Origin of the sequence: Sphingobacterium sp. UBA3549, from assembly GCF_002376635.1 — a bacterium.
GTDB lineage: Bacteria > Bacteroidota > Bacteroidia > Sphingobacteriales > Sphingobacteriaceae > Sphingobacterium.
Genome location: NZ_DFOE01000018.1, coordinates 1 through 181285, shown reverse-complemented (window position 1 = coordinate 181285; position 181285 = coordinate 1). Strand labels below are relative to the sequence as shown.

138 protein-coding genes and 1 pseudogene are annotated in these 181285 nt (G+C 39.8%); 51 read left to right on the top strand and 88 right to left on the bottom strand.

Features of this window, described 5'->3' with window-relative positions; genetic code table 11:
• Positions 1-4 precede the first annotated feature (4 nt).
• Complete coding sequence (locus tag B2W36_RS10840) at positions 5-451, bottom strand: nuclear transport factor 2 family protein (RefSeq protein ID WP_293887732.1); 447 nt, start codon at positions 449-451, stop codon at positions 5-7.
• Between the two features lie 220 nt (positions 452-671).
• On the opposite strand from B2W36_RS10840, the gene B2W36_RS10835 reads away from it, so the two are divergent.
• Entirely contained in the window at positions 672-1280 is a 609-nt protein-coding gene (locus tag B2W36_RS10835; RefSeq protein ID WP_293887731.1) for a hypothetical protein, read from the top strand.
• A gap of 89 nt (positions 1281-1369) precedes the next feature.
• On the opposite strand, the gene B2W36_RS10830 is transcribed toward B2W36_RS10835, so the two are convergent.
• Both B2W36_RS10830 and B2W36_RS10825 read right to left on the bottom strand, forming a co-directional pair.
• On the bottom strand, positions 1370-1678 hold the full coding sequence (locus B2W36_RS10830; RefSeq protein ID WP_293887730.1) for a hypothetical protein: 309 nt from the start codon (positions 1676-1678) through the stop codon (positions 1370-1372).
• Positions 1679-1743: 65 nt separating this feature from the next.
• Entirely contained in the window at positions 1744-2361 is a 618-nt protein-coding gene (locus tag B2W36_RS10825; RefSeq protein WP_293887729.1) for a hypothetical protein, read from the bottom strand.
• A gap of 264 nt (positions 2362-2625) precedes the next feature.
• Here B2W36_RS10825 and B2W36_RS10820 point away from each other — a divergent pair, with 264 nt between their 5' ends.
• Positions 2626-3474, top strand: coding sequence for a hypothetical protein (locus B2W36_RS10820; protein ID WP_293887728.1), 849 nt, complete (start codon positions 2626-2628; stop codon positions 3472-3474).
• 59 nt (positions 3475-3533) lie between these two features.
• On the opposite strand, the gene B2W36_RS10815 is transcribed toward B2W36_RS10820, so the two are convergent.
• The 3 genes from B2W36_RS10815 to B2W36_RS10805 all read right to left on the bottom strand — a co-directional run bounded on the left by B2W36_RS10815 (position 3534) and on the right by B2W36_RS10805 (position 12635).
• A complete protein-coding gene (locus tag B2W36_RS10815; RefSeq protein WP_293887727.1) occupies positions 3534-10289 on the bottom strand; it encodes an RHS repeat-associated core domain-containing protein in 6756 nt (2251 codons plus the stop codon).
• Between the two features lie 127 nt (positions 10290-10416).
• Positions 10417-10665, bottom strand: a complete 249-nt coding sequence (locus B2W36_RS10810; protein WP_293887726.1) for a hypothetical protein — start codon at positions 10663-10665, stop codon at positions 10417-10419.
• A gap of 26 nt (positions 10666-10691) precedes the next feature.
• On the bottom strand, positions 10692-12635 hold the full coding sequence (locus B2W36_RS10805; protein WP_293887725.1) for a PEGA domain-containing protein: 1944 nt from the start codon (positions 12633-12635) through the stop codon (positions 10692-10694).
• Positions 12636-13228: 593 nt separating this feature from the next.
• Here B2W36_RS10805 and B2W36_RS10800 point away from each other — a divergent pair.
• Complete coding sequence (locus B2W36_RS10800; protein ID WP_293887724.1) at positions 13229-13492, top strand: S8 family serine peptidase; 264 nt, start codon at positions 13229-13231, stop codon at positions 13490-13492.
• 140 nt (positions 13493-13632) lie between these two features.
• Here the strand turns inward: B2W36_RS10800 and B2W36_RS10795 are convergent, their stop codons facing one another.
• A complete protein-coding gene (locus B2W36_RS10795; protein ID WP_293887723.1) occupies positions 13633-14079 on the bottom strand; it encodes a nuclear transport factor 2 family protein in 447 nt (148 codons plus the stop codon).
• A gap of 216 nt (positions 14080-14295) precedes the next feature.
• On the opposite strand from B2W36_RS10795, the gene B2W36_RS10790 reads away from it, so the two are divergent.
• A complete protein-coding gene (locus tag B2W36_RS10790) occupies positions 14296-14535 on the top strand; it encodes a hypothetical protein (RefSeq protein WP_293887722.1) in 240 nt (79 codons plus the stop codon).
• 141 nt (positions 14536-14676) lie between these two features.
• Here the strand turns inward: B2W36_RS10790 and B2W36_RS10785 are convergent, their stop codons facing one another.
• From B2W36_RS10785 to B2W36_RS10745, 9 genes are all read right to left on the bottom strand, one after another.
• Positions 14677-16158: a calcineurin-like phosphoesterase C-terminal domain-containing protein gene (locus B2W36_RS10785; RefSeq protein ID WP_293887721.1), complete on the bottom strand. Its 1482-nt coding sequence runs from the start codon at positions 16156-16158 to the stop codon at positions 14677-14679.
• Positions 16159-16226: 68 nt separating this feature from the next.
• Positions 16227-17999: a hypothetical protein gene (locus tag B2W36_RS10780; RefSeq protein ID WP_293887720.1), complete on the bottom strand. Its 1773-nt coding sequence runs from the start codon at positions 17997-17999 to the stop codon at positions 16227-16229.
• An 84-nt stretch (positions 18000-18083) separates the two neighbouring features.
• Positions 18084-20891 (bottom strand): M16 family metallopeptidase, encoded by a 2808-nt coding sequence (locus B2W36_RS10775; RefSeq protein ID WP_293887719.1) that lies wholly within the window; start codon positions 20889-20891, stop codon positions 18084-18086.
• A gap of 5 nt (positions 20892-20896) precedes the next feature.
• Positions 20897-21352 carry a hypothetical protein gene (locus B2W36_RS10770; protein WP_293887718.1) on the bottom strand — a complete coding sequence of 152 codons (456 nt, stop codon included), beginning with the start codon at positions 21350-21352 and terminating at the stop codon, positions 20897-20899.
• A 2-nt stretch (positions 21353-21354) separates the two neighbouring features.
• Positions 21355-22809, bottom strand: a complete 1455-nt coding sequence (locus B2W36_RS10765; protein WP_293887717.1) for a RagB/SusD family nutrient uptake outer membrane protein — start codon at positions 22807-22809, stop codon at positions 21355-21357.
• Between the two features lie 12 nt (positions 22810-22821).
• Positions 22822-26145, bottom strand: coding sequence for a SusC/RagA family TonB-linked outer membrane protein (locus B2W36_RS10760; protein WP_293887716.1), 3324 nt, complete (start codon positions 26143-26145; stop codon positions 22822-22824).
• Positions 26146-26155: 10 nt separating this feature from the next.
• Entirely contained in the window at positions 26156-27214 is a 1059-nt protein-coding gene (locus B2W36_RS10755; protein WP_293887715.1) for a FecR family protein, read from the bottom strand.
• A 61-nt stretch (positions 27215-27275) separates the two neighbouring features.
• Complete coding sequence (locus B2W36_RS10750; RefSeq protein ID WP_293887714.1) at positions 27276-27848, bottom strand: RNA polymerase sigma factor; 573 nt, start codon at positions 27846-27848, stop codon at positions 27276-27278.
• A gap of 440 nt (positions 27849-28288) precedes the next feature.
• Positions 28289-28735, bottom strand: coding sequence for a nuclear transport factor 2 family protein (locus tag B2W36_RS10745; RefSeq protein WP_293887713.1), 447 nt, complete (start codon positions 28733-28735; stop codon positions 28289-28291).
• A 218-nt stretch (positions 28736-28953) separates the two neighbouring features.
• Here B2W36_RS10745 and B2W36_RS10740 point away from each other — a divergent pair, with 218 nt between their 5' ends.
• Entirely contained in the window at positions 28954-29712 is a 759-nt protein-coding gene (locus B2W36_RS10740; protein WP_293887712.1) for a type 1 glutamine amidotransferase domain-containing protein, read from the top strand.
• A gap of 176 nt (positions 29713-29888) precedes the next feature.
• Here B2W36_RS10740 and B2W36_RS10735 read toward each other — a convergent pair whose 3' ends face one another.
• The 15 genes from B2W36_RS10735 to B2W36_RS10680 all read right to left on the bottom strand — a co-directional run bounded on the left by B2W36_RS10735 (position 29889) and on the right by B2W36_RS10680 (position 45970).
• Positions 29889-30968 (bottom strand): SGNH/GDSL hydrolase family protein, encoded by a 1080-nt coding sequence (locus tag B2W36_RS10735; RefSeq protein WP_293887711.1) that lies wholly within the window; start codon positions 30966-30968, stop codon positions 29889-29891.
• A gap of 98 nt (positions 30969-31066) precedes the next feature.
• A complete protein-coding gene (locus B2W36_RS10730; protein WP_293887710.1) occupies positions 31067-31939 on the bottom strand; it encodes a phosphodiester glycosidase family protein in 873 nt (290 codons plus the stop codon).
• Positions 31940-31946: 7 nt separating this feature from the next.
• Entirely contained in the window at positions 31947-33095 is a 1149-nt protein-coding gene (locus B2W36_RS10725; protein WP_293887709.1) for a YdcF family protein, read from the bottom strand.
• 1 nt (position 33096) lies between these two features.
• Entirely contained in the window at positions 33097-34794 is a 1698-nt protein-coding gene (locus tag B2W36_RS10720; RefSeq protein ID WP_293887708.1) for a right-handed parallel beta-helix repeat-containing protein, read from the bottom strand.
• A complete protein-coding gene (locus B2W36_RS10715) occupies positions 34794-35744 on the bottom strand; it encodes a sugar phosphate isomerase/epimerase family protein (RefSeq protein WP_293887707.1) in 951 nt (316 codons plus the stop codon). Before B2W36_RS10715 ends, B2W36_RS10720 begins: the two co-directional genes overlap by 1 nt.
• A 1-nt stretch (position 35745) precedes the next feature.
• Positions 35746-37527 carry a RagB/SusD family nutrient uptake outer membrane protein gene (locus tag B2W36_RS10710; RefSeq protein ID WP_293887706.1) on the bottom strand — a complete coding sequence of 594 codons (1782 nt, stop codon included), beginning with the start codon at positions 37525-37527 and terminating at the stop codon, positions 35746-35748.
• Positions 37528-37547: 20 nt separating this feature from the next.
• Positions 37548-41090 carry a TonB-dependent receptor gene (locus tag B2W36_RS10705; RefSeq protein WP_293887705.1) on the bottom strand — a complete coding sequence of 1181 codons (3543 nt, stop codon included), beginning with the start codon at positions 41088-41090 and terminating at the stop codon, positions 37548-37550.
• Between the two features lie 189 nt (positions 41091-41279).
• Positions 41280-42491: a FecR family protein gene (locus B2W36_RS10700; protein WP_293887704.1), complete on the bottom strand. Its 1212-nt coding sequence runs from the start codon at positions 42489-42491 to the stop codon at positions 41280-41282.
• A gap of 154 nt (positions 42492-42645) precedes the next feature.
• Complete coding sequence (locus B2W36_RS10695) at positions 42646-43185, bottom strand: RNA polymerase sigma factor (RefSeq protein WP_293887703.1); 540 nt, start codon at positions 43183-43185, stop codon at positions 42646-42648.
• Between the two features lie 627 nt (positions 43186-43812).
• Complete coding sequence (locus tag B2W36_RS22650; protein ID WP_409530102.1) at positions 43813-44034, bottom strand: PDDEXK nuclease domain-containing protein; 222 nt, start codon at positions 44032-44034, stop codon at positions 43813-43815.
• Positions 43985-44236 (bottom strand): DUF1016 N-terminal domain-containing protein, encoded by a 252-nt coding sequence (locus B2W36_RS22645; RefSeq protein ID WP_409530103.1) that lies wholly within the window; start codon positions 44234-44236, stop codon positions 43985-43987. Before B2W36_RS22645 ends, B2W36_RS22650 begins: the two co-directional genes overlap by 50 nt.
• Positions 44170-44340, bottom strand: a complete 171-nt coding sequence (locus B2W36_RS22640) for a DUF1016 N-terminal domain-containing protein (RefSeq protein WP_414712088.1) — start codon at positions 44338-44340, stop codon at positions 44170-44172. Before B2W36_RS22640 ends, B2W36_RS22645 begins: the two co-directional genes overlap by 67 nt.
• A 195-nt stretch (positions 44341-44535) precedes the next feature.
• On the bottom strand, positions 44536-44742 hold the full coding sequence (locus B2W36_RS10690) for a helix-turn-helix domain-containing protein (protein WP_223580226.1): 207 nt from the start codon (positions 44740-44742) through the stop codon (positions 44536-44538).
• A 1-nt stretch (position 44743) separates the two neighbouring features.
• Positions 44744-45280, bottom strand: coding sequence for a DUF2975 domain-containing protein (locus B2W36_RS10685; protein ID WP_293884712.1), 537 nt, complete (start codon positions 45278-45280; stop codon positions 44744-44746).
• A 243-nt stretch (positions 45281-45523) separates the two neighbouring features.
• On the bottom strand, positions 45524-45970 hold the full coding sequence (locus B2W36_RS10680) for a hypothetical protein (protein WP_293887702.1): 447 nt from the start codon (positions 45968-45970) through the stop codon (positions 45524-45526).
• Positions 45971-46320: 350 nt separating this feature from the next.
• Between B2W36_RS10680 and B2W36_RS10675 the strand changes: the two genes are divergently transcribed.
• Positions 46321-47364, top strand: a complete 1044-nt coding sequence (locus B2W36_RS10675; protein ID WP_293887701.1) for a hypothetical protein — start codon at positions 46321-46323, stop codon at positions 47362-47364.
• 147 nt (positions 47365-47511) lie between these two features.
• Here the strand turns inward: B2W36_RS10675 and B2W36_RS10670 are convergent, their stop codons facing one another.
• Complete coding sequence (locus tag B2W36_RS10670; RefSeq protein ID WP_209576432.1) at positions 47512-48324, bottom strand: hypothetical protein; 813 nt, start codon at positions 48322-48324, stop codon at positions 47512-47514.
• A 350-nt stretch (positions 48325-48674) separates the two neighbouring features.
• Here B2W36_RS10670 and B2W36_RS10665 point away from each other — a divergent pair, with 350 nt between their 5' ends.
• On the top strand, positions 48675-52139 hold the full coding sequence (locus B2W36_RS10665; protein WP_293887700.1) for a TraB/GumN family protein: 3465 nt from the start codon (positions 48675-48677) through the stop codon (positions 52137-52139).
• 49 nt (positions 52140-52188) lie between these two features.
• Here the strand turns inward: B2W36_RS10665 and B2W36_RS10660 are convergent, their stop codons facing one another.
• Positions 52189-52494 (bottom strand): hypothetical protein, encoded by a 306-nt coding sequence (locus tag B2W36_RS10660; protein WP_293887699.1) that lies wholly within the window; start codon positions 52492-52494, stop codon positions 52189-52191.
• Between the two features lie 264 nt (positions 52495-52758).
• The gene (locus B2W36_RS10655; protein WP_293887698.1) at positions 52759-54372 is read right to left on the bottom strand and encodes a family 43 glycosylhydrolase; all 1614 of its coding nucleotides are present in this window, start codon (positions 54370-54372) and stop codon (positions 52759-52761) included.
• Between the two features lie 54 nt (positions 54373-54426).
• Here B2W36_RS10655 and B2W36_RS10650 point away from each other — a divergent pair, with 54 nt between their 5' ends.
• From B2W36_RS10650 to B2W36_RS10640, 3 genes are all read left to right on the top strand, one after another.
• A complete protein-coding gene (locus tag B2W36_RS10650) occupies positions 54427-54597 on the top strand; it encodes a hypothetical protein (protein WP_293887697.1) in 171 nt (56 codons plus the stop codon).
• An 83-nt stretch (positions 54598-54680) separates the two neighbouring features.
• The gene (locus B2W36_RS10645; protein WP_293887696.1) at positions 54681-55949 is read left to right on the top strand and encodes an ATP-binding protein; all 1269 of its coding nucleotides are present in this window, start codon (positions 54681-54683) and stop codon (positions 55947-55949) included.
• Between the two features lie 78 nt (positions 55950-56027).
• Complete coding sequence (locus B2W36_RS10640; RefSeq protein ID WP_293887695.1) at positions 56028-56738, top strand: alpha/beta hydrolase-fold protein; 711 nt, start codon at positions 56028-56030, stop codon at positions 56736-56738.
• Positions 56739-56754: 16 nt separating this feature from the next.
• On the opposite strand, the gene B2W36_RS10635 is transcribed toward B2W36_RS10640, so the two are convergent.
• The 5 genes from B2W36_RS10635 to B2W36_RS10615 form a co-directional block, all read right to left on the bottom strand.
• Positions 56755-57387 carry a hypothetical protein gene (locus B2W36_RS10635; RefSeq protein ID WP_293887694.1) on the bottom strand — a complete coding sequence of 211 codons (633 nt, stop codon included), beginning with the start codon at positions 57385-57387 and terminating at the stop codon, positions 56755-56757.
• Between the two features lie 268 nt (positions 57388-57655).
• Positions 57656-59032: a Y4yA family PLP-dependent enzyme gene (locus B2W36_RS10630; protein WP_293887693.1), complete on the bottom strand. Its 1377-nt coding sequence runs from the start codon at positions 59030-59032 to the stop codon at positions 57656-57658.
• Positions 59033-59041: 9 nt separating this feature from the next.
• Positions 59042-60790, bottom strand: coding sequence for an FAD/NAD(P)-binding protein (locus B2W36_RS10625; protein WP_293887692.1), 1749 nt, complete (start codon positions 60788-60790; stop codon positions 59042-59044).
• Entirely contained in the window at positions 60787-61767 is a 981-nt protein-coding gene (gene sbnA / locus B2W36_RS10620) for a 2,3-diaminopropionate biosynthesis protein SbnA (RefSeq protein WP_293887691.1), read from the bottom strand. Before sbnA ends, B2W36_RS10625 begins: the two co-directional genes overlap by 4 nt.
• Positions 61752-61919 carry a hypothetical protein gene (locus B2W36_RS10615; RefSeq protein ID WP_293887690.1) on the bottom strand — a complete coding sequence of 56 codons (168 nt, stop codon included), beginning with the start codon at positions 61917-61919 and terminating at the stop codon, positions 61752-61754. Before B2W36_RS10615 ends, sbnA begins: the two co-directional genes overlap by 16 nt.
• A gap of 274 nt (positions 61920-62193) precedes the next feature.
• Between B2W36_RS10615 and B2W36_RS10610 the strand changes: the two genes are divergently transcribed.
• Positions 62194-62526: a hypothetical protein gene (locus B2W36_RS10610; protein ID WP_209576455.1), complete on the top strand. Its 333-nt coding sequence runs from the start codon at positions 62194-62196 to the stop codon at positions 62524-62526.
• Between the two features lie 190 nt (positions 62527-62716).
• On the opposite strand, the gene B2W36_RS10605 is transcribed toward B2W36_RS10610, so the two are convergent.
• The 10 genes from B2W36_RS10605 to B2W36_RS10560 form a co-directional block, all read right to left on the bottom strand.
• Positions 62717-64279, bottom strand: a complete 1563-nt coding sequence (locus B2W36_RS10605) for a DUF4832 domain-containing protein (protein ID WP_293887689.1) — start codon at positions 64277-64279, stop codon at positions 62717-62719.
• 43 nt (positions 64280-64322) lie between these two features.
• A complete protein-coding gene (locus B2W36_RS10600) occupies positions 64323-65537 on the bottom strand; it encodes a SusE domain-containing protein (RefSeq protein ID WP_293887688.1) in 1215 nt (404 codons plus the stop codon).
• Positions 65538-65605: 68 nt separating this feature from the next.
• Positions 65606-67252, bottom strand: coding sequence for a RagB/SusD family nutrient uptake outer membrane protein (locus B2W36_RS10595; RefSeq protein WP_209576459.1), 1647 nt, complete (start codon positions 67250-67252; stop codon positions 65606-65608).
• Positions 67253-67263: 11 nt separating this feature from the next.
• Positions 67264-70260, bottom strand: a complete 2997-nt coding sequence (locus tag B2W36_RS10590) for a SusC/RagA family TonB-linked outer membrane protein (protein ID WP_293887687.1) — start codon at positions 70258-70260, stop codon at positions 67264-67266.
• Positions 70261-70694: 434 nt separating this feature from the next.
• Positions 70695-71858 (bottom strand): glycosyl hydrolase family 28 protein, encoded by a 1164-nt coding sequence (locus tag B2W36_RS10585; protein WP_293887686.1) that lies wholly within the window; start codon positions 71856-71858, stop codon positions 70695-70697.
• An 85-nt stretch (positions 71859-71943) separates the two neighbouring features.
• Positions 71944-76008, bottom strand: coding sequence for a hybrid sensor histidine kinase/response regulator transcription factor (locus B2W36_RS10580; RefSeq protein ID WP_293887685.1), 4065 nt, complete (start codon positions 76006-76008; stop codon positions 71944-71946).
• 200 nt (positions 76009-76208) lie between these two features.
• Positions 76209-76979: a hypothetical protein gene (locus tag B2W36_RS10575; protein ID WP_293887684.1), complete on the bottom strand. Its 771-nt coding sequence runs from the start codon at positions 76977-76979 to the stop codon at positions 76209-76211.
• A 14-nt stretch (positions 76980-76993) separates the two neighbouring features.
• A complete protein-coding gene (locus B2W36_RS10570) occupies positions 76994-79729 on the bottom strand; it encodes a sugar-binding domain-containing protein (RefSeq protein WP_293885433.1) in 2736 nt (911 codons plus the stop codon).
• 36 nt (positions 79730-79765) lie between these two features.
• On the bottom strand, positions 79766-81556 hold the full coding sequence (locus B2W36_RS10565; RefSeq protein WP_293887683.1) for a glycoside hydrolase family 2 protein: 1791 nt from the start codon (positions 81554-81556) through the stop codon (positions 79766-79768).
• Positions 81557-81589: 33 nt separating this feature from the next.
• The gene (locus B2W36_RS10560; RefSeq protein WP_293887682.1) at positions 81590-83167 is read right to left on the bottom strand and encodes a DUF4832 domain-containing protein; all 1578 of its coding nucleotides are present in this window, start codon (positions 83165-83167) and stop codon (positions 81590-81592) included.
• Between the two features lie 446 nt (positions 83168-83613).
• On the opposite strand from B2W36_RS10560, the gene B2W36_RS10555 reads away from it, so the two are divergent.
• Genes B2W36_RS10555 through B2W36_RS10535 form a run of 5 tightly spaced genes read left to right on the top strand, consistent with a single transcriptional unit; the run spans position 83614 to position 92507 of the window.
• Positions 83614-86823 (top strand): SusC/RagA family TonB-linked outer membrane protein, encoded by a 3210-nt coding sequence (locus B2W36_RS10555; RefSeq protein WP_293887681.1) that lies wholly within the window; start codon positions 83614-83616, stop codon positions 86821-86823.
• Positions 86824-86845: 22 nt separating this feature from the next.
• Entirely contained in the window at positions 86846-88774 is a 1929-nt protein-coding gene (locus B2W36_RS10550) for a RagB/SusD family nutrient uptake outer membrane protein (protein ID WP_293887680.1), read from the top strand.
• 34 nt (positions 88775-88808) lie between these two features.
• Positions 88809-90005, top strand: coding sequence for a DUF5000 domain-containing lipoprotein (locus B2W36_RS10545; protein ID WP_293887679.1), 1197 nt, complete (start codon positions 88809-88811; stop codon positions 90003-90005).
• 27 nt (positions 90006-90032) lie between these two features.
• Positions 90033-91271: a DUF4998 domain-containing protein gene (locus tag B2W36_RS10540; protein ID WP_293887678.1), complete on the top strand. Its 1239-nt coding sequence runs from the start codon at positions 90033-90035 to the stop codon at positions 91269-91271.
• 9 nt (positions 91272-91280) lie between these two features.
• Positions 91281-92507 (top strand): hypothetical protein, encoded by a 1227-nt coding sequence (locus B2W36_RS10535; protein ID WP_293887677.1) that lies wholly within the window; start codon positions 91281-91283, stop codon positions 92505-92507.
• Positions 92508-92598: 91 nt separating this feature from the next.
• Here B2W36_RS10535 and B2W36_RS10530 read toward each other — a convergent pair whose 3' ends face one another.
• From B2W36_RS10530 to B2W36_RS10500, 7 genes are all read right to left on the bottom strand, one after another.
• Positions 92599-96651 carry a hybrid sensor histidine kinase/response regulator transcription factor gene (locus tag B2W36_RS10530; RefSeq protein WP_293887676.1) on the bottom strand — a complete coding sequence of 1351 codons (4053 nt, stop codon included), beginning with the start codon at positions 96649-96651 and terminating at the stop codon, positions 92599-92601.
• A 329-nt stretch (positions 96652-96980) separates the two neighbouring features.
• Positions 96981-99524, bottom strand: coding sequence for a tetratricopeptide repeat protein (locus tag B2W36_RS10525; RefSeq protein ID WP_293887675.1), 2544 nt, complete (start codon positions 99522-99524; stop codon positions 96981-96983).
• 269 nt (positions 99525-99793) lie between these two features.
• Positions 99794-100240 carry a nuclear transport factor 2 family protein gene (locus B2W36_RS10520; RefSeq protein WP_293887674.1) on the bottom strand — a complete coding sequence of 149 codons (447 nt, stop codon included), beginning with the start codon at positions 100238-100240 and terminating at the stop codon, positions 99794-99796.
• A 1044-nt stretch (positions 100241-101284) separates the two neighbouring features.
• Positions 101285-104467, bottom strand: coding sequence for a glycoside hydrolase family 2 TIM barrel-domain containing protein (locus B2W36_RS10515; RefSeq protein WP_293887673.1), 3183 nt, complete (start codon positions 104465-104467; stop codon positions 101285-101287).
• Positions 104468-104553: 86 nt separating this feature from the next.
• Complete coding sequence (locus B2W36_RS10510; RefSeq protein WP_293885408.1) at positions 104554-106308, bottom strand: family 43 glycosylhydrolase; 1755 nt, start codon at positions 106306-106308, stop codon at positions 104554-104556.
• Positions 106309-106480: 172 nt separating this feature from the next.
• Positions 106481-107695 (bottom strand): outer membrane beta-barrel protein, encoded by a 1215-nt coding sequence (locus B2W36_RS10505; protein ID WP_293887672.1) that lies wholly within the window; start codon positions 107693-107695, stop codon positions 106481-106483.
• Positions 107692-108270 (bottom strand): RNA polymerase sigma factor, encoded by a 579-nt coding sequence (locus B2W36_RS10500; protein WP_293887671.1) that lies wholly within the window; start codon positions 108268-108270, stop codon positions 107692-107694. Before B2W36_RS10500 ends, B2W36_RS10505 begins: the two co-directional genes overlap by 4 nt.
• A 165-nt stretch (positions 108271-108435) precedes the next feature.
• Between B2W36_RS10500 and B2W36_RS10495 the strand changes: the two genes are divergently transcribed.
• Genes B2W36_RS10495 through B2W36_RS10480 form a run of 4 tightly spaced genes read left to right on the top strand, consistent with a single transcriptional unit; the run spans position 108436 to position 111232 of the window.
• On the top strand, positions 108436-109290 hold the full coding sequence (locus tag B2W36_RS10495) for a hypothetical protein (RefSeq protein ID WP_293887670.1): 855 nt from the start codon (positions 108436-108438) through the stop codon (positions 109288-109290).
• A gap of 23 nt (positions 109291-109313) precedes the next feature.
• The gene (locus B2W36_RS10490) at positions 109314-109721 is read left to right on the top strand and encodes a c-type cytochrome (protein WP_293887669.1); all 408 of its coding nucleotides are present in this window, start codon (positions 109314-109316) and stop codon (positions 109719-109721) included.
• Positions 109722-109731: 10 nt separating this feature from the next.
• Positions 109732-110283: a YceI family protein gene (locus B2W36_RS10485; protein WP_293887668.1), complete on the top strand. Its 552-nt coding sequence runs from the start codon at positions 109732-109734 to the stop codon at positions 110281-110283.
• Between the two features lie 19 nt (positions 110284-110302).
• Complete coding sequence (locus B2W36_RS10480) at positions 110303-111232, top strand: DUF5777 family beta-barrel protein (RefSeq protein WP_293887667.1); 930 nt, start codon at positions 110303-110305, stop codon at positions 111230-111232.
• A 172-nt stretch (positions 111233-111404) separates the two neighbouring features.
• On the opposite strand, the gene B2W36_RS10475 is transcribed toward B2W36_RS10480, so the two are convergent.
• Both B2W36_RS10475 and B2W36_RS10470 read right to left on the bottom strand, forming a co-directional pair.
• A complete protein-coding gene (locus B2W36_RS10475) occupies positions 111405-111590 on the bottom strand; it encodes a CsbD family protein (RefSeq protein WP_209576504.1) in 186 nt (61 codons plus the stop codon).
• Positions 111591-111702: 112 nt separating this feature from the next.
• Positions 111703-112098: a hypothetical protein gene (locus tag B2W36_RS10470; protein WP_293887666.1), complete on the bottom strand. Its 396-nt coding sequence runs from the start codon at positions 112096-112098 to the stop codon at positions 111703-111705.
• A 325-nt stretch (positions 112099-112423) separates the two neighbouring features.
• Between B2W36_RS10470 and B2W36_RS10465 the strand changes: the two genes are divergently transcribed.
• The 5 genes from B2W36_RS10465 to B2W36_RS10445 all read left to right on the top strand — a co-directional run bounded on the left by B2W36_RS10465 (position 112424) and on the right by B2W36_RS10445 (position 119664).
• Positions 112424-112954, top strand: coding sequence for a sigma-70 family RNA polymerase sigma factor (locus tag B2W36_RS10465; protein ID WP_293887665.1), 531 nt, complete (start codon positions 112424-112426; stop codon positions 112952-112954).
• 42 nt (positions 112955-112996) lie between these two features.
• Entirely contained in the window at positions 112997-114022 is a 1026-nt protein-coding gene (locus B2W36_RS10460; RefSeq protein WP_293887664.1) for a FecR family protein, read from the top strand.
• A 25-nt stretch (positions 114023-114047) separates the two neighbouring features.
• Positions 114048-117404: a SusC/RagA family TonB-linked outer membrane protein gene (locus B2W36_RS10455; RefSeq protein WP_293887663.1), complete on the top strand. Its 3357-nt coding sequence runs from the start codon at positions 114048-114050 to the stop codon at positions 117402-117404.
• 10 nt (positions 117405-117414) lie between these two features.
• On the top strand, positions 117415-118914 hold the full coding sequence (locus tag B2W36_RS10450) for a SusD/RagB family nutrient-binding outer membrane lipoprotein (RefSeq protein WP_293887662.1): 1500 nt from the start codon (positions 117415-117417) through the stop codon (positions 118912-118914).
• A 201-nt stretch (positions 118915-119115) separates the two neighbouring features.
• Positions 119116-119664: a GNAT family N-acetyltransferase gene (locus tag B2W36_RS10445; RefSeq protein ID WP_293887661.1), complete on the top strand. Its 549-nt coding sequence runs from the start codon at positions 119116-119118 to the stop codon at positions 119662-119664.
• Between the two features lie 116 nt (positions 119665-119780).
• On the opposite strand, the gene B2W36_RS10440 is transcribed toward B2W36_RS10445, so the two are convergent.
• The gene (locus tag B2W36_RS10440) at positions 119781-120377 is read right to left on the bottom strand and encodes an HD domain-containing protein (RefSeq protein WP_293887660.1); all 597 of its coding nucleotides are present in this window, start codon (positions 120375-120377) and stop codon (positions 119781-119783) included.
• A 178-nt stretch (positions 120378-120555) separates the two neighbouring features.
• On the opposite strand from B2W36_RS10440, the gene B2W36_RS10435 reads away from it, so the two are divergent.
• The 3 genes from B2W36_RS10435 (at position 120556) to B2W36_RS10425 (ending at position 123643) form a co-directional block, all read left to right on the top strand.
• Positions 120556-121578 carry an LLM class flavin-dependent oxidoreductase gene (locus B2W36_RS10435; RefSeq protein WP_293887659.1) on the top strand — a complete coding sequence of 341 codons (1023 nt, stop codon included), beginning with the start codon at positions 120556-120558 and terminating at the stop codon, positions 121576-121578.
• Between the two features lie 13 nt (positions 121579-121591).
• Positions 121592-122695 carry an NAD(P)-binding domain-containing protein gene (locus B2W36_RS10430; RefSeq protein ID WP_293887658.1) on the top strand — a complete coding sequence of 368 codons (1104 nt, stop codon included), beginning with the start codon at positions 121592-121594 and terminating at the stop codon, positions 122693-122695.
• Positions 122696-123139: 444 nt separating this feature from the next.
• A complete protein-coding gene (locus B2W36_RS10425) occupies positions 123140-123643 on the top strand; it encodes a hypothetical protein (RefSeq protein WP_293887657.1) in 504 nt (167 codons plus the stop codon).
• A 342-nt stretch (positions 123644-123985) separates the two neighbouring features.
• Here the strand turns inward: B2W36_RS10425 and B2W36_RS10420 are convergent, their stop codons facing one another.
• A complete protein-coding gene (locus B2W36_RS10420) occupies positions 123986-124792 on the bottom strand; it encodes a hypothetical protein (protein ID WP_293885377.1) in 807 nt (268 codons plus the stop codon).
• A 335-nt stretch (positions 124793-125127) separates the two neighbouring features.
• Here B2W36_RS10420 and B2W36_RS10415 point away from each other — a divergent pair, with 335 nt between their 5' ends.
• Complete coding sequence (locus B2W36_RS10415) at positions 125128-125568, top strand: hypothetical protein (RefSeq protein ID WP_293887656.1); 441 nt, start codon at positions 125128-125130, stop codon at positions 125566-125568.
• 118 nt (positions 125569-125686) lie between these two features.
• Here the strand turns inward: B2W36_RS10415 and B2W36_RS10410 are convergent, their stop codons facing one another.
• Together B2W36_RS10410 and B2W36_RS10405 are read right to left on the bottom strand one after the other, a co-directional pair.
• Positions 125687-126049: a hypothetical protein gene (locus B2W36_RS10410; RefSeq protein WP_293887655.1), complete on the bottom strand. Its 363-nt coding sequence runs from the start codon at positions 126047-126049 to the stop codon at positions 125687-125689.
• Positions 126036-126530: an N-acetylmuramoyl-L-alanine amidase gene (locus tag B2W36_RS10405; RefSeq protein WP_293887654.1), complete on the bottom strand. Its 495-nt coding sequence runs from the start codon at positions 126528-126530 to the stop codon at positions 126036-126038. The genes B2W36_RS10410 and B2W36_RS10405 overlap by 14 nt, the downstream gene beginning before the upstream one ends.
• Positions 126531-127258: 728 nt before the next feature.
• Between B2W36_RS10405 and B2W36_RS10400 the strand changes: the two genes are divergently transcribed.
• The 3 genes from B2W36_RS10400 (at position 127259) to nudK (ending at position 130222) form a co-directional block, all read left to right on the top strand.
• Positions 127259-128149 carry an SIR2 family protein gene (locus tag B2W36_RS10400; RefSeq protein ID WP_293887653.1) on the top strand — a complete coding sequence of 297 codons (891 nt, stop codon included), beginning with the start codon at positions 127259-127261 and terminating at the stop codon, positions 128147-128149.
• A 145-nt stretch (positions 128150-128294) separates the two neighbouring features.
• Positions 128295-129524, top strand: coding sequence for a hypothetical protein (locus tag B2W36_RS10395; protein WP_293887652.1), 1230 nt, complete (start codon positions 128295-128297; stop codon positions 129522-129524).
• Between the two features lie 116 nt (positions 129525-129640).
• A complete protein-coding gene (gene nudK, locus B2W36_RS10390; RefSeq protein WP_293887651.1) occupies positions 129641-130222 on the top strand; it encodes a GDP-mannose pyrophosphatase NudK in 582 nt (193 codons plus the stop codon).
• A gap of 441 nt (positions 130223-130663) precedes the next feature.
• Here nudK and B2W36_RS10385 read toward each other — a convergent pair whose 3' ends face one another.
• Genes B2W36_RS10385 through B2W36_RS10370 form a run of 4 tightly spaced genes read right to left on the bottom strand, consistent with a single transcriptional unit; the run spans position 130664 to position 132588 of the window.
• Entirely contained in the window at positions 130664-131095 is a 432-nt protein-coding gene (locus tag B2W36_RS10385) for a MarR family winged helix-turn-helix transcriptional regulator (RefSeq protein WP_209576537.1), read from the bottom strand.
• 47 nt (positions 131096-131142) lie between these two features.
• Complete coding sequence (locus B2W36_RS10380; protein WP_293885366.1) at positions 131143-131778, bottom strand: nitroreductase family protein; 636 nt, start codon at positions 131776-131778, stop codon at positions 131143-131145.
• Between the two features lie 12 nt (positions 131779-131790).
• On the bottom strand, positions 131791-132159 hold the full coding sequence (locus B2W36_RS10375; protein ID WP_209576541.1) for a DUF1304 domain-containing protein: 369 nt from the start codon (positions 132157-132159) through the stop codon (positions 131791-131793).
• A gap of 3 nt (positions 132160-132162) precedes the next feature.
• Positions 132163-132588: an organic hydroperoxide resistance protein gene (locus B2W36_RS10370; protein ID WP_293885364.1), complete on the bottom strand. Its 426-nt coding sequence runs from the start codon at positions 132586-132588 to the stop codon at positions 132163-132165.
• A 243-nt stretch (positions 132589-132831) separates the two neighbouring features.
• Between B2W36_RS10370 and B2W36_RS10365 the strand changes: the two genes are divergently transcribed.
• The 3 genes from B2W36_RS10365 to B2W36_RS10355 all read left to right on the top strand — a co-directional run bounded on the left by B2W36_RS10365 (position 132832) and on the right by B2W36_RS10355 (position 134910).
• Entirely contained in the window at positions 132832-133593 is a 762-nt protein-coding gene (locus B2W36_RS10365) for an SDR family NAD(P)-dependent oxidoreductase (protein ID WP_293885362.1), read from the top strand.
• A 110-nt stretch (positions 133594-133703) separates the two neighbouring features.
• Positions 133704-134270: a Crp/Fnr family transcriptional regulator gene (locus B2W36_RS10360; protein ID WP_293887650.1), complete on the top strand. Its 567-nt coding sequence runs from the start codon at positions 133704-133706 to the stop codon at positions 134268-134270.
• A gap of 58 nt (positions 134271-134328) precedes the next feature.
• Positions 134329-134910, top strand: a complete 582-nt coding sequence (locus B2W36_RS10355) for an NAD(P)H-dependent oxidoreductase (protein ID WP_293887649.1) — start codon at positions 134329-134331, stop codon at positions 134908-134910.
• A gap of 85 nt (positions 134911-134995) precedes the next feature.
• Here B2W36_RS10355 and B2W36_RS10350 read toward each other — a convergent pair whose 3' ends face one another.
• The 4 genes and pseudogenes from B2W36_RS10350 to B2W36_RS10335 all read right to left on the bottom strand — a co-directional run.
• Positions 134996-136231: a porin gene (locus B2W36_RS10350; protein WP_293887648.1), complete on the bottom strand. Its 1236-nt coding sequence runs from the start codon at positions 136229-136231 to the stop codon at positions 134996-134998.
• A gap of 295 nt (positions 136232-136526) precedes the next feature.
• Positions 136527-136919 carry a RagB/SusD family nutrient uptake outer membrane protein gene (locus B2W36_RS10345; protein WP_293887751.1) on the bottom strand — a complete coding sequence of 131 codons (393 nt, stop codon included), beginning with the start codon at positions 136917-136919 and terminating at the stop codon, positions 136527-136529.
• A 95-nt stretch (positions 136920-137014) separates the two neighbouring features.
• Positions 137015-138379 carry a RagB/SusD family nutrient uptake outer membrane protein gene (locus B2W36_RS10340; protein WP_293887647.1) on the bottom strand — a complete coding sequence of 455 codons (1365 nt, stop codon included), beginning with the start codon at positions 138377-138379 and terminating at the stop codon, positions 137015-137017.
• A gap of 13 nt (positions 138380-138392) precedes the next feature.
• A pseudogene (locus tag B2W36_RS10335) lies at positions 138393-141320 on the bottom strand (SusC/RagA family TonB-linked outer membrane protein); the annotation flags it as partial.
• An 82-nt stretch (positions 141321-141402) separates the two neighbouring features.
• Here B2W36_RS10335 and B2W36_RS10330 point away from each other — a divergent pair.
• Positions 141403-141756: an ISAon1 family transposase N-terminal region protein gene (locus B2W36_RS10330; protein WP_293887646.1), complete on the top strand. Its 354-nt coding sequence runs from the start codon at positions 141403-141405 to the stop codon at positions 141754-141756.
• Positions 141749-142732: an ISAon1 family transposase gene (locus B2W36_RS10325; RefSeq protein WP_293887645.1), complete on the top strand. Its 984-nt coding sequence runs from the start codon at positions 141749-141751 to the stop codon at positions 142730-142732. The genes B2W36_RS10330 and B2W36_RS10325 overlap by 8 nt, the downstream gene beginning before the upstream one ends.
• A 908-nt stretch (positions 142733-143640) precedes the next feature.
• Here B2W36_RS10325 and B2W36_RS10320 read toward each other — a convergent pair.
• The 5 genes from B2W36_RS10320 to B2W36_RS10300 all read right to left on the bottom strand — a co-directional run bounded on the left by B2W36_RS10320 (position 143641) and on the right by B2W36_RS10300 (position 151495).
• A complete protein-coding gene (locus B2W36_RS10320) occupies positions 143641-144312 on the bottom strand; it encodes an IS66 family transposase (RefSeq protein WP_293887644.1) in 672 nt (223 codons plus the stop codon).
• Positions 144313-145509: 1197 nt separating this feature from the next.
• Positions 145510-146016, bottom strand: a complete 507-nt coding sequence (locus B2W36_RS10315) for a lipid-binding protein (protein WP_293887643.1) — start codon at positions 146014-146016, stop codon at positions 145510-145512.
• Positions 146017-146020: 4 nt separating this feature from the next.
• Positions 146021-146710 carry a BT_2262 family domain-containing protein gene (locus B2W36_RS10310; protein WP_293887642.1) on the bottom strand — a complete coding sequence of 230 codons (690 nt, stop codon included), beginning with the start codon at positions 146708-146710 and terminating at the stop codon, positions 146021-146023.
• Between the two features lie 31 nt (positions 146711-146741).
• Positions 146742-148247 (bottom strand): SusD/RagB family nutrient-binding outer membrane lipoprotein, encoded by a 1506-nt coding sequence (locus B2W36_RS10305; RefSeq protein ID WP_293887641.1) that lies wholly within the window; start codon positions 148245-148247, stop codon positions 146742-146744.
• A gap of 14 nt (positions 148248-148261) precedes the next feature.
• On the bottom strand, positions 148262-151495 hold the full coding sequence (locus tag B2W36_RS10300) for a SusC/RagA family TonB-linked outer membrane protein (RefSeq protein WP_293887640.1): 3234 nt from the start codon (positions 151493-151495) through the stop codon (positions 148262-148264).
• Positions 151496-152447: 952 nt separating this feature from the next.
• Between B2W36_RS10300 and B2W36_RS10295 the strand changes: the two genes are divergently transcribed.
• The gene (locus B2W36_RS10295) at positions 152448-152708 is read left to right on the top strand and encodes a hypothetical protein (protein WP_293887639.1); all 261 of its coding nucleotides are present in this window, start codon (positions 152448-152450) and stop codon (positions 152706-152708) included.
• A gap of 21 nt (positions 152709-152729) precedes the next feature.
• Here B2W36_RS10295 and B2W36_RS10290 read toward each other — a convergent pair whose 3' ends face one another.
• The 7 genes from B2W36_RS10290 to B2W36_RS10260 form a co-directional block, all read right to left on the bottom strand.
• The gene (locus tag B2W36_RS10290) at positions 152730-152978 is read right to left on the bottom strand and encodes a hypothetical protein (protein ID WP_293887638.1); all 249 of its coding nucleotides are present in this window, start codon (positions 152976-152978) and stop codon (positions 152730-152732) included.
• Positions 152979-152981: 3 nt separating this feature from the next.
• Entirely contained in the window at positions 152982-153407 is a 426-nt protein-coding gene (locus tag B2W36_RS10285; protein ID WP_293887637.1) for a hypothetical protein, read from the bottom strand.
• Positions 153408-153482: 75 nt separating this feature from the next.
• Entirely contained in the window at positions 153483-153692 is a 210-nt protein-coding gene (locus B2W36_RS10280) for a hypothetical protein (protein ID WP_293887636.1), read from the bottom strand.
• 165 nt (positions 153693-153857) lie between these two features.
• Complete coding sequence (locus tag B2W36_RS10275; RefSeq protein WP_293887635.1) at positions 153858-155315, bottom strand: SusD/RagB family nutrient-binding outer membrane lipoprotein; 1458 nt, start codon at positions 155313-155315, stop codon at positions 153858-153860.
• Positions 155316-155333: 18 nt separating this feature from the next.
• On the bottom strand, positions 155334-158567 hold the full coding sequence (locus B2W36_RS10270) for a SusC/RagA family TonB-linked outer membrane protein (RefSeq protein ID WP_293887634.1): 3234 nt from the start codon (positions 158565-158567) through the stop codon (positions 155334-155336).
• 723 nt (positions 158568-159290) lie between these two features.
• On the bottom strand, positions 159291-160562 hold the full coding sequence (gene serS, locus B2W36_RS10265) for a serine--tRNA ligase (protein WP_293887633.1): 1272 nt from the start codon (positions 160560-160562) through the stop codon (positions 159291-159293).
• A 119-nt stretch (positions 160563-160681) separates the two neighbouring features.
• A complete protein-coding gene (locus tag B2W36_RS10260) occupies positions 160682-161755 on the bottom strand; it encodes a class I fructose-bisphosphate aldolase (protein WP_293887632.1) in 1074 nt (357 codons plus the stop codon).
• A 111-nt stretch (positions 161756-161866) separates the two neighbouring features.
• Here B2W36_RS10260 and rsmI point away from each other — a divergent pair, with 111 nt between their 5' ends.
• The 4 genes from rsmI to B2W36_RS10240 all read left to right on the top strand — a co-directional run bounded on the left by rsmI (position 161867) and on the right by B2W36_RS10240 (position 166266).
• Positions 161867-162532, top strand: coding sequence for a 16S rRNA (cytidine(1402)-2'-O)-methyltransferase (gene rsmI, locus B2W36_RS10255; protein WP_209576571.1), 666 nt, complete (start codon positions 161867-161869; stop codon positions 162530-162532).
• A gap of 37 nt (positions 162533-162569) precedes the next feature.
• Positions 162570-163328, top strand: a complete 759-nt coding sequence (locus B2W36_RS10250) for a PH domain-containing protein (RefSeq protein WP_209576573.1) — start codon at positions 162570-162572, stop codon at positions 163326-163328.
• 23 nt (positions 163329-163351) lie between these two features.
• Positions 163352-165016, top strand: a complete 1665-nt coding sequence (gene lnt / locus B2W36_RS10245) for an apolipoprotein N-acyltransferase (RefSeq protein WP_293887631.1) — start codon at positions 163352-163354, stop codon at positions 165014-165016.
• A 113-nt stretch (positions 165017-165129) separates the two neighbouring features.
• Complete coding sequence (locus B2W36_RS10240) at positions 165130-166266, top strand: cysteine desulfurase family protein (RefSeq protein WP_293887630.1); 1137 nt, start codon at positions 165130-165132, stop codon at positions 166264-166266.
• Between the two features lie 156 nt (positions 166267-166422).
• Here the strand turns inward: B2W36_RS10240 and B2W36_RS10235 are convergent, their stop codons facing one another.
• Complete coding sequence (locus B2W36_RS10235) at positions 166423-166842, bottom strand: copper resistance protein NlpE (protein WP_293882150.1); 420 nt, start codon at positions 166840-166842, stop codon at positions 166423-166425.
• An 84-nt stretch (positions 166843-166926) separates the two neighbouring features.
• On the bottom strand, positions 166927-167259 hold the full coding sequence (locus tag B2W36_RS10230; protein WP_209576582.1) for a tetratricopeptide repeat protein: 333 nt from the start codon (positions 167257-167259) through the stop codon (positions 166927-166929).
• A gap of 401 nt (positions 167260-167660) precedes the next feature.
• Between B2W36_RS10230 and B2W36_RS10225 the strand changes: the two genes are divergently transcribed.
• From B2W36_RS10225 to B2W36_RS10210, 4 genes are all read left to right on the top strand, one after another.
• Positions 167661-168398, top strand: coding sequence for an electron transfer flavoprotein subunit beta/FixA family protein (locus B2W36_RS10225; protein WP_293887629.1), 738 nt, complete (start codon positions 167661-167663; stop codon positions 168396-168398).
• Positions 168399-168418: 20 nt separating this feature from the next.
• Positions 168419-169393 carry an electron transfer flavoprotein subunit alpha/FixB family protein gene (locus B2W36_RS10220; protein ID WP_293882144.1) on the top strand — a complete coding sequence of 325 codons (975 nt, stop codon included), beginning with the start codon at positions 168419-168421 and terminating at the stop codon, positions 169391-169393.
• Between the two features lie 116 nt (positions 169394-169509).
• Positions 169510-170136 carry a bifunctional nuclease domain-containing protein gene (locus B2W36_RS10215; protein WP_209576588.1) on the top strand — a complete coding sequence of 209 codons (627 nt, stop codon included), beginning with the start codon at positions 169510-169512 and terminating at the stop codon, positions 170134-170136.
• Between the two features lie 43 nt (positions 170137-170179).
• Positions 170180-171532, top strand: coding sequence for a nucleoside permease (locus B2W36_RS10210; RefSeq protein ID WP_209576590.1), 1353 nt, complete (start codon positions 170180-170182; stop codon positions 171530-171532).
• A 352-nt stretch (positions 171533-171884) separates the two neighbouring features.
• On the opposite strand, the gene B2W36_RS10205 is transcribed toward B2W36_RS10210, so the two are convergent.
• The 3 genes from B2W36_RS10205 to B2W36_RS10195 all read right to left on the bottom strand — a co-directional run bounded on the left by B2W36_RS10205 (position 171885) and on the right by B2W36_RS10195 (position 174970).
• On the bottom strand, positions 171885-173444 hold the full coding sequence (locus B2W36_RS10205; protein WP_293887628.1) for a calcineurin-like phosphoesterase family protein: 1560 nt from the start codon (positions 173442-173444) through the stop codon (positions 171885-171887).
• A gap of 359 nt (positions 173445-173803) precedes the next feature.
• Positions 173804-174223 carry a hypothetical protein gene (locus B2W36_RS10200; protein WP_293887627.1) on the bottom strand — a complete coding sequence of 140 codons (420 nt, stop codon included), beginning with the start codon at positions 174221-174223 and terminating at the stop codon, positions 173804-173806.
• 174 nt (positions 174224-174397) lie between these two features.
• The gene (locus B2W36_RS10195; RefSeq protein WP_293887626.1) at positions 174398-174970 is read right to left on the bottom strand and encodes a C40 family peptidase; all 573 of its coding nucleotides are present in this window, start codon (positions 174968-174970) and stop codon (positions 174398-174400) included.
• A gap of 273 nt (positions 174971-175243) precedes the next feature.
• Here B2W36_RS10195 and B2W36_RS10190 point away from each other — a divergent pair, with 273 nt between their 5' ends.
• Positions 175244-176140, top strand: a complete 897-nt coding sequence (locus B2W36_RS10190; RefSeq protein WP_293887625.1) for an EamA family transporter — start codon at positions 175244-175246, stop codon at positions 176138-176140.
• A gap of 212 nt (positions 176141-176352) precedes the next feature.
• Here B2W36_RS10190 and mtaB read toward each other — a convergent pair whose 3' ends face one another.
• A complete protein-coding gene (mtaB, locus tag B2W36_RS10185; RefSeq protein WP_293887624.1) occupies positions 176353-177675 on the bottom strand; it encodes a tRNA (N(6)-L-threonylcarbamoyladenosine(37)-C(2))-methylthiotransferase MtaB in 1323 nt (440 codons plus the stop codon).
• A gap of 268 nt (positions 177676-177943) precedes the next feature.
• On the opposite strand from mtaB, the gene B2W36_RS10180 reads away from it, so the two are divergent.
• From B2W36_RS10180 to B2W36_RS10165, 4 genes are all read left to right on the top strand, one after another.
• On the top strand, positions 177944-178765 hold the full coding sequence (locus tag B2W36_RS10180; RefSeq protein WP_209576601.1) for a thymidylate synthase: 822 nt from the start codon (positions 177944-177946) through the stop codon (positions 178763-178765).
• Positions 178766-178827: 62 nt separating this feature from the next.
• Complete coding sequence (locus B2W36_RS10175; protein WP_293887623.1) at positions 178828-179322, top strand: dihydrofolate reductase; 495 nt, start codon at positions 178828-178830, stop codon at positions 179320-179322.
• Between the two features lie 4 nt (positions 179323-179326).
• Positions 179327-179995 (top strand): hypothetical protein, encoded by a 669-nt coding sequence (locus B2W36_RS10170; RefSeq protein ID WP_293882125.1) that lies wholly within the window; start codon positions 179327-179329, stop codon positions 179993-179995.
• A gap of 46 nt (positions 179996-180041) precedes the next feature.
• On the top strand, positions 180042-181250 hold the full coding sequence (locus B2W36_RS10165) for a serine hydrolase (protein WP_293882123.1): 1209 nt from the start codon (positions 180042-180044) through the stop codon (positions 181248-181250).
• Positions 181251-181285 lie beyond the last annotated feature (35 nt).

Below are 181285 nucleotides of genomic sequence, written 5' to 3'. Positions count from 1 at the left end.
AATTCTATTTATACGAATTGATCGATTTGGATACTTTCCAGTCATTGCCCACACGTTCCAAGGTAACTAAATCTGTTTTGGTGAAGTTTTCAAATTTCAAGGTTACTTTAGCAACCATGTAATCTGCTGACTCCTCAATGATATCAGTGCTAACTGTACAGTTCAGTTTTTCACCTTTTTGTTTTTTTAATAGTTTAACTACCGCACTACGGCTGTTAGACTGTGCATTGGTAGCTTGAATTTTTTGGTTAAAATCTCCAGCGAATAACTGCTCCACACCTGCTGATTCTCCCTCTGTCGTTACCGCAACGTAGTGCTCTAAAGCGAAGTCTGCTGTGGAAAGGTTAACGTTTGCTTTTGCTGCTTTTGCTCCAGGTCCTTCAGCTGCCATAGCAAATGTTGATACGGCGAGTAAGGCTGCTGCTGCGAATGTTTTTACTAGCGTTTTCATAATGTCTTTATTTTATTGTGTTAGTTCTCTTATTCTTATTTGTTGACTCAAAACTACAACACAATAGGCCACTAGCCTACGGGCTTTAGACTAACGCTCAGGAAAACTCGGTGAACGACAGGAATGGGGAGGTGAAAGTTAGAGGTAGGTTTTTATTTAAATATCATATTAAATTTAGATCTTTACTGATAAAGCATTCAATCTCAATTCTTCTCAAAATATGGTTAATAAAAATGTTATTAGTAAACTATCAGATAGAGAACTCGAAAAATATATAGAACAAGATAGTCGATCTGTTTCAGATGCCGTAAAATATGCCTACGAGATTCTACAAGAACGTGGGCGAACTTTTACTCCTTCAGAAACAGAACTAATCGAAGATTTAATTGCCCAAAAAAAAGCTAGCGAAAAAGTAGTGGACGAAGGATGGGACAAAGGGCTCACTGAGGACGTAAACGCCATTGAACTATATACAAATACACTTATTTGGATGCTTTCCGTAATATTTGGAGTTTTTTTTGGTGGAGTACTTCAAGTGCTAAATTTCATAAAAATAAAAAATATAAAAGGAGCTGTTATTACTGCTTTTTATTGTATTATTTATATAGGCATTCAACTAGTTATTATAAATTATATTCGAAATAATTATCCTGAAATGAACCAGAATATATTTTATGTTAACTTCATCCTCTCGGGCATAGGTGCAACGGGTTTATTTTTTATCAGACAACAAATGTTTCCTAATAATCTACAGTACAGAGCCAAATCTTCCATTGTACCATTAATTGCATCATTAGGAATTTCTATTGCGCTATTCTACTTGCTTTAAAATAAGAAAAAAAGAAGCCACCTTTTTTCCGTTTAAAAAAATCATAGTCTTCAACTATTAAAACAAGTAGTAAAATACTAACAAGTGTATTAAGTTGATTTAATATAACATTGTAATAAGGCGATAAAAATCAAAATATTAGTGGCAATAAAACAATATGCAAGCCACTTAATTTTAAAGCCATAATGAAATAATCCCAATATCCATGGGTTCGAAAAAAGATATATTCTAAAAATTTGAAAACCGTCAAATTTATGCCCTAAGTGAAAAAAATCAGCCAATAACTGACCAAAACATCCTTTAATTTCCTGATGTTCTATCGCGATAAAATTCATCACAATTAAACAGACATAAGTCAGAACATAAATGCCCGGAACAACTTTTTTATTAATTTCCACTTCTTAAATATTTATTAATTTGTCTGAAAAACAGGTAAGTCTACAAAAATGGTAAGTCTTCAGAATCACCTTAAAAAAATTATGGTACGTAATATAATTAGACCGACAACAGTTAAACAGATTATTAGTGGAACAGTAATGCTTCTTTTCTTATACTTTATTCCTTTCAAATATTGATCCCAAAACCCAAACTGCAATATAGCGGCGCCTATTACATATAACAAAATACCAGTGAATCTACTCTGATCAAAATAATCTTTAAATTCACTATATGCTAAAATTAACGCTATTGTATAACCAAATCCAAATAGGAGTGTTGCCCAAGCTTCCTTTTTTTTGGATATTGCATATAAGTTGATCGCTAACAATATAGCGCCTGTAAATAATCCGAATAATATACTAAAGTACCATATTGCTTTTTGTGAAAAGAAACTGACGGTAGCTTCTTCAGCATCTTCATCAATATCCCATTTGTTAAGAGCGCTATAATCAGGTTCTTCTTTTTTCTTCGATTCTATGAGTTGATTTATCTGAACAATTTCTGTCTCGGAAAAAATATAGCCTCTTTTTCTGAGAATGTCGAAAGCCATTGCTATAGCCTCAGGGACTGATCGGGTATCTTCTGCAGTATAGCGTAACAGTTCCTTATTGGATAACTTCTCTAAGACTGATCTTTTTACCATAAGCCTAATATAACCAAATTGCCAATTAAAGTTCTCATATTTTTAAATAACAACACTAATATATTAATTGATCAAGCAAAAAATAGAGCACAAATACGATAAATTATAATAAAACATCTTATTACCTGTATTAGGAGCTATTTAACTAATATAGCAAATGTTGCTTGCCTTTTTTACTTAAAATTGTTTATTTTCGAAGTAGATTTTCACCAAATCTTCAAATATTAAACTGGTGACCTTAATATACTTTGCTTTTTAATTATCATGAATAAATTATTGATACTTATATTACTTTGTCTCGTCCATAACGTTAAAGGACAAGATTCTTTACTTTTAAAATTTGTTCCACTTCCCAATAAGATATACAATTCTCAAATTGATTTCAGAACAAAGGCCCAGGGAAAACTAGAACGAAAAACAGTGAGTACTGGCAAATTTGAGTTATCTCCCACTAATTTAAACGTCGAGACTGTAAATAAAACAGAATCGATTATGACAACACAAAATGAAAATAATAATCGAATTCCTTATATATGGAAATTTATCCACTCTAACTCATTTCAAAAACTAGATGGCAAAACATCTGAGATTTATACCCCTTTAGACGGAAGTATTATATACGGTTATTTTGATAAAACTGCAGCTGCCAGAAAAATTGATTCCGTGATGAACGATGACCTGGAATTTGTGGAAAAATTATCGTTAAAAAACCAATTAGAACAATCCCATGGTGAAAATACTTATTCTGATGTTCCTATCGCAGTCGGAGCGTCTTTTGAAAAAGAAAGTTTCATAAGTATCCCCATATTGGGCGCCGAAGATCAGGAATTCATCATGAACAAACGGTATACGCTGACAAAGATTGAGAAGGGTATTGCATATTTAGAAAATAATATCAGTTTTCATCTAAAATCTCCAAACAAAAATATTCAGGTATTGTCAAATACCAATGGATCAGGAATAATGCAATTTGACACTAAAAACCAATGCGTTCTCAATGAAATCTCTGAATATAGTCTTTATGTGACTGTTGTGGATAGAGAAAATACACTTACTTCGCAGATTTGGTCTAAGGATTCCAGAACAACAAAAGTTCAAAATAAAGAATTTTAGAAATAGTCCTCAGTACAAAGCCGTAAAAAGGACTATTCATAAAATCTATAAAATTGACGTTAACGAATACTATTTTCGATTATTCCAATGGTTTGGTATCTAATATAACGGCCCCATCTATTTAACCATTGTTCTCCTTTTGCGGAAATATAAAATGCGCCGTCTACGGTAGCTCCAACTGCTGTTCCTAAAAGCATCCCGTATATTCCTGCCCTAGATCCCATAGTAAACCCTGCTTCCAATGCCAAACCAGCGCCTAAACTAGCTCCTTTATTGAGTACCGTATTAGCCATTTTAAATTGATATTCTGCTTTAGTCAATACACCTTCTTTGTATTCTAAATTAACTAAATAGATTTCCCCCCCGGCATCTAAAAAATCCAAAACAGTACCATATTTTCCAAAAATAGACTTACCATCTAACATGGATTTGACAATAATATCATCTGCTTTTTTAAGCTGGTCGTAAATGTCTCTAGTAATCTTTATTCTTACTTTCTTTTTTGTTATCTGTTCTTTGTCTTTGGGATCACCTGGTCCACCGATCTTATGCATCACGTGGTTTAATCCTGACACTACTCCACCGGTGATCACTCCCTGCCAGAAGTTACCTCCGGTCAACTCGGCACCTATTCCACCTGATATTGCTCCAAAACTTATCATTCCATAGGTACTTTGCGAAAATTGACCCAGTCCGACACCATTCATAGCCTTCCCCCATCCATAAGCTCCTAAACTACCAAATACACCGGAAGCTGCCGAACTCAAGAAATTCTGTCCCTGTACCAGCCCTAAAACCCCTTGCGACAGACCATGGGCACCAGCTTGCAATAATGCATTCCCAAATGTACTTGCTGCAGCTTTAAAGATCGAACCAATACCGAAGGTAATTGCCCCGGAAACCGCTCCAAAGAGAGTAGCCTTCAGTGCTCCACCCAAATTCCACATACCAATATTTCCCGAAACTGCAAGGCCAACTGTATAAGCCGCAAGCCCTATCGCAGCTCCGATAAATATAGCTTTTATCAATGGTATAGCAAGGAGACCAAAGAAAAACTCACCAGTCGGGTCATTGTACATCAGTGGATTATTTAGCACATACCCATATTTATTGTAGTTCTGCGTATTGAACATATCTTGAATATGCTCGTCTGCATTTAAAAACCTTCTCAAAAATGGATCATATAGACGACCATTCATATGGATAATTCCAACCATTGCAAAATGTTCATGTGATGTATATCCTCGGTCCAAAAGCTGCATATTACCTTGAGTCAAATTACCCCAGGCATCAAAATGCCGCTCTTCCAACAATGTTCCTCCTGAATCACTGATCGCCAAAATACTTCCTAGATAATCTTTGTGCAAGAATTTATAAGATGCTGCACTCTCTGAATAATCTTTCAGACAGACAATGTTACTTTCGTAAGGTGTACTGCCGATATAGATCAAATGTTTTTCCTGTCCCGTACTATTATTACGGATTACTTCAAAACTTCCATCGGCACTGTAAAACTTAGTAAAACCTGCATCTTGAGCGGTAACAATACTTTCATTTATTTTTGAATCTGTAGTTGTTTTACTATAGAAAACACGCTGACGCATAGGTCCCAGACCATAATCAAATGTGACATTACCCTGATTCCCTTTGATCTGGAGCGGATCATTATTCTCGTTATAAACAATTTCCTGGATCAGGTCATTGGCGTAATGCTGCTTACCTGCTGTATTAAGCATCACCTTTGATGGCCTATACTGTTCTCCGGCATTGTCAAAACATACTGTTCCTACATTATCTATATCCACAATACGCCCCTGAATATCGTAGCTATTAGCCGAAAGTGCCCCTGTTGCTGGATTGGTCCACTCGATAAGACGATTATTGTTATCGTAACTAAAGTTTTCGGTCAACGCAATATTCCCTGTCCGTACCCTATCTTTAAGCTCATTACGAATTGCATCAAAAGTATACTTTTGATGCAAAATCTGCCCGGCATTGGACTGGTGCAATATCTCAGTCAAAAGATTATGCTCATTATACGCATTACTGACCCTTGATGCCCCTAATCGGCTCCGCAGCACCTGTCCGCCGGCATTGCTTTCCTGTATCCGCCAAAGCTCCAGGCCTGTATCAGCGTTGATAATCTTGGATAAGATTCCGCTCCATGCATCGTAAATGTGCTGAATACGTGCCACCGTCTGGACAGTATTAGATTCAAGGCTCTTTGCATAGGATACAACGCGAGATTTATCATCATACTCGATATCCCGCTGCATATAAATGCGGCCGTAGCTCTCTTCGCGATTTTCGAGCAGTCTACCATAGCTGTCGTATATGAATGTTGTTTTAAACTGCTCGCCACCCGATGTACCGGCCTGTTCAACAAGAAGACCCTTGCCATCATACCGATAATTGATCGTTTTGTCCGTCAGTCCCTGCTGGATGGATTTTTCGGTCTGGTCAACCAGTTGCCCTTTGGCATTGTAGCGATATTCCTTATAGCCTTTGGGACTGATCTCTTTGGCGGCCTGCCCCAGGCCGTTATATTCATATCGATATACACCATTGGAAGGGTCCTCAAATAGAGACCTCCTTCCCCACACATCGTAATCTGTCCGCACAATATTATCACCGTATTGAGCACTGATCTGATCACCTGCAGCATTAAAAGAAAAACTGATGGTTCCGCCTTTGTCCTCCGAAATAATAATATTACCCAGTGGATCAGCGATTTTTTTGCTGCTGCGCAGATAACCGTTTCTTTCCTCAACGATTGTCGTCCTGCCTTCTTGGCGCGTTGTGACCTGTTTGCCATTAAATGAAGTGGCGGTTACAATACCCGGAAATACACTGTCATCGTAACTAATGTTATTCCACTTTTCTGGATTTCCATCACGATGGGGTTCAGACTCCCGAATTTTTCTACCTAAATCATCATAAACAGTCAGTACCGAAATACGGGTATTGGTATCTCCTTCTACTGCTATCTCGATATCATCAACTATGATAACCGATCCCTCCTTATTAAACCCTCTCTGTCTTGTCTTGACCTGTTGTCCCAGTTTATTAGTAAACACTGAACTAGCCATTCCATCTGGTTCATACTTACTTACCTTGGTGCCTTTGTCGTCCATTTTTTCGTAGGTAAAAGTTGTGACACCTTCGAGATTGATCTCCGAAGAAAGAAGCTTTCCCCAGCCGTCATATACACTGATCAGCATATTACCCAATGGATCTATCTGCGTCAGAACCTGCCCCAGATCGTTGTAAGTGATCAGTGTTTCCAAGTTCAAGTTGTCCGTCTTTTTGATAACAAAGCGGCCTTTAGGATCATATTGTGTCCGTTCGGTCTGTGTCATGCTGTCGGAACTATTGGACAGTACCTTTTCGACAATATTGCCAAAAAGATCATAGGCATAGGACTCCTGTACCCAGCCCGAACCGTTCCTATTGTACGTTTTCCGGGATGCCAATAGATGATTAGTGTAAGCATATTCCTCCTTTTGCTGTTTCGTATCAGCGTAGGCCTGTATGGTTTCTAACTTGCTAATTGGACGTCCGACAAAATAATTTTTGCCTGTACCATTCAGGTTGTGCATGTACGCTAATACTGTAGATGTCGTCGCATAACCATTATTGATTACAGTTGCTGTGCTAGCTGGCAGGTAATAGTCTCCATACACGACTGTATGCTCTTCGACAATGTCTTTCAAAAAGTCTTTGGATACAGTCTTTATAGGAACAATGGCCGTAACACCTAACGATGGGGTCGAACGATCGTAAACAATGGATTTAAATGACAGCAGCTGAGCATTGTCCAATGAAAGATCTTTTGGAAAAATGAGTTCATTATCATCGCTGGTACGGACACTCCATTCTTTGATCGGTAGTCCTTCATTGAGGGGATCCATCTCACTTCCGGTCCATATCTTCGTAGCTAATAACTGATCTGTGTACCATGAGGATCTGGCAGACTGTCTGAAGCCCAACATACCCTTTCCGAGGACATGAGCAACGAATCCTCGATACCTGAAATCCTGCTTTCTATTGTCTTGCCTTAGTTGTGAAACGACAAAGGTTCGCGACAGACGATCCATTTCAACGTAAGGATATTTTTCCTTTTTGACACTTGCATAAAATCCCGGATTCACCTTGGGATCCAACTCATCATACTGAATTTCAGTAACGATGCCCCCTTGGGTTATTGATGTAATGTATGTTTCATCCGCAACACTATAGTGCGAATACTTGATCAAGCTACCCTCACGAAATACTAGGATATCCTCATTAAAATTATTGATCCTAAAATCACCGATAAGCGGTGAGAAGTGTGCTAATATAGGTGGATCTTGCTTAATATAATTTGACGCATAAGGCTTCACATCTGTCCAATAAACGTCATATTCAGCAGGATACCAGTCCATTTTATATTGGCTCCGGCCCCTGAGCTGGCTTCCATCGATATTCCGTTTTTCAAAAACCACATTGCCCCTAGCATCCATACCTTTATTTTCATGATATAGGATCATGAACTTGGTCTGACAGCCCTTATCGCTATAATCATACATGATATGGGAATAAAATGCAATCAGATCAGCTTTGCCATCCTTATTGAGATCCTGAGCAAAATATTGCCGTTTTATGTTCCTCAAATGTGTCTTCCCTCGAAAATCTAGATCTTCCTTATAAAGCTGAAATCCGTCTAGCACCTGTACTCTGAATCCTGAGCCGGTCGATATATAGAGTTTCCACTGTTCACTGTCAACGGCCTGTGGAACCATAATATCTGTTTTACCGTCTCCGGTAAAGTCCCCTACAACCGCCTTATCACGGAGTCCTTCGATCCGTATATTGGGATAATAGGTTGAAGCCGCATAAAATTTGCCTAGGTTATTTTTTTTTATGGTCAGCAAGGAACATTCTCCCAGATCGGTAAATGAAATAAAATCTACACAGCCATCACCATCAAAATCTCCCACAAGTGCTTTGCCGTCAAAAAAGTTATCGAAAGGATAATAAATATTGATGACCTGGGCAAGATTTGAAACTTCGGTTTCATTTGGCTGAACAATCAGATAACGATACCTGATCTCCTTGGTCCGAATAGGCTCTGAAGAGGGGCCGGTCACCTCGATCCGACCTGATGTATCCCTAAGTATAAATATCAATTCGGAAATACCGTCACCATCAAGATCATGCTCCTTAACATCAAGGATGAAGGTGTCATTCCATTCCTGACTTACATTTGGATCGGAATCATCACGGAGAACAGTTTGGTCATAGAGTTCCGCGGGCACTATTTTTACAAATTCCTCTTTCAGCTGTTTACTGCCTGAAATGGAATCAGTTTCCATGGAGTAGCCTTTAATGATCAAATCTCTTCTGCCCGGTTCCGAGCTCGTAGTAGAAGGCACTGTTTCGTAAATAAAAAAGCCCTGCCTGTTCAGGATCTCACCCTCTGCATTCATTAGATTGAATACCTTGGCATTTTCCAGCTGGGCTTTGGTAATAGCCGAGCCAATGTAAACCTGTTTTGGCTGGTTATTGTCCAATACGCTCGAAAAGTGGTAGATTCCCGCTGGATAATCGACCGGTTCAGTACAGTAGGATTCCCAATATCCAGTCTGGAAGTCATCACCGTCGGCTCCATTATCTCCGTGATAGATATTCTCATAATTCAGACAATCCCTAAACGCATCGGCATATTTTATAACATCAATCTTACCATCACCGTCAAAATCACCATATAACAGTTTGGCATTTTTGTCATTTGTAATGGAAGTCGTTCTCCACTCACCGGGCTTGGATTTTTTGTAATCAAATACCACTGGATTAGCGGCCTCTCCTAGCGCATTACGCTCAGTAATGGATTTTAAGAACTGATAGCGGTTGTTATGATCGTCTTTTTCATAGACCATTTCATAGGTTTTGAAGATATTGCCATTGGCCCTTACCTCTATATTCTGCAACAGATTATTCTGCTTGAAAAGAATTCCTCTGACATAAGAACTTTCTATCAGCTCGCGCTCCATATAATTAAATGTAATACTATTGAAATGGGAAGTACCGGCATGCTCGTTTCCGCCCCATTCGATATGGTCTATGACAGCGACATTGTCCCCCTGAACATAACTATAGGAAATATAGTTGCCATGTGCATCCTGCCAACTGACAATATTATACTCAATGGCTGTTCGCGCATCTGCGCTGCTACCGTACAATGCCTGAGACCCATCCTCAAAAGTAACTTCGAAATAGGCTGGGCCGTTCTGCTCAGGGTTTGTGCCTATCGACCGTATTTTGGTATTTGAATATTTCTCTGTAACATATTCTGCATCATCTTTTCCATACACACCTGATTTCAACATCAGCCGCTGTCCACCGAGCATGTAATAATCGGTAAAATCATATTGGATCGTCTGTATTCCACCGTCTCTATCGATGCTGCGTCCCATTCGGGAAATACCGGTCACTCCGGTAATAGTCCATCCGTAGCCAGCGATTCCATTGCCGGATCCGCTGGTGTAAATCAGATTGACCTGTGGTGCGACACTTTTGATCGCTGGTGGCAAAGCAATTGGCAGGTTAAATTGAAGTTGCCCATTGTTATTGACATTGATGCTGCCCTGAGTATCATGAAATGATGTATCTCCGAGGATTTCACTAGGTTCTATACTACTCGTATTGAGCTGGACAATTGATGCTGTATTTCCTGTTGGCACAATTTCGTCAACGCTATTTTGATCTATTGCTGTCGGTGAAGGCATACCAATAGCCGGTACACCCGCCGATGCAGCTGTATTTAAAGTTTCCATATTTAAATTTTTTACTGTTTTTTACAATTTTTATTCCCGAGACTCCATTAGTTTTTGTGTGAGAACCGAGCGACTGAAAACCAGGGACGCTAAACCTGCGCCCCTTGGTTTCAACCTGAGAAGTCTCTTAGCTTATCTTTTTCAATTCTCGACGGATCTGGTTTCCGGCAAGATCATATTGAAATATCAGGTCTGAATCTGTTGGGGGATTCGTGCCTTCTCTTTCAAAGATATAAGCATATCCTATTCTCGTGGCACCGATCCTCATTACACCATCTTCTGCGGACTGATCTGCAAGCAAACTTGTTTCTACGATGGTTTTAGTGACAGGAATACTGGGACTCATCGTTGTCCATGTTATTTCTTGATTATTCATTTTCTAATTGATTAATGAGATACATATTAATACGGGATAGCATTATTAAAAATCAGACTTGGTAGAGTTGTCTTGTCGCTGATCCTGCTATCTTGATCCAACCGATAGAATACGCCATGACGACCATCATTTTTATCAGACTCTGTACCCCCAGTTTGTCCCAGCATCAATTTTGCATAGGCATCCATACTGCCGGCTTTCGCATTCGGAAATTTTGACAGAAAATCCGTACCGCTCATACTTAGATCCAATTTAGCTACTTGGCCATTCGTCGTATAGTCAATCTGATGCTGGAAGCCCATTGTACTACCTGTTGCCGCCACAGTGAACGCCCCAGAAATACAGGTAACCTTTGGATAGGAAATATCAGGGAACATCAGTCGCAAATCAAAGGTCAGCCCTTTTCCAGCAACTGGAACAGCCGTATAATTTCCGTTGTTTTCCGAGAACCGGTAAACTTCAGTCTCGCTGGCCGCAACAGGAACCATTGTTGCCCAACCTACAGGGTGCTGCATTTGGTTGGTCTGGGTAAATATCCCTCCAAGATAAACCATATTCGGCGCATGCTTCAGAATATTAGGTTCACATAACACCCTGTTACATTTGCCGAAGGCATAGAACGCACTTTGAATGGTACCATTTAGATTGCCGGCATTTTTCCCGTTCCAGAACAGTTCTCTTCGGATGACAAAATATGCCAGATAGCCGCTGCTGAGGTTGCCGAACCATCCCTCACCAATATAGTTGAATACGTGGCTGATGTCTTTTAATTTGGGGTTCTTCCAGAATAGTGATACAGGTACAAAATCATTGGATCCCTGTACAGCCATAGTCGGATACTGCCCTGCGTCAACGCCACTGTAATAACCCTTTCCAAGTTTTGAATTTTTGAAACATTCAAAAACACTGACAAGTTCAGTCAGGCTATCTAAAAACCCAGGAAGGATCTTCTTAAGCCCTGCCCTGAAAAAAGTTCCCCTTAAAGCGGTCGGTAGACTGATCTGTGAGAGCATATCCGCTGGAAAACTATCAAATTCCCTTCCGACTCCAAATCCATAGAATGTAGCATTCATGCTGGCCACTTGGGGTGTTTCCAATTTGAAGTTCGGACCGACATTAGCCTTTGATAATCCGGCGAAAGTATAATCCAGATTGGTCAGTGAATCAGATCTGAATACTGAAATCTCCTGGATATAATTGTTGATTGTCGGTACCATATAGCCCGCTGGATCGCTAATGAGACCTTCACAGAAACGGACATAATTTACATTTGCACCCGCATTAATCGTTACCTCATAATCACCCGCTACTTCATAAGTATGGTAAAATGTATTTCCATTATCTATGTAATGAATATTTCCTTCATTATCGGTCCAAGATTGTGATCCATCATATTGTGGTACGGAAACCGTAGTTGACTGCCCGTCGCCATAAGTGATCTTAGCAAGAGTCTGTGTATCCGAAGTTCGGAGCATTGCAATAGGAACCTGTTGATTTGCTGCTGTTGTGTGTATTTTAAATTTGATCTCAGTATTTGAAAGATCTGGTTCCAGGGCTACATGTATGGTCATATCTTCGGTGACTTTGACTGACGCAGTTTTAGAAAAATACCCCGGTCGTTCAACTGTATAGCTCAAATCGGCTCCTTCGTATACATTTAATGTATTGCCGATCACCCCGTTGATCGTCACAACGGCATCAGGTGGTGTTGTAGTAATGGTAAGACTGCGCTGTTGCTTACCATAGAATATGAAATCCAATACCTCTTGTACCGGCATCTGGTCAAATGATGTTCCGATCGGCACTCCTCCTACCTGATAGGTGGTCGGTTGTGTATTGGTGTACCGCGTAGATGTTGCATCAATGGCCTCTTCTTTGTGCCAATAACTATCCATCCACGCCCAAAATTGTTCTTGTCCGGGTACATCCCCGTTTTCAAAAAATGTTTTTAATTCTGCTTTCGTTGTCATAATAAAAATTTAAGATCCGCTGTCTTTCCGTAATTTTCAGACAGCAATGTTTTTAAAATTAATCTTCTGTTGTCTATCGCTCCATGGCGATAGTCTGGCTTTCTTTTCTGATGATGACACAGCTATTATCCCTATAACCGCATCATAGTTTTTGCTGTCAGTATTTCATTGATTTTATCCTTTAATATATTCGTACTTTACCGTTTTAGGCCTTATTGTGACACTAAATTATTTAGTATTCAAACAAAAAAAGGTATTATAAATGAGTTTGTAATCGGTAGATGTGATATACCGAAAACTATGAAAAAACAGTGCGGATAAACTTGTTTAATGCATTAAAAAAGAAGAAAATATAAAAGGATTGGACTATAGTGGAGATGCCTCCAATATAAGTATAAATAATGGGTAGGTCCTTCATGAGAAGGGTTTTAAAGGAGCAGTTATCGCTATTGCTGTCGTCGATGCCGGTTTTTTGAATCTTAAAAATAACCGAGCTTTTAAAAATGTGAATATCAAAGGTGCTAAATCTTTCGTCTATGAAAACGATGATCCATATGCGGTCGATATGCAAGGAGTTTGGGTAAGTTGATGTTATGGCCCTAGGTGGAGGAGCATGGATAATCGGGAAATCAGGCGCCGTTGCACCACGTAGCGGAACCTCCTATTCGAGTCCTATACTATGTGGCTTAGCCGCCTGTTTATGGCAAGCTTATCCGCAATTGAGCAACAAAGAGCTAATGGATGTAATACGCAAATCAGGAGATCGAATCAATAACCCGGTTATCCCTTATGGTTATGGTATTCCTGACATGAAAAAAGCAATAGAAATAGCAAAAGATATCAAAAAATCAAGATAACTTTAAAAGGGATATTAAAGCTACGGGCAGTAATGACTCAAAAAAGCCAGATCTCGCGACCTGGCCTTTAAACTAAACTTAAACATATGATTCACTAGTGGTCTGTCTTCTGTTACTGGCAAACCATCAGTTATTAAATACTATTTATACGAATTGATTGATTTGGATACTTTCCAGTCATTAGCCACACGCTCCAAGGTAACTAAGTCCGTTTTGGTGAAGTTCTCAAATTTCAACGTTACTTTAGCTACCATATAATCTGCAGATTCTTCTAAAATATCAGTGCTAACTGTGCAGTTCAGCTTTTCGCCTTTTTGTTTTTTCAAAGATTTAACCACTTCGCTACGGCTGTTAGACTGCGCATTGGTAGCTTGGATCTTTTGATTAAAATCTTCGGCGAATAACTGCTCTACTCCTGCTGATTCTCCTTCAGTCGTTACCGCAACATAGTGGTCCAGTGCCATGTCTGCAGTGGAAAGGTTAACGTTTGTTTTTGTTGCTTTGGCTCCAGGTCCTTCAGCTGCCATAGCGAATGTAGATACTGCGATTAAAGCTGCTGCTGCGAATGTTTTTACTAGCGTTTTCATAATGTCTTTTTTTATAGTGTTAGTTCTGTTGTTCTTATTTGTTGACTCAAAACTACAACACAACAGGCCCCTAGCATACAGGCTTTAGACTAACGATCGGGAAAACTCGGTGAATGGCGGGAATGGTAAGGTGAATTTTAAATTTGTGAAGTAGTTACGGTAATTTACCTTACAAAATCAAGAAATTTGTTCCAACAAGAAGAAAATCAAAACGATATGAAAGCAAAACAACTCTTTAGGCAAATAGGAATATTTTCGGCTTTATTAATCTTAATAGTGACGCATTGCTATGCAACAAACCGAAAACCAAAAATTCTATTTGTAGTGACTAGTCACGATACAAAAGGCAATACAGGCGAAAAAACAGGTTATTATCTCGGGGAAGAGAGTGATCACTGGCCAGAACCCTCAATCAGCCAAGGCCGTGGGCGTGGCTATCGTCAAGGCATTAGGTAAATAAGGTATCCAAAAAAAGCCACATCTCACGACGTGGCTTCTAAACTAAACTTAAAACATATGAAAACTATAGTATTCTTCTACAGTCAAGCCTACCCTTTTAGATAAGCTATGGACATATAGCAAGAATAATTTGTATAACTACTGCGAAAAAAACTCGGTAAATTCATTTTGAACTAAAAAGCCATAGTTATCCTCCGCTTTAATCCGGATCACTTTTATGCTATCACCATTTACGTTTTGCAACGGAAATTCCCAAAGATGACCAGAGGCCCGCTTTCGTAAAGGATTCGCCGTGCTACCTAAAGTGGGATAGATCTTTTGATTATTTTTTTCGATGATATCGGATATAAACGGATCTACACTTTTACTTTTCCGCATCTGGACCCATTCTCCATCATTTATCTGTACCATGACATTCGTACTATCTGCCGCTCCAAAAACATTTGCTAGCAATACGCCCGCTCTAACAGCAATATGCATTTGTTTTTTAGCATCCTGATCTACGGCTTTGAACTGAAACGAATAGCTATTGTTTTTAATATTAATCACAAAATACCCCCTTGGGCTACCGCACAGCATCCTGGCATCCGGAACTCCTTTGGCATCCTTCTCACCACGCCACCAGTTACCACAGGTTGCACCAGCACCCAATTCCTGTACCGCTTTATTTTTAAAGAAATAACGATCCACTTGATGGGTATGTCCAGACAAAATCAATACATTTTTATAATCAGCCAACAGTTGAAGTACGTCCGTCCTATTTCGTGTAAAAGCCATAGGAATATGCTGACTAAGTACTATTAAAGCATCTTTTGGAATATAGGAAAGATCATTTTTCAAAAATGTCAACTGCTCATCAGTTAATCTTCCTTCATAAGAATTTTTGCCTGTAGCAAAGACATTGTTTAACACGATAAAATGTACATTACCATAATTGAAAGCATAATTATCAGCTCCAAAAACTGCATTGAAACGGTCGTTCATATAATCTGGATTGGCAACGTTCCGATCATGGTTGCCGACCATTGTGTAGGATGACATCGGCAGTGCATCGATCATTTTCCCCACTTCAGGCAGAATCTCCATATTATTGTTGACTAAATCTCCCAGAACAAGATTAAAATCAATATCCTTCCTTTCTATAAGTTCGGAAAATATACTTTTGGCCGCAAATCCCAATTCCTCCTGATCGCTCACCTGCACATCTCCAATGGCGGCAATATTGAATTCGAGAGGGATATTTTTCCTCTTTCTTAATGGTATATCAAACACCAAAGTATCGGGAATAGTATGATTAGGATTAAGGTAATATGCATGTGTATTTCCTATTTTCTTTTCCTTTGCCCATACATATTCAGATGGAGTGATAGAAAAAATGGATTGACCAATCTTAGCTTCAAAGCTATATGCTCCGGTTTTATCGGTGCTTATCACATCAATACCATTTGATACCCGTATTTTAGAAAGCCTTTTCTCTCCTTTATCCAAAAGGCCATTGTTATTTTTGTCTTCAAAAGCATGTCCTTCAATCCAGACTTTCTTAGCTACTGCTACTTGGGCTGTGACCTTTATTACAAAAAGTAATCCCAAGATCCAGATAATGCTTATTTTTTTAATCATATTGTTCATTGCTGATAAATAAATCACGATCAGATAATTTTATACATCCGACCGTGACCTGAACTATGTTATAATCCTGGAATATCGTATTTGAAAAGGGCAGCCTTGCTGTTTATCACGGTGATCAAATAAGGTATTCCTTGATCACTTATCTGCATCACAAATTTATTCCCATTTTCTGGTGAAACCTGCACTGCAGTATTCCAGTTTCCTGTAGCTTCATTGTAGGTGCAGACCTTTATTCCATTGATTGCGTCTCCGTATGCCAAGAAAATTCGACCATCGGGGTGTATACGGATCGCCACATTGTCGCGGTTTGCGGAGCTACTGGTCGTTTGGCTGATACCGTCACCCAACTGTTTCCAACTGCTCCCATTCCAATGCATAACAAATGTTTTAAAAGCCGGTGAATTGGACTGGTAAACCATATAAATTTGACCGTCTTCTTTTACGTCAAGATCAATATTGATACCTCCGGAATTTGACTCTGCAGGTCCGACATTAACATTCCCGACCAAATTCCATGCACCATTTTCTAATCGATATACAGAAGGTTTACGGCTTGCTGTACCGCTTGTTAAATCCATGACGACATAATACAATTTATTATCCCGTCCTTTAAACATTTTTGAAAACCAGCCTGTAGTTGACTGTGCAAAGGACTGCCCCGTCCACTTTCCATTACGTAACGATTCAACATATGTACCACGGCTAGGGTAAGGAGAAGACGCACGTGAGAACACATATCCTAGATAAGGCACATTATTTTCATCCAACTTTAACGTTAAATAATTCACCCTGTTGAAAGATCCCTGCTGCTCGCCTACAAATGACCAGGTATTGTTCTCATACTTCATTAATGATGCATATTGTGCATTAGTTCCTGCCGTATAATCTCTAAATGCAACATATGGAATTCCTTGTTTCGAAAAATCTAACGAAATGTAATCGGCTCTTGTTGGCGTAAAGCCAGATTCATTCCCTAAAGTCTCCCATTGTTTGCTTTCACTATTGAACGCGGTAATAAGCCCCTTTCGTAAATCATCTGTACTGCCGGAAAATTGAACGGATACATACGGCTGATTATTTATTGGATTTATTTCAAGTCCTGCCTCCGCAACATTGTTGATTTGTAAAAAGTCGGGAAGCTGCATCGCTGTCCACACAGGTGCTGTCAGCCTGCCTACCTGAACAACAAAGTTTTCAGATGTCCCGCTTTCCAAATCCTGCAATGTCAGGGTTTGGGGATTGGAATAATCTAAAATGGTTTCCTTGCTTTTGAAATCTGCACCATTGGACTTCAGTACTGTGCCGTCATTGACAGTATATCGGGCAACCAACTTGGTGATATCGGCATCTACAGGTAGGTCTACTTTGATATCAAGTTTGCTTATTGTAGCGGGATAATCGCGAAACAAATATTCTGGATTATCAGCTGCATAGAAACCAAAGGAAAGAATAGATCCCGACTTTTGTGCCGAAACGCTATATTCCGACATTCCGTTTGGTGTCACAAAACGGTAGACCGTTGCTTTGGAAAGATCGACGGCTGTAACCCCAGATTCCTGAATATCTTTTCCAACGTATGCAACCATTTTCTCCGACGTACCTTTAAAGGAAGGTACTGCTTTTGTAATATCGACAGAGTTGGGCACACGAATCGAAATATGCTGTCCTTCGATAGTACCATATACTGCATCTTTAAGGCCCGGATTGCTTGCTGGGTCAAAAGAAAAGGATTGCAACTGTACATTATCTGCAAGTAATGCATCCTGTTTGCATCCGAGAAGAAACAGACTAAAGATCATTGTGATCAATATTAAACAATAGTGTTTTTTCATCCCTATATTTTTATGATGATGAAGTTTAGGTCTTATCTTTTTCAGACTTGTCTGATATGTCGCTGACCATTTCATCTGTATGAATTATTTCTTTAAATTTTCCGGTAATAATACCGCCTTTACTTTGTAGGCTTTATTGAGCTTCTGTTTAGCATAATCGGCAATGTCTGCAGCTTTTATCTGATCAAGCATTTGCTTATAACTGGTAAAAAATGACCAGTTTCCAAAACCATAATAAATATGGTTGCGCAGTTCTGCACTCCAAAATGTATCTTTTCCAAATTGTTTGTCGTATACCTGATGCATCTGCACTTTAGCATTATTGAGTTCTTCAACAAAGTAAGACGGATCTTTTATGATTTTATCAAGCTCAACCTGAACTTGTCCGATCAAAAACTCTGCTCTTGAAGGTTCGCAGGTAAAATTAATACGTGTGCGCATCAAATCGGTCGGTTCAGAAGTTGCACTGACACTGACGCCTACGCCATATACACCCGACTGCTCTTCTCGCAGATTCTTTCGGAGTTTGACCTTGAGCACATTTTCCAAAAGTTCATTTTTTAATATCTCAGGATAATCATAATGTGTAGAAGTGGTCTGATAAAACAAGTTAACCGTGGCCTTTTCGGCCTGGCCAGCATATAGGACAATTTCTTGATCTTTCCGCTGTTTATAAGCAGGGATCCGCTGCTCACTGCGGTAATATCCTGTGGGAAGTGCTGCTATATACTTTTCTACAAAAGCTTGAACACTATCTACATCAAAATCACCGACGAGCACAAAATCAAAATCTTTAGCTGAATGGAAACGTTCTTTGAATACTGGTACAATACGATCAATCTGTAGATCCTTTTCAATACGTTCCACCGAAAGTGTATTTTCATCCAAATCGTGCGCTCCTATAGCTTTGTTGATTGCTTGGTTATAGGCCTCCATCACATTGAATTTTTTATTCCTGGCGGCATCTAACCCTTGCTTTTTGATGCTTCCAAAAATTTTCTCATCGACACGAGGCTGAGTCCATTTTAGGTAGATCAGCTCAAACATAGACTTAATATCCTTTTGATTAGCTGAAGCTGACAGTCCTTCTCGATTTGGCGCTATCATAAATGTGGCCGATGCTGAGTTCCCATTTAAGAATTTTGTTAATGCCGCGCGCGTAAATGCCCCCGCACCACTGGCTCCAATTATATTTTTGGCATACACGGTGTTGACATAATCGGAGCTGTCCACAGCAATAAAGCCGCCTTTTCTAAAGGCTGTTAGTTGAATATGATTTTTTCTACTATCATTTTTCTTTAGAAAAAATCTGGCACCATTGGAAAGTTGCCATTCGGTCACACCGACCTCGTTGATCAGTTTCTTTTGTATCACTTTACCGGATATAGGTAGATCGCTCAGCAATTGCTGGGGAATTTCAATATGATCTATCCATTTCTTCAAATCTGCCTGAGCAGACTCTGCGAACAACTGGCGCAAAACACTTTCTTTGGGTAGATCGGCAATTAACCGTTCAGGAGCAGTTAGCATCACCGCTGTATTTCCTGGTTTAAAATAACCTTGGAGATGATGCAGGAGGTTTAAAGAATCCAGTCGATCCAGGTCACGCAATAGCTGCCCATTACGGGCTTCCTTATCCATTAATATTTGGCCAGTAAAAAAGACATCTTTTAATTGGCTCAACATCATATTGGCATTTAGTTCTTTGTTCTCTGGCGCGCGTTGAAGCTGTCTTTTATATTGCTCTCTATAATCAGACAGTTCCGAAGAGGTAAATCCGTAGCGCAAAATACGTTCGCGTTCTTTCAAATATTTAGAAATTCCAGATTTGATCTGCCCCTCGTACAAGGTAGCTCCACCAACAGAAAGCCCATTGTTCAATAAGAGATCGGAGACCGACATGGAAGCACTTTTATAACTGTCGTCTAACTGGGCAATTCGATCAAATCTTCTCTTTAAGAGTGCATTGACTGCTGTACGTTTTAAATTTTCAAAAAAATCGGCTTCGGTCTTAACAGCGTTGCTGGCTGGCAAAATCCCAATATAACTAAAATCAATACTACTGGCCTCTTTATCGGTATAGATATTAAAAAGTGTATCGGTATGATTTGCCAAGCTATATGAAACGCGCTTTGCTTCGGGTTTTCTGTTTTTAGCTTTTCCAAAAAGCTTTTTGATCATCTTTTCAACTGCTTTTGGATCTTGATTTGTTACGACAGCCAACCCCATTAAGTTTGGCCTATACCATTTTTGATAAAAATCTACTAGTGTCGGTCGACGAAAATTACGCAATATATCCAGCGTACCAATCGGTTTACGGATGCCGTAACGGGAATGAGAAAAAATCAAAGGCAGCGTCTGATCGCTCAGGCGGGCAGAAAGACCTTCCTTGGTCCGCCATTCTTCTATGATGATGCCACGCTCCTTTTCGATTTCCAAAGAATCGAAACTAAGATTGAATGCCCAGTCACTAACGATATCAAGAGCTTTCTCTAAGTTTTCCTTCGACTTGCTATTGATCGTAATTTTATAAACCGTTTCATCATAGGAGGTGTGTGCATTTAAATCAGCCCCAAATTTTACGCCCAAAGACTCCAAGTAGGTGATCACTTCATTTTTGGGGTAGTGCTTGCTGCCATTAAAAGCCATGTGTTCTACAAAATGCGCTAATCCCAACTGATCGTCCTCCTCCTGTAGACTGCCGGCATTGACAAAAAGCTGTATAGCAGTCTGCTGATTATTCGTATTATTAGGATAGATAAAATACTGAAAACCGTTTTTTAATTTTCCGCGCAACAGTTTTGGATCCTGTTTAAGGTCCTGAGCTTTCAACTGTATGAATGATACAAGAAGAACACTAAATATCCCTATTATCTTTTTCAGAATATCCATATGTCCTATATTTTAGTAATTTTCAGACTAGATTGTTTATGATCAGGGCCGGGTAGCCCAAGCGTAATATTCTTATCATTTCTGAGCAGACGAATAGTCAATGTGTTGTCTTTACCTTCTTCTACTGGATGATTAATCCAGCGTATTTTTATAGGCATTTCTACGACACCTGGCTTAAACAAAAGCGACGAGCCAGTATTAACAACTTCGAAATCTACGCCAGCTTTAAGCCCTTCGCCCGCTACCACTTCATAATCCACTTCTATGGCTTCAAACTGTGTTTTTGTACTGAAATAAACTTTATAGTCAACCGACTCATTTCTGTTTGCCTGCACCGTTATTTCCGAAACGTTATTTTGGTGGATATAGAAAAAAGGATGATCATATGGAGTTTCCAATTCTTTATTACAAGCTAAAAATAGCAGGGAGATGACACTCATTAAAAATAGGATATTTTTCATTTTTATTTATTTACAGTGGGATTGGGAGTAATGGATTTATTGGCATCTAATTCTGATTTGGGAATGGGAAGAATAAACAAATCATTTGGATATTTTACCAAACAGTTTGCCGAGTTACATCCAGCCCCACGATCCATTGATTCTTTATAACGCATGATATCGTAGATACGTTGGCCTTCAAAAGCCAATTCCTTGCGTCTTTCCAATTTTATTAATTCCAACAATTCATTCGGAGTACTATATTCGACAACAATGTCTGCAGTATTTTTACCTAGTGCCCTCGCTCTAATGGTTTTTAAGTCTTCAATCGCTAAATTGTATTGTTGGGTATGAAAATATGCTTCCGCCCTATTTAAATAGAGCTCGGCAGACCGGATCACTTTAAAGTTGACCGGCCAATTCAGATCACTTGTTGTTGAATACTTCCCATTCTTAAGAGACATATATCTCTCCGGGCTTGACTGTAGTTCAAACATTGATTGCCGAACATCATCTTTCGTGAATAAATTAAAAAAACGGTCTGAAGGATAGGCTAAAAAAGTAACTCTATCCGAATAGAAGCTTGACATAAAATTTGAAGACCTAATATTCAGATTCAGCTGCCAGATTACTTCAGATTTAATACTGTTAAAATCTGAAAGTTGGCTATCCGAAATGAACATATTTTTATAATCTTCGGCATTCACCAATTTGTACTTTACATCGGTCAATATTGACGATGAGTACTTAATCACATCTTCATAACGGCCCATGTATAGATATATCCTGGACAAAAGAGCCCGTGCGGCATCTGCTGAAGCATATATCTTAGTCTTTGCTGTGGAATTTTCCAAAAAGGTAATTCCTTGTTCTAAATCAGCTATGATTTGCGCATAGGTATCTTTCATACTTGCCCTGGGCACGCGGTCACTAGGTAATGGTGTTACTGTAGGAATAGGAATTCCCGGATGACTTCCATCTGCTGTATACGTATAATGCTGTGCATAAACATTTGCCAACGCAAAAAATAGTAGTCCGCGCAAAACATGGCTCTGCCCCATATAGCTATTAAAATCGTCAGACCTGCCATTTAGTGACTTACGTACCGTTTCAGCAGAGTTAATAACATTATTGATATTATTAATGGCCTCATAGCCTGTTGACCATATGGCTAAAGTCCCACCAGTTCCATCTTCTTCATCAAAAGTATAGTTATAGTCCGTTAACATATAATTTTGGGTACCATTTGTAATGCGCTGTACATCATCCCCACGTAAATCGCCATATATCCCATATTGTGACTGAAAAAAACGCGAGGTCAGGTTATAACTACCGACAAGTGCATCCCGCATACCATTCAGATCAGAAAATAGTTGCTCTTTGCCGAGTTGCCCTATGGGTTCAACCTCCAAAAATGATTTACCGCAACTTGCCAGCGTCAATGATAATGCAATTACTGTATATTTAAATAATTTCATATTAAATTCTGATTAAAAACCAATATTGATACCCAATGAATAATTAAGCACGCGACTAGATTCTGAAAGCATATTTGTATAGGTATTGTCAACTACGCTTCCACTTGTTACGCCAAACTGTTTAGCTAAGGATTCATAATTTTTTATTGATCCTTTTTTCGATGAATATGGAGTCCACATCGCGATATTACTTGCCATAGCCGTAACGGAAATGTGATCTAATTTTAATCGGCTAATTAGACCGCTATTAAAAGTATATCCTACACTGATATTATCTAACTCGAGGTATGTTTTGTCCAATAAAAAGCGGGTGGAGTTCATAATAGATGAGGTACTTGTATTCGAAAGTCGTGGAGAAGTGGCCAGTTGCCCCGGAAAATACCAAGAATTCAGCATATCAATGGATTGATTGCCACTCAAAATATTAAGCCCATCCAATCCATTATTTCTATTCGCCTGATCAAAATAATACCCTCCTTTTGAATACTTGAAGAAAATCGAAAAATTCCAGTTTTTATAATTAACATAATTCGTTAGTCCTCCATAATATTGCGGAGTTGAATCTCCAACAAGTACACGGTTTTCTGTATTATATACTTTAGTCACATTGCCGTCCAAATCATACCACATCGGGTCTCCTGTAGAAGGATCCACACCTGCCCAACGCACAAGATAGTAAGAGCGGGAATTATATCCTTTTCTCATGATCGTATTGCCCGAAACACGGTCAATATCTTCATTTAACTGCAACACTTTGTTTCTATTTGAAGATAAAATGAACGTTGCATTCCAATTAAAGTTTTCCTTTTGTATTATTGCTCCATTGACACTCAGCTCTACACCTGCATTTTGCATTTTTCCGACGTTTTGATAAGTACGTCTAAATCCACTTACCATAGACACATAGGCATTATCAATCATATCATGGGTGACATTTCGGTAGTATTCGGCCGCTACATTAAACCGACCAAACAATCTAAAATCTATCCCTGTATTGAGCATTTTTGTTGTTTCCCATTTCAGTCCGTCATTCACACCTCTCGACATCGTCGTTCCAGAACTACCCCCGTAGCTATAATTGGAATCGTATTTGTAAATACCACTGGCATAAGCTGAATTAAATCGAGAGTTACCATTATTACCGTAGGATGCCTTAAATTTCAAGAAATCAACAATCTTATTTTTTGGCCAAAAAGCCTCATTGCTTACGGTCCAGGCCGCCCCCACAGAACTAAAGGTTCCCCATTTTACATCTTTTCCAAAATTGGAACTGCCATCTTTTCGATAGGTATAGTTTATTGCATAACGTTTATCATATACGTAACCGGCACGCCCAAAATAGGAAAGTAACGTTTGTTTATCGCGACTCGTTGTGCCAACACGATTATCAGTGGATACAAAGCCGACTTCTCGAATATAATCATTTGGAAAATCAGTTCCAGTGGCAGAAACAGATCTACGTTCTTCTTTTCGTGCTTCGGTTCCCAGTACAACATCAAAGTCACCTTTAAAAATAGTACGTTTAAATGCTAGGGTATTTGTACTGATTAAGTTTAAAACCTGTGATTGTCCTCGGTAGGCCTCACCGTTGCTGGAAGAACCCGTATAATTATACATAGAAAGATACTGATCTTCATTGGCGCTGGTAAAATCTGCACCATTGAGGTTTGTAAAGACTAATCCATCCCATAGTTGATAAGTAAATCCTAAGGTTCCCAAAACATGTGCGGTTGCTTGTTTCTGTTCATTTTGATCGATCAAACCCGGCATACCCTGCAAAAGCCCGCCATTTGGATCGCGCTCAATATACTCACCATTTGGACCAAATGGGCTAATCAATGGGCTGTACTGAAAATAAGCATTACCCGGATTGAACATATCATCTTTAGAATAAGAAGCAGCAAGTGTGCTGTTCAAAACCAAGCGTTTGCCGACATTCCCGCTTACGTTTGAACGCACATCATAGCGTTTTGTAGAATTACCGATAATCGTCTGTTTTTCATCATAGATATTGGCTGAGAGGAAATAATGAACAGCATCTGTTGAACCCGACAGTCCTAAGCTGTGGAGATTAGTAAAACCAGTACGATTATATACATCTGCCCAACGCGTATCCTGGCTGGTATCGATTTTCCCCAACTGATCGACCATGCCCATGTCTTTGACCAGATTTAAATATTGATGCCCATTCAGTTGGTTGAGATGACTTGATGGTCTTCTATTTATCCCCGTACGAAATGAATAAGAGAGTTTAGGGGCTCCTTTTCCTCGTTTGGTTGTTATCAAGATAACACCATTGGATCCATTTGCACCATAAATTGTCGTTGCACTGGCATCCTTAAGTACGGTGACACTTTCGATATCATTCGGATTTATATATGTCAAGGGACTGATCGAATTTTGCATACCAGGAATTGCATTGGTTGTTCCGCCAGTGTAAAGTGGAACACCATCTACAACCCATAAGGGCTCATTTGATGTTATACCGCCAACGGTAGATGCTTCGCCACGTATTCTAGTGCTATAGCGTGATCTTGCAGAACTATTTGTTCCACCATCTTGTGAATTAAATTCAACCCCGGGCACGACACCTTCCAGTAACGCATCTAATCGGAGCGCAGGCCTATTATCCAGGTCCTTTCTTGTAATCGTAAAAGCCGATCCTGTTTGGTTCTCTCTCGCTTCTTTGGTACCATATGCTGTTACAATGACCTCATCCAAATAATCCATACTTTTTTGGAGCACGATCACTAAGTTTTTTCCAATATCTTTAGCGGGAATTTCTCTGGATTTATAACCGATGTAACTGACCACAATAGTCGCCTCCATAGGAACTTCTAAACTAAATTCGCCGGCATTGTTAGTACTGGTAACTTTATTACTTCCTTTGATGGCGACACTTACACCAGCTTGATATGAAGGAGATTTACCATCCTGATCATCGATGGACACACGTCCTTTCAACAAGATTGTTCCCTCGTTTTCTTTCATTCGAGTTAATGTAATAGTTTTATTAACAATCTTATAGTCAACATTAAGCGCTCTTGCTAATTTCGACAATGCAGCTTGTATCCCATCTTCATCAAGTGAAATCTGAATCATAGCAGCGTTTTCTACAATACCTGTGTCATAAACAAAAGAATAACCTGACTGCTCTTCTATCTGCTTTAATACTGTTTTAAGTGGCTTTTTGGTTGTATCGATATGAATTCGCTGTGCGAAACTTTGCTGTATGCTACAAGACAATAGCCCAATTGTCATTAAGGTGGTTAGTTTAACCGAAAGCAATTCCGGATTTAAAAAAGCCGGGCTTCGTTTAAAGAATTTTTCATTCATTGTATTAAGGTTAATTATTTCCGAAATTTACATAGAGGACCTTGCCTTTCATCTGAAAATTCCCGTTCGTTAAGTTTTTCATAATCTCAAGCACATCTGAGGTTTTTGTGCCATTTACTATTTTACCAGAGATATGCTGGTTAGGAACAGCGGACTGATAAGATAGCTCAAAACCATACCACTGGCTAAGTTGATGAAGTACAGCCTTAATAGATTCATTATCAAATTCAAAATCTAGTTTGCGCCATGCCTCTTTCTCTAGCTTCTCCATCCGTTGAAGAGACAAAACTCCATCTTTGTTTACGGCTATATTATTGGGTTGCAATATGACATTTTGGTTTCGATTGCTTAGCTCAATTTTCCCCTCGTGTAGTGTGGTAATTGTTTTATTAAAATTAGGATAAGCTCTGACATTAAATTTTGTACCGAGAACTTTGATCTGCTGATCTACTGTTTTTACGACAAAGCTGCGTCCAGGTATTGATACGACCTCAAAATACGCCTCTCCTTCCAATGAAATTGTCCTTTGTGCCGCCTTGGCGTAATCTGGAGACAAGACGATCTTCGATCCGACGTTCAGTGAAACTTTAGTGCCATCTGGGAGAATAACTTTGGTAAACTCCCCTGCTGCTGTTGCCAAGGTTCTTAAATTATGGTGTTCTTTGAGATCTACATATCCTGTCGAATCTAAAAAATCATGCAAACTGCTACTAATTTCTTCGGTTTGGCCTGAACTGTCTGTAATCCATGCCGCTGATCTAAAAACTTCATCATTATTTCCCTTTTGCTGAATTGACCAGATCCACACTGCAGCAGCAGAGAGAAAAAGTAGTGCAGCGGCAACTCGCCATACCCATTTCAACCTCGATATTTTGTAAGGGGCAATACGTCGGTTAATCTCTGCCCAGTTTTTATCTTTAAATTCGACAGCCGAGAGATTACTATCGAGTATTGTTTCACTATCGTCAAAACTATTGTACCAAAGATGAAATTGTATAATATCTTCCTCAGAGGCTTTTCCCTGGTTGATACGGGAAATGATTTCTTTAATTTCTTGTTGCGTCTTCATACGATTAACAATTGTGGTCTATATAGAAGTACCACAAGTGCTGAGTAACGCACACCGAAAATTAAAAAAATAATAACGTTTTCAAATTATTTATAAAAATCCTTAAATGTTTGAGGCTTTTGCTGATTTGATTTTCAACAGTTCGATGTGAGATATTTAGTTTTTCGGCAATTTCTCTACTGTCCAAATTATCTATACGGGAATAATTAAAGATAATCTTTGCTTTCTCTGGTAGGCGTTCTACCTCTTGGAAAATAAGTTGCTGAAGTTCTTTAATGTCTAATACTTCGTCCAATTCCAATTCTTCCACACGATCCAATAATCCATAGGAATTGGGATCAACAAAATCCACTCTTGAAGATCTATTTACATATTTGATGATAGAAAACTTGGCTGCCTGAAATAAATAAGCTTCAAGATTTTGAATCTCTTCGAGTTTGGGGTTATTCCAAAGTGAAATGAAAATATCCTGTAAAAGATCTTCCGCAATATCCTTTTGTGGCAACCGGTTATTACAAATCACAAATATTTTGTCCCAGTACCTTTCATAGATTATCCTAAATGCTTCTTGGTCTCCAGCCCGTATTAACTTTTGCAAAGTTAAATTTTCGAGTGAACTATAGTTGTTTTTCATTTTTCGCCTCGTTTTATCTCATTACGGCAAAACAGTTCGATGTGAGGCACCAAAACTACAACAATAATTAAAAGAAAACAAGATAGTTAGCAAGACAAAAAAGGTCAATCTTATAAAACTATTTCAAATGGAGTATTGTTCTTACGATACAAAACGGCTACAAGCTACCTTTCGAAGGAAAGGTTCAACATAAAAATTCGCGTCGTACAGTGAAAATCCAATAGTCCATAAAAACATTGGATGACGAAACAAAATAGAGGAAACGATAGGAAACATAAAAATTACTGTACAAGTAAACGCTAAGAGAAAGGGTCTGATGAGAATCAGGCCCTTTTGACGTAAAAAGCCAGATTTCATGACCTGGCCTTTAAACTAAACTTAAACATATGATTCACTAGTGGTTTGTCTTTTATTATTGGCAAACCACCAGTTATTGGATACTACTTATACGAATTGATCGATTTGGATACTTTCCAGTCATTGCCCACACGCTCCAAGGTAACTAAATCTGTTTTGGTGAAGTTCTCAAATTTTAGAGTCACTTTAGCGAACATATAGTCTGCCGATTCCTCGATGATATCAGTACTTACTGCACAATTCAGCTTCTCGCCTTTTTGCTTTTTCAATAGTTTAACCACTTCACTACGGCTGTTAGACTGCGCATTTGTAGATTGGATCTTTTGATTAAAATCAGCTGCAAATAACTGTTCTACTCCTGCTGATTCTCCCTCCGTAGTTACCGCTACATAGTGCTCTAAAGCGAAGTCTGCTGTGGAAAGGTTAACGTTTACTTTTGTTGCTTTTGCTCCAGGTCCTTCAGCTGCCATAGCAAATGTTGATACTGCGATTAGGGCTGCTGCTGCGAATGTTTTTACTAATGCTTTCATAATGTCTTTATTTTATTGTGTTAGTTCTGTTGTTCTTATTTGTTGACTCAAAACTACAATACAATAGGCCCCCAGCCTACGGGCTTTAGACCAACGATCGGGAAAACTCGGTGAATGGCGGGAATGGGGAGGTGAATTTTAATTTTGTGATGTAAGTCACGGTAAATTACTATACAAAATCAAGAAATTTGTTCCAACAAGAAGAAAATCAAATCGATATGAAAACAAAACGACTCTTTAGGCAAATAGGAATATTTTCGGCTTTATTAATCCTAATAGTAACGCATAGCTATGCAACAAACCAAAAACCAAAAATTCTATTCGTAGTGACTAGTCACGATACAAAAGGCAATACAGGCGAAAAAACAGGTTATTATCTCGGCGAAGTTTCGCATCCATGGGAGGTTTTAACAGCGGCTGGATATGAGATTGATTTTGTTAGCCCACAGGGCGGAAATCCACCTGTGGATGGATTTGACCTAAATGATCCCGTTAACAAAAAATTCTGGGAGGATAAATACTACCACAATAAAATCACCCATTCACTCAAACCTTCTCAGGTAAAACCTGAAGAATATAAAGCTATCTTTTATGCCGGAGGACATGGTGCGATGTGGGATCTTCCTTTCGATTCATCAATCGCAAAGATTGCCAGCAAGATATACGAGGCAAATGGGCTTATTGCAGCTGTATGTCATGGACCTGCAGGCTTAACCAACATCAAACTGAGCACCGGCGAATATTTGATAAAAGGGAAAAAAGTTAATGGCTTTAGCAACGAAGAAGAAGAGCTTGTCAAGCTTAGCAATGTCGTTCCCTTTTTACTAGAGGATAGGCTAAAGGCAATAGGTGGGATTTATGAAAAATCCGAACCTTGGCAGTCCCATGTTACCATTGACGGCAGATTGATTACTGGCCAAAATCCACAATCAGCCAAGGCTGTTGGTATGGCTATCGTCAAAGCATTAGGAGAGTAAGGCATCCCCCCAAGATAACAACATTGGCTTTTGAAAACCATAGGGTCTGTCCAATAATTACTGTACAATTAAACGCTAACAGAAAGGGCCTGATGAGAATCAGGCCCTTTTGACGTAAAAAGTCACATCTCTCGAAGCGGCTCTTGATGGGTTGACGGTGAAGGGTAGGGATAGATTTATAGACCATTTGCTAGGATAGACTTTACTTTAGGCCCGATTATTTTAAGCATCCTTTCAAATCCTACATCTGTTGGGTGGGTGCCATCCACTGTTCCTTCCGAATCATCGCCTATTAAATGATCCGTGGGTATATAATACAAATTCTTATAACCTGCCTTCAGCAATCGCTCATACTCCAGCTTAAAATTCCTGTTCTGCTCGCTCAAGCGCGCATTCCATTTTAGATTATAGTTGCCGACTTGACGTGTAATGCTTTCTATAAGCAATATGGGAACTTGGGGATGGGATCGGCGAACCCGCTCCACAAAATTGAACGTTCGTTCACGGACTTCATCAGGGCTACTATTTGGCACACAATCCATGATGAGCAGATCCATAGCATCAATGTCACACAGCATATCGGCCACAGCCGGCTCCATCCGAGCATTGCCGCTCACACCCATATTAATCACGTTAGCATTCAACTGCCGCCCTAATTGCGCTGGATAGGCTAAGCCCGGACGGCTCGCGGAAGCACCATGAACAATGCTGGAACCATAGACCACGACCTTTTTAGCAAACGACTGTCTAGTACCCACAAAGGTGGCTTTGTCATCAATAATCAGGTCGAAATCCACTAGTTCTTTATACAAGGGAAAGTAAACAAGAAATTCTTTCTCTGTTTTCGCCATATCTTCAACCAGCGTAGCTTTACTTTCCGCGTTGGTAAGATCGGGACGAGCTACCCCTGCAAAGCGCCATCCGCTGGCCTCTTTTACATATACATCAAAACCCCGTGACATAATCGGAGTAGAATTATTGCCTAACGCCGCATCAGCCGTCTTCCAACGTAAAGATAATTTACTGGTATTGCTCTTAAAAGTAATAAATATTCCCGCAGCATGGGTATACAATTTCTTTACCGCAGCAGGAAGTCCGCTGTACTTCGCCGTATCGATCCGATGAAATTTGGGCACATTTTCAAAAGGCCTGCCCTGCAACTCAAACTTGGCAAACGAAATAGCCTGTTGGGCGTATAAAGTTACTGAGCCACAAACAAGAGAGAGGAAGAATAGGATACTGGTCTTTTTTTTCATGGTGTTTCAATTGATAGCAACGTAAATCATTATAATTTGCTAGTGGCCATCTCCTATTATCCACGAGATGGCCGTCTAACGCTAAAATTATCGAATTTTTATTTCACTGTAAACACCGTGGCTACAGCACGTTCACCTTCATGGTCAAACTTTCCATTATCTGAAGGATAGTTGACCACACCTTCGCCCTTCACCCAGGCTGTGGAGGAACCGCCGCCATCATAGTTTAACGCCGAAGTGCAGCCCAATGCAGCCATTAACTCACCCAGCTGGGGTATCGTCAGTCCCTGTGATTGTGATGAGCGGCCATCGATAACAGCTACGATCAGCTTATTGTCCGTGGTAAGCCCAACTGCTGTACGGGGGTGCCTACTGGTATTGAAATCTACGTTCAACTGCTCCAGCACCTGACCATCCTGCATCAATAGTGGACCGCCAGCCAATGCAGCTGTAGCGTTCAGGGTACCCCAACCTCCTGCAGGCTTCGGCACAATCTGATAGCTTTGCCCCGTAAAGGTAAATGCACCATTTTCACGGTAGCTGTTAAATCCATTTACTGTCTGGTTGACCGCCTGGCCATCGTATTTGAAAAACACGGTTGATCCGCCTGTACTGGTATTAAAATAACTGCCATTGAATGCCACCAAAGCATCCTTAGCAGTAGCGGCCGCACTTGTTTTTAGAAATCCGGTTTTCACATAGGGAATCTCCAGCTTCATGCCTTTCTTCAGGTCGATCTCAAATACATTTACATACTGTTTGGAATCAAATATCCGTGGAAATTGGTAATACTTCCACACGATACCGTCTGCAACCGTTTTTGTATTCCAGGCTGTCGTATGGATAATCTCCGCCAGGTCTTCGTCCTGGGGAATACTGTAATCATAGGGCAGCTGCGTGCCACCCTCATTTTTCTTGCATGAAATAACAAGAAAAAGCAGCATTAAGCTATATATAAAATTTCTTTTCATCTGTTTTTTACTTTATTTCGCCGATCCATTTTAACTTTAATGGAACCGCTTTTTCAATTGTTTTCTGCTCAATAGTACATACCGCCGACTCCATATTGCGATACAAGATGACCTTATTTTCTCCTAGCAGCAATCTTGCCGCACTGACATTACCCGCCCCCCAGCTGTACGGCCAGTTGACAAAATAGTGTTGTGGCACAGTTGCCTGGACATACTGAAAGGCTTTCCCTTTTCGCTCTGCCAATAGTACCTTGTCCTTTCCGATCAGCACCAATGATTTTCCCTGCATATACCCTGTATTTACCTGACTCCAGTTCAATGTGTCTGGCAACGGCAGCCATTCCTGAATAGGCTGTTCTTCCAGTACCTTGTAATCTTTTTTTGAAACTTTACGACAATAGCCGTCAAAAAGGACATACCATGCAGCCGGGTCATCAATATATATCGGTGGATTAAATTCTGAACTCCCTTTCAGAAAAGGAAACAGCTTCTCCACTGGACTGACGCTATAGCTAATGTTAGCTGCATCCGTTGCGTAGACCATATCCTGTGTGAGATAATAGGTACTGTCTTTTTTTGTCCATACCGCTTCAGGTGTAAGCCATGTTCCTTTTAACGTAAAAAGATGGTTGTCATCGTAAGCGTTAAATATTCCGCCATAATCAAGACGGTCTTCCTTTTTGGGCTGTATAGCACCTTCAATAAAAAACTTGGCTGTCACCCCGTCGTATTTTTCCAGGCGGGCAGCAACAGCGATAGCATGCCAGTGGTCGGATACAACATACACCGTATCTCCGGGCTGGATGATTCGCTCGCCAGCGTTATTTTTGAGCCGCCTGCTAAAAATATAATTCTGCACCGTCGTCTTGGAGTTTTCCTCCTTAAAGATTAATGTTGCGGGCACCCCCTTGCTGACCAATTGCAGCGCCATAGACGAAGCTTCACAAATCTTGGAACCGTGTGCACCACAACCTCCGGACACCACAATAGCATCCATCGGCCGGATACGGTAGAGCTGAGCAGCAACATCTACCCGCCGGGCTAATACCTCAGGATCGGCTGAACCCAATAACAGCAGGATATTCTTGTGCTCAGCCGCGCGACTGTTACACATGAAAAGAATGGTAAGGATAAATAGGCAGCTTAATTGTTTCATCTTATTTCACTTTTGCACCCATCCAGCTGGAAGAGCGCGGGTTATTATTGATATCTTGTTGTATGCGACTGTCGTCCAATACCGGCTTATATTTCTTGGCAAGCTCCAGCAACCCGGATGAGCTTAAACCATAGCTCATGGACGGATTTTCGGCACCGATAGGTAGATAATCTGGATTCAGCATAGTCGCAGGTTCAAAACTTACTTTTGGAACAATGCTTCCATCAGCGCCATACACCGCCTTCGTAGCAACAGTGTGCTGGATCAATGGAACAACAGCGACGTTATCTGAATAAGCATCAACATCGCTTGAACTGCCCGCCTGAATATTGCCCGAAACGATCGAATTGATCAAAGTCAAGTTGTTGACATTGCTGCGACGATAGACACCACCGCCGGGACCAACAACGGCATTCTTGGTAATGGTTGTACTGATCACGTCTGCCTGACAGTTATCATACAGCATTAGTCCGCCTCCGCCGTTGGCTGATGTACTCGAATTTTCAGCCAGCAGGCAATTAACAAATACCCCTTTTGATTTTTCACGTAGATAAACACCTGCTCCATAGGATGTATTTGAATTGCCGATCACCTCACAATTATAGAGTGTGATAGCCGCGTTTGGATAGGCATGTACGCCCCCTGCGGTGCCTTTGGCACTATTGTGATTAAACTGGCTATCGTAGGCAACCAGTGACCCATCAGCGATCCATAGTCCGCCGCCGTTATTGCCGGTGTTGCTATTATTGTTGATACGGCAGTTTTCCAGTCTGAGCTGGGCACCCGCAAACGCGTAGATGCCGGCAGCAAAACCTGCAGTTCCCTTATCTGCGGTGGCTTTATTGTCAACCACATCCACATTTTTGAGCAGGACCCGAGCCATGCCAATCAACATACCGCCGCCTTGGCCACGGCTGAATTTGACCTTGTCGATCGTTGTACCGGCACTGCGGTCGGTGGCATTCCCCCCTTTGATGCTGATGTTTTCCAACCTAACCTGATTTTCAGGATCCGCGGCTGCCGTCACGGTGACCGTATGAAACACCGATTTTCCACTGGAAAGCTTTCCCTGAAAGATGGTTTTATACAGCGCGGGATTGGGCTGATCTCCAGGTTTGGCATTGGCCGCATAGCCACCAATCAGGCTGACATTCTTTGCAATCTCTATGGTTTTGTCTGATTCCTCGTTCACATCGCCATTGCGAATGGTCCGCGTTGGAACATAGGTCCCCTCAGCAAGAAATAGCGTACTGCCTGTCGTTGCTTTTTCGAGTGCCTGATCGAGGTCAGTAGCACTAGTCCAGGAACTGCCATCCCCTTTACCCGCAGGAGTCACATAAAAAACGGGCACTTTTCCGGATTCCTGCAAAACCAAGATCTCCTGCGATAGATTATCGTTCAGCCTGAGCAACAATGTCGCTGAACGTTCGTCTTCCGAATTCTTAGAAACAGAAAACCGGATCTTATTTTTCCCTTTGGGATACACCGTACTATCCAGTTTGATCCAATCTTTGTCGCTACTGACGGTAACCGCCGCATTCGCCAAGATGTCCAACTGATAGGTATCGGCCCTACTGCCGACCTCCATATAATCCCGATCAATCAGGAGCCGCTGCTCACTTTCTATTTTATCTTTTTTACAGCTCTGTATGCTGAGGGCAAAAAATAGAACCATAAAAATATATAACGCTTTTTTCATTAATCAATGTTTTGAACGTACTTATTGTTTTGTGTGTTGCTATAATTCTGCTGCAGTTGACGGTAACATTCAATCAGCTGGGCTGTGGTTTCATAATGACACTCAAACATGAATACACCTTTATATTTAATTTTTTCAAGTGCGGCCAATATGGTATTCCAGTCATTCTGCCCTTTACCATTACAAGGCAGGTAGTGACTTTCCTTCGTTCCATTCCCATCCGCGACGTGCAGCGTCTTGACGCGTGGACCAAAAGCCAAGAGCAGCCGCTCGGGATGCGCAATATGGTTCATGTCCACGGCAATGCCGACCTGATGAGGAAAGCGGGCGAAAAGTTCCTGACATTCTTCCACGGTTCGCAGTAGGGGTCGCTCCCGCTCACCCACCGTCAGCGAAGGACCGAGCATATTTTCGATGACGAGCTGCCGCCCCGTCCCCGATACCGCAGTGTACAACTCGTTGACAGAACGTACCAGCTGATCCTTGCGGGCCTCCCTTTTGTTGGGCTCGAGGTAATAGGAAGGATGAAACAGAATTACCTGCGGATGAAGACGATAAAGGCCTTCCAGCAGCTGCAAATGCATACGGATCACCTGCTGCCGCTGCTGTTCATCCAACGTAGAGATATCTATTTTGGCGGAAAAGGGCATATGGATAGACCATACCTTCACCGACGCTTCCTTCAATACAGTGGCCAACGAATCGCATTTAAGCAACCATTCATCCTGTGGAATGTTTAAACTGAGATCTGCATTGACAAAACTTCCTAACCCAGCAATCTCGATATAATCCATACCAGCTGCTTTGTCGGCCTTTAGCTTTTCCAATGCTATCTTCCGGATATCGAGTGAGTAGCCAACGGCATAATCAGGCCGACCCTGCTTTTGACTGTAGGTATATCCGGGGATCAATAGATAACAGAGGATCGAAATAAAAATAAGTTGTTTCATGTTATCGGTATAATTTCTCCCATTCAGGATTTTGTTTCAGATTTGGGTTTAACTTGATATCTTCGATGGGGATCGGTGCATAGTAATCACGTTTTTCATCAAACTTACCCCGTTGATAAAATGGATCCAATGACCCTTTATTGGCATTTTGCGTATTTGAAACCGGGTCCCAAAGCGTCCGCTGATTGATATTGATCAATGTGGTCACGGTACCCGGTGCCCCCGATGTGTTGCCGGTATGGACATACACATCCGCCTTGCCATCGCCGGTAAAATCATACGCGCCGACACCTGGAAAATAAACGCCGACAATAGGCTGATTGAGTTTTGATCCTGCTTTCCAACGCATTAAGTCGTCCCAGCGCTGTCCTTCGTTGAACAACTCGATCCTTCTTTCGCGCCTGATTTCCAAAAGTACTCCCTTAAATGCGCCTCCGTCGATGTTCGGATACATGGCCAGCAAGTAAGGATCAGGATTGGCATTCGCTTCAGCGAGGGATAGCATCGGCATTCCCGCCCGGCTACGCAGCTTATTGACTGTCAGGTCAAGGTCGCTTTGGCTGATTGTCCCAAGTTCCGCTTTTGCTTCGGCATTGATCAGCAGTGCCTCTGCATAACGGAATAAGATGACATCAAAATAGGAGGCCGATACGCCCCATTGCAATTTATCAGGCAAGGCCTTAATCAGACGATAGCCAGTCGTGGTGATGGTCAAGTTGACTGGCTCATTGCTTGTCTCGCCATTGGCACGGAACTCAGGCCCCGCCGTTGTCTGTGTAAGCCTTGGATCTCTATTCTGCATTTCCTGATAGAATTCCATGGTCTTGTAACCTGATCTATCGGTAAAGCGGCTTCCATCCTTCATCAGATAGCTATTGATCATATCTTTGGCGATTCCATAGGCTCCCGAAGTCGCTGAGGTAAAGGAATAGCCAAGGCCATGCACACGCATACCCAATTCAAAATCAATGGCAAGGATAGTCTCCACCTGATCTTGATTATTTCGGGCGAACAGATTCCGATAGGCTTGATCCGCCCCGCCCTGGCTATATAAGGTATATACCCCAGCATTCATCAGTTCGGCCGATGCACTAACAGCCTCATTCAGGAACTTTTCATGTCCTGCGATCTGATGGTATTTTCTAAATGTCCCTTCAAAGAGTGCTACCCTCGCTTTCAGCAGCAGTGCCGTGTATTTGGTGATCAGATTAAGCTGTTTTTCCGCTGGGATATTTTCAATAGCATAGTCCAGATCAGCCATAATAGAATCCATCACCAGCTGCCGTGAGTCCCTCGCTTTGAAAAGATCTTCATCTTTGGCGCTCAGCACCTTTCCATACCAGGGCACGTCACCGAAAGTTTTTACCTTATCGTAATAAAAATGCGCTCTAAAAAAGCGGGCTATGCCGCCGTATTTCTTTTGTGCTGCAGCGTCGGGCACTTTATGGTAGTTGGCCAGAAAATAATTAATTTTGCGCAGCTGGCTCCAGGACCAACCGCCCGAGCCGCTGCCCACAGGGACAGTACGATTGCCCTTAATCCGGTCGGCTACCGTGAGGGGGATCATATTGTCCGAACTACCATCATTTGTATACCAGGATTCATTGGGCAAAAAAGTGTAAAAATCATTAGTGGCTACCTCCAGATCCTTTGCTGTATTGAAAAAATAAGGCGCTTCCACCTGGTCCTCCGAAGGACGATCCAAATAGTCTTTCTGACAAGCTGCCAGTGATAGCAAGATCAACAGACCAAGTAGTTTATAGGTGTTTGTTGTAAGTTTCATTATCATTGCGTTGTCAAGTATTAAAGCGTAAGCATTAAACCAAAAGAATAGGTTTTACCCATGGGATAGTCACGTAGCAGGCCCCGCTCCGAGGAATCTGCAGGATCATTGGCACTCGCAGGCGAATTATAATTGATCATTGCACCTGCTTGCTCTGGATCTATATACTTCGTCAGATTGCCAAAGTTCCAGGTCAGCAGATTCTCGCCGCTGAAGTAAAACCGTAGTTTTTCCACTTTATAGCGCCTTGTCCATTTCTGCGGTAAGGTGTATCCTAACGTAAAATTTTTCATCCGCAGGAACCCAACATTGGTGAGGTAATAGTCGTTCAATTCGTACAACGACCTTCCACTCTGCAGCGACGAGTATCCCCGATAGATCTGTGGATACCTGTTTCCCTTATTGTCCGGTGTCCAGGCATTATCCACCAGGTCTTTACGTACAAAGGAAAGATAAGGCCGCTGGTAGGATCCCCAGTATAAATCCCCGGTCGGGTACCAGTCCTGCTTGGCAACACCAGCAAAGGCTGTCGAGAGATCAAAATTATTCCAGGAAGCACTCATATTGATACCAAATGGAAATTTCGGCATGGCGTTACCAATGGGTTTAATATCACCATGGTTGGCAAGCGTATTGTCACCTTTGTCGATACGTCCATCACCATTGAGATCCACGTATTTCACATCACCGCCGCGCAACATATTCCACTCACTATTTTGCGATACACTCAGAATATCATTATATACTTTGGAGAGGGACAATTGTGGATCCTGGAAACTATTCTGGTAGCTCAATGCCTCCGCATCGGACTGAAACTGTCCGTCGATATGGTATCCCCAGATCTGCCCCAGCACCTGTCCTTCGTAATAGGAGCTCAACAAGCCCTGTGGATTATTATATTTCGTAATGATCCCTTTAAAATTGGTGGTATTCACGGCGATGTTGAAACGGAAGGGTGAGCCTGCAAGGTCAAACTTGTCCTGGTAGCTTAGCCCCACTTCAAAACCTTTATTGCGCAAAGCAGCATAGTTTTCACGCGGTTCATTAGCTCCAAATACCGCTGGAAGGGGCTGCCCCGGAAGATACATTCCTTCAACATCCTTCTGATACCAGTCAAAATTAACATTTAACTTATTCTGGATCAGCCCAAGATCAACACCGAAGTCAATGCTTTTGGTGCGTTCCCAGGTGACAACGTTCGGCAAAGGTGCCGGCGTACTCGCCCCAATAAGACGGGAGCCCCCATTTAGCCAAGCCAACTGCTGCACCGTCATCAACTCCTTAAAGGTATTGACCCCTACAGTCTGGTTGCCGAGCTTGCCATAAGAAGCTCTGAGTTTTAGGGTTGGTATACTGCCTTTGATCGATTCCCAAAAGCGCTCACGATCCAGCTGCCAGCCCAATGAGACGGAAGGGAAAAATCCCCACCGACTCCCACTGGGGAACCGTGATGAACCATCATACCGTGAATTTATTTCCAGTAGGTATTTATTATCGTAGGCATAATTAAAACGGCCAAATACGCCTTGAATAGCCCAATTTTCAGCTGATCCGCTCAGGCTATACATGGAGGTACCCAGTGCCAGGTTGGATAGATCTTCGATCAGAAGATCATCCATGGCCCCGGCGATACGGTCCCGGTCAAAGGATTCCTGATTGTAGCCCACCAATAATTTGAACTGATTCTTTTGCGCCACATTTTTTTCGTAGGTCGCAAACAGGTTCATCGCGTTATACTTGTCTTTCCAGCGGTATTCTGTCAGACGGTTGAGCCCTGCTGTCGTATAATTGAGTTTGTTGCCCGAATAGTAACTAAAGGGGTTGAGGCGTGTGCTCCGTGAAAAGTTTTCGATACGGTTGCTATAATCAAAATTTACCTGTAGACCTTTCAATGGCTTGAGCAGGACACGGAATGTATTGGTAAATTCTTCACTATTGCGCAGCTCCCAGCTCTTTCCCGACTCCAGTCCTGCATTCGCTCCCTGACCACCAGTACCTACACCAATATCCGTTGGAATCCCATCAACAAAATTGGGATAGAAAGGCATCAGATTATACCAGGTCGTCGTACTCCAAAGTCCCCCCAGACCATTGCTGTACCCCCCATATTCTTTATCCGTTTCGTTGATGAACTGTGTATTGTTCGAAATTTCCAGCCAGCTGTTGGGCGTGAATACCAAATTGGATTTCATATTCTGGCGGTCCATATTCGCATCGTCATTGATATTATTGATCGTTTCCCGTTTGAATATACGTCCGGAGAGATAGGCTTTCAACTTCTCACTGCCACCTGAAATGGCGATATTATGGAAGTTGGAGGGCTGATATTTTTTAAATAGGTAATCCCACCAGTTGGTTTTATAGAAAAATTTATAGGTTCCGTCCGCCTGCTTCTCATGAAAGGGCGCAATCTCACCTGCAGCCACCATTTTGATCGCTTCCCAGTCCATTGGATTGTAACGTGTATAGGAACTGCCGTTATAACCGTACAGTGCGGCATCTACGGTTTTCCCATAGACATAGGGATCGGAGATATAATCGGTACGGGAGGCCGGTGTAGTCCAGGCAAAATTATTGACATAATCGACCTTCACTGTCCCTGCCTTTCCTTTTTTTGTGGTCACCAGGATAACACCAAAAGCACCACGGGCTCCATAGATGGCCGCAGAAGCCGCATCTTTCAGGACAGAAACACTTTCAATATCATTGGGGTTAACCCGTGTGATATTCCCTTCAATCCCATCGATCAATACCAGCGGGCCGCCCTCATTGATGGAATTGAATCCCCGCACATTGATGTCAGGTGTTTTGGATGGATCACCGTTGTTGAGCTGAATATTTAAGCCCGGCATAAGCCCCTGGAGCGTACCTGCTATATTTGCACTTGGACGCAATGCGATATCATCCCCATTGACCTGCGACACGGCCCCCGTCAGATTGGCTTTTTTTTGCACGCCATAGCCCACGACGACCACCTCCTCCATTGCATTGATGGCCGGTTTCATGGTTACATGCAATGTAGACTGCTGTGCGAGCGCCATTTCCAGTGGCTGATAGCCGACCATGGTAAATACAAGTATGGCATAACGGCTACTGACCTGGATCTGAAAGCTGCCATCCTCACGACTGAGCGTTTTCTCCTTTTTGCCTTTTTCGCTGATTGTAACATTGTCTAAGGGTCGGCCCTGATCGTCTTTGACAAATCCTTTGACCGGGTACAGCTGTGGAGCCTCCGTAGCCGACGCTTGACGAACTGCCTGATCCGGTCTTTTGTTCAAGACAATATTTTTATCTGCTTTGACATACGATAACTGAAGCTGGCTCAATAAATCTTTCAGCGCTTCTTCAAAAGGGATATTGTTGAAGCTGACGCTGATACGGTCGTCTTTTGCGATCAGCGATTCGTTGTAAAAAATATTGTATCCACTTTGCTTCTGCAGTTCTTTCAAGACAGCACTCACTTTCACATTGTTCCGCTTCAGATTGACGGTCTGGCCGAAAGTAAAGGCGTGCAGCTGCAAATTGGCCACGAACAGGAGTGGAATTGCTAAAGACAATTTCATAGAAATTGGTATTTTCTGGGATCTTACCTGGCATAATTGCCTCGGTCCGATCAATTTTTTTTTAGTAAATTGCATTCGGTTGAGATAAAATTTAACGGTTTTACTATTCATCCATGTCGAGAAAAAGACAAAACTTTCAGGGGCGTTGGCGCGCTCCTGATTGTTATATATGCTATCTTCTCATCAGCGTTAGTTTAGCACATATATCCTCCTTCCTTTACGTTCGAAATGTACGCCACCGGCGAAAGAAATTGTTTTCAATAGTTTATCGATATTCTCATAGCGGGATATTGTCCCGGAGAAGTGCTGTCCTTGCAGCTCGTCTCCGTAACTGATCTCGACATCATACCAGCGTGCAACCTCGTCCATGACCGTTTGAATGGATGCATTATCAAAAGCAAAATTTCCATTTTTCCAGGCAAGACTATAGAACGGATCAACTTGCTCCTTTTTCACGCTCTTACGGCTTTTATTGAAGACTACCTGATCATTGGGCGCAAGGACCTGTTCTTTCAAAGCAGCATCGGCATAAGAGAGCCTGACTTTTCCTTCTACCAAGGTGGTAACGATGCGATCACCAAAACTCTTGATGTTAAAATGCGTTCCAAGCACCTCGAGTGTTTGTGTTCCACTTTGCACAGTAAAAGGTACCCTTTTGCCTTTATTATCCATTTTAGCCACCTCAAAATAGGCTTCACCCTCGAGCTGCACCGACCGCAACTTCGCATCAAATTTTACGGGATATTTAATCTTACTGCCGGCATTAAGCTGCACCAGACTTCCGTCGGCCATCTTTAACGTATATTCTCCCCCTCTAGGGGTTACGACCGTATTGTAGACGATGTTATTTGTTGTTGACAACTTGTCTTTGAGCTTATAACTGATTTGACCTTTATCGTCCTTGGTAATCAAATATTCCCCCTGGTCAAGTACCGTATCCGCATGCAGCAAACTGAGGTCGATCTGTTTTCCATTTTCAAGGATGATTATGGCTTTATCAGAACCTGGTACGATCGACACCTTAGAAAGCTGCTCTTTAGGCTGGATATCCACGGTATAAACGTTGTAGTATCCCCATAGCACGGCTCCGCAGAACGCAAGAAAGATTGCCGCCACCTGCCACCAACTTCTTCTGAAATTAAAATGACCATCTGTAGTCTTTTGGGGAGTAGATGCCGCTGTTGTAATTTGGGGATCGGCCAATATATTTTCCATCATCCGATGTGGATCGGGGTATGTTGCAGGCTTTGCAGGGTACGAGTTCTCCCGCCAGACTTTCTCCCAAGCCTGAAAAAATACGGGATCATCCATTAATCCTACAAGCAATTCCTGTTCTTCTTTGCTGGCTTGATCAGCAAGATATTTACGTATTAATTGGCTGTATTGTTCAATTTGGTTCATTCCTTTGGATCGATTTCAACTACATAATCGCGCGAACCTGGAAAAAGTACCAATTGAAAAATATTTTTTTTTTTGGATAGTAGATGATCTATTTTTTTTAGCCTATAGGATGGCTAATGCACTTGCAAAAAAAAGAGATGCCAACCCGAGCTGCTCAGAAAAAAAAGATGGACAGGATTTTGTCCAACTTGAACCGGACAAATTTTGAGGCGAGACTGAGGTGATTACGCACGGTATTTTTGGAGAGTCCTTCCTCATCGGCAATTTCCTGATAAGTTTGGTCTTCAAACTTGCTGCGTCGGTAAATTGCCTGCTGCTGTGGAGGCAATTGCTCAATAATGGATTCTAAGATAAACTGTAGCTCTTTGCCATCCAATTCATCCTGCAACGAAAAGCTTTCAGGCCAACTGTGCTGAAGAGACTGCAGATAGTTGGACCGGACTAGCGATTTACGGAAATTAGATATGGCCATTCTCTTTGAAATAGCAAATAGAAAAGGAAAAATGGCTTCCGGACCGGAAAGCTGCATTCTTTTTAAATAGAATTCAATGAAAACTTCCTGTGTGACCTCCTCCGCATCACTGTCACTTTTGCAGAGTTGTCTGACTTTAAAATAAATAATCGGCTGATAATAATTGAACACAATACTAAAAACACACTGATCTCCGGCTTGTAATAAGAGAAAATCGTCCATTGATATGGAAATATGTTTCAGTCCAACGATCATGAATTCGGTATGTTTAATTGATGCAAATTAACCTAACAGATGTTAATTTCATATAAAATTAACATTAATATCCATAATTACGAGATCAGTCGCCTTATAAAAAAGCAGTACTCCCCATACTCTGCAGGTTTGGCTAACTTAAGGTTTGATATATTCTTGATAACTCTTTTTGATGTGCAGGATAATAACATAGTCGGACATGTATTTCGCTGTATCAATATTCAGACGATACAACTGCATGAAAGTTTGTAGAGAGTCCCTTCTAAGGACCGTCAAATTTTGAACCATACGTTTTGAAAAGGTACTATAAAGATACCGTTCTTCCTCTTCCTTTATTAATTTCTGTTGGAGCTTGGATTGAGGATTAGTTTTTTTCCCATCAGAGAAATAACCGAAAGCACATCAACACTTATCAGCGAGGCTAAACCAGCCTTTTCGGGTACCCTTAAAACAGAACAGCAACGAAATAATGAGTTTTGAACGGATGAAGATTAAGCTGGTAAAGAAGAGGCTGGAGCGGCTGAAGGTATTTTATGAATGAATGTCCTTCAATGTCTAAAACTGATATAACTATTATCAGCCTGTTCAAATAATTCATATAACTTTTGTTGAAGTAAGCTTTTTATCTGGTAATTGTGTTTTATATTCCGCTAATAGTGTTGGTGAAAGACTTCGGCTCAAAGCATACTCAACCCCCTCACTATCTTTATCTTTACATAATAGAGTACCAATACTTGCATTTTCATTGGATCGCTTAACGTCTCGATCAAGAGCCTCTAGATAAAAATTCAACTGACCAAGATGCTCGCGCTTCAATTGTCTTGGTACGACTAAAAATTAGGACATTATTTGTCCAACTCAATTCTCTCGTCAATGCCGAGAGTCTTTCACTGCTGCGATAAGTTTCGTAAAACTGTTTCATTCGCCAAAGATTCTTATCTGAAAAGCCTTTCAATTCAGGTTCGTGCTGTTTAATGAAAAAGAGCCAATTAATTCTTTGACGACCGACTGTCCCCATTCGGAAATTTCAATCCACGCGCTAATATACTTTCTAATATGCCAATATAAATTCATTAATTCCGTATTAACTGCCTTAATAGCTTTAGATTGAGATTCTTTAATAACTGAATAATTTCTAAAAAACGCTGCTCCATGTATAAAGGATTAAACGAAGTCTGCTCTGGACAGGTTTACGCTTGCTCTCGATATTCTATAGGGCTCATTCCATTAAATGGAGTTTTATCCGTCTATTGTTGTAATATTCAATATAGTCATTAATTATAAGAAGTCTTCTTTTTAGGATCCTTCTTTCATTCCTCAACCCTCTACAAATTCCAAGATGTCTCCCGGCTGGCATTCTAACACTTTACAGATTGCTTCCAATGTGCTAAACCTTATCGCTTTGGCTTTTCCAGTTTTTAATATTGAAAGATTTGAAAGTGAAAGATCAACTTTCTCTGATAGTTCGTTCAATGACATTTTTCTCTTAGCCATCATGACATCTAAATTTACAATTATCGGCATCTTATACAGTTAAATCGTTTTCGTTTTGCAATTCAATTCCTCTGCTAAAAATAACAGATATCATATAGATTACCGCAGCCATTAAAATAAATGCTTGACTATCGGTCCAGAATTGATGTAAGCTCCCGACTTCGTAGCCCTTTCTTATAATTCTACCTACGGTCTCTTGTGCAATATAACTCAACAGCCCAATTGAAAATGTAAAATAACTGATTTTTGTAATTTGTTTGGAAACTAAATTATTGAAAGGTTTATTCAGATCCAATTTGTGCATCATTTCGACCACCAGATAAAATAAATATGCTTTCAATACTGCAATGACAAGGATAAAAGAATAGATTGTGTAAAAATACATTTGGCTCTGCCTGTACATAGCCGACAGATCAAGTTTTTGATAGAGTTTTCCAACAAATTCCGGTTTGAAAATACTGCAAACCAAATTAACAATAATGGCTCCTGCTTCGATAGATAATCCAACAAATATGATCCAGGCGATTACGAATAATCCTTTAAAAACGATGTTGTCCATTTTTTTCATAATTGATAAGTTTTATATTTAATGCAATAATAATAAATATTTAGCGATTATCACTAAATATTTATTATTATTTTATAAAAAAGACACTTATAATGTATTACTTATCCAGAGGATCAAATTAAAACCTGCTGTGTAAGAAAAAGGTCAGATAAAGAGTCTGATTAACATCATGCAATTTTAACATTAAAAAAGCCATATCTTCAGATATAGCTCTCTAACATATTTTTATTTTAAGCGACCTACTTATTTATACGAATTGATTGATTTAGATACTTTCCAGTCATTACCCACACGCTCCAAAGTCACCAGATCAGTCTTGGTGAAGTTTTCAAATTTCAAAGTCACCTTAGCGACCATATAGCCTGCAGATTCATCGATGATATCGGTTTTTACTGTACAGTTCAGCTTCTCGCCTTTTTGCTTTTTCAATAATTTAACTACCGCATTACGGCTATGATTTTGTGCATTGGAGGCTTGGATCTTTTGATTGAAATCTTCCGCGAATAATTGCTCTATTCCTGCTGATTCTCCCTCCGTCATTACCGCAGCATAGTGCGCTAAAGCGAAGTCCGCTGATGAAAGCTTAACGTCTGTTTTGGTTGCTTTTGCTCCAGGTTCTTCAGCTGCCATAGCGAAAGTTGATACTGCGATTAAAGCTGCTGCTGCAAAGGTCTTTACTAGAGTTCTCATAATGTCTTTAATTTATTGTGTTAGTTTTCCATCTAAATAATTGGTTCTTCATTTGTAATGAAGCTATCATGAGCATTTTCCATCTATGCTCATGATGGTTTTTGTTCTTATTTGTTGACTCAAAACTACAACACAATACGCCCCTAGCCTGTGGGCGTAAGACTAACAGACCAGAAAACTCGGTAAATGGCGGAAATGGGGAGTTGAAAGTTATCATTCGAAATATCGCTTCAATTCAGCTATATTTAAATAGAAAATTACAAAGGTCAGTGAAGCATAAAACGAGAGGTGTATTTTTAATAACTTCTTCTCTGCTGACCATTTGGACCATTAAATAATAAAAAAATATCATGCGCAAAATAATAACCATATTTACTTTCTTAGCCGTATCAGCCTTTCAACTTATTGGTAGCTGCTTTGCTCAAATCAAATATGTTGTATTTGATCAAGACATACTAACCGATTCATTGGATGAACATTTATTGTGCAAAAGAACATATGCAGAAATCGAATCCGACAGTACCGATTTCCCAAATTTGACTATTTATAATTTTCTGTTCAAAAAAAGCATAATTACTGATGATTCAAATCAAAAAGTATTTCAGAATTTTATAAGCTTTGAGCGCGATGGGAAAAATTTGCCCGTTGATATCTTAGTTACAATAACGCCGCTGACAAGGTCTAAATTTGAGGTAAAAAATATCTCGAAAGCCATTGTTAATAATGATATAAAATTAATTTCCTCGGACAGCCTGCTAAGAACCGCTGCAAAAAATATATTTTATGCAACTTATGCTCCTTTAGGTATTTTTTCAGAGACGCCATTACTCAATTTGAAAAGAACGGATTATAAAATCGTAATAAAGCGGAAAAATGAATATTTCCTAGTCGACAACGAGACCTTAACCGAGTCCTATTTTATAGGTAAAGGCAATATAGAGCCATATAGAATTAATGCAGCGGGAATATATCCGCAGAGTAGGAATTTTTCAAAACAAAGTTATCTCTCTACTGAAAGGTTAAATATGCTAAAAGGGGGAATAATAAAAGATACTACCTTATATTTAAATAATCAAGGCCGAACTATAGTGATAGATAGATTTTGGACAAATGAACCTTACATTCCTTTTACAAAAAGTGCAGGCCTAAATAAAGGTAAAGATTGGTATGCAGTAGAAGGGATTGGAGATTTTGAGTTCTATTGGGACAATGGAATATTAAACGGTAATTTTTTGGACTATTTTAAAAAAGCCAAGTTAATTTATATGCCCGATAAACAGCTCAATAGGAAACTGAACCTTTTTTATAAAACAAAGAAAATAAATGGAATACCACTCAAAGATTTTTTTAAAGACAAAGGTTTGGACAACACAAATTTGAAAACGATATTATAGCTAGGAATACCCAATGTTTCATTGACGTTGCACAGTTCAGCTTTTAACCTTTTTGTTTTTTCAGTGAGATACTTTCTAGTCATTACCTACAAGCTCCAAGATTAACAAAAGGTTTAGAGAGTAAGGCTCAATGATATAGTTATCGTGTTATTGAAAGTATTCAATAACACGATAACTACCATCTTGATATTTATCGAGCAGTTCTTTTAAATAATACTTGTGCTGAACTCCGGTTAAGACAACTATTTTTTTTCCACTATACTGATTAGCGTGTTTGATGATATTAATAGCCATTGTAGTATTTCTTAGGTCCCAAAAATTACACCAAAGCTGATAACCATCTCGGTAAGATATCTTTTGACCGTTTGGCTTTACTATATATTTCTCTTCAAAAATTGCTTCGGAATTAGCTATTTTGGGGATCTCATGATGCTGAAGAGTCTGTCTATATCTATTTAAAGTTTCAAAAGCGACTGAATTCAATGTCTTGATATCTGTTTTTGAAAAGTTAAGTAGCGCTTTATTCGCTTCTTTATATTTCTCATAGATGGCTTTATTGGTATCACTTAACTTACCGACTTGATACAAGCTATCGATAAGCTTTACGGTAAGGTAATCAGCCGGGACCATACCCCTATCTTTTCGGTACTGATTTCTACCCTCAAACTCGAATGGTAAATTGCGTGTTTCAGGATATTTTTTAAGATATCGTAATGTAGCAGTCTGCTCATTGGATGTTAGACGAATTTCCTTTGCGTAATCTTTCATCTGCTCGCTATCATTTTCTTGCAAAAGTATATCAGGCCTGATTTTATCTATAATTTCAAATAGCATACCCGGGCTCAAAATGGCGGAGGAGTCATGCACTGTGCCAATGATATAGAGTTCTGTCTTAATCGAGGTTTGAGCTTGTGCCAAGTTTAAAAACAAAACCGATAGACTTGCAAAAAGATATTTCATTAAAAACGGATATTTAGGCATTGTTAAAAGTGAAACTATCAAATATAAGAAATTCAGCACATAAGAGAAAATTTTCACCCATTTGATAGATGTATAGAAAAAGAAGACGAAAGAATGGAAAGGGAATGTAAAAAAAGTAAGAGTACTAATGACTAGCAATTTTGGTGAATGACAGCAATGGGCAGCTGACTTCCTTATGCTATTGTGCAGATGCAGAAATTTATCTATTTTTAGGAGGCGTTATCTGATTACGAGCTCTATACCTGATCTAAACGATAATCGCTATAGGAGTAGTATGTCAACTATTGACCACATCTTCTAGAAACCATAATATTATCTATTTTAATCACATGTGTAAATCTATTGGATCTACAAAATCTGCACAGCTGCTATCACTGCTCCTGATTTCCTGTCTCGTACTAGTTGGACATAGTTTACGTGCCCAGCAAACAAAGTACAGTAGCTTTTTATGGGAAATCACCGGAAACGGCCTAAGCAAATCCTCCTATTTACTCGGATCAGTTCATTTAAAAGACAGGCGCCTCATCAATAATAATGATTCTATATTTGTCGCTATCACCAATACGGATGCTTTTGCCCTTGAAATACACCCCGACACACTTTATAAAGAGATTTGGGATATCCGACTCAACAAGCGTCCTTCAAGCAAAAAGATCGAACTTACCGATGTGCAAAAAAAAGAGTTTGTACAACGCTATAAAAAGAAATATGGCGTGATGCCTGATTCGCAGCAAATGGCATCCCCTTATATGGCGGAATACCTCTTGAATCCTAGCCACGATAAGCCAGACGACATTACGGCGGTGCTCGACGCTTATCTTTATGGAGTGGCGCGATCTCAGCGAAAGCAAATTATCGGTTTGGAGCCAATGGCTAATCAACGTGACCTGAGAAACAGTGGAGGTTTAGTTCAGCTCAAAAATAAAAAAGACAGTAATAATTATTATCAACACTTTGAACTGCTGATGCAGCTCTATAGCGCAGGAAATTTGGACAGCCTATGGAAGGTCATATCACCCAATATCGATATCGAGGAAATGCAAAGCAGGAATAACACCATGCTAAATAATATCATTGCCCAACTTGACAAGGGTACAGTTTGCGCCGTAGTGGGCGCCGCGCATCTACCAAGCGACATCGGCCTAATTCACCTGCTAAAGCTCAAAGGCTATAGGCTCCGTCCGGTAATGACGAGAAAAACAAACCTAGCCGCCAAATATAAAATTGACTACAGTACAATGGAATGGGCCGCTCACACGGATTCAGTGTATGGGTATGCAGTGTCTCTTCCAAAGGGTTATGTCCATAAGACAAGGATTCTTGGTGGAACCAGCATGATGTATGGTGATCTGAGTACGCAAACAGAACTGATGGTATCAGCAGTATTTGTCGGCGGGTTGAACGGATTGACTGCGGAAGCGTTTCTCAAACAGGAATATGAAAAAAGAACGGCAAATATAAAACACCAAATTGTATCCGAAAAGCTCCTCGAAAAGAATGGTATACAGGGTATGCAGATTATTACCGACCATGATCATATACTGACGAAATGGGAGTTTTGGTTAAAAAACAACACTTTATATACTTTATCGGCATTTACCAGCAATGGCCAACTGGACAGCTACCTATCAGACCACTTTTTTAATAGCCTCACAATCCTGAATATTGCGCAAGATACTCACCTCGGGGAATCCATATATGAAACTGGCGCCTTTGCAATCAAAATGCCTCCGAAGACTCAGTACATTTATCAAACGGGTGAGGAGCTGCTGGGTGATGAGAAGCTCCAGTATGGTATATACAGTTACTTTTCAATGGATAGAATCCGAAAAACACATTATTTGGTGCAATACCATGATTACCCGATTGGCTATACCATATCTGACAGGGCTTTGGTACTAAAGGAACTTCACAAAAAGGTAGCAAAAAATCCGGCCATCACGATCACATCTTTTGAGGCATGTAAAAAGGATAATGCAATTGGTACAACCCTAAGCGCCAAGCTGGAAAAATCAAATCTTTTTGCGCAAACCTGGATTCGTGGCAACCGTATCTATCAGGTTATGCAAGAAAATCTGGACAAGGAAAATAAAGAAATGGATAGCGCTTTTTTCAGCTCTTTTCGGATGATTCCTTTCAAAAGACCAGCATGGGAAGATTATACACTAGATCATGTACAACTAAAACTTCCTGCTACTTCACTAATCAAAGTAAATGACGTCGATACAACTGAACAACTGGATAGAGAAGTTCAGGTATACGCAGCCGCGGACAGCAATTCGAGTACAGCCTTTCTTCTGGAAGTAAGCAAGCTTCCAAAATATTTTCGGTTAGAACGAAAAGATAGTCTATATTCAGAAATACAAGCGAGTACAAAAAAACAGGCTGAAGAATTAGTCCGCTACGATACACTACGTTCTGGTAGGATCACTGCTGCAACCTATACATTCCGGGATTCACTAACAGCCAACTACCACAAAAAAATCATTTGGACAAGGGGCAATATGTCCTATGCGCTTGATGTGATCGGTACGGAAGAAGCTATTGAACAAATGGATCTTGACCAGACAATCAAATCTGTCCGCTATAAGGACAGCATTACAAATTTTGATCTCTACAGTTCAAAAGCAGCAATGCTACTTGCAGACCTGTATAGTCCAGACACGTTGGTTTCACGACAGGCAAAAAAAATATTGGGACTCAATTACAAATTTGCCAAGGACGATCTTCCGTTAATATACGAAATACTGGGCAAAAAAAAGACCGATGATCATCAGAGTGATGGCCTACGGAGGACTTTAATCTATAGCTTGGTAAATAATCATGATGAGCGCAGTGTACCGACTTTAAAAAGCTTACTCTTAGATCCGACAACGACAGATCTGATCAAAATTGCTATCTTACCGACCGTATGTGACATAGATTCTACGCAATTAGGTTGGTACGTCCAGGCATTAAACAAGTATCGCCCTGATGCCGGTTATGATGTATGGCGCTTGTTGCAGCCTCTGAGCGCTGCGCGAAACTATGTGGCCCACAATTTGGAAAAATTAATACCACTCTTTTCTGTAAACAGCTATCGGCCTACCTTATTGAATATTTGCTTAAAAATCGCTTCGGACAGTACAATGCAACAAGCTTACAGAATGATACATACCTATTTACCGGATATAATGCACTATTTCGCTGAGGACTTATCGCAATTAACTTCCGAACAGAAACTGGCCGCTAGTTTCAATTATTATTCCATAGCAGATTATGTAAAAATAATGGCGTTGTACAAACAAAAAGATCTGCTCCAGAAATTTAGGCTACAGTTGCTCGCCGACGAGCCAATAGGTTACCTGCGCGCAACAACTGCCTGCGAGTTTTTGGTCCTGGACCTTCCAATTCATCAAAGCCTATTGGACAGTATCTACGCCAACTTATCGCAAAGATATGTACTGATGAATGGACTGAAAGCTAAAAAGTGCGAACATTTGGTACCGGCTAGTTATAAAGCACAAAACGAAATTGGAAAAATTGTTGTAAACGAATACCTGGAATCCGAATGGGATACATACCCCTTTCAAATTGATTATTTAGGTCAGTTAACAGAAAATGATAAGCTATATATGATCTATAGCTTTAAAACGGAAGGCGATAACCAGCGCTATCTCTCCGTTTATATGCCAGATCCAGAAAATAGTGAATGGACGTATAATTTTGAAAACTGTTATTCCGATCTGGAACCGATTAGCAATGACTGGAAAACAGAGGCACTCAAGCTAATTCGTACAATGCATACCGAATAATAAGGAACGATAAATGCCAATAAAATGAATAAATCTGAGAATACAATTGTCAGATTTCGCGCTCTAGGATTACTAAAATATATCCATCCTTCTGCTGATAGTTTACGTCATCCAGCTTTAGTTCTTCAATTGTTGTGCCGCCACAGTTCTGATTTTTAGAAGTTTTTACGGTAAATGGAAAGGATTTTATCGTCGACAGGAATTTATACCGTATAAATCCTTCAGTCCAGGCAACTTTAGGAAGTATAACGCGATCATCGCTTCGTATATCATACGCTACCAGTTTGTTTTCACGATCTCCCAGTTCTTCGCGAAACTCAAAGTTATTTTTATGAAGTTGGCCTGTAGTAATCAAGTTTTTTCCTTCAGCATTACAAACTCAAAAACTACGGGCTCGGGGGGTGTGAAACAATCATTTTTTTTACATGCCGTTATCGACAGACAAAGACATGCAATTATCAGGTATTTATGTATGGTGTTCATAAAATGATTTTAAAAATACATCCGCAGTAGAATACTCTTAATTTCTATATTTTTATGACGAAAATTATGCCAAAAAGAGTCTAATTGTTTGGGAGAAACTTATTTAAAGACCATATTATCTTAATCTCATTGTGGGTTATTTAGCGCGAATAAGCGTTACATCATCTATATAGCAATAAGCATTCGCCTTTCCTCTGGCAATAAAACCGACTTCAACGCGCCCATTTTTTACGGATATATTCTTTAAGGTAATATCATTCCAATTTTGATCCGCTTTGCTCAGTTTTTGTTTATACTCTTTACCATTACTTAAGGCATACATATATAAATCCGCAAATCCGCTCCCGCGTTTAAATTTTGCAGATAAAGTATATTTTCCATCCGCTAGTTTCACCTCCTGGCTTGACTGAATAATTTGTGAAACCTTGCGTTTAAAATCTATTTTATCATTAATATGGAGACTCTTTTCACCGATTACCTGCTTTCTATCCTCGGTAGTATTGAAATAATTAAGCACGGGAGATAAAGAATCACTAACAGCGATTTTATTTCCCTTAATGATACTGGTTTGCCACCCCAATAACTGTTCCTGAACAGGTTTAACTGGACTTGGTATATGTCTTCTATCGGCCTCGAAACTCCCGTTCTTAACATAATTATTGTCACCATTCACTAGCCATTCTCCTGTTGTTGGATGAAGACTCCATGAACTTAAGGAATTAAAAATAGGCTTTGGGCCATCAAAGGAAAGGGGACACCACTGGTTATATCCTAAACCATTTCCCGCAAAATTAGCCCATCTGTCGCCACAATATATCACTGTCTGCTTTTTAGTCCCTTTTAGCGTAACAAAAAATCCTGTTTGGGTGACATGGGCATAATCTGCCTCTGTGCCTTCCATGATCAGCATCTTATTGGTTGGCGTATATGGACCGTAAATATGATCTGAAACTAAGTAATAAGCAAAAGAGGAATCCCAGCCGTATAAGTTGGAGGCGAATAAATAGTATTTTCCATTCTGTTTGAACATACAGTTCCCCTCTCTTCCCTCACCTTTGAAGATCATATTACAATCCAATAGTCCAACTTTACCGTCCTTAATACCGATCTGTGAGATGTAAATCTTGTTCCTGCCTCTTCCATAAGAATACACCAAGTATGACTTTCCAGTATCCTCATCGGTGAATACCGTTTGATCGCCAGTGTTGCTTGTTCCTATCATAGCAGTCATATCGATGCGCCGGTGCCATTTAAATGGACCGTTGGGACTTTCCGATAAGGTAACCAATAATTGATCATTATGTTGGATCAGCAGCGCATACTTGTCTATTTCCTTGATGTATGCGACACCTAAACGTCCTGCCCAACGTGTCTGGGTATAATTTCTATTAAGTTCATCAAGAGTCAGTACATCTCCGCGAGAGGTCCAGTTTACTAGATCCGTAGACACATAACAAGTGACAGAAACAAAATTGTCACGCTCAGGGGTGACACTAGGATTATTTCGGTATTTTTCAGATTCTTGATATTTTGCTCCATACCAAAAATATTTAGTCTTCCCATCTTCAGGGTCTTTGAAAGAAAAAATGCCTCCCCCTTGGCTATATATAGGACCTCCATCTTGGGTGTCCCAAAAAATATCATTTTTAATCTTCAAAAATCCATTTGCAGAATCTGACTGACCTTTCGACTGCGAAAATAACAGGCAAAGGATAAAAGAAACTAAGATGTGTTTAGATAAGGTAATCATAGTTTTGGTCCAATGGAAAAATCCAAGATAAAGCAATAATTCCTAATAGCCATCATGTACCAACCTGTACCTTCCCAAACGTATAGTTTTACCGTCGCACTCCAAGATGACCAGGTAGGTATTGGTGAAGTTTTCAAATCTCAAAGTTACTTTAGCGACCATATAGCTTGCCAATTCCGCAAGGAGCACCTAGTCTTTCCTATGCGTCAAGATGAAGAATTCTGAAATATTGTCTAATTACTATTTTCTTTAGTAGAATTACAAAATAAATGATAATTTTAATAGATTTAACATAAAGGGCAATTATCATGAGGAATAGTACAAAGATCACAAATGCAAGCATAGAATCCGCGGGTTTACCAAAGGATGCTAAGCAAGCCATTGCTGAATATATATGGAATGGATTTGATGCTAAGGCCACAGCAGTATCCATTGCTATTAGGAGTAATGAACTTGGCTACATCGAACACATTAGCATCAGTGATAATGGAGAAGGTATAGCACCGGATACATTGGACTATTCATTTGGCAACTTTCTGGATTCACTCAAGAAAGCGCAACCCAAACGTACTTCCTATACACGGGGCAAAAAGGGAAAAGGGCGATTCTCATTTTCCCTTTTTGCCACCCGTGCCACTTGGCATACTGTGGTGGCGCAGCATCAGGGTCTGATAGCGTACACATTAACCATAAACAGAGATACTAAAGAAACATACGATAGCTCCGAATCGCTCCCATCCCAGTCCGAGCATACAGGAACTACTGTTTTACTCGATGGAATATTTGGCCTAAATGCTATGACATTCGAGTCGGAAGATTTTAAGGATTTTCTAGCACAGGAATTTGGCTGGTTCTTGTATCTAAATAAGGATATGGGCTACAATATCACCATAAATGGTAATCCGATCGCCTATCAGCAGCTGATTCAGGAGACCGATGAAACCTCAGTTACGATATATAGTCCACAAGAGAATTCGTTCGTATTTAAGATTAATTATATCCGATGGAAATATTCAATTGGGGACCGTTACTATTATTATTTCCTGAACAGTCATAAAGTGGAGGTAACCAAACTGCTGAGTAGTTTTAATAATAATGCTATTGAATTTCACCATTCGGTTTATGTAGAGTCGGCTTTTTTTGACAGTTTTGAAATGTCAGATATGACGCTATCTACTGAAGGAAACTTATTCAGCGAGAAAGAACAACAAGTAGTATATCGCAAGCTCTTAGCCGAATTACGTGATATGCTGGAAAGGAAACAGAAGAAATATGTCCGCGAAAAAGCGGTGGATATCAAATTAGAAGAACTCACACAGAAGAATCTTTTACCCCACTACGGGCATGCTGATTCTGATAGCGATCGTAAGGCCAAGTTACTCCAGCTGGTGCAGGAGCTCTACATTGCTAATCCACGTGCTTTTGTCGGTATCAAAGCTGATTTAATTAGGACATACTTAGGCTTCTTGGATCTCTTGCTACAAACAGATCGTAAAGCAGAGATATTACCCATCATTGAGCAGGCTATCCCCCTATCGGATAAAGAACGGGAAAGGATAGGAATGATATTGCGGTAGCAACATGAATAGATTGCAGTAAACTTTTCATCTTCTTCCAATATGACTTTTCAAGAGCCCATCAAAATTTATAGTAACATGTTCTATCTTTATCCTCAACTGCTCGCAATAGTCGTTTTCAGCATCTTTACATCACAGTCTATTGCCCAAGAAAAGCTAAAAGTCAATTATAAACACCTAACCTATCTCCCTAAAAATTACCATACAGATACGTCCACACATCCATTGGTTATCTATCTTCATGGAGGATCTCAAAAGGGCGATAATCTTGAAAAATTGAAGATCTATGGCTTACCGTATTTAGTAGATCAAGGAAAGGAATTTGATTTTGTAATGGTTGCACCACAATGTCCGGAGGGTAGATATTGGTCTACGGAAAATTGGTTCGACTCGCTTTACAATGAAATAACCTCAAACTACCGCATCGACAAGAGTCGCGTTTATGTGACTGGAATAAGTATGGGTGGATATGGAACCTACGCTGCAGCACTGGATCATCCAGAAAAAATTGCGGCAATTGTCCCATTGTGTGGAGGAATAAATGATAGCGATACTACTCGCATTTGCACGCTCAGAGACATCCCCATCCTGACCTATCACGGAACGGCGGATGACCAAATCTCCATATATGAAACAGAAAGGATAGTCAACTCTCTAGAGGAGTGCAATGGTGAAATTATTTTCCACCGTCTTACAGGAAAAGGTCACAGCATCCAGTACCTCTATGAAACTGAGCCCTGGATTTATGAATGGTTGTTGATGCACCGCAAGGCGATAACTAACGAATAACTTTACATCCACGCTATTATGCTATATTCCAATCTTTATTTAAAATTATCTCGGGATTGCTTTTCACGGCTTCATCGGTTAGATTTTTCACTATAAAAACGTTACCTATTAGGCGAAAACGATAAGTCTTTGCTATCGTTTGGATATATACTGAAGCAGTATATCCCTTGTAATAAGAATGTTTTACGTTAATGGCGACTATATCTTTAAAAAAAATGGTAGTATGCTGAAATAGATAAAAAAAGCACACAGTACCCTCTTTTATTATATAAGATGGCATAAATTTCTCATAAAACGGAGCCATATTATTGACCTTTATCAGCTTTTCCATATCTGTTTCTGACAGCGAATTAATTGACTGCAGATAATAATTGGTCATTTTTTTAACAAAAAAAATGACTGGAGTAACAATCATTAAGACAAAGCCCAAAAGAACCAATGTATAGATATAGCTGTCGCTTATCCTTGCATTATAACTATCGTCACCCAAAATTGCTTTTCCATAAGACATCGTTTCCATCATTGTTCCGACGAAAAAAACAACCGGAAGTATAAGCGTTACCGACAGCATAATGCCAATAATGATTCGACTTCGACGTAGTAAGCCATCTGTAAAAAACTCTTTCCCTGTTTTTGCTTTAATGTTCATATACTTTGCTTTAGTAGCCCCACATGTCCAAAAAGATTTGTATACACATTATACTGCATATCCGATTCCAATACCCTCATTTAAACTTACCTAAAGTTTTATCTGCCTAATCCACCGTTTAATATTCGACAACTAGCATTTGTGATTTGTTTTAAAAATTCAATTACCTTAAGAAAATATTGCTAATGTCAGTAAGGCGGCTTTAGCCACACTATTAGGGAACTCGGGGGCTACATCTAGCTACTTCATAGAAATCTTTAAATATTGACTAGATGAATACATTCTTTGCAAGTTCGAAGAGGTGTGCTTCCGATTCGTAAAAATGCATCATGTAACCCGCTGTGTTGGGAAAAAGGATAAGATCTCCAATTTCGGGATATTTCTGCAGCTTAATTTGTCGTTTGAGAATCAACTCTTGTTCGAGACAATAACTGCCAACAAGATATGCATAACAGGGTTCATCTGAATCATCACCTTGCTGTTTGGGTAGATGCAGAGGATCCAATAAAAAGTCGGCACTCGAACTACGCAGCTGTGTACGGTTCATTTCCAAACCCACAAGCAGACGACCCTCGCTATCTTTCTTACGAAAGGCCACCTTTGCCAACGTACAACCTACTTGATCCAACAATGAACGACCAGGTTCCATGCGTAATTCCAGCCTCCGATCTGTAAAGAGTCGGTGTATTGGGAGTCCATAGATGCTGGAACGGGCTGTAAGAATCTGCTCTAATAATTTTTCCTTGTGGATCTCATTGAAATATGGATATACAGTAGGTTCGCCATAAAGCTTATCCTCGATCTTGACCATACCTAAGGCATCATTCTGGTAAGTAAGTTCAGGCCGATTTCCCAGCACGGCTTCACGTAATGCTGTATGAAAGGATAACCATTCTTGTTCCGATTTAAGATAATTCATCAGGATACCCCCGCCAATATCGAGAGATCGCGTGTGTATTCCTAAGTCATGCAATTCATCAATCACCTGTACCGACTTTTCAATGGCAGCAACACGTTCGTCAATTGAATAGCCATTAAGATGAAAATGCAGCCCGTTGTATTTGAGATGAGGATAGCTTTCTGCCAAACCTTTTATGCGTTCTGCAACGCTATCGATAGTAAAGCCAAAACGTGTTGGTAGTCGTTGGCCATTGACAAGAAATCCTCCCACACGTATATTAATCAGCATGGGTTTCCCAAATGTTGCGGCAACATCCTGTGCTAATTCCAACTCATCTTCGTTATCCAACACAACGGTGACATTATGCTTTAATGCCAATTCAAAGAGCTGTCGATTTTTGACTGCAGCAGTCAGCACGAGTTGCTCACTGGCTATTCCTGCGTCAAGGCATTGCTGCAGTTCCCTAAAGCTTGCGGTATCCACACCTTGGCCGGCATCCGCCACGGCTTGAGCAAGTTGCAGGCATTTATTTGCTTTACGGGCGAAGAATATCTTGTGAATGACATTATACTTATTTAGTACAGTCTGGTAAGCATGTATGTTTTCATTTAGAGGCTTAAAGTGATGTATATTGACTGGTGATCCGTATTGTTCAATTCGTTCAAAAAGTTCTTTCGGCTCTTTGGTAAGATGATTTACCCAAGGATGCAGAATGGGTGTTAAGGGAAAAAATGTTGTGTTCATGCTGTATTTCTATAGTGTTCGGATTGTATCGTCTACCCAATAACAGGAGGTATCGTTTTTTGTTCGTGACAAGCTGTCGTTGTCGAAGAATACGCCTTCGGTATTCGCGCCATAGCAGTAAATGGGTACCCTGGCTAAGGTATTGCACTTGCCGCGCTTGTCCATGGACAAAGTACCAGGGAAATAAGCTTCATTTTGATGGGGACAAATTAGCCCTTGGCTCAAAAGTGTATCATATAAAGCAGCATTATGCTGATGTAAGGAGGGTCTGCCTATGCGTGCATCGATTAAGGTATTAAAAGATGTAGCTTTTCCATTTTCGTCACAAACGACGAAAACACTCCCCACTTCTTGCCATCGAATGGTCGGCTTTTTTAAAGGCAAGAAACGGATGATACCCGCTCTTGCCAAGGCTAATATTTTTTCCATATTGGCAATTGGCGGACCATAGCTTACGCGGTTGAAAGCACCGAAATAATACTGATCCAACTGCTGCTGCGAATTGCCGGTAAACCCTACGGAAGAATATAATTCAGCAATAGATGGACATATCTCAGACCAGACCGAAGCAGCCGCCATTAATGGGCTATTCTGTTCACCTCGTTGTGCCTCCTCAATATTCTCCTCAATATAACGCAATATTTCTTCTTCACTCGTTAACTTGGGTTTTAAAAGCTTGTGCAATGTAAAACGGTGTTGTAAAGGAATCGCATTGATTAAACTTTGTAGACGTTCGAGGTCGTTCTCGTTGAATTGGACAGCATAATAACGAAGTTGAATTTCCTGCTCGATTATTGGGAGCATATCTTTCTCAAAATCAATTTTTGTAGGCTGTTGCATCCATAATTTAAACTTCGAAGCATTTAATAAATATAGCGAACGTTTTTCTTGATACTGTGGACCACGACAAAGTATAGGTAGGGAAGTTCTTGAAAATGAATAGATCAATGGTTCCTTTCCTGAAGGACAATATTCTCCGTTATCATCAAAGGTGCCGCCGCGTCCTTCAGTAAGAGCCAATGCAATGTCGATGAAAGTAAGTCCCATGCCGGTAATACCTACTTGGGCATCAGAAGTAATATCATCATATTTTGACACTGGATATGGACTTCTGATAAAATTTGCCATTGTGACTTCAGATTCAGTGATTAGCGGCGTGTTATTGTAACAATGTCCTGTAGCGAGCAATATACTTGCAACATCCCAACTCCCCGTGTTGGTTTCAATCCTTGCCTTAGAATGCTGTTCCGTTATTGCCACAACAGGTTCTGCGATAAGCTGAAGTTGGACATTTGCGGGGAGCTGCCGCATCGTCTCCTTAGCTACCCACTGCAAATAATAGCCCACCAAAGCTCTCGAAGCAAAGTCAGTTGGCTGGACATCTGTATCTATACACTTCACCTTACTGAGCCACTCCATAAAACTTTGTTGATCTTCTTTCTGACTATACTTATCATGAAAAGCATTCAAATGGCCAATACAGTAATTAATTAACAGGTAATCAGGTTGGTGTATGCTGTAGTTTGGGCCGCAGCCAAATAGTTCATCTCTGTTGAACCATAAAACTTTACAGGGTTTTGTAGCTTGGTGGAGACGCATACGGTTAATGAAATGATTGAGTCCATACAAACCCTTCGGCCCACCCCCAACAATTGCAATTGTATTATCCCCGTGTTGCTGCAATTTTTTTTGCTCTCGTTCTTGATAATAAGAATATAGGTCTTGTTGTGGATTAATGTGTTGCGTATTCCAAATCATACCAATACTTCTTTAAATGTCTGCTCTACCCATTCCTCATTGTATATGGTATCGAGATAGCGCTCGCCACTATCCGGGAAAAGTAGCACTACTGAAGAGTTTGTCGGGATCTGCTTTTTTAATTTATGGAGTGCAGCTACTAGCGCTCCAGAAGAACCTCCGATGAGCATACCTTCGCGTTCGCGCAACAATTGACAACCTTTTACAGCTTCAAGATCTGAAACTAATGTATAATGATCGATCTGATGTTTTTGCAAAAACGCAGAGGGATGGCTTGCTCCCATTCCCGGAATATTTCTAGCGTTCGGCTTATTTTCAAAAAGAATGCTACCCACTGCGTCAACGGCAATCAACTTGGTGGTAGCAGATGCTTTCTCAATCGCGTCGGCAATGCCGCGGATTGTACCACATGTACTGGTGGCAACCAGCATATAATCGGGGGCGGCATTGAGTTGACTGGTTACTTCACGAAATATACCTTCATGCGCAATATGCACATTTGGATTACCGTACTGATTCGTCCAATAACTATTGGGAACTTTATCCAAAAGGTCCTGCACTTTTTTTAGACGGTTGCCGAGGTAACCCTGATTCTCATCTTTCTCATTTACCTCGACGATATTTGCACCGAAAGCATTCAAAAGTTTCCTTGCGTGCTGGTTAATATGCGGGTCTACAACAATATAAGAATCGAGACAAAGCAACTTACAGAGCCGCGCCAGTGCAATACCCATATTTCCAGAAGAAGATTCAATAATAGTCGTTTCGTTATTAATATCACCTTTTCGAATGGCTTCAAGTAAAATGTTTGTAGCCGACCTATCTTTTACACTACCACTAGGATTACCCATTTCCATCTTCGCATAGATTTGCATACCTAGACTGGAACTGAGCGAAGATAGCGATGTTAATTGCGTATTTCCTATTCCCAATGCCAGGGTACTTATTCCCTTTACGTCACTTATTTGTAAGCCCATAGTTTTATATCTTCAGTTTTACCCTTAATGGTGACAATACGCTCCAAAAAAAATGCCGCATGCGCTATGAAATCAATATACAGGTAAGTATATTGTGCAAAGGGAGGTTTATACGGAGGGGACAGGTATTTGACACCTGTTCGTAAATCCACGATACAATACACCCATCTTTAATGGAATGGTTAGGAAAACTTCGCAAATGGTATAGATCGGGGGGAAGATTGCTTACGAACTAGCAGTACTTATTACAAAGAGCTTTCTGCTTCCTGAATAACTAAATATTGAATAAGGAATGGCGAATAATAGATCGTCTCTCGCGAATACTGATCGTTCACCTCACGCAATTTTCTTGTTCTTACTTTTATTATGAGAGAATTAAAATATGCTCAAAGGGCATACATTATTTAACAAAAAAACTTAAAAACAATGAAAAAATTATTGATGAGTGTGATAGCTGTTGCTACGCTATCAACTGCAGCTTTCGCCAGCACAGATGCAAACGCACCCAAAGAAAATGTCAATGTAAAAACAACTGCCTACAAGGTAGCCAAAACCAATGTAGATGCTAAAACCACCGCCAAAACAAAAGAAGACAATTCGAGGTTGATTAGATGTGTCTACGTATTAAACGTATACAATAATAGTGGCGAAGTGGTAGCCACGCATACTTCGGAAACGTATGTAGAGAACTCATGTTCAGGATTCTTCGGAAATTGCAAAACGATTTATAGGCATATGCTAGCCAATGGCGAGCTATAGTCTGAGAATTATTTCGTTCGGATTATAAGATTTTATCTAAGCTTAGAATCCGTAATGGGAGGTCAAATGGGGTGTGCCCCGGCAATGTAAATAAAAAACGACATCAGAAAGGGGCAGTCCGGTCATGGACTGCCCCCTTTTTAATTAAAAAACATCCAATAATTTCGCATTCTAACCTTCATGCAAACTATTACAGTATCTGTACTCCCAATAGCTTTAACCATCCAGTGCTGGTCATATCACCGTTCACCGCAAGCCGTATCCCAGGCTGATTATCATTTGTGGTATCTACAATAGCGACGGCCCAGGTATAGTTCCCCGTAGGAAGATCAACAATAGCTTTCAATTCGTAGGTCATCGGGTTATTTTTAAGCCAGGTCGAAGGTTCTCCTTGATCATCTACAAAAACCTTTTTAACATTATTTTCGCCGTCCAGAAGGGCAAAGGCTACCTTATATTTATAGTTCCACTGCGGAATATTATTAGGGAAATACCCCCAGCCCATATTCCTCCAACGATGGTTAATTGTTGTTTCAGTACCGACATTGACTTTTTCCGGTAAATAAACCCGATCGGGATATAAACGATAGCCCCCCTCAGATATAAAACGCTGGCATAACGTAAAGGACTTGGTAAACCAACTTTCAATTTCACCGATCCGGAAATCCATCATGTTTACAGCCGCTTCCAAGGAGCTGTCAAATTCACCCTGCCGAACATCTTCGGGGTGGTTTTGTCTGTATTTACCGCTGGGATCAGTCCAATAACGGTGCGTACCTGTGGTTATCCAACCGCCCTCCATAATAACGGGACGTTTAAAATTCCACACCTTAGCAAAATTCTTCTCCCAGCTTTGGTAATAATCTGTCATTCCAAAGGCATCTTGACGCAGACTGTAGCCTTTATTGATCATTTTATTCAATAACTTCTCCGAATTGGGGTTCGCAGCTCCACTGCCCGAAGGGTCACCAACCAGACGATGATAATTAATCAGTAAGGGTACTTTTGTAAAATTCTTGGAATACACATCGGAAATCCAGTCAACAACTTCTTCTTTAATGACTTCAATATTTTGACCGGAAGGGTGATTAGGATCTTCATAAATTACACTATGCCCTTCCCCCCACAAACCGAGTCCATAGGCATCGACAAAAGAGGTTTTATTTAAATCGTTAAAATCCTTCGCTAGTTCTTCAATCACCTTGCTATAATATTTCCTAAAAATAGGATCTTGCAGTACTGGTGTTTTTCTGTCGGGAAAAGAAGGATTAGCCAAATAATACTTAGCGCCTGCATCGAACACAAACTGCGGCGTATTTGCACCTTGGTCGCGACCGTCGACAACGATACGAAACGCGATGGGTAATCCTTTATCTTGTGCTCCTTTGATCATTTTGTAGATTGCTGTGCTAGGATCTCTCCAGGCATACACGCCATCTGCAGGATTAAAGGTTCGCCAGCTGGTACGGATATAACAGGCAGATGCATAATCAATCGCTTTGACCGTTTTACCCAAATCAGGTACATAAAATTGGGTATCCCAATAAGAAGGGTTTCCCGAAGCCGAAGCGTACATTACCCAACCATTTAAGGGATTACGAAACATAGAGCTCCTGTTGTAACTGGGTTTTACCAAGGTTCCTGATATATCTTTTTCGATATCAGCATCATTTTTCTTGCATGAAAATGCTAGAAAGCAAAGCATGACAAGACATGCTTTGAGATAGGCTTTTTTATAGGTTATATTTTTCACTTTTAGAAATGTTGAGGTTAACTTGTATTTTTTACCCGATCTCTTATCGTTTTAACGCCAGAATAGTCATATTTCTTAAATCAAGGATCAACACATTTGTGGTGGCGGGAATGGTGAAATATGAATCGCGATTACCCTTTATCGTCCCCCCGCCCATTTCGGTTACTTTTCCCAAAGTGAGAGACAAAGTTTGCGCGACGCCGTCGGGCGTAGGCGGAGCACTAAATGCGTAAGCCAGATTTTTGTTGTTACTGTTATCTCCGGTCACAATAAACTTAGTAGTACCAACTTTACCACCAGTATAGACCAAAATTTGCGGATCGGCCAGACTTACCTGACAATTCATTTTAACAGGCGTTCCCCAACCATTAATACTCCCATGCATCCATAAATCCGTCACGGTGGTCGTATAAGGTTGATCTCCTGTCCATATCACGGTTTTTGCGGAAAGTGCTTTCGCCGGCGAATAGATCGTAGCGGTAGCTTTCTGCATATTGACCACGACACGGTACTCACCAGCAGTTTCTATTTTCCAGGAGAATACTGTTTCTCTCATCTTTATCCCGACCGCATTACCATCGTTTATTGCTGCGCTCCCATCGGCAGTAACCACATAATTGGTCTCTCCGTTAAATTCGACAGGAATTTCAAGTTCGCCCGGCTGCAAATTCAATACATAAGCATATTGATCTAGGTTTTCCAATGTTTTTGGCAGCTCCACCTTAGTTCCGCCAACGGCGCTGCCGCTCAAGAACACTTTATCGGCATCAAAAACAACCGTCTTGATTGGATTTACTGTAATTCTTGCCGTCCTCACCTCAGGTGCTTCAAAAGTACCGCCGCCCTCCCATTGAGCAACTACCCTAAATTCCAGCGTAAAGCTCTTGTTTGCTGGTATACCCCACTTTTCATTGGCCCAATTTTGTAATTGTTCGGAAGTAAAGCTTCTGCTAAATACATTGTCGTCTTCATAGTTAAATATGGCCGTACCCGTACCGAAATTGTTCCCCACCACATCCAACATAGTGCTGTAGCTGACCAAATGATCATCTGACTGTACTCTGGCGGGTTTCCAATTGAATGTGACAATATCTTTGTTCATATTGACCTCGTCAAGCGTAATAATCTCAGCAGAAGGTTGAAGTTCCATTGTCTCATTGACTTTGGGTATATCCTGTATTTCCTGTTTGCACGATATATGGCAAATTAACATGCAGAAGAAAAATAACGTTTTATATAAATAATTGATGATTTTCATTGGTTTAATTTTTTACTAACATTTGGATAGTATTATGAGCCTCACTGGCACAGCTGCTCCCGCTACCATTAATTGTAACCAGGGTTCTGAGGGAATGGCGCACCTGTATTAGCATCCCTAATGACCTGCGGAATAGGCCACAGGATATTGTTGTCCGTTATTTTATCCTTTATCGCATTGTTATATTTTTTAACACGCTCCACCAAGCTATTGGTACGCACCAAAGTAAATCGCCTGCTTTCTTCCCCAACTAATTCGCGAATACGCTCATCGAGCAAGAAATCCATATTGATTTGAGCACCGGTGATTTCGGAGGCCCCGGCTCTTTTTCGCACCTCATTGACAGCTTGCGCAGCTTTATCAGGCATATTTTGCCCCAAATAGGATTCGGCAAGTAATAGATAGGTTTCAGCCAAACGAAATTTCATACGGTCTTTGTAACTACCGGATAGGCTTAGATTTTCTGGCCGTCCATAAAAGAATTTTGTAATCGCTGGAAATAAGCTTTTTGTCGTAAACCAAGTTTGCTCAGTAATATTAGCCTTTTTTCCATAAAGGGAGGTCTCGTTTACGTTGTTATAATACCAGTTGCGTTTAATATTATGGCCCGAATTACGGATATCATTTGCTTCAAAAATACCCGCGACATTCCCTGTTGCATTTGTTCCAGTGGTGCCAACCCACCACTTCATCGGAACCAATTGTGCGATACCACGACCGCCCAAGGTATCCGCCAAAACAAATCCAGTAATGGTCGAGTAATTCGGTATCCAAGCCCTACGGGTCCAGTCATCTGAGTTGGTTCCACCACCGATTGTATTAAACTGAAATTGCAATACCCAGATACTTTCTTTATTACCACTCTTTCTATTTTGATTATTTTCCAAAAATAAATCGCTGAATACATCACCCGGTTTACCGCTATTCACCCCATATCTACTTTTCATAAGGTTATAATAACCACTATTGATAACGGCCAACGCTGCCTTTTCCGCTTCGGCATGATTGCCCTGTAACAGATATATTTCGCTTAGCAAATGGCTTGCGGCCCATTTGGTCAGCTTACCTTCTTTAACACCGTCCGGATTCGTGGGCAGATTATCCACCGCAAACTTTAGGTCGTCTACCATGTGCCCGATCACTTCGGCTTTGGGTGTACGGGTAAAATTAAGCTGAAAGTCATACAGAATGGTTTCTACATAGGGTACATCACCATAAAGGTAAACCAAGGTACGATAAGCATAAGCACGAAAGAAGCGAGCTTCAGCCTGGAAACGTGCTTTATCTTCCGGCGTATCCCAATTGGTATTTTTTTCGGAATAAACCAGCATCAAGTTTGCAGAAGAAATAAGATTATATGCCCAATTCCAGTAAGTGCCCACAAACCGCTCTGACGCGGTAAGCGTGAGGTTAGCAAAAGCCATCAAAGAACCATCACTATTAATTGCGTCGGCGATATCTGTCGATACTTGTAAGGCTTCGTATGGACAAGCGCCATTGTGAATAAACGCCCCACCTTCACCATAGGTATTGTATTCAGAACGCGTGAGTGCATATAAACCAGCACTTCCCACTTCGAAACCGTAGGTACTGGTATACGTATTGGATGGTGCCAGTTCAGTTTTGAGCTCTTCCTCCAGAAACTTCTTACAACCTCCCAAGGTGAACAATACGATAAGCCCTAAACTTGTTGTGATAATATTTTTTATTTTCATGTCCTATTCGATTAGAAATTTATATTTAAGCCAAACATATAAGAACGTGCCGTTGGATAAGAGGCCATCCAGCTATTGTCATAATTGAGCACCTCTCTGATATTAGAAATCGTATTCAGATTGTTGATGCTGGCATTTATATCAATACCATTTACACCTACCTTTTTAGCAATTTTTTGTGGTAATTTATAGCCGAAGGTGATATTTTTCACCTGCACATAGCTCACCTTTTTATAGTACCCGTGCCCCAATGGATTGAGATAGCCCGGTGAAACAATCGTCGCATTAGAATTCTCCGGTGTCCAATAATTTGCATCGTGTACATAGTTAGTAATTCCGAAAGTCCAGGCCCCCAAATTAGCCATGTGATCGTCGCGCCAAACACCAAAAACACCAGTGATTAAAGCAGATGCATAAAAATTTTTGTAAGAGAATCGGTTGGCCAAAGAAGCTGTGTAACGTGGATTTTTAGATCCGATAACCACTCTGTCACTGGTCTCTATCTTGCCGTTACCATCGCGATCATACAGCTTGGCGGCCCCAGGAGCTGCCCCGTCAACAGTAATGGTTTCTCCATTTTGCCATACACCGATCATTTTATAATCGTAGAAAACTCGCAAGGGTTGACCAATAAACCAATTATTAGCAATATCATCTATGCCATCCCCCCTTAACTCGACGATTTTGTCACGATTTAGAGAAAATACAGCAGTCGTATTCCATTGGAAATTTTCGCCTTTAACATTCGCCGAATTTAAAGTGACCTCAATCCCTTTATTTTGAGTTGCACCAATATTGTCCCAAATTCGATTGTACCCATTCATAATAGGTACGGTACGGGTCATCAACAGATCTTTCGTTTTAGAAAGATAGGCATCAATAGTTCCGCCAAACCTGTTGTTAAATAGTTGAAAGTCCAGCCCAAGATTTGTCGAATAGGTCGTTTCCCATTTCAAATTAGGGTTACCGACACCATCTCCGGCCAAATATGCTGTAGTCACCGCAGCGCCATCATCGCCCCAGATATATTTTACATTGGAATATAAGCGGTCTAAAGTGCGATAGGGTGTAATTGCCTGGTTACCGTTGGCTCCATAAGAAAGGCGGATTTTCAGCATGTCAAGCCATTTGACATTATCTTTCAGAAAGCGTTCTTCCCCAATTTGCCATGCCGCTGCTGCCACAGGAAAAAATGCATATTTATTGTTGATACCAAATACTGAAGCCCCATCTGTACGTCCGGTCAAGGTCAATAAATACTTCCCTTTGTAGGCGTAATTTATTCTACCCATATACGATAGCATGGCCGACTCCGACAACGAAGCACTGTTGGAAACAAGACGGCTGGCCGAACCTATCATAAAGTATTCTGTATCATCAGTTACAAAACCAGCCCCGCTTTGTCCCGTCGACCAGCTTTTTGTTTTTTGCATACTGAATAAACCAGTCACATCAAAACGATGATCGCCGATCTGCCGCTCGTATTTAAGCAAGTTCTCCCAGGTATAATCGTTATAATTAGAATTGTTGATGGAAGCACTGCCTCCGGCCTGTGTACCCTGATCCCTGCCTTCAAAGGTATTACGCCCATAATAGGTTCCTGTAAATCCATTGCGGTAATTATAGCCAAAATTTGATCGTAAGGAAAGACCTTCTATAGGCAACAAAATATTGGCATATCCCGAAAGAAAGAAATTGTTATTATATCTATCCTGGATCGCATTGACGTTACGCATCGGATTGACGATCAATGAGTACTCCATAGGTTCAGGAACATACTTACCAGATTCGTCCTTATAACTACCATAAGGACTTTGCTTAATGGCATGCTCCAAATTTGGTGTAATACCACCGTCACTTTTTCGGGTGTATTGCAACCCAATACCAGTCGTTAGCCATTTATTAAAAGTCTGATCCACATTTGTGGTTATATTTAAACGTGACAACTTGGAATTATACACTACACCTTCTTGATCTAAAGCTGCAAGGGCAGCCATATATTTTGTGTTTTCAGTACCCCCGGAAATGCTCAATTGATGATCCATGGTCAAAGCTTTCCGAAAGACGTAGTCTTGCCAATTATTGGTAATGCCTTTCGCATAATTACCACGCTCAGTTACACTAATAATATCGCCTGCTATAGGATCTAACAACGCACCAGTATACCCCTGCTTGATACGGGCAATGTCTTGTTGGAAGCGGATATATTCATTGGGGCCCATGACATTGATACGCTGCATTGGCTCAGCCATGCCAATCAAACCTTTATAGTTTACTTGCGCTCTACCTAGCGCTCCTCTTTTGGTTTGTATCAAAATAACACCATTCGCCGCTCGAGAACCGTAAATAGCCGATGCGGAAGCATCTTTTAGGATAGAAAGGTTTTCAACGTTATTGGGATCAATATCTGCCAAGGATCCGCTGTATGGAATACCATCCAAGATAATGAGTGGACTATTATTGGCCGAAATTGAATTTTCGCCCCTTATCAACAAGCTTTGCGATGCCCCTGGCGCAGCTTCACCGGTGGTAATGGAGAAACCGGCCACCTGTCCCACCAAGCGATCCATCAGATTGGAGGTCGATACCATACCTAGCTGCTCTTTTCCGACGACAGCCAAGCCTCCTGTTAGATCTTTTTTCTTGGCTGTACCATAACCGACCACAACGACCTGATCCAAAACATTCGTTCCAGACATTTTCACATGGATGACTCCTGATGGATTGACTTTTACTTCCTGGCTATTGAAACCAATATAGGTAAATAGTAGCGTAGCAGTGGGAGCCGCCTGGATAGTAAAATTTCCATTTGAATCGGTCTGTACACCATTTCTCGCTCCCTTAATCATGACCGAAACACCTTTAAGTGCTTCTCCCGCATCATTAGTCACCTGACCCTTGACTTGCATTTGATCTGCTGCTTGCGAATAAGCGTAATTGGATGCCACCGCCAATAGGGTAGCACTCATTATCCAGCTCCTGAGCCAGATATGTATCTTTTGTATCATTGATTTATAATGGTTAGTTTAAAATTACCTGTGTTCTTTACTTTCCCTTTCTCGTAGAGAACATATATTTGAAATAATTATGCTTCAATAGGCTTGGACTAATTTAACTTCTTGTGATAAATAATAGGTGAGGCTGCAAACACATACGCAATGCGGAAGGCAACATCTCGTTTTCCGACCTATTGACGAAATACAATATTCCGAAAAGTAATGTCATTGGTTTTTGTAAAGTTGGGATTACCCTGCGTGAGCCTGATCACGTGGTCGGGAATAATTTTCATACACATATTTTCCTTTTTAAAATTGGTTAAGACAAAACTATAATCATCACCAATTCCTAGGGTTCGTTTTTGTACGAAAATGGTTTGATTTTGTACAAAAGGCAAAAACAGGTGTTTTTGCCTTCAAAAATAAGATCGCGAGCGATTGTATCACTAATTTTTTATTTCCATTACGTGATCTAGAAGTACAGAATCGCTTTGTTGCACATCAATAGCCTCACCTTGCCCTTTGTACAGGATGTCTCTGAAACTGGCCTGGGAAATACCGCTGGCTTTTATAGGTTGATGACTGATGAAATTCCGCACAAACAAACCTTTCACATGCTCGGCATACTCAACCACTAGACCTTGTTTCGCCAAGGGACTGATGACCATATTGTCAATGAAAATATTGCTTATCCGGAGTTTACCTACAGGCATAATCCGAATAGATCGGTGTGAGATCGAATAAAAGTCCTGCCAATTTTGGAGATAAATAGTCGAAATATTGTCGATTTCACCCCTGTATATCGAGCCACTGACCACATTAACATTTTCTTCACCAGCTCCCACTCCAGTATCTGTCAAACCGATGTTAATAAAATCGTCGCCACTTTTTCCTCTACAATTTGAAATAAGAATATTCTTACAGCCAAAACGTATGCCCATCCCATCTTGGTTTAAGATCTGATGGTCAGTTCCATCCACATTCACGGCTTGCCTTACGTTAAAAGTAATATCGCTTACCTTACCATTTGTACAGCGCTCTAGCACCAATCCATGCCCATGATAATCTTTCAATGTAATGCCACTAACCTCAAAAACATCGGTATAAGCCAATATAATGGCGTGATTTCGCCAACCACCCTTTTGATTCATTCCGGGTTTGCCAGCATCAGTGCCATAAGATTGGTCAAATCTGCTGGGATTTAGCGATAGCGTTTTATTATGATCGCCGGTAGCTCTTGGATGATCAGCTCCTTCTAGAAGGACATTACCTTTCCCAATGATCTTGATGTTTTTTAATGGAGATATAGTATTGATTCCCAATCCAGAATTCGCTGAACGAATAAAATTATCCCGACATTTATCGGAAAGCTTAATGGTGCAGTTATTCAATTCGAGTTCAAAATCACCAGGAAGTAAAATGGCCTGATCAATGAGCCAAACACTTTTTTTAGCTATGGCGTCATATTTCGGTATGACTACTTTTCCAGTACTGTTTTTTGCCGCATTTATAGCCTTCTGTATTCGTTCAGACTGCGTACCAGTTTTATAATTATTGGGACTAATATACATTTCATCTACCGCTTGGTTGACTGCTGCTGTCAAATGCATAATATTACATAAGCAAATAAAATAGCTAAAGAGAAGCACTCTTTTAAAAATTATCATTTTCATCATCGTTAGGATTGGCTGTTTTTCATTTCTTCCCGCTGGAAACTTTCTTTTTAAAATCTGAAGGACTTAGTTCAAACTGCTTTTTAAAACAGACACTAAAGTACTTGGCATTGTTAAACCCGGTCTGATAAGCAACTTCCGCAATGGTCAAATCCGATTTCTCCAACAGATAAGCACTTCTTTTCAGACGCATATTCAAAATAAACTCTTTGATCGACATGCCCACAATATCATTTATTTTCTGATAGAGGATGGTTCTGCCCACATTCATGTCAGCCACAAAGTCTTCTACGGAATAACTGGCATTATCGATGTTTTCTTCAATGATCCGAATGGCCTTAACTAATAGCTCCTCATCCATGGATGTGACGGTAACATTGGACGGATCCACTTGAATATGTTTACTGTATTTTTCTTTTAATTCCTGCTGGTTTCTTAAAATGGTTTCTGTTTGTTGCAACAGATAGTCGATATGAAAAGGTTTATCAATAAATACATTGGCACCAAATTCCAACGCTTTTATTTTATTCTGATTGTCATCTCCGGTACCAGAAATCATAATAATCGGAATATGGCTAGTCTTAAAATTTTGCCTCAGGCTACGACAAACATCCAAACCACTTCGATTCGGCATGATTAGATCCGTAATAATGAGTTGTGGATAGATTTTTTCAGCTTTTATTAAGCCCTCTTCTCCGTCACTGGCAGTATATACATTATATTTTTCAGCCAGACGTTGCTCTAAATAACCCCGAAGTTGTTGGTCATCTTCAATGAGCAGGATATTATCTGTCTTTTTTATGCTTTTGCATCCCCTTTCAGGCGCAAAAATATCCGGGGTGATGATCTCATCGATTTCAGAAACCGTGTAATCATAAACATTAGATTGCATATCTCCCGAGCCGGCCTGATTTTTTAAAGGCAGGGAAATGGTAAATGAAATTTTATCGGTCTTATTGACCATCCATATTTTGCCTTCCAGCACATCTACGAGTTCCTTGACAATGGCAAGCCCAAGTCCTGAACTTTCTTCGAAAGTTGGCCGATGGGATGATAGCCTGTTGAAAGAGGTATATAGAGTTGAAATCTGCTCTTCAGAAAAACAGTCACCGGTATTTAAAATTTCAATGGAGATATATTCGACTTCCGTCATATTCAAGGATGAAAACCGTTCTTTTTCCTCCGCCGTGGTAGGATAGATACGTACCCCCACATACCCATTATCAGGTGTATATTTTAAGGCATTAGAGAATAGATTAGTCAATATTTTTTCGATAACATCATAATCAAAGGCGACATACAAGTTATCCTTAAAAGCCGAAATATTCGTTTCCACACTTTTTTTGTTGGCATAGAGCTCAAATAGGCCAAATATATCGCGTACAAAATTAATAAAATCACCAATTTGAGGATTTAGGGTAATTTTTTGACTTTCAATTTCCCTAAAGCGCAACAATTGGCTAATCATACGTTGAATTCGAGAGACATTCTTCTCTATTAAATCCATGTAAACCAAAGCAGTATCATGAGGTACAATAGTTTCTCTGAGTTGCTTAAGCGGCTGTAATACCAAAGTTAGTGGTGTTTTTAAATCGTGCGAGATATTGGTAAAGAAATCAGTGCGCGCCTGGTTCAGCTCATGCATATTCCGTTCCTTTAAACGCTGCAGCGCCAACCGCTCCTTAAACACTCTTTTATTGCTATAATATCGCATAATAAAAAAGAGCAGGGCAGAGATAAGGGCAACATAGCAACAATAAGCCCACCAGGACAAAAAAAATGGTGGATCTACGTGGATGTATAAGCGCGATATTTGATTGCCCCATTGTCCATCATTATTGGAAGCCTTGATCTCGAAAGTATAATCTCCAGCCGGAAGATTAAGAAACTGTACAGATTTTTGGTTGGCATGACTGATTTGCCAATCTTCACCAAGCCCCAGCATACGATATGCAAACTGATTCTTTTCGGCAAATAGATAACTATTCGCCGAAAACTTAATTTCGACATTAGACTGATTACTAGAAAGCCTTATCTTATCTCCCTTTTGGTTGGACAGGCTTCCAATGTCTTTGGATAAAATCGACGAGCCGTCATCGGGTTTAACCAAGGTATTGTTCACCAGAAATCCTGTAAAAAAAACTTTTGGTTTTTGCGGATTTTTATTGAGGTACGTAGGATCAAAAAGTAAAAAACCATTGGTGCCGCCAAACAGCATTTCGCCTTTGGAAGTTTTGTATGCAGCATGTATGTAAAATGAACCAATATTATCTTCCTGGTAGAATCTCGCTTTTTCAAATGCTCTGGATTTCAAATCGAAGAAAAAAAGACCATCACTGGTACTTAACCACACATTTTTCGTAACGGCATCTTCTAAAATACCGAATACCATTTTGGCCGGAAAACCATTGCTTGCACTATAATTTATATACGTTCCGTCTTTTTTAAGCACGTTTACACCTTTCCCTAAGGTCCCTAGCCATACATCGCCATTCGAAGCCACGGCATAACTGCACAGATTATTTGCAGAATAGGAAGCATCCTTGACCATATAGTGCTTTAAAACGGTTAGCGTATGAGTATTTACGACAAAAAATCCCTGATGGCTAATTAAACAGAGCTGGTTTTGCTTATTCACATATAATGCTTCTACTTCTAGATTCAACTTATTGCCTTTGGAATCCTTGATTCTAACCATTTCTATCGGACCTTGTCGGTTCTTGCGATATAAAAATGATTTGTCGGGATCTGTCATCCACCAGTTACCCTCCTGATCGTTTGCAAAATCATACACCGTCAGCAGTTGCTGGCTTTCCGGAGAGCGGAAATCGAAACTACTGAAACGCTGATTGTTTACATCATAACTACCAATTCCACCATTATAGGCAGAAATCAACAGGCTCTTGCTTGCTTCGTCAAACTTAAGCCGCTTAATCATATTGGGACTTGGCCCCCTATCCTGCGACTTTTCGGGATGGATAAACTGATCTTTTTTCCTATCCCAGTAATTTAGCCCCCCCCCCTCTGTACCGATCCATATATTTCCCAGATGATCTTCCTGAAAACTACTGACAATGGGATGATTCAGACCGCCAGGGCTCGGTTTAAAGTAACGTACTCTCGAATCGTAAAGCGAGCAATAGGCGATTTTACCGCCGTAGGTACCTATCCAAACACCCTGATCCGGATCGGGATAAATTGTCCAAATGGAGTTATTCGGCAATGAATAAATATCGTTCAGGTTCATCCGCAAGGTGCTGCTACCTTCATTGGCGGGATCATAAAGGAATAATCCTCCCTGGGTAGCCACCCAGATCACACCAGTTTGGTCCAAGTACAGTTTTTTCGTTAAAACGAATGAATTTCCAGCAACCGCTACCGGAATTTTCTGTTTTAAATTACCTGTCAAATCTGTGACATGTATTCCTCCCCGCGTTGTTAAAAAGTAATACAGCCCACGGTATGCAACCACATCGTTCACCTGATTTGCTGTACTGCTAAAATCCGCAAACTGAACAAGGCGCTTTTTAGACATTTCTACCGTGTGTAAGATTGCATCTTGGGTTAAAAATACTTGGTCTTTGACACTCAATACATTTTGAAAAGACTTGTTTTTGGGCAACAAAAAACTTTCTATGTGTTCATTTTGTGGGTTATAGCGGAGTAAACTATTTTCAGAGAGCATGTAAACTTGACCATCATGATGTACACAAACTGAACGAATTACTCCGGGGACAACGATATGAAAAGAAAACCGTTCGTAATTAAATTTTAACAAACCCTGTCCCGACGCTAAAAATAAATTTCCTTTTCTATCGCGAATTAAAGAACCATAGCCCCATTTCTGCTTTGGCTTCATCGCCGAAACGATATCGTTTAACTGATAAAAGCTATTGCCATCATACATGAAAAGTGCATCGGGTCCGGTATACCACATACGCCCTAAACTGTCTTTAGCAATGCTTTGTATACCGCCATAATACGAAGTTTCGGGCATGAGGTGAAACCGGTATCTTGAAAGATCAATACCGAGAACACATTGCCCCCAGAAAATAAAAAAACAAATTATTAGACTGTATTTATTCATTTACAGATGCTTCTAAAGCTGCTTAAAGTTCAATCAGAGATTTACCGATACTAGTTGCAATCAAAATGCTCAGCGATATTATTTACAAACAGTATTCCGTTAAACTACGATTCTCATTTTATTATACAAAGAGTCACGTCCAAATTATGGCATAAGTTCTTTTTCAGCAAGTGAAATCCAAACCAATCAAAAACGCCAATTTACTTAAAAACAGGGGTAGGCGACAAATTTATCTTCGTTTGTTGCTTGTTTTTTAGCTCGAATATCACCAGTTCATTGTGGTCGGGTAATAAATATTCTGACGGGATTAACAATGATTGTTGTTTTTCTTCTTCCCAATAAGACCCTAAATATTTTTGATTTATCCAAACTTCTCCCATCCCCCACCCTGTCATATTAAGATACTTGTTTTGTGACGGATTAATTTCGAACTGACCCTGGTAAAAACCGGGGCCACTAGGGGGTGCACTTTGTTCAAAAATCAGATTCTCAAGTGGATAATTTCGTGCATCCAAGGGGATCATTTTCCAGTTGTGCAGTTCGTTTCCAGCTAAAGTAACCGCACTAAACAACCCCTTTGAATTGTCTGTAATTTCTGGCCCATAGGTGATTCGCCCGATATTCTCGACATAAAATTGAAGTATATGTGTGCCCAAACCTGTTTTAATCACCAGTTTTTTATCTTGATCCGTCAGAGTTCCCTGTAAAATGCCATCCACATAGACCACCGCATAATCGCGTACATTCTCTAATGCTAGTTCTTCACTTTCGGCTTCCGTAGTAATCTCGGTCTGATAAAGCACATAGCCAAATTCGACGTTCAAATCGTTAAAAGATAACGGACTTTTAGCCTCGACGGTTTTTTTATAGATCTGTGATACTCCGGCTTTCCATTCTACCATCACTTCTTGTGCCTTTAAGGATTGCCCTAATAAAAACGCTGTTAGCGTCCAGATAAATGCTCTTATCATCGTTTAACTCTTCTTTATTTTATTAAAAATGATTGAATAAAAGTCTCATCCACGGCAACTTGTGGCGAGAATTTCGCACTTTTAACATAGTTATCCATACTGTACAACAATTGTTGGGTGGCCGGGCGATTATCCATATCGGTCTTTGTATCTAATGCCATTACCAGAAGTTTTCCACCGTTCAGTTGAGCTTCGAAACCTATACCTAATTTTTGGTTGTTATCATAGCTGTCAATGACTTGTATAAACGGACGAAGTTGTTGTGGGGCATCTTGCATTTCGATTACTTTTGCATGATTGAGGATATCCCACCATTGCCAATCAGTATGGTATGAAGTAAGGAAATCTTTAAACATGGCCTGTTGATGATGGACCAGATTGCCGATCGTCATTGGTGCCCAAGCAAACATAATAGGGTTCCAAAAATGATTATGAAATAGTGATTTTCGACCTTTTATTTTGTCTGGCGAAGCATAGAGAACCACCGTTTTTCCCTGAGACAGCTGGCTTTTTGCAACATCATCATAGACATCGGTGTACAAAACCTTATCTGTAGACTGCATCAGATTTTGATGTTTGGGATATACCCAAATGTCCCAGCTATTTTTAATAGAATCATTAACTGCAAGATGAACCGTAACCTTTTGGCTGCGGACATTTTTTAGGGGAATCTCAAATTCACCCACCGGCGATACATTTTCGTTGGCAATGGTTTGCTTTTTAAGTGTACCCTTTTGCAATACACTGCCTGCGGTATCCGTCAACCACCATTTAATTGTGGCATTTTCGAGTACGGAATTGCTAAAGTTATACACTTCCGCTTTACCTTTAAATGTTTCCGTATTGAAGAAACTGCTTTTTTCGTACCGCAGTAATGCGACAGTGGGCGCGCAAAACTCACGGAATTTATCGGCAGTAACCAGTCCCTTTGAGTCCCAGAAAGGATCAAAAATACCGACTGGGGCGTAGCCTTGCCCCGGAAAATCGTTCATCGACAAGAGCTGGAAACCAGCGGATTTACCCGAGCGCAATAAGGCTTCGATGACGGCTTTGTATTCCAGTACCGTCAGCGCACCAGATGCCCTAAAGAAATCTTTTGCCTGATCCAACATGCCATTCTTTTGCAATAGGTCTCGAAAAACCTCAAAATTTCGGGCCTCCACGGGACTGTTTGCATATTTCTTTATCTCATCAAAATTTGGGTAGATACAACGTTGTCCCGACTCGTGCGAGATAACAGGCACATCTACATCAGATTCCATGTTCTTATCCCAGTCGGTGCCGGGTAGCCCCTCATAAACCTTCACCGCACCTTTATTGGTTTGTTGCGATACGTAATATTGATCTGACTTAACCCGTGTTCGCGCCGTAGAACCACTATACAGATGGCGCGGATCAGCTTTTCTACCTTCCGCAGTCAATTCTTCAATAAAGTCGAAATTGCCTGTAATTTCATTGCCATTGCAGTAAAGAACAAAAGAAGGGTGATTGCCATATTCTTTTAAAATAGCTTTAATTTCCCGGCGGAAAAAGTTATATCTTGCTTCGTCCGGTTCGGCATCTTTGCCCCACATAGGCATTTCCACCTCAAAATATATTCCGTGTTTGTCTGCCATGCGAAAGGCAGCAGCCGGAGGGCACCAAGAATGGAAACGTAAATGGTTCATGCCGTAGTTCTTCATCAGCATCATAATTCTTTCCCAAGAGCCATCATCAAGCGGAGCATGTCCTGTTTTTGGAAAAACCGCATTTTCTACATTACCTCGTAAATGTATCGGATGATTATTGAGCAGTATATGATTTTTTCCCTGCTTTACTTCGCGCATACCAAAGGTGGTCGATTTCTCATGCTTATAGCTATTGTTACCATCCGAAGTATTCAACTGACAGCTAATCCGATAGAGATTTGGGTTAAACTCATCCCACAGTTTAATGCGTTTTCCTAAGGGAATATTGGCCTCTACAAAATTTACCGAATCAGTACTTACGATGGCAAGCTGATGCTTGAGACTGTAGTTTGTTCCGGCGATAGCAAAGGATACCTGACCATTTATCTGCTTTTTAGTCGTATTATTTACCTTTAACTTTACTTTTATAGACTGATCGGCTATGTTGGGATATACCTGAAAATCGTCGACGTAAACCGGATCTACGGCCATCAGCTTCATATCACCCAAGATGCCATTCCAGTTAATTTGCGTAAATTCTGTATGCGCATGATTCCATTTGTGCGTATTGTACTGAAATCGATTATCAATACAAATGGTAATGCGATGCTTCTTTCCCGGTTTTAAAAATGCACTCAAATCGTGGTTGTGCGGCACGCTGACATAATCGATGCTGCTAACTTCTTTGGTGTCTACAAAAATCGAACTCAACCAATGGGTACGTTCAAAATAGAGAAATATTTTTTTCCCTTTCCAGTCAGCAGGGATTTCGATATCACGTTGGTACCATGCCGGACCCATGTATTCATATTTTCGGGTCAGACGGTCAATATATTTATAGGGAGTTTGATACCCTATATGATAATCATCTGTAATACCCGGTAGTTTAATCGTCCCTTGTAATACGTGATTATACCGAGGCGACAGCGAGCCCCTACGAAAATCCATCACATCAGTTTGGAACCCCCAAGTACCGGATAAATCCACGACATCTTGCGCTTTCAATAACGCTGTATGCACTAAAAGCCACAGTAAACATATTAGTTTAACGTATTTGAATATACCTGTTTTGTATGTGTTCATTTTGTGTGTTACTCTTTTCTCTACTTTCATTCATTTCTATAAATTATTCTCATAATATTCCTTTATAAGATACCATGCTTTCTTTCGATAACCTTGGTCCGATACTAACCCTTTTCGATTCCATCCCCCTTGGTTAGTCGGATGAAAACGGAAAGGCGAACGGAAATCAAATAACACCCAAGGTGAAATTCCGCGTAGGTTTGGGATATGCTTAAACATTTGCAAGTTGTCTTTGTATAAAGTTGCTTGGTAATCTTCACTCCATGAACTAGCAACATCCTTTTCGCCCGTTTTTCCATAGAGGGCCTCTCCGCCGAATTCAGAGATAATCAAAGGCTGCCCTTTTGCCACATCCCATACAGCTTTATCAGGGGAAACCGGCCAATTGTGGTACCAGCCTAAATATTTATTAACCGCTACCACATCCAGCTCTTTAATGAAAGGGTCGTCCATGACAAAGATTTCTTTTTCTTTATTAAAACGAACCAGGTCAAAAGCAGCCGTAATAAGTCGCGTTGTGTCCATAGCTCGGCATGTTGCAATCAAGTGCCTGATGAAAGCATTTCTTTGTTCGGAAGGTTGGGTTTCGTTAGCTACCCCCCAAAAGGTAAGTGCACAACGGTTTTTATCACGCTCGATCATTTCACGCATCATTTTAACCGCTTTTTTCTTGGTCGATTCATTTTCAAAATCGATCCCCTGCCAGATGGGAATTTCCTCCCATAACATGAAACCCATTTTTTCTGCCATTCGCACGATATATTCATTCTGTGGATAATGTGCCAAGCGAATCATGTTACAGCCCAAAGCCTTAGCTTCAGAAAGTAACATCAACGCATCTGACTGCGAAAAAGCACGGCCCTCACGTTGAGGTATTTCCTCATGAAATGAAATCGACTTCAGAAAAATAGGCTGGCCATTCAGCAAGATATCTTCCCCCTTCACCCAAATATTGCGAAAGCCGATCTCCTCTTCTATTTCGTCAGTTTGGGTAGATATCTTGACATGATATAATTTTGGTGCAGTTGGCGACCAACGCTTGATTTCTGTTGATGTAAAAGACGTTTTTACTTCTCCCAAAGCATTCGTCTCAAGTGTTTGTTTCAATCCTAATTCTGGTATTTCGATGGTTACGGAAGAATTGGCCAACTTTTCTGAAAGTTTTACCTGAGCATTGATTTTATTGCCTTTGGTTTTGTCCAATTGGATAAAATAATCGTCAATAAAAACTTTCGGTGTACTAACTAGAAAAACATCACGGGTAATGCCGCCGTAGTTCCACCAATCAAACGCCATTGCTGGAATGGCATCTATCCGACGCGTATTATTGACCTCAACGACCAAAAAATTATCATTTTCTTTCACAGCATCTGTTATTTCAACCTGAAACGGAGTGAAGCCTCCTTCATGTTGTCCGATCTCTTTGCCATTGAGATAAATGCGACAACGGTAACTTACAGCAGCAAAATATAAAAACAGCCTATTTCCGCTTGCTTTCGCTGCATCGAACTTGCGGCCATACCAAATGGTACCCTCATAGTATTTAAGTTCGGGCATCTGGCTGTTCCAATCCGAAGGCACGTTTAAACGAATACCATTTTCGAAGGCATATTCGTAGAAATCAGTCTTATTTTCGGGCTTTTTATTGAGATAGATTTTGTTTTTTCTACCCTGGTCATACAAGTCGACAATGGCATCCCACTTACCATTTAATAACTGTGCACGCCTACCATACACATTAATCATATTTTGCTGAGCAACAAGATGAAATGCGAACAGATTAAAAAATAGAGATAATACCAAAGATAGATTGATCAGCTTTACCATAATAGATGTTATTTTTTATAGAATCTTCATTTTCTATTTTACCCGTATAACCGACAGTTTGGTCCAGCCCTGCGGAGTTAATTCTTCATTGAGTGCGAGTTGAATTGCTGGTTTACTATTTTTTGTCGTATCCACAATGGCGACAGCCCAGGTGTAAATTCCCGCAGGTAGATCTATTTTTGCTTTTAGGTTGTAATTCACACCAGCACCTTTCAACCATACAGACGGTTCGCTCTGATGATCAATAAAAATCTTCTTCACATTCCCGCTAGCATCTAACAACGCAAAAGCTACTTTATATTTGTAGTTCCACTGTGGAATATTATTTGGTAGATAACCCCAGCCCATATTCTGCCAACGGTGAGAAATTAATGCTGCAGCACCGGAACGGATATCTTGAGGTAATTTGATCTGGTCCGGATAGACACGATATCCCCCCTCTGAAGTAAACCGTTGAACCAGATCAAAGGACTTAAACCAAGACTCAGTTTCCCCGCCCGCTCTGAAATCCATCATGTTCACATGAGCTTCAGCCGACAAATCAAACTCGCCCTTCCTTACATCCTCGTCGTGTCCTTCTCTATATTTTCCACTGGGATCTGTCCAATAACGATGCTTGCCAGGAGCAATAATCCAGCCGCCCTCCATAATGATGGGGCGTTTGAAATTCCATTTCTTAGCAAAATTCTTTTCCCAGTCCTGATAATAGCCTGTCATACCAAAAGCATCTTGGCGCAAACTATAACCTTTATCAATAGCTTTATCCAATAAGCGTTCGCTGTTTGGATTTACAGCTCCCCAACTTTCGGGATGCCCAACCAAACGGTGATAGTTAATAACTAAAGGTACTTCGGTGAAGGCTTTAGCATATAAGTTGGTTACCCAATCCAAGGTCTCTTCCTTTATTTTTTCAGTACTTTCGGGAGTTGCTGTTTTCGGATCTTCATAAACTACATAATGTGCCTCGCCCCATTTTCCCAAGCCATAAGCGTCAATAAATGAAGTTTTTTCAGGGTCATTAAATTCTTGAGCTAACGCGGTTATAAATTTGCTATAGTACTTTCTGAATACCGCATCCTGCGGATAGGGAGTTTGCCTATCTGGATGGTTTTCATTTTCCAGATAATATTTAGCGCCTTGATCAAAAACAAATTTGGGTGTATTTTGACCTTGGTCGCGGCCATCAACCACAATGCGAAGCGCGATGGGCAGCCCTCTCTTTTGCGCTCCTTTCAGAAGCTTTCCTATTTTAGAACTCGGGTTATCCCAGGCATAAACACCGTCACTGGGATTCAGCGATGACCAACTTGTGCGTACATAACATGCCGAGGCGTAATCAATGACCTTTACTTTTTTACCCAATGCTGGTACAAAATATTCGATATCCCAATACGTATCATCTGCATTCCGCGGCGCATACATTACCCAGCCATTTAAAGGATTGCGCAAGACTGATTGGCCATCGTACTTTGGCTTCAATAGGATATACGCTGAGCTGTTTGAATCGCTCTCACTTTTATTTTTTTGAGAAAAGCCAGACAACGTGGATGTACAAAATAAAAGTGATAAAATACTTATTATACCATGAGAGATTATTTTTCTGTTTATCATTTCGTATCAGAATATATTATGATGTGTATTGGTTATTGGTTACTGTATTCCCCATTTACGCAGCCCACTACTAAAGTTTATAACTTATTGGGCTGGTTTAATAATAAAATTATTTATTGAGGTACGGTACAAAAATAGCTATAGTGGATTTCCACTAGGGTACTGAATCGTTCAGAAATGGTTCATTTTTGTACAAAATGGCTCTAATCGTCTCATTTGAAACAGCGGTCGATGAAATTAATGTAAAGGTCCTTAGTCTCCCATATTCTTGTATGCTGAATACGTTAGAAAACTTGCTGAACCTCATAGCGCTAAGATTCGGCACAAAACATGCTAAAAAAGACGATTTCACCCCCTTCTTTTGCTGTAAATCCCCTCGAATTATACAGTTTGTTGTGACGATAATTGTATTAACATAACTCAATTTATAACCAAAATTCTTATTAATGAAAAGATGGAAGAAGATTAAATCTCGTCTAGGAATTTTTATGTTTCTAATGACGGCAACTTGTTTTGCAGCCATTGCTCAACAAGTTCGGGTACAAGGAAAGGTCTCCTCAGAAAATGACGGTACAGCTTTATCAGGCGTCACGGTGAGTGTTTTGGGAGGCACTCTTCGCGTATCTACGGACGGAAATGGTCGATATGTACTAAATACCAGTAAAACGGCAACATTAGTATTTAGTAGTGTCGGCTATGCCCGCCAGGAAATTTCCTTGATCGGAAAAAAAATAGATGCCAACAACACCATCACCTTAGATGCTCAAATCAAACTAAACGAAAATGTTATTGATGATGTTGTTGTTACGGGTTTTGGACAACGTGAAAAAAGAGCGTCTGTCGTCGGCTCGGTAACCACAATTAATCCCAAGGAATTAAAAGGACCAACAAGTAACCTGACAACGATGCTTGCGGGAAGGGTTGCTGGTATGATTGCCTTTCAACGGAGCGGTGAGCCTGGATCTGACAATGCCAATTTCTTTATTCGGGGACTTGGAAGTTTCGGAACTGGAAAACAGGACCCGCTGATTCTTATCGATAACATCGAGTCCTCACCTACCGACATGGCCCGTTTGCAACCAGACGATATCGCGAGCTTTTCTGTGCTCAGGGATGCCAATGCAGCAGCCATGTACGGTGCCCGCGGGGCAAATGGTGTTGTACTGATCACAACGAAACTGGGGAAAGAAGGTGCTACAAAATTCGAATTCCGCACCGAAAGTAATATTTCTACGAATACACGCAATTTTAAATTTGCAGACAACATCCGCTATATGGAAATGGCCAACGAGGCTTATTTAACTAGACCAGCAGATGCCGCCAGCGGACAAGGACTTCCCTATTGGCAGAACAAAATTGATCACACACGAGCCGGAGACAATCCGCTACTGTATCCAAATAACAATTGGATTGACCAACTCATAAAAGACTACACATTAAACCAGCGCAACAACTTAAATATCAGTGGAGGTGGAGCAAAAGCAAAGTACTATCTGTCGGGAACCTATAATATCGATAATGGTATTTTAAAGATGAATGGAATCAACAATTTCAATAACAATATCAAGTTAAAAAATTATTCAGTACGTTCGAATATTGATATCAACTTTACGCCTACTACGGTTGGTATTGTACGGGTATACGCGCAATTTGACGATTACAATGGACCTATAGGTAGCACAGATGAAAACGGGAGCCGTATCAACGGCGGAGCAGCTACGTTCAGACGGGCAATATGGTCGAATCCTGTCATGTTCCCCGCGATCTACCCGTCTTCGTATATGCCTTATATGAATCATCCTTTATTTGGTAATGCACTCAACAGAAATGGTGGTTTATTTGTGAATCCGTATGCGGAAATGGTCCGTGGTTATCAAGAATTTAATACCTCTACGATAATGCCACAGATTCAAATTAATCAAAATCTGAATGCGTTGATTCCAGGTTTGAGTCTTACAGCGATGACTTATCTAAAACGTTATGCCTATTTTGAAGTAAATCGCAAATATAACCCTTTCTATTACACGGCGTCTGCTGATGCCTATGGCGATTTAAGTCTCCGTGTTATGAACGATGGGTCACTGGGATCGATCGGTACGGTCGGTACCGAATACCTCGATTATTCGGAATCTGCAAAAGAAGTCAACTCGATGTTTTATGCGCATGCAATTGCAAGCTACAATCATGCTTTTGGAAAGCACAACGTAGGAGCCACAGTTATCGGTTTAGTTCAGAATTCATTGAGTGGGAATGCCGGAAACTTGCAACTCTCGCTGCCTTCACGTAACATCGGTCTTTCTGGTCGCTTTTCTTACAATTTCGATGATCGTTATATTGCCGAATTCAACTTTGGTTACAATGGTTCGGAACGCTTTGCCAAAAATCGTCGCCTAGGTTTTTTCCCTTCCTTTGGGCTTAGTTACAATATATCCAACGAAGCATTTTTTGAACCTGTCAAAGACGTCATCTCAAAACTGAAAATTCGTGCAACGCATGGTTTTGCCGGCAACGACCAGATAGGCCGTTCGGAAGATCGCTTTTTCTATTTATCGGATGTAGATATGAACGCTTTTCCTGTCGGATTTGGTGAACTTTCGGGCTACAACAGACCAACTATTGCCATTCGTCGTTATGCCAACCAGGATATCACTTGGGAACGATCACGGCAGACAAACTTAGGACTCGAGTTAGGCCTGTTCAAAGACCTTGAGCTAAATGTAGATGTATACAAACAGGTACGTAGCAACATTCTCACTGGACGATCTTATATACCGAGTACTATGGGACTTCGTGCTCCTATTGTTGCCAATACGAATAAAGCCGAAAGTAAAGGAGTAGACCTTACGCTCAATTATAACAAAAATTTCGGTGACAGCTGGTACATTCAGGGACGGGGAACGATGACTTACGCCGTGAGCAAAAAATTGATTGTGGATGAACCTGCTTACAAAGAGGCTAGCCGCTATACGGTAGGAACTTCAGCATCCCAAGAGTTTGGTTACATCGCTGAGCGTCTATTTGTGGATGATCAAGAAGTACTGAATTCTCCGGTACAGTTCGGAAAACCAGGCTTGGATTATCTTGGAGGAGATATCAAATACCGTGACGTCAATGGCGATGGACAGATTACAGACCTAGACCGTGTCGCGATAGGTTACCCAACGACACCTGAAATGATCTATGGATTTGGTGGTACTGTGGGTGGAAAAGGCTTAGACTTCAGCTTTTACTTTCAAGGTTCTGCACGCTCTTCTTTTTTCATAAATTCTGAGAATATCTCTCCTTTCTATTTAAATGGTGGTTCACAAAATGGCCTTTTACAGGTCATTGCTGATAGCTATTGGAGTGAGGAAAATCGCAATCTTTATGCCTTCTGGCCTCGCCTAAGTGAAAACATTATTGCAAATAATAATCAAAGAAGTACCTGGTGGATGCGCAGTGGAGCTTTCTTGAGATTGAAAACAGTCGAAGTCGGCTATACTTTTAAAGAAAGTTTGATGAAACGTATCAGGGCAAAAAACCTACGGGTTTATGCCAATGGAATGAATTTATTTGCCTTAAGCTCCTTTAAGATGTGGGATGTCGAAATGGGAGGAAAAGGAATAGGCTATCCGATTCAGTCCGTTTACAACATTGGTTTACAACTGGGCTTTTAATGTTAACTACAACCGAGAAATAATGAAAAATAAAAATATGAAAAAGACAGCGACCTATTTAGCATGCCTCTTGTTTAGTGCTTTTGGTGTTTCTGCCTGCAAAGATTATATCGACGTCGTTCCGGATAATGTGGCGACAATTGACAACGCCTTTTCCTTGCGAAATGAAGCTGAGAAATTTCTCTTCACTTGTTATGCATGGTTACCAAATAATTCGGATGCTCAAAGCAACATTGGATTTCTTGCTGGCGACGAAGTCTGGCTACCTGTCGCCCAACGTGAAATCTATCCGGCTAACAACTGGCGAATCGCGCGCGGCGGGCAAAATGTCAACCAACCTCTTGTAGACTCCTGGAGAGGTGGCTTATGGACCGCTATCCGAGATTGCAATATCTTTTTGGAAAATGTTTCTGATCTATCCAAAGTACCCGATCTCTCAGTTGATGATCGTTCGCGATGGATTGGAGAGGTATTGTTTCTAAAAGCGTACTACCATTATTTGTTATTCCGTCAATATGGTCCAATTCCTGTGGTTGAAAACAATATATCACTTGATGCAAACCAGTCGGCTGTACGCGTAGAACAACGTCCTGTAGATGAGGTTGTCAATTATATCGTTACTTTGTTAGATTCCGCAGCGCAAAAAGCTGTCCCCTTAATTATTCCGAACAAAGCAGCAGAATTGGGCCGGGTGACTAAACCCATCATTCAGGCTGTAAAAGCTGAAGTATTGCTCACTGCGGCAAGCCCATTATTCAACGGAAATACAGATTATCAGTCCATGCGAAATAGCAAAGGTGAACAGCTTTTCAATCCTTCATACGATGCCTCAAAATGGGCCAAAGCTGCGGAGGCCGCTAAAGTAGCAATTGAATCTGCCGATGCAGCGGGTATCCGCTTCTTCCCTTTCAATAAGGCTGAATATGGGCAGTTTAAGATGAGCGATGCAACAGCAAAGGTGCTAGGTATTAATTTAGCTTTCAATGAGCGCTGGTCTGCTGAACACATTTGGGCAAACCCTAATTATCAGGCATGGAATATACAGCGAGACGCGATGCCGCTGTTAACTCCAGAGGCAGTGGTCGGTACAGCAAGGCAGCATCTCAGCGCACCACTGAAAATTGCAGAAATGTTTTATACAAAAAATGGTGTACCCATCAACGAGGATAAAACGTTAGACTTTAACGATAAGTCAACCTTACGTGTGGCCACCTCTGCAGATCGCTACTATATCAAAGAAGGATATACCACGGCACGTTTAAACTTTGACCGCGAGCCACGCTTTTATGCTGACTTGGGTTTTGACGGTGGTATCTGGTTTAAGTTTGATACTAAAAGCCTCTCAGATGAGGATACTTACTATGTGCAGGCAAAGTTAAATCAGCCTGCCGGCGCGAATAACCATGGATGGATCAATGAAACTGGATATTTTCTTAAAAAGTTAGTCAATTGGGAGCAAGCATTTAGCAGCAACGGAGTCAGTTATAAGTCCTACCCTTGGCCGAACATGCGGTTAAGCGACATCTATCTGATGTACGCAGAAGCATTAAATGAGGCAAATGGTCCTTCCAATGAAGTATACACGTATTTAGACCGCATTCGTGAACGTGCAGGAATCTCTGGAGTACTATCTTCTTGGAGTCAATTTTCTTCAAACCCTGACAAGCCGACAACAAAAGAGGGTCTTCGCGAAATTATCCAACGCGAACGCATGATCGAATTGGCCTTTGAAGGAAAACGTTATTGGGACTTAAGACGCTGGAAATTGGCCGTTAAATACTTCAACCAAAACATTACCGGATGGAGTGTAAACCAAGAGGTCAGTGCAGATTACTACCAGATAAGAACCTTATTTCAGCAGACATTTGTAGCGCCTAGAGATTATTTCTGGCCAATTGCTCAAGGCGAATTAACCGTAAATCCTTCATTGACACAAAGTCTTGGATGGTAGCCCTTTTCAATTTTATCCTTAAAGTCATAACGAAATGAATATAAACAGAAAACTGATGCAGGCTATATTTTTCTTCTGCATCTTATTCCAAAACTGTAAAGAAGAAATTCAGGTTGCCCCTGTCGTAAACAGCGCAGCACCAGGTCAAGTGAGTAACGTGAAAGTCGAAAACTTGGCTGGGGCCGCACGGATTACCTATACCTTACCAAAGGATCAGGATCTATTATATGTCAAAGCTGTCTACCAATTAAAATCGGGCAAAGAAATGGAGGTAAAATCCTCCTACTATAACAACTCACTGTTGGTGGAAGGTTTTGCAGATACAAATCCGCATCCAATTAAACTCTATGCCGTAAATAGAAGTGAAGTCAGTTCGGCGCCGATAGAAGTCTCCGTAACTCCTTTAGAAAACCCGATCTGGAATACTTTCCGAAGTTTGGAGGCCATTCCAGCTTTTGGTGGCATTCGGATCACGGCTGAAAACGAGTCGGAAAAAAATCTAACGGTGATGGTGATGGTTGACTCCTTGGGTGAATGGGTGCCTTCTGTCGATAATATCTACACCTCCGCAAAACAGATTTCACGTACGATCCGCGGTTTTGCTCCTAATCCCAAACAATTTGCGATTACCGTGAGAGACAAGTACATGAATTTTACTGATACACTGGTCACCACCTTGACACCGCTGTTTGAACAGCCACTTCCAAAATCGAGGTATACTGCAGTTACATTACCGACGGATTCTAAACAACAATATTCTTCTACGGGACTTTCCAAAATGTGGGATGGAGACAATATTAACTGGCCCAACATATCGTTGACTGATGTCACTGTGAACGGCCCACAATGGGTTACATTCGATACAGGTACGCTGGCCAAAATGAGTAGGGTTGTCATCTGGGACTATCCAGAATATACGAATAATGGCCGCATGTACTATTATGGGGGTAATGTGCGATTTTTCGAAGTATGGGGCTCCGACAATCCTCCTTCGGACGGAAGCTGGAACAACTGGACGCGTTTGGGTACATTTGAAAGCAAAAAGCCCTCTGGATTACCTATGGGACAACAAACAGATGAAGATTACCAACTCGCCAATGCGGGTTTAAGCTTTGACTTTGATGTCAGTGCGCCAAAGGTGCGTTATCTGCGCATCAAGACTATTAAAAATTGGCAAGGATCTTCTTTTATGTCCATCGCCGAGCTACAGGTTTATGGCGATCCACGTTAAGATCACTTTTTTATTATCAATTAGACTATGATGAAAGTACCACATATTAAAACATTCTTTATCATGCCCTTGCTTAGCATGGCCATGCTTTCTTTCCTTTGCTGTTCAAAGAGTGATGATTATAAAAAGTACCTGGAAGGCGGTGAAATTTCTTACACCGGCAAAATTGATTCCGTAAAGGTCTTCTCGGGTAAAGAGCGCGTCTATATTACTGGATTATTTATGGCAGACCCCAAGGTGGAGCGTCTCAAAATATACTGGGATAATCGGCAAGATTCGACTGAGGTAAAAGTCAATCGTACAGCAGGCGTAGATACCTTAAAAATTTCGCTCAAGATAAGCGAAGGGGTACACAATTTTGAACTTATCACCTACGACGCCCAAGGCAACAAGTCGCTAAGTGTATTTAAGACTGGCGTGTCTTATGGTGAACGATTTAGTTCAGGTCTTATCAACAGACCAATGTATGCTGTTGATTATTTCGCAGGAGATCAAAAAACCACGATCAATTGGGGGGGGATCGATCTGACCAGCGGTGCTCAGTTTACGGAAGTGGAGTATACCAATACTTCAGGTAAATTGATTATACAAAGAGACTCCATTAAACTTGGCAAAAGCATTTTAGCAGACTTTATGCCTGGCAAACCACTGCGCTACCGTACATTATTTGTTCCGGATTCCTTAAGTATCGACACATTCTACACCAATTATTCCGCAAATATATCACCAAAAGAGGTCTATCTAAAAAACATGAACTTTCCTTTCGAGACTTCGGCCATGGGCGGCGATCGCTGGGGTACACCGGCTGTGTGGCTTGTGAATGATGCGGCAAAGAACTTCAAGACAGCTGACGGCAAATATTATGGCGGAATTGAGATTCGGGATAAAAAAGCCTGTTTATCTTTGGAAGCCGGTTGGTGGCAATGGGCCTCACCCTCACCCAACTTAGCGCCGATAGTTAATGGTAAGATCTATCAAACAACCAACCTACAGCCCGGAAAATATCGTTTTACAGTCTCAAAGATTGACAAAGGCAGCGCCGGTGTCGTTCACCTCATCGCCGCAAAAGGCAATGCCTTACCCGATCAATCCGCCTTGAATACAGCCTTAGGCTTTCAAACCCTATCTGGAAGCAGTGCAATATTCGAATTTACCGTAACAGAAGCGGGACCTGTAACCTTAGGTTTTCTAGGAAACATGAATGGAACCGCTTCAGACGGCTCTTATTTTAAAGTCTCTGGCAATATGATCTTTGAAAAATTATAACCAAAATAGATGAATAGATTAGTTTATTATGTCTTTTTTACAGCCTGCACTTTAGCAGGTTGTAAAAAAGCTACTCCCGAAAGCAGTATGGTAAAGCCTACGGAAAAAACAGATGATAGCGCGCTTGCTGAGCTTGGTAAACTGGCTTTTTCCAATATCACCACTACAGGTGCTATGATTACAGGAAAAGTGCTCAACAAAGGTGGTGCACTTGTTACCAGTCGTGGCATCTGCTGGAGTAAAGATCCGAATCCGACAATCGACAATAATCCGATGGAAGCAACTTCCAGTAAAGGTTCTGGTGAATTTAGTGTGGCACTAACATCCCTTGCCCCCTCGCAAACATACTACATTAGACCTTACGCCAAAAATAAGGGCGGAATTGCTTACGGCGAACAACAGGTATTGACCACTGCCGATATACAATCGGTTACCTTTGGCACTAATCCGATCTTTATTGTGGGATCATCAATGGCTTATTATGACGTCAATATAATCAGTAGCGGCGGTGGCGCCATTACGGAAAGAGGGATATGCTGGAGCCTACAGGAACAACCCACCTTAAATGATCACAAAGTGACGAACGGTTCGAAAGGTACTGGAAAATTTAGAATAGGTATACTCAACCTTAATCCAAGCACGAACTATCATTTACGCGCTTATGCGATCAATGAAACCGGTGTAAGCTACGGTCCAGATATTGCGTTCCATACGATTGCTAAGGGTAAAGTAACCTATACGTTTAATAAAGCCGATAACCCTACGGCCCAACAACTTGCTGCTTATCAACGATTGCAAGTGGCCCTTGACAGTGCGGTGTGGTATGTCAATAATTATACTTCTGCTACCAAACACATTTATCTCAACTACGACCCAGGCGTGCCGACAGCCGACGCTAACAATGAGGGTTGGATGCGATTTGGTTCGGGTGAAGGGTACCAAAACATACGTACCATGTTGCATGAGATGAATCATACCTTCGGTACTGGAACGACAAGTTGGTGGTCGCAGGCCATTATAAATGGCAAATACAGTTTAGCAAACGCCAACAAAACACTAAAAATGATCACTTTAGACGAATCAGCTGTACTAAGTGGCGATAGCATGCATTGGTGGCCTTATGGCTTAAATCAAAATTCAGAAGTCAGTTCTAGTTGGGACTACGTCTACAATTGCCTGATCATAGAAGCTATGCGGAAAGACGGTATGACCAGTCACAGTGGAGCTTATCAATAGCAAGCTAGCTGTATAAAAAGAGCAGAAAAACAGGATTTCTCATGAAAGTTACTGTTTTTCTGCTCTTTGATTTTTAGATAATCCGTCACATTTAGCTCTTATTATCAGGCAAATTTCCGAGGTGGCTGTATCGCTTTCGGTATTCTGAGGGCGAACAACCAAAGATTTTGGAAAAATGCTGTCTAAAATGTTTGATATCCTTAAAACCTACTTGATAAGCGGTTTCATTAATATTCGTTTTATTATTAATCAGCAACTGCGCGGCGCGGCGCATCCGGATATAGCGGATAAATTCATTGGCAGATTTACCTGAAATAGACTTTATTCGTCTATACATATTGGAATGGCTCATGCCTAGCTCCTCGGCAAGCATTTTTACCGTAAAATTTTCATTCAACAAGTGCTTTTCAACCACAGCTATAGCCCGTTGAAGAAAATCTTTAAAGGCCGTCGGAACCTGATGATCTTTCGACTGCAACGTGATCTCACTGTAAAAATAGGTATGCAATCTATTTTTGTTTTCTATCAAACTTTCCACACGTGCCACGAGTAACTCTTTATCAAAAGGTTTAACGATATAGTCATCTGCTCCAACTTCGATCCCTTTTAATTTAACATCAAAAGACGCACTTGCAGTTAACAAAATAATAGGGACATGGCTGCGCTTTGTATTGCTCTTCATATGTTTGCAGAGATCGATTCCAGAGTCTCCACCCATCATGATATCACTGATGACGATACTTGGTTCTATTTTTTCTAACACAGTTATTGCCATTTCTGCACTGTCTGCTTTAATAACCTGATATTTGTCAGAAAAAACTCCAGCAATATAGTTTAACATATCTTCATTATCATCTACAATTAGTATTTTCTCCTGCATATCATCTTCATACCACTCGTCAAGTGGTTGTCGTTTTTTTGGATAGATTGAAGGTGTATGCTCAAGCTTATCTTCTTCCGCAGAAGAAAGATATCCATAAGCAGCCTGTTGTAATTCGACCGTTGGCTCCACCGTCGCTGAGCTGACCTGATGAATCGGCAATCGTATTGTAAAAGTAGCTCCAGCTTTTGGATTTGCAGTATATTCCAATTTACCTTCGTGCAGCGTAATAAATTTTTTCACAAAAAACAGTCCTATTCCAAAACCATCTGCGCTTTGGTTGAATAGGTTAAAATTACGTTTAAAAGGTTTAAAAATTTCTTCTGTTAAATGTGTTGGATAACCCTGTCCAGAATCGATGATATCACAGATCAATTCGCTTTCTAGGCGCCTCACTCTAACAGCGACAGATCCTCCTTTGTCTGTATATTTAAGCGCATTTTGAAGTAAATTGATGAAACAGATCTCCAGTTTTTCATAATCTGCATCTACAGTTAGTTTTTCAATAGCTGTTTCAAATGAGTACGTGATATTTCGAGAACTGGCCAATTGCCTAAAGGACTCAAAGGCGTCTCGCCAAACCTGTATAATGTCAAAAACCTTACTGTCGAGTTCGTCTAAATTGCCATCGGATTTTCTAAACAAAAGAAGTTTATCCGCTAGGTTTAACAATCGCTTGGAATGATTGTAAATAGACAGTAGCTCGTCTGATTCTGTCATATTCTTTTTTGACTTGACGACAATATCTTTGATCGGATTTACAATAAGGGTCAATGGAGTCCTGATCTCGTGGACAATATGGGTAAAAAATGCCAGTTTATCTTCGAGTAATTCGTGTTCTTTATCACGTTCAAACTCAGCAGTCTTTACTTTATAGAGCAACAACGCTTTATTCTCCCTATACCTATTATAAAAAAAGAGTACCGCAGCGACTAGCAAAAAGTATCCTAGATATGCCCAAAAACTTCGGTACCAAGGAGGCAAAACTTCTATATCGATAATTCGTTCCGCCGGATTCCATTCGCCATTTGCATTGGTTGATCTAATATGTAATTTGTATGTTCCTTCTCTGAGATTAGAATAATAGGCTGTACGCTGTTTATTGACGTAATTCCAATCTTTGTCCCAGCCTTCCAAATAATAGGCGTAGTCGATCCTATCCGAAAAACTAAAGTCTAATGCTGCATAGGAAAACGATAACACAGCCTTATCAAATGGTATTTTTAGATGCTTCACATCGTTTAAAGGAATTTGCTTCTCCTGCCCACTTTGGTCATATGGTATATTATCGATACTTAATCGGGTCAATTTTAATGAAGGAAAACTGGTCTCAAATAATACATCTTTCGGTCTAATGATATTGAAACCACGGATACCCCCAAAAATCAACTGATCATCGTGCAATTTGATGGCAGCATTGTAATTAAATTGGTTACTTTGGAGACCGTCTGACTGGTAGAAGTTTTGAAATGTCTTTTTTCGTAAATCCAATTTGGAGAGTCCGTCGAGTGAAGATATCCACATGTTACCTTGTGCATCCTGTAAGCCATTTAACAACGTATTACTAACAAGTCCATCCTTTTCGGTATAGCGCTTATAGTTCATTGTATTTAAGTTCAGATGTAAAAGTCCGCCCCCTTCAGTGCCAAGCCAGAGAAAGCCATTTTCTGTTTGTTGGATAAAACGAATTGGAGTACCGATCTGATAACTCTTGTATTTCATCGTACGTAAGTCCAGTCGAAATAAGGAATTCCAGGATCCCATCCACAAGGTAGCATCCTTATCTTCGTAAAACGTCAACACGTCAGTTATTGGTAAATCGAGATATTTAAACTGATCTGTGATGGTATCTAAGCGATAGACATTTCCATTGGCAAGGGTTGAAGCCCAAAATGTACCCCTACTGTCTTTAAATAAACGCCATACAGCATTATTTGCGTAGGGCGTATTCGGATAGTAACAGCTATAATGCTTTATTTCGCCTGTTTTTGCGTTTAATTTTACAATTCCCATATCATAGGTTCCAATCCACAACTGGTCATTTTGATGCTGAATCAAGGATGTTATAAAAGAAGGTTTGCTCTGCATAGGAGCTGAATAGGTATAATTAACCAAATGGCCTTCTGCTATACTCCATTTATATAATCCATCCCCGTCAGTTCCTATCCAAATATGATCTCGATCGGCCTGTTCAAATGATAAAATAAAATCGGTAGTATTTACCCGTTGGCTATTGGGAATAAGTTTAAATGATTGAAATCTTCTTTTTACCGGATCCACAATATTGACCCCACCCCTTAGGGTGCCAATCCAGATCCGATCATCTTTATCTTCCCAAACAGCAAACACAGATCGGCTGGTTAATTGTTTTTGGTCAAATCCAATATACTCTTCGAAAGTTTGTGTTGTGGTGTTAAATTTTTGAATGCCCGCACCATCGGTACATATCCACAGCTTTTTGTCTTTTCCAAAATAAAGGTTAACGATAGCTTTTCGATAAGTATCGTAACTATATCGTTCAACCACGCCCGTTTTTATATGATAACAACTAATTTTCTGATAATTGGCAAACCAAACATCTCCAATCGTTGACACAGCCATTGTCGTCGACTGGAAATCACCTTGTTTTACAATTGAAAAACTGTTCTTTTTGCTATCATAATAAGCCAAACCAAGATGATCTATTATTGCCCAAATTCCAGCATCAGCTGCTTTGCAGATAGCCGAAACACGATAGTCGAAATCCTTTTGGCCAGCGTATTGTAAAGGTATCCTACTCGCGATACTTCCATCCTTCGTTTCCTCAATTTTAAAAAGCCCTTTAGATCCGCCTTGTAAAAATAACTGACCTAGCATATCCTTCTCTATTTGATGGATCGGAAAATTTAGAAGTTTATTTTCTCTCTGCGAATGCACCAACACTTGCTTACAAACTGAACGATTGGCATCTATGACTGCCAATCCACTTTTGGTCGCTACATATAACTGAGCGGAAGCACTTTCGGCAATCGCGGTTACACGATTGTCGGGAATTGTATTATTAGATAATGGGTCATTTTTAAAAACTTTAAATTCATATCCATCGTAACGATTCAGTCCATTGGATGTTCCAAACCACATAAACCCATCCCTATCCTGAAAGATAGCCGTTACAAAATCGTTTGAAAGTCCTTTATCAATGCCTAAATAAGCGATAGATGATTGGCACCATACAACATGAATCGGCAAGAGGAATCCGAGAAGGACCAAGTAGACGTTTTTCATAAGAAGATTATAATTGTTTTAGTGACACTTAATTTACAAAAAAAAACGTTGATCGACAAATTCGAAATACGATATTTATGATTCGATCTGCGCGCTCTTAGGTCGATGTGGTAATTGGGCGCTGGTAATGGTCTAAATACCGCTATATTATCTTATTTTTTTCGCCAATACAAATGAAAAAAGCGAGGATAAGACCTCGCTTTTTATCGATCTGTTGATAACAAAGTCCGATTTTATCGGACTCGTCCATTCATAATCTTACCTATAAAATACATTCGGGATAGGTTTATACCTACCCTTAAATCCGCTGCGACAACTTCTAAGAGGTATTACTTCAATCTCTGTAAGCGTTCTTTCGCTGACGGAACAATATCATCATCCTTCTCATAGTTTTCAATAACACTTTTCAATGTACTCTTTGCCTGGAAAGTATTGCCTTTGCGCGCATAAGCATCTGCAAGCAATATAAAACTCTTGGCTACCCAATATTCTTGTGCTCCCCTATTGTTGATAACGTCAAAAGCAGTTTCCAATGCTTTATCGTATTCCTTACTATCATATTGCAATAGCGCCACGCGGTAACGCGCCTCTGCGCCAGCAGCTGACTGGCTTTTCAGCGCAGCCAGGTTGAATTCTTTCAAGGCAGAAGCTACGTTCTTTTCTTTCAGTAAGGATCTTCCGTTGTATAAATGGGCTTTGGCAATTTCCTCCTGAGTTGCCCCCGCATAATTCTTGATCAAATTCACGTATTTGGCCACCTGTTCCATATCACCAAGTTCGAAATAACACACCATCAGGTTGGTTACCGCATACCCATAGTTCTTTTTATACTCCTCATTGAGTTCTAATTTTTTCAGGTGCACAATAGCCTCATTGTATTCCTTGAGGCCTAGATATAAAGCCGCCACTGTTAACAGGGTATTCTCCGTATACTTACTCGTCCAGTCGTTCAGTATCATATTCAGATCGTGCAGCGCTTCCTGCGGGTGGCCTATACGGTAAGAACTTACACCGCGGATGTAACGCGCGAATTTCTCCTGTTTAGGTTTTGGAAATTTGTCGAAATAAGCGTTGATAGCTTCCACAGCTGCACCATACTCACCCCGGGCAAAGAGCGAATGGGCTGCCTGGAAAGCCATATTATCCTGCTCTGCAGGACTCAGATTTCCTACATTAGTACCTACGGCGTAACGAATATAGCTCGAAGCGTCTCCCTGATCAAGGTAAATATTTTCAATAAAACGCATAGCCTGCTCCGCCTCAGCAGTTCTGGCATATTTCTCCACTACTTTTTGGAACGTAACTTTAGCTGCTTCGGGTTCATCATTGTTGTACTGCACAAGCCCAATGGTCATTAGGGCGCGAGGAATATAACTACTACGGGGGTACTTTTCAATCATACCTTGCAATCCTTTGAGTGCATTATCATAATCTCCCATCGTAAAATAGGTATAAGGGATTTCAAAGGCGGCATCATCCGCATAATTAGAAGAGGGGAATTGCTTCAGCACGGAACGTAGCGTACTCATCTTCTTTTCATTATCGCCTTGCAGACCAAAGATGATACCACGTTGGAAAAAGGCATAGTCCTGATTAGGCGCTTTGCTGTTGATCAGCTGGTCATAATATTTGTTTGCCCGGCTGTAGTCGCGCAGACAAAGATACGAATCACCCAGTCGGGCGATGACGTCATACCGTATATCCTGATCTACTGTACTTCCACCGGCAGTTAGAAAGCGTTCAAAATAATCTGCCGCCAACGCAAAACGATTATTTCGATAGGCTGCATAAGCAAGTCCATAATTGGCATAATTGTATACTTCACTATTCCGAGCAGCGGGCAAACCTAGGAACCTGGAAAAGTTTTCTACTGCTTCCCCGAATTTGCGGACTTCGTACATTGCCTCAGCCTTCCAATAGGTGGCAAGTGCAGCCATCTCAGCATTTGCTGGAAACTTTTCCGATCGCATAAACATCGATATGCTGTTTTCGAAAGCGCGCTCGTTATAAAACTCCAGTCCGCGGTAGTAGGTTACCTTTTGATAGATCGCATTGACCTCTCGCCCGCGCTCTTTAAGCGATTCCAGCATACTGACGCCGGCATGGAAGTTGGTGGTCCCACGTAGAATTTCAGCGGATAGTGTTTCGGCACTTTCCTTTCCTTTTAAACCCGGATCGACAGGTTTCACTTCTTGGGCAATATATTTTTCAAGGACTCTTTGCGCAGCTTGGGTAGAATCCATTTCGAGCAGAACTTTGGCATAGTTAAACAGCGCATCGGCTTTCACCTGTCGATCGAGGTCTAATTTTGTCACTTTCACAAAGGCATCTCGGGCAGCTTGTTTGTTGCCGGTTTCCAAAGCAATGTGGCCTAAAGTCATAATTGCACCCTGATAAAAGGCGTCCGAAGATTTCATTGCCTCCAGCATACCGCTTGCTCTTTTGTATTCGCCGGCTCCATAAGCCAGGTAGCTGATGCGATAATTATCAATATTACTTTGCGATGCGTCTGGATGACGTTTCATCAATTCATGATAATACGCTTGTTTATATTTTTGCTGCGCTAAATAAGTGGTGGTAGCGATCTGACGTAATTCTGTCTCTATAGCGTCGCGATTGATACGCTTCATATCTGGGCTCCGACGTACTTTGACGGCATCGGCCAGCATAGGCCGGTAGTCGCGTACAACCTCAATGGAATCCATCGTCTGAACTTCTCCGCTACTTCTTTGCTCAATGTGTTGCGGCTTCTCTTTTCTATCTTTCTGCTGTTTCTCTACTTCCTGCGCATAACCCGTAGCCAGCAAAGCCGAAAGCGTCCCAGTAAACAGGTATTTTAGGTAATTATGACCGATTCTTTCTTTCAATATCATTATTCATCCGTATTTCTGAATTTTTCCAAACGTTCCTTTGCCGAGGAGACAATAGGGTATCCCTAATCAGTGTATTCAAAACTAAAGAATTCAAACCACATTTGGTAATTTCAAATCTGAGATACTTCATTTCAAGGATTTACAACCCGACATGCTGCCCCCATTGCCCAATCGGCAATCGTCCTTATACAATAATGGAGCCAAGAAGAAAAAATAAGAATCACATCAGTCATGTGGTGCTACAACCTATACTGCTGTTAGCAATAGGCTTATTGATACGAATGAAATGATTTTGACACTTGCCAACTGCCACTCTCATACACCAAAGTCACTAGGTCAGTCATGCTAAAGCTGTCAAATTTCAATACAATTTTTGCAATCAGATAATCTCCAGATTTTTCGACGATCTTGATATGCGTTTTGCAATTCAAAATTTCACCCTGTTGTTTATTCAAACATTCAATCACCGCACGGCGTCCATAGGTATGTATAGTGGAAGTATGAATTTTTTGACTGAAATCTTGGGCAAACAATTGCTCTAGACCAAAAGATGCTCCGGCAGTAGTTACCGCAACATAATGCTGCAAGGCGAATTCTGCTGTGGAGAGATTAATAGAAATTCTTTCTGATTTTGATACTGGTTTTTCAGCTGCCATGGCAACTGATGATAAGGCGATTAAAGCTGCTACTGTGAATGTTTTTACGAATCCTTTCATACTATCTTTTTGTTCAATTGTGTTAGTTTATATCCTCTTCCTTGTTGATCCGAAACTACAGATCAATATGCCGCTAACCCAAAGACTTTAGACCAAAGGTCTTTTAATCTCGGTGAATGACGGAAATGAAGAGGTGAATATAAGAACCATGTTAACTGCTGCATGCCAAATACTATACCAGTAGCTACAATAAAAACATTTGTTCCTCTCAGCACATTTAAAGGCATTTTCAAGACCCTCTACGAAAAAGAAAATGTGCGCATACGAACAGTTTCAAAATAAATTGTTCGCATGCGCACACTGCATAAAAAGCAATGCCTTTTAAGCGTATATTTTCCCTGTGGCGGCTAGAAATAATAACGATAATAATAAATAATTGATGTTCATTTGCTTAAAAATGATATTGAGCACAAAAAGATTTGTTCAATTTACATCTTTTCTTCATGCTTAAGGGTAACTTTTCATATGCGCTACGTCTTTTTCATTATTCGTTATATAAATAGGAGTTTTAGCTATTATTTCTTGTTTGATGTATCATTGATATTTCTATGCTATTCCTTCGGAGCTTCTCTGCCAATTCTTTGTTCTTTGTTCGGGCCTTCTTTGAGCTTGGTTTGGGCTTTGTTCGCTTATTTACTGCCGTTTGCTTGCTGTTTCTCCGTTTATTCTTTGCTGTTTCGTTGGTATTTCTCTGCTTATTCTCTGCTTATTCTTTGCTGTTTCGTTGGTATTTCTTTGCTGTTTCTCTGCGTATTCTTTGCTGTTTCGTTGGTATTTCTTTGCTATTTCATAGGTAGAAAAGCAAAGAAACAGCAAGAGAACATCCACGAACAAGTTAACTTTGTACCTACCAAAAGCGAGTATAAGCTCCAAACTTAGCAATACAAATTAACATACACACCTATTACCCTCCCGAAACTTAGAAAGCAATTCATAAGCTCAACGGCAAAAACCAACTGTTCACAATAAAAAAAAGTCGCATCGGAAGATGCGACTCAGTAACTAGTTAATTAAAATGATCTTTTGCAACACGGGACACTACAATTATTCTACTGGCTTTACAACAAAAGAGAAGGAATAATTTTTGTAAGGCAACGTATATTCCTGAAGCGGCCATGCTCCCCAGCTATTGACTCCTCCCACTCCCATCTGTTTAAGGTCAATATTAAGCTGCGTTTGCTTCCTCTTAACCAGGTCGGCAGCATGACGCTGCTGACGCTTGAGACCATCATCCAAATCTTTGTCAAAATAATGCAAAGCACTCATGCTAAACGTCGAATCTCCCGTAAACAACAATCCACGGCCACGTTTATTTTTTATTTCCATCCATCTAACGTCCGTCTTATTACCTGTCTCCTGTGGCATTACATAGGGAAAATACTGCTGATCCACCGTCTGTTTATAAATTCCCACAGGTGATGAAAAATTACGGTCAATGTAGTTTTCCTGCGGTCCCCTTCCATAGTAATTGATGGTTTCAAAGCCTGAAGGCAGGATCCATTGCATACCGAAACGTGGAAGAACAGCTACCTTTTTTGTGGTATCAGCAAGGAATGACTGAGAAATACGCATTTCACCCGATTGATTAATGCAATATTTCATTTCCAACTGTCCATACACTTGCGGCATTTTATAGGTAGCATCCACATACGCTAGATTATTGACAACTGTTGATTTAATTTCAATCAATTCAATAGAATCTGAAACCTGCTTCCAAGACTTCAATTTTTCCGGTGTATTTGCCCCAAAGTCATTATCATTCGGTGCACGCCAGAAATTACTCTTAAATGTGGTATGCTCATCAACAAAAGCCTGCCCTTTAAATTGATATCTCGTTAGCCATCCTGACTTAAGATCAAACTCAATTAGCAGATCCTTGGCCGACACGATGAGATTTCCATCTTTTCGCTCAGTATTGATTTTTCCTTGTGCTAAAACGGCGGTCTTAGGCCGAAAAACACCTCCTAAAAATAACTGTTCAGTTGCTATAATATGCCCAGTTGGAAGTAAGGCCTCGGCTTTTTTCAGTCGATATGTTAGATTCAGAAACTTTTCGCCAGATTCTACGCTTTGATAAGGAATAGATAGCACCGCAGATTGTTGCGGCGACACATTCAAATTCTTGATTAGCCCAGATTCAGTTTTTTTCCCATCAACTATAATTTCCCATTGAAGTTCAACATTTTCAAGCCCTCTAAAAAAGCGCTCATTGTAAATTGATATCTTTTTTTCACCCAATAAACTAGTATGAATATCCTGATATACTTTTTTCATTTCCCATGCATGGGGATAGGGAGTTCTGTTCGCGTAAAAAATTCCTTTAGAAGCATAATTCCAGTCCGTGATAGCTTCTTTAGGTTCGTAATCTCCGCCATAGGTATATACCGTATCTCCTTTAGCATTGACTTTAATAAAACATTGATCCACAAAATCCCAGATATATCCACCTTGAAATATCCCTTTGTTTGCCCGAATGATATCCCAATAATCCTTGAAATTTCCCAACGAATTTCCCATGGCATGTGCATATTCACATTGAATAAAAGGCCTTTCCGGCTTAGGGTTACGGGCTGCATAATTTTTCATCGCAGATGGACTGGCATACATAGGCACCACTAAATCTGTATTCCAGTCAAATCTTAATTCGCCATAATTATTCACGGCCCTTTCGTATTGTACCGGACGGCTGGTATCGAGCTCTTTCATTCGGAGGTAAGCCCGGTAGAAGTTATACCCATTTCCGGCTTCATTGCCCATGCTCCAAATAATGACACTTGGATGATTCCGATCTCGCTGAATAAGACGTTCAACACGTGCCACATGCGCTTTTTCCCAGCTCGGCCTATTGGCCATGGTATAGGACAGATCATAGCCCATACCATGTGATTCGATATTAGCTTCGTCGATCACATACAGACCGTATTGATCACAGAGCTGCAACCAATACTCGGCATTGGGGTAGTGGCTGGTACGAACGGCATTGATATTGAATTTCTTCATAAGTTGTATATCCCGCAACATACTCTCTTTTGAGATCACATGCCCTGAGACGGGATCTGTCTCATGTCTATTTATTCCTTTAATAAGAATAGGTTGTCCATTCACCAGCAACTGCCCACCTCTAATCTCGATAGTACGAAAACCGACTCGCAGTGGAATGACCTCGATTGTTTTGTCCTGATGGTCTATAAGCTTAACAACTACCTGATATAAATTCGGTACCTCAGCAGACCACAGTGCAGGACTATCTACTGTCTGCTCAACATTTATTTCCTGTCCCGAAACTTTGACAGCTTTACTTGATATCACCCGGCCATTCTGCTGCAGCGTGATCTCTGCCTTTAAATTCTCCTGATTAATCCGGTTAAAAATGAGTTTGGTTTTTAAGACTCCTTTATCAAAAGAAGCATTGAGTGTTGGTGATAGTTGAATATCACGCACATGTAGCGGTTGTCGCATCAGCAAATAACAGTCACGCGTGATTCCGCTTAAACGCCACATATCCTGATCTTCCAAATAATTGGCTACCCCCCAACGCATAACACGCATGGTAATCAGATTTTTTCCTTTTCTTAAATACTTCGTTATGTCAAACTCAGATGGTAATTTACTATCCTCGCCATATCCGACATATTCGCCATTTACCCAAACAGATAAATTAGATTTAGCAGCTCCAATATGTAGAATAACAGGCTTCCCCTGCCAATCCGCAGGAATAACTACCTCGCGGCGGTACACCGCAGTAGGATTAAAATCCATCGGTACAATGGGGGGATTTGGCTTCCCGATCAAATAGGTAAACTCAAAACCTGAAGTAGTATACATCGGAAAACCGTATCCATTGAGTTCCCAATTAGCGGGCACCTGAAAATTGTCCCAATGACGATCGTCATAAGTTAATGATTCAAATTGAGCTGGCAACTGAGACGGGCTATTAACCCATTTGAATTTCCACGAACCATTCAAACTTAAATAAGAAGAGGATTCGCGCCAATCGTAGTTGATAATTTGATCTGTATTCGGAAAGGTTACAAAATCGGTATGCATGGGCAGTCGATTTTCTTCAGTAATCGTTTCATCCAACCAAGGGATCCCTTTTCGGATAACCGTATCTTGCTGTTCTTTTTTGTTTTGCTCATGCGTCAAAGTCACACTGGACTGCGCATAGCCCAACACGGTGACAATACTAGACAGAAAAATAAGCGTGAATTTAGTCACTATTTGCATTTCTTATATTTTTAGGGATAACAAATTAATTCGAAACGGCAGATTTGTCTGGCCTAATCGAACTTGAATAGATTGATGCGGCCAAACTAATGAAATACACTTAAATCCCACTGGTCTCTCCAATTTATCTGTACTTTTTCATGCCGAAGATCAATAGGTAGCCAGATATACCTGCTATCCATAAGCTCCTTGGGCTTCCATCGGTCGGCCATAAAAATAAAGGAATCTTTTTTTCCTGCTACGGGAAGTACAAATGTCGACTGACCGTCAAAAGTCAAGGCTGAATTTGGCCCTCGCATCGGATCACCGAGTGATTTCCAAGGACCAAAAAGATTCTTGGCGACATGGAGCTCGGCACGATTCGGTGCCCAACCCGTGCATCCGCTAGTGATCAGGTAATACCGATCATTGTATTTGAATAATGCTGGAGCCTCCCTATGATTCCGAAATAGTAAAGAATCCTTCGCTGTTACATGGAGGTAATCATCCGTTAACTGTACCATGCGTAAAGCATAATTTTCGTCGGATGAATACACTTGGTACGCCTTCCCATCGGTATCCACAAATAAACTCATATCGCGTGACATATTGTTATTTGGCCTGAAACTATGGACAAACTGAAACGGTCCAAGAGGTGAGTCACTTACTGCAACAGCCGCCCTGGCCGCAGCATAGCCCTGACCTTTCAATTCGAGATGGAACCACATGACATATTTTTTCAGTTGCTCCTGATAGATAACTTTAGGTCTTTCCATAATACAGCCCCAAGCAATATCACTTGTAGAATCTGCGCTCGGCGTTAGCGCCAATCCTTCAAACTTCCAGTGATGCAAATCATTGGATGAATACACATTGACTCCCTGAGATGTTGTTCCACCACGTTTCTCTCCATACCAATAGTATTTTCCATTCTGATGAAGTACGCCGCCGCCGTGTGCATTGATCACATCACCGCTGTCGTCTGTCCATCTTTCCCCTGGTTTAAAACTACTCACTTGAGCAGATTTCACTTTTTGATAGACCCGTACATAATCAATTTCATATTTTGCCGGAAGTAATTTATGATCTATCGCACCGCCATTTGTACCGCCTAGAGCCAAATTTAACAGCAGATAATGCGGTTGGGTAAATGGGTTAAAGCCTGTACCATCCCGATTAACCAATTGGTCCATCGTAACGCGAAGCATCTCAATATCGTCCACATACAGCGCAATAGCATCTTCGTCCCAGATCATTCGCCAAATATGAAACTGATCAGCCCAAGCTTTTCCCCCAAGATCTTTAACTGCCCTAGTCTGACCGAACCAATGGGCTTTCCACCGCTGATCAGTACCTGTCGCGATATTCGCCAATATTTTGCCACGGTAATACTCCATAATATCTATTTCGCCATTGGACGGCCACTCTTTGGTCGTTCCTAATGTCCAGAAAGCAGGCCAAAGCCCAGCGCCAACAGGTATACGTGCCCGAATTTCAAAAATTCCGTATCTCCAGCTTTGCTTTCCTAATGTATTTATTGAAGCTGAAGTATACCTTATCTGCTTTCGGCTGCTAATCCAATCTTTACTGTCTTGAATAAAACCCGGATGCTTGCGTTGTTCTTTTTTTGCTTCAATAATCAATAGGCCATTACGACAGAAAGCATTTTCCTTTTGATACCATTGTTCTTCGCGGTTACGTTTGAAACCTTCTTCGTAGCTCCACTTGTTTGTATCTAGCGTGCCTTGATAATCGAACTCATCCGACCAGACTAAGTCATACTCCTGTGGGATGGGTTTTTGGCTGTATGCGGCAAAACAGCTTAAAAGCAAAATAAGACAGACAGATATAGGTGTTTTCATGATTTATTTTAAGTCTCTTTGAGCGAATAGTTATTGATTATTCGCAAACAAAAATATCACCCTTTTTCTATCTAGACAAGGGGGATATTGAGTCAAAAAGAGGGATATATTCGTATTTATGTAATAATACAATGACACAAACACGATTTAGCTTTTCGAATTCCCAATTAGATCACAAACTCATTCCTAGAGTAAATGCTACCCCTTTAGATTCTAGATCCACATTTCCATACCCAATTCCCGTCAAAGGCATTTTAACAAATGGTTTCACGCCGATATTAATTTTATCGTTGATTTTCTTCTCAATAGAAACCGAAAAATCCGCGACACCAAAGATATGCTGGTTCTCGCCATTCACTTCATAGACGGCACTGTTTTGAGATCCGCTATAGCTCCCCCCACCTTCATAATCGAAAGTGTATTTTTCCTTCAGCATAAAATAACTTGAAAGCCCTGCGCTCACATTAAATTTGACGTTTTTACTTTTAAGTACGGTGTAACTTGCTGTCAAGGGAACATCAAGAACATCACAAACGGCACTTACATTGCTGGGCAACTGAGCCATCTCCGGTGGATTTGATGGTGTATAAAACTTATATGCTGATTTATAATTCTTCTTAGCATAAGTCGCTCCCACAGAAACATGAAATCCTTTTGCGAGCGGATAGGAATAAGCCAAGCCGACATTTTCACTAAGGGAAGATTTCCCTGCTCCACGTACGCTTGTAAGATCTGGCCCAACGAGGAAACTAACAACCGACCGCTCCTCTTCCTTCCTCATGGCACCTATGGTTTCTTTAGGTTGATAAATAGCTGCCAAGCGCTCCCCTATCCCTTCAATCGGTTCTTCTTTTAAGTTGAAACTAGGTAATCTACGATGACTATATTCTATAGGAGTAATAGTAAATGTTGTTCCCTGTTTTCCATCCTGTATCCTTGTCAAATTTATATCGGCGACCTGCATTAAAAGAATATCCTGCAGTATTCTATTTTCACTTGGTACCGCTAAACCACTATTCATACCTGTATGCGGCTGAAATGCAACCCCACCTAAATCTTGTTCAGGTTCATGTCGCAAATTTTCCTGACGATGAATAGTTCCATTTTCCAACCCTTCTTTTTCAGACAAAATATTGGCTTCATTGATTTCATTCAGCACATCGTTAGACTTAAGTAATTGGTCATTCCAGATAAAAAAAGCTATTAAAACTGCTGCAACTGTGGTCGCTAATGTTATTAAAAGTACAATCTTTCTTTTCTTTAAACGATTTGACTGATTCAACCGTGATTCTATATTTTGCCAATGTGATTCATCAAACTCAAAATGAACATCATTTAGGCCGTCTTTAAAAATTTCATCAATCTTATTTTTATCCTTTTCCATCATGCTTTCTCTTGAGTTTTATCAAATTTTACACCTTGAACTTCCATTATTTGTACAAGTCGCCCGCGTGCTTTATGTAAATTAGATTTTGATGTTCCAATAGCAATACCCAGCATGCCACTAATTTCCTCATGTCCATAACCATCTATTGCGTAGAGGTTGAACACCGTTCTGTATGCCGGTGGAAGCTGCTGTACCATCGCCAATAGGTCTTCATAGTTTAACTTTTGAGTGATGCTATCATCTTCCACAATAGCGTGCTCATACAAGGATACATCGAGGAGGAAGCCCTGTTTAATCTTTGCGCGGTAAAAATCAATTGCAGTATTCGTCATGATTTTTTTGATCCATATGGAAAAAGGCTTCTGAAAATCATATTTACCAATATTTTTAAAAATCTTAAAAAAACCTTCATTTAAAATACTTAGTGCATCTTCTCTGTTATTAGCGTAGCGCAGACATATACCTAAAGACATCGCATAGTAAATGGTATAAAGATCTTTCTGAGCTCTCCGGTCCTCATCAATACATCCTTTAATAATATGGATAGATTTTTCGTCAACTTCTGTTATCGCCACTCGATATTGCTTCTTTCTTTTGATAAATATAGTATTAAGTCTAATACGAACGGATTGTAAGAAAGGTTGCCTGCAAAAAATATTTTTTTTTTGAATCAATTTCAAAGCAACCTTTCTTTTGAAATGATCGTAATATCAACAGATTATTTCAAAAAAGGCACTCATATGAAAGTAACAAAAAAACACGTAAAGCTAGTCTTTCTCGGTCTATTGACCTTAACAATGTTTTCTGCATGTTCAAAAAACGATGCAGCTCCTGACAATGTAGAAAATAAAAATAGGGGTATACAAATATCTGCCAATGCCCAGTTTGGTAATATCCTGACCGATGCAAACGGTAGAACACTGTACTTTTTCTCCAATGATACAAAAGGCATCTCTACCTGTAATGGTAATTGTTTGGCAACTTGGCCAGTTTACCATAGTAACGAAACAAGTACGGATGTAAAAATTGATAAAAGCCTGATGGGTGAAATCACACGCGAAGATGGTTCCAAGCAAAGTACATTTAAAGGCTGGCCACTTTATTACTATGCTGGCGATGGTCAATCTGCTCAGGTGAAAGGGGATGCTATAAATAAAATATGGTATGTAGCCAAACCCGATTATTTACTTATGGTTGCCAATGCCCAACTCGTCGGACACGACGGTAAAAACTATTTAGGTGATTATACCGAAGGAATAGCAAAAACAATGTATCTAACAGATGATACAGGTAGAACACTGTATGCCTTTAAGCCTGATAAATTCAACAAAAACAATTATACTGCCGCAGATTTCAGCAATGATCCGATCTGGCCAATTTTCCAAAAAGAAACAGGAGCCCTTCCTTCGCTTATTCGTACAACTGATATCGCCGTAATTAGCGTCTATGGAAAGAAACAATTGACTTTCAAAGGATGGCCCTTATATTACTTCGGTCAGGATATACAACATGGAGACAATAAAGGAATAAGTTTCCCACGTGTTGGTGTTTGGCCGATCGTAAATGACAATACAACCGTTGCTCCTGCAAACTAAATCTATACTAACGATTCAAACATATGGCACAAAAACATAAAACAGCGATTCCTTGCCTCATAGCATATCATCACTACGTCATTTCGCTCTTAACCATATCGGCTCTCACTTTCTCCGCCTGTACGAAAAAGCAGGCTCAGGAACTTACGACCAATCCAGATAACGGTACTGAAACGGTGACAGCCGAGAATGTATCGTATACGAATTTTTCTAAAGCTCTTTTCGAAAGCAAATGTAGTTCATGCCACGGAACAGGACGTTCGGCTAGCGGACGATGGACATTTAATGGCTATACTTCCGTAAAAGACAACATCGCAAGAATTAACAACGCTGTACTGGTCACCAAATCCATGCCGATAGGCGGGGCGCTAACTTCAAAAGAAATAGAACTGCTTGATGCATGGATAAAGAGAAATTCACCTGAAAATTAATGATATCAATATGAAAAAAATTAACATTTACATGGTGCTCTTCATGATGCTTATCAGCGTGGGGACATTTGCTCAACAAAAGACCTACCTTGTTTCAAAAGAAAACAGCATTACCTTTTTTAGTAGCGCCCCTTTAGAGAACATTGAAGCTAAAAGTACATTAGGAACTTCGGCTATAAACCTTCAAACCGGAGAAATCATTTTTAGAGTAAAAAATACATCTTTTCAATTTGACAAAAAGCTGATGCAGGAGCATTTCAATGAAAACTACATGGAAAGTGACAAATATCCCCTATCAGAATTTAAAGGCAAAGTCGAAAATGCGGACAAATTAACAAAAGACGGTAATTATACGCTCAACGTAACAGGAACACTTCAGGTTCATGGAGTTACCAAATCGTACAGCATAAAGGTCGAGTGTACCGTAAAAAATGGAACGATAAGGGCTATTTCAAATTTTCAAGTAAGACTTGCAGATCACAAAATAACAATTCCATCGATCGTTGGAAAAAAGATTGCTGAAGTCGTCAAAATAACCATTGATGCGACCTACAAACCCTAAAAATTCGAATGCATTTCAAATGAAAAAAACGCTACTTATACTCTTGTGCTTAACTTCTGCAACATCATATGCCCAGGAAGACCTAGAGAAATTGATTCATATCGATACACCGAAAAATGAAAAAGTCACAGCAACCTTTAAATCCGGCAACCTGATCAATCTTAAAACTACAGAGACTATTCATCGAAATGAAATGGACTTTCGAGTAGATCACCGTTTTGGTGATATCGCGGGCAGTGCAGGCGGTGGGAAAAATTTCTTTGGTCTGGATAATTCTACAGACATCCGTATAGGATTTGATTATGGACTCTTAGATAATCTAAATATCGGAATTGCCCGCGCGAAAGGCGCGACAGAAGTTAGACAACTCTTTGAGGGCAATCTAAAATACCGATTTATCGACCAAACAGTAGATAATAGTGTCCCTATTTCCGTAGCTCTTTTTGCAAGCACTACCCTATCTGCAATGGAGGCAAGTACTGATAAAGCTTCGGCTGCAAGCTTTGATACCTTCAGTGACCGATTAAGTTATGTAACGCAACTCATTATTGCTCGAAAATTCAGTTCAAATCTATCGCTCGTTTTGGTACCGTCCTATCTTCACCGCAACTATACCGCACATAATGATCAAAATGATTTGTTTGCACTTGGAATTGGTGGACGGGCGAAAGTCAGCAATCGGGTCGCATTAGTGGCGGACTATACATTACCTTTCCGAAAATCATCAAATAAAAAATACCGTGAAGATCTAAGTGGGCAGCGTTATTATAATGCCTTAGGGATAGGTATTGAAATGGATACTGGTGGACATATATTCCATCTAAATTTCACAAATGCGACGGCAATTCAAGAATCTCAGTTTATCAGCGAAACAAATAGCTCCTGGGCTAAGGGACAATTCCGCTGGGGATTCAGCATCGCGAGACGTTTCAACTTCAATAAAAAATGACAGTTAAAAACCTGAATTAAAGATCATTAAAGACAATAATACGCTAGGTAAATTAAAAATTCAAAAGCTAAAAAACAGATAAGCATCTACCTTTTCTAATGAGCACGTTGAAAAAAAATTCCCCAACAGGTTTTATACCTGTGGGGAATTTTACTATTACACAATATTAACTCTACAAGTCATTTAACCAAGTATTAACCTCGTCTTGTGTTTTTCCGGTCTTCTTTTGAAGTTTACCGACTAACTCGTCTTCTTTGCCTTCTGCGTACATCAGATCATCATCTGTAAGGTCTGCATATTGTTGTTTTACCTTGCCTTTGATCTCATTCCAACGGCCTTTCCATGTTAAATCACTCATAATTATTCTCCTTTCATTAGTTATTAATAGAACAGCATTAATCAAATAATCGTTTTAAAAATTTATTTTTAAAGTCGTAATCGTTATACCAGCGCTTTTTATCCTGGTATTATTATTTTCGGTTACAATTAGCGGTCCAAGCTTTTCCGTCTTTCGTGTAGCCAATAGTTAATTTTCCAGCATCAATACGAATAACTCCTGTACCAGCTGAACCAATATTGATTAAGACATTATCCTTTTTCTCGAAATCTACTCCATTCAGATTAGGAATACCATTCCCGAAAGCAAAATTATAGGTATCGCCAGCTTTTGTTACCGTAACTGTCCCTTCTGCCGCTGCAACATCATTGTCATTGTTGTTTAAATCATCAAAAGAAATTGTACCTTCGTATTTTCCAATAAAAAGATCATTGTCTGCCGGATCATCATCTTTGCTGCATGCCGTAAAACCTACTAATACCGTAAAAATAAGCATACCTAGTCCCAGTGTTTGAATTAATTTTTTCATACGTCAAATGTGTTAATGTAAATATTCTATTTTATTATAGCGGGGTAAAATTCAAACTTTATGCCATCCCAATTTCACATCATAAACATCCGTATCAAATCCCTAATAAGAGGTATAAATACCGTATCATAGTATTTATACCAACCACTGTAACAATTTTAGCGGGCATAATATCTTACTAACAGACGCTATGTGAAAGAATTTATAACCTTTAGGTTATCAGTAGTTTTCAGTTTTAAGGCGTAAGAACGTTGGCAAAATATTATTGAAAAAACTTGGATCGAAAGCGCATTATCGCTAAATTCATTTATCCCAAGCCTACACTATGGAAATCAATTATGCGTTTATTGTTCGAAGATTTGAAGAATACTTTGACCTATGGAGCTCCAAAGTATATCAATATGCACTCAACAAAACCAAATCTTCTTATCTAGCCGAAGAAACTGTGCAGCGTGTATTTATCAAACTCTGGAAAAATATGTGTGACAAAAATATTGATGCCGCCATAGCATCTCAGATTTTCTGTATCACTCGGACGGTAGTTATCGATTTAGTCAAGTCAGAGTATAATCGAAAAAAACTTCTGAATCACGATCATACAGTTGTCTTGCGCCATAGCCCTCAGGATGATTTTTATGCCAAACAACTTACATCCACACTTCATGAAATTGTCGATAAGCTACCGGAGAAACGCAAGGAGATTTTTATGCTAAGCCGGTTTTCCAATCTTTCGCATCGAGAAATTGCGGACAAGCTGGCCATATCGACGAAAACCGTAGAAAATCAACTGACACTAGCACTAAAAACTATTCGAAAGGCTTTACTGTTGAGTATGCTGGCGCAAATTATTTTTTAATTTCTTTGGGGGCTACCTCGTTTTCGATCGTAATCTTTATACATGAAGATTACAAAAACACTCATCGATAAATACCTAAGCGGTAAAGCCAGTGCGGAAGAAATTGCCGCAGTAGAAAATGCGCTGGCCAATAACGAGTTTTATTGGGAGGATTTTATGCCGGAAACGGAATGGCAAGCACATGAGATGGATTCTGATTTTAAAAACCAAAAGGAAATAAAAGCGCGTATTTTCAAACAATTAGGGCAAAAAAATAGCGATCGTTTCAGCTGGTTAAAATATGCGGCTATTATCCTCTTCATTGGAATAGGAGCTTGGCTGGGATTAACCCAAATCGATTTTCCTGAACATACCACCGCATACCGTATCGCGAAAAAAGTCCAGCCAACACCGCAGGAGAAACCCGACAATTTGTATTATATCAATTCAGGTAATACTGTTCAACACATTGAAGTTCCAGATGGATCTACGATCGAACTATTCCCCAATTCTGAAGTGAAATTTAGTTCCGATTTTGCGGACATCACTTCGCGCGACATCCAATTAAAAGGTAAAGCCAAATTTACCGTAGCAAAAAATAAGGCAAAGCCATTTCGCGTTCATACGGCAGATTTGACAACAACCGCGCTTGGCACTGTTTTCAGTGTAGAAGAAGGTGTTAGCGCGATTACAAAAATAAAACTCTATGAAGGCCGTATTGAAGTCACAAGCAATACAAGTTCCGGAAATAAAAAACCCTTAAACCTGCATTTTTTACCCAATGAAGAAATCAGCATTGACCGCAAGCAGCAACAGATCGTTGCCGAAACCCGAATCAATGCTTCTCAATCCAGCAAAAGGGGATCATATCTAAAAACAAGTGGACAACTGATCTTTAAAAACCTCCCTTTGCACGCTGTACTTCATATCATCAGTCATAATTATGCGGTTAAACTAAACTTTGAACCTAAAGATATACAAGATAAATACTATAGTGGAACGTATAAAAATACGGCATCCGCATACCTCAACATGCTAGCTGATATCCAAGCACTTCATAGGATAACCATTCATGTACAAACCGAATAAAATTCACTCAATTAACCCACAAATTATGCACAATTATTTACCTTCCAAGCATAGTATCCTGACTATGCTACTGTTGAGATCCAACATTCGAGCCGACGTAAACTGGGCATTACGTCTAGGCCTCATGGGGCTATTGTCAACAAGCTATTTTCTTGCTGACGCCCAACAAAATGCGACCATTAACGGAGTAGTCAAAGATGAAACAGGAAAGCCCATCCCCTCGGCGACGGTTACCATACGTAATGCGACGAGCGGATTGACAAAAACAACAAGCAGCAGACCAGACGGAACCTTTTCGCTCGACCAGATTCCCGCTGGACAGGGCTACCAAATCAGCGTATCTTCCATTGGTTTTAAGAGCAAAGAACTGGTGGATTACACCATTACGGACAGGGACAAACTAGCGATCAATATCAGTTTGGAATCGAGTGCGCAAAACCTACAGGAAGTTGTCGTCACCGCGCTTGGTATCAAACGCGAAAAAAAAGCACTTGGTTATACAGTCGCTGAACTCAAAGGCGACGAGCTGACGCAGGGTAAGGAAACCAATGTAGCAAATGCCTTATCGGGTAAAGTTGCCGGCGTACAGGTGAGCCGCGCCGCATCTGGAGCCGGGGGTTCGTCCAAGGTCGTCATCCGTGGTAACAACTCACTTATCGGTAATAGCCAGCCGCTCTATGTGGTGGATGGCGTACCGATTGATAACCAAAATATTTCGTCTCCAAATCAGTCAGGGGGAACAGATTATGGTGACGGAATTGGAAACATTAATCCCGAAGACATCGAAACGATGTCGGTATTAAAAGGCCCCAATGCGGCCGCACTTTATGGACAAAGAGGAAGTAACGGCGTAATCTTGATCACGACGAAATCGGGGAAAGCTGGTAAGACCCGCTTTAGCTATGGTACAGATTTTTCATTGGGCAATGGACTGGTCTTACCGGATTTTCAAAATGTCTATGGTCAAGGATTGAACGGAACATTTACACATTTTAGAAAAGATGACGGCACCATTGTCTCCATGAGCGAAGCACTGAAAAATGGTTACAGTGGTATGCCTAAAATGAGTGCTGGACGTGACCGTACGACACGGGCAAGCTGGGGTGCGAAGATGGAAGGCCAGACTTATGAAGATGCTTATGGCAACATCTTACAGTTAACACCAAAGCCAGATACCTACTCATCTTTTTTTCAAACGGAGAAACAGTTTGTCAACAACCTCAGTATCGATGGCGGAACAGACAAAGTCAACTATCGCTTCTCGTTCGCTAATACCGATGTGAAAGGATACATTCCTACAAATACGCTCAAAAGAAACAATTTTGGTCTGCGCACCCAAGCCAAGATAACCGACAAATTTCATATCGACATCAAGGCGAACTATATCGCCCAAAAGGGGCAAAACCGGCCAACACTGGCTGATGCGGCAGACAATCCGGCCTACCTATTTATCAGCCAGCCGCGAAGCCTAGGCAACGACATCCTGGCACAGTATAAATGGACAGCACAGGAGATCAGTAGACAACTCGGATTTTCGGGATTGACGGAAGGATTGGAAAAAACATATGCCACCAATAGTTCCACAGCAAATCCGTTCTGGACCATTCATGAAAATCACAATGAAGATCGCCGCGATCGCATTATTGGCTTGCTCCGTCTGAGTTACGACTTTGCCTCTTGGCTAAAGGTAACAGCGACCGGGGGTACGGACTTCTATACCGATCAACGGCTTCGTTACCGTCCAATAAACACCTACCAAAGCTTGAACCGAAAGGGTGATATTCGCGAAGAGGTCATCAGAGCCCGCGAAGACAATTTTGATATCCTAGCAAGTTCCAACTTTAAGTTGACCGACGATATTAAACTCAGTGCCAACTTAGGTGCCAGTCACCAAAATAGATATTTACGTATGACAGGAAATTCAGGGAATCAGTTTATTGTACCCAACCTCTTTGTCATCAACAACACCACCACAAACAGTTACATATTTGACTTGATCCAGTCCAAGATTAATTCGGCTTATCTATCGGGTCAATTCAGTTACAAAGACTATTGGTTTGTTGATTTCTCTGCCCGTAACGACTGGTCTTCGACCCTGTCAAAGGAAAACAATTCGTTTTTCTACCCGAGTGTAAGTTCCAGTTTAGTTCTCTCGGATGCCTTCAAATGGCAATCTGACGCACTGTCTTTCGCCAAAATCAGAGCTTCATGGGCACAGGCAGGAAGTTCAGGAAACCCCTATCAATTGACAGGAGCATACAGTCTCAACCAATACACCCACGGCGGTGTACCAATGGCTTCGTATACAGAAATCATACCGGATCCAAATCTGAAAAACGAATTGACTACATCAATCGAAGCTGGAGCAGATCTGCGATTTCTGAAAAACAGACTTTCGTTCTCCTTCACCTACTATCAGGCCAAAACAAAGAATCAGATTCTGGACGTACCAATCGCCCCTTCCAGTCTCTATGTAAAAAACAGGATCAACGCAGGGGAAATTAGCAACAGAGGTATTGAATTTGTCTTGGGAGCAACACCAATCAAAAGCGAATCGGGTTTTGAATGGAATACCACCTTCAATTACAACCGCAACCGAAATAAAGTAGAATCACTCTATCCGGGGGTAGAAAGCTTCTTGCTTGCTACAGACCGCGGGATAAATGTGGTTGCGGAGGTCGGAAAACCATTTGGCCAGCTCATTGGGACACAATTTGCGTGGATCAAAGATGATCAGGGAAATAGGTTGATTGACCCGATCACTGGGCTCCCCTTACGCACAGCTGGACGTGTAGAAACCGATCTTGGAAATGCACAACCCGATTGGTTGGGAGGTTTTGCCAATACAGTTAAATATAAAGGTTTCAACCTCTACGCGCTTGTCGATATCCGTCAGGGCGGCGTGATCTTCTCCCAGTCGAACCGCGAACAGATTATTTATGGTACTTCAACGAAGACCCTAGAAGGACGAGATGGCACCTACATTGCCGAGGGGATGGTCGGACAAAAAGATGGATCAGGAAACTGGACAAGTACCGGAACAAAAAACAGCAAGCAGGTTGCCGCGCAAGATTACTGGAACATGGTAGCCAGTGACAAAGAAGTCATGGTATCCGAAGAAATGATCAATGATATGAGTTATATTGCCATGCGCGAAATCAGTCTCTCCTATTCTTTCCCTAAAAAGCTGATGCCACATAAACTTGTTAACTCCCTAAAATTGGGCGTCTATGGACGTAACCTATTTTATTTTCAACGGAAAACTGATGGATTTTCACCAGAAGCTTCTGCTTTCAATGTAAACAATAGCTCCATCGGTATTGAATCAACTTCACTTCCTATGATGCGCACATTCGGTATTAACCTCACAGTTGGTCTGTAAACCCTTTATTATGAAAACGAAACTATTTAAAAATACATTCATCTTCGGACTTATTTCTGTAGCAGGACTAGGAGCCTGTACCAAAGATTTCGAACGAATCAATACGCCTCCCACATCTGTCACCACTGTAGATCCATCTTTACTCATAGCACGTATCCTACGTGATGGCACTTTTCAGGAATCTGGGGAACTACCCAACAACAAGTTTGGCTCTTGGATCCAACATTGGGCTGGAGGTCCGGTAGTGCCTGTTTCTCGATATTTTGAAGGACCCGAAAATCTGATCTGGTCGCAGCACTACACCTTACTTCGCAACATCGTTCAGATCAAACAGGAATTGAGCGGCAAGGAAGACAATGCAGCAGGAAGAAGTAAGCTGGCTATTGCCGAACTTTACGAAGCATATCTCTATCAGCGCCTTACTGACTTGTTTGGGGACATCCCTTACTCCGAGATCACACAATCCAATAAGGAAATCAATCGCACGCCCAAATTTGACAAACAGGAAGAGATCTATCCAGCATTGGTCCAAAAAATCGATGCAGCTATCGCTAAGCTTACAACAGGAGACCAGTCTTACGGATCTTCAGATTTCTTTTACAAAGGCAGTATTGAAAAATGGAAAAAATTCGGCAATTCGCTCAAACTCAAAGTAGGTATGCGTATGCGGTATGCCAACCCGTCTTTGGCGCAAAAAACAGTTAGCGAAGCATTGTCGTCTCCTGTAGGTCTATTCACCAGCAATAGTGATAATGCCGCAGTTCCTACCTACAACGATGCTCAAGCTGAAAATCAAAATCCTATTCTACGTCAAATGACAACAGGGAGTGCGGATCTGCGTTATCTTGCCAATACGTTAGTCGATAAACTGAAAGAATATAAGGACCCTAGGCTTTCACTGCTTGCCGAGCCTGTCCAATTCAATGGTACAGCAACATACCAAGGTATTGGCGTTGCTTTAACGGATAATCAGTTGTCACAGTTGATTCGTGCCAACTATTCCACGGCCAATAAATCAACATGGTTCAGTCTCACCTTTGCTCCGATTCCAAGCTATGCCTTTACCTATTCGGATATATGCTTTTACAAAGCTGAAGCTGCGCTGCTGGGCTGGGGAGCTACAAGTGCAAATGCACAAGCATTTTTTACAGAAGGTGTCAAAGCTGCGCTGGCATTACCGCCATATAATATTTCGTCTATTCCTTTAGCATACGAATCTGTGATCAATTTAAGTGGTTTGACAGACGAACAGAAAATGGAAAAAATAGCGACGCAAAAATGGATTCACCTTTTTGGCAGGGACATGGAAGCTTTCGCGGAATGGCGACGTACCGGATACCCCAGCTTAACCCCTGGCCCTAATCCAGGTTCAACCAACGGACAGATACCACGCAGGGCAATATACTCCAGTGAAGAGGCTGAGTTGAACGCAACACATGTAAAGGAAGCGGCAGCCAGAATGACGAATGGAGATTCTTTCTTATCTAAAGTATGGTGGGACAAAAAATAATACACTATAATAATGGGGCTGACCAGTTTGGACAGCCCCTGTCGTTACCGCTTTAAAATATAGGTAATACAGCAGTTTTTTAGATAAATTTTCAAAGAGATAGGCTTAATTCTTTAAACAATGATTATATTATGCTTGCAGCGAAATAGCGACATTATGCAACTGAAACATAGCCCTTCATATACTGTAAAACCCAATATAATGATTAACTTTAAACCCCTTACTCTGGAAGACGTCTCACCATTTTATGAATGGATCAATGATGACATTTCGATAAAATATTCACTTTCTATTTTCCAATCCATGCACTCAAAGGAGCAGATCGATGCTTGGTTTTTAACTGTTGTCAATGATCTAAAAAATTTTAATCGTGGAATTTTCTTAAACGGGGATACAAATAAATTGATTGGATATGCTGGCATTTGTAATATTTCAAAGCCAAACAGATCCGGAGAATATTTTATTTTCATCGGAGATCGTCAACATTGGGGTAAAGGGATAGGATCTCAAGTTACCAAATTACTTCTCGCTATTGGATTTGAAACATTAGGACTTAATAGAATTATGCTTACCGTATCCGAGCCAAATTATGCAGCGATTAAAGCGTATGAAAACGCTGGATTTAAACTTGAAGGTAGAATGCGTGAAGCCTGCTTTAGGGATAACCAATTCCACGACAAGCTGCTGATGTCAATTTTAAAGGATGAATGGTTTGAAAAAAGAAAACAAATAGAAAATAATCCTAATTAGTGCAAGCTCATTGCAACTTCGAAAAGCGCGTCGAAATTTATCGCTAAATCTAGATAGCAGTAAAAACAACAGAAAGCCTCCCAGAAAGGATTACCGATGTCAATTTAATAAAGGGATTACTGCTTTTTTAGGATTCCCTGAGCAACTCCTGCATCAATCAGCTTCTCTGCATATGCCCAAAGCGCAGTAGAGCCATCTTTGATAACAGATTTCTTGGCAAAGACCTTTTCATAACTTACGCCGGGCTCGTTCCAAGTTCCACCATTATTGGAACTGTTTTGCAAAAGGGGTTCCAATCGATCCATTGCACGAGCAAACTTAGCCTCATCGGTCTTTCCCGACTCAAACTCCTCCCAGAGTGTAATCAGTTCATCTGCCTGATCTTTTGGTAAAATCCCGAAAATCCGCCCTGCTGCCAAGCGTTCTAAATCAGTGTTGATATGATTTCTTTCCAAATCATAGATAAAAGTATCGCCAGCATCAATCTCTACAATATCATGAATCAACACCATTTTGACCACTTTTAATAGGTCTATTGATTCATCTGCGTATTCTAAAAGTGTTAGCGCCATCATTGCAAGGTGCCAACTGTGCTCAGCATCATTCTCATGCCGGTCGCTATGAAAAAGCTTTGTTTTTCGCTGTATATATTTAATCTTATCAATCTCTTTAATAAACTCGATTTGTTTTAATAATCTATCCGAAATTTCCATACTATGAAAACAATATAATTGAACAATATACAAATTTACTATTTTTCGTATATAGCCTATTTATCCGCTATCATTTCGATCAAAATGATAGATTATTGACACCGCCCCGACAATAGGCATCCCAAAAATAACCGCAACATTTATTAAATTTGATAGACATGCAATTCCATTGTGGTTTATGAAAAAAATAGGCTTTTTATCGTTTGGACATTGGTCCAAACATCCCGCATATCGTACGCAGACAGCAAGTGACACCTTGCTGCAATCGATAGATTTAGCTGTAGCTGCAGAGGAAATAGGCATAGATGGAGCTTATTTTCGCGTACACCATTTTGCAAATCAGCTGGCATCTCCGTTTCCTTTACTCGCGGCCATTGGAGCCAAAACCTCTAACATTGAAATCGGCACTGGTGTAATCGACATGCGCTATGAAAATCCGCTTTATATGGTGGAAGACGCCGGCGCTGCAGATTTAATTGCTGGAGGCAGATTGCAGCTGGGAATCAGCAGAGGTTCCCCAGAGCAAGTAATTGATGGCTGGCGCTATTTTGGTTACAACCTAGGCGAAGATGAAACCGACGCTGATATGGGAAGGAAGAAAGCTTTGGCGTTTTTGGAAAAACTTAACGGTATCGGTTTTGCCGAGCCAAATCCCTATCCGATGTTTCCAAACCCACCGGGCCTACTCAGGCTTGAACCCTATTCAGATGGCTTAAGGGATCGTGTGTGGTGGGGAGCAGCGTCCAATTCAACAGCCGTATGGGCTGCGCATAATAAAATGCACCTTCAAAGCTCTACCTTGAAATATGATGAAAATGGTAAGCCTTTTCATATTCAGCAGGCCGAACAAATCCGCTTATACAAAGAGGCGTGGAAGGAAGCTGGACATGCCGGCGAGCCCCGGGTATCCGTTAGCAGATCCATCTTTGCGTTGGTCAACGATTTGGATCGCTACTATTTCGGGCAGGCGGCGGATAAAAAAGATAAGATAGGAATGATCGAAACAGACCGGCGGGCGATTTTTGGAAGAAGCTATGCGGCCGAGCCAGATCAACTTATAAAGGAACTAGCGCAAGATGAAGCCATTCAAGAAGCCGACACATTACTCTTAACCATTCCAAATACGTTAGGAGTAGACTATAACATTCATATCCTTTCGGCTATTTTGAAATATGTCGCGCCCGAACTCGGCTGGCGTTAACTTTTCTGAACTCATGATAAAGAATATTCGGTACAAAACAAAAATTGCTGTAATAGGTGCGGGACAAGCTGGGCTTTCTGCTGCCTATCATTTAAAAAGAATGGGACTTACAATCGGGAGAGACTTTATTATCTTAGATGAAGCCCCTGGCCCTGGTGGAGCCTGGCAATTCCGTTGGGATTCGCTCACCTTAAGTACTGTTAATAAAATACACGATTTACCTGGTATGTCGTTTGAAGAAACGCTATCTACAAACGACACGGAGGTCCAAGCAAACACCGCAGTTCCCCATTATTTTGAGCTTTATGAAAAGAAATTTGAGCTTCAGGTCTATCGGCCAGTCAAAGTAGAAAAAGTCTATGCACACCAGAATCGTTTTCACATCGATACAAAAAACGAGCATTTCTCAGCTCTAGGCATTATAAACGCTACAGGTACATGGGAAAACCCATACATTCCGGACTATCCCGGTGCAGCTTTATTTCAGGGAGAACAGCTTCATACAAAGGATTTTAAAACTGCAGACTATTTTAGGGGAAAACATGTGATTGTTGTTGGAGGCGGTATTTCTGCCATTCAATTACTGGACCAAATCTCCCAAATAACGACAACGACCTGGGTTACACGTCGACCACCTTTGTTCAGAGAAGGCCCCTTTGATGATATGGCAGGTCATCATGCTGTTGCGATGGTGGAAGAGCGTGTAAGGCAAGGACTACCGCCTTTGTCTGTAGTGGCGGTGACAGGCCTTCCCTATACTAGTGAAATCCAAAAGATGGAACAGCGTGGTGTCCTTAAACGTTTTCCTATGTTTAAGGAAATAACAGAAAATGGAATCAAATGGGACAGCGGAATAGAGCAAAAAGCAGATGTTATTCTTTGGAATACGGGCTTCAAAAGCTCATTAAGTCACCTTGATGCCGTTCTGCCAAAAGAAGCCCAAGGCGGAATCCAAATGACAGGCAGACTCGCTACCATGGTAGCCAAAGACCCCAGAATTCACCTCGTGGGTTATGGCCCATCAGCATCCACTATTGGAGCAAACCGAGCCGGAAGTGCCGCAGCCAAAGAATTGCTAAATACGCTTTCAGACGTCGGCCACAGTCTCACCATGTAGAGCGAAACAAACTAAACTGGCAAATCAAGTCAGAGCGCAGCAATGGAATAGCAATCTAGCATTTAATCAAAGTTATTCACCACGGTAACAAATCCCCAAAATATTAATTGTCGACAGGGAACTAAACCAAAAATCCTATTGACGATCTGCAAGGATAACCTTCAATCGATTTGTACACTTACCTTCAGTTCCAAACGAAAAAAAAATCTGTGGATGCGAATTTAAATTCATTCCTTACGAATTTAAATCATACAGTAAAATCTATTTATTCACGCATTACTTTTATGAAAAATAATAAAGAAGAGCCCACTGAATGAAAGCTCAAGCTATAATGAATGGAGTGACGATCTTGAATCATCAGGCTTTACTACATCAAATATGTATAGTTTTATTCAATACGGCTAAGCGGACTAATAAAATGTATTCAATTAATAGATTTTTATCATGAAAACAAAACATTTATTTTCAGCATTATTGTTAACATCTTGTAGTTTAACACTGTTCACATCTTGTAATGGCGACTCTGTCGATACGGTAAAAGCTATTGAATCCAACTACGACAACCAAGACAAGACCATTGAGTTAGTTGGAGAATTTGATGCACCATCTTTCACCTTTTCTTCTGGCAAATCGAAAACAATGGAAATGAATTTTGTTGTTAAATCTCATGCTTTCAGTTCAGAAAAATTTACAGCACTCAATGTGATTTTACCTGTAGGAACAGAAAAGAATAGTGTATTATTTGATATCCCTGCAGACCAAAAAAATTATACGCTAAAAAACTTCTATGTATTTGACGAAAATGGAGAGAAAATCAATCTAGATTCACATACAACATTTAAAATGAAAGGTACAGTACGTTACAGCGAATTAGAGAAGCCAGAGAATGAGCGAGAGAAAGACAACTTTAATTATAAAATAACCGACGTAAGTTTTGTCAAAAATTAAAAATGATAGCCGCTATAATTCAAAAAATAAACTCATTTTATCAATCGAAAACATAAGCAACCTGAACTTAACAGCGGTCTTCTATTTGAATTGAACGCTACGGACAGGCTTGAATAATGAGCAACCTATATCCTTGCTATGCTAACGATCTATCCCGATGCACGATATATACTAGAAGCGCCAAAATAGCACACAGCAACATGACCGTAAACGTTCAATTTAAAACCAAATATAGAAATTAAAACTAATATAATTAGCTTTAATTTCTATATTTTTTAGCAATGAAATATAAAACGCCCATACACCTTAAAATCCAGAAAACAAATAAAAAAACTCTTGCGCTTATAATGAGCGGCTAATATCTACAACATTGAAAATTTGATCAACGTCATCCAGACTTACATCAAAATCAGGATATCTTTTTTTATCCGTGTTAAGTGATCTAAGCGTAAGAATTCCGTTGTTTACATCATGATGAGCGATCTCTTTTATGATAACCCCCTCAAACTTATGCACTATTACCCAATAACGATATTTATGTGTATGAAATTTGGATTGCCATAACTCTGGCTTTATCAAACGCCCCGTAACAATATCGCCATCCAATACACTTGCATCCGTACCATCGGTCATACTATCACCACTAACTTGAAAAGAACGATAAGCTCCTTTATGAAACTCATTGACTGTAATAAAATGAGCAGGTAAGTCGTCCATATATTCCGGATCGGAAAAGCCAGATAAATAACCGGCTTTCGCTTTTTCAGTAACAAGTTTTGTCTGCATCAAATATCTTCCAGGGGAAACTTCAAAAAATATATTGTTCTTGTTTTCATCAATAAACTTAACATCTTCCGAAAAGTACCCTATTGATTTTCCATTTCCCATACTGACCATCGCCACAGTGTCAGACTGAATTGGAGCGACAGTCGCTAGCCTTTCCCCCTTTCCATACAAAAGCCAATCATATTGAATATGAGGAAAAGCCTTCTGAATTCGTGTTTTCATCGTAAGCCCAATCGGATATTCACCCTTTTTTATACGCGAGTACACCTGTTCCCGTACACCTAATAACGACGCAAATTCACGGTTTGTGACACGCATTTCCAAGCGTAAAACTTCAAAATTGTTATTTGAATAAGTCTCCATAGTTGATACTGTACTTAAGAAATGTTACACAAAAACATAACATTCTGACACAAAGTTACACAACTTATAAAACCTAAACAAACAGACCAATTAAAAAAAAATAAAAATAACTGATTATCAGTAATTTAATGTTAAACAAATAAGTTTATTATTTTTCAACAACATAAAAATTTATCAAAAAAAATATTAAAAGATTAACAATTTAGTTTAACTTTGTTTAACAAAACAATTAAATAGCGGCGAATATATAGATGTTAATGAATCGCGCGAACAAAATAATGTTTTAAGAACAGAAGCAACACTACGTTTAACAGGTAAAAAATAGCTCACAACGCATGAACACATTATATTATTCATTTATGATGAGTTTCTTAAAAGAGAATCATCCCGAAATACTAAAATCCATTGATAAGATTTATGAACCTGATCTTTCTAAAATCAGTAAAGTGATAGACTGTTATTGTAAATTCGTAGGTATACCAGCGCAACAAATCATGGGAGAATATATCAATTATAGGGATATTCAACATCGTTACAAAGCTATAGCGGTTGTTTTACGCATTTTTCAACCTGAAAAGTTAACTAATCTAAAAACCAAAGTTAAAAGCACCATTTATAAAGAATTAGGGCCTTATTTGAAAATAAATAATGACATTTTACAGAAATCCATCATCTGCGCATGCAACCAATTTGATCTTTACCGGGACTTCAAAATGGAGATCAAGCAGGTTGCCAATTATTACCTTATTGATGCGCGTTTTAATAAAGACTATTGATTTATTTCACGTACATGTTAACCTTATTGACAAAATTCATCTTCGTCTTATAAACCATATAGATAGTCCTCGAGAAACAATACTCAAGGACTATTCTTGGGATGTAGATTCAAACAACTTATTCATTTTGTGTACTATGTTGTTCATTTTTGACCTGCTTTAATTCCATTTGTAGCTTATTATAAAGTTTCATAAGGTCATCATACTTGAGTTGCAAATCGGCTAACGTCCTCGTGCACGCCATACGTTCATCATTTGCTAAACGTAGCGCTTCATTAAGATCTTCAATGATTGCCCGCAGTTGCTCAATATCCTTCGCTAACCTATTCGAATATCCTTCCCATTTCTCGATCACTTTTCCAGCATTTTCAACATTTGTTGCTTCCACTTCGGCTTGCTCTTTGGGTTTTCCGACTAGATACCCTCCAACCGCAGTAGCCACGGGGATAATCAATTTTTCCAAAATTTCAAGTAAGTCCATTCCAATCCTCTTTTATTAACGATTTAAATCTCTCCCAGGGAAATTGTCTCCCTGGATCCTCTTTTCTTCCTGGAGCGATATCTGAATGCCCCAAAATATCCCGAATCGGATATTCACTGATAATTGCCCGGCACACTTCAAGCGCAATACTGATCTGCTTTTCGGTATAGATTTCCTGACCTTTATTCTGTAACTCTATACCTATACTATAGGTATTCAACCCCTTCAGTCCCGCCCATGCACTGAAACCTGCATGCCAGCATCTGACATTAAACGGGGCCAATTGGGTTACAACGCCAGTACGACTTATATGAAGATGGGCAGATACTTTACTTCGCGCATCTGTCATCCACTCTATTGCACTAGTCGAATTGGACGCACCATCATAATGCATGATGATATAAACCGGTTCGATAATACCACCTTTATTGGGTGTATCTCTATATGAAACACCTAAAAGCTTGTTTTCTTTAATTTCCATAGCTTTTATCCTTATTAATTAGTTCTTTTATGTTTGTATTTAGATTACTCCGAGCTTTCATAAGCATCGAATCACATGTGATCAATGAAAGCATTTCTAGCTTTCTATACAATACAAATTTAAAGGCAGTCAGCTATTAAAACACGGAATAACAGATTGATGTAGTCGGTATGTTGCACTTACCGACTATTTTGGAAAAACACCGCAACAACAATAAATGGTGCGTTCTAAAAACGATCACATCGTTAAAGTTTCATACCGAAGTGTAATCTGGCCATCAAACATTTCCTTCTCTCCTTTGTTATTTGTTTGTTATAGCATAGGATGAGTTATACCGTGAAGGCTAGGAAGTTGGTTCGCCTAGCCTTTTTTGATAATCATAAACAGAATAACGCCAGTGCCCGATAATTACATTCAGTTAATATTCCATAACCTATATCGTGCGAATTAAAGCATGACTCTCGATGAAAGCATTATGCAAGAAAGCTCAATTAAAAGCACCAGCAGACAATATTGATGCATTTAATGCATATAAACATGTCAAGATCCCCAGATTAAGAGCCAACAAGATCCGCACTAAAAAACACGCACACTATATTCCTTCAGGATTTAATTTATTATTTTAGTATTGGATTAACCTGAATGCTACAGGTTATCAAATAACAAATTATACGATTATTAGGCATCGTCTTTAATTTATAAATGGATGACGCTTGATTTATATGATGATGAATAAGTTTACTTTACTAGTTGGGAACGACATCAACAATATCTCACCCGGGATCAGCTGGAGCGATTTATTAAATAATATTAAAGAGAAATATAAGGTCAGTTCGTTAGAAAATGGCCTCAAGCCCTTCCCCATGTTATATGAGGAAATATTCCTTGGCGCTATCAAAAAACAGCACATCAACGAGAGGGAACTTAAAAGTTACATCTCGGATTGTGTTTCGCAGATCAAGCAAAACGAAATACACCAGTTAATTCGGGAGATACCAATCAAACACATCATAACCACAAATTATGATTTTAGTTTAGAAGGTAAAACCAGCACACCTAATACTGGTTTAATTCGCGAAACAACCTACAGTGTCTTTCGTAGGCATGAAAGTGAACATAAAACCTATTGGCATATTCATGGCGACTGTCTAAACCCCGCGTCTATTAATCTCGGTTATGAGCATTATTGTGGTCAATTGCAAAAAATGAGGGATTATGTCGTTAATGGAACAAATTACAGTTCAGAAACTGTCTACAGAGATTCCTTGATGAAAAGGTTGAATCAGAAAAAAGGAACCAAGCTTCAATCGTGGATTGATCTATTTTTTACGCAAGATATCCACATCTTTGGTCTTTCTCTAGATCTTGTGGAAATCGATCTTTGGTGGCTATTAACGTATCGTGCACGTAATAAGTATTATAAACGGAGTAGCTTTATTAAAAATCAATTATTTTACTATACAACAAAAAAATGGTATTCGCTTTCCAAGGATAAGATGCAGTTACTTCAGGCAAATGATGTCGAGATTATTGTAATTGACGAAGCCGATAAGACTAAATATTATAAAAAAGTATTAGCAGCAGTAAGAAAGAGATACGAGCTTTCCAGCAGAGAATAACAAACAATAGAAACATAGAATAATATTTTCAGATTGATTTTGAGAAATAAAAAAAATAAGTCACTTTTGCTCTTAGTTCCTGCAATTTAAAGGAAACGTAAAGCCATAACATATTACCGTCGATATTTATTTTTAAGAATTCTCTATGTCGTATCAAAGAATTGCCTATTTCTTTTTGGGCCTAATATTATTTGTTAGTTGTAAGAGAGATATTCACCCAGGTATTGTACTGCCCGATCCTGAGATCACTGAAAGGGAGAAATTACCCGTTCCAGCTGGTTTTACAAATGATATTGGTACTATAAAAATTAATGCAATTGCCAATGCAAATGAACCTGGTGAAGAGCGACCTTCTTTGATACGCGATATTTCCGGAAATAATGCGAGTTATTGCCATCCCGATGTAGAGTATTTTCCAAAGGGTTTCAACGGATACAAATACTGGATGGTATTCACTCCTTATTTTGGAATCATAGGCTCAGATAGAACAGCCTCACTTTACGAAAACCCCACTATAGTTGCATCTAATGACGGGAAAGAATGGATTACACCTGCTGGAATGACCAATCCTATTCAACGCCGACCACCATTAGAAGAATCTTTCATCCAAAAAGATGGCAGTCCAAATCAAGGCTATTGGTCTGATGTAGATTGGAATTTCAACGGAAAAGAATTCGAGTTATATTATAGAGGCTGCTTTTTCTCCAGCAAAATCCTAAAAAAATGGGGAGCTAAGAGCGCCAATAATAATAGAAAATTAAACGAAGAAGCTGAACGTGTTGTTGTAAGGCAAACATCGAAAAATGGGATTGACTGGACTCCTCTGGAACTCGTTTATAATAGTAATGAGCCCGCATCCCTTCAAGACAACCATATCCTATCTCCAACCTTTGTAAAAAATTCCGCCAATATAACAACAAGCTACGAAGTAGATTTCATGCCTAGTTATAAGACTCCTATCATAACGAATATCCTATCGCGTGTTTCTATCAATGGATTAGACTTCACCGCTTATCGGAATAGCAAAAAGATTGAATTTATCAACAAACCTTGGCTGGAATTTAGTAAGGGATATTCAACTTGGCATTTACAAGGCTCTTATATCGATGGATATTACTTCTTATGTCTGGCAATCGGAAATGTAGATCGATTCACCTCAGATATGAATTACCTAGCATATTCAAAGGATGGCATACACTTTCGGGTCTTTGAAAAACCTTTGGCTTCCGCTAATGTATACCGCTCTTCTGTATTCCCAAAGATAGCTTCCTCAAAAAATATTGAGTTCGGTGCCGTAATTGGCTACAAGTCCGGTGCCTTTGGCTATCGTGAATTCACGATCGATAAACAGGTATTGGAGAATGGCATCAGATAAAGTCCATTGGATAGCACCATGGAAACTAGCGAAAGATATCCAAGCATCTTTTAGTTTTCCCTGCTTCATTTGGATTTCAATCCCTATTTTTACTACCTGAATTTAACACACTAAAAATGGCAATAAAAGATATTGAAATTATAAAAACCGAGATATTATCAGATAATTGGTACACGCTAAAAAAAGTAACCTATCAATACAGCAAACCAGACGGTACAGTACAGCAACAAAGCAGGGAAGCTTATGACCGTGGTAATGGCGCGGTTATTCTGCTCTATAACATCAGTTCCCATACCGTTATATTGACTAAACAATTTCGAATCCCAACTTACATAAACGGCAACGAATCGGGTATGCTGATAGAAGCATGCGCAGGTCTGCTTGATCAAGATTCGCCCCAAGATTGCATCCGTAGAGAGACAGAAGAGGAAACGGGCTACCAAATCAAGGAAGCAAAAAAAATATTTGAGGCCTACATGTCCCCCGGGTCAGTAACGGAGATATTGCATTTTTTTATAGCAGAGTATACAACCAGCATGAAAGTTAGCGAAGGAGGGGGACTGGAGGAAGAAGAAGAGCATATAGAGATCCTCGAAATTAAAATTCAGGATGCTTTACATATGATTGATACAGGAGAAATCAAAGATGGAAAAACTATTATGTTGCTGCAATATATTAAACTGAAAAATATCTTGTAGGCATACAACAGGTTTATAGCCATTTAAGCTAAATACCCGGCCAAAATAAACTTTGAGTCCATAATAATCACCAACCACCGCATCCTTTTGGATAATTAGGCGTACATATCCATAATCGACCTTACCTCCGGATCTATAAAACCATAATTTTACATGAAGGCGACTGTCAAAAAGATTAAGTTCCAAACGGCGCTATCACGCTGGTTAAAGACTATGTAGCACAACTTCTTTCTCTTGTCTTCGCTCCTCACAGCCGACAGAAAAGTGACTGACAAATTCAAATAAAAACAATAGAAAAATCACCTTCTACTGTTCAGTTTGTAATAAAATTCAGTTCTTATAAAAGATGAAGAGAAATATGTGGTCATACTAAAAATAGCAAAGGGACTGGGCACAGTCAAACCATGTCCAATCCCTTGCCTATTTCAATATGGAAAACTTCTAGCGTTTACCCGAATTATTTACGATTTTATCAGCTAATGACTTGAGCTGGACCATATCATCATACTCAAGATTTAACGTTTGAAAAATCTGCATAGGAATGCAACTCGCTTTTTCTTTTAGCAGCAATCCTTGCTTCGTTAGTTTGATTTTTACCACCCGCTCATCAGATTTGCTTCGTGTCCGGGTGAGCAAGGCTTTGGCCTCGAGACGTTTCAACAGTGGTGTAAGTGTTCCATTATCTAAAAATAGCTTACTTCCTAATTGATTTACCGTTTGCTCATCATTTTCCCATAATGCCATCATGGTGATATATTGTGGGTAGGTCAAGTCGATCTCTTCAAGAATAGCTCGATATTGCTGCATAATTTCCCTATGCAGCACGTAAACTGAAAAGCAAAGCTGTTTATCTAATTTTAATAAGTCGTCCATCTCACAAAGATATCGAGTTTTCAAGTGATTGAGAAAGCAGTACCCATTTATTTATATTCAACGACAAAATCCGCTTTGGATACTCTAACTTTTTTCATCGTTGAGATCCAATCTCGGGAAGAGTCTGCTACACCGACATACATTAATGATACACTTTTTAAACCGAGCTTTTCCAGTTCCAATACTTCATCCACCATATGATTATCAAAGCCTTCCGCAGGAGTAGAATCGACGCGAAGTTCAGCCGCTTGGGCTAACGCCAAACCTAAAGCGATATAAGTCTGTCTTGCTGTATGCGCAAAATTTCTTTCGGCAGCTTCATTTAGATAAATCGACTTTAGCTTATCGGTATACGAACCAAAGCGCCCGCGCGGTAGATCGCGTTCATCTGTTGTATAATCATAAACCTGATCGATACGCTCAGCTGTATAACGATCCCATGCAGCGAAAATCAGCACGTGCGAACATTCACGCATACACTCCGGATTTAATGCTCCCTTAGCCAACTCCTCTTTTAATGCCTGGTTCTCGACGACCAGCACTTTAAATGGCTGTAGGCCTGAAGACGTAGGGGCTAAACGAGCAGCTTCTACAATCTTGTCTATATCTTCCTGACTAACTTTTCTTTCCGGGTCATACGCTTTTACAGCATGACGCCATTTTAAATCTTCTATTAATGACATATAATTATATATTTATTTGGATAGAATAACAGCTAATAAAGCCAACAATGCTGGCAACCCCTGTACAATGAATATCTTTTTGCTCGATGTAATTCCACCAAAAATTCCTGCCACAAGAACACATCCCAGAAAAAACAGCCTTACATGTTCACTCCATACCGGATCAGTGATAAAGAACGACCAGGCCAAGCCTGCAACTAAAAAACCATTATACAAGCCTTGATTTGCAGCAAGCCCCTTAGTAGGTTTGAAGAGCTCAGCCGGAAGGGCTTTTCCGAAACTGCGTTTTCCAGCCGTTTCCCAAGCAAACATTTCCATCCATACAATGTACACATGTTCTAAAAGTACAAGTGCTGTAAGCACATTGGCCAAATTGTTCATCTATTATTCGTTAGTTGATACTGTCAATTTAACTTCTATATTACCTCTTGTTGCATTTGAATAAGGACAGACTTGATGTGCCTTTTCAATCAATTCTCGTGCAACTTCAACGCTCACACCAGGAATATTTGCATGTAGTTCAGCGGCGAGACCAAAACCACCATTCTCCAGTTGTCCTATACTGACATGAGCAGTTACAGATGTCTCTCCTGTTTTAACCTTTTCTGATCTGATCACCAAATTCAACGCACTATCAAAGCATGCTGCATACCCTGCTGCGAAAAGCATTTCGGGATTAGCATAATCGTCATTGGCGCCGCCAAGACCTTTAGGCATACGAACAGCTAAGTCCAATACGCCATTTTCACTTTTTACCTGACCGTTTCGTCCGCCTTTTGCTGTCGCACCGATGTTATATAACGTTTTCATATTTTAATTTGTTTTAATTTGACCATACAAATGTACATCAAGAAATTATATTGCGCAAAATATAATATTGTAATTTACATTGAAATGAGAATCATTGCCTCTGGAACGACCACCTGAAATTGAAAAACAATTTCAGGCAATAAACGTTATAATTTGAATCCTACAAGGATCCAGCATTTATAAAGCGAATGATCCTTTTCACTAAGAATTTTTGTGTTATTAAATCTTACAAACAAATCACAGATGGCAACAAATAAAATAGCGCTGTTGACCGGAGGCAGTCGGGGCCTCGGTAAAAACATGGCAATTCATCTTGCGAAAAAGGGTATTGATGTCATATTGACCTACAACAGTAATCGGGAAGAAGCTGATAAGGTCGTTTCACAACTCCAATCTTTGGGACGAAAAGCTACTGCTTTTCAATTTGATGCTGGTTGTATAGGGTCGTTTGATACTTTTATTGAACGAGTTAAACAGTATTTAAAGGAAGAAACAGGACAACACAACTTCGATTTTTTGATCAACAATGCGGGAACTGCATTATATGCTCCGTTCATGGAGACGACCGAAGAACAGTTTGATACAGCTTATAATATACACTATAAGGGTGTATTTTTCCTTACGCAAAAAGCATTACCTTATTTGAACGACGGCGGACGTATTATAAACATCTCTTCAGGCCTTGCTCGTTTTGCGTCTCCAGGAGCATCTGCGTATGGCGCTATGAAAGGAGCTATCGAGGTGCTGACTAGATATCTTGCTAAAGAACTTGGTCATCGTGGTATTGCAGCAAATGTTGTTGCCCCTGGTGCTATTGAAACCGACTTCGGAGGCGGCCGTGTGCGGGACAATAAGGAAACTAATGCACAAATTGCAGCGGTTACAGCGTTGGGACGTGCCGGTGTACCTGACGATATTGGTGGTGTGGTTGCGTTTCTGTGTACCGAAGAGGCAAAATGGATCAATGGACAACGTATTGAAGTGTCTGGTGGAATGAATCTTTAATATAGTGGAATGAATATTAATATAGTGGAATGAATATTTAACAGCTAGGTTTCGCAACAAAACTGAATCTATTTTGCATAAAGACAGTAATTTCGCTAAGTTTGAAATCCATGATAGCAACATATTTCCGCTCTATTGGTCTCTTTGAAGAAGAAGAGATCAATCAAATTGTCGATCTTTTCGAATACAGAGAGTTGAATAAAAACGACTTTTTCATCAAAGAAAATCAGCGCTGTCATGAGGTTGCATTAATACAGTCAGGGATTTTCCGCTCCTTTTATAGTAGCGTCAATAAAGAGGATATTACTTATTGTTTCCGCTTTCCGAATACTTGGATAGCGGCCTACTCCTCCTTCATTACGGGCGGACCAAGTATAGAGAACATGCAGGCGATTACGCCTGTTGAACTGTGGGTGATCAAAAAAAATATCATTAACAAACTTGCCACAAACAACCTAAAATGGACAACGTATCTTAAAATGATTGCTGAAGAGCAATATCTTGAGCTCGAAAAACGTGTTTTTCAATTGCAAAAAGAGACTGCGTCACAACGTTATGCTAATTTAATCAAAGACCATCCAGAGTTTATCCAACAGCTTCCTCTAAACTATGTTGCTTCCTACTTAGGCATAACACAACGTCATTTAAGTCGCATTCGCAATCAAATCTCTTTTTAGACATTTGTCCTATAACAACAGTATTCGTATGACTATTTTTGAGATATAATACAAGGTCATGAACAAAAAAATACTTATTATCAATGGACACCCAAATCGGGAGTCTTTCAATTTTGCCATTGCAAATGCTTATCAAAAAAGTGCAGAAGCGTCCGGAGCTGTAGTACGAACGATCCATATCATCGACCTAGACTTCAATCCAAATCTTCAATTTGGTTATCGCAAACGGACCGAACTTGAACAAGACCTACAGCTTGCCTGGGAAGACATCCTATGGGCCGATCATCTGGTCTGGGTACATCCCGTTTGGTGGGGTGGGCTCCCTGCCTTGATGAAAGGCTTTATTGATCGACTCTTTTTACCTGGGATGGCATTTCAATACCGTGAAAACTCTCTTTTTTGGGACAAATTATTAAAAGGTAAATCCGCTCGAATCATTACGACACTTGATCAGCCGAGTTGGTATTACACGCTGATATATGGTAGTCCCAGCGTTAATCAACTAAAAAAATCGACACTGCAATTTTGTGGAATATCGCCCGTTAAGGTCACCTACATAGGCGTTATCAAAACTTCCGATTCAATTCAGCGGGACAAATGGCTACATAAAGTACAGCAGCTCGGTTACAGACAGGCATAAGCTCAATCCGATGAATTTGCCGAATCTTCAAAAGAAAAAATGATGATTAATCTTTATCCAATCGCAAGTTCGGATCCATTTCAGCTTACCAACGGTACTGCATTCTAGCCGTAAATACATCATCTTTAAGATCTGCTGAAAAGTTTGGCAAACTTGTCGCTTCATTGGTGACATGTTCATTATAGACCGTAAACTTAAGTCTATTGCTAAATTGATAAGCGAGTCCATAGCCAACTGTACTAAACTTGACATCACCATCAGCCGTAAAATTACCGGCCATGCCAATCGTCGAACCACTTGCTTTGGTATTTGGGTCATATACATCGTATGCAACCATTGCAGTAAATCCGGTACGACCGATTTCCTGTGTTAACCAAAGATAGTAACCGTTGAATTTACGTTGATAAAGGTCGGTTGTCGGTTGCGTTGTAAAACTTCTACTGGCATAAGGACCTTTAATATCTACACCACCTGCAACGCCGGGCTGATCTCCAGCAACATATTCTGTTTTAAAACTAGACTTACCAAAGCTGTTATCAAGCTCGATCTGTAAGTTTGCGCCATAATAATTTCTACCGATGGCTTTACCCTCATTTTCTTCGCTAGTATGTGCACTATACCCATTATTATTAGCCGTGTAGTAGGTTTTGGTATCGTTACGGACAGATCCCTTATAAAACGAACCACCGAATCCGAGATGGACTTTTTTATCCGCAAGACTATCGAATTTAAAAGCTAGATTACCGATCAGATCTTTTTTTGAATCATAATCTTTAGCGGAATGGCCGCTGCCATTAACCAATGCTAAATCGAGGTTTAGAAATTTAGCTTTACCTCCCGGATGGTAGCTAACCATCCCCCCTAGATCACGTTCTCGAGGCATCAGCGTTTGAAATACCCGTGCTCTTTCAGGGAAATCCCGATATCCTGAAGAATATACGATGGAGTATCCAAATGGTCTATTAAAAAGACCAGCAGTCAAACTCAGCCCTTTCTGGCTAGGGTGTCGTAACTGGATAAATGCATCCATTAGCTGTACTCCATCCTGGGTTGCATCCAACTGGAAGACAATACTGGAGTAAGTGTCTACACGGTCAATTTTAAGACGCCCCCTGCGTATCATAAATCTATTGTCCGAATTCTTTGAAAAATCACCTCCCGAAAAAGAAGTTATTCCGGGGGACTGCGCCTTTTGAAACTGTGTCTGAAGGTATCCCGTAATTTTGATATCATGTGGGTCATAGCTGGAAGGCGCATTATTATTTTGCGCAATCGCTACGACAGGGCCTATCAGTGCTAAGAGTAAAACTACTTTTTTCATGAGATTTCGAATAAATTTTCTTTTTCGATTGAGATGCTATATAAGGAGAATCGATTTTCCTTCTTCTACATGATCATCATTTCAATGGCGTAAAAATAGATTCCCAATATTAAGTTAATATTAATAAATTGTTAGTCTATTAATTTATATACATAAAATTAATGATTTGGTAATAAACGACTAGTTATAAAAGTCATGGGACTGAATATTTTCCACGTCATACGTACTATCTTCAAAATAAAATGGCCGATACAAGTTGTATCGGCCATTTTATCGTAATGATTAGCAGCTAAAATTATTCTAATCCCTTATTGTAATCACTTTCGCGAAGTGGAATAGACCACGTCCATTTGTTTTTATCTTGAGGATTGATGGTAACCGCCAATGATGTCAAGAAATTACCGCCATTTGCAAACGCATTGCGAACAATAGGATCTCCCCATCGCTTCATATCAAACCAGTCAAATCCTTCACCCCAAAGTTCAATCGCACGATACAGTTTAATTTCCTTTAGTAATGCAACACCGGTTTTTGTACAGTTGTAATTAGCATCTCTGCCAGATGTAGCATTTAAAGCGTTCAAAGTTGATTGAATCTCGGAAGCTGGTTTATTTTGGAAATATTTTGCTTCAGCTTCTATTAGATACATCTCAGCAGCTCTAAAATGATTTAGATTTCCTACTCCAATTAAAATCAGAAGTCCTTGCCCATTTACAATGACAAGGACTTCCTGTTTTGCCTCTATGTTGCTAAAGTATTATTAACTAATCCTTTATTTCAATACTAATTATAACCGGGGTTATTTGGCAATAATTTAGGATTAGTATTAATAGCTGATTGAGGAATTGGATAAAGCTCATCGTTAATCGTCCGCTTTTTAGCCTCAAGGAAAACAGCAGCCATAGATTTTGATGGATTAGATGGTGATGGAGTTCTCTTCATATCCGTCCACCTCAAATTCTCAAAAGCAAATTCAACACGACGTTCTTTAATTATATCATTCAACGTTATAGCAGATAAATTCCCCAAACCTCTATTTTTCCTTACAATATTTAAATTTTCAAGCGCATTAGAAGGTAACGTAGTCAAATCACATTCTGCGATAATCAAATACATTTCAGATAATCTAAGAATATAATATGGATGCGCACCATTTCCCGAAGGATCCTGATATTTTTTTGAATACCACCCAGGATTAGCCAAAGGTGCTTTAATTTCCTGAACTGAAGCTGCTTTACGCTGATCTCCTGTCTCATATGCCGCAATCAAACTCTCGTCAACTGGTAGTTCAGCACGCCCACCACCCGGCATGGATGGATGTTGGAGAAAATAATCTAAAGAATTATCGCCTTCAGTAGCAGTATTAGCAATCTTGAATATATGCTCACGGGATTCATATGGAGTTGTAAACATATTGGCATAATTGCTTTCAATTGCAAATTTACCAGAATTTATTACTTCCAACGCATATTGTTTCGCGAGCGCTTTTTCACCTTTAATCAAATATACCCTTGCTAATAAGGCCTTTGCTGCCTCCGTCGATACTTTATTACTATTGTCAAATGGAGCAGGATTTTCGATGCTCAATTTCAAATCACTAATAATCTGTGCGTAAACTTCATCTGCAGAATTTCGTGGTAATTCAACAATATCCCTATTTGGAACAATCGGAACAGCACCGAAAAGTGTAACCAATCGGTAATATCCGTAAGCTCTAAAAAAATAAGCACTTCCTAAAAGTCTTTTCTTCGTCGCATCGTCCATTGAAGTTGCAGAATTAACAATTGCGATTAAATCATTAGCTCTTTGAATGGCAACATACGGAAAATTGAAATATCTTGACACGAGAACATTGTCAACTAATATAGCGTTATTATCAATTTCTCCATGTTGAAAAAAAGTAGCTCTATATTTCAAATTGTCAGCGGATAAATCTTCAGTTACATAACTTAGGTATGCATACCCTGAATTTATATTTCCGATTTGAAATGCATCGTATATTCCATTTAAAAGTTTATCACCCTCAGCTCCACCTACTAATTCCGGTGCAACTGAATCTCGTGTCAATAATTCCAACTTACTATCACACGAGGCAACAAGTCCAGCAATTAAGACAAGTCCTATTGTTTTAAATATTTTATTTTTCATTGTTAATTCTCTTTTAAAGTCCCAAATTTACACCCAACATAAAAGTCTTAAATTGAGGGATAGCACTTTGATCCACCCCTAAATTTGAAACTGTCAACTCTGAACTTACTTCTGGATCAAATCCAGTATACTTAGTAAATGTTAAAAGATTATATGCTGTAGCATAAACCCTTACATTGCTAAATTTCGCTTTTTGAGCGATCGATTTTGGAAGGTTATAGCCTAATGTAATAGTTTTCAAACGAAGGTATGATCCATCTTCTAGGTATCTCGAGGACCGTTGTGTATTATATGTTCCTCTTGTTCCTCCAACCGCACGAGGATATTTTGCGTTCTTGTTATCTGGAGTCCAACGTTCATCATAATATTCTTTAAACATATTAGTCGCTGGAGCGGTTGCCGTTACCACCCCTCCCATGCTTCCATATCCACCGGTGCCTTCAGCACCTAAATTATAAAGATCATTTCCATAGCTATATTGAAAGAATATATTTAAATCAAAGCTCTTATAAGATAAGTTATTTGTTATCCCACCATAAAATTTAGGCAGGGGATTTCCTAAAAATTGTCTATCTGCAGAAGTAATAGTTCCAGAGCCATCAATATCCTCATATTTCATATCTCCTGTTTCAGGATCTACTCCTAAGGATTTGATTAAAAAGAAAGATCCTAAAGGTTGCCCAACTGCATGTCGAACGACAAATCCCTGATCAATTGGCTGATCATTATATAACTTCGTAACCTCATTTTTATATGTGGAAAGATTTAATGATGTTGACCAATTAAAGTCACTGCCCACAAAGTTTCTTGAAGTGATTTGGAAATCAAAACCAGATCCTTTAATATTTCCGATATTTTCTAATATTGTTGTAAATCCGGTTGTTGAAGGAATTGGTCTATTTAACAATAGATCTTTCGTCTTTTTATTATAATAATCTGCAGAAAGTTCTAATCTATTATTAAATAATCCTAAATCAACACCAATATCAATTTGATCAGTGGATTCCCATTTCAAATTAGGACTACCAATAGCAGACAATGCAAAACCTGGAGTATCGAAATAATTGAAGCCCCCGCCAATAGTTCTGCGATAGGCAAAATTCGCAATACCCTCTTGATTACCTGTTGAACCATAAGAAGCTCTCACTTTCAACAAACTTATAGCATCAACCTCTTTCAAGAAATTCTCTTGAGAAACAACCCATCCTGCCGAAACTGAAGGAAAGTATCCAAACCTTCCTGATTTAGGAAACTTAGAAGAACCATCTCTTCTTATTGATGCAGAGAATAAATATTTTCCTTCCCAACCTAGATTTACACGAGCTAAAGATGAAGCCATAGCATATTCAGTAAAATTAGCAGTTCCACCGGTAATTGACGCTGCGGAAGTTATATAAGGAGTTAAATCAGATGGAAAATTAGACCCATCAACTCTATTATTTTCTCGTTGATTTTTTTGATATTCATAAACAGCAATCGCATTCAAATCTAAACGGTTATTGTAAAAAGATTTATCGTACGATAATGTTTGCGTAGCCAATACATTTCTTGTCTGAACATATCCAGAATTAGCAGATCCGCTACTTCCTGCTCCTGATAATGAAGTTATAGGATTATATAATCGCTGATCTAAATAAGAGAAATCTATACCTAATGCTGTTTTAAATTTTAATCCAGATACGATATCAAACTCTAAATAAGACGAATTGAAAACATTCGACAAATTCACTAAGTTTTGAGACTGAAACATATGGACGGGGTTATTATAACTATTAGTCGCAAATGTTCCATCTGGATTATAAATAGGCTGGTCTGGTCTAGCAACCAAGGCACGTGGAAAAGGTGAAAAAATACTATTATCTACTGGTGTTTCATCTCTTTCTGTGCGCGAAAGCGCCGTATTAGAACCAAACTTTATAAAATCATTTATTTGATGAGTTAAATTTGCGCGAAGTGCATATCTTTTAAATCCTCCACGAAGCAACGCGCCATCTTGATCTAAATAGTTAAATGACGTATAAAACTGGGTTTTTTCATTTGCCCCAGAAGTAAGAGATACTTGTGCAGAATTAATCCTTGAGTTTTTAGCAAGGATCTCGTCCAACCAATTGACATTGTTTTCAGGATTCGCAACTTGGTCGTTTGTAAAAACCTGAGCAAGACCAGCGTTTACAGCTGCCTCATTATACAGTGTGCGATATTCTGTAGAATTAAGCAATTCCTTTTTCTTGGTTAACGATTGCCATCCTGTATATGCGGAAGCTGCAATAAGCGATTTTCCTCCTTTACTTCCACTTTTTGTCGTAATGATTACGACCCCATTAGACCCCCTAGATCCATAAATTGCAGCCGCTGCTGCGTCTTTTAGAACCTCAACAGAGGTAATGTCGTCAGGATTCAAATTTGCTAATGGCGAAATTCCAGCTCCAACATCATTAGGTGTAAAAGAGTTATTTGAAGGCATAATCACACCGTCTACAACATACAATGGATTATTCCCCGCATTGATAGAAGATCTACCACGTATCTGGACTGCTATAGGAGCTCCAGGACGACCACCACCTGATGATACCTGAACACCCGCCGATTTCCCTTGTAAAGCTTGTTGGATATTGGCAACAGGCATTTCCTTTAGATCATTTGCTCCAACAGTGGATATAGAAGTTGTCAAGTTTCTTCGAAGTTGAGTACCATACCCTACAACCACTACCTCTTGTAATGCATTATCCGTATTATCCAATGTTACATTGAAAGCTGATTGTCCTTCTTTAACAATCAAGGTTTTGTCAGCAAATCCTACCGAACGAAATACCATAACTTTTCCTGTTGGTACAGATAGCGAATAGTTACCATTCGTATCTGTTTGCGTGGCGACGTTAGATCCTTGAACAGCAATCGTCACTCCAGCCAATGGCTTACCATCTGCTCCAGTTACTCGACCGCTTACTTTTTTCGGATCAAGTTGAAAGTTTGGGGGGAATGTTAAAAATTTCTTAGTTTAGCGTTTTTAATACGTATATCTCTTGGAAGAAGCCGAACGTAAATTACTGTCTCTATTGATGCCCGAAGGGCTTTTGGAATACTTTCAGATTTTAGCAGTCGATCAAGTCGACAATCAGCTCCACATTTATTTAGATGAGCTTAATATTGCACCGACAGGCTATGAGAACAGCAAGTTGGAGTCAAAGGACTTCATTCCTTCCACTGAGATTTCAGACTTTCCCATTCGGGGCCAGAAAGTTACGCTACATATTCGGCGTCGGCGATGGACAGTGTTAGATACCGGAGAGATCATCACAAGAAATTGGAACCTAGTAGGTGAGGGTGCTCGAATGACTACGGAATTCGGGCTTTTTTTAAAGAAGATATTTGGATAACCACCCTGTAAGTGCCCAACTGGTAGGATTATTTTTCCAGATGGACGGTAAGCAGCTACAGGATCAATACAAGAACCATCTCAGTGATTTCCATGACTGGAACCAGAAGGCGCATGCCGAGAGCTGGACATTGTTTGCAGAAAACATCTCCGAACAGTTAAGCATTGATGAGACCAGCTTTAGTAACGGTGAACTTTACACGATCATAAGCAGTAAGTCGGCTAAAGGCCGAAAAGGGACTATTCTGGCAACTATCAAGGGAACAAAGGCCGAAGATATTATCAGTGTTCTTGAACGGATTCCCCTGCGCTCCAGGAATAAGGTAAAAGAAGTGACCATGGATATGGCGCCAAACATGGCTACGGCAATCCGTAGATGTTTCAGGAATGCCAGACGTGTAGTGGATCGCTTCCATGTCCAAAAGCTTGTATATGATGCCGTGCAGGAACTCCGTATCAAATACCGATGGGAAGTTCTGGATGCAGAAAGCAAGAAAATAATGGAATTGCGAAAACGGGGTATCCCATATGAGCCCGAGTTGTTGGCTAATGGTGATACGCTCAAACAGCTATTAGCTAGATCGAGATACCTGCTGTTCCAGCATCCAATCCGATGGTCAGAAAGCCAAAAACGCCGTGCAGAACTGCTGTTTATCAGGTTTCCCAAGTTAAAACAGGCTTATGATCTTGGAATTGCCTTGGGTGATATCTTCAATAAATGCAGGGATAAAAAAGTTGCTTTCACAAAGTTAGGATTGTGGCACAACCAAGTTGAGAACGCGGGTATTGCTTCATTCGCGAGTGTCGCAAGATCCATTGCAGCGCATCATCAATACATTCTCCACTACTTCGACAATAGAAGCACCAATGCATCCGCAGAGTCCTTTAATGCAAAACTTAAAGCTTTCAGGAGCGTATTCCGCGGCGTAAGAGACACCACATTTTTCCTATACAGGGTAATGAAATTGTATGCTTAAAAATGATTACCCCCCAAACTTTCGGTATGATCCCTTTTTTCTCTTGCGCAAACGCAACAGAAGTAAGAATCATACTACCCACGAAAAAACTGAGTAATTTGTGTTTCATATGTTTTGTTTAATTAAGTATGTTTATTTCAATTCCTGGCAATAAAAAAACTTTGGCTAGCAAATTTCACTTTTCAATAATTACTTTTAGCTAATAGTTAGTGATCCATTTTCAATCGAGCTTTGTTAGCTGTTAAAAAATGTTAAGTACAAATTTATAACAATTTTCACATTTTGCAAGGCTAACATAGCTTTCTAACCACATTTATATAAAAAAAATACAAGAATCAACTGACAATTAACATATTACCTTCATAAAAATCAAACGTAACAAACTATGATTATACTCAGCATAATGAATCATACTATAAATGAGTAAATGAATAGAAAGATTTTACTCGTACGTCTTCAATCTTGCACAAGATATCTCTTATATGTTTTAGAAAAAGATCGAAAACAAACGATCGCGTTATAATATATTAAAATAAAAAATGTTTTCAACGTGCAGTTCCCAAAAGGTTATACACAGCCTTTTTTATGAATAAGAAAACGAAGTACAGTTTTGATTTTAAGTTGAAATATGTTAAACAGATAGATGAGCATTATCGCTTTGCAAAATCTCTGGCAGAGAATCAGGAATTACTTATTACCCACTAGATATCTGGTATAGGATATATAAGCATCAGCGATCTTCAGAACTTTTCCGAAAAATGAATATCCTCCCTATGAACTACAGGCGAGTTGTTTTCTTGAAGTTTTGCGGATAAAGGTATCTGATCTTTTTATGGCTTATTGATTCGATACTAAGTAAATTATGCCTTAACCACGGAAAAGGAGTTACTGCATGCTTTTGCAGATAGCTAAGAAAAATATACCATTGCCGTACTCCCAGCAGCTTGATGGCTGTTGACGAACAGCCAGTTCTTGCGGCCTAGGGCTATGGGTCTGATAGCGTCTCTGCGAGACTGTTTTCTATGTATAGGTTTCATCGTATATATATGCCGAAAGCGCATCACAACGGGCATAGGCATAGGCCATAGCTTTCTGATCTGATTTCTAGGGAGGGTGTTTTCTAATACTTCGAATAGCCCTTTACCCATATCGTTGATAACCGGCAGGGACCCTTCCAGTCGGAGCTCCTTTGATATTATTAGAGATAACTTTTCTTCTTTAGCTTTTCGTTCAACTTTATAAAGATTCTGTATCATCAGTAAAGCCTTTTTGGCTCTTTGCTGGTCATTGTTTAGGAATTTCTCAAACTCATAGCGCACGTATACCCAGCCGGCCAGATGGGTGACATCTTTCTTTTTACCCAAGTTATCATCGTATGCCGCATAGCTATCGGTCTGTAGATACCCTTTAAAACTATCGAGCATTAATTTAAGTACATGGCCAGCACGGGAAAGGGTGTAATCGAACAGCAACGTTTTATCAAAAGCCGAATTGTAGAACCAAAAGTACCAATGATGGGCTGCTCCTTTTTTATCGCTGTCCAGTACTTTTATTGGGTTGAGTAGGTAGGTTGATTTCACCCCGAACCGCTCACAGCACCGTGCGTGACAGTCTATCGCCACACGGCGGTTCCAGATCAGCTGTTAATTTTACCTATTACGCTCTGGCGAGTGACCAATGAATGAATAGATTCGGATTCTGGAGGTAGATTTCTTCAGCCAACGATATATCTTCCTCTTCCCAGCTTTTTACGCCTCATAACCCATCTTACTAGCTTAAGGTTTATCCGTACCAAAGTCCATTGCCCGTCCATCTTAAATACACAAAGTAGAAATTAATCCAAACTCTTTCCATTAAGTTCAGACCTTGGGCAATGTCTTTTATCTCATCCATAAAACTTCTATTCACTATGCACTTCACTTTCTCGAACGAATTTCTTAGCATCCTGACTCATACATGGAAAATATGTAAACTTCCAGCCGGTTTTAGTTGGCCTACCCCACTGTCAAAATGTATGACCGAGGAAAGTGAACGCAACGGACGCTGGATTTATCTCTCTGTGAACCGAGTTTTTCCAATATACAATTTTTGTCATCTCGCTGTTGAGTTTAAGTTTGCTTTCCCTCATCCGCTGGATTACGCATGTTTGATAAATACAGCCTGATTTCAAATGGTACAAGGGACGATGGCATCCATCGCCGCACCTTTCAAAAGACATATTGTTTTGATACTTTTCCATCCATTTGTCTAAAACTGCTAATTATCACTAAAGCACCTCCATATGTTCCCACTAAGATGCCACTACCTTAAATTTTTAAATAGCTTTAACTTGTCAGAGTATTTAAGTCCGACATTATGTATAAAGTGGCAATGTATAATACTATAAAAACACTCCTATCTCACGGAAAGTCTATATTAGAAATAGCCTCGGAACTTGGGATGTGACGTAAGACTGTTTCCCGGATACGAAAAGCCCTTGAAGTTGGCCTAGAAGAACCTTTGCCTTAGGTAAGATCAAAATTAGCCACTTTGGCCCAGAACTTGAAATGAGAAACCGGCATGCCCTGGAAAAAAAGATCAGCTACTTTGGTTTTCTGGAGCTGCTAATCGAAGATGAAACAGTAAAAAGACAGTCCAATGATTATCGCTTCAGCAAATAATATTCCAAATTAAATAGAATGAGCCCAATAAATACCAGGCTCATTCTTACAAACCTAATAAATAGATTTGCGCAATATTTTGGATTTTATTCAATAAATTATTTCCTAAATTGATTTTTAATCATCATTTGCCAATCCAGTATAACGATATCCAGTAATTCGATAGCGATCGAAACCATTGCCGGCAGGGTCATCATCATCAAACTTAATTTCAAAAACTACACTATCGGCTTTCATACCACTAGGTGTCGTAGCAGCAGCCTTTAAAATTTTACCGTTTGTAACTGTAAATTTTGAATCATAGCTTACGTTTTGGACATCTTCTCCAGAAAAAGTTAATGCATTTACATCTCCATTTATTATTCCTTTAAAATCCCAAAAATTGCCTCTATCCTCTATCCAAATCTTGGACGCATCGTTACTTTCAGTATTATAAGTTGCTAACATAAAATGCCCTAAACCGTAAACATCTTTTTCAAATAAAGAACCATCGGCTTTCAATGCATCAGCAGTTACATACCACTCACCAGCAAGCTTCTGTGTGGCTGTACCTTCAACTTCATCTTTCTTACACGATTGGAATGTGAGAAAACAAAATCCTATTATATAAAATATCTTTTTCATACTATTATTTCAAAATTATGTTAAAGTTAAATCCAGCATACACAGCTGTAAAACTGATGGTTTTCGTAGCCGGATCAAATTTAGCATTTTCCAATGCTGATAAGCTATCTCCCCATCCTGCAACAAAGCTTTCTATGAGAGTTAGTGTATTGTCACTGTTCAATTTAAACTTACCGAGTGCAGCATACTTTATACCATATCCAGCTCTTTTATCATAATACCCTCCTAAAAAGTCAGTAATCGTAAAAATCCCAGGCGCGGTTTGATAAACAGCAATCGTGTAACCATTAAATACAACAGATCCATTCCTATTGCTACCGGCCTGAACAATATATCCTTTTGATGGCATAACACTAGCTGCAGGATCATAAACATACACGTCTCTAGTTACTTCTGCCTTATAACCTTCGGCATTTGCAATGGAGTAATTAACCGCGTAAGGCCCAACTTTATTAGGATTAATTGTTGATTTAACTACGACCTTTTCTGAGACATCATTTCCATCAATTGTAGCGATATACCCAGGTTCACTAAATGTGCCTCCTAATGGTAAAGTTACGCGACTTCCTCCCTCAATGCTCAACAAAGGAAAGCTTGTCACATGCGTATATCCTTCTGTTGTCTCCTTTTTACAAGCTTGCAATAAAAACAAAGCCAACATAAAAGGAATAATATTATATATAAATCTTTTCATTATTTTTTATTTAAAAATTTATTACTAGACCTTACTTTGCCCAAAATACTGGCTCGGAATCTGATTTAACAGCAGGTGCATTGGAATTTGAATTTGTCGAACTTTGAGCATAACGCAAACGTTGCAAAACCTTTCCCGCGCCCAATTCAGTATTATATTTTATCGGAGTATATAAAGTTCCAGGAACAAATAATTCAGGTTTAAACACATCTGTTTCCTCGTTATATATATTTTCCCCAGTAACGGATCCAAAAGCTGGGTATTTTAGACGGCGTAATTCACACCAAGCCTCAAAGTTATTTGTCCCACTGAGCGCAATCCATTTTTGAATCCCGATGAGTTTCTCAAACTTTGCATTATCATAAGCATAATCTCCTTCATAAATATCTGCTGCATCTGCAGCACTAAGGCCTGCAGATAGGAATGATTGCGTTATAGCATTTTCATAATGCGTTTTTGCTTGTCCAGCGGAGCCATATCTCGCGTAATATTCTGCTAAGAAAAACTCTATTTCGGATTTAGTAATTAAATAGACTGGTGAATTATAACTCATATTTGGTCTACTAAAATAACTTGCAGTATATACATTGGAAAGCGAAAAATTAGTACCAGAAACACCTCCATTATAAAGTCCACTGCCATTTTTCATAAAAAATTTAGACAATCGAGCATCTTCAACATCTTCCATTGTACCTGACAATGCCAAATTTAATATGACATTTTGTTGATTCGATCCGAAGTAAGCCGCAAATTCTTCTTGGTAAAAAGGATTTGCCTTACCAGTTTCATCAGCCCACATATTTGCATAAGAGACGTCTGATAATGGAAACATATTTTCAGTTATAAGTGTCGTAAGCTCATTTTTAACATCTTGAACCTTACTGATGCGCATCAAAAACTTTAACTTCAACGCATTAGCAAATCTAACCCAATCAGCTGGATCTGGATCTTGATTCCCAACTTTCGGATATAAGAAAGTCGGGATGACAGGTTTATCAAGTTCTACCTTAGACAAAGCCTCATCTAGCTCAGCTAAAATACCAGCATATATATCTTTTCCATCATCATATTTAGGTGATAGGATATCATCCTTAAGTGCTTCCGAATATGGAGTTTCTCCATAAGCGTCTACTAAGGCTTGGATTGAAAACACGCGTAGTGTAGTTGCAATTAAATAGGTATTCCAATCACCATCTGCTTTAGCCTTTTCAAGTACTGTATTAGCATTTTTTAATACCCGTGTATTTAACTGAGTGTAAGTACCAGCGGACCTCGTTTGAGACGCGATGAATTGCGAATAATCAACGTAATTACTTGTCCCAAATGTTTGGCTGTAATGCTCGGCATAATATCCGCCAATGATCCTAAAATAATTCCCATAACTAGCAGCAAGATTCATCTCAATTCCTGGGACAATTAGTGTGTTGGAAACATTCTCTTCCGTGGGCGAATTTGGACTTTCATTAATATCCAAAAACTTCTTACATGAAGTAACCCCTATGCTTAATGCCAATAAAGGCAATATTATCCTTTTCATATTCATATTAATCATTAAAATTTAAGACTTACGTTAAATCCATAAATTCGAGTTGCCGGATTAATGTACAATTCTCCAAACTGTCCAGACAGATCGCTACCTATTGATGATCCTTCAGGATCGATGAACTTATTGCTCTTTGGTGTCCATACGAATGGGTTATTTACAAATGCTGTAACTGCCACATCGCTTAATTTTGCTGAACTTACCCAAGATTTTGGCAATACATATGATAAAGAAATATTCCTTATTTTTCTAAACGATCGATCTAATAAATAATATTGTCCCCCTTCTTTCGCGCCGTAGTTGTTAAAGTAATTTTGGTAACTACTATTTGAAAGATAAATAGGCGTCGTGTTATCTTGATATCTCACAAAATTTCCGTTTTTGTCCAGCACGCGTTGTGCAGAATTAGGAATGATAAAAGGATTACGATCATTGTACATGGTTTCGATACCATTCCCCGTGAATTGCATCAAATTTTTTGTCCGAGAAAACATATACCCCCCTTGACGTATATCCAAAGTAGCACCTAATGTAAAGCCGTATGCACTAAAAGAAGTTGTCGCTCCGCCTGTCCACTTTGGCTGAATATTTAATCCCGTGCTCATAATATCTTTTGTTAATACAGGTTGGCCATACTCATCATCTACAATTAACTTACCATAATATGGGCTACTAGCATCTTCAACATACGTGGGTAAATATGTGTAGAAAGTCCCTAACGGCTTACCCACTTCCGCATACATGCTCACATTGTCATTTCCTGCTGAAAAATTATAGATCTGAAATTTATCTCCGATGCGCTCATCCAAAGAGATAACTTTATTCCTATTAATTGTAAGATTTAAGTTTAAATCCCATCTAAATTTTTCGGTTTTGATTGGCGTTGTTGAAAGCAAGAGTTCTATACCTCTATTTCTTACCTCTCCAACATTTGTGACCATTGTTGCAAAGCCACTTGCTGGATCTACTGATAGAGGAAATATTTGATCTGTAGTTCTTCTATTATAAAATACAGCATCTAGACCAATACGATTGTTTAAGAATTTCAAATCAAGACCGGCTTCGAACTCCGTTGTCATTTCTGGAGACAATTGATCACTGCCTTTTTGCGTACTTAAAAGGAATGAGTTAGTCCCATTTAATGGAAATTTGGCAATATCCGATCCGTAGTAACCGTTGGCAAATCCCTGAATATAGCGCGCAGTCGTTTGATAAACTCCAGCATCATTACCTGTGCGCCCGTAAGCTAATCTTGCTTTACCGAACGATAATATATTATTTTTAGGCAAGTTATTCGTAAATAACCAGCTCAATGTTGCTCCCGGATAGAAATAATTATTTTTATTAATTGGTAACGTCGAAGACCAATCGTTACGGGCAGTTAAATTCAAAAACACAGTTTCATCATAGCCCAAGGTTACATCTCCAAAAAGACCAACCAATCTTCGTTTTGTTTGCACTTCACTCAATTCAGATCTTACAGAACCATTACTTAAATCCCAAAAACCGGTATATACTGATAACCCATCTGTTTGACCTTGCATATAAGTAGAATATCTTTCATTAATATTCATACCTAAAAGCGCCGTAAGCGATAACTTATCAAATTTATTATCATAGGTAGCCAAAAAATCGTGGTTAAGTTCGTATGAACTTCCATAACGCGAAAAGACATTCCCTGCTTGATTCATTGCGGATGGCGGATAACCTTTATTATCAGTGATTAATTTATCATCTAACTTTATCTCTGGCACTCCAATTTTTTGATCATAATTCAAATGATCAAATCCGAAACGATATGTCAGAGTCAACTCTTTTATAGGATTAATATCCGCTTGAATTTTTCCATTAAATTGCTTTGAATTCAACTGATTGTAGTTGTTTGCCAGTGCCCAATATGGATTTGTTATCCCGTAAGGAGTAAAGTAAGCCTCAGGCGTATTAAATGGACTAGATAAATCTTTTTTGTCTATAATCGATATATCTCTTGGTAATTCCAATAGTCCGTCTATTACAGAAGTTCCTTGATATGTACCAACTACATTCGTTTTATTAGTTGTAAAATTAAGGTTGGAAGATACTTTTAACCAATCAGTACCTTGATATGTACTTCGGTATGCTAATGTATTTCGTTTGTAAGAATCCGCATCCGTTGGCATTATTCCATCGTCCTTGGTATTTGAGTAGGAAAGGTAATAAGTAAGTTTATTATCCTCAGATGCACCGTTAAATGCAATACTATTATTAAATGACTTGCCAATATCTAAGAAGTCCTTAACATTATTTTTTCGGGCAGAATATTCATGATATAATTGTTTATTATCCCATACCGGTCCGAACAATTGTTGTGAACCATCTAGTCGAGGTCCCCAAGATCCATTTTCAATATAAGTTTGTTGACCATTCCAACCTTGTCCAAATTCATTTTGCATGATTGGAAAAACGGACATTTCCCTAAATTGCATACCACCATTATAGGATAGGGAAAAATTTCGACCATTCCCTTTTTTTCCTGACTTTGTTGTAATAACAACGACGCCATTGGACGCACGAGAGCCGTACAACGCGGTAGCAGCCGCCCCTTTAAGAACGGTCATTGATTCAATATCATCAGAAGAAATGCTGGATATACCACCTGCCGCAATTGTAGTACCATCAGTTTGAAAATTGCTTGTTTGCAATGGAACTCCATCAACAACATAAAGAGCTTGGTTAGACCCATTGATAGAACTAAAGCCACGGATCACCACCGAAGAAACCGCTCCTGGAGATGCACCGGTTGAATTAACTTGAACCCCCGCGACTTTACCAGCTAAAGCATTAGCAACATTTGTATTCCGAGACGCCGCTAATTCTGCGCCACCAATTTTTGTAGCCGAATAACCTAATGATTTTTCTGAGCGAGTAATCCCCATAGCTGTGACAACCACCTCATCAAGGGCATTGTCGGCGTTATCTAACGTTACGTTAAAAGACGATTGTCCTTCTTTAACGATTAGCGTTTTATCTGCAAAGCCTACAGAGCGAAATACGATAACTTTTCCATTAGGTGCTGATAATGAATAATTACCATTTGCATCTGTCTGGGTAGCAGTATTTGATCCTTGGACAATGATTGTTACACCCGCCAATGGTTTGCCATCAACTCCTGTAACATGACCACTGACCTTTCTCTCCTGTGCAAATGCCACAGAAGTCAGAATCATACTACCCACGAATAAACTGAGTAATTTGTGTTTCATATGTTTATGTTTATTAAAAAATGTTTATTCTTGATAGTATATTTTGGTTAGAAATGTACTTTTCAATAATTTATATATGCATTATAGTTAGTAACGGTTTTTCGTTGAATTGCTTCCATATGTTAAAAAACGTTAAATACAAAATTATAACTTTTTTTAACATTTGCAATGCAAGCATAATTTATTGATAACAATTAATTCACAAACAAAATTAAAGTACTGAATAGTAGTACTTTAATTTTAAAAATTTAACATACTTAAGTAACATTGTTACATTATTAAGGAAAACTATTTACATCAAACCTTATCTGTTTATGTAAAATAATATAGCAACTTTCCAATTTCACTGTGAAATGGCTTCCCCTATTATCTTTACGGTAAAAACTTCTTGCCCCCTATCCTCTACCTCGCCACATAGACACTCGTATTACATGCCTGGTGAATCTTTTCCCTTAAACTTCAAAATCAGCCATAAACATTTATCCCAGTGCAACTACAAAAATATCGCACTCCATAAAGAGACGAATAGTATAATAAGTCAACTCAAAACCCTCAGCGAAAATTTATCTCTCTCCTCGGCCCTGTTCCATTACTTAGCTATCATTCTGCTTAAAAAAAAACGTATAAGGAGTAAACCTAGTCACGCGCTATAGTCAACCTTGTGTGATCGTTGTTTCAACCTGTAGTCGATCTTGGGTTAAGATATAATCAACCAATACACCACTAATAGGTGACCAACTCCTACCTATCTCCCACCTTTGCTCGAATTTTCTTCGGGCAGGCTTCGAATCTCCCTCGGGTCAAATTCGAAGAACAGCCGAGGAAAATGCGAGTCCAGTTCTATAAAAGGTAGGAGTTAATAGGGAATTGGTGGAGAAAAAGTCGCCGGAAGGTGGTACCTCTATCTCAAAGTCAGGTGGTCTTTGACAGCACTTTAAAATTTCTTTGGCACATGTTTGAGACATGTTTGCCTCCCTTCGAATGGGCCTTGACAGGGCTTGCGAGTATACTTTTACTGGTAGCCGAAACCCTATCGAATAACTGTGGAACCATTTCCGAAGAGGGGGCGAGCTGCATTTTACACAAAGATATGGGGCTACCTTCGGCTACGCAGCTGTACTTATTTGACATATCAAACTATCGTTTAAAGCGTGATCGCCTTGAACAGAAATTTGCCACAACCATCTGCAGCAAAATTTCTTTCAAACACTGATTGAAGAATGTGTCAATCACACTACAAAGCTATTGGAATAGTATAACTCACAGCCACAGGCTCTCCTTGCAGTCTACCTGGCTTCCAAGGACCAACAGCCTGAATCGCTGTTGTAATCGCGCTACTGACCTTAATAGGAATATCCCGATCATATTTAAATTTACTGAGTCTACCATCTTTGTTGACAACAAATGTCACGTTAATAAGCCTAGACTTCAATTGAGTAATTAAATTGTCCGGTATATCGATCTGCCGATAAACGGCTTCCATAAACTACTTCAATTTAAGCGGAAGAATCGGTGCCGATTGCTTTGTCTCAGCATCGTATAAAACAACCTCTCCATTGGAACGAAATCTTTTTCCGCTCTGAAAAACACCACCTAAATACTGTTCTTCATAACGGCTCCCCATATTCCAACCTTCCCATTTACCCTCTTTTTCATTATCTTTTAGCTCACCTTCGAAATAGGTACCATCGTCATAATCCATTCGAAGGAATCCGTTCCCGCGCTTCAAGAGATAATTTCCCAAAGAATCCATATACAACAAGTGATATGGTTTTGTCATTCTCGAACCCGTAAACGGATTTTGTGCAGTGTCAATATGCGTCACGAGCATTTTCAATTTTCCTGTCGGATAATAATAGTATGAAGAATCCGTAGGCACACCGTCTGCATCAAATTTCTCTAAGCTTTTCAACTGTCCATTTGGATAGTATACTGTCGACTCCCCGACATACTTCCACCCGAAAAACCCAACTGTGCTATCTTGGCTCTAAGCGAAGGATTTGATGGAATCAGTCTCCGTATAATAGCTAACAATATTAAACAATCTATTCAAATCATCTCCTACAGGAACAATATATTGATAGGAATAAGACGCTAGTTTTGTCTTAACAGGATTCCCTGATTTATCAAAGTAATTCACTATCGTATCGCTAATAAACACTTTCCCCCTTGCTTTCGAAGAAAATGTTTCTGTCATAGCTCCTATCAAAATAAGCACAATTAAAAACAAAGTCGATCTTTTCATAAAATATAGTAGCGTTAATAGGCGCAAAAATACATTTTTTCAAACAAACGCTTGCAAAACAAGAGCGGCAATTTCTTTCGAAATTGCCGCTCTTTAAGTATTATAGAATCTAAAAGACTACTTAACGTCCCACCAAACCGGTACTGTAATCGCTTTCGTACCAGGATAGTTCAAGTTAGTTGTTAATTCCGTATTCGGGTACAACAAACGCTGCGGCATTTCACCATTCGCCAAAATGGATGCTTTCGATTGAATCAAGAATGTAGGATATCCTGTTCTTCTGTATTCAGTCCATGCTTCAAAATTTTGGAAACCATTCATTGCGTAATATTTCTGCGTAATGATTGCTTCTAATTGTTTTGAAGCATCAGTTGGAAATTTACCAGCAGCAGCTAAATATTCCTTTAATCCTTCCGCACCTAAATAGTTGAATGACGCAGTAACACCTTCATTATACAGTGTAGCAACACTTCCTGTCCCCCATCCTTTCAAAGCAGCCTCAGCTTGCAAGAATTTACTTTCAGCAATAGAGAATAATTTTACAGGCGCGATTGCAGAAGCTGTATTTTTCGCATTTGCTCCAGTTACTGGTGAAGGAGCGGAGACTAATTTCGTGTTTTGTCCTCGGAAATCCCCCTGTTCTAAGTAAGCTACTGTATCTTGCAATGTTACATTATCAGCTTTTAACAGTCTGTTATACAATGCAAATGATCTTTTATCCTTATTTGCTGCAAATGCTTTAACAGCAGTTCCACTCGCAACAACATTTTGAACATATTTTAAACCAACCATTTCTGTATAGAAAGGATTTTGGTTTCCACCTGTTGTCGTAAATGTGATGGAAACATCCTCATTTAAAAATGTCGGATTTGTCGCATACAATGCTTTAATACCTGCTTGAGCAGTCGTATCATCTACGTTTGAAATACGTAAATAAGCCTTCAATTTCAAGGTATTTGCGAATGCAATCCAAGATGCCTTATCGCCTCCAAACAGCATATCTTGTTCTCCCGGTGTAGTACCAAGATTACCTTTCAATAACTCAACACCTTTATCAATACTTTCGAAAATACTGTTGTATACCTCTTTTTGTGTTTGATATTTTGGGCTTAAGTTCGTTGCTCCTTGCAGCGCTTCATCTAACGGAATATCTCCAAAAGCATCAGTCGCTACTTGCAATGTATATGCTTTCAACAAATACGCCATACCAATTGTATAGTTGTTTGCACCACGCTCCGAATTAATGATGATTTCAGCATTGTTGAGTGCACTTCTATAGATAGTTGACCAAATACGATCCGTTGCTGTATTTTTGAGGTTATACTGATCAATAGTTTGATACTGTGATGAGGATGGAGCCTGTGTCCAATACTGCGCCCACAAACCACCATATACTTGAAGCTGATTACCGACGATCTGGCTTAACGATGCTTCAACTGTCGGCAGCAAGAGATTTGGTTCTACTTTTTCTGGGTTATTTGGATTTTCATTAACATCCAAATATTTATTACAACTTGTAAATGCTACGGATCCAACCAATGCAGCAAAAACAAACTTTTTAATATTCTTGTTCATTTTATTATTCTTTATAGTTTAGAAGGATACCTTCACATTGACACCATAGTTACGCAAAGACGGCTGAGCGGTATAGTCAAAACCTTGTGCATTCCCAGCACCAGCCGAGTTTACTTCTGGATCTGCGTATTTATTTTCGCTTGGCGTCCAGATAAACAGGTTATTACCGAATACACCGACAGTTACATCACCAAAAGGCGTATTTTTTAGCATATCTTTTTTGAATTTATAAGAGATAGCCAAGTTGCGCAACTTCACATAAGAAGCATCTACCACATTCATACCCGCTTCCAAATATGGATAGTAATCCACTTTGTCATAAGTTGCTGTCGTATTTACAACAGAATTACCATTTGCATCTAAGTAAACAGAGTTAGGGAAGATTTGACCAAAACGCTCACCTCCTGTTTCTGCAGACGTACCTGTGAATGCCATGATATCTTTAGTACGTGAATAGAATACACCTCCATGCTTCATGTCAAATAACGTCGTTAATGACCAGCCTTTGTAATTTAAAGTCGTTCCTAATGAGGCTTGAAATTTAGGATTATAACTTCCCAAATACTTTGCTTCAGAAGTAGGTACTGGTAAACCTGTTTCTTGGTCAACGATAGTTCTACCTTGTGCATCAGTGGCATTTGTTACAGCATAAAATTCACCGTAAGGGCGTCCTTTAGCAGCAACGATAGACATACCTGAGAAACCACCTAAAGAAACTTGATCAATACCATCCATTAATTCAACAACTTTATTGTTGTTTTTAGTGAAAGTACCCATCAATTCCCAGCTAAAGTTTTCTGTTTTCACTGGTGTCCCACGCAATGCAAGTTCAACACCTGAGTTTTTAATTTTGCCGGCATTAACAACATTGAATCCGTAACCTGTAGAATTTGCAATAGGAATTGCTAAGATTTGATTTTTCGAGTTGTTATTGTAGTAACTAAAATCAACCGTTAAACGATTTCTAAAGAAACCTAATTCTGCACCTACTTCAGCTGATGTAGTGATTTCCGGTTTCAACTCTGCATTTCCTAAAGTCGAACCTGACATGAATGCAGATACATTACCAAATGGGAAAGTTGTCGTTCCAAATCCACCATTGATCTCACCTCTAGAGAATGTTGTCAACAATTGATATGGATCTGTATCCGACCCAACTTTGGCATAGTTAGCACGCAATTTACCGTAAGAAAGAATTCTCTTCGCATCTTGGCTTAACAACTCAGAGAATACAAATGAACCACTCACACTTGGATAAAAGAATGAATTGTTTTTCTTCGGCAAGGTAGACGACCAGTCGTTACGTGCTGTCGCTTGTAAGTATAGGAAGTTTTTATACGACAAATTCAAATCCGCATAAAGTCCGACCAAACGACGTTTTGACCATGAGTCTTGGATTAGGTTTAATGGACCATTGGAGTTCGCTAAATTATAAAAACCGGGCTGTACCAAACCTCCACTTTCGTTGGTCGCTGTACTTAAATTTGTAACATTACGTTGACGAATGTTGTTACCCAACATTAATGATCCTTTAAAATCTTGATTAAAGTCATGGGTAGCAGTAACCATGAAATCGTGAATGATCTCTGTTACATTGTATTGATCGATACGATACTCACCATTGTCAATTAGATCGTTAGCTGTCGAATAATTACCTGAAGTTTTATCAATTGGTGTAAAATTATATTTTGGCGATTCAGAGCGTCTGCGGTCCGTATAATGATCTACCCCTACACGCTCTTTGAAATCCAACCATTCAAATGGCTTATAACCGACGTTAAAATTACCCATAATGCGATTGACATTATTGTAATTGTTGTAATTTGCCAATGTCCAATAGGGATTTCTTGAATATGCCCCGTAATAACCATACTCGTTACTATGGTTTAGACCATTTGCATCAACATAACCATAGCCATTATATGGGTTATTTAAATCTTTCAGATCAGCAACAGGAATATCACGGGGAGTTTGTAACAAGTTATTGTATACAGACGAATTTCCTTGTCCTCCGCCTACGTTGTTCGAGTTAATCTGACTATAGTTCGCTGAAATTCCTGCGTAAAATTTATTGGAGAATTCGGTCTGACCATTGAAACGAACACCATATTTATTGTAGTTATCTTTGCTTCCAGGATAAACACCGTTTGAGTTCAAAGAATTTAGGCCCAAATAGAAAGATGATTTTTCACTACCACCCGAGAATCCTAAATTATTGTCTGTTGCAAATCCAGTATTAAAAAAATCTTTAATATTGTTTTTTACAGCCGAATAGGGCTTTGTCTGTCTTACGCCATTAATAGCTTGGCCCCATTCTTGTGTTTTTCCTGTAAAAGGCGCTCCCCAAGACCAGTTTTCCTTTGGATCATTGACAAAAACCAGGTCTCCATTTTTAGTATAGCCAGAGTAACCTTGACCATATTCGTTCTGAAACTCAGGTAATTTTAAAATAGAAGAAAAGGTATTTGTTGTATTGAAGGTAATATCTGTTTTACCGCCGCCTCTTTTACCTGTTTTAGTGGTAATGATCAAAGCTCCATTGGATGCACGCGATCCATATAACGCTGCTGCAGCCGGACCTTTCAATATGGTCATTGATGCAATATCATCAGGGTTGATATCATTACCGCGGTTACCAAAATCTACACTTGATAAAGATGAACCACCACCGATTACACTGGAGTTGTCGATAGGAACACCGTCAACAACAATTAAGGCTTGGTTATTCCCTGAGATAGACGAACCGCCACGCAAAACGACACGAGATGAACTACCTGGAGAATTTGAGGTCGATGTAATATTCACACCTGCAACTTTACCAGCTAATGCATTGATAGCACTTGAATTTTGACCTGACCGCAATTCCTCGTTGTTCAAGGTCGGTGCTGAATAACCTAATGTTCTCTTTTCTCTTTTGATAGCATTGGCAGTTACCACCACCTCTTCAAGTGCATTGTCATGATTTTCCAAAGAAACATTGAACACCGTGTTGTTGTTATTCACAATAATGGTTTTATCGTCAAAACCAACGGAACGAAATACAACAACTTTACCTGCCGGTACATTCAATGAATAATTACCATTAGTGTCCGTCTGTGTAGCCTGATTAGTACCTTGTACAACTACTGTTACCCCTGGTATAGCTTTACCGTCAGCAGATGTAACACGACCACTAATCTTTTTTTCCTGAGCGAATGCGACCGAAGTCAGAATCATTCCGCCAACAAGAAAACTTAGTAATGTTTGTTTCATGTTTTAGTTAGTTAATTTTATTAATTTTTCTAATCCTATATATTGATATAAATTATATCCGTTAATACAACTGTCTAAACATAAATTGTGTAGACAATAAAACAGCAGCCTATTAAATAGACCATTGCAGTTCATTTTTTAACAGTTGAAAATATTATTGAAAAGCAGCCCTAGGTAGATGTAGGGCAATTCTTAGATAAATATCCAGCTGTAAATTTGCACTTTTCAGCATTTACAGTAAATAATAGTTAGTGCGATTTTTATTAGCGGTGTCAAATATAGAAAGCACAAGTTGTTTTTACAAGTTTTTTAACATAATCCCTCAAAATCAGTAAATACCGCAATAATTGGAAGTCAAATTTGCAAATTGTTACAAAAGAATCATTTTAGAATAAAAACTAATCAAAGCAACCTCAAACAGAATTTTATACGGAATCCAATATATTTAACAAAACATTAACAATGCCACAAGAAATCTTTGAGACATCATTCTTTTCATCGCGGCATCAAAAAGAGCATTAATTTATAATGATTCTAAACATATATCGGTAGAATGATAACCAAACTTTCATGACTTTATATCGATCCGCAACATGAAAGAGAACAAAAAATTTCGTCTGGTCGATAGCACTTTAAAATCAAAAAAAAGACGCTCTACCTTCTCAGGCTGAGCGTCTTTCATTTTGTATGAAATAAGTCCAGAGACGACTTATTTATTGATATTTAATCAATATACTCAAACTTAGTGTAAGGCACCAAAACTGCCGGAATCTTAATTCCTTTTTCAGTTTGATTATTCTCTAATATCGCAGCTACAATACGTGGCAAAGCCAATGCAGAACCATTTAGAGTATGTGCCAGCTGCATCTTGCCTTCCGAATTTTTAAAGCGCACTTTCAAACGATTCGCTTGGTAAGTTTCAAAATTGGAGACGGAAGAAACTTCCAACCAACGCTTCTGCGCAGAACTATACACTTCCATATCATAAGTCAATGCAGAAGTAAAACTCATATCTCCACCACATAAACGTAATACGCGGTAAGGCAACTCTAATTTCTGCAACAGTCCTTGTACATATAAACTCATCTCTTCCAGCACTTCATACGACCTTTCGGGATGTACAATCTGCACCGTCTCTACTTTGTCAAATTGATGCAAACGATTTAATCCACGTACATGTGCTCCGTAAGAACCCGCTTCCCGACGGAAACATGGTGTATAAGCGCAATGTTTTATTGGAAACTGGGCCTCTTTTACAATTTCGTCTCTATAAATATTAGTAACCGGAACTTCAGCTGTAGGGATCAAATAGAGATTGTCATTACCAACATAGTACATCTGCCCTTCTTTATCCGGCAATTGCCCCGTGGCAAATGCAGAATCTTCATTCACCAAAATTGGCACCTGAACTTCTTCGTATCCTTCTTCGGCAGCCTGATCCAAAAAGAAATTGATCAATGCACGCTGCAATTTAGCGCCTTTGCCTTTATAGATGGGAAAACCGGCTCCAGCAACTTTTACGCCAAGTTCTAAATCAACAATACCGTATTTGTTCAACAATTCCCAATGGGGCAATGCCTCCTCTGGCAACGCAGGAATTTCGCCATGGGTCAAAACAACTTCGTTATCGTCTGCACTTACACCGGCCGGAACGGATTGATGTGGTAAATTGGGCAATTGTACGATCTTCTCATTCAATTCTGCCTCAATTGTACCCAATTGATCTAAAAGTTGCTTTACTTGCTCTTTATATCCCGAGGATTTGGATTTGACGGTTTCAGCTTCTTCTTTTTTTCCTTGCCGCATCAGATCTCCAATCTGCTTCGCTGCCGCATTAGCCTCTGCCGAAAGTGCGTCTGATTCCGATTGGATCCTACGGCGTTCTTCATCTAAACTGATGATTTCGTCGACCAATCCAATTTCCTTGAAATGCTTGACAGCTAATCTTTCGATCACCGTATCCCTGTTCTCACGGATATAATTTAATTGCAACATAATATAAATGTGTTATTTAAAATAGTGAACAAACTTAGATAAATTTGCCTTTATTTACAAGCTATTTTATTCCCACAACACCATTAGAAAGGCTTTTTGAACCTATATTATGCGCTTTACTAAGCAATACTCACCTCATCACACAAATAAACATCCTGAATGGCGTGAAGCAGCGCTACACCTTCCTGCATCGGTTTTTGAAAGGCTTTGCGACCAGATATCAAACCAGTTCCGCCAGCGCGCTTATTGATAACTGCTGTTTTTACGGCTTCTTGGGTGTCATTCTGTCCCGAAGCCCCGCCAGAATTGATCAAGCCCGCCCTGCCGGCAAAGCAATTGAGTACTTGGTAGCGGCATAGGTCAATAGGATGGTCGGAAGAAAGCTGTGTATACATCCTTTCATCCAACTTCCCATAACTGCTTTTACCCATATTCAACGCTTTGAATCCGCCATTTAATTCGGGTAATTTTTGCTTAATAATATCGGCTTTGATGGTTACCCCCAAGTGATTGGCCTGTCCGGTCAGATCTGCTGCTAAGTGGTAATCTTTATCTCCGACCTTGAAAGCCGAATTACGCAAATAACACCATAGTACCGTCGCCATCCCCAAGGAATGTGCTTCCTCAAATGCTTTTGCTACTTCAATAATCTGCCGGTCTGATTCTTCAGATCCAAAATATATGGTTGCCCCTACCGCAACAGCACCCATATTCCAGGCTTCGCGAATTGTTCCGTACAAGATTTGGTCTGCGCGATTGGGATAAGTCAACAATTCATTATGATTGATTTTAACCAAAAACGGAATCTTGTGTGCATACTTTCGGGCAACAGCTCCTAATACACCAAAAGTAGAAGCCACAGCGTTGCAATTTCCTTCCAAAGCTAGCTTAACAATATTCTCTGGATCAAAATACTGTGGATTTGGCGCAAAAGACGCTCCGGCACTGTGTTCAATACCTTGGTCCACGGGCAATATTGACAGATACCCCGTATTGGCTAAACGGCCCGTTCCAAAAAGTTGTCCCAAACTTCTTAAAACTTGTGGACTACGATCACTTGAATTGTATACTTGGTCAATAAATGTTGACTGCGGAAGATGAAGCATTGTTTTGGAAACTGCAGGTTGATCAAAATCTAACAAATAACTCGCTTCAGTACCTAGATGGGCCTGTATTTTTTCGATGTATTGCATAATTTATTTAAAATAACGTGATGGAGTTTACTCTAATCTTTAAAATAAAACTTCAAAAAGCACAGAATGTTTTAGCGCATGTTATATAGTAAAAAAAACTTAACTTTGACCATGTTATATTTAGTTCCAACACCTATTGGCAATCTGGAGGACATGACGTTCCGTGCGGTCAATGTCCTAAAAGAAGTGGACCTCATCTTAGCAGAGGATACAAGGACCAGTGCTCCGCTTTTAAAACATTTTGGAATCGACAAAAAAGTATTTGCGCACCATCAGCACAATGAACATAAAGCGGTCTCGGAAATCATTAAATTCTTAAAAGAGGGACAAAACATTGCTTTGATTTCAGACGCTGGAACACCGGCTATCTCGGATCCGGGATTCTTACTGGTACGCGAGGCCATCAAAGAAGGACTGGAGGTTCAGTGCTTGCCCGGAGCAACTGCTTTCGTGCCAGCGCTTGTCAATTCGGGGCTTCCCAACGACCGCTTTTGTTTTGAAGGTTTTCTGCCGGTAAAAAAAGGAAGACAAACGCGCTTAAAAACCTTAGCAGAAGAAAAACGAACGATGATCTTTTATGAGTCACCGCATCGTATACTAAAAACAATAGAAGAATTTATCACAATTTTTGGAGCTGAAAGACAAGCTTCGATATCTCGGGAATTGAGCAAACTCTACGAAGAGAATGTGCGCGGAACATTAACTGATTTAAAATTACACTTTGAAAACAATCCGATTAAAGGAGAATTTGTATTTTGTGTAGCAGGATTGGAATAAATTTTAACAATCTTTATGTAATTAAAAAGTATTTGACATGAACATGGAACAATTTGCACAGGATGGGCAGGACATAAAAATCATCGAAAAATTGGTTACTAAAGTCCAGGATATGCTTACTCCAGGAGAAAAAATAGATTATATCGCAGTTCAAAAGAAACCTGCAGTAACTATATTACCGGATAGTATTACCATCAGTAATAAGCGCATATTTATGTGCGAGTTCACTAAATTGGGCTTGGCTACTGATTTCGAAATTTTCGGCTGGCAAGATATCAAAGATATTGCTTTCAAAGAGGAAATCTTCGGTTCGAAAGTGACTGTTATTCCTTTTACTGGGGAGAATTTGAGCATAGACTATATCCCTAAAGTTCAGGCCAGAAAATTGTATCAATATATTAAAGCGGCACTTGAAAATTATAAAAAAGCTGAGTTGGCCGCTGAAAAGGAGAAAATAGTGATTGCTCCAACTGTCGCAAAAGAAGTGGTTATCGAACGGCCAGAAAGTAATATACCGGTTCAGCCAGCGGTTACTTCGCCTGCCCCATCCGCACCACAATCTTATGGTTCGGCTCAGCCAACTTCGTCAGCGCCAGTTCAGGCACAGCAACCGATCGGATCCACCCCTACTGTTCCTTCAGTTTCGGCAGCTCCTATCTCACCTGCTGCGGCAAAGGAAGAGGAGGACGATGAAATTACCTTAAAGCTCAAAAAATTAAAAACGCTCTTCGATAAACAATTAATTACCCAAGAGGAATACGAGAGTAAAAAGAGAGAAGTTTTATCCAGTTTATAATTATAAATGGAAGAAAATATATTGTGAAAAATAACTATCTACTGGCACTTTTAAGTGCCTTTTTATTGTGGCTGGGCTGGCCTCCGATACCCTATTCCAGTCCCTTGTTATTTATTGGATTTGTTCCTTTGCTGATTGCTGTAGAGAACATTATCCGCAATGAAACATTCCAAAAGAAAGGCCGAAAAGTATTCCTTACCGCGGGCCTAACTGCGGCAGTTTGGAATACAGCCTCGATTTATTGGGTATATAATTCTATATCGGCAGTTATGCCACCCTTTGCAGCTGTAATTATAAGTCTGATACCTTTTTGCTTAGGCGCAACATTAATGGCGGTGACTTTCTGGCTATATGGGCAACTACGACGCAAAACAAACGTAATGCTATCCCTTTTCGGATTGATGGGATTTTGGATAAGCTACGAATTTCTACATGAATCCTGGGATTTAGCTTTCCCCTGGATGACATTAGGAAATGGTTTCGCCAGTTTCCACCAATTGGTGCAATGGTATGAAATCACGGGAGTCTACGGTGGAACCCTATGGATCTGGCTGGTCAACATCTTGGTATTTACACTTTACTTAAATCGGAAGGGATTTTATCCGATCAAACGTAAAATAGTTCCAATTGCTGTATTAACTGCAGTGTTACTAATCCCCAGCACCTACTCGCTGATACGTTACGTTAACTATGAAGAATATCAGAATCCCGCACAAATCGTCGTTGTTCAGCCCAATATTGACCCTTATATTAAATTCAATATAAGCCCTGAGGAGCAATTAAACACATTATTCTCCTTATCAAATTCGGTCGCTAAACCCAATACCGAGTTTTTTATCTGGCCTGAAACTGCGCTATCGCAAAACGGCGATTTCGATGAGGAGAACTTTAGGGAAACCTATTCTTACCAGCGCATCTTAAAATTTTTAGATCAGTATAAAAATGGCAATGTACTTTCAGGTATTGAAAGCTATCAGCTGTACAACGATGCCAAAACGCCAACTGCACGCGAAATAGCTCCTCATGTTTATCAAGATAATTTCAATGCCGCGACATTGATCGATTATTCTTCCAAACTACAGTTTTATCATAAGTCCAAGCTCGTTCCGGGGGTAGAACAAATGCCTTTTGGTGCAGCCATGAACTTCTTAAAACCGCTATTTAAAGCATTCGGCGGCACTACGGGAGGCTATGGAAAACAGTCCGAACCATCGGTATTTTATGCGCAAAGTGGCATTGGTGCCGCACCGGTCATCTGTTACGAATCCATTTGGGGCAATTATGTTGCTAAGTATGTCAAAAAAGGAGCACAGTTTATTGCGATCATCACCAATGATGGCTGGTGGGGAAATACTTCGGGCAAAGACCAACATTTACAGTATGCTAAACTACGTGCGATTGAAAACAGACGATGGGTGGCTCGCTCTGCCAACACAGGGATTTCTGGCTTTATTAATCAACGGGGAGATATTGTGCAACAGACCAAATGGTGGCAGCCTGCGGCCCTCAATCAGGAAATTAATTTAAATGAAGAAATTACTTTCTATACGCAAGCAGGTGATATTGCCGCTTATTTGGGTTTGGCGATCGCATTAGGAGGAATTTTGATCCTGATCGTGGTCAGACGAAAAAAGGAACTCAGAACAGAAAAATTCCCATCCCATACGCTCCAGCGCAAAAGGATCTAATTCTTAGAAACCGCAGTACTCAGGCACCTACCAGCGATAATTAGGAAATTAAAATGATAAAAATAAGTGATTTGATACCTGTAATTTACTTGAGAGATTTGTAATTTTGCCGCATGCAAGTATATTTTGATAATGCTGCGACTACAGCCTTAGATCCTGAAGTAATAAAAGTAATGATCGATGTGATGGAAAATAACTTTGGTAATCCATCCTCAATCCATAGTCACGGACGACAAGTAAAGACAATTGTAGAAAAAGCACGTAAAACGATTGCCAATTTGCTTCATGTGTCTCCTGCAGAGATATTTTTTACATCGGGTGGAACGGAAGCAGACAATATGGCTATCGTGAGGTCGATAACCGACTTTGGGATAACCCATGCCATTACCTCACCTATTGAGCACCATGCCGTATTACACACCTTAGAGGAACTGCAAAAAGCAGGTAAAGTGCACCTTGACCTGCTGGAGGTTGACGAAAAAGGCAATTTAAATATCAACCAGCTGGAAGAGCTTTTAAATAGTAACCCACGTACTTTTGTCTCCATTATGCATGCCAATAATGAAATTGGAAATCTCAACGATATTCACCGTATCACCGAGTTATGCCAAAAGTACAATGCTATATTTCATTCCGATACTGTGCAGACTATGGGGCATTATCCACATGATCTTACTCAACTTAAAATAGACTTCGTCACAGGAGCTGCTCATAAATTCCATGGCCCGAAAGGGGTCGGCTTTCTTTATATAAACGCCAATAACAAGATCAAACCTTTAATCTATGGCGGAGCACAAGAACGAAATATGCGTGGCGGAACAGAAAATGTATATGGTATAGCAGGACTTGCCAAAGCGCTGGAACTTGCCTATGAAAACATGGAAGAACATCATACTTATATTCAGGGGCTCAAATCTTATATGATTGACGAGTTGCTGAAAGCAATACCAGACATTGGCTTTAATGGCGTTATCGAACCAGACAAATCATTGTACACCGTATTGAATGTTTCTTTCCCTTGCAGTAACCTTGCCGATATGCTCCTTTTCAATTTGGATATTGCAGGCATATCATGCTCTGGAGGCAGTGCATGCAGCTCAGGGACCGACATAGGCTCTCATGTATTGAATGCGATCAAATCGAGCGCTGAACGCCCCTCGGTGCGTTTTTCATTTTGTAAAAATAATACCAGGGAGGAAATCGACTTTGTCGTAAAAACGTTAAAGGAACTTTGTACAAAAAACCAATAGTACTTCCCGATAAAGCTTGAAAAGTTGCTCCCATATGAAAATAAAGCATCGATCATATGTTCGAATGTCTTAAAGACTAAAATAAACTCAAAAACAAAAAAGCCGGAAGTACAACTGCCGGCTTTCTTATTTTTACATCATTTATATAAAGTGAACTCAATTTTTCGTCAGAACATAGTATTTGGATATATCTCCAGTAATGTCATTTCCTGAGAGATCCAGCTGACTGAGCATCCTATTTCCAAGTTTGAATTTATAATCTACACCATCTAAGGTAATAATATTGCCATCCAACTTCCACTTTCCTTCCCGAACAAACACATCCTCACTTTTATTTAGATATTTAGATGAATATTGATAAGTATTGTCAGCATGTAAAGAAATGAGTGTTTCAATCCCATCACAATCCGCACAAGGCATTACGCCTTTATACTCACCAATCACTACTTCCGCCTTATCTCTTCCTTTAAGATCCTGTAAATTATCTTTGTAGACGGCTACACTTTGTTTGGGATTATCACATCCCACCATTCCAATTATCAACCACAAACCCACAATCCAAATATACCTTTTCATCACATTCTAAATTCAAAAAAATCAGCATCTAACAGTTACACCAATAAACTCATAACAAATTAAATACCAAAAAATTAGAAAAGATTAAAAATCATCATCATCATCCTCTGCCAAAACTGCCAATGCGCCCTGCAACTCGCCCAAGGCATGGAAATTACGACTCTTGCGGGCGATATCGATTCCAGCTCGGTACGTAGCAATCGCCGAATCCTGTCTACTTAATTTTTCGTACAATTTACCCAAATGATAGTAGGTTCCTACATAATCTGGATTCGACTGTACTAAATCCTCGAATCTCGACATAGCCTCCTGCTCATTCCCCTGCTTGAGATATTCAGCTGCAATCGCATATTTCAAAAAAGGATCCGCTGGGCTCTCTTTCAAAAATTCATTCAATTGGTCCAATCGTGTTGACATATGTTTTTTATTTCAAACTTAGACAAATTGAACTTTATATCCAATATAATACGTATACCTAGTGATAACAATCCACATCCCTGTATGATAGAAAAAAAACCATTACTCTTCTAACCCTTGAGAAATCTATACTTATCCAAAAATTACTATGCTAGCATACAAAATGACAATTTGCTGACGAAAAAAATCTGTTGTCAAAAATCACTTGTTCAAAATGAAAAATTACAAAAACAGCAACAAAAGCATTAAAAATCTTGTTACATCAAAAAAAATAATGTAAAAATGCCTGAAAATTTTAAAAATATTCAATATCGGTCAACTGCCATCGCTAGGGATTTTGGTTGATCTGAAACTTTTTAATTAAATGAAAATATGGTAAGTTTGGGTAAAACCAATCGTATATGAAAATATTAGTTTGTATAAGTAATGTCCCTGACACTACATCCAAAATCACTTTTACAAATGACAACACTGCATTTAATACAGCTGGTGTACAATTCATTATAAACCCTTATGATGAAATTGCTTTATCTAAAGCAGTGGAATTGGCCGAAGGTGGAAAAGGAACCGTAACTGTCATCAATGTGGGGGATGCATCGACAGATGCAACCATTCGAAAAGCATTGGCAATTGGCGCAGATAACGCTGTACGGATAGATGCCGTTCCCCGCGATGCTTGGTTTGTTGCGAATCAAATAGCAGCGTATGCCAAAGACAATGCATTTGACTTAATTTTAACTGGTCGTGAATCTATCGATTATAATGGTGCTCAGGTGGCGGCAATTATAGGAGAATTGCTGCATATTCCTTCTGTTTCCATAGCCAAAAAAGTCGAGGTTGCAACTGATATGGTGACTGTTGAACGTGAAATTGAGGGTGGGAAAGAAGTGTTAACAGCCAAGTTACCACTCGTCATAGGTACAGCCGAAGGTGTTGCTGAGCCTAAAATACCCAATATGCGTGGTATTATGAGTGCACGAAGCAAACCGTTGGACGTGGTGGAACCGTTCTCCGTAGAACTTCTAGCTCATATTGTCAACTATGAGACACCAGCTCCACGAGGTACGGTCAAACTTGTTGACGCTACCGAGGTAGAAAAATTAGTTTCTCTTCTTCATGATGAAGCTAAAGTTATTTAATCTTTAAACGCTAAAACACTATGTCAATACTTGTATATGTAGAAAATACCGATGGAAAATTCAAAAAATCTGCTTTTGAAGTTGTTTCGTACGCCAAATCCATCGCCGATGACATACAGACTGATGTTGTTGCAATTTCAATCGGGAATGTTGCCGAAGACGAACTCGCCGCTTTGGGCAGATATGGTGCTTCGAAAGTATTAAATGTCAATCAGGAACAACTTGCTTCTTTTGTAAACCAAGCTTATGCTAGTATTATCGCAGAAGCTTTAAAAAGCACGGATTCAAAATTGCTTGTCTTATCCAATTCATTTTCCGGAAAAGGACTCGCTCCGCGTATTGCGGCGAAATTGCAGGCCGGGTTAGCCGATGGCGCGCTCGAATTACCCCACATTACGGATGACAAACTTACAGTCAAAAAAACAGCATTCTCCAATAAAGCTTTTGCTACACTCGAGCTCAGTTCAGAGATCAAGGTCATTGCGTTAAACCCCAATGCGTACGAAACTAAAGATGTTGATGGAAAGGCTATAGTCGAAACCTTTGCGCCAAGTATTGACCAACTAGATCTTTCAACCGTGGTTAAGGAGATTGTGCGCGCAACAGACAAAGTCTCTTTACCGGAAGCTGAAATTGTGGTTTCTGCAGGCCGCGGGCTCAAAGGCCCCGAAAACTGGGGAATGATTGAAGAACTTGCGGATGTGCTAGGTGCAGCTACCGCATGTTCGAAACCTGTATCCGATGCCGGCTGGCGCCCCCATTCGGAACACGTAGGACAAACAGGTATTGTAGTGAGCCCTAATCTCTATATTGCGATTGGTATCTCTGGTGCAATTCAACATTTGGCCGGGGTGAGCTCCTCGAAAACCATCGTTGTCATCAATAAAGATCCGGAAGCTCCATTTTTCAAAGTGGCCGATTATGGAATTGTAGGAGATGCTTTCGACATCGTTCCAAAATTGACGCAAGCACTGAAGGCTTATAGAGGTATTTAAACCTTTTATCCCATATATTCTCCCCATTTATTGAAAATGAATGGGGAGTTTTTTATTGGTTATAATTGCATATAAAAGCAAATTTATCTAAGTTTGTAAACCGGTTTGAAATTAAAATGAAGAAAATCAGATTAGATATCGTTGGTTTATCCTATAGTCAAACCCAATCAGGGGCTTATGCCCTGGTATTAGGTGAAGTGGAAGGCAACAGAAGATTACCCATCATCATCGGCAGTCACGAGGCTCAAGCTATTGCTATTCGGATAGAAAAAATGATTCCTAGTCGCCCGCTGACACACGACCTATTTCAATCCTTTGCAGATTCATTTGGAATTCAGCTTATTGAAGTGCTTATCTACAATCTAATTGAAGGCATATTTTATGCTAAAATTATCTGTTCCGACGGCAACAAAATTGTAGAGATTGACGCGCGCACTTCTGATGCTGTTGCACTCGCTGTACGGTTTGAAGCCCCCATATATGCCTACGAATTTATTATGTCCTCTGCAGGAATTATTATTGAAGGGCATGAGTTCGCATTTTTGGAAAATCTGGACAAATCCAACAAAGTTCAGGACCCAAGTGTTGTTGAGGTCGAAGAAAAAACACCGTCAAAGTCCCCACAGAATCCTTTCTCGGCATTGACAAATGAGCAATTGGAACAAGCACTTAATCAGGCATTGACCGAAGAAAACTACGAACGGGCTGCGTTGATTAGGGATGAGATTTCCAAAAGAAAATAACGCCTTTCATTAGAGCGAAACAAAATTTTAAATAACATCATTTATGTCTATTAAATTAAGATTGACCATCATGAGCTTCTTTCAGTTCTTTGTCTGGGGAGCATGGTTGATTACAATAGCTAACTATTGGTTTGGCACAAAGCAATGGGATGGTACGCAATTTGGAGCCATTTTTGCGACAATGGGAATCGCATCTCTATTTATGCCTACACTGATGGGAATCATTGCCGATCGGTGGATAAATGCCGAAAGATTATATTTTATTCTTCACTTATGTTATGCAGGTGTTTTATTCTATTTACCTCAGGTAAATGATCCAAACACCTTTTTTTATGCGATGCTTGCGGCGATGTGTTTTTATATGCCAACGTTGGCGCTATCGAATTCCATCGCTTATACTGCACTAAATGAAAACAACTACGACCTGGTCAAAGCGTTTCCCCCTATCCGGGTTTTTGGCACGATCGGTTTTATCGTCGCGATGTGGATCACCAATTTAACGGGTAGCAAAGCAACGGCCTTTCAATTCTACATCGCCGGCACTGCAGCGTTGGCTTTAAGCCTTTACGCGTTTACGTTACCAAAATGTCCACCGAAAAAATTACAACAGGAAAATGCTTCTTGGACACAATTATTAGGTCTGGAAGCGTTTAAGCTTTTTGGAAATTATAAAATGGCCTTGTTTTTTATTTTTTCCATGTTCTTAGGTGCAGCACTCCAATTGACCAACGCCTACGGTGACGTATTTTTGGATGAATTTAAATTCTACCCTAAATTTGCCGAATCTTTCGTTGTGAAATATTCGACAATCATTATGTCAATTTCACAGATATCCGAAACCCTCTTTATTCTCGCTATTCCATTCTTCCTCAAAAGATTCGGAATAAAAAAAGTAATGTTGATTTCTATGTTTGCCTGGGTATTACGTTTTGGATTATTCTCATTTGGGGATCCCGCTGGTGGACTTTGGATGATTGTACTATCTTGCATCGTATATGGCATGGCCTTTGATTTTTTTAATATTTCAGGTTCACTGTTTGTCGAAACCTCGACAACCTCCAGTATACGCAGTTCTGCCCAAGGTTTATTTATGATGATGACAAATGGTTTTGGCGCCGTTGTAGGCAGTTTTGCCTCTGGATGGATCATTGACCAATACTTTACCAAAAGTTTTCAGCATAGCAAAGATTTAGCCCAATACCTGGACACAACAGTGAATAACACCCACTTTCTACATTTTTTAAAGGAAAAAAATATTTCGATCTTACCTGACGGTGTTTTAAGTGGCAATCTTATGCTAAAAGACTGGCATGATATCTGGCTTGCATTTGCGCTTTACACCTTTGTTATCGCAATCCTTTTTGCTTTATTCTTTAGACATAAACACGAGCGTTAACCGCTAAGCTTAAAATAAAAAAAGCCGCAGTTAGCGGCTTTTTTTTTTGTAAAAGACAAATCGGATGTATGGATGCTATTTTACTGTTAAAGATTTTTTTAACCACATGGGCAGTCAGTGATAACAAAGTTTAAACGAATTTTACCACGACGGGGGTAAAAACAGTGAAAGGTAACCTGGGGAGATTACCTTCACTTTAAAAACAAACTAAATTTTCAGACGTGTTTCACAACAGATCTACACATTAACCCTAACTCTTTATGAATCAAAAATTACTCTATACAAATATAGGCGACATATGTTAAGTGTATCTTAAGCTATCTTTAAACTTAAAACAACGCTAAAAAAGTTTTTATCTCACCTCTATCATTTTCGTTGCCGCATGTACTCTATTGAAAAGATCGATCGCCTGAACCTCAATCTGATATTTTCCTGCTTTAAGTTTTGGCAGATTAGCGGCCCACAAATGGCTTGATTTTTCCGGGTTGGAAGGTCTACGGGTGTTCTTCAATTCAGTTGCTGTATCATATTTAGCCAATGAATTTAGAAATGCCGGATCGTTTTCATTTACAAAGTCCATCTCTTTCCATTCCCCCTGATTGATTCTAAACCTGACCTTATCGCCCTCCTTTCCAATAAAGAAATTAGCGTATATCGGATATCTTTTGGTGTACTTTTCCGGAATAACCGAAGCTCCGTATAAGTCGATCTGATACGATGCCGGCTTATCGACAACCTTGTAATCGAAACTGTATTGATTATCCTCAATTTTCAAAATAGCATATCCTTTTGGTGTACCATCCCGCATCGTAGAGACAGGAATCCCTTTCTCATTCAACTCGCCAGAGTACCAATCACCCGATGTAGTGCCTACGTTATATTCGTGATGTGCCTTTTCTTGTTTCCATCCGTCTTTTTGCCCATAAAAATACTGACGTTGAAAGTGTGTATGTGCTGATAAAGACAAGGTATGCTTAAATGGAGCCAAAATATCGAAAAGACGTTGTCTATCTTCATTTCGAAAGACATCTGAGTTTTGATGGTATAAAGGAATATGGAACGCCAATACAATCAGTTTATCTTTGGCAACGTTTTTTAAGTCATTTTCCACAAAATCTAACTGATCTTTACGGAATCCACCTAAATACCCTTTTCCTGTGCGTGGATTCGGATAAATAATATTGTCCAGAATAATAAAATGCGCGTTTCCATAGTTGAATGCATAGTTGTTGGGACCAAAAGTTTTCTCAAACGATTCATCGGAAAGACTATCCACTTTTGCATCATAATTCATATCATGGTTTCCCATGACGTTATACCACGGCAATCCCATGGTAGAAATCACCGACTTATATTTTGGCTGTAGGGAAAGATCATCGCCCACCAAGTCGCCTAAGCTGATGCCAAATTTTGCAATTGTCTTATCCGAAATTTCATTGATCACCCCGTTTTTGAAATAGGCCAGTTCTTCCTCCGTGTAGGCCTGTGGATCACCGAAAACGAAGGCCGAAAAGTTTGGTTCTTCTTCTTGCTGATACAAAGCAAAATTCACCGCAGCCGGGATCTTCCCTGTAGCAACGACGGCAGGGTATTTTGAAACTGGACTGCCGTTCAATTTATGGATATAATAGAATTTTGGATGATTATTTTCATCCAAAGGCAAGACATAACCTGACGGTTTGACGACGAAAATGATATTGTCATTCCCAATGGGTAATTGATAATTACCATCTTTATCTGTGGTAGTTACCTCACGTCCGTTACTAACAGAAACAGACACAATACCTTTTTCATTTTTATCTAATTTTCCGTTTTTGTTTACGTCCAAATAAACTTTTCCTTTTGCAAAATCTTGTGCGTGCGCAGCATGGACGAATGCCCACGAAATTGCTAATGCCAAAAATGTTCTCATATGTTATTTTGTTTTGGCGCTAAAGTATTCCATTCAGGTTAAAGGAGTATAAAGAGAATATCAAGAATTCATCAAGAAACGAAGGGTTTATCATCAAACCAACTTACTAATTAACACATATTTAATACTAAAGTAATAGGGATATTATTCGTACTTTATACGCATTCATCCGAATGAGGTCCCTATCAGATCGCTGTTAGTTCCGTTTAAAGTACCTGTTATTTCAGGTTGTATTAGTAGACTGACCTTTGTTCTTCCTCCGAAGTCTTACATAAATGATCCGAGAAAAAAGAGTGGATACAAAAAAAGGGAAACCAATTGCTTAATTTCTCCTTTTACCGTTAGTGTCTATTTCTTAACTATCTTGCCTGCGCGGTCGCCAACATGCGGTTGACTTCATCAATCATAGACTTTGCCGCGTCATGCATGCGCGGATTGCCTGCGAAATCGGCATCTAAAGTTATATGTTTGGATTTATCTTTATAGTTGAATTCCAGATAAAAACGTGGAATCTTAGAATTTGTCGAATCCTGCTGCCATTCGGGACCTGTCATATCTGTATCTAGATTCCAAAACCCCAGCTCCATGGCTTTGCGATGGAGATACAATAGATCGTCTTTTGTAAATTTTACAGTATCGGTAATTAAAGAATCTTTTTTGTCTAAATATTTATAGATACGCGTTTTAGAATTGTATTCATTGACCATGTGGTTCGGCTCGCCGTATTTGAATTCTATGGATTCAAAATCAGCAAAACGAAAAGGGGCATTTTTGATCATATTACTATAGTAATAAACACAATACATCAAAAACGGCACAATAATACAAAGGCCCAAAAAAATCTTCTTACTCTTTATTGTCATTGCTATAAATTTTGACAAAAATAAGGATTTATATAGGGTATAAAAGTTTATATCAAGATATGACATAAAACCTACATGAGTTACTGCGATCTAGATATTAGGAGAGCCTGCGTCAACAAAGGTCTTGGCATACCAGCTATCGGAAAGATCAGATATAATAACGCCCTTGCGCGTTGACACATGCACAAACTTATTATTATGAAGGTATACACCAACATGATCTATCCCGTTACGCCCGAACGAAAAAAATACGAGATCCCCTTCTTGAAGTTTATCGACCTTTTTTCGCTTTACTACTCCTTCCATGTCACGGGAAGTGCGCGGCAAATTTCCTTTATATACTTCCATGTAGAGCAGATTTACAAAGCCCGAACAATCCACACCGGATTTGTTCTGTCCACCCATACGATGCGGTATTCCCATCCAGTCATCGATAAAAGAGTAAAGGTGTGGATTTAGCTTTTGGGCACTCACATTAAGTAAGTCGGCATAACTGTCAAGCCGAGATCCCGAAAAGGACCTTCCTCGCGCAGAACTAGCATCTGTCAAAACGCCCCCCTTAGCAGGATGATAATTAGCGATAAGTACTTTTTTCTTTGTTGAACAACTGCTCAAAAATAGAACTACACCCAAAAAGAAGACGAAATAAAATCTGACAATCATGCTGTTCAATTTACGTTGTTGCCTAACAAACTTAACTAAATTGCGGTTTATATGCAATACATTTACCGTGTTGCCAAAAACATTTTGCGGTAATTACCACTTTTATAACCCCCATCTAACACCATCGACTATTGGCGAATTTTCACCAATGAGGTATCAGCTACATCTATTCCACTGCGCCCCCCCTCGAAAGATTACTTTTCTCGCTAAGAACGTCAGATCAGGAAAAGAATTGTTCAGAAATCGTAACTTTGACGCCTAATTTATTTGAGAATGGAAAAATTAAAAGGTGCATTAGCTGTCTTTTTAGGTGCAAGTAGTTTCGGAATACTATCAACGTTTGTAAAAAAAGCTTACAGTAAAGGACTGACATTAGGCGAAGTAACGGGAATCCAGGTCTTGTTTGGCATGCTTATACTGTGGCTTATTTATATTACCATTAAACTCTTTTCGGCAAAGTCGTTTCAATCTTCAAACAAGAAATCTTCCTGGGTCAAAATATTAATCAGCGGTACTTCTACCGGTCTGGTGAGTGTTCTCTATTATAAATGTGTTCAGCTCGTTCCCGCTTCATTAGCTATAGTCTTGCTAATGCAATATATCTGGATCGGCGTGCTTATTGAGTTTATCTTTTTCAAGACAAAACCTTCAAAGAACAATCTGATCGGCATTGGAATTGTACTTATTGCAACATTATTAGCGACTGGACTCATTGAAAAAGGATTACAACAACTCAATTTAACCGGTGTGTTATTCGGTCTTTTGGCGGCGACTGCCTATTCGGTCTTCATGATTGTAAATGGGCGTGTCGGCAATGACTACCACCCCATTCAAAAAAGTGCTATTATGGTAACAGGTTCTTGTATCCTGATCTTCACTTTATTTCCACCGACTTATTTATTCAATGGTCAATTTGATGATAATTTTTTCTATTTTGGATTGATACTTTCTTTATTTGGTACAGTCATTCCGCCATTATTGTTTGCCTATGGTTTACCTAAAACTGGATTCTCCTTAGGAGGAATATTGAGTTCGGCCGAACTGCCTGTGGCGACCTGTATGTCATTTTTCATCCTTCATGAAAGTGTATCGACTATTCAATGGCTTGGGGTGCTTTTGATCTTGGGTACCGTTATCTGGTTAAATGCAGCAAAGAGTAGTACACATTAGAGTTAAAGATCACCTTTCGGTCAGCTTTCTGCAATCAATTTGAGGATATCTATCCGAATACAGCAATTAAACCTTCGCGGTGTAGTAGACACCGACGGCAACAAAAGCGAATGAAAGTTCTTTCTGGCAATGACAGCAAATAACTTTCATACAAAAGAGGCAATCTTATTAGAGAAGATTGCCTCTTTTGTATGTTATAAATCTTTATTGAACTAATGAATCAATGTCTCTGGAACTTCTTCCACCCCGACTTCACAGGAGTCCGTTACTTCCATATATTTTACCGGCACGACCTCATTCACCAATAAGGGATCGTATAAAGTCCGCACTTTAACATAATTTTTAGAGAAACCATGCATGTAACCGTCTTTCTCATCAGCCTCAAACAATACGTCTCCGATTTCTCCTAATTGAGATTCATAGAAAGCACGACGCTTCTTCTCGGAAAGGATATGCAACATTTTGCTCCGATCACTACGTTGAGCTCCTGGTACAGCGCCCTCCATTTGTGCGGCAATCGTATTCTCTCTTTCAGAATATGTAAATACATGCAAATACGAAATCTCCATATCGTTCAAGAAATTATACGTATCGATAAAATCCTCACGTGTCTCTCCCGGAAATCCAACAATGACGTCAACGCCTATACAGCAATTGGGCATCAGAGATTTGATAAACGCGACGCGCTCTGTATAGAGCTCCCTTTTGTATCTTCTGCGCATCAAACTCAGAATTTTATTGCTTCCAGACTGTAAAGGCATATGAAAATGTGGAACGAAACGTTTTGATTGCGCTACAAACTCAATAATATCATTGGAAAGCAGATTGGGTTCTATTGAGGAGATACGAATTCTATCAATACCTTCGACATCATCCAATGCTTTTACCAGATCAAGGAAGCGGTCTTCTCGCTTACCATCGCGGATACCAAAATCGCCAATGTTTACCCCTGTTAACACAATTTCTTTAACCCCGGAAGCTGCAATTTCTTCCGCCTGTCGTACAATTTCTTCAATTTTACCGGAGCGGCTTCCGCCGCGTGCTAGGGGAATCGTACAAAATGTACATGAGTAATCACATCCGTCCTGTACTTTTAGGAAAGTGCGTGTACGATCACCAATCGAATAAGCAGATACAAATTGATTGGTCTCATCAATCGGACCATTATAAACGATTGTCTTTTCCTGTTTGGTCAAATCATTGATATGCTCAATAATATTAAACTTTTCAGCAGCACCCAAAACCATATCTACACCAGGGATCTCGGCGATCTCTTTTGGTTTTAGCTGCGCATAACAACCAACAATCGTAATATAAGCATTGGGAGAGTGCTTTAAAGCTTCCTTAACCACTTTTCTACACTTCTTGTCAGCATTATCCGTTACCGAACATGTATTGATTACATAAACGTCAGCACGACTATTGAACGCTGTGGTATCATAGCCCGCTTCTTTAAATAAACGACCAATGGATGATGTCTCCGAATAATTCAGTTTACACCCAAGTGTATAAAAAGCTACTTTTTTATTCTCCATAATATTTTGCAAAATTACATTTTTTTTCAGTAACCCATCTTATCATTTTGAGTTTTGACTTTCTCGTTATAAGGATTTTCCTTAGTTTTGACTATCTTGAAAGGCTTAATGCATCAACAGCTTATCACAGGCTGACGAAATCAAATTCGAACATCATGCATTCAAATATCTCCCGATTGAGAATCAGACATATAAAATAGGGCTAATCGTTCCCACACAGTTCGATAATAGCATTGATATTTAATATTTAACAATTACTTTTTTACAGATGAAACAATATTTAGATTTACTCAGACATGTATATACGAATGGTGTTGTAAAGACAGATCGTACTGGCACAGGTACCAAAAGTGTCTTTGGATATCAGATGCGTTTCAACCTTCAAGAAGGTTTTCCTCTAGTAACGACAAAAAAATTACACCTTCGATCCATTATCCATGAGTTAATCTGGTTCTTAAAGGGCGAGACCAATATTCAGTATCTCAAAGAAAATGGCGTAAGCATTTGGGACGAATGGGCTGACGAACAAGGAAATTTGGGCCCGGTGTACGGATCGCAATGGCGTTCTTGGCCAACACCTGATGGCCGTCATATTGATCAAATCGCACAAGTAATTAATCAGCTTAAAAATTCGCCGGATTCCCGTCGTATTATTGTATCGGCATGGAATGTCGCTGAAATCGAACATATGGCATTGCCACCTTGCCATGCCTTTTTTCAATTTTATGTCGCTCCAGCGCAACCTGAAAAAGGAATTTTAAAGCCACAATTGTCTTGTCAACTCTATCAGCGTAGTGCGGATATATTTTTGGGCGTACCTTTTAACATTGCATCTTACGCACTTCTCACCATGATGGTTGCCCAAGTGTGTGATATGGAAGCGGCAGAATTTATTCATACCCTAGGGGATGCGCATATTTATAGTAACCACTTTGAACAAACGGAACTTCAGTTGAGCAGAGAGCCCAAAGCGCTACCCCAGATGAGAATTAACCCCGAAGTAAAAGATATTTTTGATTTCAAGTTTGAAGATTTTGAATTATTGAACTACGAATCACATCCGCATATCAAAGCTCCGGTTGCTGTTTAATAATGACGGCAGCTAATTTTGCAACATTCTTTTATCGGACGAATAATCACATTATATCAACAATGAGCAACCCAACGATCACATTAATTGTCGCTGCATCGGAAAACAATTCCATCGGAATCAACAACAAGATGCCTTGGCATTTACCAAACGACTTTAAATATTTCAAGAAAAATACTATTGAACATTCTGTACTGATGGGCAGAAAGACATTTGAGTCCATCGGTAAAGCATTACCGGAAAGAAGGAATATCGTCATCACACGCAACGCAGATTTTCAAGGCGAAGATATTGATGTCGCTAACAGTATTCAGGAAGCTCTTTTATATTGTCGCGACGAGCGAGAGATATTTATTATTGGTGGTGCAAACATCTATCAGCAGGCCCTTCCACTCGCCAACAAAGTACTTTTGACACGGGTGCATACCACCATTAAAGGAGATGCTTTCTTTCCTGCATTACCATCCGAAGAATGGGAATTGGTTTCCTCAGATTCGCATCAAGCAGATGAAAAACATGCATTTGCTTATACCTTTGAAGTTTATACAAGAAAATAGTTCTATGTTTACGAATTTCAAAACGCAATATCATGGAGCAAAAAGCTCCATGATCCTATGGACATTACGTTTCGTAATTTTCTTACTGGGTACCTCGAACAGAGCTCTCGCACAATTTAGCCCGCCAACCACGATACGAACTCCTAGTGGGAACGTTACTTTACCGGGCTTATATACCCCCCGGTTCTATTCTTTCAATAGCGAACCGATAAGCAGTAGGTATAAATTTTATATTGTTTTGAAAAATGACAGCACCGTTGTTGCAAAAACAAAAATAAAATTAAGAACCACAACGGCACCCAGTGAAATATCCTGGCGGGAAAAAGGCAAGAAACATACGGTAACGCCCGATCAGACGAAAGAAATCTATCGGATAGATTATTGGAACAAGAAAATAAAAGGCATTCCACAGGACAGTTGCTGGTTATTTTTGGTCGACACTGTCAGTCATGAACAGCGAATCCGCCGCTATAGCATGACCGCTGATATCAATCAACCTACCATATCGCATTTTAAAATGGAAAAGGCGAAGGAAATTTTACCACTGAAAAAAGAAACCTTGGAGCCTTATGTAGAGGGAAATGAAAAAGCAAAAAAACTCCTATCAAAAAACAAATTGTTAAAAGTTATAGAAGAGCTTAATAGACAGGAATCAACAAGCGCGACACTTTGATCTAAAGCACATGCACAAATACTTTATCTTAATTTTCACCCTATTCATGTCAGACGCATACGCTCAAAAGATAGATACTGTTTACCTGGAAAAATTACTTCAAAGTCATCCTGATCTATTTCAAAACATATTGAGTCATCCGACTAAAAATGAGGTGCAAATTCTGTATACGCAAATTGATCGTGACAAATCCAATAGGCCACATTTCAGGTCCTATAGCTATCGACTGAATCCGAACTGGTATTTTTATCCCGCAAGTACAGTGAAGCTGCCGACAGCAATTCTGGCCTTAGAAAAAATCAACGATCTCCATCTTGCAGGTTTAACCAAAGATACTCCCCTCCGCATTGATTCTGCTTTTGAAAAGCAGACTAAGGTTTTTGTGGACGAATCGGCCGCCAATGGTCTTCCTTCCGTGGCACAATATGTAAAAAAAATCCTATTGACCAGCGACAATGATGCCCAGAACAGACTGTTCGAATTTATTGGCCGTGCTGAGCTCAATACAAAACTTAAAAAATATGGTACCCAATACAGCCGCATTGTCAACCGCCTCGCTATTGGCGACAAGGGCATATGGGCCAAACATACCAATCCTATAACCTTTTACAATGGAGAAAATATTATTTATAAACAAGAGGCACGGTTCGACCCCAAAGACTATCCCATCAAGCTGGCCAATACCCTTCAAGGAAAAGGCTATATGAACGACAAAGATGAGCTAATCCATGAACCCTGGAGCTTTGAAGGATTAAATGTCTATGCACTCCAAGATCAACAGCTCATCTTGAAGAAATTGTTATTTCCTGAAGCATTTCAGCCTAAAGATAGATTTAACCTGAAAAAGGAGGACTACGCACTGCTCTATGATTATATGTCGCGCTATACCTTTGAGTCGGATTTCCCGAAATATGACTCCACAGAATTCTGGCCAACATATAGCAAGCTCCTTTTTTATGGCCGTGAAAAAAATACGACCTTAGATCCCAACATACGGATCTTCAACAAGTATGGTGATTCTTATGGCTATAATATTGATAATGCTTATATCGTCGACTTTGAACATGGGGTGGAATTTATGCTCGCCGTTGTTGTACAGTCTAATGAAAATGGCATCTACAACGATGGACGCTATGAATACGAAACGGTAACCTACCCATTTTTAAAAAATATCGGGCAGGTAATTTATCAGGAAGAATTAAAAAGGGTAAAAAAGTTTAAACCTGATCTATCTAAATTTGATTTCAGAAAATAAAATACAAAAAGACGAGGCTGTCTCAAAATGACAGT

What these genes read in the sequence shown, in the direction of transcription:
- B2W36_RS10840 (WP_293887732.1), bottom strand. Translation starts at nt 451, where the DNA reads ATGAAAACGCTAGTAAAAACATTCGCAGCAGCAGCCTTACTCGCCGTA.
- B2W36_RS10835 (WP_293887731.1), top strand. Translation starts at nt 672, where the DNA reads ATGGTTAATAAAAATGTTATTAGTAAACTATCAGATAGAGAACTCGAA.
- B2W36_RS10825 (WP_293887729.1), bottom strand. Translation starts at nt 2,361, where the DNA reads ATGGTAAAAAGATCAGTCTTAGAGAAGTTATCCAATAAGGAACTGTTA.
- B2W36_RS10820 (WP_293887728.1), top strand. Translation starts at nt 2,626, where the DNA reads ATGAATAAATTATTGATACTTATATTACTTTGTCTCGTCCATAACGTT.
- B2W36_RS10815 (WP_293887727.1), bottom strand. Translation starts at nt 10,289, where the DNA reads ATGGAAACTTTAAATACAGCTGCATCGGCGGGTGTACCGGCTATTGGT.
- B2W36_RS10810 (WP_293887726.1), bottom strand. Translation starts at nt 10,665, where the DNA reads ATGAATAATCAAGAAATAACATGGACAACGATGAGTCCCAGTATTCCT.
- B2W36_RS10805 (WP_293887725.1), bottom strand. Translation starts at nt 12,635, where the DNA reads ATGACAACGAAAGCAGAATTAAAAACATTTTTTGAAAACGGGGATGTA.
- B2W36_RS10800 (WP_293887724.1), top strand. Translation starts at nt 13,229, where the DNA reads ATGGCCCTAGGTGGAGGAGCATGGATAATCGGGAAATCAGGCGCCGTT.
- B2W36_RS10795 (WP_293887723.1), bottom strand. Translation starts at nt 14,079, where the DNA reads ATGAAAACGCTAGTAAAAACATTCGCAGCAGCAGCTTTAATCGCAGTA.
- B2W36_RS10790 (WP_293887722.1), top strand. Translation starts at nt 14,296, where the DNA reads ATGAAAGCAAAACAACTCTTTAGGCAAATAGGAATATTTTCGGCTTTA.
- B2W36_RS10785 (WP_293887721.1), bottom strand. Translation starts at nt 16,158, where the DNA reads ATGATTAAAAAAATAAGCATTATCTGGATCTTGGGATTACTTTTTGTA.
- B2W36_RS10780 (WP_293887720.1), bottom strand. Translation starts at nt 17,999, where the DNA reads ATGAAAAAACACTATTGTTTAATATTGATCACAATGATCTTTAGTCTG.
- B2W36_RS10775 (WP_293887719.1), bottom strand. Translation starts at nt 20,891, where the DNA reads ATGGATATTCTGAAAAAGATAATAGGGATATTTAGTGTTCTTCTTGTA.
- B2W36_RS10770 (WP_293887718.1), bottom strand. Translation starts at nt 21,352, where the DNA reads ATGAAAAATATCCTATTTTTAATGAGTGTCATCTCCCTGCTATTTTTA.
- B2W36_RS10765 (WP_293887717.1), bottom strand. Translation starts at nt 22,809, where the DNA reads ATGAAATTATTTAAATATACAGTAATTGCATTATCATTGACGCTGGCA.
- B2W36_RS10760 (WP_293887716.1), bottom strand. Translation starts at nt 26,145, where the DNA reads ATGAATGAAAAATTCTTTAAACGAAGCCCGGCTTTTTTAAATCCGGAA.
- B2W36_RS10755 (WP_293887715.1), bottom strand. Translation starts at nt 27,214, where the DNA reads ATGAAGACGCAACAAGAAATTAAAGAAATCATTTCCCGTATCAACCAG.
- B2W36_RS10750 (WP_293887714.1), bottom strand. Translation starts at nt 27,848, where the DNA reads ATGAAAAACAACTATAGTTCACTCGAAAATTTAACTTTGCAAAAGTTA.
- B2W36_RS10745 (WP_293887713.1), bottom strand. Translation starts at nt 28,735, where the DNA reads ATGAAAGCATTAGTAAAAACATTCGCAGCAGCAGCCCTAATCGCAGTA.
- B2W36_RS10740 (WP_293887712.1), top strand. Translation starts at nt 28,954, where the DNA reads ATGAAAACAAAACGACTCTTTAGGCAAATAGGAATATTTTCGGCTTTA.
- B2W36_RS10735 (WP_293887711.1), bottom strand. Translation starts at nt 30,968, where the DNA reads ATGAAAAAAAAGACCAGTATCCTATTCTTCCTCTCTCTTGTTTGTGGC.
- B2W36_RS10730 (WP_293887710.1), bottom strand. Translation starts at nt 31,939, where the DNA reads ATGAAAAGAAATTTTATATATAGCTTAATGCTGCTTTTTCTTGTTATT.
- B2W36_RS10725 (WP_293887709.1), bottom strand. Translation starts at nt 33,095, where the DNA reads ATGAAACAATTAAGCTGCCTATTTATCCTTACCATTCTTTTCATGTGT.
- B2W36_RS10720 (WP_293887708.1), bottom strand. Translation starts at nt 34,794, where the DNA reads ATGAAAAAAGCGTTATATATTTTTATGGTTCTATTTTTTGCCCTCAGC.
- B2W36_RS10715 (WP_293887707.1), bottom strand. Translation starts at nt 35,744, where the DNA reads ATGAAACAACTTATTTTTATTTCGATCCTCTGTTATCTATTGATCCCC.
- B2W36_RS10710 (WP_293887706.1), bottom strand. Translation starts at nt 37,527, where the DNA reads ATGAAACTTACAACAAACACCTATAAACTACTTGGTCTGTTGATCTTG.
- B2W36_RS10705 (WP_293887705.1), bottom strand. Translation starts at nt 41,090, where the DNA reads ATGAAATTGTCTTTAGCAATTCCACTCCTGTTCGTGGCCAATTTGCAG.
- B2W36_RS10700 (WP_293887704.1), bottom strand. Translation starts at nt 42,491, where the DNA reads ATGAACCAAATTGAACAATACAGCCAATTAATACGTAAATATCTTGCT.
- B2W36_RS10695 (WP_293887703.1), bottom strand. Translation starts at nt 43,185, where the DNA reads ATGGACGATTTTCTCTTATTACAAGCCGGAGATCAGTGTGTTTTTAGT.
- B2W36_RS22645 (WP_409530103.1), bottom strand. Translation starts at nt 44,236, where the DNA reads ATGGGGACAGTCGGTCGTCAAAGAATTAATTGGCTCTTTTTCATTAAA.
- B2W36_RS10690 (WP_223580226.1), bottom strand. Translation starts at nt 44,742, where the DNA reads ATGCCGATAATTGTAAATTTAGATGTCATGATGGCTAAGAGAAAAATG.
- B2W36_RS10685 (WP_293884712.1), bottom strand. Translation starts at nt 45,280, where the DNA reads ATGAAAAAAATGGACAACATCGTTTTTAAAGGATTATTCGTAATCGCC.
- B2W36_RS10680 (WP_293887702.1), bottom strand. Translation starts at nt 45,970, where the DNA reads ATGAGAACTCTAGTAAAGACCTTTGCAGCAGCAGCTTTAATCGCAGTA.
- B2W36_RS10675 (WP_293887701.1), top strand. Translation starts at nt 46,321, where the DNA reads ATGCGCAAAATAATAACCATATTTACTTTCTTAGCCGTATCAGCCTTT.
- B2W36_RS10670 (WP_209576432.1), bottom strand. Translation starts at nt 48,324, where the DNA reads ATGAAATATCTTTTTGCAAGTCTATCGGTTTTGTTTTTAAACTTGGCA.
- B2W36_RS10665 (WP_293887700.1), top strand. Translation starts at nt 48,675, where the DNA reads ATGTGTAAATCTATTGGATCTACAAAATCTGCACAGCTGCTATCACTG.
- B2W36_RS10655 (WP_293887698.1), bottom strand. Translation starts at nt 54,372, where the DNA reads ATGATTACCTTATCTAAACACATCTTAGTTTCTTTTATCCTTTGCCTG.
- B2W36_RS10650 (WP_293887697.1), top strand. Translation starts at nt 54,427, where the DNA reads ATGTACCAACCTGTACCTTCCCAAACGTATAGTTTTACCGTCGCACTC.
- B2W36_RS10645 (WP_293887696.1), top strand. Translation starts at nt 54,681, where the DNA reads ATGAGGAATAGTACAAAGATCACAAATGCAAGCATAGAATCCGCGGGT.
- B2W36_RS10640 (WP_293887695.1), top strand. Translation starts at nt 56,028, where the DNA reads ATGTTCTATCTTTATCCTCAACTGCTCGCAATAGTCGTTTTCAGCATC.
- B2W36_RS10635 (WP_293887694.1), bottom strand. Translation starts at nt 57,387, where the DNA reads ATGAACATTAAAGCAAAAACAGGGAAAGAGTTTTTTACAGATGGCTTA.
- B2W36_RS10630 (WP_293887693.1), bottom strand. Translation starts at nt 59,032, where the DNA reads ATGAACACAACATTTTTTCCCTTAACACCCATTCTGCATCCTTGGGTA.
- B2W36_RS10625 (WP_293887692.1), bottom strand. Translation starts at nt 60,790, where the DNA reads ATGATTTGGAATACGCAACACATTAATCCACAACAAGACCTATATTCT.
- sbnA (WP_293887691.1), bottom strand. Translation starts at nt 61,767, where the DNA reads ATGGGCTTACAAATAAGTGACGTAAAGGGAATAAGTACCCTGGCATTG.
- B2W36_RS10610 (WP_209576455.1), top strand. Translation starts at nt 62,194, where the DNA reads ATGAAAAAATTATTGATGAGTGTGATAGCTGTTGCTACGCTATCAACT.
- B2W36_RS10600 (WP_293887688.1), bottom strand. Translation starts at nt 65,537, where the DNA reads ATGAAAATCATCAATTATTTATATAAAACGTTATTTTTCTTCTGCATG.
- B2W36_RS10595 (WP_209576459.1), bottom strand. Translation starts at nt 67,252, where the DNA reads ATGAAAATAAAAAATATTATCACAACAAGTTTAGGGCTTATCGTATTG.
- B2W36_RS10590 (WP_293887687.1), bottom strand. Translation starts at nt 70,260, where the DNA reads ATGATACAAAAGATACATATCTGGCTCAGGAGCTGGATAATGAGTGCT.
- B2W36_RS10585 (WP_293887686.1), bottom strand. Translation starts at nt 71,858, where the DNA reads ATGCATTTGACAGCAGCAGTCAACCAAGCGGTAGATGAAATGTATATT.
- B2W36_RS10580 (WP_293887685.1), bottom strand. Translation starts at nt 76,008, where the DNA reads ATGAATAAATACAGTCTAATAATTTGTTTTTTTATTTTCTGGGGGCAA.
- B2W36_RS10575 (WP_293887684.1), bottom strand. Translation starts at nt 76,979, where the DNA reads ATGATAAGAGCATTTATCTGGACGCTAACAGCGTTTTTATTAGGGCAA.
- B2W36_RS10570 (WP_293885433.1), bottom strand. Translation starts at nt 79,729, where the DNA reads ATGAACACATACAAAACAGGTATATTCAAATACGTTAAACTAATATGT.
- B2W36_RS10565 (WP_293887683.1), bottom strand. Translation starts at nt 81,556, where the DNA reads ATGGTAAAGCTGATCAATCTATCTTTGGTATTATCTCTATTTTTTAAT.
- B2W36_RS10560 (WP_293887682.1), bottom strand. Translation starts at nt 83,167, where the DNA reads ATGATAAACAGAAAAATAATCTCTCATGGTATAATAAGTATTTTATCA.
- B2W36_RS10555 (WP_293887681.1), top strand. Translation starts at nt 83,614, where the DNA reads ATGAAAAGATGGAAGAAGATTAAATCTCGTCTAGGAATTTTTATGTTT.
- B2W36_RS10550 (WP_293887680.1), top strand. Translation starts at nt 86,846, where the DNA reads ATGAAAAATAAAAATATGAAAAAGACAGCGACCTATTTAGCATGCCTC.
- B2W36_RS10545 (WP_293887679.1), top strand. Translation starts at nt 88,809, where the DNA reads ATGAATATAAACAGAAAACTGATGCAGGCTATATTTTTCTTCTGCATC.
- B2W36_RS10540 (WP_293887678.1), top strand. Translation starts at nt 90,033, where the DNA reads ATGATGAAAGTACCACATATTAAAACATTCTTTATCATGCCCTTGCTT.
- B2W36_RS10535 (WP_293887677.1), top strand. Translation starts at nt 91,281, where the DNA reads ATGAATAGATTAGTTTATTATGTCTTTTTTACAGCCTGCACTTTAGCA.
- B2W36_RS10530 (WP_293887676.1), bottom strand. Translation starts at nt 96,651, where the DNA reads ATGAAAAACGTCTACTTGGTCCTTCTCGGATTCCTCTTGCCGATTCAT.
- B2W36_RS10525 (WP_293887675.1), bottom strand. Translation starts at nt 99,524, where the DNA reads ATGATATTGAAAGAAAGAATCGGTCATAATTACCTAAAATACCTGTTT.
- B2W36_RS10520 (WP_293887674.1), bottom strand. Translation starts at nt 100,240, where the DNA reads ATGAAAGGATTCGTAAAAACATTCACAGTAGCAGCTTTAATCGCCTTA.
- B2W36_RS10515 (WP_293887673.1), bottom strand. Translation starts at nt 104,467, where the DNA reads ATGCAAATAGTGACTAAATTCACGCTTATTTTTCTGTCTAGTATTGTC.
- B2W36_RS10510 (WP_293885408.1), bottom strand. Translation starts at nt 106,308, where the DNA reads ATGAAAACACCTATATCTGTCTGTCTTATTTTGCTTTTAAGCTGTTTT.
- B2W36_RS10505 (WP_293887672.1), bottom strand. Translation starts at nt 107,695, where the DNA reads ATGATGGAAAAGGATAAAAATAAGATTGATGAAATTTTTAAAGACGGC.
- B2W36_RS10495 (WP_293887670.1), top strand. Translation starts at nt 108,436, where the DNA reads ATGAAAGTAACAAAAAAACACGTAAAGCTAGTCTTTCTCGGTCTATTG.
- B2W36_RS10490 (WP_293887669.1), top strand. Translation starts at nt 109,314, where the DNA reads ATGGCACAAAAACATAAAACAGCGATTCCTTGCCTCATAGCATATCAT.
- B2W36_RS10485 (WP_293887668.1), top strand. Translation starts at nt 109,732, where the DNA reads ATGAAAAAAATTAACATTTACATGGTGCTCTTCATGATGCTTATCAGC.
- B2W36_RS10480 (WP_293887667.1), top strand. Translation starts at nt 110,303, where the DNA reads ATGAAAAAAACGCTACTTATACTCTTGTGCTTAACTTCTGCAACATCA.
- B2W36_RS10475 (WP_209576504.1), bottom strand. Translation starts at nt 111,590, where the DNA reads ATGAGTGATTTAACATGGAAAGGCCGTTGGAATGAGATCAAAGGCAAG.
- B2W36_RS10470 (WP_293887666.1), bottom strand. Translation starts at nt 112,098, where the DNA reads ATGAAAAAATTAATTCAAACACTGGGACTAGGTATGCTTATTTTTACG.
- B2W36_RS10465 (WP_293887665.1), top strand. Translation starts at nt 112,424, where the DNA reads ATGGAAATCAATTATGCGTTTATTGTTCGAAGATTTGAAGAATACTTT.
- B2W36_RS10460 (WP_293887664.1), top strand. Translation starts at nt 112,997, where the DNA reads ATGAAGATTACAAAAACACTCATCGATAAATACCTAAGCGGTAAAGCC.
- B2W36_RS10455 (WP_293887663.1), top strand. Translation starts at nt 114,048, where the DNA reads ATGCACAATTATTTACCTTCCAAGCATAGTATCCTGACTATGCTACTG.
- B2W36_RS10450 (WP_293887662.1), top strand. Translation starts at nt 117,415, where the DNA reads ATGAAAACGAAACTATTTAAAAATACATTCATCTTCGGACTTATTTCT.
- B2W36_RS10445 (WP_293887661.1), top strand. Translation starts at nt 119,116, where the DNA reads ATGATTAACTTTAAACCCCTTACTCTGGAAGACGTCTCACCATTTTAT.
- B2W36_RS10440 (WP_293887660.1), bottom strand. Translation starts at nt 120,377, where the DNA reads ATGGAAATTTCGGATAGATTATTAAAACAAATCGAGTTTATTAAAGAG.
- B2W36_RS10435 (WP_293887659.1), top strand. Translation starts at nt 120,556, where the DNA reads ATGAAAAAAATAGGCTTTTTATCGTTTGGACATTGGTCCAAACATCCC.
- B2W36_RS10430 (WP_293887658.1), top strand. Translation starts at nt 121,592, where the DNA reads ATGATAAAGAATATTCGGTACAAAACAAAAATTGCTGTAATAGGTGCG.
- B2W36_RS10425 (WP_293887657.1), top strand. Translation starts at nt 123,140, where the DNA reads ATGAAAACAAAACATTTATTTTCAGCATTATTGTTAACATCTTGTAGT.
- B2W36_RS10420 (WP_293885377.1), bottom strand. Translation starts at nt 124,792, where the DNA reads ATGGAGACTTATTCAAATAACAATTTTGAAGTTTTACGCTTGGAAATG.
- B2W36_RS10415 (WP_293887656.1), top strand. Translation starts at nt 125,128, where the DNA reads ATGAACACATTATATTATTCATTTATGATGAGTTTCTTAAAAGAGAAT.
- B2W36_RS10410 (WP_293887655.1), bottom strand. Translation starts at nt 126,049, where the DNA reads ATGGACTTACTTGAAATTTTGGAAAAATTGATTATCCCCGTGGCTACT.
- B2W36_RS10405 (WP_293887654.1), bottom strand. Translation starts at nt 126,530, where the DNA reads ATGGAAATTAAAGAAAACAAGCTTTTAGGTGTTTCATATAGAGATACA.
- B2W36_RS10400 (WP_293887653.1), top strand. Translation starts at nt 127,259, where the DNA reads ATGAATAAGTTTACTTTACTAGTTGGGAACGACATCAACAATATCTCA.
- B2W36_RS10395 (WP_293887652.1), top strand. Translation starts at nt 128,295, where the DNA reads ATGTCGTATCAAAGAATTGCCTATTTCTTTTTGGGCCTAATATTATTT.
- nudK (WP_293887651.1), top strand. Translation starts at nt 129,641, where the DNA reads ATGGCAATAAAAGATATTGAAATTATAAAAACCGAGATATTATCAGAT.
- B2W36_RS10385 (WP_209576537.1), bottom strand. Translation starts at nt 131,095, where the DNA reads ATGGACGACTTATTAAAATTAGATAAACAGCTTTGCTTTTCAGTTTAC.
- B2W36_RS10380 (WP_293885366.1), bottom strand. Translation starts at nt 131,778, where the DNA reads ATGTCATTAATAGAAGATTTAAAATGGCGTCATGCTGTAAAAGCGTAT.
- B2W36_RS10375 (WP_209576541.1), bottom strand. Translation starts at nt 132,159, where the DNA reads ATGAACAATTTGGCCAATGTGCTTACAGCACTTGTACTTTTAGAACAT.
- B2W36_RS10370 (WP_293885364.1), bottom strand. Translation starts at nt 132,588, where the DNA reads ATGAAAACGTTATATAACATCGGTGCGACAGCAAAAGGCGGACGAAAC.
- B2W36_RS10365 (WP_293885362.1), top strand. Translation starts at nt 132,832, where the DNA reads ATGGCAACAAATAAAATAGCGCTGTTGACCGGAGGCAGTCGGGGCCTC.
- B2W36_RS10360 (WP_293887650.1), top strand. Translation starts at nt 133,704, where the DNA reads ATGATAGCAACATATTTCCGCTCTATTGGTCTCTTTGAAGAAGAAGAG.
- B2W36_RS10355 (WP_293887649.1), top strand. Translation starts at nt 134,329, where the DNA reads ATGAACAAAAAAATACTTATTATCAATGGACACCCAAATCGGGAGTCT.
- B2W36_RS10350 (WP_293887648.1), bottom strand. Translation starts at nt 136,231, where the DNA reads ATGAAAAAAGTAGTTTTACTCTTAGCACTGATAGGCCCTGTCGTAGCG.
- B2W36_RS10340 (WP_293887647.1), bottom strand. Translation starts at nt 138,379, where the DNA reads ATGAAAAATAAAATATTTAAAACAATAGGACTTGTCTTAATTGCTGGA.
- B2W36_RS10315 (WP_293887643.1), bottom strand. Translation starts at nt 146,016, where the DNA reads ATGAAAAAGATATTTTATATAATAGGATTTTGTTTTCTCACATTCCAA.
- B2W36_RS10310 (WP_293887642.1), bottom strand. Translation starts at nt 146,710, where the DNA reads ATGAAAAGATTTATATATAATATTATTCCTTTTATGTTGGCTTTGTTT.
- B2W36_RS10305 (WP_293887641.1), bottom strand. Translation starts at nt 148,247, where the DNA reads ATGAAAAGGATAATATTGCCTTTATTGGCATTAAGCATAGGGGTTACT.
- B2W36_RS10300 (WP_293887640.1), bottom strand. Translation starts at nt 151,495, where the DNA reads ATGAAACACAAATTACTCAGTTTATTCGTGGGTAGTATGATTCTGACT.
- B2W36_RS10295 (WP_293887639.1), top strand. Translation starts at nt 152,448, where the DNA reads ATGTTTGAGACATGTTTGCCTCCCTTCGAATGGGCCTTGACAGGGCTT.
- B2W36_RS10290 (WP_293887638.1), bottom strand. Translation starts at nt 152,978, where the DNA reads ATGGAAGCCGTTTATCGGCAGATCGATATACCGGACAATTTAATTACT.
- B2W36_RS10280 (WP_293887636.1), bottom strand. Translation starts at nt 153,692, where the DNA reads ATGACAGAAACATTTTCTTCGAAAGCAAGGGGGAAAGTGTTTATTAGC.
- B2W36_RS10275 (WP_293887635.1), bottom strand. Translation starts at nt 155,315, where the DNA reads ATGAACAAGAATATTAAAAAGTTTGTTTTTGCTGCATTGGTTGGATCC.
- B2W36_RS10270 (WP_293887634.1), bottom strand. Translation starts at nt 158,567, where the DNA reads ATGAAACAAACATTACTAAGTTTTCTTGTTGGCGGAATGATTCTGACT.
- serS (WP_293887633.1), bottom strand. Translation starts at nt 160,562, where the DNA reads ATGTTGCAATTAAATTATATCCGTGAGAACAGGGATACGGTGATCGAA.
- B2W36_RS10260 (WP_293887632.1), bottom strand. Translation starts at nt 161,755, where the DNA reads ATGCAATACATCGAAAAAATACAGGCCCATCTAGGTACTGAAGCGAGT.
- rsmI (WP_209576571.1), top strand. Translation starts at nt 161,867, where the DNA reads ATGTTATATTTAGTTCCAACACCTATTGGCAATCTGGAGGACATGACG.
- B2W36_RS10250 (WP_209576573.1), top strand. Translation starts at nt 162,570, where the DNA reads ATGAACATGGAACAATTTGCACAGGATGGGCAGGACATAAAAATCATC.
- B2W36_RS10240 (WP_293887630.1), top strand. Translation starts at nt 165,130, where the DNA reads ATGCAAGTATATTTTGATAATGCTGCGACTACAGCCTTAGATCCTGAA.
- B2W36_RS10235 (WP_293882150.1), bottom strand. Translation starts at nt 166,842, where the DNA reads ATGAAAAGGTATATTTGGATTGTGGGTTTGTGGTTGATAATTGGAATG.
- B2W36_RS10230 (WP_209576582.1), bottom strand. Translation starts at nt 167,259, where the DNA reads ATGTCAACACGATTGGACCAATTGAATGAATTTTTGAAAGAGAGCCCA.
- B2W36_RS10225 (WP_293887629.1), top strand. Translation starts at nt 167,661, where the DNA reads ATGAAAATATTAGTTTGTATAAGTAATGTCCCTGACACTACATCCAAA.
- B2W36_RS10220 (WP_293882144.1), top strand. Translation starts at nt 168,419, where the DNA reads ATGTCAATACTTGTATATGTAGAAAATACCGATGGAAAATTCAAAAAA.
- B2W36_RS10215 (WP_209576588.1), top strand. Translation starts at nt 169,510, where the DNA reads ATGAAGAAAATCAGATTAGATATCGTTGGTTTATCCTATAGTCAAACC.
- B2W36_RS10210 (WP_209576590.1), top strand. Translation starts at nt 170,180, where the DNA reads ATGTCTATTAAATTAAGATTGACCATCATGAGCTTCTTTCAGTTCTTT.
- B2W36_RS10205 (WP_293887628.1), bottom strand. Translation starts at nt 173,444, where the DNA reads ATGAGAACATTTTTGGCATTAGCAATTTCGTGGGCATTCGTCCATGCT.
- B2W36_RS10200 (WP_293887627.1), bottom strand. Translation starts at nt 174,223, where the DNA reads ATGATCAAAAATGCCCCTTTTCGTTTTGCTGATTTTGAATCCATAGAA.
- B2W36_RS10195 (WP_293887626.1), bottom strand. Translation starts at nt 174,970, where the DNA reads ATGATTGTCAGATTTTATTTCGTCTTCTTTTTGGGTGTAGTTCTATTT.
- B2W36_RS10190 (WP_293887625.1), top strand. Translation starts at nt 175,244, where the DNA reads ATGGAAAAATTAAAAGGTGCATTAGCTGTCTTTTTAGGTGCAAGTAGT.
- mtaB (WP_293887624.1), bottom strand. Translation starts at nt 177,675, where the DNA reads ATGGAGAATAAAAAAGTAGCTTTTTATACACTTGGGTGTAAACTGAAT.
- B2W36_RS10180 (WP_209576601.1), top strand. Translation starts at nt 177,944, where the DNA reads ATGAAACAATATTTAGATTTACTCAGACATGTATATACGAATGGTGTT.
- B2W36_RS10175 (WP_293887623.1), top strand. Translation starts at nt 178,828, where the DNA reads ATGAGCAACCCAACGATCACATTAATTGTCGCTGCATCGGAAAACAAT.
- B2W36_RS10170 (WP_293882125.1), top strand. Translation starts at nt 179,327, where the DNA reads ATGTTTACGAATTTCAAAACGCAATATCATGGAGCAAAAAGCTCCATG.
- B2W36_RS10165 (WP_293882123.1), top strand. Translation starts at nt 180,042, where the DNA reads ATGTCAGACGCATACGCTCAAAAGATAGATACTGTTTACCTGGAAAAA.